Here is a 230,686-nt window from a genome sequence, read left to right on the forward strand (position 1 = left end):
CCGACAAGCGCTTGAGCAAGCAGTGGACGCTGGTCGAGGCCTGATCCCTTCACGATTTCCAGCATCGACAAGGTTTCAATGTGGGAGGGGGTTTGCTCCCGATGGCGGTCTATCAGAAACAAATTCTGTAACTGACACACCGCTATCGGGAGCAAGCCCCTCCCACACATTAAAAAGGTGTTTGTCTGGGAAGTGGCGCCAAACCCCAGCGTTTGTGGCAAACTTCGCGCCCATAAATGCCGGGATCGTCGTAGCAGCGACGCGATGGAATAAAGCGATGCCAGTTTGATGTCCGCTGGGCGGAATAGAACTACTCACAGTTTGGTACGACGGTACCAATATCTTCTGCCTGACAGATTTAGAGGAACGACCGTGCATAACGTCGTCATCAGCGGCACTGGCCTTTACACCCCTGCCAACAGCATCTCTAACGAAGAGCTGGTGCAGTCTTTCAATACCTACGTGCAGCAGTTCAATGCTGACAACGCCGCTGCCATCGAGCGTGGCGAGGTGCAGGCGCTGACTGAGTCCAGCGCGGCCTTTATCGAAAAAGCGTCAGGCATCAAGAGCCGCTTCGTGATGGACAAAGACGGCATTCTCGATCCGCAGCGCATGGCCCCACGCCTGCCTGAGCGCAGCAACGACGAATGGTCGGTGCTCTGCCAGATGGCCATCGGCGCCGCCGAACAAGCCCTGCAGCGTGCAGGCAAGACCGCCGCCGACATCGACGGCGTGATCGTCGCCTGCTCCAACCTGCAGCGCGCCTACCCGGCCATTGCCATCGAAGTCCAGGAAGCCCTGGGTATCGCCGGGTTCGGTTTTGACATGAATGTGGCGTGCTCCTCGGCGACCTTCGGCATCCAGAACGCCGCCAACAGCATCCAACTCGGCCAGGCCCGGGCGATCCTGATGGTCAACCCGGAGGTCTGCACCGGCCATCTGAACTTCCGCGATCGCGATAGCCATTTCATCTTTGGTGACGCCGCTACTGCTGTGGTCCTGGAACGTGCCGACCTGGCAACGTCCGAGCACCAGTTCGATGTGGTGAGCACCAAGCTGCTGACCAAGTTTTCCAACAACATCCGCAACAACTTCGGCTTCCTCAACCGTGCGGCGGAAGAGGGCATCGGCGCGCCCGACAAGCTGTTCGTGCAGGAAGGCCGCAAAGTCTTCCGCGACGTATGCCCGATGGTGGCCGAACTGATCGGCGTGCACCTCGAAGAAAACCAGTTGAACGTGGCCGATGTGAAACGCTTCTGGCTGCACCAGGCCAACCTGAGCATGAACCACCTGATTGTGAAGAAACTGCTGGGCCGCGAAGCCACGGTAGAAGAGGCCCCGGTGATTCTCGATACTTACGCCAATACCAGCTCCGCTGGCTCGGTGATTGCGTTTCACACCTACCAGGATGACCTGCCCAAGGGGTCGGTTGCGGTGCTCAGTTCGTTCGGTGCAGGTTATTCCATCGGCAGCGTGATCCTGCGCAAGCGTTGATCCTGCGACAGGCCTTGCAGTGAAATCGAGGTAGACAATGGCAGCAGCGGACGACGCGCATCTGCTTGAACGCCTGCTCAAGGGTGATCAACGGGCTTACAAGGAGTTGGTCACCACCTACCAGAGCGCCATGCGGGCGGTGGCATATGCCATCGTCGGCCAGCGCCATGCCGATGAAATCGTCCAGGACGCCTGGCTGTCGGTAGTGCGCAACCTGTCCAAGTTCGAAGGCCGGTCCAGCCTCAAGACCTGGCTGCTGACCATCACCGCTAACGCCGCCAAGGGGCGCTACAAGCAGAATCGTCGTGAGGTGTTGCTCGACGATTTGCCTTCGCCCCACGGCACCATCGGCGATGACCGCTTTACCCCCGACGATGGCCACTGGGCGGTCGCCCCCTTTGCCTGGCATCAGGACACGCCGGAAGCCTTGCTGACCGAGGATGAGCTGCGTGATTGCCTGGAGCATACGCTGCTGAGTTTGTCGCAGTTGCAAAGCAGCGTCCTGGTGCTGCGTGAACGCCAGGGCCTGGAGTTGGAGGAGATTTGTAATCTCCTGACGCTCTCACTCTCCAATGTCCGTGTGCTGTTACATCGAGCACGGCTTAAAGTCTTTGCCACGGTGGAGCATTTTGAGGAAACGGGCGAATGTTGACCTGTAAAGAACAAGTGGCACGTTCCAGTGACTATCTCGATGGGCAATTGACCTTTCGCGAGCGCTTGCTGGTGCGTCATCACTTGATGTTCTGCCCGAACTGCCGCCGGTTTATCCGTCAGATGCGCCTGATGCAGGCGACCCTGAAGATCATGCCGGATGAGCCGGTGAAGGATGTGGATGCCTTGGCGCAACGGCTGGCTGCCGAGCGGCTCAAGGATCAATAAAGGCGGGGTAGAAGCAGACTCGCGTGGCGTGATCGAACGGATGATGGGGATCGATCTCGCCACGCAAGGCTGTTGCAACCACCTCGGGCCGTCCTGGCCCAAGGCTTATTACACGTACTGTTAGAACTTGGCTTCTGCGTCCAACTGCAGGGTATTGGCATTGGCGTCGCGGTAACCTGCGACGCTGGCGTAGTCTGCCTTGGTCAGGAAGTAAGTCGCGCCGATGGCGAAGTTCTTGTCGATGTCGTAACCGACCTTGAACTTGTGACCCCGTGCACCGGTGAAGCCGCCGGCGAAGTCCGAGTCGGTGAGGGCACCCACCACCGCGTAACGCTGCACATCGCGGTAGTTGTAGTCCAGGTTCAGGCCAAACACCTTGGACTTGGCACCCAGCAACCAGGCTGTGTCCTTGTCTTTATCAGTGGCTTTGGTGTTTTGCACGTACTGGCCGTAGAACGACAACGGTACGGCCAGGCCGCCGATATCGATTTGGCTGAAGCCTTCGTACAGGCGGTATTCGCTGGCATTGCCGGCCGTGGTGTTCGCCACGGTTTCAGCCGGGGTCAGGCACTGGAAGGAACCGGCGGTCTGGCAGCGGCTGTCTTCGTCATTCTGGAACGCATAGACACTGCCGCCCAGCGTCAGCTTCAGGTTGTCGGTCAGGGTGAAACGCGAGCCCAACTGGCCGGCGGTCATGCGCAGGTCATTGCGAAATTGCACGCCGTCGCCATTGACGTTGTCTTTGAGGTTGTAGTTACCCAGGCTGCCGAACAGCTCGGCGCTGCTCCCCAGTGGGTATTTGTAGGTCAGGGCCAGACCTTCCGGGTTGATATCGCTATCCCAGATCACGTCGCCCATGCTGACCCACGGTTGCAGCATCTTGCCGCCGATCACGTGCAGGTTTTTGATCTGGTCCGGGTGGTAGTCGATGTAGCCCAGGTCCAGCCAGATCGACTTCTTGTTGAAGTAGCCATCCAGGTCCTGGTTGGTGGAGCGGGCGTCGTCGCTGCTACCGGTAGCAATGCGGATGCCGGTATCCACTTGTGGGTTGATTTCGGTGTAGGCACCCAGACGCGCGCGGATGCGCTCACGGTCCTTGTCCTTGCCGCCATTGTTGGGGGTGCCATCGATCTTGATGGTCTCGTGGCGGAAACGTACGTCACCCTTGAATTGTGTCTTGGCTGCCCAAGCCAGCTTCTGGTCGAAGCTGCTCAGCTCATTGGTTTTTTTCGCGGTGGCCGCGATCTGTTCGTTGCTCTCTTGCTGAGCTTGCCGGGCGATCTGCTGTTCTTTCTGGTCTTTGGCCAACTCGTTTTGCAGTTCGGTGTACTGCGAAGCGGTGATCTGGCCGTTGGCCTTGAGCATGTCGAGCAGTTTAGCGTCGACTGCAGCGCTGGCCGGAACGCTCAGGGCCAGTAACAGGCCGCCGCACAGGGCCGCCGCAGTTTTAGTGGAAGCAAGACGCATATCAATCTCCGAAAGTGAGGAGGGATGGCAAACCATCCAGGACACAACCGACCGATGACGGACGGAAAAATAGCCGACTGGTAGAACCAGGCGCTCTAAAAACAGGCGTCAGTATCGCGATGGTTTATGACGCAGCAGTGGCGAAGTGATGTCATCTGTGTGACAAATTCTTTTGCTTCGGAACTATTGTTTTAGAGCCTTGTCGGGCGATTTGAGGGTGTGTGAAACCTAGCGATAAGCGATACTCGCGGAGCTTTTACGCCCTGATGTAGTGAGGATGCCGATGCCGTTGCAACGCCTGCAAAGCTTGTCCGAAATAGCCTCGCAGACCTGGGATGCCTTGGTGCCTCAGGCCCAACCGTTCGTGCGGCACGCGTTCCTGAGCGCCCTCGAAGACAGCGGCAGCGTCGGCCCGCACTCCGGCTGGCAGCCGGAGCATTTACTGCACTGGGAAGGTGATCGGCTGGTGGCGGCACTGCCGGGTTATCGTAAGTGGCATTCTTATGGCGAATACGTGTTCGATCACGGCTGGGCCGATGCCTGCGAGCGGGCCGGTATCGAGTACTACCCCAAATTGCTGACAGCTGTACCGTTCAGTCCGGTCAGTGGCCCGCGCCTGTTGGCGGCCAACGCACAGGATGGTTTCGAATTGCTCAACAGCCTGCCGGGCTACCTGGAAATCGAAGGGCTCTCCAGTGCGCATATCAACTTTACCGATGCCTTGGCCGATGAGGCCTTAGCCCTGCAACCGGGCTGGATGCAGCGCCTGGGCTGCCAGTTTCATTGGCAGAACCGTGGCTACCGTGACTTCCAGGATTTCCTCGACGCCCTGAGTTCACGCAAGCGCAAGCAGATGCGCAAAGAGCGTGAGCAAGTGGCGGGGCAGGGTATCGACTTCGAATGGTTGCAGGGCCATGAGTTGAGCGAGGCGCAGTGGGATTTTGTCTACGCCTGCTACGCCAACACCTACGCGGTGCGCCGCCAATCGCCCTACCTGACCCGCGCGTTTTTCAGCCTGCTGGCCGAACGTATGCCCGAGGCAATCCGGGTGGTGCTGGCCAAACAAGGCGCGCGGCCGGTGGCCATGGCCTTCAGCCTGATCGGCGGTGACAGCTTCTACGGCCGCTACTGGGGTTGCCTGGCGGAGTTCGACCGCTTGCATTTCGAAACCTGTTTCTACCAGGGCATGGACTACGCCATTGCCCACGGCGTGCAACGCTTCGACGCTGGCGCCCAGGGCGAGCATAAATTGATTCGCGGGTTTGAGCCGGTGATCACCCACTCATGGCATTACTTGCGCCATCCAGGGTTGAAGAATGCCGTGGAGGATTTTCTTGAGCGTGAGCGGGTAGGGATTCTGGCGTATGCCGAAGAGGCGAGGGCGGCCCTGCCTTATCGGCAGGGCTGACCCCCGCTGGTTTCAGGCTGAGTCCTCCCTGCCCAGCCACCGATAGGTAACACCGCCGATGACCGCACCGAGGATCGGCGCGAGCCAGAACATCCACAATTGCTGGATCGCCCACCCACCCACGATCAGTGCCGGCCCGGTACTGCGAGCCGGGTTGACTGAGGTGTTGGTGACAGGGATGGAGATCAAGTGGATCAAGGTGAGCGCCAGGCCAATGGCAATGGGCGCGAGGCCCTTAGGGGCGCGGTGGTCGGTGGCGCCGAGGATGATCAGCACGAACATGGCCGTCATCACCAGCTCGCACACCAACCCCGCCGCCATCGAATAACCGCCCGGCGAATGCTCGCCATAGCCGTTGGAGGCCAGCCCGCCGGCCAATTCAAAGCCAGGCTTGCCGCTGGCGATGAAGTACAACAATGCGGCGGCGACTACCCCGCCAATGACTTGGGCCACGATGTACGCCGGTAACTCCCTGGCCGGAAACCTCCCGCCCACTACCAGCCCCACCGATACCGCCGGGTTGAGGTGACAACCGCTGATATGCCCAATGGCAAACGCCATGGTCAGCACCGTGAGCCCGAACGCCAGGGACACGCCCAACAACCCGATCCCGACAGCAGGAAACGCGGCGGCCAACACCGCACTCCCGCAACCGCCCAACACCAGCCAAAACGTACCCAGCCCCTCTGTGACTGAACGCTTGAACAAAGACATGCAGCACGTCCTTGATAGATCACTCTACCGAATCAGTAAATCAATGATGCTCCCTGCAGATTTACTTCAGCGCCCGTCTGGGCACTGCACTCAGTACAGCACGGTTTTTACACAAATCCAGGCGATGAAAAAGCGCCAAAGGGCTGTGGGCGTTGGCGCGAACTGCACATTCTACTGAGGGGCTGGCTACTGAATGGCTGTGAGCAAATGTGGGACAGGGCTTGCCCCCGATAGCCGTGTGTCAGTCACCGATGCAGCAACTGACACACCCTCATCGGGGACAAGCCCCCTCCCACAATTTGAACGGTGTATAGGATTGAAATCCTCAGTCGATTCCGACAAACCCGCCCGTCTGGTGCTGCCACAACCGCGCATACAAGCCCTTATGGGCCAGCAACTCGGCATGGCTGCCGCTTTCGGCAATCTGGCCTTTCTCCAGCACCACCAAGCGATCCATCCGCGCAATCGTAGACAAGCGGTGTGCAATCGCAATCACGGTCTTGCCTTTCATCAGGGTTTCCAGGCTTTCCTGAATCGCCGCTTCCACTTCCGAGTCCAGGGCCGAAGTGGCTTCGTCCATGATCAGGATCGGCGCATCTTTGAGAAGCACGCGTGCGATGGCAATACGCTGACGTTGGCCACCGGAGAGTTTCACCCCGCGTTCGCCCACGTGTGCATCCAGCCCGGTGCGGCCTTCGGAGTCTGACAGCAGTGGGATGAACTCATCGGCGCGAGCCTTGTGCACGGCGGCCCAGAGCTCTTCGTCGGTGGCGTCGGGCTTGCCGTACAGCAGGTTGTCGCGGATCGAACGGTGCAGCAGCGAGGTGTCCTGCGTGATCATGCCGATTTGGGCGCGCAGGGATTCCTGGGCGACCTCGGCTATGTTCTGGCCATCGATCAGGATGCGCCCGCCTTGCAGGTCGTACAGACGCAGCAGCAGGTTGACCAGGGTTGATTTGCCCGCCCCGGACGGGCCGATCAGGCCGATCTTTTCACCGGCCTTGATCTCAAGGTTCAGGCCGCCAATGATCCCGCTCTGTTTGCCGTAGTGGAAATCCACCTGCTCAAAGCGTACTTCGCCACGGGGCACCGTCAGGCGCGGCGCGTTGTCGCGGTCAATCACCGCCAATGGCTGAGCGATGGTCTTGAGACCGTCCTGCACCATGCCGATGTTTTCGAAGATGCCGTTGACCACCCACATGATCCAGCCGGACATGTTGACGATGCGGATCACCAGACCGGTGGCCAGGGCAATCGCGCCCACGGAAATCAGCGACTGGGTCCATAGCCACAGGGCGAGGCCGGTGGTGGTGACAATCAGCAGGCCGTTCATGGTGGTGATCACGATGTCCATGCTGGTCACCACGCGGCTGGCCAACTGGGTTTTTTCGGTCTGCTCGATGATCGCTTCCTTGGCGTACTCCTGTTCGGATTGGGTATGGGCGAACAGCTTCAAGGTGGTGATGTTGGTGTAGCCGTCGACGATGCGGCCCATCAGTTTGGAGCGCGCCTCGGAGGAAATCACCGAGCGCTCCTTCACCCGTGGCACGAAGTAACGCAGTGCCAGGCTGTAGGCGATGATCCAGGTCACCAGCGGGATCATCAGGCGCCAGTCGGCCTCAGCGAACAGCACCAGCGAACTGATGGCGTAGATCGCCACGTGCCAGATCGCATCCACCGCCGCCACGGCGGAGTCGCGCAGGGAGTTGCCGGTCTGCATGATGCGTTGGGCGATACGACCGGCGAAGTCATTCTGGAAGAAGTTGAGGCTCTGTTTGAGCACATAGCTGTGGTTCTGCCAGCGAATCAGGCTGGTCATCCCGGGGCTGATAGTCTGATGCACCAGCAAGTCATGCAGTGCGCCGAAGATCGGGCGCAGCAACAGGGCGACCACGGCCATCCAGATCAGCTCGGTGCTGTGGACCTGGAAGAAGTCAGCGGGCGGGGTGCCTTGGGCGAGGTCGATGATGCGGCTCAGGTAGCTGAACAGCGCGACTTCGATCAGCGCACCGATCAGTCCCACTACCAGCAAGGCGGCAAAGTGCGGCCACACCTGGCGCAGGTAGTAGAGGTAGAAGGGCAGGACTTTATCGGGAGGGGCTTCGCTGGGTGCGTCGCGGAAAATATCGATCAGTTGTTCAAAACGACGATAGAGCATTGAGTATGACGCCCGCTGTGCGGGCTCTCCTTTCAAATGCGCGCGCCGCCTTGTGGGCCGCGCGCGGAACTACCTGCTACCTCAGTCGATGCGCTTGGCCGACTTGATGTACACAGGATCGATTGGCACGTTCTGCATGCCCTGCTTGGTGGTGGTTTGCGAGTTGACGATCACATCAACCACGTCCATGCCCTTGACCACTTTGGCGAACACGGCATAACCGGCATCGCGACCCGGATCGAGGAAGGCGTTGTCAGCCACGTTGATGAAGAACTGGCTGGTCGCCGAGTTCGGGTCATTGGTGCGCGCCATGGACAAGGTGCCACGCACGTTATGCAGGCCGTTGCTGGCTTCGTTCTTGATCGGTGCTTCGGTCGGCTTTTGCGACATCGACTGGGTAAAACCGCCACCCTGGACCATGAAGCCCGGGATCACACGGTGGAAAATCGTGTTGGTGTAAAAACCCTTGTCGACATAGGCCAGGAAGTTCTTGGTACTGATCGGCGCCTTGACCGGGTCCAATTCGATTTCAATGTCGCCGTTGGTGGTGGAGATCAATACGTGTGGCGCCTTGGCGGGTTCGGCCGCCATCAGGTTGGCAGCGAACAGAACGGAACCGGCAAAGAAGGCGATTTTTTTCAGCATGGGTCAGTGATCCTGGGTAGTGGTTTCGACTGTCTCTAGAAAATCGAGCAGGGTGGTATTAAAGACTTCGGGTTGGTCCAAGGGCGTGGCGTGGCGGGAATCCTTGATCACCACCAGCCGCGCATCGGGCAGCAGTTTTACATAGTTTTCTTTCTGGGCCACGGGGGTGTAGTCGTGGTCGGCGCTGATGACCAGGGTTGGACAGGTAATCCTCGAAAGTCGTTCCTGCACGCCCCAGCCCACAATCGCATCGAAGCTGGCGAGATAAGCACGTTTGTCGTTTTTTGCCCAGCGTTCGGCCATCTTGCGGCGCAGGTCGGTCTGCGCGGGTTTGGGGAACAGCCGGTCGCCGAGGGCCTTGCCGATGGTGGCCAGGCTGAGCACGCGGGCCAGCGTCCAGCGCTTGGCCCACTGCCAATAGTCATCGGCACTGCGCACCTTGACCTCGGGTGCGCTGTTGACGATGCACAGGCTTCTGACCAACGTAGGTTCATCCACGGCTAACTGGAAAGCGATCATGCCGCCCATGGACAGGCCCACCACATGAGCGGCAGGCAGGTTCAGGTGCTCGAACAGCGCCACCACGTCATGGGTGAACCCTGGGATGCTGTAACGCTCACGCGGTTTGTCTGAGCGACCATGACCGCGTACGTCCACCACGATCACCCGGTAGTGCCTGGACAGTACCGGAATCTGCAATTCCCAATCCTGGCTGCTGGAGCCCAGGCCGTGGATCAGCACCAGCGGTGTGCCGTGGCCGTATTCCTCGTAGTGCAGGCTGCATCCTTCGTGGTCGAACCAGGCCATGGATGAACTCCGTTTCAGGCTTGTTGGGGGGCGGCGAAAGGTGCGTCCAGGGGCGCCGTGTCAAACGTGCGCAGTAACTCCACGAGGATCTGCGTCGCTGGCCCCAGGGGTTTGTCCTTGTTCGAGTACAGGTAGAACGCGGGGTGACGGCTGCCGCCCTGTTCCAAGGGTAGTTGCTTGAGCACGCCCTCGGCGAGTTCGCGTTCGATCATGTGCCGCGGCAGCCAGGCGAAGCCCAGGCCGCTGCCGACAAAGGCGGCCGCGGTGGCCAGGCTGCCGACGGTCCAGCGTTGTTCGGCGCCGAGCCAGCCCACATCCCGTGGCTGCTGGCGGCCGGAGTCGCGGATCACCACTTGCATCTGGCTTTCCAGGTCCTGGAAGCTCAGCTCGCGATTCATACGGTGCAGCGGATGCTCGGGGTGGGCCACGGCGACGAATTCCACGTCGCTCATTTCCGTGCCCAGGTAACCGGGGATGCTGAAGCCGCAGATCGCCAGGTCGGCCACGCCTTCGATCAACAACTCTTCAACACCGGACAACACCTCTTCACGCAGGCGCACGCGGCAACCACGGCTTTGCGGCATAAAGGCCGTGAGGGCGCGCACCAGGCGGGCGTTGGGGTAGGCAGCGTCCACGACCAGCCGCACTTCGGCTTCCCAGCCCTGTTCCATATGGTGGGCGAGGTCTTCCAGCTGACTGGCGTTTTTCACCAGTTGCCGGGAGCGGCGCAACAGCACTTCACCGGCGTCAGTGAGCACGGCTTTGCGTCCGTCGATGCGCAGCAGCGGCACGCCAAGCTGGTCTTGCATACGGGCCACGGTGTAGCTCACCGAAGACTGCGAACGGTGCAGCGCTTCGGCCGCCTGGGCGAAGCCGCCATGGTCGACCACGGCTTGCAGCGTGCGCCATTGATCGAGGGTAACGCGGGGCGCTTTCAAGATAGGTTCCTCTTGTCCTAAGCTGGCGGTCCTTATTGGAGACTGCCGAATGAGAAAATTTTGTTATGTGCTGTTGGCCCTGCTGCCGATGAGCGCGTTTGCGTACCCCATCGACGTGACAAAAAAGATCAGTGGCGTGAGCGTGGACTACACCGCCTCAGACGTGGACGGCGACATCAGTTCGATTCAACTAAACAACTACGGCACCAACGATGCCTTGTGCTCGGTAGTCTTCACCAATGGCCCGGAGGCCCCCCGCCGACGCACGGTCTCGGTGCCGGCAGGCAAAAGCACCAACACCACGGTCAAGTTCAACCGCGCCATTATCAAGATGCGGATTGCCTTGGACTGCGCGCCAAAATAAAGGGGTAGCGGAGCATGTCTACAGGAATACTCCGCATATCAACAAATTTCTAGATGGGTTATAGCAGTTTTTTGCGCTTTTTTATCGAATGAGCCATGGTTAATCTTTTCTCCATCGACTAACAGCATTTACAGATGGAGCCTACGAAGCCATGTCCAACGTTCTGATCATCGAAAGCAGCGCCCGCCAACAGGACTCGATCTCCCGTCAACTGACCCAGCAGTTCATCAGCCAATGGCAGGCCGCCCACCCGGCAGATCAGATCACCGTGCGCGACGTGGCCCTCAACCCGGTGCCACACCTGGACGCCAACCTCCTTGGCGGCTGGATGAAACCTGCGGATCAGCGCAACGACAGCGAGCAGGTGTCCCTTAACCGCTCCAACGAATTGACCGACGAACTGCTCGCCGCCGACGTACTGGTGATGGCCGCGCCGATGTACAACTTCGCCATCCCCAGCACCCTCAAGGCCTGGCTGGATCACGTGTTACGCGCTGGTGTGACCTTCAAGTACACCCCCACCGGCCCCCAGGGTCTGTTGACCGGCAAGCGTGCCATTGTCCTGACCGCGCGCGGCGGCATCCACACCGGCGCCAGCTCCGATCACCAGGAACCGTACCTGCGCCAGGTCATGGGGTTTATCGGGATTCATGACGTCACCTTTATTCACGCCGAAGGGGTGAACCTGAGCGGTGACTTCCAGGAAAAGGGCATCAACCACGCCAAGGCCCTGCTGGTGCAGCTCGTGGCATGAGCCGCTTGATCCTTTAATCGTCAGATAATCGCGCGGTGTTTATATCGCTCCACGCAAACCCTTCAAGTACGCGTACGAACCTCCCTTTGCACTTGTTGCTCCTAAGTGCTCCTGCCCGACTGACGCTTTAGCGAGGTCGGGTTTTTTTTGCCCTGAGTTTCTTCAAACCCTGAAAACCTTTAATGTCGCGCCCATTCGAAGCGAGGCACACATGGGCTATCTACTGGTTGTCACCCTGATTCAGGCATTTTCCTTCAGTCTGATCGGCGAATACCTCGCCGGTCATGTGGACAGTTACTTCGCCGTGCTGGTGCGCGTCGTGCTGGCCGGTCTGGTTTTTATCCCGCTGACCCGCTGGCGCTCGGTAGAGCCGGCCTTCATGCGAGGCATGCTGGTGATCGGCGCGCTGCAGTTTGGCGTGACCTACGTGTGCCTGTACCTGAGTTTTCGCGTGCTCACGGTGCCGGAGGTGTTGCTGTTCACCATCCTCACGCCGTTGCACGTGACGCTTATCGAAGATGCGCTTAACCGGCGGTTCAATCCCTGGGCCTTGGTCGCCGCCTTGGTGGCAGTGGCGGGGGCGGCGGTGATTCGTTTCGATCAGATCACGCCTCACTTCCTGATGGGCTTCCTGCTGCTGCAACTGGCCAACTTCACCTACGCCGCCGGGCAAGTGATGTACAAGCACCTGGTAGCGCGTTATCCGAGTGACCTGCCGCACTACCGGCGCTTCGGTTACTTCTACCTCGGTGCGTTGCTGGTGGTGTTGCCGGCGTTCCTGCTGTTCGCCAAGGCCGACTTTCTCCCGCAAGCGCCGCTGCAATGGGGTGTGTTGGTGTTCCTCGGGCTGGTCAGCACGGCGCTGGGCATGTACTGGTGGAACAAGGGCGCGTGTTTGGTGCATGGCGGCACGCTGGCGGTGATGAACAATCTGCATGTACCAGTGGGGTTGTTGCTGAACCTGCTGATCTGGAACCAACACGAACCCCTGGGCCGCCTGGCGTTGGGTGGGTTGGTGATTCTCGGGGCGGTGTGGATCAGTCGGTTGGGCATAAAGCCTGCGCCTGGCGTAAAGTCTGCGACGTGATGGCCCCAAGGCATGCGTGAGCGGCAATGAAAGTCTGTTATAGAAAAGAACGGTGTGGGGGCGGCAGAGTGGACAAGATTGATGAACTGATCATTGCAGCCTTGAAGGACGACTCCCGGGTCAGCCTGGCGCAATTGGCGCGGCAAGTTCATAAGTCGCGAACAGCGGTGGAGTCGCGTGTCCAGAAGTTGATTGAAAAGGGCATCATCCTAGGCTTCACCATCAACGTAGCCGAGGGCGATGAGACCCTGCAAGCGGCGTTCTTGATGCTGACGCTCAATGGCAGCAACTGCCACCTGGTGTTTCCGAAGATCCAGCAGTTCAGCCAAGTGGTGCACGCCTACTCACTGTTTGGCGACGTGGACATGATGCTCGACGTTCGCTACAGGAGCTTTGAAGAACTGATGGTCTTCAAGGAAAGCCTGCTGAACATCGAGCATGTGAAGGAAGTCGTGGTCAACCCCGTGCTGAAGGCCTGGCGCTAGGCGCCGGCCGTTTCTTCAACGCGTGGCTTCAGGCGTGATCGCGAACCGTTTCAAGGAAGTGATGGCTCAGGTTCGGCATTTTCTGACGAAGCGTGTCCACCAGCTCTTCGATGACGCCCTGGTTGAATTGAAGCGACGTGTCGTCATGCCCCAGGATCACCACCAGAAGCCTTGACGAGTCCTTCGTCAGCCGGAAGTCATGGGCGTCGGCGTCAACCTTGCCGATGCTCGCCAACGGCACATCCCCGCAGGTATAGACGATATCGCCAATGGGAATGGTGATGGCCTTCTTGGCGAACAGTGGGCGTAGAACCCTTGGTTTGTCCGAGCGCATCACGTAGATGTCATCTTTCTGATGATAGGTGTGCACACCGATGCTGACCCCGTGGCGGATCGAGACTGCGTTATAGGCGTCAACGATGTTGTTGATGGGGTATACGCCCTTGGCGATGAAACGCCGCAGCAGCTTTTCGTTGGCGCTGACGGTGTTTTCGTAGCCGAGTTTTTTGAGCTGCTTGGCAAATCCTTCATACACGATGTTCGAGTCCAGCTCATTGAGGCGGGATGCGACGTGGTTCAGGTTGCTCTGCAACACTCCGACGAAGCTTTGGTCGTCTGAAACGGTGATGTCTTCGATAACCGCGGCGCACGCATTATTGATGCCCAGCTCACAGGCTGATTTTTTGATGATCAAGCGACTTTGCATAACCTTAGCCCCAGAGTAGTTTTCGAAGGTTCGCGGTACTGGTGTCCAGTTGCAGCGCCGAAGGACTCTGTAGCCAGAACAGCCCCGGACAGGTGGCGAAGTCGATTGTGACCGGCGTGGTATGACCGGGAGCGATGAAGTACCGGTGGCCGCAATAGGCCTCGTCCGCTTGCGCACTCTGGAGGGCCTGGGGAGAGGGAGGATCGAAGGTGCGTTGTGTGTCGGAGCAGAAGAAACCGATCCGGCCATGGCTGATCTGGCTCGCTGCATCAGCCTGTGGGCGTGGGTGGCCGAGGTAGCTGTCGATCGACAGCGACAGCAAGTCGGGGTGATAGACCTGTTGAAACAGAAGGGGCGCGATGCCGCCGTGCAAGCGACCTCCGGCTTCAATCATCACCGGCCCGGCATCGGACCAAATGATCTCCATATGAATCGGCCCGACCCGCACGCCGAGCGCCGCGGCTGCCTGGCGGGCGTAATCGGTCAGCGGTTGCAGGTGCGCAGCCTGGGGATCAAGCGTGTCCAGGCTTTCGTAGACAAACATGCTGCCGTTCTTCTGGATCTTGCTGTACTTGCAGACACTGGCAATGATGTACGTGCCGTTGAAGGCGACCATATCCACCACGTACTCCGGCCCCGCGATAAACGACTGCACGATAAACCCCAGGTTGACCTCACCCAGGTCATTCTTCTGCTGCCAGGCCGCATTTCTCAACGCGGTTTCTGCTTCGCCTTTGCCCTGGGCAAACACCACGCCTTCGGTGGCGGCCGAATTCAGCGGCTTGACCACATAGGTGGCCGACTCTTCCAGCTTGGCCACCACTTCGCCAATGCGGCTTGGCGAGCTCAACAGGTGCGAGTCGATGTGCGCCAACTGGTGTTTTTTCAGCGCCTGCTGCATGGAGAATTTGTTGCGCCGCAGGTCGCTGGTGATACGGCTGTTACCCGGAATGCTGAGCAACTCCGTCAGGTAGTCCGTGAGGTAGATGGCGGTTTCGCAACCGGCGATTACTGCGCTCAAAGACAACGTTTCCAGGGTGATCAGCAGGCTCTCTTCCCAGTGATACACCTCATGGAAATTCTCAGCGACCAGGTCGTTGGTGAAGTGTTCGGGCAAGGCGCGTGTGGAGATCACGGCGATGCACCGTATGCCCTGCGCGTTGAGCAGGGGCGCATAGAGCTTGCCCGTGGAGAATGGGTCAACAATCAGTACGGTTTTCACGTCGTGCAATCCTTATTCCGTGGTGGCGGCAGGCGAGGCTGCAGGGGTCAGGTTCCACGCCAGTACGGCAGTGGCCAACAGGCCGGCGGAGACGATCATCAACAGCCGTGCGCCTTCGAGTCCGAGAAAGCCCGAGGTGGTAAAGAACGTCAGGATCATCGGTGCCGAGCCACTGACCAGCAGGTAGTAGAGCGAGCTTTTCGCGGCGATGACGTCGGCTACCCGGTCGTTGGGCGCCGATTCGATCAGGGTTTTACGCAGTTGGATCCGCAGGCTGTTGATGCAAAAGCCCAGCAGGAACGCAGCGGCCATCATCACGTAGAGATTCTGGAAGTAGACGATTGCCACGTCCGCCAGAATCACCAGTGCGATCGCCCCATAGCTGTTGAGCTTGATACGCGGAAGCACGGCGGCGCTGAAGGCCCCCAGGCCGGCCAGGCCACTGGCGACGCCAAACAGGGTGGCGTTCCACTCATTGAGCTTTTGAAAAACGATAGGCACCAGGCTGTTGAACGCGCCGATATGGAAGCCGATCATGCTCAACACAATGATCAGAATGTAGAGGTTGCGCGGCAGGTCCAGCGGCGCGGCGGCGGTGGAGGCTGCGGTCTGATCGGTGCCGTGTGCGCTGGGGCTGTCGGCCACCAGGTAGACGCCCGCCAGTGACACAATCGCCGCCAGGCTGATGATTTGCAGCGTCTCGTTGACCGAGAACACATCCACGATCAAACCGCCCAGGAGCGCGCCGCCGAAGGCACCGATCTGGATGGAGGTTTGCATCAACCGCGCGCAGGTATCGCTGTCGGTGAGGCCTGCCAGCACCAGCTTGGTGTTTTTCGATTCCAGGGTACTGATGGTGAAGTAGTCGGTGACGCCCACCACAAACGCGATCGCCAGGAAGCCGATCGGCAGCAAGGCGGCCTGGGTAAACGACAATCCCAGGACGGCGGCGAACGCAGCCAGGCGTATGTACAGCAGCCGTTTCAGGCTGAGTTCAATGGTGAAGAACTTGCCGATGTACTGTTCACATAAATAGGGCACCACGGTCGCTACACACAAGGTGGCGCCTACTAGGAATGTGGACCCGGTGGTCTCAAGGCCAAACCAGACCATCGCGATCACAATCGCCATGTCGAGGCCGGTGAAGAGGGTCACGATTGAATAGAACGCGGTCAGTGTCGAATTAGTCTTCATGGGCTTCATCCGTCGTAACGGGAGAGTTTAAGTAGCGGCACGCACCGTTCGGTGTCGCCGACCACGGTGCTGATCTGGTTTCTGACGCGCACGGTGGGCAGCGCCTTCTTTTCCAGGTTGCAGACCTTGTAGGCGTTGTCGTGCCAGGGACAGATCACGCTTTGGCCGTCGCCCGTCACTTCGCCCATGTGCAGTGGGCCGCCACGATGGGGGCACGAGGTGGGCAGCAATTGCGTCGAATACGCGTGACGCTTCAGAAAATAGGTTCTGTCCTCCACGGCCACGTAATGGGCGTGGGTGATATTCAGGCTGATGGCTTTCATTGGGTGGCCCATTCAGATGGCGGTGACGGTGTACGTGCAGGACGGACTGACGATGCGCGTGCCATGGAGCATTCCCTTGGGAATCACGACGCCTTCGCCGGCGATGAGGCGCACAGTCAATTCGGGGCTGGCGACAAACTCCAGCTCGCCGGATTCGACCCAGAACAGTTCGTCATTGGGGTGGGTGTGCAGCACCGAGAGCTCGTGTTCAGCCTCGGTGATTCGCAGGTCCACCGGCTTTTGGCCCTGAAGCTGCGAAGCCTTGGCGCGATGTTCATCCAGCTCGTCGTGCCATTTGATATGGGCATACAGTTCTTCGTCGGCGATGTCCTGAAGGAGCTTGAACTCTTCAAAGCCGCGGATAAGGTCGGGGATGATCTTGGTGCCGAACTGCTTGATCATGGGAATGATCAGGCGCTGAAGTGCCATTCTGCCGTGGTGCACATCGATATGAGCATGCTCATCGAAGTAGGCAGTGGAGACCTGGCCATCGAAGATGGTCTTGATCGCACGGGACTGGTGCTTGGTCGTCAGCGCCAGCGTGGCTTCGGTGTAGTACATGGCGCCGATGTAGCGGAACAGTTCGCCGTGGTTGGCCGACACATAGTGGAAATAGTTGGTCAGCGACAGCGACGCCGGCGTGTAGAACTGCCAGTAATGGTGCACGTGGTGTGACATGTCCATGTCCTGGAGCATGTCTTCAAAGATGGTGCTGTGCTTCTTTTTGTCGACGCCGTAGCCATACTCGTCGATCAGGATCTTGAACAATTCGCTGGTGTACACACCGCAGTTACCCAGAACATTGCGCGCCATGGCCGAGGCTTCACTGAGGAAATCCCCTGCGCATTGGGTCATGAAAAAACGCGCGGCACGCTGGGGGTTGCGGCTGGTGGTCAGCACCTCATGCAGTTTGGAGTCGGCTTGGGCTACATCATCCAAGACTTTATCGGTGTGGGCGACAAAAGAGTCCAGGCACCAAGGACCATTGATGTGCACTTCTTCCTTAAGCCAGTTGTATAAGTAGTGTTCCAGTAACGGGCGGATCTTTTTGCCACTGGCGGCATGTTGGGGGTCATAGAACTGTTTGAAAGCCTTTAAGTCGAGTTCTAATGGCGGCTTGGGCAAGAAGACTAAGTCTTGCTCGTAGATATTCAATAACAAGCGTTGTGCCAACAAATGCTGACTGTCTGAAAGTTGGTCGCTGGTCAGGCTGGTGGTGATGATCGAGTCGGTCACGTCCTGCGGCCTGGAAGGTCGCTGATAGGGACTAGTGGTATAAAAATCGCGAGGTTGAGCAAAGGCACTAGCACCACAATAGTGGGTCAACGCTTCGGCATTCGAAGTTAATACAAAGTCTGCCGCATTATCAGAAAGCTGAGTTGTCCATAACATGAGGGATGGCCTTTATCTGGCGTTGTTTGATGGCCAAATGCTAAGGCGTTGGTTTTTTTAAAAACAGATTAGAAATAGTGCGCACAAGTAGTGAAAATCACTAAAGGCGTAGGAGAAATTTTCTTTATTGTTTGCGTCAGTTGATTATTCGGTCGCAGCGGCTACACATAGTTGCCGGCGCTTAGGGGGATATTGCGCCGGCGAGGCGCGTATTTTCACCTCGCCGGCTTCGGGCTCACTGCAGGGCTGGCGTGCTCTGGGGGCTGGGTGTCAGCGCCAGAATTCCTGCCCGTAGATCGGTGCCACTCGGTTGCTGGTACAGACTCAGTCCAAACTCCGGCAACACCGCCAGCAGGTAATCGAAGATGTCCCCCTGGATGCGCTCGTAATCGGCCCACGCCGTGGTGCGGGTGAAGCAGTAGATCTCCAGCGGCACGCCCTGAGCCGTGGTTTGCATCTGGCGCACCATGCAGGTCATGTTCGGCTGGATGTCCGGATGGCTTTTCAGGTAGGCCAGGGCATAGGCGCGGAAGGTGCCGAGGTTGGTCATTCGGCGACGGTTGGCCAGCAGTTGTGCGCTGTGTCCTTGGGCTTCATTCCAGGCCTTGAGCTCTGCCTGCTTGCGCCCGATGTAGTCGGTGAGCAGGTGCACCTGGGTCATGCGCACCTCTTCGTCATCGCGCAGGAAACGCACGCCGCTGGCGTCGATGAACAGGCTGCGCTTGATCCGACGCCCGCCGGAGGCTTGCATGCCGCGCCAGTTCTTGAACGACTCGGACATCAGGCGCCAGGTAGGAATGGAGACGATGGTCTTGTCGAAATTCTGCACCTTGACCGTGTGCAGAGTGATGTCCACCACGTCGCCGTCGGCGCCGACCTGGGGCATTTCGATCCAGTCACCGACTCGCAGCATGTCGTTGCTGGTGAGCTGCACGCTGGCGACGAACGACAGTAGCGTGTCCTTGTACACCAACAGAATCACCGCCGACATCGCACCCAAACCTGACAGCAGCAACAGCGGCGAGCGGTCAATCAGGGTGGCGACGATGATGATCGCGCCGAACACGAACAGCACCATCTTCGCCAACTGCACGTAACCCTTGATTGAGCGGGTGCGTGCGTGTTCGGTGCGGGCATAGATGTCCAGCAGGGCATTGAGCAGGGCGCTCATGGCCAGGACCAGGAACAGGATGGAGATGGCCAGTGCCACGTTGCCGATGAACAGAATTGCGGTTTTGCTCAAGTCCGGCACCAGGTACAGGCCGAACTGGATCACCAGGGACGGCGTCATTTGCGCCAGGCGGTGGAAGACTTTGTTGTGCCGCAGATCATTGAGCCAGTGCAGCGACGGTTGGCGGCCGAGCAATTTGACGGCGTGCAGGGTGAGGTATCGCGCTACCCGTCCGAGCAGCAGGGCCACCACCAGCAACACCATAAAACCAAGGCTGGCATGCAGCACCGGGTGTTGGTCGAGGGCGCCCCATAGGTCTTGGACGTTGAGCCAAAGCTGTTTGATATCCATGGGTGAAACCGATTCCTCTGTAAGACAAGACGGCGCGATTAGAGCATCTAAGTGCGACAAAGTTGACGTTGTAGACAAATGCCCTGACAAAAAAGCACCTGATTCGCACCGTTCGCGTAAAGAAACTCGGTTTGGGCGCCCGAAACCGTTACCCTATGCAGCTGATATTTTGTATTTCTTCGAGGTAGCACCCGTGTTTTCCCAATTCGCCCTGCACGAACGCCTGCTCAAAGCCGTGGCCGAGCTAAAATTTGTCGAGCCTACGCCTGTGCAAGCAGCGGCCATCCCGCTCGCGCTCGAAGGGCGTGACCTGCGGGTGACGGCTCAAACTGGCAGCGGCAAAACCGCCGCTTTCGTCTTGCCGGTTCTGAATCGTCTGATCGGCCCGGCCAAAGTCCGCGTGAGCATCAAGACCCTGATCCTGCTGCCGACCCGTGAGCTCGCCCAGCAGACTTTGAAGGAAGTGGAGCGCTTCTCGCAGTTCACCTTCATCAAGTCCGGCATTATTACTGGCGGCGAAGACTTCAAGGTCCAGGCCGCCATGCTGCGCAAGGTGCCGGACATCTTGATCGGCACCCCAGGCCGTATGATCGAGCAACTCAACGCCGGCAACCTCGACCTCAAGGAAGTCGAAGTGCTGGTGCTCGACGAAGCCGACCGCATGCTCGACATGGGCTTTGCCGACGACGTTCAGCGTCTGGTTGCCGAATGTGTCAATCGCCAGCAGACCATGCTGTTCTCCGCCACTACCGGTGGCTCGACCCTGCGCGAAATGGTCGCCAAGGTGCTGAACAACCCTGAGCACTTGCAGGTCAACAATGTCAGCGACCTGAACGCCACCACGCGCCAGCAGATCGTCACCGCTGACCACAACGTGCACAAAGAACAGATCCTCAACTGGCTGTTGGCCAACGAGACCTACCAGAAGGCCATCGTGTTCACCAACACCCGCGCTGCCGCCGACCGCATCTACGGTCGCTTGGTTGCCCAGGAATATAAGGCGTTCGTGCTGCACGGCGAGAAAGACCAGAAGGACCGCAAGCTGGCCATCGATCGCCTCAAGGCGGGCGGCGTGAAGATCCTGGTGGCTACCGACGTGGCTGCCCGTGGCCTGGACGTTGATGGCCTGGACCTGGTGATCAACTTCGACATGCCACGAAGCGGCGACGAGTACGTGCACCGTATCGGCCGTACCGGGCGTGCCGGCAACGATGGCCTGGCCATCTCGCTGATCTGCCATGGCGACTGGAACCTGATGTCGAGCATCGAGCGCTACCTCAAGCAGTCGTTCGAGCGCCGCACCATCAAGGAAGTCAAAGGCACCTACACCGGGCCGAAGAAGGTCAAGGCGTCGGGCAAGGCTGTTGGCGTGAAGAAGAAAAAGACTGACGCCAAGGGCGACAAGAAGAAAACCGGTGCCAAGTCGCCGACCAAGCGCAAGATCGCCAACCGTCCGAAGACCGATAACCTGTCGTTGGTCAGCAAAGACGGCATGGCCCCGCTTAAACGCCGCAAGCCCGAAGCACCGGCTGCTGAATAAGCCAGTGCTGATGTGAAAAAACCGGACATCGTCCGGTTTTTTTATGCCTTCAGTTTTTGGCTTTTGCCGCAGCTTCTTTCAATTCTTTAAGGCGGGCGTCGATCAGCTGGCACTTGTCAGGGAATTCCGCGCTTTCAGTGTCCAGGTCCATCTTCTGCAGCTCGTCGTTCATCTCTTTGGCTTTGGTGGGGTTCTGCTCGGTGAGCTTGGTCACTTCCGTCGCCAACTGCTCTCGTTTCGCCGTGGCCTCTTCGGGCGTGCAGGCCCAGGCGGGCAGGGCCGTGAGCAGGGCGGCGGCGATGGCCAGGTTTCTCAAGGTGTTCATGGTACGTACCTCCTTGGTGATGATGTGCGGTTGAGGGGGCGAACGTCTGGAAAGTTCAGAGAAATGACGTCCGTCTGGCGGGCTGAACGGTGGCAGGTGTGGCATGTCACACCTTTTGACGGGCTACTTTTTCTTAGGCCTGCAGGAGGAATCAGGATGACGACTTACAACTGGGATCTAATCGAACGTCTGCTGCACGAAGTGCAGAACGGCGAAGGCAGCTTTGCCCCGCGCAAATACGCCGAGCAGGAAGCGGCCGAGAAGGCCACGGCGGGTGAGAACACCGGCAATCTGGATGCGCTGAAAAAGACCGCAGCGGATTATGAAGCGCTGCTGTTCAAGCGCGGTTTTATCGAATCGCGCCCCGAGGCAGAGGGCGGAAATGGTGAGAACTTCATTTTGACGCAATTGGGTGCCCAACTGCTGGCGCTGATCGACAGTTCCATTCCCGGCAACGATCACCCGCGCCAAGTGCTGGATGAGCAGCCGGATGCACTGGACCCGGCAACCTTCGCTGAAGTGGCGTCCAAAGCGCAGATTGCCTGACGGGTATGCGCGGACCCAGTGTGGGTGGCAGCCCCTCCCACATTAAATCCCGGCGGCCTTGAGGCATTTGAGTGCCTTGAAGTCGCTGCGTACGCCGTCGATTTTCTGCGTGAGTTTAAGGCGTTGCTGCGGCGTACTTTCGGCCATCACGTCGACAATCAGGCTGCGCGCCGCAGCTTCGGTCTGGGCGTAAGCCGCGCGATATTGCGGGGTCCATAGGCTTTCGCGGTCCACCAGCAGTTGCTGCATCTTCTGTGGGAATTCGGCGCTGTGGCGTTGCTGCACCGCTTCGATAAATTGCGCCTGCCAATGGGCGCGATTGCCGATCCATTCCTGATTCTGTTCGCCCAGCGCGACGGACCACGCGGTGACGCGATTTTGCTGGCTAGCGCTCAGTGGGCCCATCCAGGTGTCCAGGCGTTTGTTCATGCGCTCGGCGCGGTCCTTGATTTGTTGGGCGAGGGGCGGCTTAAGGTAGTCATCCTGGCGTTTACGCAGATCCTTGGCCAGGGCGTCGTTCATTTCTTTGACCTGCTGATCATTCAGTCCCTGGAGCAATTCGATGGCTGAGGGGGTGATTTCGCGGGCGACTTCAGCGATTGCCTGTTCGGCTTCGGCGGTGCGCGTTTTCAGTGCCGAATCGGTGACCTGGTTTTCGTCGACCATCTGTTGCAGGCGATCGAGCCAATCGAGATAACCCGGCAACTGCGTGGTGCAATGCCAGGCCAGGTGTTCCTTGAGCTTATCGTTGAACCAACTCTTCTGCCCGGCGTTCATGTCCAGGTAGTCATTGAGGGTCCAGGGGATGATCACGTCCAGGTTGCGGTAGGCCAGGCCCACGCGGTTGCAGCCGGCGAGTGCCAGGCTTAGGGTCAGCAGGGCCACCAACAGTTTGAGCCGACGCAGCATGGGCGTTTCCTTGGGCAGAGGGATTCAATGCATGTGAACCCGCGCCAGGCGCTACAGTTCAGCCCATCAATAAAACGACCGCGCGGCCTTTAACGTCAACAGCCCGTCGCATTGCGAATTGTGTCCGGAGTACGCCGAGCAGTCGCCGCCGCTAAGGCTGGAGTCGCTGTAAATCAGGTCCAAGTCGATGCCCTTCCAGGCGCGGGAGAACTGAACCGACCAGTCGCTGAAGCTGCTGATGGTGCCGCCGTCCACCGAAGCTGGAGTGCCCAATTGGTGGGTGGTGTACTTCATGCTGACGCCGATGCCGAAGGGTTGGGTGCCGCCCAGGTCGGCGAAGAGGGTGCTGTCCTGGCGGTCCGGGTCGTTGCTGAAGGAGGCACCGAAACGATTGCCCAACAGGTTCAAGCCACCGTAGAACTCTTGGCTGTCGAGGGGGCTGAGCTTGGGGTAGCTGTAGTGGATCAAGCCGACTTCGTAGCCGAGCGTCTGGTCGAAGGGGTGTTTGAAGCCCATGTAGGAGTCGACTTCGAGGGTGCTTGCCGAAGACAGGCCCATGTTTGGCGAGAACTGGCCGAAGTACAGGCCGCTGTTGTGGCTGAGGTCCAACCCCCCGTGGAAAGAGTCGCTGCCCGGCGAGGTCGGCTTGACCAGGCCCTGTGCCATGCTGCGGCTGGGGGTGGTGCCTAATTTCAGGTCGAAGTCGCCCAATTCGCGCTGGAAGATCTGCGCTTCGGCAAGGGGGCAAGCCACTAATGTGCTGACCAGAAAAATGCAGGATTTGAGCATGCTTCACTCCATGAAAAGCGAGGAGCAGTAACGGAGAAAATCGGGCAGATGCCCGTGCTAGACGTGTGCAAGGATACCGGCGAATGCCAGGCGATGAGGCCCGTTCGTCGATTAACGCAATATTGAATGTAGAAGGAGGGTGTTTCGGGCTCTAGTCCTAGCGCCTTGGAGGCAAGACGCTTAGGGACCAGGTATTTTGCGCGGTATTACTTTTTACCCAGGCTGATCTGCTTGGACGGGCCGAAAGTCTGGCCGCTCACGCCTTTTGCAATTTGCTGGATTTCGCCACCGGACTTGAGGAAAGCAGCGATTTGGCTGTTGATCGATTCGCTGGTTTCAACGGCTGGAGCTGGCTTTGCTTTGCTGTTGGATGCTTTTACGCGCATGGCGGCCACTAACCTGTAGAAAATTAACTTGGCCAGGCATCGTACAGGAAATACTTGACAATTGCTTGGCAAATATCCCCTGGGAATAAGTGGCGCGGCTGGAAATAACCGAAGTTCATCGCTGGAATTAGGCCCTAACTTACTGTTTTGACTCGAAACCACCCAGCAATGCAGTGCTGGTGGAAGGGCAAAACTCAGTCGAATGATCGGACGAGCGGAGCGATGCCATCGTAGGGCCATGCCAGGCCGCGATTTTTCAGGCGTGCGCGCGTCGCGGGCGCAACTCGGGTAGAATGCCGCCCACGCAATGAGGGTATTGGAAATGGCTCTAGTCGGGCGCTACAACAGCTTACAAGTGGTTAAACACACTAACTTCGGTTTGTACCTTGATGGTGCGCAAGATGGCGAAATCCTCTTGCCTAATCGGTATATCCCAAAAGATATTCCCAGTGAAGATGAAGACTGGCTTAACGTTTTTATTTACCTGGACAGCGATGACAAACTTATCGCCACCACCGAAAAACCCAAAGTTCAAGTCGGCGAATTTGCCAGTTTGAAAGTGGTGGAAGTCAACAGTATTGGCGTGTTCCTCGATTGGGGTCTGCCAAAGGACCTTTTGCTTCCGTACTCGGAAGAAAAACGTCAGATGACCGCCGGTGAATACTGCGTGGTGCACGTCTATCTCGACAAGCACACCAAGCGTATTACCGCCACCGCGCGCCTTGACCGCTACCTGGACAAGACGCCGGCCAACTACGTTGTGGGCCAGGAAGTCGACCTCTTGGTGGCCGAAGCCACTGATATGGGCTTCAAGGCGATCATCAACAACAAACACTGGGGGCTGATCCACAAGAACGAAGTGTTCAAGTTCCTGCGTCCCGGCAAGGAAGAGAAAGGCTTCATCAAAGAGATCCGCGCCGATGGCAACATCAGCCTGAGCCTGCAACCGGTCGGCCAGGAAGCGGCCTCCAGTCTCAACTCGAAGATCCTCGCCAAGTTGCGCGAAAACAACGGCACGTTGCCGGTCAGCGATAAAAGCGACCCGGCAGTAATCAGCAACTTGTTCGGCGTGAGCAAGGGTAACTTCAAGAAGGCTATTGGTGCGCTCTACAAGCAGGGTCAGATCGTGATTCACGCGGATCGCATTGAACTAAGCTGAGTAGGGTTTGCTCTTCTGTAGGAGCGAGCTTGCTCGCGAAAAGGGTACATCCGATACCGCGATGGGCCTGAGATATTTTCGCGAGCAAGCTCGCTCCTACAGAGGTCCGCTTGATGTCTAAAAAATCGTTGTTCGCCTACCTCGGCACCTTGCTTGCTTTTCTGGTGCTCGACGGCCTCTGGCTCGGCGTCCTCATGGGCCCTACCTACAAATCCCTGCTGGGCCCGCTGATGCTTGATCAGCCCCGCCTATTGCCCGCAGTGCTGTTCTATCTCCTGTATGTCCTCGGTTGTGTGGTGTTCGTGGTCTTGCCAAGCATCAACTGGCAACGCGCAGCGCGTCTGGGTGCCTTGCTGGGTCTGGTGGCCTATGGCACCTATGACCTGAGCAACTGGGCCACACTGCAAGGCTGGTCTGCGAGCTTGGCCCTGATGGACATGGCCTGGGGCACCTTCCTGACAGCGGTGTGTTGCACGGTTGGACACGTGTGTGCACATCGGGTGCACCGATGATTGTGTACAGGATTTATGTGCACCGTTGCTGAGCGCGGTCCCCGCTACTAAACCGTCATAAGCGCCTTTGGAGCACCGTCGTAGAGGGATTGTGTGCCATTGGCACGCATTCTGCTGACTGTCTCGTATACAAACCTGGCCGCTTCCCGTATGCATCCCCGTGACGGAAGCGCAGGCCGGTATTACGAGGAGCCCAGCGATGACCGAACAATTGCCCAAAGGCTATAGCCCGCGCCTGTACAACCAGGATCTGGGCCCACTGCCGCAGAAGTGGAACTGGTACAACATTTTTGCCTTCTGGATGAGTGATGTGCACAGCGTCGGCGGTTATGTATTCGCTGCCAGTCTGTTCGCCTTGGGGCTAGCCAGTTGGCAGGTGTTGATCGCCTTGCTCGCGGGTATTTGCATCGTGCAATTGATCGCCAATCTGGTGGCTAAGCCTAGCCAGCAGGCCGCCGTTCCTTATCCAGTCATCTGCCGGCTCGCATTTGGTGTGTTTGGCGCGAATATTCCTGCGGTGATTCGTGGCCTGATTGCCGTGGCCTGGTACGGGATTCAGACCTATCTGGCGTCCAGCGCTTTGATCATCGTGGTGTTGCGCTTTTTCCCACAGATGGCGGTGTATGCAGAACCGCATTTCGCCGGTCTGTCCTACCTGGGCTGGTTTGGTTTCCTCAGCCTGTGGGTACTGCAAGCTGCAGTTTTCTGGGCCGGCATGGAGTCTATCCGCCGCTTTATCGATTGGGCGGGGCCGGTGGTATATGCGGTGATGTTTGCCCTGGCTGGCTGGATTGTGTGGAAGGCTGGCTGGTCGAACATCAGCTTTACTCTGTCGGAAAAGTCCCTGTCGGGCTGGCAAGCGTTCGGCCAAGTGATCGTAGCCACGGCGCTGGTGGTGTCGTACTTCTCTGGGCCAACCCTGAATTTCGGCGATTTCAGCCGCTACTGCCGCAGCATGCAGGATGTGCGACGCGGAAACTTTTGGGGCCTGCCGGTGAATTTCCTGGCGTTTTCCCTGGTGACGGTGGTGATCGTCTCTGGCACCTTGCCGGTGTTTGGCGAAATGCTCCACGACCCGATCGCCACGGTTTCGCGTATCGACAACAACATGGCCGTGCTGCTTGGCGCATTTGCCTTTGTGACCGCGACCATCGGTATCAATATCGTCGCCAACTTTGTGTCCCCTGCGTTTGACTTCGCCAACGTCGCGCCAAGCAAAATCAGCTGGCGTGCCGGGGGCATGATCGCAGCAGTAGCCTCGATCTTTATCACTCCATGGAACCTGTTCAATAACCCGCTGATGATCCACTACACCCTGGATATCCTCGCGGCGTTTATCGGGCCGCTGTTTGGGATTCTGTTGGTAGATTTCTACCTGATCAAAAAACAGGAAATCGATGTAGATGCGCTGTTCGATGACAGCCCAAGCGGGCGCTATTACTTCGACGGCGGCGTGAACTGGACAGCGGTCAAGGCGCTGGTGCCCGCGACACTGGTGGGCGTCGCGATCACCTTCACACCGGCGTTGCAGGGCATGGCCAACTTCGCCTGGTTTACCGGCTGCTTCCTGGGAGGGCTGTTTTTCCTGGCGCTGTCACGGCGCGAACAGGTGCGCACGCAAGCGCCTTTGGTTGCGGGCTAACCAATATCCCCCCCGCCAAGAACAGGCCTGTACCGGCAATCACCAATGCCGGTTGCAGGCCGCCGCTTAGATGGCTGCTCGCCGACGCTAATAAGGGCCCGCTCAATTGGCCGATGGCAAAGCTGGCGGTCAGCAGACCGGTGCTGCGCTGGTAGCCGTGGGGCGCCACATCCCGCAAGCGCGCCATCACCAATTGCATACAGGCCAGGAACGGACCGCCGCAAAGCAGAACGCCCAGTGCCAACCCCCAGCCATTGCCCAGCAAGCACGTGAACACTCCGGCCGCTTGCAGCCACAGGGTTGTCATCAGCCAGCGGCGAGTAGCGTCTGGATCTTTGCGACGCAGAGTCGCCACGCCCACGCCAATCGCTGCCAGCAGGCCAAAGCACGGCCAGAACAGATCGGCCTGCCAGGCCCCTTTGAACTGGGCGCTGGCCATCTGTGACAGGAAGGTCGCTGGAATGATGTAACCCAGTCCGAATAGCACATAAACCCAGCACAGGTGCGTGATGCTGCCGTTGCTGCCCGCGTCGCTATGACCGGCGCCAGGGGCGCTGGCACAAGGCTGCGGCAAAAACGGCAGGATCGCCAGCAGCATCACCAGTGCTACAGCACCATAGATCAACCATAACGTGGCGGAGTTTTGCCCCAGCAGGTTTGAGCCGAGCGCCAATAGCCCGGTCAACAGAATCCCCAGGCCCGGCCCGGCAAATACCAGAGCACCCAGACGCGGGCGTCCGGCGGTAAGCGCCAGCGGCTGGCTCAAGCTAGTGATCATCACCAATGCCCAGGCACTTGCCACGCCAGTGCCAAAGCGCAACAGCAGATGAGGCCAGAACCCATGGGCCCAAGAGGACGCAAAGGTCAGCAGCACACATAACCAGAGCCCACCGTACAGCCGACCGCGTACATGACGGTGACCGCGGGCGAAAATCGAATCCACCGCGCCCACGAAGTAGCCGAGGTAATTGGCGGCGGCGATCAGGCCGGCGTCGGTCAGGTCGATCTGCCCTTCGCTAAGCATGTGGGGCATTTGTGGAGTGAGGGCGAAGCGGCCAATGCCCATGGCCATCATCAGGGCGATGGAGCTGGCGAGTAAGCGAATCAGGGGTGACATGGTCAGGTGTCCTGCTGAGAAACGAATGACCCTCAGCCTAAGGTGTGTTGACTTTCTGTAAAATTGAATAATATTGAGTAACTTATTCAGTTTTGGAGAAAGTCGTGGAGTTCAGTCAATTGCGCATTTTCCAGGCCGTGGCGGAAGAGGGGTCCATCACCCGCGCGGCTGAGCGCCTGCACCGCGTGCCGTCAAACCTATCGACCCGACTCAAACAGATGGAGGAACAGCTCGGTGTAGAGCTGTTCCTGCGCGAACGTCAGCGCTTGCAGCTGTCTCCGGCGGGCAAGATATTGCTGGACTACAGCACCCGTCTGCTGGCACTGCACGATGAGGCCCATGGCGCCGTGCAAGGTGGGCAACCGGCCGGCGACTTTGTTCTGGGCAGCATGTACAGCACTGGAGCAGTGCATTTGCCCAAGCTGCTGGCGCGTTATCACAAGGCCTACCCAATGGTGAATCTGCAGGTGCAGTCAGCGCCCAGTGGTGAGTTGCTGGAAGGTCTGATCACGGGGCGTCTGGACGCAGCGTTTGTGGACGGCCCGCTGACCATCGCCAGCCTGGACGGCGTGCAGTTATGCGAGGAAAAACTGGTGCTGATCTGTGAAGCCGACCACCCACCCGTGCGTGGCCCCCAGGATGTTGCCGGCCGCTCGGTGTTTACGTTCCGACGCAGTTGCGCTTATCGCACACGCCTGGAGAGCTGGTTTTCCCACGAGCGCGTAGCCATGGGACGGGCGATTGAGATCGAGTCATATCAAGGCATGCTCGCTTGCGTGATTGCCGGTTCAGGGGTGGCGTTGATGTCCCAAGCCATGCTCGACAGCCTGCCAGGCAAGGACAGCGTGTCCGTTCATCCACTGACAGGGCATTTTGCCACTGCGACCACCTGGTTGATGTGGCGAAAGGGTATGCTCGGCGCTAACCTCAATGCGTGGATCGACTTGCAGCAAGAGGGCCAGGCGACGGTAATGAAAGACACCCGCGCCATTGCCTGACCGGTCCGTCAGAATTCGGATGAATTCAGTAATAGTTCGTTGTGGTTTCGTTCAAGCAATATGTAGGACTTAGGGCTACTATCAGTGTAGGAAAAGGCGACATAGCTTGCGCCTACAAGCATTACCCTCAAAGGGGGCAAACCATGAAAGAGAAAATCCAAAACTGGCTCCATGATCTGGGCGTTGCACTGGGCTTGATCGAGCCTCCGCTGCAGCCGGTGCCGATTCGTACGGATGACGAGCAGCGTCGCCCACGTCGCAGATGAGGCCCGGGGAGCGCTCGCGCGATGAATACCTCTCTATGTCGTGGGAGCGCTGCCAGGTAAATCGGATGGCTGTACGACGTGTGAGTTGCGTCATTCGCCTTTACTGACTTCGGTAAACCCGAAGCTATGTATGTGCTCCTCGTCAGTGGCGCAATCGTGATAATGGCCCTTCACCTCCATCTCACCATTGAAACTTCCGTGAACTTCAAAGCCGAACCAGTCTTTAAATGCTCGTTCTATGGGCAGTGTGGCAAATGAAGTCCCGTTTTTATAAAACATGAGCTTGTATATTCCAGTGCAGACGCCTGCGTGGGGGCCGTTTATATGCACGCGGTCGCCTGTCTTAAGTTGCGGTGGAACTGTTGACGCTGCGGGGTAGCTAGGATCGCGCTGTTTCATTTCATCACCTCATGGGTTATCGGGTAGCCAAGCCAATTTCTTCAGATTTGAAATGGCCATGTCAGGCTATTACGGCCCTCAGCGGTCCTTCTACTGTGATAACTATCAGTTCCGACTAATGGCAGCTGGGTGAGCTCAGGGAAAACAGGTGCAGCATCCGCGTGCATCTGATGCAGTAAATTCCTCCCGAACATATTCGTTGGGTAACGCCTCGTAGATACGGGTTGCAGTCCGTAAGTGAGCGTGCCATTCAGGCTGTGCTTTTTTAAGACCGGAATTGGACTACCCGTTTATCAGAAGCGGTTGGGTTAGTTAGTTTGAAATATCGGAGTAGTTTGAGTTTCGTTAAGTAATGATTTGTACCGCTTACTGATATAAAGCTTCCTGAAGAAAACGGGTTTATGAAGAGTGAGTTTTAGGGCTTTAAGTATTTAAAGTGTTGGCCCCAACTTATTTAACTCCTATCTCCAGGCATTAGTCAGCCAGAATTGTTGGAGACGAAACTATGCTGCTCTCTCACGTTCCGCCAGTTGCCGCGTCACTCATCGCCACTACCGAAAATATTTTACATATCGCGCCTACGTCGAGCCGTTGGAAGGCTGATGCACCCAGCAACGTAGTGTTTTTCCCCCCGAACTCAACCAAGCAAGCGCTGCTGCTACAGATCGGGCTCGTGCGCCCTTCAACGATCATTATTGGAGATCAGGTTATCGATGGGGAGGTCATCGACCTATGGCGTTTAAGCCACCCATTTGGAGATCTCTGTCTGATTCGCCGAGGCACAAGTCTGGATAAGGTGCGGTTGGATTTATGCGAGTCAAACGGCATTCGAGTGGTCAACACTCCTGGGGTCAACGCGCCGCACGTTGCGGCTTATATCGCGCACTGGCTGACACTTGCCGATGGCTTTACACCCCAAGACATCTGTGTCCTGGGTTACGGAAATGTGGGGAAAGAGCTGGTCAAGTTGTTACTTGATCGAGATCCGCATGTTCGGATCAAAGTGTTGAGTCCACGCAACCAGGCGTGTCCAGATAGCCGAGTCTCATTTGTGTCGGACTGGTCCGAGGCACTGCAAGGGGCTCGTTCTATCGCCATTTGTTTATCCCTGAATGATGATTCTGCCCATCGCATTGATCGGGCCCTGATTCAATGTATGCACAGGCAGGCGCGTCTGATCTGCGTCTCCAAACCAGATGTCTTCAGCGACGATGCGTTGCAATCCCTTTCACTGGCTGAAGACGTCCAACTTGTCTTGGATTACGGGCCTGCGACATTGGAGGCGTTTCGGATGCGTACACAAGCGCTCGGTTGCAGTGTCGCCACCTGGCGCAGACCGGCGACGCTGACTGCACAGGCGGCAACCACCGAAGCCTGCCATTGCGACCTTGATTATGCCGTCGCTGTTCAATTGAGCTTGATGGCCCTGCGTGGCCTTGTCAGGCGCAAACTTGCACGCTCACTGACGATCCCCACACTGCATGCACATGCCAATGCGCCCCGTGTATCAATCATCGGCAGAGGGATCAAAGGCCTGCTCCAGGCCGTGATGTTTCGCTTGGCGAATTATCAGGTAACAGTCTATGGAGGCAATCGGGACAGTGATGGTGCCAGCCATAAGCGTATGAATATGCGCCATCTTTCAGCAACTGAGACGACTGCAAAGCCGCCACATAACGACTATTTACTTCCAGGAAATCAGTATCTGGCCATTGAGTGCAACCGCGCCGGCATTGAGTTGTTTGAAAAATTTCTGGCTGACAACCCATCACTGGAGCAATTTGCGCGAGCGCGGGTTGTGCGCGCTTATACGGAGACAACCAGTGAAGTAGATGCCGCAATACGCGAGCAACGCGAGATCGAAAGCAGACCGTGGCCTAGTGGCAAACCTGGAGGTGAGCTCAGAGAAATCAGCCCACAACAACTCCACGCGCTTTGTGGCATCCATGGAGTCGGAAGGGCTATTGAAGTATCAGGCTACGATGTGGAATTTGTTCACCTAATGGATGAGATTGAGGTGCTGTTGCAGTGCTCTGGGGTTCAGTTCCAGCCTCAGCATCTGAGCCGTGTCCAAATTGCTGAGCTGAGCAAAGAACATTTCGTCGTCAGTGCCATGGGCGTAGAGGAGCCAGAGGTTATCGCGATCATCGGCTGGTTTTTCAAGCTGCCTGCTGTGGGTAATGAAGGCGCTGAAATGCGGGGGCTCAAGCTTCAATACGATCTGCCAATTGGTGTCATGAATTGCCGCTTGGACGGGCACTGCATTCTCGTCTCCGGTGGACAGGTCCCGCCCGATTCGGCGCCGGAGTACAAAGAGCAGATCCTGGCAGCCTGTCTGGCCGCTGTTTCTCTTCACTTTCCAATGTCTTATTGCAGTGCAATCGAAAGTGGCGACTTGCATATTGTCGAATGTGCCAGGCCCGGCACCTCAGATGGACTTTCGATCGTTTATTGGGCCGCCCATCATCAAATCGCCGCCGGAGGCACCTATGCCGGAGGCACAACCCAAGGATTGGTATGGGCCTCCCTGGTCCAGGAAATCATCCAGGCAAACCAAAACCTGTCAGTTGGACGATAAAAAAACGGGCGCGACATCCGACGTCGCGCCCGCTGAAGAAACCGCTCTTGATTCTGTGAGGCCTCAAACCACCCGAGTCGCCATCGCCTCCGACCGCCGGGACAACAAACTGACCAGCACAAAGCTCACCAGCCCAACCGCCAGGCTGTAGTAAATCGGCGTGTTCGCATCCAGCCCATCCTTGAACATGAACACCAGCGCCGTCACAAAGCCCAGCGTCATGGACGTAATCGCCCCCGACGTGGTCGCGCGCTTCCAGAAGATCGCGCCAATCAACGGGATCAACATCCCGCCGACCAAAAGGTTATAGGCCAGGGTCAGCGCGCTGATTACATCGCTGACCACCAGCGCGATACCCAGCACGGCGATACCGGTCAGCATCGTGAACAGGCGGTTGATGTTGAGGCTCGACTGCTTACCACCACGCAAACGCGGCAGCAGGTCCTCGGTCAGTACGGTGGAGGCGGCCAGCAAGCCGGCGCTGGCCGTCGACATCATCGCCGCCAGTGCTGCCGCGATCACCAGCCCACGGATGCCGTCCGGCAGCGACAGTTTGACGATGGCCGCAAACGCGTTGTTGACGTTGTCCAGGTCCGGAATCAGTACATGGGCCGCCATGCCTATCAGCGCACAGGCCAGGCCGTAAAGGATGCAGTAGAAACCGGCGAAGGTGCCCGCGTACTTGGCGACTTTTTCATCACGGGCGGTGAACACCCGCTGCCAGATGTCCTGGCCGATCAGGATGCCGAAGAAGTAGATCATGAAGTAGGTAATGATCGTGTCCCAGCCGATCGCGGTGAAGCTGAAGCTCGACGCCGGCAGCTTGGCTACCAGTTCATCCCAGCCGCCTACGCGGTACAGGCAGATCGGCAGCAGGATAAACATCAGGCCAACGGTCTTGATCACGAACTGCACAATGTCGGTGAGGGTCAGCGACCACATGCCGCCGATGGTCGAGTACACCACCACCACGCCGCCGCCCAGCAGTACCGAGATCCAGAACGGCAGGCCGAACAGCACTTGCAGCACGGTGCCGATGGCCAGGATCGAAGTTACGCCGATCATCAGCGCGTAGGCCAGCATGATCACCGCACTCGCTTGGCGAGCCATGGGGTTGTAGCGTTTTTCCAGGACCTGGGTGACGGTGAAGATCTTCAGTTTGAGCAGCGGCTTGGCCAGGAACAGGTTCAGCGCAATGATTCCCATGCCCAGCGCGGCGCACAGCCAGAAGCCGGAGATGCCATGCACATAACCCAGGCGCACGGTGCCGACGGTGGACGCGCCGCCCAATACCGTCGCGGCCATGGTGCCCATGTACAGCGACGGGCCCAGGTTGCGCCCGGCCACCAGATAGTCTTCGTGGGTCTTGGCGCGGCGCATGCCGTAATAGCCGAGCACGAGCATGCCGGCGGCGTAGATGAGTACGACGAATAAATCCAAAGCCATGACGGCGAGTCTCCGATTATCTTTTTTATGAGGTCAGGCGGCGTGTTGCATCGCCGGTTTAGCGAGCGAATCCATGCTCTTGCTGCGTGGATCAGTCGGTCCATAAACAGAGGCCGGCTCCGGGAACACTCGCAACAACGTCAGGTAAACCACTGACGCCAACCCCAGCGTTACCGGCAGGCTGATATCGATGCCATCGGCCAAATTGCCCAGTGGCCCGACAAACTGCCCCGGCAGGTTGACGAAGCACAGGCCCACCAACGCGCTCGGAATCCAGGCCCCCAGCCCGCGCCAGTTCCAGCCATGGCTGAACCAGTAGCGCCCGCCGGTTTCACCGCGGGTGAACACTTGCAGGTCATCCGGGCAGTAGAAGCCGCGGCGCACGATCAGGCCGATGATCATCATCACCATCCACGGCGTGGTGCAGGTGATGATCAGCACGGCGAAGGTCGACACGCTCTGCACCAGGTTGGCGGCGAAACGTCCGATAAAGATGAAGGCAATCGACATCACCCCAATCAGCAGCGTGGCCTTGACCCGCGACAGCAGGCGCGGGAATACGCTGGACATGTCCAGCCCCGTGCCATACAGCGAGGTCGTGCCGGTGGACATGCCGCCGATCACCGCGATCAGGCACACCGGCAGGAAGAACCAGGTGGGTGCAACCGCCAGCAGGCCACCGACATAGTTGTTGGCTGCGATGTAATCCGGTGCCTTGATCGCCACGATGGTCGCGGTGGCGAGGCCAAACAGGAACGGGATCAAAGTAGCGATTTGCGCCAGGACCACTGCCAGCATGATGCGCATTTTCGGCGTCTCACGGGGGATGTAGCGTGACCAGTCTCCGAGGAACGCGCCGAAGGAAATCGGGTTGCTCATGGCTACCAGCGCAGCGCCGATAAACGCGGCCCAGAAGCCGGTCTGGCCCATGGCGACGCTGCCTGAGAAGTGGCTGTCAAAGGCTGGCGCGAACGCGAAGATCCCTAGCAAAAACAGCAGGCTCGCCGCCCACACCGCAATTCGGTTGACCCACAGCATGAAGCGAAAGCCGTAGATGCACACCGTGAGGACAAGCAGGGCGAACAGGCCGTAGGCGAGGCCCAGGGTCAGGTCGGTTTCCGGCAGGCCAATCAGGCGTTTCGCACCTCCGACCAGCGCATCGCCTGAACTCCACACCGACAGTGAGAAGAAGGCAATTGCCGTCAGCAATGACAGAAACGAACCGACAATCCGCCCGTGCACCCCAAAGTGCGCACCGGAAGACACCGCGTTGTTAGTGCCATTGATCGGCCCGAACAAGCCCATAGGCGCCAGGATCAGAGCACCCAGCAGCACGCCCAGCACAATGGCCCAGACACCGGCCTGGAATGACAAGCCAAACAGCACTGGGAACGAGCCCAGCACGGCAGTGGCGAAGGTATTGGCACCGCCGAAGATCAGACGGAACAGATCCTTGGGGTTGGCGGTACGTTCGTGGTCCGGAATCTGTTCGACCCCGTTGGTTTCAATCTTGCGAATACTGTTTTCGTTGTTTTTATTATTCATGATCAGCTCCGATCACATTGGCTAAGGGGGCGGCAGCCCTTCCGGCACAGCGGACAAATGTTCGTGACAGGCCAGCCACAGGCCTTGTTTTTGTTGTGTGCGTAGCCCTTGCCGTTTGAAGACAATGGTCTCGCGTTCCTGGCTGAAAAATTGCTCCCCGTTCATGCGCAACTCGGTGGCCACGTCATGAATAAATATCGCCACATCCTCACCTTGCAGGCTGACAGACGGGTTGCTCGACGTGCAGGACAGCACCTCGAAGCCCTCGTCCGCGCGCCAGCTGTCCCACAACGCCTGGTAGGCATCGCGGCTGAGCAGCGGTTGGGGGAGGGTGTAGAACACAAAGCTGGCATCGCCCGTGAACGCACCGAAGTAGGCGGCGCGGTCATTGCGGGCGAAGGCCGCCACCAGGTCGGCGGCGGCTTGCAGCACCTCGTGCGTGCTCATCAGCGATGCGCCACGCCGGGCAGTACGCAGAGCATCTCGTACAGCAGGTTGGCGCCGAGCAGCGAGGTGTTGCCGGTGGTGTCGTAGGGCGGCGAAACTTCTACCAGATCACAACCAACCAGGTCGAGGCCCTGGCAACCACGGATGATCTCAATGGCCTGGATAGTGGTCAGCCCGCCGATTTCCGGAGTGCCTGTGCCGGGGGCCCAGGCGGGATCGATGCCGTCGATGTCGAAGCTCAGGTACACCGGGCCGCCGCCAACTTTCTCCCGCACTTCGGCCATCAACGGCGCGAGGGAGTGGTGCCAGCATTCTTCCGCCTGGACCACGCGAAAGCCCTGTTTGCGGCTCCAGTTGAAGTCTTCCGCGGTGTAGCCCTGGGCGCGCAGGCCGATCTGCACCACGCGGTCGCAATCGAGCAGGCCTTCTTCCACGGCGCGGCGGAAGGTGGTGCCGTGGGCGATTTTCTCGCCGAACATATGGTCGTTGACGTCGGCGTGGGCATCGATGTGCACCAGCCCGACCTTGCCGTGTTTCTTGTGGATCGCCCGCAGGATCGGCAGGGTGATGGTGTGGTCACCGCCCAGCGTCATGGGGATCACATCGTGTTCTAGGATCTCGTCGTAGGCTTCTTCGATGATGCGCACGGCGTCGAGCAGGTTGAAGGTGTTGATCGCCACGTCGCCGATGTCAGCCACGGAAAGCGAGTCGAACGGTGCTGCGCCGGTGGCCATGTTGTACGGGCGGATCATCACTGATTCGGCGCGGATTTCACGCGGCCCGAAGCGGGTGCCGGCACGCAGCGAGGTGCCGATGTCCAAGGGCACGCCGACAAAAGCAGCGTCCAGGCCTTTGGCCGATTGCAGGTGGGGAAGACGCATCATGGTGGCGATGCCGGCGAAGCGCGGCATTTCGTTGCCGCCCAGTGGTTGGTGGAAGATCTTGTCCACGGGATTGCCTCATCGTTGTTTTGTTTATTAGGGGCCGATTCTGCGAAATGCGAAGGAAGGGAAGAATCGGCAGAGGCAAATACTTAGTTCAGGTTTTTCTAAACTAATGCACGCGAGTAAACTGCCCCGGTCCTTACCCGGAGCCGACCATGGCCAACGCCTTGCCCGACCTGAAACTCCTGCGCATTTTCGTCAGCGTCGTGCGCCACCAGGGGTTCGCCAACGCTCAGCACGAACTCAACCTGTCCACGTCGGCCATCAGCACCTATATGAGCCAGTTGGAAAGCGCGTTGGGCCTGGTGCTGTGTCATCGCGGGCGCGGCGGCTTCAGCCTCACCAGCAAGGGCGAGTTGTTTCACCAGGAAACCTTGCGCCTACTCGGTGAACTGGAAGGCTTCGAGCAGTACGCCGCCGCACTCAAAGGGGAGTTGCGCGGCACCCTCAAGCTCGGCGTGCTCGATTCCACCGTCAGCGACAAGGCCCTGCCGTTCGCCGAAGTGATCGGCGCCTACAGCCTGGAACATCCGGCGGTGCATCTGCATCTCTCGGTGATGAGCCCGTACGAATTGCAATTGGGTGTGCAGGACAACCGCCTCGATCTGGCCATCGGCGCCTTCTCCAACCGTATGAGCGGGCTGATCTACATGCCGCTTTATCGCGAGCAGCATTGGCTGTATTGCAGCACGCGGCATCCTTTATTCAATGAGCGACGCATTCCCGAACAAGTGATCACCCAGCAACGCATGGTCGGACGCGGCTACTGGAGCCAGGCGGAACTCGCGCGCCACGGCTTCAAGCACAGCGCCGCCACGGTGGAAAGTATGGAGGCGCAGCTGATCCTGGTGCTGTCCGGCGCCTATATTGGTTACCTGCCGGAGCATTACGCCCAGGCCTGGGCCGACAAGGGTGACCTGCGCGTATTGCTGCCAGCCACCTTTGGCTATCAAGCGCCATTTTCGATGATCATGCGCCGGGGCCGCAGCCGTGAGCCGCTGATCCAGACCTTCCGCGATTTGCTCAAAGCCCAGCTCAATCAGGCCTGAAGAACCATGTCCAGACCCCAATGCTCCCGTTGCCTCAGGCCCACTGCCCATTGCTTGTGCGCGCTGATCCCCAACCTCGACAGCCGCACCCGCGTATTGCTGTTGCAGCACCCGAGCGAGGTCAACCATGCGCTCAATACCGCGCGGTTGGCGGCGCTGGGATTGAACAATGCGCAGCTGGTGGTGGGCGAGGTCTTTGATGACTTGCAGGCCCTGTTGAACCCGCCCGGCTACCAGGCGAGGCTGTTGTTTCCTGCTGACGATGCCCAGCCGCTGCAAGCCTACGCGCCAGGGGCTCAGCCGCTGTTGCTGGTGGTGCCTGACGGCACTTGGCGCAAGGCGCGCAAGCTGTTACACCTCAATCCCTTGCTGGCGGCGTTGCCTCGGGTGACGCTGGCTGAGGCCGCCGTGTCCCGCTATCGACTGCGCAAGGCGCCCGGGCCAGGGGCGTTGTCGACGGTGGAGGCGATTGTGCAGGCGCTGCAGGTGCTGGAGGCGCCGGTGTCGTTTGAACCGCTGCTCAAGCCGTTTGATGCATTGATCGAAGGGCAGATTGCGGCGATGGGTGAGGAGGTCTTTCGGAGAAATCATGGCGATGGGCATTTGGGCTAGGCGGGGTATCGAGGCGCGGCCATCGGGAGCAAGCCCGCTCCCACATTCCACCGAGTTCCAGCATGAGAATGCGGTCCAGTGTAGGAGGGGGCTTGCTCCCGATGGGGTCCCCAAGCTCACCCTCTTTTCCGCTTATTCCTTTAAGCCATAAGCACCACACTTTGCGTGATATGGCCCGCCGGCCTTTCCCGGTATGATGTGCGCCCCGCAGTCTGGATTGCGAATACGCCATGACCTTGCAGTACCCTACAATCGCCGATTGCGTCGGCAACACGCCTCTGGTCCGCTTGCAACGCATGGCGGGAGAAACCAGCAATACCCTGTTGCTCAAGCTTGAAGGGAACAACCCGGCTGGCTCCGTCAAGGACCGCCCGGCGCTCTCGATGATTACCCGTGCCGAATTGCGCGGGCAGATCAAGCCTGGTGACACCCTGATCGAAGCCACCTCGGGTAACACCGGCATCGCCCTAGCCATGGCCGCCGCGATCAAGGGTTACAAGATGGTGCTGATCATGCCCGACAACGGCAGCGCCGAGCGCAAGGCGGCGATGACCGCCTATGGCGCCGAGTTGGTGCTGGTCACCCAGGAAGAAGGCATGGAAGGCGCCCGCGACCTCGCTGAGCGCATGGCCGCCGAAGGCCGTGGCCAGGTGCTGGACCAGTTCGCCAATGGGGACAACCCCGAAGCGCACTACACCACCACCGGTCCGGAAATCTGGCGTCAGACCCAGGGCACCATCACCCATTTCGTCAGCTCCATGGGCACCACCGGTACCATCATGGGCAACTCGCGCTACCTCAAGGAGCAGAACCCGGCGATCCAGATCGTTGGTCTGCAACCGATGGAAGGCGCGGCCATCCCAGGCATTCGTCGCTGGCCCGAAGAGTACTTGCCGAAGATCTACAACGCGACCCGCGTGGATCGCATCATCGACATGGCCCAGCGCGAAGCCGAAGACACCACCCGCCGACTGGCCCGTGAAGAAGGCATCTTCTGCGGCGTGTCGTCCGGCGGTGCCGTGGCGGGTATGTTGCGCTTGTCCAAGGAAGTGGAAAACGCGGTGATCGTCGCGATCATCTGTGACCGAGGCGACCGTTACTTGTCGACCGGCATTTTCGACGAACCCAACTGATGGCCAAGCACGAGAGAGGCCTGCGCTTCCAACCGACGGGCGGCAGCCGGGCCCCACAGATTCCAGTGGGCAAGAAACAACGCCTGACCATTGAGCGCCTGGCCAACGATGGCCGTGGCATCGTCTTTTTTGAAGGCCGCACCTGGTTCGTCAATGGCGCGCTGGCCGGCGAAGAAGTCGAAGCGCGGGTGTTGGGTACCCACGGCAAAGTGGTCGAGGCCCGCACCGAGCGGGTGTTCAAGGCCAGTGAACTGCGCCGTCCTGCACCGTGCGCGCACTTCGGCCGCTGTGGCGGTTGCAGCGTGCAGCACTTGCCCCACAACGAACAACTCGCCCTGAAACAGCGCATGCTCGCCGAGCAACTGTCCCGCGTGGCCGGTGTCGAACCGCAAGAGTGGGCCGCACCGTTGAGCGGCCCGGAGTTCGGTTACCGGCGCCGTGCCCGCGTGGCGGTGCGTTGGGATGCCAAGGCAAAAAAACTCGACGTGGGTTTCCGCGCCGTTGCCAGCCAGGACATCGTCGCCATCGATGATTGCCCGGTGCTGGTACAGGCCTTGCAGCCGATCATGCAGCGCTTGCCCAACATGCTCCGTCGTCTGAGCAAACCTCAGGCACTGGGCCATGTTGAGTTGTTCAGTGGCTCGTCCGTCGCCGTCTTGTTGCGGCATATGGCGCCGTTGTCGGAGGCGGACCTGCTGATCCTGAAAGAATTTTGTAGCTTCCATGAAGCCCAGTTGTGGCTGCATGGCGAAGGCCAGCCGGAACCCTTTAAGGCCGATCAGTCACTAGGTTTCCGATTGGACGCATGGGACTTGGAGTTGGCTTACCGGCCGGGGGATTTTGTCCAGGTCAACGCCGGGGTCAATGAGGCGATGGTTGCCCAGGCCCTGGACTGGCTGGCGCCGCAACCTGATGAACGGGTGTTGGACCTATTTTGCGGCTTGGGCAATTTTGCCCTGCCACTGGCCAAACAGGTGCGTGAAGTGGTGGCAGTGGAAGGGGTGCAGACCATGGTGGACCGGGCTGCACAGAACGCCATCAGCAACAATTTGCATAATGCGCAGTTTTTTCAGGCCGATTTGTCCCAGCCTTTGACTGACGCGGATTGGGCCAAACAGGGCTTTTCTGCGGTACTCTTGGATCCACCCCGCGATGGTGCCCAAGAGGTTGTGCGCAAGCTCGCCACCTTGGGGGCCAAGCGCCTGGTGTATGTGTCCTGCAACCCGGCGACGCTGGCGCGGGACACGGTTGAGTTGGTCAAGCAAGGCTACCGGCTAAAACGGGCCGGGATCCTCGACATGTTTCCGCAGACGGCGCATGTCGAGGCGATGGCGTTATTTGAAGCGGGCTAGGATGCCCGTTTAATCCGACTGGCCTGCATTCTCCAAGGCCGTGAACTGCCAGGGAGTTTGCAGCAAAAGGTCGGCATGATTTTTGGCGCATCCAAGGTGCGTCGTAGGGAAGGTAAGCAAGATGGTACAGGTGAGAGCACACCAGCCGATCAACACCGACGGCAGTATCAACCTGGAGGCATGGCTGGATCATGCCATCAGTGTCGACCCGGCACTGGACCGTGAAGCCTTGAAAGCAGCCTGCGAGTTCGCTCGCGAGTCTGAGCAGCAAGACAATGCGGCCAAGAACCTGTGGGCTGAAGGCACTTCCAGCTTTCGCACCGGGTTGGAAATCGCCGAGATTCTTGCCGATCTCAAGTTGGACCAGGATTCGCTGATCGCCGCCGTGCTCTATCGCGGCGTGCGTGAAGGGCACATCCAGTTGCCTACGGTCAGCCAGCGTTTCGGCGCAGTGGTGGCCAAGCTGATTGACGGCGTCCTGCGCATGGCGGCCATCAGCGCGAGCCTCAGTCCGCGCCAGTCCATGGTGCTGGGCACCCAGGGCCAAGTCGAGAACCTGCGCAAGATGCTGGTCGCTATGGTCGACGACGTACGCGTCGCCCTGATCAAGCTGGCCGAACGCACCTGCGCGATCCGTGCGGTAAAAACCGCCGACGACGAAAAGCGCAACCGCGTTGCCCGCGAAGTCTTCGACATCTACGCCCCCCTGGCTCACCGCTTGGGCATCGGCCATATCAAATGGGAGTTGGAGGACTTGTCCTTCCGCTACCTGGAGCCCGATCAATACAAACAGATTGCCACGCTGCTGCATGAGCGGCGGCTCGATCGCGAGCGGTTTATCAGCGATGTGATGGGCCAGTTGCGCTCCGAGTTGCAGGCCACCGGGGTCGACGCCGACATCAGCGGCCGTGCAAAGCACATCTATTCCATCTGGCGCAAAATGCAGCGCAAGGGCCTGGCCTTCAGCCAGATCTACGACGTGCGTGCGGTGCGCGTGCTGGTGCCGGAAATGCGCGACTGCTACACCGCGCTGGGCATCGTTCATACGCTGTGGCGTCACATTCCCAAGGAGTTTGACGACTACATCGCCAACCCCAAGGAAAACGGCTATCGCTCTCTGCACACCGCCGTGATCGGCCCCGAAGGCAAGGTACTGGAAGTGCAGATCCGCACCCACGCCATGCACGAAGAGGCTGAGCTGGGCGTGTGCGCGCACTGGCGCTACAAGGGCACCGACGTCAAGGCCGGGTCCAACCAGTACGAAGAGAAAATCTCCTGGCTGCGCCAAGTGCTGGAATGGCATGAAGAGCTCGGCGACATCGGCGGCCTGGCCGAACAACTGCGTGTGGATATCGAACCGGACCGGGTCTACATCTTCACCCCCGACGGCCACGCCATCGACCTGCCCAAGGGCTCGACGCCGCTGGACTTCGCCTACCGCGTTCACACCGAGATCGGCCACAACTGCCGGGGCGCCAAGATCAACGGGCGTATCGTACCGCTCAACTACAGCCTGCAGACCGGTGAGCAGGTCGAAATCATCACCAGCAAACACGGCACGCCGAGCCGCGACTGGCTGAACCCGAACCTGGGCTACATCACCACGTCGCGGGCACGGGCGAAGATCGTCCACTGGTTCAAATTGCAAGCGCGCGACCAAAACGTCGCCGCCGGCAAGACCCTGCTTGAGCGCGAACTGGCTCGCCTGGGCCTGCCGCAGGTGGACTTCGACAAGCTGGCCGAAAAGGCCAACATGAAGATCGCCGAAGACATGTTCGCCGCCCTGGGTGCCGGCGACCTGCGCCTGGCGCAACTGGTCAATCTGGCCCAGCAGTTGGTCGAGCCGGAACGCGGCAACGAACAACTTGAGCTGATCCCCCGTAAAGCCACCGGCTATAAGCCTGGCAAGCGCGGTGATATCCAGATCCAGGGCGTGGGCAACCTGCTGACGCAAATCGCCGGCTGCTGCCAGCCGCTGCCGGGGGATGCGATCGTCGGTTACATCACTCAGGGCCGTGGCGTGAGCATTCACCGCCAGGACTGCGCCTCGGTGCTGCAACTGGGCGGGCGCGAACCGGAGCGGATTATCCAGGTCAGTTGGGGCCCGGTGCCGGTGCTCACCTACCCGGTGGACATCATCATCCGTGCCTACGACCGTTCCGGTTTGCTGCGTGACGTCTCGCAAGTGCTGCTTAATGAGCGGATCAACGTGCTGGCGGTCAACACCCGCTCGAACAAAGAGGACAACACCGCGTTGATGTCCCTGACCATCGAGATCCCGGGGTTGGACGCATTGGGCCGGTTGCTGGGGCGGATTTCCCAGTTGCCGAACATCATCGAGACACGGCGTAACCGTACCCCATGATTCGCGGAATGAATGCAGGCTAAATGTGGGAGGGGGCTTGCTCCCGATAGCAGGCTGTCAGTTGATGCATCTGGTGGCTGACGCACCGCTATCGGGAGCAAGCCCCCTCCCACACTGATCGGACACAGAAAGATGTATTCACTTGAAGACCTGCTGCACCTGATGAGCCGCCTGCGAGACCCGCAATATGGGTGCCCGTGGGACCTCAAGCAAACCTACGCGACCATCGTCCCGCACACCCTCGAAGAAGCCTATGAAGTGGCCGACGCCATCGAGCGCGGCGACTTCGATCACCTGCAAGGGGAGTTGGGCGACCTGTTGTTCCAAGTGGTGTATTACAGCCAGTTGGCGCGGGAAGAGGGGCGTTTCGAATTTGCCGGCGTGATCGACAGCATCACGCGCAAGCTGATCCGGCGTCATCCCCATGTGTTCCCCACCGGTGATCTGTATGCGCCACTGGATATCCCACAGTTGAGCGAAGAGCAGGTCAAGGAGCGCTGGGAGCAGATCAAAGCCGAGGAGCGTGCGGAAAAATCCGATGTACCAGAGCAGCTTTCCCTGCTGGATGATGTGCCCACGGCGCTGCCGTCCTTATCCCGTGCCGCCAAATTGCAAAAGCGCGCCAGCCAGGTCGGTTTCGACTGGCCGTCTGCCTTGCCGGTGGTGGACAACGTGCGCGAAGAGCTGGATGAAGTGCTCGAAGCCATGGCCGATAATGACTCGGTAGCCATTGCTGATGAAGTCGGTGACCTGCTGTTTGCGGCGGTCAACTTGGCCCGTCACCTCAAGGTTGACCCGGAAACCGCACTGCGTGGCACCAATGCCAAGTTCGAACGACGTTTCCGATTTATCGAACAGGCATTGCGCGACACCCGTCGTCCCATAGAAGATTGCACCCTCGAAGAGTTGGACGCCCTATGGGGCGAAGCCAAACGTCAGGAAAAGAATGTGTCCAGCTGCGGTTGAGCAGTTGCCTAAGTGAGTAAGCACCATGAGCCTTTCCCTTCGCGACCAGTTGCTCAAAGCAGGTCTGGTCAACCAAAAGCAGGCCAAGCAGGTCGGCAAAGAGAAACAGAAGCAGCAGCGCCTGGTCCACAAAGGCCAAGCCGAGGTCGATGACACCCAGGCACGCCTGGCTGCCGAGGCACACGCCGAAAAGGTCAAACGTGACCAGGAGCTGAATCGCCAGCAGCAGGAAAAAGCCGAGGCCAAGGCCCGCACGGCTCAGGTCAAGCAATTGATCGAAACCTCGCGCCTGCCCAAGCTGACCACCGAGGATTACTACAACTTCGTGGATGACAAGAAGGTCAAGCGCCTGTCGGTCAACACGCTGATGCGTAACAAGCTGAGCAACGGCTCCCTGGCGATCGTGCACCACGGCGGCGGCTACGAAGTGATCCCGCGTGAAGCGGCGCTGAAGATTCAGGAGCGCGCACCAGAGCGCATTGTGCAACTCAACATCCTCACAGAAAGCCAGGTGCCGGATGAGGACGATCCGTACGCGGCTTACCAGATCCCGGATGATCTGATGTGGTAAAGCGTTCAAGCACCTGAGTGGTAAGCAGTACCTCTCAAAACAACAAACCCCGCTCAAAAGGCGGGGTTTGTGTTTTCAGGCGTCGGGCTGCGTGGGCCTTGTGCCGAAATCCTGCGAATATTCAGGAGCTTTGTGCCTGGCGTTTCATCTCAAGCGACTCAAGCTCGTTTTTATAATTGTGAGCGTCGCTCTCGTTGTGAAACATGCCGACCAGCAGGTCTTGTTGGTGTACATCCCAGATGTGAATCCCATGGCCCAGCGCTTCGTGGGACATATGTGCATCGTCGCGTTCAGTTACTTTTACAGTCATCTGCTTGCTCCAATTTCTGGTGGGTATGCGGCAAGTCGTCGCAGGTCTTTTTATACGATTTGTTAGCTTGCTAAGTAAACCGCTTTGGCGGTTTATGACAGAAGTTTCATGTTGGGCGGCAGCCTGATAGGGCTGTGTTGGTCATGCCGGCGCCATCGGGAGCAAGCCCCCTCCCACAGGGGTAAGTGTTCGCAGTTCAAATGTGGGAGGGGGCTTGCTCCCGATGATGGCAGACACTTGAACCCAAAATCCCCAGACGAAAAAAAGCCCCGCATTCAGCGAGGCTCTTGTTCAGCTCATCCGCGCAATCAGTTGCCTTTGACAGCCTTGCCGTCAACGGTACCGTCTTGCAGCATGATGTTGTATTCCTTGCCGTCGGTCTCAACCTGACGCAGGGCAACCAGGATGCCGCCCTGGTCCTTGGCAAACCACATCTGGGTGATGCGCTTGCTTTGGGTCGGGTCACGCACGCGCTCGACCTTGATCGCGTCGATGGAGCCTACCTTGGTCTGGACCTTTTCCGGGCCGATCACGCGGAAGTCGTAGGTGTCGACGTCGGTCCCTTCAACCACGTTGTAGCTCATGCTTTTCTTGCCGGCTGCCACATCGCGTTGCAATGCGAGCTGGTAGGTCGACTTGTCGAGCATGTTGCTTTGCAGGGCCACGTTCACCGGGTCTTTGTTTTCAAAACCGGTAACTTTCTTGGCGGTCTGGTCGAAGTCCAGGTTGATTTTCTTTGCCTTGCCCAGGCCGCCACGTTCGAAGCTGTAGCTCACGGGTTGCAGGGTGTCCTTGTCGAAGCGGATCACGCTGGTTTCGGTCAGGCTGGCGATCATCATGGATGCCTTGAAATTCAAGGTCCACGAGCCGTTGTCGTTCTTGGTCAGGCTGCGCTCAGCCGAACCACTCATGGGCAACTGTTTCCAGTCGGCGGTGTAGCTGGCGGAGAAGGGGTGAAGGTCGGCTGCCTGCACGGCAGGCAAGGCGAACAGCGCAACAGCGAAAAGCAAGGCGCGACGCATAAAATCTCCTAGGTTCGAATCAAGTGGCCGCTGGCCGCAAGTAACTGACCGTCCAATAATGCACCCTGGTCACCAAGAATCAACCGCCCCTCGGCAAACCAGCGCACAGCCAGCGGGTAAATCCTGTGTTCCTGGGTATGAACCCGTTGCGCAAGTGTCTGCGCCGAGTCGTCAGACTCTACCGGAACCACTGCCTGTACGACCAGAGGCCCGCCATCGAGTTCCTCGGTGACAAAGTGCACGCTGCAGCCATGCTCACTGTCACCGGCTTCAAGGGCGCGCTGATGGGTGTGCATGCCTTTGTATTTGGGCAGCAGGGAAGGGTGGATATTCAGCAGGCGCCCGTCGTAGTGCCGCACGAAATCGCCGCTGAGGATTCGCATGAATCCGGCCAGTACCACGAGTTTGGGGTTGAAGGCATCGATGAGTTCGATCAAGGCGCTGTCGAAGGCCTCGCGGCCCTCGAAAGCCTTGTGATCCAGCGAGCGGGTTTCGATACCCGCGTCCCTGGCACGTTGCAGGCCGTAGGCGTCGCTGCGGTTGGAGATCACCGCAGCGATGCGCACCGGGCTGTCGCCGGTGCGCGTGCTGTCGATCAGGGCCTGCAAGTTACTGCCGGTGCCGGAGAGCAGCACCACAACATCACAGGTCTGAGACATCAATGAGCCTTGAGGTTCTTCAGTTCAACCTGGGCCGCGCCCTCGGCAGCGGTGGCGATCTGGCCGATGACCCAAGGCTGCTCGCCGGCTTCACGCAGGACGTTCAGCGCAGTTTCAACGTGTTCTTGCGCTACGCAGATCACCATGCCCACGCCGCAGTTCAGCACGCGGTGCATTTCGGTTTCATTGACGTTGCCTTTCTCTTGCAGCCAGTCAAATACCGCAGGACGCTGCCAGCTGGCCACGTCGACGATCGCCTGAGCGCCTTTTGGCAGGACGCGCGGGATGTTGTCCAGCAGGCCGCCGCCGGTGATGTGGGCCATGGCTTTGACCGCGCCAGTGTCCTTGATCAGCTTGAGCAGTGGCTTGACGTAGATGCGGGTCGGGGCCATCAGCAGGTCGGTCAGTGGCTTGCCGTCGAGTTGGATGTTCTCGATGTCGGCACCGGACACTTCGATGATCTTGCGGATCAGCGAGTAGCCGTTGGAGTGCGGGCCAGAGGATGGCAGGGCGAGCAGGGCGTCACCGGCAGCCACTTTGGAACCGTCGATGATTTCGGCTTTCTCTACAACACCCACGCAGAAACCGGCCAGGTCGTAGTCTTCGCCTTCGTACATGCCTGGCATTTCAGCGGTTTCGCCGCCTACCAGGGAGCAACCCGACAGTTCGCAACCCGCGCCAATGCCGGTTACCACTTGGGTAGCGGTCTCGACGTTGAGCTTGCCGGTGGCGTAGTAGTCAAGGAAGAACAATGGCTCGGCGCCGCATACCACCAGGTCGTTGACGCACATGGCCACCAGGTCGATGCCGATGCTGTCGTGCTTGTTCAGGTTCAGTGCCAGGCGCAGCTTGGTGCCCACACCGTCGGTGCCGGAAACCAGAACAGGCTGCTTGTAGCCGGCCGGGATTTCGCAGAGGGCGCCAAAACCGCCCAGGCCGCCCATGACTTCGGGGCGCGCAGTGCGCTTGGCGACGCTCTTGATGCGTTCGACCAATGCTTCACCGGCGTCGATGTCTACACCGGCGTCCTTGTAGCTCAGGGAGGGTTGCTTGCTCATGATCCAGGCCTTTAGGGGGGATTCAGGGGTAACGACCGAGCGGGCAGGGGCTTTTGGTAAAAGGCCCAGCCGATGACGGTCTGCGAAGGCGCGCGATTTTATCAGGCTTGAGGGGCAGCGGCCATCCTCGGGCCGACGGGCAGGGCCATATAGGTTAAAAAAATGCTAATCGCGTCAGCCGTGGTACGTATTAAGGTATAGCCTTGAACCCGCTATCGTTATGACAGCATGAAAACTTACCAGGACCCTGTGAATGTTTTACCGGTTGCCGTGGTCACAGCCTTGGCAAACCGAGTTCACGCGGTCTGTTCCAGCCGCTAAATTTGTCGTTCGGGAATCTTCCATGCGTCTGTGTAAATTCTTCTTTATGGGCTGCTTGTCGTTGGTCAGCCTGGCGAGTCATGCCGAAACCCTCAATGGTCTTTATCAAGTACTTGAACCCGTCAGCAGCCAATCGCCCCAAGAGCGCGACCAGGCCACCCAGCGCGCGGTGCAGACCCTGGTAATCCGCCTGACCGGCGACGCCAAAGCCGCCGACGGCCCAGGCCTGGCGGCGATTCGCAAGGATCCGCAGCAAATCATCACGCAATACGGTTACGACGCCGGCCCACCCGAGAGTCTGCAAGTGGATTTCGACCCGGTCAGCACCGACCGCGCTCTGCGTGATGCGGGCCTGTCGATCTGGGGCAGCAATCGGCCGTCGATCCTCGGCTGGTGGTTGAACGATTCCACTGAAGGCAGCAGCCTGGTGGGGGATGGCCAGACCGTCGCCCAGGCGCTGCGTCATGCAGCCCAGCACCGTGGCTTGCCGTTGCGTCTGCCGCTGGGCGATCTGGATGAGCAGGTCGTCGCCACGGCGCCGAACCTGGAGAGTGCCGACGCCACACCGTTGCGCGCCGCATCCGAGCGCTACGGCGCCGACGCGTTGCTTGCCGTGCACGCGCGTCAGGAAGGTAACCAATGGCAGGCCAAATGGCGCCTGTGGCTGGGCGACAAGAGCGAACAGGGCACAGCCCAAGGCGCCGACACCGGCGCGGTGGCCGATGCAGTGATGCTGGCGGTCAGCCAGAAATTGGCGCCGCGTTTTGCGGTCAAGCCTGGCGTGAGCACCGAACAACTGCTGGAAGTGCAGGGGATGACCCTGGAGCGCTACGCGGCACTGGGTCATCTGCTGGAGCCGTTTGGTGGCCAGCCGCAGTGGGTTGACGGCAATCGCATTGTGTATCGGGTTAACGGGAGCGCCGATCAGTTGCGCACCCAGTTGAGCCTGGCCAAGCTGCAGGAGATCCCTGCGGGCGAGGCGCCGGCTACGCAGCCAGTCGCTGAGGGCGCGCAACCGGCCGCTGCACCTGAGCCTCAGGCGCAACTGCGTTTTCGTTGGTAACAGTTCTTCCTTATATAGAAGCAATGGAGTGGTTTATGGCGGATACGCGTCGTTGGGTGTGGCTTGGCGGGATCGTCCTGCTGTGCGTTTTTGTGTTCTTGCTGCATTCGATCCTGACGCCGTTCCTGGTTGCGTTGCTGCTGGCCTATCTGTTCGATCCGGTGGTGGATCGTTTGGAGAAAGCCGGGCTGTCGCGGACCTTGGGCGTAGTGGCGGTGTTTGCGCTGTTCACCTTGATCATCACCGCGCTGGTGCTGGTGTTGGTGCCGATGCTGGCCAAGCAACTGTTTCGTCTCTATGAGCTGGCGCCGCAGATGCTCGACTGGTTGCAGCACACGGCAATGCCGTGGGCCCAGGCCAAGTTGGGGTTGTCGGACGGCTTCTGGAAGTTCGATAAGGTCAAGGCGGCGATCAGTGAGCATATGGGGCAAACCACCGATATCGTCGGTGTGATCCTCAGTCAGGCGACTGCGTCGAGCCTGGCGTTGATCGGCTGGCTGACCAATCTCGTGCTGATCCCGGTGGTGGCGTTCTATCTGCTGCGCGACTGGGACATCATGATGGCCAAGATCCGCAGCTTGCTGCCGCGTGATCGTGAGGAGCGCATCGTCTCCCTGGCCGGTGAGTGCCATGAAGTCCTTGGCGCATTCGTGCGTGGCCAGTTGCTGGTGATGCTGGCCCTGGGCGTTATCTACGCCGCCGGCCTGATGGCCATCGGCCTGGAGCTGGGCCTGTTGATCGGCCTGATCGCTGGCCTGGCGGCTATCGTTCCTTATATGGGCTTTGTGATCGGCATCGGCGCGGCGCTCGTGGCTGGCCTGTTCCAGTTTGGTGGTGACCTGTATCCGATGCTCGGGATTGTCGCGGTGTTCATGGTCGGCCAGGCCCTTGAGGGCATGGTGCTGACGCCGTTGTTGGTGGGTGACCGGATCGGTCTGCACCCGGTGGCGGTAATCTTTGCGATCCTGGCGGGGGGCGAGCTGTTTGGCTTTACCGGCATCTTGCTGGCATTGCCGGTGGCGGCGGTGATCATGGTGCTGGTGCGCCATATGCACGATTTGTACAAGGATTCGGATGTGTACACGGGCGTCGAAGACCCCGACCTGTAACCGCTGCTTCATAAACCCGGCTTCGGCCGGGTTTGTTGTTTATGGGGGGATGGCGTCAAACAATCCGCGTAAAACCGGCAAGTTAACGCAAACCTTTGATTTTGCTTGTGGTCTGCTGCATTGTGCGCCCCGCGTCACGGGTATAAACTTTGCAAACTTTACACAGAGGCCACTAGCGGTTCGATGGGAGCCGTTCAGTCAGCATGAAACCGATTCAGCTGCCCTTAGGTGTGCGTCTGCGTGATGACGCCACCTTTATCAATTACTACCCAGGCGCCAATGCCGCTGCACTCGGCTATGTCGAGCGGCTCTGCGAAGCCGACGCCGGGTGGACTGAAAGCCTGATCTATCTGTGGGGCAAGCACGGCGTGGGGCGTACTCACCTGTTGCAGGCCGCCTGCTTGCGCTTCGAGCAAATGGGCGAGCCGGCGGTGTACCTGCCTTTGGCTGAATTGATGGACCGCGGTATCGGGATCTTCGACAACCTTGAGCAATACGAGCTGGTATGCCTGGATGACCTACAGGCGATTGCTGGCAAGGCCGATTGGGAAGAGGCGCTGTTTCATCTGTTCAACCGCCTGCGAGACAGCGGACGGCGCTTGTTGATTGCTGCCTCCACATCGCCCCGCGAGTTGCCCGTCAAACTGGCCGACCTCAAGTCGCGCCTTACCCTGGCGCTGATCTTCCAGATGCGCCCGCTCTCCGACGAAGACAAATTGCGCGCCCTGCAATTGCGTGCCTCTCGCCGCGGCCTGCACCTCACCGACGAAGTCGGACACTTTATCCTCACCCGTGGCACTCGCAGCATGAGTGCGTTGTTCGATTTGCTCGAACAGCTCGATCAAGCCTCTTTGCAGGCCCAGCGTAAACTGACCATTCCCTTTCTCAAAGAAACCCTCGGCTGGTAGCAACCCCTTTGTTTGCAGGGGATTTGGCAAATTCCAGGCGTCAGAAAACCCGCGTTTGTGCCGGTTTGGCCACGCGAAAGGTGCGTATAGGGTGTTAAGGGCTTAGATGTCATAGTCCAAACAGGAAGTCACATAGATCACGATTGAATTTGCAAATCGATGTGATAGAGGGCATAGTCTCGGCTTCTTTACACATCAGCCACGGTCGTGCCCATGCTAAATCGCTTCGCACCCCTCGTGCCCCTCGCACTCGTTACCCTGTTGTTTGGTTGCGCCTCCCACCCTCAGCAGGTGGTTGAGCAGCAAAAGCCTCAACAACATTCCCAGGCAAAATTTGTTGCAGCGCAGTCTTCCACTGTCTATGAGGAAGAAGTTGCAACAGAGAAAGAACTGACCGATTTCTCCGGCAGCAAGCCTTATCAGCTTCCAGTTCTGGCCGACAGCATTCTCGAACGCGGCATGTCCCTGATCGGTACCCGTTACCGTTTTGGCGGTACTTCCGAAGCCGGTTTCGACTGCAGCGGTTTCATCGGCTATCTGTTTCGTGAAGAAGCTGGCATGAACTTGCCACGCTCCACTCGCGAAATGATCAACGTGAACGCACCGTTGGTCGCGCGCAACAACCTCAAGCCCGGTGATCTGCTTTTCTTCAGTACTGCAGGTCGTGGTCGTGTCAGTCACGCCGGTATTTACCTGGGTGATAACCAGTTTATCCACTCCAGCAGCCGTCGCAGTGGCGGTGTCCGAGTCGACAACCTGGGCGACAGTTACTGGAGCAAAACCTTCATCGAAGCCAAGCGTGCACTCGCCATGGCCCCGACGACCGTTACCGCTAGCAAGTAAACTTAAAGTGATACTTGAAGTTTGACGTGTAAGCGCTAGAATCCCTGGACATTGTTGTAATCCGTTCGCGCGAGCCTTGCTTGCGCGTTCTGGTTTTCAGCGTTCGGCAGCGAAAGCCGCATCCAGACCAGGATTGTTCTGCACATGTCGACGTCAGCCCGCCTAGTTCTTCTCGTTTGCGCCGCGCTGCTCAGCGCCTGCGCCAGCCGTCCGCCGCCTGCTCCTGTCGCGGCCAAGCCCAAGCCGGTATTCAATTACGCCACCCAGAATTTCTCGCCTGCTGCCGAAGACGTGCTCTTCCGTGCGCTGGGCCTCGTTGGCACGCCTTATCGCTGGGGCGGCAACACGCCGGACTCGGGCTTTGATTGCAGTGGCCTGATCGGCTTTGTGTTCCGTGACGCCGCCGGCATTTCCCTGCCACGCACTACCCGTGAGCTGATCGTGATGCGCGCTCAGGACGTGAGTGAGCAGAACCTGCAAACCGGTGACCTGCTGTTCTTCGCCACCGGCGGTGGTTCGCAGGTCAGCCATGCTGGGATCTATGTGGGCGAGGGCCGCTTTGTCCATGCGCCGCAAACCGGCGGTACGGTGAAGCTCGATACCCTGTCCAAGGCGTATTGGCAGAATGCTTATCTGAGCGCCAAGCGGGTATTGCCAGCAAACCTGGCACGTAATCCCTGAACCCAATACCTAACTAAATGTGGGAGGGGGCTTGCCCCCGATAGCGAAGTATCAGTCACAGTATCTGTGCCTGACCCACTGCTATCGGGAGCAAGCCCCCTCCCACATTGGTTTTGTGATGCTTCTGGGGGCGTTTATTTGGCCGCCGACACCCGCCATACCTTGTTCCCCACGTCATCCGCCACCAGCAAGTCCCCTTGCTGATCAATCACCACGCCCACTGGGCGGCCCATGGCTTTCTCATCTTTATCAAGGAAGCCGGTCAGCACGTCCACCGGCTGACCTTTAGGCTGGCCTGCGTCGAATGGCACGAAAATTACCTTGTAGCCGCTGTGCGGCTTGCGATTCCACGAGCCATGCTGGCCGATGAATGCGCCGTTGCTGAACGGCGCCGGGAGTTTGCTGCCCTCGGCGAACGTCAGGCCCAAAGAAGCGGTGTGCGGCCCTACGGCGTAGTCCGGCGCAATCGCCTTGGCTACCAGGTCCGGGTTCTGCGGCGTGACGCGCACATCCACATGCTGGCCGTAATAGCTGAACGGCCAGCCATAGAAACCGCCGTCCTTGACCGAGGTGATGTAGTCCGGCACCAGGTCGCTGCCGATCTCGTCGCGCTCGTTCACCGCCGTCCACAGCTTGCCGCTCTGCGGTTCCCAAGCCATGCCATTGGGGTTGCGCAGGCCGGAGGCGAAAATACGGTGCTGGCCGCTGGCGCGGTCGACTTCCCAGATCGCGGCACGCCCCTGTTCCGCCTCCAGGCCGTTTTCACCGACGTTGCTGTTTGAGCCGACGCTCACGTACAGCTTGCTGCCGTCCTTGCTGGCCACCACGTTTTTCGTCCAGTGGTGGTTCAGCGGGCCGCCTGGCAAGTCGACCACCTTGGAGCCTTGGGCCTTGATGGCAGTTTCGCCTGGCTGATAGGGGAAACGCAGCAGCTTGTCCGAGTCGGCCACATACAGGTCGTTTCCGACCAGGGTCATACCGAACGGCGAATTGAGGTTTTCCAGGAACACCGTACGTGTTTCGGCGACGCCGTCGTGGTCGGCATCGCGCAATAGAGTGATACGGTTCGGGCTCGGCACCCCGGCGCCGGCACGTCCCATGACCTTCTCCATGACCCAGCCGCGTATGCCCTTGGCGTCATCCGGTTTGGGCGGTGCGTTGGTTTCCGCCACAAGCACATCGCCATTAGGCAACACATACAGCCAGCGCGGGTGGTCGAGGCCCTCGGCGAACGCGGCCACTTGCGTGCCGGGGGCTGCCGTTGGCTTCGCGCCATCTGGCCAGCCGATAGCCGGAGCGATGTTGACGGTAGGGATCAGCGTTTTGTTCGGCTCCGACAGTCGGGGCGAGGGGCCGGTCCCGTCGGAAACCTTCAGGGTTGAGCTTTCTCCGCACGCCGCGAGGGTGCCGGCAAGCATGATTAACAGGGCGAGTCTGGTTTTATGCATGGTGTTCTCCTTGATACCTGTAAGGGTAGAGGAGGGCGGTGGTGCGATGGTTCAAGTACTCGACCAGCTTTCATTGACGCTCCACCCCCAACCCACTAACCTTCGCCGCTTGTTCCAGGTGCTCTGTGACCCGTGGGTCGACAGAGTGAAACAGGGAAGCCGGTGAGTGAGCGCGCTTGTACACAGCGCCGCCGCAATTCCGGCGCTGCCCCCGCAACGGTAAATGAGTCAAGACGCTGCTTTTGCCACTGTATCGCGTGCGATATGGGAAGGCGCAGCGTTGGCCTGCTTGCTCTCTACAAGAGCCGCGCCACTCATGAGCCCGGAGACCGGCCTGGATCATCCAACAGCATCACGGTGGGCGATGCTTGGCTGTCTGTTTTTTCTTTTTCCTGCCCGCCGTTTTTGTCCAGCCCCAACGGAGAGCTGCCATGACCGATACCCCCGACCGCGACGAACGCCACCTGGCGCGCATGCTGCGCAAAAAAGCCGTGATCGACGAGCGCATCGCCAACTCCCCTAACGAATGCGGCTTGCTGCTGGTACTCACCGGCAACGGCAAAGGCAAGAGCAGCTCGGCGTTTGGGATGCTCGCTCGCGCTATGGGCCATGGGATGCAATGCGGTGTGGTGCAGTTCATCAAGGGGCGTAACAGCACTGGCGAAGAGTTGTTCTTCCGCCGCTTCCCCGAACAAGTGCGTTTCCACGTCATGGGCGAAGGCTTTACCTGGGAAACCCAGGACCGCCAGCGCGATATCGCCGCCGCCGAGGCAGCCTGGGCGGTATCCCGCGAACTGCTGCAAGACCCAACCATCGGCCTGGTGGTGCTGGACGAGCTGAACATAGCCCTCAAGCACGGTTACCTCGACCTGGACCAAGTGCTCAGCGACCTGCAAGCCCGCCCGCCGATGCAGCACGTGGTGGTCACTGGCCGTGGCGCTAAGCCGGAGCTGATCGAGATGGGCGACACCGTCACCGAAATGGGCATGCTCAAACACGCATTCCAGGCCGGTATCAAGGCACAGAAGGGCGTCGAACTTTGAATCAGCCCCGTCATTGCCCGGCCGTATTGATCGCCGCACCGGCGTCCGGCCAAGGCAAAACTACCGTCACCGCCGCCCTGGCCCGTTTGCACCGCAATCTGGGACGTAGGGTGCGCGTGTTCAAATGCGGTCCGGACTTTCTGGACCCGATGATCCACGAACGCGCCAGCGGTGCGCCGGTGTATCAATTGGATATGTGGATGGTGGGCGAGCAGGAAAGTCGCCGCCTGCTGTGGGAAGCGGCGGGGGAGGCTGACCTGATCCTGATCGAAGGCGTGATGGGTCTGTTCGACGGCACGCCCTCCAGTGCCGACCTGGCGCGGCATTTCGGCGTGCCGGTGCTGGGCGTGATTGATGGCACCGCCATGGCCCAAACCTTTGGTGCTCTGGCGCTGGGCCTTGCGCGCTACCAGCCGGATCTACCGTTCGCGGGCGTGTTGGCCAACCGCGTCGGCACGTTGCGTCATGCGCAATTGCTCGAAGGTAGCCTCACTGAAGGCCTGCGCTGGTACGGCGCGCTGTCCCGCGAGACGGGAATCGAGCTGCCGAGCCGTCATCTGGGCCTGGTTCAAGCCAGCGAACTGAATGACCTCGATGCACGCCTGGACGCCGCCGCCCAAGCCTTGGGCAGCAGTTGCGAAGTCGCTTTACCGCCGCCCGTGACCTTCGCCGCGCCTGAAGTGATCGAAGCTGAGCCGTTGTTGGCCGGTGTCCGCATTGCCGTGGCCCGCGACGAAGCCTTCGCCTTCACCTACGGCGCCAGTCTTGACCTGTTGCGGGCGATGGGCGCTGAGCTGACATTTTTCTCCCCGATCCACGATCGCGAATTACCTGACGCCGACAGTCTGTATCTGCCTGGCGGCTACCCGGAACTGCACCACCAGGCGTTGTCGGAAAATACTCCGATGCTCGACGCCATCCGTGCTCACCATGCGGCGGGTAAGCCGTTGCTCGCTGAGTGTGGCGGCATGCTCTACCTGCTGAACTCCCTCACCGACGTCAACGGCAACCGCGCCGAACTGCTCGGCCTGTTGCAGGGTGATGCAGTGATGCAAAAGAAACTGGCGGCCCTGGCGCTGCAAAGCGTCGAATTGCCGGAAGGCGTGCTGCGCGGCCATACCTATCACCACTCCCTGACCAGCACCGAATGGCAACCGATTGCCCGTGGTCTGAGCCCCAATGGTGGGCGCGGGGCCGAAGCGGTCTACCGACAGGGGCGGATGACGGCCTCTTACGTGCACTTCTACTTTCCGTCGAATCCGGCTGCTGTGGCCGCATTGTTTTTACCCACGATAGCGCCATGACTGACAACGCCTTCCCCCAGGCCGACCGCGATGCCGTCTACCGCGCCATTGCCGAACGCCGCGACATGCGCCACTTCAGCGGTGGCACTGTCGCCCCTGAATTGCTCCACCGCCTGCTTCAGGCCGCGCATCAGGCGCCGAGTGTCGGCCTCATGCAGCCCTGGCGTTTTATCCGCATCAGCGACCGCCACCTGCGCGGGCAGATCCAGCAACTGGTGGAAGAAGAGCGCGTGCGCACAGCCGAGGCCCTTGGCGAGCGCACCGATGAGTTCATGAGGCTCAAGGTCGAAGGCATCAACGACTGTGCCGAAGTGCTGGTGGCGGCATTGATGGATGATCGCGAGCGCCATATTTTCGGTCGGCGCACCTTGCCGGAGATGGACATGGCCTCGCTGTCCTGCGCGATCCAGAATCTGTGGCTGGCCGCTCGCGTGGAAGGCCTGGGCATGGGCTGGGTCTCGTTGTTCGAGCCCCAGGCCCTGGCCGATTTGCTGGGCCTGCCGCCCGGCGCGAAACCTCTGGCTGTGTTGTGCCTGGGGCCGGTCGCCGAGTTCTATCCGGCACCGATGTTGCAGCTCGAAGGCTGGACCGAACCGCGTCCGCTGAGTGACATGTTGTATGAGAATACGTGGGGAGTAAGTCAATGAGTGTGGCCTTGCTGTGTGTCGCTGCAGTGGCGTTGGATGCGCTACTGGGCGAGCCCAGGCGCTGGCATCCGCTGGTGGCGTTCGGCAATTTTGCCGGGCGCATCGAGCAACGTTTCAACAGTGGCGGCCGTGGCTGGCGCAGTCACGGCGTGACGGCGTGGTTTATCGCCGTGGTGCCGCTGACGCTGCTGGCCACCGCGTTGTCGTGGGCGCCGTATATCGGCTGGGTGTTGGAGATTTTGGCGTTGTACTGCGCCCTCGGTATGCGCAGCCTCGGCGAGCATGTGATGCCGGTGGCCCAGGCGTTGCGCAGCGATGACCTGGATGAAGCCCGCACGCGGGTGAGTTACCTGGTGAGCCGCCAGACCAGCGAGCTGGATCGCACCGAAGTCGCCCGCGCCGCCACCGAATCAGTATTGGAAAACGGCAGCGATGCGATATTCGCCGCGCTGTTCTGGTTCGTGGTCGCTGGCGTACCGGGCGTGGTGCTCTACCGATTGAGCAACACCCTTGATGCCATGTGGGGCTATCGCAACGAACGCTTCGAGCGCTTCGGCTGGGCCGCAGCGAAAATCGACGACGTGCTCAACTACATTCCGGCCCGCCTGGTGGCCTTGACCTACGCCGTGCTCGGCAAAACCCGCCTGGCCCTCAAATGCTGGCGCACCCAGGGCCCGACCTGGGACAGCCCCAACGCCGGGCCGGTGATGGCTGCCGGCGCAGGCGCCTTGGGTGTTGAATTGGGTGGTGCTGCGATTTATCACGGCGAAGTGCACCAGCGTCCGCCATTGGGCGAAGGCCCGGCGGCGGATGCCGACTCCATCGACCGAGGCTGGCAACTGGTGCAGCGCGGCGTATGGTTGTGGCTGCTGATCCTATGTGTGGGGGCGCAATTCTATGCTTGAACACGGTGGCCGACTGCGTAAAGCATCCATTCAATACGGGATTGCCGAGGCCGACTGGCTTGACCTGTCCAGCGGTCTCGCGCCTTGGCCCTGGCCGATCCCGCCGATCCCGCAGCGTGCCTGGGCACGATTGCCAGAGACCGACGACGGCTTGGAACAGGCTGCCAGCGAGTACTACGGGGCCGCGCATTTATTGCCGGTGCCCGGTTCCCAGGCGGCGATCCAGTTGCTGCCGCGCCTGCGCCGATCCGGCAAAGTCGGCGTGCTGTCGCCTTGCTATGCCGAGCATGCCGAAGCCTGGCGCCGCGCCGGGTATGTAGTGCGCGAGGTGCAGGAACAGGAAGTCGACTTCTTCCTCGATAGCCTCGACGTTTTGGTGGTGGTCAATCCCAACAATCCTACAGGCCAGAGCCTGACTCCCCAACGCCTGCTGGACTGGCACACACGGCTGGCCCAGCGCGGCGGCTGGCTGGTGGTGGACGAAGCGTTTATGGACGTGACGCCGGAGTTGAGTTTGGCAGGCCAGGCTCATCAGGTCGGTCTGATTGTGTTGCGCTCGTTCGGCAAGTTCTTCGGCCTGGCCGGCGTGCGTCTGGGGTTTGTGCTGGCCGAACGCAAGTTGCTCAAGTTGCTCGCTGAACAGGTCGGGCCTTGGGCCGTCAGCGGACCGACACGCGTGTTGGGGCAAGTGTGCCTGCGCGACACTGCCGGGCATACCCGTCAGCGGGCGCGTTGCGTCGAGGCAGGCGAGCGATTGTTCACGCTGCTTGAGCGCCACGGATTTCAGCCTCAGGGCGGCTGCGCGTTGTTCCAATGGCTGATCACCCCGCACGCCGAACGCATGCACGAATTCATGGCCCAGCGCGGCATCCTCTTGCGCCTGTTCGTCCACGACAGCAGCCTGCGCTTCGGCCTGCCCGACACCGAGGCCGATTGGTTGCGACTCGACGCCGCACTGGCCGCCTATAAGGATGCTTCATGAGTACGCTGATGGTGCAAGGCACCACGTCCGACGCCGGCAAAAGTACGCTGGTGACCGCGCTGTGCCGCTGGCTGGTACGCCAAGGCGTCGCAGTGGTGCCGTTCAAGCCGCAGAACATGGCGCTCAACAGTGCCGTGACGGCCGAAGGCGGCGAGATCGGCCGCGCCCAGGCGGTGCAGGCCCAGGCAGCTAATCTGGCGCCCCACACTGACATGAACCCGGTGCTGCTCAAACCCAACAGCGACACCGGTTCCCAAGTGATCATCCACGGCCGCGCCGTGACCACCATGAACGCCGTGGCCTATCACGACTACAAAGCCATCGCCATGCAGGCAGTGCTGGCCTCCCACGCACGGTTGAGCGAAGCCTATCCGGTAGTAATGGTGGAAGGCGCAGGCTCCCCGGCGGAGATCAACCTGCGCGCCAATGACATTGCCAACATGGGCTTCGCCGAAGCCGTTGACTGCCCAGTGCTGCTGATCGCCGACATCAATCGCGGCGGTGTGTTTGCCCATCTGGTCGGCACCTTGGAATTGCTTTCGCCCACCGAACAAGAGCGGGTCAAGGGCTTCGTCATCAACCGTTTTCGCGGCGATATCGCGCTGTTGCAACCCGGTTTGGATTGGCTGCAAGCACGCACTGGCAAACCGGTGGTGGGGGTTTTGCCCTACGTGATGGATTTGCACTTGGAGGCTGAAGACGGCATCGACCAGCGTCAGATCGACAAGGCGGCGCAGGTGCTCAAGGTGGTGGTGCCGGTATTGCCGCGCATCAGCAATCACACGGATTTTGACCCACTGCGCCTGCATCCTCAGGTGGATTTGCAGTTTGTCGGTCCGGGCCAGTCGATTCCTGCCGCCGACCTGATCATCCTGCCGGGCTCGAAAAGCGTGCGCAGTGATTTGGCGTATCTGCGTGCCAATGGCTGGGATACCGCCGTAGCGCGGCATTTGCGGTATGGCGGCAAGGTGCTGGGGATTTGCGGCGGGTTGCAGATGCTGGGCGAGCAGGTGCATGACCCATTAGGGCTGGAAGGAGCGGCGGGTTCCAGTGACGGGTTGGGGTTGTTGGCGTTCAGCACGACTTTGGAAGAAGAGAAGCAACTGCGCAATGTGCGGGGGCGGTTGTTGCTGGAGGATGCTGAGGTCAGCGGGTACGAGATTCATGCGGGTGTGACGTGTGGCGCTGCTCTGTCGAACGCCGCCGTGCTGCTGGAGGACGGTCGCAGTGACGGCGCGCAAAGTGCTGACGGGCAGATTCTCGGCACGTATCTGCATGGCTTGTTCGAGACCCCGGCGGCCTGCAGTGCGTTGCTGCGTTGGGCAGGGTTGCAGGATGTGCAGGAGGTGGACTACCACGCCCTGCGCGAGCGCGATATCGAACGCCTGGCCGATCTGGTGGAGAACCATTTGGACACCGATTTGTTGCGCAAACTGTGTGGGATTTAATGGTGTACACACGGTTCAAAGGTGGGAGGGGGCTTTCGGTGTACATATCCATTCTTGCGTTCGGCCAGCGTGGTTTACAGGGCGACATCAGATCAAAAGCAGGATCAAAAACGACTCGCTTCGCATCGTGGATGGGTGAATGGGTAGGGGGTGTCTCATGCTTCAACTGATTTTAGGCGGCGCTCGTTCCGGTAAAAGCCGCCTGGCCGAAAAGCTCGCCAGCGACAGCGCTTTGCCCGTCATCTATATCGCCACCAGTCAGCCGCTTGACGGCGAGATGAATGCCCGCGTTGCCTCGCATCGCGAGCGTCGCCCTGATCATTGGGGTTTGATCGAAGAGCCTGTCGAGCTGGCGCGTGTGCTACGCGAAAACGCCGCACCCGGTCGCTGCTTGCTGGTGGATTGCCTGACCCTGTGGCTGACCAATCTGCTGATGCTCGAAGACGCAGAGCGCTTGGTGTTTGAGCGCGATCAATTGCTGGAAACTCTGGCCACGCTGCCGGGGGAAATCATTTTTGTCAGCAACGAGACCGGAATGGGTGTCGTGCCGCTGGGCGAATTGACTCGCCGCTATGTGGATGAAGCCGGTTGGCTGCATCAAGCTTTGGCCGAGCGGTGTCAGCGTGTTGTCCTGACGGTTGCCGGCCTGCCCCTGACTTTGAAAGGTATTGCGTTATGACTGACACCTGGTGGCTCAACCCTTGTAAGGCGATTGACGCCTCGGCGTACGAACAGGCCTTGGCGCGCCAGCAGCAATTGACCAAGCCGGCCGGTTCCCTCGGTCAGTTGGAAGCGCTGGCCGTGCAATTGGCTGGCTTGCAGGGCCAGGTCAAACCGTCGGTTGATCACGTGTGGATTGCGATTTTTGCCGGGGATCACGGCGTGGTTGCCGAAGGTGTGTCGGCGTATCCCCAGGAAGTGACCGGGCAGATGCTGCATAACTTTGTCACCGGTGGTGCGGCCATCAGTGTATTGGCGCGGCAATTGGATGGGCAGTTGGAGGTGGTCGACCTCGGTACGGTGAACCCGTCGCTGAGCCTGCCGGGCGTGCGTCACCTGAATATCGGTGCGGGCACCGCCAACTTCGTCAAGGGCCCGGCAATGACCGTGGCTCAGGGGCAATTGGCATTGCAAGCGGGTCGCGATAGCGTGCTGCGTGCCCGTGAAAGCGGTGCGCAGTTGTTTATCGGCGGCGAAATGGGCATCGGCAACACCACCGCTGCCAGTGCGTTGGCGTGCGCGTTGCTCGATTGCCGCGTCAGCGATCTGACGGGCCCGGGTACAGGGTTGAACGCTGAAGGGGTGAGCCACAAGGTTGCCGTGATCGAACGCGCATTGGCTTTGCATGCCGGGCAGCGTGGTGACGCACTGCACACGCTGTTCAACCTGGGCGGCTTTGAGATTGCTGCGTTGGTGGGAGCTTATCTGGCGTGCGCCCAAGAAGGCGTGGTGGTGCTGGTGGATGGGTTTATCTGCACGGTCGCCGCACTGGTGGCCACGCGTCTGAATCCGGACTGCCGCGATTGGCTGTTGTTCGGCCATCGGGGCGCTGAGCCGGGTCATCGTCATGTGCTGCAAAGCCTTGATGCACAACCCTTGCTCGAACTCGGTTTGCGGCTGGGCGAAGGCAGCGGTGCCGCGTTGGCGGTACCGTTGTTGCGCCTGGCGTGTGCGCTGCACGGGCAGATGGCGACCTTTGCTGAAGCGGCCGTGGCAGACCGTCCGGCATGATTTTGCACCTGGACCTGCTGCGCCACGGCGAAACCGAGCTGGGCGGCGGCCTCCGTGGCAGCCTGGATGACGCCTTGACCGCCAAAGGCTGGGAGCAGATGCGCGCCGCCGTCATAGCGCAGGGGCCTTGGGACCGGCTCATCAGCTCGCCGCTGCAACGCTGCGCGCGCTTCGCTGATGAGTTGGCGGCGCGGCTGAAGGTGCCGGTGAGCTTGGAAAAGGACCTGCAAGAGCTGCACTTCGGCGCTTGGGAAGGACAGAGCGCGGCGGCGTTGATGGAAACCGACGCCGAAGGCTTGGGCCTGTTCTGGGCCGATCCCTATAGCTTCACGCCACCTGAGGGTGAGCCGGTCAGGGAATTTTCCGAACGTGTTTTGAGCGCCGTCTCACGCTTGCATCAGGCCTATGCTGGTGAGCGCGTGCTGTTAGTCAGTCATGGCGGGGTGATGCGTTTGCTATTGGCCCAGGCCCGAGGCTTGCCCCGCGAGCAGTTGCTGAATGTCGAAGTCGGCCATGGTGGGCTGTTCAGCTTGCAGGTCGCTGCCGATGGCGTGTTGAAGGAAGGAATCTGACGATGCTGCCGTTCTGGATCGCCCTGCAATTTCTCAGCAGCCTGCCGATTCGCTTGCCGGGCATGCCGCAGCCGCAGGAGTTGGGGCGCTCGTTGCTGTTTTATCCGGTAGTCGGGCTGCTGTTCGGGTTGCTGTTGTGGGGTTTGAATACGGCGCTGATGGGGGCGCCATTGTTGCTGCATGCCGCGCTGCTGCTGACGGCCTGGGTGCTGCTCAGTGGCGGGTTGCACTTGGATGGCCTGGCGGATAGCGCGGACGCCTGGCTCGGTGGTTTTGGCGACCGTGAGCGCACCCTGACCATCATGAAAGACCCCCGCAGTGGACCGATTGCGGTAGTCACCCTGGGCTTGGTGTTGCTGCTCAAGTTCACTGCACTGGTGGCCTTGATTGAGCAACACAACGGCGCTGCGCTCATTTTGGCACCGCTGATCGGGCGGGCCTCGATGCTGGCGTTGTTTCTGACCACTCGTTATGTGCGTGCAGGCGGATTGGGTCAGGCATTGTCGGATCATTTACCTCGGCTGGTCGGCCAACAGGTGCTAATCCTCAGTGGTCTGGCCTGCATTCTTATCGGGGGATTCAGTGGTGGGGTCGCGGTGCTGCTCGCGGCGATCTGCTTCATTGGGCTGCGCCAGTTGATGGTCAATCGCCTCGGCGGCACCACCGGCGACACCGCTGGGGCCTTGTTGGAGCTGCTGGAAGTCGCTGTATTGGTCGGTCTGGCGCTGTAACACTTTCTTGCATTTCAATAATCGCGGGTATATACACGTTCCATGCTTGCCTCCCAATGTTTATGCACCAACCTGCGACGCGCCGCCCGTGGCGTCAGCAGGCACTATGATGGCGCCCTCGACGGCTTCGGGATCAACGTTGCCCAGTATTCTTTGCTGTGTAACCTGCAGCGCCTTGATCAGCCGAGCATTTCCAGCCTAGCGGACGCCATGGGGCTGGACCGCAGCACCTTGGGGCGCAATCTCCGGGTGTTGGAGTGCGAAGGATTGGTCCAGTTGGTCGAGGGCAATGACCTGCGAAATCGCCTGGTGCTGCTGACCGAGGCCGGTGCAGAACGGCTGGCTGCGGCCTTGCCAGCCTGGGAAGCAGCGCAACAGAAATTGATCGATCAACTCGGCGCGGATAAACGCGAAACCTTGTTGGCCTTGCTGGATGAGCTCGCCTGAAGGCGAGCTTGTTCGAACATAAGCGGGTATATACCCGCGAGCGGAGAATAAGAAATGACCTCGATGTGGCGCACCAGTGGTTGGATCCTAGTGGGGAGTGCGCTGATCCTGGCGTTGTCATTGGGGGTGCGGCACGGTTTCGGCCTGTTCCTTGCGCCAATGAGCAGTGAATTCGGCTGGGGTCGAGGCACGTTCGCCTTGGCGATTGCGCTGCAGAATCTGATCTGGGGCCTGGCGCAGCCATTTGCGGGGGCGGTGGCCGACCGATTCGGCGCGACCAAAGTGGTATTTGTAGGTGGAGTGCTGTACGCCGTGGGCCTCGTGTTGATGGGCCTGTCCGATTCCGCGTGGTCGCTTTCGCTGAGTGCCGGTCTGCTGATTGGTATCGGCCTCTCTGGAACCTCGTTTTCGGTGATTCTTGGGGTCGTCGGCCGTGCCGTGGCGCCGGAAAAACGCAGCATGGCCATGGGTATTGCCAGCGCCGCAGGTTCATTCGGCCAGTTCGCTATGGTGCCCGGCACCTTAGGCTTGATCAGTTGGCTGGGCTGGTCCGCAGCACTGCTTGCGTTGGGCCTGATGGTAGCGTTGATCTTGCCGCTGGTCAGCATGCTCAAGGATCGGCCGCTGCCGGTACTGGCCGGGCAGCAGACCTTGCGCGAGGCATTGCACGAAGCCTGCGGACACTCCGGATTCTGGCTGCTGGCCTTTGGCTTTTTCGTCTGTGGTTTCCAGGTGGTGTTTATCGGTGTGCACCTGCCGGCCTATCTGGTGGATCAGCACTTGCCGGCCACCACAGGCACCACCGTGCTGGCATTGATTGGCCTGTTCAATATCGTCGGTACCTACACCGCCGGTTGGCTGGGTGGGCGTATGTCCAAGCCGCGTCTGCTGACCGGGTTGTACCTGTTGCGAGCGGTGGTGATTGTGCTGTTCCTGTGGGCGCCGGTGACCCAACTCAGCGCCTACCTGTTCGGCATGGCGATGGGCTTGCTGTGGTTGTCTACGGTGCCGCTGACCAACGGCACAGTAGCCACCTTGTTTGGCGTGCGAAATCTTTCGATGCTCGGTGGGATTGTGTTCTTGTTCCATCAGATTGGTTCGTTCCTCGGCGGTTGGTTGGGCGGGGTGGTCTATGATCGAACCGGCAACTACGATTTGATCTGGCAAGGTGCCATTGTGTTGAGCCTGCTCGCAGCCGCCCTCAATTGGCCGGTACGCGAGCGGCCGGTGGCGCGTCTACAGGCGCAAATGGAGGCGGCATGAGCCTGAAAGCACAGGGTTTATTGATTATTGCGGGGCTCATCCTGCTGGTGCTGGCATGGTGGGGCTGGCAGCGCGGCGGGCTGGCATTGATGCAACTGGGTATGTCGATCTGTTAAGTTCGATCCCTGAACTCTTGAAAGGACGTTTCGACATGCAGATGCGCTGGCTGGCTGTACCTGTGCTGATGGCGGCTTTTGGCGGTGTGGCGTTGGCTGCTGATTGCCCACCTTTGCTTGAAGGCCAATTGCCCAAACTGCGCGCGAAGGAATCCATCGACCTGTGCCAGCGCTTTGCCGGCAAGCCTTTGGTTATCGTCAACACCGCGAGCTTTTGCGGATTCGCCCCGCAGTTCAAAGGCCTCGAAGCCTTGTATCAACGCTACAAGGATCAAGGGCTGGAAGTGATCGGCGTGCCGTCCGATGACTTCAAGCAGGAAGCCAAGACCGGCGAGGAGACCGCCAAGGTCTGCTACGTGAACTACGGCGTGACCTTCACCATGACCGAGCCGCAGAAGGTCAAGGGCCCTGATGCAGTGAATCTGTTCAAGGTGTTGGCACAGCAGAGCAACGCGCCGAAGTGGAATTTCAACAAGTACGTGGTGGATCGCCAGGGTAAGGTGATTGCCGATTTTTCCAGCCTGACCAAGCCGGACAGCCCGGAGCTGATCAAGGCGGTGGAGCAGGCGATAGCGTCTAAACCCTGATCCGCGCCCAATGAAAAGCCCCGCCTCCTTTGCAGGAGAGCGGGGCTTTTTTACACCTGCCTGAATCAGAAGGTGTAGGTCATGCCCAGGCCGAAACCGTTGGCACTGTTTTCGTACTTGGCGCGATAGCTCGACGGCGCCGCAGTGTTATTGACCTTGACGTCTTCTTCCTTGAGGTAGGAATAAGCCAGGTCTACCGTCATGTTATCCATCACTTTGTAGCCCAAGCCAACACTGAAGATCGTACGGTCGCCAGTAGGAATACGTGGCGAACGGTCGGTGTTGTTGGTTGGCGACTGGTCGAAGGTCAGGCCGGTACGCAGCACGACCTGTTTGGTCAACTGGTACGAAGTACCTACGGCGTACGCCCAGGTGTCATGCCAGTTTTGTTCTTCAGTAATGTTGCTGATTCGGCTCGGGGCCAGGATGCCGCCGTTTGTACCGGTCACGCCTTCGTTGTTAACAGTGATTTCTTTCAGGCGGCTCCAGCGGGTCCAGGTTGCACCGCCGTACAGTTTCCAGGCATCGGTCAGGTCTTGAGTGACCGACAGATCGTAGGATTCTGGCGTTTCAATTTTCAACGATGCGTCGTAGCGGTTGTTACGCAGGAACCCTTGGGTCGCTGCCGGGCCGCTGACGGTCGTGTGACCCTCAAGCTTGTACTTCACTTTGGAGTGGTAGGTCAGGCCGACTCGGGTGGTATCGGTGGCTTGTACCAGTACGCCGACATTGAAGCCCAGCGCGGTATCGTCGCCCTTGATTTTGACATTGGTATCGGAGAATGCAGGGGACAAGGTCTTGTCCGATTCCAGCACGCCGGAAATCCGGTTGATCGTTGGACCAAAGCCGATCGACACACGATCGTTGAACGCGTAGCTGACAGTTGGCTGGAAGGTCATGACCTTCACTTCACTCTTGCTGCCGAAACCACGGCCCTGGAAGCCGTTTTCATAGTCGGTCACCAGGCCGAACGGTGCATACACACCGAAGCCGATGGCCCACTGATCGTCAAGTTTGTTGGTGTAGAAACCGAATGGCACGGCGGTGAACGGTACCATGTCACCTTTGTTCGAGCCGCTGGAGGCGCCGCCCGTGTCCTTGATGTTAGACGAAGCATCAATGGCAGCAACACCGCCCGTGATCTGCTGGCCATTCAGGCGAGCCATACCGGCAGGGTTACCGTAAACAGTGCTTGCATCATCGGCAGAAGAGGAGCGACCTGCGAAACCCGTACCCATCCCGCTCACGCTTTGTTCGTTCAGTGCAAAGCCGCTTGCGAACAGTTGGGAGGATGCCATGGCAACGGCGAGGCTAAGTGTGGTCTTGAGCATTACTTTTTTCATTATTAGAACTCCGTGGTGATCACCGCTGCGGAAAGTACCAATAAAATTAACATCGCGCTATAGGCTGTAATGTCGGAGATAGAGCGTTTTTGTAGGACAATCCGACCAAAATTCAGCGTTTTTGGCGAATCTTGCAAATTGCCCGGTCAGCAGGCCACGTGATTCATGGGTGAAACACAGGTTTGCCAGGTTTGGGTGAAATCTCGCAGCCTTCCTTGCGGATGAAATATTTCTTTCCAGATACGTGCCATCGCTAAAACGTCACCGGATGGAGGCAGGGCAGGGCTGTGTTGTTCCACCAGAAGCCATGCGATGGCGGTGGCGTAACGCAGGTTTACGGTGAGCTCCAATTGTGGGGCGCTGAGAAAGGCGTGTTGGCTGGCCAGCCCGCGCACCAGACTGGCACGCTCGGGGTCGAGTGCCAGGTAGGTGTCCCACAGGGCGCGATGACGGGGTTCGGTGATGCTGTACAGGCCGTGACCGCGTCGATCGTGCAAGGCGGAACCCAATTCCGACTGGCTGGCCGCGATACCCAGGAGCAGAGACTCTGCCGTTGGGCTCTGTCGGTCGAGGTACATCAGCGTCGGCCGGATTACATAACGACACAATTCACTGGCAGCGATACCCATACAAGCCTCAATCCGTGAAAGTGGTCGACGAGACCTGAGAAGGAGGGGGCTTGGCAGCAGTGGATCGGATCTCAGGCTCGCCGGAAGCGGATCACGCCGCTTGAGTTGAAGTGTAGTGTCATATTCGCGATGTAAAGGCCTGTTTTTAAAACATCTTATTCAACCAGTTATAATGTTTATATCGATTTGAACTTAGTAAAACTTCGCAATTCAGGAATCGCAGGCAATAAAAAACCCTGTGTTTTAAACAGGGTTTTTTGTGTTTCAGCGACTCGGGTCGATCAGGCAACCAGTGCCTGACGGGTACGCTCGATCACGGCCTGCAGCGGTTCTGCGCTGGAGTATTGATCGGGGTACAGGCGTTCGCTGTGACGAGCGATGCCGTGTTCGTTGACCAGTGTGAAGCTGAAGCAGCCTTTGCGAGCGGCCATGATCAGGCAGTTCATTGGGGCAAAAGCATTAGTGAGGGTGCGAATGGCATCCTGAGTATGGATTTGAGCGTTCATATTATTGGTGTTCCTACAAATGACACGGATTAAGAGCCGTGCAACGTTAAAACGTTCCAGTAACGTTGATCACCATTGATCAAACGAAGAACCTGACTGGAACAAAGCAGCCAGTTTGAAGCGCTAATAAGTTAGGCGCGCTTGGGCTGGCAGGTAGGTACTTAGGAGGGCAGGCAGCACAACAGGGGCAAAGGTTCTGGGCCCAGGGTGAAGATCCTGATCAATTTGCAGGTTGGTTCGGTCAGAGTATGGAAACTTCGCGACACCCTTTGCTTGTTCAAAGGCAATGTCGTCGCAAGTGATACCTGGAAACCTTCGAGGTGGTCGATCCCGTGTTGTTCAGGGGAGTTGTTCGACCAGAATTGACTTTCAGCTTGGTACTAACGCCGCGGATAGTAACGGAATGAAACAGGTAATGGAAGTGTGTTACCAAAAAACTTCAATCAGCCAGCCAGCAGGCTGCGGTAGACCAGTACGGTGATAGCTGCGGCCATCGAACAGCCCAGCCCATAGGCGGCTAAGGTCAGGCGCAGTGATTGGCCGGTCTCAACGACCTTCATCACATCGCGCATATCGTTGATGCGGCCTTCGCCGAGCTCGATGCACAGGCTTATGGCCGTGAAAGCGGCCGACAGCAAGATAGCGATGGCGAACAGCGCGCCATCTGGCGATGGCAGCGCGGCATTAATCCACAATGAGATGGCGCAGATGGCCAGTAACAGCACAGCGAATAACAGAATTCCTTTCATCGACCTAGTCCGCATTGCGTTGCCCGTCGGGCAGTGTGGAGAGCCGGTAAAGATTTGAAAAGTCCCCAATTGGCTTCGCGGTAACGTTTTTGAAGGCAGTCGCTCCAAAAAAAGCCGGGGATATAACCATCGGATCGGTACTTGTGCACATTGGTTGCGGCAGGTGTAACCAGGCTGTCCATCGCATCGCAGCCTCGCCATTTGCCTGTAATGGAAATTTAAGTCAATGAAAAATCTGGCTTTTTTTTATTGGTGAAAAAATCGTCAGTTTGACTGCGAGCCCCGCTCCATGGGCCTTTGCGCGAGTTTAAGGTAGGTTGTCCACTGAGTTATCCACAGCTTCTGTGGATTGTCCCAAGCGCTTGCTCTAGCACGGGCGTGCACGGTTTTTTGAGCTTTACCTGTACGAAAAAAAGAGTAGAGTGGCGCGCCTTCCGTTCTGTCCCACAGTGCTTTATGAAGTTTCGCTCAGTATCACCTTCTGTTACCGACACCCTACAGACTGTTACCGCACCCAAGCGCTTCTCATTGAAAGTGGCCCTGTGGTTGCTCGACAGCCCGCGCCTGGGACACAGCAGCAACGTCAAACATTTCGCCGGACGCTTGCTCAAGCAGCCGGCTCGTGAAGGCGTCGTCGCCGCACAAAGCCGCCTGGGCCAATTGATGTGCCGTGAATGCGGCAATGCCCGCGACCGCCGTATCGGTCACGACCTGCTGCGCATGGCCGCCCGTGCCGGTGACCTGCGCGCCCAACGCGAACTGGGCCAGGTCGAAGACTGAGCTGTCTTCCCGCCCTATGCTTGGTTAACCTTGCTCCTTTTCGGTGATGGCAGAAATGGCTATGGCTTTTGACTGGACCAGTATTGCCCTGGGCCTTGCAGGCGCTGCAGTGCCGTTGTTGGCCGTGTGCTGGCAGCTCCAGCGGCGGTTGACCGCGCGCACCACTGGCTGGGAATTGCTTGAAGAGCGCCTGGCCACTGCGCAACTGGCCCAGGAAGGCCTCGCCGCCCAACTGGATGCCAGCCGCGATGAAATCAGCGACCTGAGCCAGGCCAACGCCGCCAAGCAGGCCGACCTCGCCGCTGTGCGCCGTGAAGTCGAACTGCTGCAGATTGACCGTGACAACGCCCGCGACGCCGCCCACGCCTGGAACCTCGACCGCAGCGCAAAAGACACCGAATTACGGCGCCTCGACGCCCTGGCGGCCGGCTTGCGCGCCGAACTGCGTGAGCAACAGGACAGCCATCAACAGCGTCTGACTGACCTGCAAGGCTCGCGAGATGAGCTGCGCGCGCAGTTCGCCGAATTGGCCGGCAAGATCTTCGACGAGCGTGAACAGCGCTTTGCTGAAACCAGCCAGGAACGCCTCGGACAGTTGCTCGATCCGTTGAAGGAACGCATACAGTCCTTCGAAAAGCGTGTGGAAGAGAGCTATCAGAACGAGGCGCGTGAGCGTTTTTCCCTGGCCAAGGAGCTTGAGCGCTTACAGCAACTGAACCTGCGTCTGTCAGACGAAGCCACCAACCTGACCCGCGCCCTCAAGGGCCAGAAAACCCAGGGCAACTGGGGCGAACTGATCCTTGAGCGCGTGCTGGAACATGCGGGACTGGAGAAGGGGCGCGAGTACCAGACCCAGGTCAGCCTCAAAGGGCCGGACGGCGAACGCTTTCAGCCGGATGTGCTGATCATGTTGCCTGGCGACAAGCAGGTGGTGGTGGATTCCAAGGTCAGCCTGACGGCGTATCAACAGTACGTTGCGGCTGATGATGAAGTGATTGGCCAAGCGGCGCTGAAACAGCACGTGCTGTCGCTGCGCAATCACGTCAAAGGCTTGGCCGGCAAGGACTATAAGCGCCTGGAAGGCCTGCACAGCCTGGATTTCGTCTTGCTGTTCGTGCCGATCGAAGCGGCGTTTTCCGCTGCGTTGCAGGCCGAGCCGAATCTGTTTCAAGAGGCCTTCGACCGCCATATCGTGATCGTCAGCCCTACGACCTTGCTTGCGACACTGCGGGTGATCGACAGCCTTTGGAAGCAGGAACGCCAAAGCCAGAACGCCCGGGAAATCGCCGAGCGCGCTGGTTGGCTGTATGACAAGTTTGTGCTGTTTATCCAAGACTTGGACGAAGTGGGCAACCGTCTTCAGCAGTTGGATAAGGCCTACAGCGCCGCGCGAAACAAGCTGACAGATGGACGCGGAAATCTGGTCAGCCGCACCGAGCAATTAAGGCTGCTGGGTGCTCGCGCGAGCAAAAGCCTGCCGGCGGATTTGCTGGAGCGGGCGATGACCGATTCAGATGGCGTCGCACACCTTCCCGAATAAACGCAGCGCTAAGGGTGGGGGGCGCATCCGATTTATAGAGGTAAGTGTCGACTCAGCAACGCCCGCAACGCCGCCGGCTTCACCGGCTTGGCCAGATAGTCCAAGCCAGCCGCATGCACCTCGGCAACCATCTCCGGACGGCCGTCGGCACTGATGACCACACCGGGAATAGGCTCCGCCAACTGCGCGCGCAGCCAACCCATCAATTCAGTGCCGGTTTCTCCATGATCCAAGTGGTAATCCACCAGCGCCAGTTGCGGCCGCACCCCTTCGGCTAACAACGCCGCGCACTGCGCCTGGTCGGTGGCGGTCCACACTTCGCACCCCCAGCGCGTCAGCAGGCTGCGCATGCCGATCAGGATGCTTTCTTCGTTATCCACGCACAGCACTTGCGCGCCGCTCAATGGCTGGCCGTTATCCGCTGTCGGCTTGGGCTGCGGGCTGGCCTGGTTGCGCGCCAGTGGCACGCGCACGCTGAACACGCTGCCTTTGCCCGGCCACGAGCGCACGCTCAGACGATGGCCCAGCACCCGGCACAGGCCGTCGGCAATCGCGAGGCCCAAGCCCAGGCCTTTCTCGGCGCGGGTCTGATGGCTGTCCAGGCGCTTGAACTCTTCGAAGATCACCTTCTGTTTATCCTGCGGAATACCGGGGCCTCTGTCCCACACCTCCAGACACAACTCGCCCTTGCGCCGGCGTACGCCAAGCAGCACCGGGCCGTCGGCATAACGGAAAGCGTTGGTCAGGAAATTCTGCAGGATTCGTCGCAGCAGCTTGATGTCGCTGTCGACCCGCAGGCGACTACCGCGCAGGCGGAAGCGCAAACCTTGCTCCTGGGCCAGTGCCTTGAATTCCGCGCCCAGAGTGTCGAACAGCTCGTTGAGCACAAAGGGCTGGCGTTGCGGATTGATTTTGCCGTTTTCCAGGCGCGAGATATCCAGCAGGTCGCTGATCAGGTCTTCGGCGGAGCGCAGCGAACTGTCCAAGTGCTGCACCAGTTGCCGGGCTTCGCTGGACAGGCCGTCGTTCTGGTGGGAGAGGGCGGCTGAGAACAGGCGGGCGGCGTTCAATGGTTGCATCAGGTCATGACTGACGGCTGCGAGAAAGCGTGTCTTCGACTGGCTGGCGGATTCGGCCACGCCTTTGGCGTCGGTGAGCGCCACATTGAGCTGCGACAGTTCATGGGTACGTTCGGTCACCCGCTGCTCAAGGCCTTCGTTCGCTTCGGTGAGCGCCTGCTCGGCTTCGCGGAACGCGGTGATGTCAGTGAAGCTCATGACAAATCCACCACCGGGCATCGGGTTGCCAATCAGCTCAATCACCCGTCCATTCGGGAACAAACGCTCGGAGGTGTGCGCGCGGCCCTGGCGCATCCAGTGCAGGCGTCGCGCCACATGCACTTCGGCTTCGCCCGGGCCACAAAGGCCGCGCTCGGCGTTGTAGCGGATGATGTCGGCGATTGGCCGGCCGACGCTGATCAGCCCGTCGGGGTAGTTGAACAGTTCCAGGTAGCGTCGATTCCAGGCCACGAGCTTGAGCGACTGGTCGACGACGCTGATGCCTTGGGTAATGTTTTCGATGGCACCTTGCAGCAGCGCGCGGTTGAACTGCAGCACCTCCGACGCTTCATCGGCGATGCGTACTACGTCCTCCAGCTGCATTTCCCGCCCTTCAATCGCAGCTTTTACCACCGCACGCGTCGAAGAGGCGCCGAGCACACCGGCCAACAGGCGTTCGGTGTGGGCGATCCAGTCGTTATCGGCATTCTGATTGGGGTTGAAGCCTTTGCCCTGGCGGTAGGCAAAGCGAATAAAGCTCTGCTGGGCACGTTCTTCACCAACAAAACGTGCCGCCAGGCTGAGGAGGTCGCTGATCTGTACCGACAGCATTGAGCGGGCGTTGGCGCGCTGGCTGATTTCCTGGCCGATAAAACGCCCGGCTTGCCAGTGCTCCGACACCCGCGTGCGCGACAGCATCGACACCCACACAAACAGCGTGAAGTTACCCGCCAGGGAGAACACCGTGCCCAGGGTCAGCGACGTGACGGATAAACCCAACGGGTGGGAATGCATCCACGTCAGCCCAGGGAAAAGGCTGAGGGACCAGCCCAGGCTTTTCGCCGTTACGGGTAGGACCAATGTGTAGAACCACAGGAATGTGCCCGCCGCCAAGCCGGCAAACACACCGCGGCGGTTCGCCTGCTTCCAATACAGCGCGCCAAGCATGGCCGGGGCGAGCTGGGTCACGGCGGCAAAAGCGATCTGTCCGATAGTTGCCAGGCTTGCCGTAGAACCCAGTAAGCGGTAACTCACGTAAGCCAACAGCAAAATGATCACAATGCTGACCCGGCGCACCGAGAGCATCCAATGGCGGAACACCTCGAACGGGCGCTCTGCGCTGGAACGGCGCAACAGCCACGGCAGCAACATGTCGTTGGAGACCATGGTCGACAGGGCGATGCTCGCCACAATCACCATGCCGGTGGCCGCTGAGGCGCCGCCGATAAATGCCAGCACCGCCAACGCCGGATGGGCTTCGGCCATGGGCAGGCTGATTACGTAGGAGTCCGGCAACACCGAGCCGGGCAGCAGCATTTTGCCGCCTAGGGCGATGGGGATGACGAACAGAGCGGCGAGGATCAGGTAGGCGGGGAATACCCACTTGGCTACGCGCAGGTCCTGCGGGTCGATGTTCTCTACCACCGTCACATGAAACTGTCGGGGCAAGCAGATGATCGCCATCATCGCTACGCCAGTCTGCACCACCATTGACGGCCAGTTGACGGTCTCCTTCCAGTATTCCTCCAAGCGTGGCGCGAGCATTGCCTGGCTGAACAGGTCGCCGAAACCGTCGTAAAGGCCGTAGGTCACAAACGCGCCCACTGCGAGAAAAGCGAACAGCTTGACCAGGGATTCAAACGCAATCGCCAGCACCATGCCACGGTGGTGTTCCGTGGCGTCGAGGTTGCGCGTACCAAACACAATGGTGAACAGCGCCAGCACCAAGGACACGATCAGTGCCGTGTCCTGGGCCCGCGTGCCGGTGGTATCGGCGCCCGCGCCGATCAGCAGGTTCACCCCCAGCACGATGCCTTTGAGTTGCAGGGCGATATAGGGCAGCACGCCCACCAGGCAGATCAGCGCGACCACCACTGCCAGGGACTGGGATTTGCCATAGCGTGCGGCAATGAAGTCTGCGATGGAGGTGATGTTTTCCTGCTTGCTGATCAGAATCATCTTCTGCAGCACCCAGGGTGCCAACACAAGCAACAGCACCGGTCCCAGGTAGATCGGTAAAAACGCCCACAACTGTTCGGCGGCTTGGCCTACGGCGCCGAAGAACGTCCAACTGGTGCAATACACCGCCAGAGACAGGCTGTACACCCAGGCGCGCACGCGCGGCGGCAATGGCGCGCGACGGCGGTCACCGTAGAAGGCAATGGCAAACATAATGGCCATATAGGCCAGGGCAACGGCTGCAATCAGCCCGCTGGACAGCGTCATGGTAACTCCGAGCATAGAAACACCCGGGTATTCCTGCCCCGGTTGGACAGTCTCGCATGATGGCTGAGGTTAGTCAGTGTCGACCAAGGTCGTGTGGGATCTAATGTCGCAGGGCGGCACTTAGCGCGGTGGCAGGGTTTTCTGGCGCAGGATGTAGATCGTGACCAGTACCGCACTGGTCAGCATGAACCCGCGTGCCCACGGCAGCGGCACCAAGTAGCACGAGAGGCCGATGCTCAGCCACATCAAGCCAATGGCGTAGACCTTACCCTTGAGTGGGATGCCATTGCCGTCCAGATAATCGCGAATCCAGGGGCCCAGGCGCGGATGTTCCACCAGCCACTGGTAGAAACGCGGGGAGCTTCGAGCGAAGCAGGCGGCGGCGAGCAGGAGGAAGGGCGTGGTCGGCAATACCGGTAGGAAAATGCCGATTACCCCCAGCGCTACGCTTAACCAGCCGATGGCAAGCAGCACGTAACGCAGGAGGAGTGAGCGATTGCCCATGGGTGTCACGGGCAAGGGACTCAGTGGTGACGAGGCTTGAGGATCGCCGGTTTTTCGTCAGGGGCGTTGCACAGCAGGTACAGGGCGGTCAGGGCTTCCGGGATCTGTACGATCATGTCGTCCATCAGGTTGGCGTCGGCGGCGATGTCGGAAAACTCAGCTTCTTCTTCAAACAGCCCCGAACCGACCATGATCGGCAGCAGCATTTCGCTGACTTCTTCCTCGGCGGTTTCGAACCAGGCAGCTTCACGCAGGAACACGCCTTCCATGAAACCGATGCACCAGCCGCGCAGATCGGAGTCGTCCGGATCTTCGCCCAGGTCCAGCTCGCATGGCAGTTCGAATTCCTCATCGGAGGCCAGTTGGCGAGCGATGTGGGCCTTGAGGGCCAGCAGGGTGGATTCGATTTCTTCGCGCTGGGCGTCGTCTGCGTAATGAGGCTCTTCAGCGAATAGCGCGTCAATCCATTCACGGTCGGGAACGACGTCGGAGCAGATCGAAAGGGCGGTCAGGTAGCCGTGGGCGGCCACATAGTCCAGCGCCTCGTCATGCAGCTCATCGGCGTCGAGGAAGGCTTGCAGGCGGGTTAGTTGCTCAGCGAAGGACATTGAAGGACTACCTTGGGAATAAACGATGCTGAATTCTAGGCGTTCTTGCGCGCCCAAGCCAGTCGGCATGCAGATTTGCCCGGTTTTAGAGACGGGCTGCAATTCGTCAGCGGCGCCCTTTGCCGGATGGTGCTCGGGTATACTGCCGCGTTTTGTGATGCCCCAACAGGCCAAGCGCCAGGTCGAGAAAACTCCACTTACGGATTATTTTCCGTGAGGTCGGATTTTTTCGACCAGCCTGTACAGAGGGATTTCGGCACTATTTTGTTGGAGTTATACATGCTCGATCAGGCTCAACGCGTCCTCAAGGACATCTTCGGCTACGACAGCTTTCGTGGCCGCCAGGGTGCGATCATTGAGCGCGTGGCCAAAGGCGGTGACGCCCTGGTACTGATGCCTACCGGCGGCGGCAAGTCGTTGTGTTTCCAGGTGCCTGCATTGTTGCGCAACGGGCTGGCCGTGGTGGTGTCGCCGTTGATTGCATTGATGGACGACCAAGTGGCGACCCTGGAAGAACTTGGTGTCGCCGCCGCCGCCTTGAATTCCACCCTCAGTGCCGAGCAGCAGCGTGACCTGGCCGCACGCATCAAGCGCGGTGAAGTGAAAATGCTCTACCTGGCCCCCGAACGCCTGGTGCAGCCGCGCATGCTGGCGTTTTTGCAGAGCCTGGAAATTGCCCTGTTCGCCATCGACGAAGCTCACTGTGTATCCCAATGGGGGCACGATTTCCGCCGCGAATATTTGCAGTTGGGTCAACTGGCGGAGCTGTTCCCGGACGTTCCGCGCATCGCCCTGACCGCCACTGCCGACAAGCGCACCCGCGAAGAAATCGTCGAGCGCCTGCACCTGCAGAACGCCGAGCGTTTCCTGTCGAGTTTCGACCGACCGAATATTTTCTACCGCATCGTGCCCAAGGAGCAGCCGCGCAAGCAGTTGCTCGCGTTCCTCTCTGAACGGCGCAGCGACGCTGGCATCGTCTATTGCCTGTCGCGCAAGAAGGTCGATGAGGTGGCCGCGTTCCTCTGCGAGCAAGGCTACCCGGCGCTGCCGTACCACGCCGGTCTACCTAATGAAACGCGTTCCGCTCACCAGAAGCGCTTCCTCAACGAGGAAGGCCTGATCATGGTGGCGACCATCGCGTTCGGCATGGGCATCGACAAATCCAACGTGCGTTTTGTCGCCCATATGGACCTGCCAAAATCCCTTGAGGCTTACTACCAGGAGACCGGGCGTGCTGGCCGTGATGGTTTGCCGGCGGATGCGTGGATGGTCTACGGCCTGCAGGACGTGGTGATGCTCAAGCAGATGTTGCAGAACTCCGAAGGCGATGAACGGCACAAGCGCTTGGAGCAGCACAAACTCGACGCCATGCTCTCGTTGTGTGAAGAGACTCGCTGCCGCCGTCAGACCTTGCTGGCGTATTTCGACGAAGACATGCCGGAGCCTTGCGGCCATTGTGATAACTGCATCGATGGCGTGCAGACCTGGGACGCTACCGAGCCCGCACGCCAGGCGTTGTCGACCATCTACCGCACCGGTCAGCGTTACGGTGTGGGCCATCTGGTGGATGTGTTGCTGGGTAAGGACAACGAAAAAGTCCGCAGCTTCGGTCACGAAAAACTCTCGGTCTACGGCGTCGGTAAAGCCCGCGCTGAGGGCGAGTGGCGTTCGCTGTTCCGCCAGATGGTCGCGCGCGGCCTGGTGGATATCGACATTGAAGGCTACGGCGGCCTGCGTCTGAATGACAGTTGCCGCCCGCTGCTCAAGGGCGAGGTCAGCCTGGAACTGCGTCGCGACCTCAAACCGCAAACCACCGCCAAGACCAGCACCAGCCAGGCCAGCCAGCTCGTGCGAGGCGAGGAGCGCGAGCAGTGGGAAGCCTTGCGCACCCTGCGGCGCAAATTGGCACAGGAACACAGTGTGCCGCCTTACGTTATTTTTCCCGACTCCACCTTGCTGGAGATGCTGCGCGAGCAGCCCACCACCATGGCCGAGATGGCGCGGGTCAGCGGCGTCGGTGCACGCAAACTGGAGCGCTATGGCCAGGCGTTCCTCGAAGTGCTCGGCGGCCAGGCCGAAGCACCGAAGGAAATCGCCGACATTCGGCACGAGCTGATCAGCCTGGCGCGCGCTGGCATGACGCCGATCCAGATCGCGGGCCAACTGCAATGCTCGGAGAAAAACGTCTACACCCTGCTTGCTGAATCCATCGGCAAGCAGCAGTTGTCCCTGGAGCAGGCCCTTGATTTGCCGGAAGATTTGCTCGGTGAGATCCAGGATGCATTTCTCGACGGAGAAGGCGAACTACCACCAGTAGCCGAGATTGCGCCACTGTTCACAGGACGTGTTCCAGAGGGTGTTTTGTACTGCGTGCGGGCCGCTTTGCAGTCTGAATTCGAAATTTAGTGTGCCAATTACGACAATGTAACGATTCAGTTCATAGCAACTCTTGCCTAGTGGCATGGCTCATGCTTAGCTGGCTAATAATTAGCCACACTTTATTTTCAGTCTAACCCATGAGTTTTTTATGCCGTTAACCGATCAACACCGATTTGGCATGCAGCTGGCGCAAATGTCCCGAGGTTGGCGCGCCGAGCTAGACCGCCGTTTGGCGGGGCTGGGCTTGTCCCAGGCGCGCTGGCTGGTGCTGCTGCACTTGGCCCGTTTTGAAGAAGCTCCCACTCAGCGTGAGCTGGCGCAAAGCGTTGGCGTAGAAGGGCCGACCCTGGCTCGCTTGCTCGACAGTCTCGAAGGCCAGGGCCTGGTGCAACGCCAGGCAGTGGTTGAAGACCGCCGCGCCAAGCGCATTCTGCTGTGTGACACCGCGCGGCCGCTGATCGAACAGATTGAAACCATCGCCACTGAGTTGCGTCACGAGCTGTTCGTGGGCGTGGATGAAGCGGATTTGAGTGTGTGCATGCGCGTGCACGGGCACATCCTGGCGAATCTGGAAAAGTCCTGAACCCAAGTGCAGTGAAGATCAACGTGTGTGGGGCTAATTGTGGTGAGCGGGGCAAGCCCGTTCACCACAATTAGCCGCTCCAACACTGATTCAGCGTTGTCTCAGAACGTCTGCCCCAGGTTCAGGTACACCGCCTTCTGATTATCATCGTTGAACCCGTAGCTGAAATTCAGCGGCCCCAACGGTGTATCAAACCCCAGAAAAATACTCGCAGCGTTGATATAACCGCTGTCGAACTCATTGTCGTTGTTCCATGCCCGGCCCCGCTCCAGGGACGCGCCCAGGTACAACGGGAAATCCAACGGTAAGTACGAGCGCGGCGTCAGTCGGCGGTAGTACACCGCGCGCATCAGGCTGATGTTCTGCCCGGAAATCGCATCCTGGCGGAAGCCCGACAACTGTCGTGCACCGCCCAGCAGGAAGCTGGAAATCACCACATCGGAATCATCCAGGGTGCGCCCATACCGGCCGCCCAGCACCAGTGTGTCCGGGCCATGGCTCATGGCCTTGTCCAGCTTGAATTCCCATTGTCGATAGCGCTGGTCCGAACCCAGTCCCGGTTCGAACTCGCGGTAGGCCAGGCCGATGTCCTCACCGGTGTGCGGGAAGTACACGTTATCCAGGGTGTCGAAGGAGTACTTCAGTTCATAGAAACCTTCGCTGAAGCTCACACTCGGCAGGTCGCGGTCGCCAATGCGCACATCCGCCTTGCCCCAGGCCTCGCCGACACCGAAGCGGATCTCGCCGCTGTTGCCGATCTGCCGCCCCACGTTCAGGCCGAAACCATAGCGTTCCAGGCGGTATTCGGAGATGGGGTCGTTGTCCAGAATCAGCTCGACGTTCTGCGCCTGGGCGCTGAGATAGGGCGCGATGAAGTAGCGCGAGCCAGCGTCCATCGGTTGATAGAACTCGCTGTACAACTCCTGCCGATCACCGATCTGCACGCGGGTCAGCCACTCGGCACCGAGGCGATTGATGCCGTTCATGCGGTAGCTCGCGCCGAGGTTGAAGGCGCTGTCGCCGCGCATATCGTCCGACAGGTTCAAGCCCAGGCGCAGGTAGTCGGTGCCGCTGCGCTTGCCCCGCGCGCTGATCACCAAGGTGTTGTCGTGGCCTTTTTTCACCACGCGGTATTGCACCTGCTCGAAGTAATCCAGGCCGTACAACGTGCCCATGTCGGTTTGCAGACGGCCAAGCTCCAACGGTTCGCCCAACGGTTGGCGGATGTAGTAGCGGATCACGTCGTCGCTGACTTTCGAGTCGTTCTCCAGCTTGATCGCGGTGATCACCGGGGTTCGCTCGCCTGGAGTCCGCGCGGCCACCAATTCGGGGTCAACCGGTTCGGCAGGGCGCAAATGGGCCAGGCGCAGGTCGAGGGCGCGGGTGGCGCGGTAGCCAGCGTCGATCATGTCTTTGGCGCGGCCGAAATCGGTCACGCCAAAAGCGGACAGTGGCGGCTGGATCAGTACGTCCTTGGGATTGAGGGCCTTGAGCTGTTCTTCTGAGTTGCGCCGGGTCATCAGGGTGATGGACTGGTTGAGTACATCTACCACGGTCGCGAGTTGCTTGCGTGAGCGCAGCGGGGTGCCGATGTCGACCACGATGGCGATGTCCACGCCCATCTCACGCGCCACATCCAATGGGATGTTATCGGTCATGCCGCCATCCACCAGCAGCCGGCCATCCAGCTCTACAGGGGCGAACACCGCCGGGATCGACATACTGGCGCGGATTACCTGGGGCAGGTGGCCCTTGCGGAACACTACTTTTTCGCCGGTGGTGATGTCGGTGGCCACGGCGCGAAAGGGGATCGGCAGCTTGTCGAAATTACGCGTGTCGCTGCTGTGGGCGAACATGCTTTCCAGCAGCAGCGCCAGATTCTGGCCCTGGATCACGCCCAGGGGCAGGCCGAGGCTGCCGTCATCGCGGAAGCTGAGCTTCTGCTTGACCAGGAAATCCCGGTCATCCTGCTTGCGCCGAAACGGCACGTCTTCACGCGGCGGTGCGTCGGATAACGCCTGCTGCCAGTCGATGCTCAGGGCGAGCTTTTCCAGCTCGTCGATCTTGTAGCCCGAGGCGTATAACCCACCAATCACCGCGCCCATGCTGGTGCCAGCGATGGCGTCGATATGGATGCCCTGTTCTTCCAGGGCCTTGAGCACGCCAATGTGCGCCAGGCCGCGGGCGGCACCGCCGGACAGCACCAGGCCGATTTTTGGTCGGGGTGGTTCAACGGCGTCGGCAAGCAGGGGGACGAGGCACAGAAACAGGCAGGACAGCAGGCGGCGCATCAGGAATCTCAGGGCTGGGCGATAAAGGCCGGTATTATAGCCACTCGATCCTCATCCCTCGTCATGCCAGGAACTTGTCAAATGATGTCCGTCAGCAAACCCGAGATCGTTATCACCTATTGCACCCAGTGCCAGTGGCTGCTGCGCGCCGCGTGGTTGGCTCAGGAACTGTTAAGCACCTTTGCCGATGACCTGGGCAAAGTGTCGCTGGAGCCAGCGACTGGCGGCGCGTTTCGTATCACCTGCGATGGCGTGCAGCTTTGGGAGCGCAAGGCTGACGGTGGTTTCCCTGAGGCCAAGGTGCTCAAGCAGCGCGTGCGCGATCAGATCGACCCGCAGCGTGACCTGGGGCACAACGACCGTACACAGTGAAGGTCACCGCCATCGGCTGACGGTGACTGATGGAGGCCGCTACTTGGCGGCCATTTTGCTTTTGATGAAGCCCACGACCCACGTCAGCACCAGGCCTCCGACGCCGCCGCCGACAATATTGCTGCCGACCGCCGCCACATCCAGCGCCTCACCGCCCGAAGCGCCCGTCAGCGCCGTCACTATCTGGCCCAGTACAAGCCCGCCGACACCGCCCAGCATGGTATTGAGCCCGGTCCCCAGGCTTTGTTTGGTCATGCCGGCCAAATTGCCGCCGACGGCACCGCTGATGATTTGAACCAGTAAGCTGATAAACATTTCCATGATGTAGCCTCTGCATCGCGTTTAAGGAGTGACTACTCGCTTGCAGCAACTGCAGGGCACACCAAGGCTGTCGTCGAGCGGTCAGTTATCCGTTGAACGACTCCAGACTGTTGCGGATGTTTAAAGTATAGATCAGGTCGTTGCAGTCGGCTGTTTGGCCTGGCTGGCGCTGCCCATCAGCCCTGAGAGCACGATGGCGACGATGATCAGCGCGCCCCCCAGCAGCATGCGCAGCGTTGGGGTTTCGGCGAACAGCAGCCAGGCCGCGGTAATGCCGTAGACCGGCTCCATGGCAAATACCACGGAGGCGGTACGCGCCTTGATTACTGCGAGGCTGGCGACAAACAGGCTGTGGGCCAAGCCTGTGCAGAAGACGCCGAGCAGGCCGATCCACAACCAGTCCAGCGCACGCACATCCGCCAACCCCGGCGCGGCCACGGGCAATAGGCACACCGCAACGACCACGTTCTGGCACAGGGCTGCCTGTACGGCAGGAATGCGCCCGGAGCTGGCACGGTTGTTCAGCGACAGTAAAGAGAACAGCAGCCCCGACGCGATGCCCCACAGCAGGCCGCCGGTGGCTTCGCTGGCCAGGTTGAAGTCCGGCGTCACCAGCACCAGGCCAACGGTGACCAGCGCCACCAACACGACTTCATTGGCGCGGATACGCTCGCGGAAGATCAGTCCTTCAAGGATCACGGTAAACGCCGGAAACGCCGTGAACCCGAGCGTGGCGACGGCCACGCCAGCGACTTTGACCGCCATAAAGAACGTCACCCAATGCGCGGCCAGCAACACGCCGCTGACCAGCAGGCGTTTCCAGTCGCGCAGTTCCAGCGTTTTCCAGGGTGCGTTGCTGACGAAGCGCGCAAACACTGCCAGGGCAATCACGGCAAATGCGGCGCGACCGAATACGATAATGGCCGGTGAGGCGGCCGCCAGCTTGCCGAATACGCCGGTAAGGCCAAACATCAGTGCGCCGATATGCAGGGCGCCGAGGGCAGAACGGGGAGTCATTGCGATCCTTGAACCAACGGGAGTGACAGGACCGCAGTCTAGAGGGTGCTACTACGCACGTCTGTCGCGCAGCTCGCGATTTTTAGCGCCAGCCTCGCCCTATGTCGAGCGCCGCAACGCGCCGGGAGAGGCGCCAAACTCGCGCAACATAGCGGCTGCAAAGGCACTTTGAGAGGTGTAGCCGACACGCTCGGCGATTTCACCGATGGGCAATGGCGTTTCGCGCAGCAGGTTCAGGGCCAGTTGCAGGCGACGGCTGCGGATGTAATCCATGGGTGTTTGGCCGCACTCGGTCACAAAGCGCGCATGCAGGCGCGCCACCGACAGGCCGGCAATCCGCGCAAGGTCGGCGACCTGCAGCGGATGGGCGACGTGGCGCTCTATATGCGTATTGAACGCCGCATACGGCAGGCGCCGGCCAGGTACCGGTTGGGCCAGTGAATGATTGAGGCTGGCCAGCAACAGCACCGCGCCCTGTTGCACGATCAGTGGGTCATCCACCGGGCTATGGGCCAGCCATTGCACCAGTTGGTGTTGTCGCGAATCCAACGCCAGGCGCGCCGGTTGATCCAGCAAGCGGCGGCTTGCATCGGCGTGTTCACCCAACGATTGCAGCACCCAATGCTCCGTGGGCACATCCAGCACCAGGCAGCGGCTGCCATCGCGACTGCCGCAGGCATGGTGGGCAGAGAAGGGCAGGACCATCACGCTGCTTTCACGCACCTGGCTGCCACGGCCATCGACTTCCAGGTCCAGATGACCGGACAGGCCGAACACCAACTGCGCATGTTCATGGCTATGGGCGATGGGCGCTTCGAGGTAGTGGCGCAGGGTGAGGGTAGGTCTCATCGCGGTCTCCTATGCAGGTCGCCAGTCTACAACGCTTCGCGAACACGGGCGTTGTCATCAGACTGACGCACAGTTGTCATGGGCTATTAATCGCTATGGCGCAAGCTCGCGAAAACAGCGTCGAGTGATGCCCATGACCAGTGCCGAGTTCACCAAGCCCAGCCGCAAGCAACGGGTACGTACCCTGTGGATTTCCGACGTGCACCTGGGCACCCGGGATTGTCAGGCCGAACATTTGTCGCAATTCCTCAAGGGTTACCACGCCGACAAGGTGTACCTGGTGGGCGATATCATTGACGGCTGGAAAATGCGCGGCGGCATGTATTGGCCCCAGGCCCATACCAACGTAATCCGTCGCCTGCTGACCATGGCCAAGCGCGGCACCGAGGTGATCTACGTCACCGGCAACCATGATGAGTTCCTGCGGCGCTATTCCAAGCTGATTCTGGGCAATATCCAGTTGGTCGATGAAGCAGTGCACGTCACCGCCGATGGCCGGCATTTGTTGGTGATCCACGGTGACCAGTTTGATGTGATCACCCGTTATCACCGCTGGCTCGCATTCCTCGGCGACTCTGCCTACGAATTCACCCTCACGTTGAATCGCTGGTTGAACCATTGGCGTGCGCGGTATGGCTACGGCTATTGGTCGTTGTCGGCGTATCTGAAGCACAAGGTCAAAACGGCCGTGAGCTTTATCAGCGATTTCGAAGAAGCCATCGCCCATGAGGTGACCAAACGCGAGTTGCACGGCGTGGTGTGCGGGCATATCCACCATGCGGAGATTCGCAAAGTGGGCGAGGTGGATTACCTCAACTGCGGGGATTGGGTGGAGTCGTGCACGGCATTGATCGAGCACTGGGATGGGAGTATCGAGTTGTATCGGTTGGCGGACGCGCAGGCGAAAGAGGCGCTGCTGAAAGCCGAGATGGTCGCCAGCTGAAGGGTGTACTCAGTCAAAATGTGGGAGGGGGGTTGCTCCCGATGAGGGAGTGTCAGCCAGTACACCTGTCACTGACCCACTGCCATCGGGAGCAAGCCCCCTCCCACATTTTCAGTCCCGGTTTCGTCAGTTGGATACGTCGGCGATGGCTTCGGCCAGGAGTGTCAGGCGTGTCGCATCAATACCCGCCACGTTGGCTCGCCCCGAACTGACCATATACACGCTGTGCTTTTCCCGCAGTTGCTTGACCTGCTCGGCACTCAAACCGGTATAGGAAAACATCCCGCGTTGTGCGCCGATGTGCGCAAAGCGCTCAGCCAAACCATGGGGCGCCAACGCTTCCACCAGTCCGGAACGCAACTGCGCGATCCGCGCACGCATGGCTTCGACTTCCTCGCTCCACTGCTTTTTCAGCTCGGCATCACCGAGGATAGTCGCAACCACTGCCGCACCATGGTCCGGCGGCGTAGACCACAGATTACGCGCGATATTCGCCAGTTGGCTGCGTACATCCGTCAGCTTCTCGGCGTCTGCAGCGCACACGATCAGCGCGCCAACACGGTCGCTGTACAGGCCGAAGTTTTTCGAGCACGAGCTGGTGACCAATACTTCCGGCAACTCTCTGGCAAACAAACGCACCGCCCAGGCGTCCTGCTCCAGGCCATCGCCGAAGCCCTGGTAGGCGAAGTCGATCAGTGGCAGCAGTTGGCGCTCGCGCACGATCTGCAGCACGTGGCGCCAGTCATCCTGGGACAGGTCGAACCCGGTGGGGTTGTGGCAGCACGCGTGCAGCAGCACCACATCACCTTTTGGCACGGTGGAAAGGGTCGCTAGCATCGCCTCCACATCCAGGCGGTTGTCGGCGCCTACATACGGATAGTGGCTGACCTTGAGCCCGGCCTTGGCAAAGATGCTTTCGTGGATTGGCCAGGTCGGGTTGCTCAGCCACACGCCGCGGCCGGGCAGGCTTTGAGCGATGAAGTCGGCACTGAGGCGCAGGGCACCGGTACCACCCGGGGTTTGCGTGGCGCCGGCCCGGCGTTCACGGATAAGTGCAGAATCGGCACCGAGGACCAGCTCGCTGATCAATGTGCCGAACGCTGCATTACCGTGGCCGCCGATGTACGTCTTGGTGGTTTGGGTGTCAACAAGGCGCTGTTCGGCGAGCTTCACTGAATGGGGAATCGGCGTCAGGCCCTGATCATCTTTATAGACACCCACGCCGAGGTCGAACTTGTTCGGGTTGGTGTCCTGGGCATACAGGTCCATCAGCCCGAGGATCGGGTCGCCGGGCACGCGGCCAATGGCATCGAAATGCATTACTTGCGGCCCTCGGCGTCCTTGGCCACTTCGTCGGTGCGGGCGGCCATGATGAAGTCGTTGCGGTGCAGGCCTTTGATGGAGTGGCTCCACCACGTCACGGTGACTTTGCCCCATTCGGTGAGCAGGCCTGGGTGATGGCCTTCGGCTTCGGAGATTTCACCCATGGCGTTGGTAAAGGCCAGGGCGAATTTGAAGTTCTTGAACAGGAAAACCTTTTCCAACTGCATCACGCCGTCGCGGACTTCGATGTTCCAGTCTGGGATCTGCTTGAGCAGCACCGGCAATTCTTCATCGCTGACTTGTGGGGCATCGGCGCGGCAGGCTTCGCAGTGGGCTTGGTTCAAGGTGGTCATGTGGTGGTGTCCTGAATTCGAGTGTTTAAAAACGGTCGTCAGTGGCGTCACCCTAAAGCAACGCGGGGCCAGGGAACAGACTCACCTGGCCTTAAAAGCCACGGTTCACGCGGCCTTGGGTTTTGGCGGGAATTTCGGCGCATGCAACCCAAGCTGCATACCGCGCTCGACCATGCCCATGATGTCTTCCTGCGCGACTTCGAACAGGCGCTTGAGGTTGGGCAGTACGAAATACAGCGGTTGGAGGATGTCGATGCGATACGGCGTGCGCATCGCTTCCAGCGGGTCGAAGGCCTGGTGCTCGGGCTCGTCCGACAGGCAGTACACACTTTCCTTGGGCGACGACAAAATCCCGCCACCGTAGATGCGCCGACCCTCGGGCGTATCCACCAGGCCGAACTCGATGGTCATCCAGTACAGGCGCGCCAGGTACACCCGTTGCTCCTTGGTGGCTGCCAGGCCGAGCTTGCCGTACGTGTGAGTGAATTCGGCGAACCAGGGGTTGGTCAGCAGTGGGCAGTGGCCAAAGATCTCGTGGAAAATATCCGGCTCTTGCAGATAGTCCAGTTCTTCACGGGTACGAATAAAGGTCGCCACCGGAAATTGCTTGTTAGCGAGCAATTCGAAAAAGGTCTGAAAGGGGATCAGCGCGGGGACCCGGGCCACTTGCCAGCCGGTGGTCTCGGCCAGCACTTTATTGATTTCGCCCAACTGTGGAATGCGGTCCAGGGGCAGGCCAAGTTTGTCGATACCGTCCAAGTATTCCTGGCAAGCGCGGCCTTCGATCACTTTCAACTGGCGCGTGATCAGAGTGTTCCACACCGCGTGTTCTTCCGGCGGGTAGTGGATAAAACCTTGCGCATCGGGCTCGCGGGCCACGTAGTGCGTCTGCTTCATACGGCTCTCCTGCTAGGCATTCGTTCTTGTTATGTCCTGCGATGAACCTATTGATAACCCGCGCGGAGCAGGATTCCATCTGTCTGTGACCGGATCTTGTAGGAAAAAATACCGATTTTCGTAAAGTAATCGTTACGCTTGTGTGGTTCATCGCGCCGTTGGGCTGTGAAAAGCACATAAGCTGTCACATAATCTTGACGACTATCTGCGCCCAGCGACAAAAAGACGCGGCGCCTACCCACTTTTTCGGGCCCTTTCATGCGTATCAAAGTGCACTGCCAAAACCGCATCGGCATATTGCGGGACATTCTCAATCTGTTGGTGGAGTACGGCGTCAACGTCGCCAAGGGCGAGGTCGGCGGTGAGCATGGCAATGCCATTTACCTGTTTTGTCCGAACCTGGTGAACATGCAGTTCCAGGCATTACGTCCGCAGTTCGAAGCCATTGCCGGGGTGTTTGGCGTGAAAAGGGTAGGGCTGATGCCCAGCGAGCGCCGGCACATGGAGCTCAATGCCTTGCTCGGCGCGTTGGAGTTTCCAGTGCTGTCCATCGACATGGGCGGCTCCATTGTCGCCGCCAACCGCGCGGCGGCGCAGTTGCTCGGGGTGCGCGTGGACGAAGTGCCGGGCATTCCGCTGTCGCGCTACGCCGAGGACTTCGACTTGCCGGAACTGGTGCGCGCGAGCAAGTCGCGGATCAATGGTCTGCGGGTCAAGGTCAAGGGTGACGTGTTCCTGGCGGACATAGCGCCACTGCAATCCTCCGAGCACGACGACAGCGAGGCCATGGCTGGCGCGGTGCTGACCCTGCACCGGGCCGACCGCGTGGGCGAGCGCATCTACAACGTGCGCAAGCAGGAACTGCGCGGCTTTGACAGCATCTTCCAAAGCTCCAAAGTCATGGCGGCGGTGGTACGTGAAGCCCGGCGCATGGCGCCGTTGGACGCACCGCTATTAATAGAAGGCGAAACCGGCACTGGCAAAGAACTGCTGGCCCGTGCCTGCCACCTGGCCAGCCCCCGTGGGCAATCGCCGTTGATGGCGCTCAATTGTGCTGGTCTGCCGGAGTCGATGGCTGAGACCGAATTGTTTGGCTATGGCCCCGGCGCGTTCGAAGGCGCGCGGGCCGAAGGCAAGCTCGGGCTGCTGGAGCTAACGGCGGGCGGTACGTTGTTTCTCGATGGCGTGGGGGAAATGAGTGCGCGCTTGCAGGTGAAATTGCTGCGCTTCCTGCAGGATGGTTGCTTCCGTCGGGTGGGCAGTGATGAGGAGGTGTACTTGGATGTGCGGGTGATCTGCGCAACCCAGGTGGATTTGTCCGAACTCTGCGCCCGTGGCGAATTCCGCCAGGACCTTTATCACCGCCTCAACGTGCTGTCGTTGCACATCCCACCACTGCGCGAATGCCTTGATGGGCTGGGGCCGTTGGTTGAACACTTTCTTGACCAGGCCAGCCGTCAGATCGGCTGCCCACTGCCCAAGCTGGCGCCGGCGGCGATGGAGCGACTCAGTCACTACCACTGGCCGGGCAATGTGCGGCAGTTGGAAAACGTGCTGTTCCAGGCCGTGTCGTTGTGCGAGGGCGGGACGGTCAAGGCCGAGCATATTCGCTTGCCGGATTATGGCGTGCGTCAGCCGCTTGGCGATTTTTCCCTGGAGGGTGGGTTGGAGGCGATCGTCGGACGGTTCGAGAAGGCGGTGCTGGAGAGCCTGTATGCCGAGCACCCGAGCAGCCGGCAGTTGGGCAAGCGGCTGGGGGTATCGCACACCACCATCGCCAATAAGTTGCGCGATTACGAAATTCTGAAGGCTGATAAATAACCTGTGTGGTTGGGGGGCTGCTTCGCAGCCCTGCGCGGGGCAAGCTCGCTCACCACAGCAAGCCCGCTCTCACATTTGATCTGCGTCGTTGCCGTAAGCGGCAGTAGTCCGCCGTTTTTTCGACTATCCCCAGTCCTTCAAATCCTGCTGACTCAACGCAAACCCCCGTACTGCCTGGGTTTTCCCCTTTTTTTAAAAGTTGGTTCGCAAATTGCTTAAGCCTCATCAGTACAGCGGTGGGCGGCAAGCCTGCGTCAGAAAGAGGAAAGAATGTGGACAAGTACCTTTATGTGGCAATGACCGGCGCCAGCCAGAATGCTCTGGCGCAGAAGGCCCATGCCAACAACTTGGCGAACATTTCCACCAACGGCTTTCAACGTGACCTGGAACAGGCGCGTTCGATGCCGGTGTTCGGTGACAGCTTTCCGGCGCGGGCGTTTGCCCTGACCGAACGTCCAGCCACCGACTTCACCCCCGGCGCGATGATCGAAACCGGTCGTGATCTGGACGTGGCCGTAAACGGCGACGGTTGGATGGCGGTGCAAACCCCGGATGGCAGCGAAGCCTATGTGCGCAGCGCCAGCATGAACGTCGATGCGTTGGGCGTGCTGCGCGCCGGTAACGGCATGCCGATCATGGGCAACGGTGGCCCGATTGCCGTGCCACCCCAGCAGAAGATCGAAGTTGGTTCCGACGGCACCATCAGCATCCGCGCCATGGGCGAAGGCCCACGGGTGATGGCTGAAGTGGACCGGATCAAGCTGGTCCAGCCTGACCTGAAGAATATGAATAAAGGCCTCGATGGCACCATTCACACCAAAGATGGCCAGCCGGCCGTGGCCGATGCGAGTGTCAAGCTGACCTCGGGTTTCCTGCAGGCAAGCAACGTCAATGCCGTGGAAGAAATGACGGCAGTGCTGGCGCTTTCCAAGCAGTTCGAGCTGCACATCAAGATGATGAACAGCGCCAAAGAAGACGACCAGGCCATGACTCGCGTCATGCAGATGAGCTGATCAGCGCTCACTCACTAATTTGCTAAACGGCGCCAACAAACAGGCGCACGAAGGAGAACAACATGCTTCCGGCTCTATGGGTTGCCAAAACAGGTCTGTCCGCCCAGGACACCAACCTGACCACCATTTCCAACAACTTGGCCAACGTGTCGACCACGGGCTTCAAACGTGACCGCGCTGAGTTCCAGGACTTGCTCTATCAGATCAAGCGCCAGCCAGGTGCCCAGTCGACCCAGGACAGCGAATTGCCGTCGGGCCTGCAATTGGGTACCGGTGTGCAAATCGTCGGCACCCAGAAGAACTTCAACGCCGGTAACCTGCAGCAAACCGGCCAGCCGCTCGACATGGCTATCAACGGCAAGGGCTTCTTCCAGATCCTGCAACCGGATGGGACCACTTCGTACACCCGTGACGGCACGTTTCACCTGGACGCCAATGGCCAGATCGTGACGGCCAACGGTTTCGCCCTGGAACCGGCCATCGTCGTGCCGAACAACGCCCAGACCTTCACCGTCGGCAACGACGGCACCGTGTCCATCACCGTGGCCGGTAACCCGGCATCGCAAGTGATCGGCAACCTGCAAACCGCCGACTTCATCAACCCGGCTGGCCTGCAGGCCATGGGTAACAACCTGTTCCTGGAAACCGCCTCCAGCGGCGCGCCGCAAATCGGCACCCCTGGCCTGAACGGTTTCGGCACCACGCTGCAAAGCACCCTGGAAACCTCCAACGTGAGCACCGTTGAAGAGATGGTCAACATGATCACCACTCAGCGCGCCTACGAGATGAACTCCAAGGTGATTTCCACCGCCGACCAGATGCTCTCGTTCGTAACGCAGAATCTGTAATCAAGTCTATGGGGCGCTCTTGAAGGCGCCTGCAACACCGTGAGGTATGGGTCATGAATCGCTATGTTTCCGTTTTGGCATTGAGTGGGATTGCCGTGCTCGCGGGCTGTGTCGCCCCGACGCCCAAACCCAATGACCCTTACTACGCGCCGGTGTTGCCGCGCACGCCGTTGCCGGCGGCGGCCAACAATGGCTCGATCTACCAGGCGGGTTTCGAACAGAACCTGTACAGCGACCGCAAGGCGTTCCGGGTCGGTGACATCATCACCATCACCCTGAACGAGCGGACCCAGGCCAGCAAGAACGCCAACTCGCAGATCGGCAAGACCAGCAAGGCCAGCATTGGCCTGTCATCGCTGTTCGGCGGTGTGCCGAACACCAATAACCCATTGGGCAGCGGTGACTTGAGCCTCGATGCCGGCTACAGCGGCGACCGTGCTACCAACGGCAAGAGTGCGGCGGCGCAAGGCAACACACTGACCGGTTCGATCACCGTGACCGTGGCCGACGTGTTGCCTAACGGCATCATCGCTGTACGCGGTGAAAAGTGGATGACCCTCAATACAGGTGATGAACTGGTGCGCATCGCCGGCATGGTCCGTGCCGATGACATCGCCACCGACAACACCGTGCCGTCGACACGGATTGCCGATGCACGCATTACCTACTCGGGTACGGGTTCGTTTGCTGATGCGAGTCAGCCGGGTTGGTTCGACCGTTTCTTCCTTAGCCCGCTGTTCCCTTTCTAGGTGGCCACTTTGAAACTCAAACAGCTGATGGCTGCCGCACTCCTGCTTTCGTTAAGCGCTGTCGCCCAGGCCGAGCGCCTGAAAGACATTGCGAGCATCTCCGGCGTGCGTTCCAACCAGTTGATCGGTTACGGCCTGGTAGTGGGGCTCAACGGCACGGGTGACCAGACCACCCAGACCCCGTTCACTCTGCAGACCTTCAACAATATGCTCTCGCAGTTCGGCATCAAGGTGCCGGCGGGCTCGGGCAACGTGCAGCTCAAGAACGTCGCGGCCGTGTCTATCAGTGCCGACTTGCCGGCGTTCTCCAAGCCGGGTCAGGTGGTGGACATCACCGTGGCCTCCATCGGTAACTCGAAAAGCCTGCGCGGCGGCACGCTGCTGATGACGCCGCTTAAAGGTATTGACGGTAACGTCTATGCCATCGCCCAGGGCAACCTGGTGGTGGGCGGGTTTGACGCCGAAGGTCGTGACGGTTCGAAGATTACCGTCAACGTGCCATCGGCCGGTCGCATTCCTGGCGGTGCCACGGTGGAACGTACCGTGCCCAGTGGTTTCAACCAAGGCAACAGCCTGACCCTGAACCTCAACCGTTCCGACTTCACCACCGCCAAGCGCGTGGTCGACAAGATCAACGACATGCTCGGCCCTGGCGTGGCCCAGGCCATCGACGGCGGCTCGATCCGTGTAACTGCGCCGCTGGACCCAAGCCAGCGTGTGGATTACCTGTCGATCCTGGAAAACCTTGAAGTCGACCCAGGCCAGGCGGTGGCCAAAGTCATCATCAACTCGCGCACCGGCACCATCGTGATCGGCCAGAACGTCAAGGTGTCGCCGGCAGCGGTGACCCACGGCAGCCTGACCGTGACCATCACCGAAGACCCGATCGTCAGCCAGCCTGGGCCGTTGTCCAATGGCCAGACGGCAGTAGTGCCGCGCTCGCGGGTCAATGCTCAGCAGGAAGCCAAGCCGATGTTCAAGTTCGGCCCCGGCACCACGTTGGATGAGATTGTCCGCGCGGTGAACCAGGTGGGCGCTGCGCCAGGCGACTTGATGGCAATTCTTGAAGCCCTGAAACAGGCCGGCGCCTTGCAAGCCGACCTGATCGTGATCTGAGGCCGTGGCCATGGATATGCGCAAGAGCGGGATCAGCAGCACGGCGGACTCGGGGTCTTACTCCGACTTGAACCGGCTTAACCAGCTCAAGGTCGGCGACGACAAGAACAGCGAAGGCAATATGCGCAAGGTGGCGCAGGAGTTCGAGTCGCTGTTCTTGAGCGAGATGCTCAAGTCGATGCGCTCGGCCACCGAGGCCCTGGGCAAAGACAACCCGATGAACACGCCTGCGGCCAAGCAATATCAGGAGATGTACGACCAGCAACTGGCGGTGTCGTTGTCCCGTGAGGGCGGTGGTATCGGCCTCGCCGACGTGCTGATGCGCCAGATGCAGAAGAACAAACCGGTGGACGCCGCTGCGGCCACTTTGCAGGGCCCGGCAGCCGCTGAACCGGTTAAGAAAGTCGACGTGCCGACGGAAATTGCCGCCGGCACCCAGGCCCAAGGTCCGCTGGGTCGATCCAATGGCCAGCGTCCGTTGTGGGCCTACCGCGTGGCAGAGCCCCAGGCCGGTGCCGCTGCTGCCCATAGCAACGATATGGAGCTGATGAACCAGCGCCGGATCGCCTTGCCAAGCAAACTGACCGATCGCCTGCTCGCCGGCATCGTTCCGAGCACTCAAGTGGCGACCGAGGCCAAGGCCGCGCCGCTGCGTAACAGTGCCTCCGATGACAACGTCGTCAACAGCACCGCTCGCAGTTTTGCGGTGCCCAGCGACCGTATGCAGATCTACAGCCGCGCCGTGGCCCAGCCGCCGCTGGCACCGGCGAAGAAAGCGTTCAGTTCGCAGGACGAATTTGTCGCGACCATGCTGCCGATGGCCAAGGCGGCTGCGGCGCGCATTGGTATTGATCCGAAGTACCTGGTGGCCCAGGCCGCCCTGGAAACCGGTTGGGGCAAATCGGTGATGCGCGCCGAAGATGGCAGCAGCAGTCACAACCTGTTCGGCATCAAGGCCGGCCAGAGTTGGCAGGGCGGTCAGGCGCGTGCGATCACCAGCGAGTTTCGCGATGGCGCGATGGTCAAGGAAACGGCGCAGTTCCGTTCCTACGACTCCTACCAGGACAGCTTCCACGACCTGGTGACATTGCTGCAAAGCAATGATCGCTATAAAGAAGTTGTGAAGTCGGCCGACAACCCGGAACAGTTTGTGCGCGAGTTGCAAAAAGCCGGTTACGCCACCGATCCGGCCTACGCCAGTAAGATTTCGCAGATCGCAAAAACGATGAACAGTTATCAGAATTACGCTGCCGCGGGCGCGACCACTCATTTATAAGGTCTGAACCATGAGTTTGCTCAATATCGGGATGTCGGGGCTTAACGCCGCTCAAGGATCGTTGTCGGTCTTGAGTAACAACATCGCCAACGCCAATACCGCGGGCTATTCGCGTCAGCAGACCACCCAGAGCGCGAACGCGTCGAATCAGTACGGCGGCGTGTTCATCGGCAGCGGCACCACCCTGGCCGACGTGCGCCGGGTCTACAACGAATACCTGGACACCGCTTACCAGAACAGCACCTCGCTCAACAGCGATGCCAAGGCTTACCTGGACCAGATCAGTGCGGTCGACAAGACCCTGTCGGACAAGACCACCGGCATGTCCGCCGTGCTCAGCTCGTTCTTCGCGGCGGTGCAGACCGCCTCGGCCAGTCCGAACGATACTTCGGCCCGTCAGATCCTGCTTACGAACGCCCAGACCCTGACCAACCGGTTCAACACCATCTCCAGCCAGTTGAGCCAGCAGAAAGAGACCATCAACAGCCAGTTGACCTCGATGAGCGATCAGGTCAACCAACTGACGTCGTCGATTGCGTCCCTCAACAAGCAGATCGCCCAGGTACAGGGTTCGTCGAACACTTCCCCGGCCAACCTGCTGGACTCCCGTGCCGAGGCTGTACGCTCGCTCAATGAGTTGATCGGCGTGACCGCCACGGAAAAGAACGGCGTGTTCAGCCTCAGCACCGGCAGTGGCCAGTCCCTGGTGCTGGGCGATCAGTCCAGCAGCATTTCCGCGGTGCCGAGCAAGAGCGACACTAGCCAGTACACGATCCAGCTCAATGCGCCGGGCGGTACCGCCCTGGACTTGGGCAACGTGATCAGTGGCGGCAGCATTGGTGGCCTGCTGCGTTATCGCAGCGATGCGCTGATGCCGGCAATCAATGACTTGGGCCGTATCGCGATTGTCACTGCCGATGCGCTCAACAGCCAGTTGGGCCAAGGCCTGGACCTCAATGGCGAGTTCGGCGCCTCGATGTTCACCGACATCAATAACGCAGCCTCCGTTGCCCTGCGCAGCCAGGCGGCCCAAGGCAACCTGGGCGACGGCGCCCTGGGCGTGACGATCAAAGACAGCAGCCAGTTGACCAACTTCGATTACAAGGTCAGCTTCAACGATGGGACCAATCTCAACAAGGTGACGGTCCTGCGATCCGACGGCAAGGCTATGGGCACTTATGACTTGAGTGCCACGCCGCCGCCGGTTATCGACGGTTTCACCCTGGCGGTCCAGAGCGGCGCAGTGCAGGCGGGTGACAGCTTCAAGGTCAGCCCGACCGCCAACGGCGCCAAGGAAATCGGCACCGTGCTCAGCGATCCGAGCAAGATTGCCTTTGCCGCGCCGTTGCAGGGCGAGGCGGGTAAAACCAACCAGGGCACCGGCACCTTTACGCCGCCGACCCTCACAGTGCCTCTGGATATCCAGGGTGGCGCCGACACCGCGCAATTGCGTACGGGCATTGAGCACTCGATGCCGGTGACGATGGTCTTTGGTAAGCCCGCGGCCGATGGCACTCAGGCTTACACCCTCAGCAACGCCCAGGGTGATCCGATCGGCTCCGGCACTATCATTCCAGGCCAGGCCAACAAGATCAGCATCAGCGTGCCTATGCGCGATGCCGGCGGTGTCTTGTTGTCGCCAGCCAAGAGCTTCAGCTTCGACACCACGGTGGGCGGTTCGCCAGCGAACGGCGACAGCACCTCCTTCTCGTTCAATGCCTCCGGCAAGTCCGACAACCGTAACGCCCAGGCCCTGCTCAACCTGCAGACCAAGTCAACCGTAGGCCTCGCGGCCGATGGCAGTGGGGGCACCAGCCTGGTGGGGGCCAACAGCAAGTTGGTCTCGACCGTCGGCGCCAAGGCCGCAGCGGCCACCACAGACACCACGGCGACCAACGCGCTGTTGACGGCCAACAAGAACGCACGCAACTCCGTATCCCAGGTCAACCTGGATGAAGAAGCGGGCGACATGATCAAGTTCCAGCAGTACTACACAGCGTCGTCGCAGATCATCAAGGCTGCGCAAGAAACCTTCAGCACGCTGATCAATAGTCTTTAAGGGAGTCTGGGACGATGCGCATTTCTACACAGCAGTATTTCGACACCAGTGCCAGCAAATATCAGAACAATTATTCAGGTGTGGTGCAGGCCCAGCAGCAGGCCAGCTCCGGCGTGCGTGTGCAGACCGCCGCCGATGATCCGGTGGCTGCCCAGCGCTTGCTGATGCTGCAACAGCAGAAAGATATGCTGTCGCAGTACAGCGGCAATATCACCAGTATTCAGAACAAGCTGACTAACGAAGAAAGCATCCTGGATGCGATCAACACCACGATCCAGGCCGGCAGCCAACTGGCGCTGCGTGCCGGTGGCGTGACCAGTGATGCTGACCGCAAGTCCATTTCGGTTGAGGTGGGCGCGCTTGAGGATCAACTGTTGGGCTTGCTCAACAGCAAGGACTCGGCCGGCAACTATCTGTTCTCAGGCTCCAAGACCGACACGCCGCCGTACTCGCGTAACAACGATGGTACTTATAGCTATCAGGGCGACGAGAACGAGCTGAGCCTGCAGGTATCCGAGACCTTGACGGTTCGCACCGGCGACACCGGCAAGACCATCCTGGAAGGGGCGGTCAACACCAGTCGCACCCAGTCCAGTTACCTCGCGCCTGCCACTGCGCCGGTGGCGCCTGCGATTTCGCCGCCGCTGGTCGACGACCACAAGGTCGCCTTATCGAGCGGCCTTGTGACTTCGGGTTCCGACTACACCCGGCAGTTTGCCGACGGCCAGCCGTACAAACTGACGTTCACCAGCAGCACCCAGTACGTCATTACCGACAAAGACAACAACGACATTACTTCGCAGGTTGCCGGTAACGGGACGTTCGACTCCACCAAGGAAGGCAGCGCCAGCGTCAACCTGCGTGGCGTCAAGTTCGATATCACGGTAGACCTGACCGACCTTGCCACGGGGCCTGATGCCGATGCGCTGGTCAAGGGGCGTGAGTTCAGCCTCAGCGCCAAGCCTGACGGGTTCAACATCGCTCGAACCCCGAGCAACACTTCCAGCGCGCAATTGACCAATGCCAGCGTCAGCAGTGCGGCCAACTATTCGAGCACGTTTCCTAACAGCGGCGTATTGATCAAGTTCGACGACACCGACCCGACGGCTTACAAGGTCTATGCCCAGCCGTATACAGCCGGCAGCAAACCGATCGTGGACAATGGCGTCATCACTCCCGGCACCGGCACCCCGCCAGGCCCGAGCACCATCACGGCGGCAGGCGTTACCTTCGAACTGAGCGGCACGCCGAACGTTGGCGACCAGTTTTCGGTGGGCAACACCACCCAAAAAACCCAGAACGCCCTCGATACCCTGGGCCAACTGCGTATGGCTCTGGAGCAACCGGCAGACGGCATTCCGGGCGCGCGGGTCAAACTTCAGGACGCCTTGAATGCCGCCGTCAGTAACCTGACCAGCTCGGCCGACCAAGTGGACAACGTACGTGGCTCCATCGGTGCGCGTGAGAATGCGTTGACGGTGCAGGCCAGCGCAAACACTAGCATCAGCTTGGCCAACACCACGACCATGAGTGCACTGGCCAACGTCGACATGGGTGAGGCGGCGATCAACCTGACGCTTCAGCAAACCATGCTCGAAGCCTCGCAGCTGGCGTTCGTGAAAGTCTCGCAGTTGAGCCTGTTCAACAAGATGTAAGTGGCGCCAAGTCAAGCGGCCCGCTCTGGAAACAGGGCGGGCCGTTGTCGTTTCTGGGGTTAAATTGTTGAAACGTTTTGCATAAAGCGCACAAAATTGAGTGACCTGTGAGTCATAAAGCGCATCTTCACTGTATCGTGTGAAAAGGATAAGTCGTCACAGGGTCCTTGCGGGGCGGCTTTCAGCGAGATTTTTATGGGGTTATCCCCTTTATTGTCAGCACTCCGGGCGCAGTCCTCGGGGTGTTCTCCAGCTATTTAGTATTGGGAAGCCACAATGATTGGCATAAAAAGCATCGCCAGTTACGTGCCGGCAGACGGGATCGATAACTACGCCCAGGGTGCCAAATTCGCCAAGGATGAAGAATTCATCATTGGCAAGATCGGTTCTGCGTTCCTGCCGCGCAAGGAAGCCGCGCAGGAAACCTCCGATCTGTGTGTCGAGGCGGTCAACGCTTTGTTTGCCAACAACCCGGATCTGAAGCGCGAATCGATTGACGCGCTGATCGTCGTCACCCAGAACGGTGATGAAGAGGGTTTGCCCCACACCGCCGCGATCGTCCAGGACAAACTGGGCCTGCCGACGCATGTGGCGGCCTTTGATATTTCCCTGGGCTGCTCCGGCTACGTCTACGGTATCTACGCGATGAAGGGCTTCATGGAAGCCACTGGCCTGAAAAACGGCCTGCTGATCACCGCCGACCCGTATTCGAAGATCGTCGACCCGGAAGACCGTAACACCACCATGCTGTTCGGCGACGCCGCTACCGCCACCTGGATGGGTGAAGACGCGCCGTGGTTGCTGGGCAAGTCCAAATTCGGCACCGACGGTTCCGGCGCACCGCACTTGAAGGTCAGTGATGGCGTGTTCTTCATGAACGGTCGCCAGGTCTTCAACTTCGCCTTGCTCAAGGTGCCGGCGCATTTGCACGAGCTGCTCAACGAGTCGGACCTCAAGGCTGATGAGATCGACGCGTTCTGCATTCACCAGGGCAGTGCGGCCATCGTTGATGCCGTGGCACGCCGTTTTGAAGATGCCCCGGTGGACAAGTTCATCAAGGACATGGTCGAGACCGGCAACACCGTGTCGTCGAGCATTCCGCTGCTGCTGGAAAAGCACGTGATGGACGCCAAGTGGAAGCGCGTGGCAATCAGCGGTTTTGGTGTGGGTCTGTCGTGGGGTTCGGCGATTCTGTATCGCCCGTGACGCTTTAATAGGCTGCATAAAAAAACGCCGATGATTTAGAAATCATCGGCGTTTTTTATTTGGCGCCAGAAAAGCCAATGAATCCGGGGTTTTGAGCTGATGTAAGCCGTTGAATTGCAAAGGGTGGCACGGCGCCAGTAAAAAAAATCAAAAAAATCCTCAAGCAACTGCCTACCACGACGATAACTATTACGTAGGTTCTCAGGCCACACCCGGCGGTTGCCAGGGCCGGAAGCCGCAGTATCCATCCAACGAGGATTTCGTCATGGCTTTAACAGTAAACACCAACATTGCTTCGATCACTACTCAGGGCAACCTGAACAAAGCTGGCGGCGCCCTGGCCACTTCCATGCAGCGCCTGTCTTCCGGCCTGCGTATCAACAGCGCTAAAGACGACGCAGCTGGCCTGCAGATCGCTAACCGCCTGACCAGCCAAATCAACGGCCTGGGTCAAGCAGTAAAAAACGTGAACGACGGTATCTCCATCGCTCAGACCGCTGAAGGCGCGATGCAGGCTTCGACCGACATCCTGCAAAAAATGCGTACCCTGGCTCTGTCTTCCGCTACTGGCTCCCTCAGCGCTGACGACCGTAAGTCGAACAACGACGAATACCAGGCTCTGACTTCGGAACTGACCCGTATCTCGCAAACCACTACTTTCGGTGGCCAGAAGCTGCTGGACGGTTCGTACGGTACCAAAGCTATCCAGGTTGGCGCCAACGCTAACGAAACCATCAACCTGAGCCTGGAAAACGTTGCAGCCAACAACATTGGTTCGCAGCAGGTCAAAACCAAGGCCATCGTGCCTAGCGCAACTGGCCTGGCTGGCGGCGACATCACTGTTACCGGCAACGGTCAGACTAAAACCGTAACTTACGCTGCAGGCGCTTCGGCTAAAGACATCGCTGCGGGCCTGAACGGTTCGATCGGTGGCCTGACCGCTACCGCCAGCACTGAAGTCAAACTGGAAGTAGGCGCTGCCACTCCGTCGAACTTCAAACTGGCTGTAGGTAGCGGTGCCGCTGTTGATTTCGTCGGCGTGAAGGACCTGGCCGGCCTGGCTGACCAGCTGAAATCGAACGCTGCCAAACTGGGCATCAGCGTTAACTACGACGAATCCAACAAAACCCTGTCGGTTAAGTCGGATTCCGGCGAAAACCTGTCGTTCTCGGGTGCTGATGCCAACGCCCAGGCCAACATCCTGGTTGGCGCTAAAGACGGCGCTGGCGCATTCGCCACCCCGGCTGCTCTGGGTGCTGCTGCAATCGTTGTGACCGGTCAGGTTTCCCTGGATTCGGCTAAAGGCTACTCCCTGAGCGACGCTGGTACTGGTGTATCGGACTTGTTCTCGGCTGCTACCGTTTCGTCGACCAAGACCACCATCTCTAACACCGACGTGACCGACGCTACCAACGCTCAAAACGCGCTGGCTGTTATCGACAAGGCCATCGGCACCATCGACGGCGTTCGTTCGGGCCTGGGTGCTACCCAGAACCGTCTGACTACCACTGCAGACAACCTGCAGAACATTCAGAAGAACTCCACCGCTGCACGTTCCACCGTTCAGGACGTCGACTTCGCTTCCGAAACCGCCGAACTGACCAAGCAACAAACCCTGCAGTCGGCTTCCACCGCGATCCTGTCGCAGGCTAACCAGCTGCCATCCGCTGTACTGAAGCTGCTTCAGTAATCCCAGCGCTTGGTAACTAACGGAAGGGCGCGTCTACGTGCCCTTCCGTTTTTTCGGTTTAGAGGAGATTGGACATGGACATGAGTGTAAAGCTGAACCAGTCTTATCCGCCGGTTGCACCTCAAAGCGCACCTGCCAAGGTAGTGGCTGACAACAACGTTCTGAATGTCCAGGCAACGCCCGCGATTAGCCAAGAGCCCGCACGCGCCGACCTGGAAAAAGCAGTCACCGATATTCGCGATTTCGTTCAAGCTACCCAGCGTAGCCTCGATTTTTCCATTGATGATTCCACCCACCGTGTGGTGGTCAAGGTCATCAATACCGACAATGGTGAAGTGATTCGCCAGATTCCGTCGGAAACAGCATTGAAGCTGGCACAGAACCTCAGCAGCGCAAGCAACCTGTTGTTTGACGACAAGGCCTGAGCTGGCATGAAACTTGTTGCTGTCCTGTCTTGAGGCGTAATAAGTCAAGATAACGGCAGCCACCGAACAGGAGATAGATGATGGCGGGTTCAACGGTAAGTGGTATCGGTTCGAACATCGATACGCAAGCGATCGTGACATCCTTGGTTAACGCCGAAAAGGTGCCCAAGCAAACGCAGATCAATACCGCGTCCGCGAAAGCGACCACCACGCTGTCTTCGATCGGCAAGGTTCAGGCAGCGCTGGATGCGTTTCGTAGCGCCCTGGACACCATGTCCAAGGACAGCAGCTTCACCGGTTTGAGCGGTTCGTCGTCGGATGAAAAGACCGCGACCATGACGGCCAGCAATACGGCCTCGAACGGCAGCTTCCGGTTGATCGTCGACCAGTTGGCCCAGGCGTCCAAGCTGTCGAGCAAGAACTTCAGCGGTGGCACTTCGACGGTTGTCAACGCGACGGATAAGCCGACCACGTTGACCATCAGTCAGTCCGGCAAGGCTTACGACCTCAGCGTTCCAGCGGGCGCGACCCTGCAGCAGGTACGTGACTCGATCAATACGCAGTTTGGCACGTCGGGGCTGAGTGCCAACATCCAGACCGATTCCAACGGTTCTCGATTGATCCTGACCTCTACCAATATGGGGACGGGCTCGGACCTCACGCTGTCTGGCACCTCGGGGCTGGATGTGGGCGCCACGGTCGTTGATTATCCCAAGGATGCGCAATACAGCATCGATGGTGTTTCGTCTGTGTCCAAGTCCAACACCATCACTGGTGCTCTTAGTGGCGTGGATATCAAGCTGGTAGCTACGTCGACTTACAAAACGGGCACTACGGGTGACAAGAACGCCACGCTCATCACCGTCAGCACCAACAACACCGCGCTCAAGTCCGGGGTCAAGGGGTTCATTGACACCTACAACGCCCTGATCACAGCGATGAACGCCGAAACCAAGGTCACCACGAACCTGGACGGCAGCACCACTGCGGCAGCGTTGACGGGTGACTCGACCATGCGTTCGTTGCAGAGCACGATCCGCAATGAGTTCAACGCGCTGTCGGGCAACGGGGCCTTCAAGTCCCTGGCTCAGTTCGGCGTGACCACCAGTTCGACCACTGGTCTGCTGGCGATTGATGACAAAAAGTGGGACGCGGCGGTTAAAACCAACGGCGCCGACATCAACAGTATGTTCAGCGGTAAAGACGGCATGCTGGCGCGGATGAAAAGCGCCACGGATGACTTTGCCAAGGCGAGCACCGGTATCTTGGCGACGCGTTCGACGTCCTTGTCGGACACGCTGAAGGACCTGACCAAAGACCAGGCCACGCTCGACGAGCGCATGACCCTGCTCACCAACAGCCTGTCGGCCAAATACAACGCCATGGACACCCTGGTCGCCCAATTGCGCCAGCAAAGCACCAGCGTCATGACCACGCTCAACGCCTTGAACAACGTCAAGACCAATAGCTGATGCCTGCGCATGAAAAAGGCCAGGCAATCTGCCTGGCCTTTTTTTATCGCGGGACAACTGGCCCTAAAGCTTTTTGCGAACCCGTCGACATATTGGTTACTAGAATCCTTTTCGCTGTCGCCCGTCACGAGGTAGAAACATGAATCCCATGAGAGCCCTTCGCCAATACCAGAAGGTCAATTCCCATGCTCAGATCTCCGAAGCCAGCCCTCATCGCCTGGTGCAGATGCTGATGGAAGGCGGGCTCGACCGCATGGCCCAGGCCAAGGGCGCGCTGGCGCGTGGCGACATCGCCCAGAAGGGGCTGATGCTCGGCAAGGCCATCGATATCGTGATCGGCCTGCGTGACGGCCTGAACGCTGAAAAGAGTGATAACCCGGCTTACGTTCAGCAGTTGGAAAGTCTGTATGCGTACATGACCAACCGTCTGATGGAAGCCAACCTGCATAACGACGCTGACATGATCGACGAAGTTGCTCGTTTGATGATTACCGTTAAAGAAGGCTGGGATGCGATTGGCGCGCCACAGGCTGCAGCAGAATAAGGCCTGGGTGCCTTGAGGAACACGTCATGAGCCAAGCACTGCAACGCATTGATGAAACCCGTGAGGCGCTGATGGGCGCGCTGGCAGACCGTAACTGGGACGCCATTGGCGAGCTGGATATGGGCTGTCGCGACGTGATCGAGCAGGTGCTCAGCGAAGCACCGGTGGATGAGGATGCGTTGCGTGAAAAGCTTGAGAGTCTGTTGGCGGTATACCAGCAATTGCTTGAGGTGACGACCGGCGAACGCCAGGCGATTTTCGAAGAGATGTCGCAGATCAACCAAGCGAAAAATGCGTCAAAGGTTTACCATCTGTTCGGCTGAACAGTCGAAGTTAATCCTACCGGCGCGTCATAAATTTGACCGTGCCAGCATTTTTGACTTAACTAGTGCTGTTTTCAGATTTCAGACGTCTATAAGGTAAGAAGTCTTACAGGCGCCTCGATTGCCCTCAATCTCGGGGCAGGAAGTTTTACTAGGGAAGTTGCTATTGCATGTGGCGTGAAACCAAAATTCTGCTAATCGATGACGATAGCGTCCGCCGCCGCGACTTGGCGGTGATTTTGAATTTTCTTGGCGAAGAAAATCTGCCCTGCGGTAGCCATGACTGGCAGCAGGCGGCCAGCTCATTGTCATCGAGCCGTGATGTCATTTGCGTGCTGATCGGGACAGTAAATGCTCCAGGCGCTGTTTTGGGCTTGTTAAAGACACTGTCTACGTGGGATGAGTTCCTTCCGGTCCTGCTGATTGGTGATATTTCTTCTGTCGAGCTGCCGGAAGACCAGCGCCGCCGCGTGCTTTCCAGCCTGGAAATGCCTCCCAGCTACAGCAAATTGCTTGATTCCCTGCACCGTGCCCAGGTCTATCGCGAGATGTACGACCAGGCCCGCGAGCGCGGTCGCCACCGCGAACCTAATCTATTCCGCAGCCTTGTCGGCACCAGCCGCGCCATCCAGCACGTGCGCCAGATGATGCAGCAAGTGGCCGATACCGACGCCAGTGTGCTGATCCTCGGCGAGTCGGGCACTGGCAAAGAAGTGGTCGCGCGTAACCTGCACTACCATTCCAAGCGCCGCGACGGGCCATTTGTGCCGGTCAACTGCGGGGCGATCCCTGCAGAGCTGCTCGAAAGCGAACTGTTCGGCCATGAGAAGGGCGCCTTTACCGGGGCGATCACCAGCCGTGCCGGGCGTTTCGAGCTGGCCAACGGCGGCACCCTGTTCCTTGACGAAATCGGCGACATGCCGCTGCCGATGCAGGTCAAGCTGTTGCGCGTATTGCAGGAGCGCACCTTCGAGCGCGTGGGCAGCAACAAGACCCAGAGCGTCGACGTACGCATCATCGCCGCTACCCACAAGAACCTCGAAAGCATGATCGAGGTGGGCAGCTTCCGTGAAGACTTGTACTACCGCCTAAACGTTTTCCCAATCGAGATGGCCCCGCTGCGTGAGCGCGTGGAAGACATCCCGCTGCTGATGAATGAACTGATCTCGCGCATGGAACACGAAAAGCGCGGCTCGATTCGCTTCAACTCCGCTGCGATCATGTCCCTGTGCCGCCATGGCTGGCCGGGCAACGTCCGTGAGCTGGCCAACCTGGTGGAGCGCATGGCGATCATGCACCCCTACGGTGTGATCGGTGTGGTCGAGCTGCCGAAGAAATTCCGTTACGTCGACGACGAAGACGAGCAGATGGTCGACAGTCTGCGCAGTGACATGGAAGAGCGGGTCGCCATCAACGGCCATACCCCGGACTTCGGTTCTACCGCCATGCTGCCGCCGGAAGGTCTCGACCTCAAAGACTACCTCGGCAACCTGGAGCAAGGCTTGATCCAACAGGCCCTGGACGACGCCAACGGCATCGTCGCCCGGGCCGCCGAGCGCCTGCGTATCCGTCGAACCACCCTGGTGGAGAAGATGCGCAAGTACGGTATGAGCCGCCGAGAAGGTGATGAACAGGCAGATGATTGACGCCTGTTTTTCAAGCCGCTGATTAATCAGCGGTTTTTTTTCGGCACAAGTATTGCTACAGCCCTCGCAACGTTCCGTTTAACTGACGGTCAGCCAAGCGAGAGAGCATGATGCCCCACGCCGCCCAACTATCTTCGGCCCCTGCCATCCAGGGACTGATTGCGCCTGTAGAACCGCAGACCCGCCAGGGTCTTGAACAAGCGTTCTCGCAGTTCAACCAGATGTCGAGCCAACTGACTGATTCCTACAGCCTGCTGGAGGCCCGGGTCTGCGAGCTGAAAGGCGAACTGGCGGTGGTTAGCGCCCAGCGCATGCAAGAGCTGGCCGAGAAAGAGCGCTTGGCCAACCGTCTGCAGAACCTGCTGTCGCTGCTGCCCGGTGGCGTTATCGTCATTGACGAAGAGGGCCGCGTGCGCGAAGCCAATCCGGCAGCCTGCGACATGCTCGGCCTGCCGCTGGAAGGCGAGCTGTGGCGCCACGTCATTACCCGCTGCTTTGCGCCGCGCGAGGATGATGGTCACGAAATCTCCCTTAAAGACGGGCGCCGCCTGTCCATCGCTACCCGTTCCCTGGACGCTGAGCCAGGGCAATTGGTGCTGCTCAACGACCTGACCGAAACCCGTCACCTGCAAGACCAATTGGCGCGCCACGAGCGTTTGTCCTCGTTGGGCCGAATGGTCGCTTCTTTGGCGCATCAAATCCGTACGCCGTTGTCGGCGGCCTTGATTTACGCCAGTCATTTGACTGATGAACAATTGCCCGCTGCCACGCAGCAGCGTTTTGCTGGCCGTCTCAAAGAGCGCCTGCACGAACTGGAGCATCAGGTGCGCGACATGTTGGTGTTTGCCCGCGGCGAATTGCCGCTGACTGACCGCGTGACACCTGCCCAATTGATGCAGGCCCTGCAAGCGGCGGCGGCCACCCATATTCAAGACACTCAGGTGCGTTGGCAGTGCGACAGCCACCTTGGCGAGTTGCTGTGCAATCGCGACACCCTGGTGGGCGCGTTGCTCAACCTGATCGAAAACGCTATCCAGGCCAGCGGCCCGGGCGCACGGCTCAAGGTGCACCTGTACAACCGCGAGCAAACCCTGCGCCTGTGCATCAGCGACAGCGGTGCCGGCATTGATCCTGTGGTGCTTAAGCGCCTTGGCGAACCCTTTTTCACCACCAAGACCAATGGAACCGGCCTCGGCCTGACCGTGGTCAAGGCTGTGGCGCGTGCCCATCAGGGAGAATTGCAGTTGCATTCCCGACTGGGGCGTGGCACGTGTGCATTGATGAGCTTGCCGCTGTTTTCATGCGCGGCAAGCGCGGAGTAAAAAGTAATGGCTATCAAGGTTCTGTTGGTGGAAGACGATCGCGCCCTGCGTGAAGCATTGGCGGACACGCTGCTGTTGGCGGGTCATGACTACCGGGCGGTCGGTTCTGCCGAGGACGCCTTGGACGCGGTGGAGCAGGAAACCTTCAGCCTGGTGGTCAGTGACGTGAACATGCCCGGCATGGACGGCCACCAGTTACTGGCCTTGCTGCGCGCGCGCCAGCCGCAACTGCCGGTGTTGCTGATGACCGCTCACGGCGCGGTGGAGCGTGCGGTGGACGCCATGCGCCAAGGCGCGGCGGATTACCTGGTCAAGCCGTTCGAACCCAAGGCGCTGATCGAACTGGTGGCGCGGCACGCCTTGGGCGTGATCCCTGCCAGCGAAGGCGAAGGCCCGATTGCCTTCGAGCCGGCCAGTGCGCAATTGCTTGAGCTGGCGGCCCGTGTGGCGCGCAGTGACTCCACGGTGCTGATCTCCGGCGAGTCCGGTACCGGTAAAGAGGTGCTGGCGCGTTACATCCACCAGCAATCCACTCGCGCCAAACAACCGTTCATCGCCATCAATTGCGCGGCGATCCCCGACAACATGCTTGAAGCCACCTTGTTCGGTCATGAAAAAGGCTCGTTCACTGGCGCCATCGCTGCCCAGGCCGGCAAGTTCGAACAGGCCGATGGCGGCACCATTCTGCTGGATGAAATCTCGGAAATGCCTCTGGGTCTGCAAGCCAAGCTGCTGCGGGTGCTGCAAGAGCGCGAAGTGGAGCGCGTCGGTGCGCGTAAACCGATCCAGTTGGATATCCGTGTGGTCGCCACCACCAACCGCGACCTCGCTGGCGAAGTGGCGGCGGGGCGCTTCCGCGAAGACCTGTTCTACCGGCTATCAGTATTCCCCCTGGCCTGGCGCCCGCTGCGTGAGCGTCCGGCGGACATCATTCCGCTGGCCGAGCGCTTGCTGAACAACCACGTCAAAAAAATGAAGCACGCCCAGGCGCGGCTCTCGGCCGAGGCGCAAGCGTGTCTCATCAGCTATCCCTGGCCGGGCAACGTGCGCGAGTTGGATAACGCCATCCAGCGCGCGCTGATTCTGCAACAGGGTGGCTTGATCCAGCCCCAGGATTTCTGCCTGGCCATGGGCAGTGGTGCGGCCCCATTGCCTACCTTGGCGCCCACGCCGGTGGTTGCAGAGGCTGAGTCTGCCGGTGCCCTGGGTGACGACCTGCGTCGCCGCGAATTCCAGATGATCATCGACACCCTGCGCGCCGAGCGCGGCCGTCGCAAAGAGGCCGCCGAGCGTCTGGGCATCAGCCCGCGCACCCTGCGCTACAAGCTGGCGCAGATGCGCGACGCCGGGATGGACGTCGAGGCGTATCTGTTCGCCACATAACCGGTAACAACGGCGATAAGGTTTGTCGCCTTTTCTTACGAGTTGATACAGAGCTGGCACCCTTGTTGCTACCTCCCCTAGTAATCGCTGCGTAGTGTCAAAAATTTGCGGGTTGGAGAGAGAAGTTCATGAGCCAGGGTATTGAGTTCAATCGGTTGATGTTGGATATGCGCTCCATGCAAATGGATGCCATGGCTCAACCGAAATCCGTCGCGCCAGCGCCGGAATTGGGCCAAAGCAGCTTCGCCGACATGCTCGGCCAGGCCATCAACAAAGTCAGTGACACCCAGCAAGCTTCCAGCCAGTTGGCCACCGCGTTCGAGATCGGCAAAAGCGGCGTGGACCTCACCGATGTGATGGTCGCCTCGCAAAAGGCCAGCGTCTCCTTTCAGGCTCTGACCCAAGTGCGTAACAAGTTGGTTCAGGCCTATCAAGACATCATGCAGATGCCGGTTTAAGGGCGAGATTTAAGTCATGGCAGAAGCAGTCTCCGACAACGTACCCGCCAAGGCAGACGGCAAGCCGCCGCTGTTTGGCCTGTCGTTCCTGGAAAACCTCTCGGAAATGACCATGTTGCGTCAGGTGGGCCTGATGGTCGGCCTGGCTGCCAGCGTGGCGATTGGTTTCGCCGTGGTGTTGTGGTCGCAACAACCCGATTACCGTCCGCTTTACGGCAGCCTGGCGGGCATGGATTCCAAGCAGATCATGGAAACCCTCGCCGCCGCCGACATCGCCTACACCGTAGAGCCCAACTCTGGCGCGCTGCTGGTTAAGGCCGATGACGTGGCCCGTGCGCGCATGAAGCTTGCCGCTGCCGGCGTAACGCCGTCCGACAGCAATATCGGTTTTGAAATCCTCGACAAGGACCAGGGCCTCGGGACCAGCCAGTTCATGGAAGCCACGCGCTACCGTCGTGGCCTGGAAGGCGAGCTGGCCCGCACCATCTCCAGCTTGAACAACGTCAAGGGCGCCCGTGTGCACTTGGCCATTCCGAAAAGCTCGGTATTTGTGCGCGACGAGCGCAAGCCAAGTGCCTCGGTACTGGTGGAACTGTTTTCCGGCCGTTCGCTGGAGCCTGGTCAGGTCCTGGCGATCATCAACCTGGTGGCCACCAGCGTTCCCGAATTGAGCAAGTCGCAAATCACCGTTGTCGACCAGAAGGGCAACTTGCTGTCCGACATGGCGGAAAACTCCGCCCTGACCCAGGCCGGCAAGCAATTCGACTACAGCCGCCGTATGGAAAGCATGCTCACCCAGCGTGTGCACAACATCCTGCAACCGGTGTTGGGCAACGACCGCTACAAGGCTGAGGTGTCCGCCGACGTGGACTTCAGTGCCGTCGAGTCGACCTCCGAGCAGTTCAACCCGGACCAGCCAGCGCTGCGCAGCGAACAGTCCACCAGCGAACAACGCACCGCCAGCAATGGTCCGCAAGGTGTGCCGGGTGCCCTGAGCAACCAGCCGCCAGCCCCGGCTTCGGCCCCGCAAACCACCGGTGGCGCTGCTGCCACCGCTGGCGCGATCCAGCCCGGCCAGCCATTGTTGGACGCCAACGGCCAGCAGATCATGGACCCGGCCACCGGCCAACCGATGCTCGCCCCGTACCCGGCGGACAAGCGTAACCAGTCCACCAAGAACTTCGAACTCGATCGCTCCATCAGCCACACCAAGCAGCAGCAGGGTCGCGTCAATCGCCTGTCGGTGTCGGTGGTGGTCGATGACCAGGTCAAGGTCAATGCGGCGGATGGCGCCGTTACCCGTGCGCCGTGGAGCGCCGACGAATTGGCGCGCTTCACTCGCCTCGTGCAGGACGCCGTCGGCTTCGACGCCAGCCGTGGTGACAGCGTCAGCGTGATCAACATGCCGTTCTCCGCCGAGCGCGGTGAAGTCATCTCCGAAGCGGCGTTCTACACCCAGCCGTGGTTCTGGGACATCGTCAAGCAAGTGCTGGGTGTGTTGTTCATCCTGGTATTGGTGTTCGGCGTGCTGCGCCCGGTGCTCAACAACATCACCGGCAACGGCAAGAACAAACAACTGGCGGCGTTTGGCGGCAGTGACGTCGAGTTGGGTGGCATGGGCGGCCTGGACGGCGAACTGGCCAACGACCGCGTCAGCCTCGGCGGCCCGCAAAGCATCCTGTTGCCAAGCCCGAGCGAAGGTTACGACGCTCAGTTGAACGCAATCAAAAGTCTGGTAGCAGAAGACCCGGGCCGTGTGGCCCAGGTCGTGAAAGAGTGGATTAACGCAGATGAGTGATCGAGCCGCTGTTGCCAAGCTCACCAAGGTCGACAAAGCCGCAGTTCTGCTGCTGTCGCTCGGTGAAACCGATGCCGCCCAAGTGCTGCGCCACATGGGGCCCAAAGAGGTCCAGCGTGTGGGCGTGGCCATGGCGCAGATGCGCAATGTGCACCGTGAGCAAGTCGAGCAGGTGATGAGCGAGTTCGTCGAGATCGTCGGCGACCAGACCAGCCTGGGCGTCGGCTCCGACAGCTACATCCGCAAGATGCTCACCTCGGCCCTGGGCGAAGACAAGGCCAACGGCCTGATCGACCGCATTCTGTTGGGTGGCAACACCAGTGGTCTGGACAGCCTCAAGTGGATGGAACCGCGCGCCGTCGCCGACGTGATCCGCTTTGAACACCCGCAGATCCAGGCCATCGTGGTGGCGTACCTCGACCCGGACCAGGCCGGTGAAGTGCTCGGCCATTTCGACCATAAAGTGCGCTTGGACATCATCCTGCGCGTCTCGTCGCTGAACACCGTGCAGCCGGCGGCCCTGAAAGAATTGAACACCATCCTGGAGAAACAGTTCTCCGGCAACTCGAATGCCTCGCGGACCACCTTGGGTGGTATCAAGCGTGCGGCAGACATCATGAACTTCCTCGACAGCTCGGTCGAAGGCCAGTTGATGGACTCGATCCGCGAGATCGACGACACCCTGTCCGGCCAGATCGAAGACCTCATGTTCGTGTTCAACAACCTCTCCGATGTCGACGATCGTGGCATCCAGGCGTTGCTGCGCGAAGTGTCCTCCGACGTGCTGGTGCTTGCCCTCAAAGGCTCGGACGAAGGCGTCAAAGAGAAGATCTTCAAGAACATGTCCAAGCGTGCTTCCGAACTGTTGCGCGACGACCTGGAAGCCAAAGGCCCGGTGCGCGTCAGCGACGTGGAAACCGCGCAGAAAGAAATCCTCACCATTGCCCGCCGTATGGCCGAAGCCGGAGAAATCGTTCTCGGTGGGAAGGGCGGCGAAGAAATGATCTAAGGCGCCCCTGATGTCGAACAAAGATGAGGCGCCCAGCGATCTGATTCGCGCACGGGATGTCGGTGGGTTCGACATCTGGTCGTTGCCCAGCTTCGACCCGCATGTGCCCGAGCCTGAGCCGGAACCCGTTGAAGAAACGCCGGTGGAAATGGAAGAAGTGCCGCTGGAAGAAGTCCAGCCACTGACCCTGGAAGAGTTGGAAAGCATCCGCCAGGAGGCTTACAACGAAGGCTTCGCTGCGGGTGAAAAAGACGGTTTTCGCAGCACCACTCTCAAGGTGCGCCAAGAGGCCGAAGCGGCGCTGAGCGTCAAGCTGGCCAGCCTGGAACGTTTGATGGGTGTGTTGTTCGACCCTATCGCCGAGCAGGATGCGCAGATTGAAAAATCCATGGTCGGCCTGGTGGAGCATATTGCACGCCAGGTGATCCAGCGAGAACTGGTGCTCGACTCCAGTCATATCGAAAGCGTGATGCGCGAAGCACTCAAGCTGCTGCCCCTGGGTGTCGGCAATGTGCGGCTGTACATCAACCCGCAGGATTTCGAACAGGTCAAAGCCCTGCGCGAGCGCCATGAAGAAACCTGGCGCATCGTCGAAGACGCAGCGCTTCAGCCCGGTGGTTGCCGGGTCGAGACCGAACACAGCCGCATTGATGCGACGGTGGAAACCCGCATCAGCCAGATCATGGCCAAGCTGCTGGATCAAGTCCACGAGCAGGTGTTGAACCCTGCCGAACCTGACCTCAGCGTCGACCTGGACGCCGCCGATGCGCCTTGATCGCACCAGCTTCGTCAAGCGCCTGAGCGGCTACGTCGAGGCCACTGAATTGCCCGGCCAGCCGATCCTTGAAGGGCGCCTGTTGCGTATGGTCGGCCTGACCCTCGAAGCCGAGGGCCTGCGCGCCGCCATGGGCAGCCGCTGCATGGTGATCAACGACGACAGCTACCACCCGGTGCAGGTCGAAGCGGAAGTGATGGGCTTTTCCGGCAACAAGATCTTCCTGATGCCCGTCGGCAGCCTGGCGGGCATCGCCCCTGGCGCCCGTGTGGTGCCGCTGGCCGATACCGGCCGCCTGCCCATGGGCATGAGCATGCTCGGCCGGGTGCTGGACGGCGCCGGTCGTGCGTTGGACGGCAAGGGCGGCATGAAAGCCGAAGACTGGGTGCCGATGGACGGCCCCACCATCAACCCGCTCAACCGCAACCCCATCAGCGTACCGCTGGATGTGGGCATCCGCAGCATCAACGGTTTATTGACGGTCGGCCGCGGCCAGCGTCTGGGCCTGTTCGCCGGTACCGGTGTGGGTAAGTCGGTGTTGCTCGGCATGATGACGCGCTTTACCGAGGCCGACATCATCGTGGTGGGGCTGATCGGCGAGCGGGGCAGGGAAGTTAAGGAATTCATCGAGCACAGCCTCGGTGAAGAAGGCCTCAAGCGCTCCGTCGTCGTCGCCTCCCCAGCGGATGATGCGCCGTTGATGCGTTTGCGCGCGGCCATGTACTGCACGCGCATCGCCGAATATTTTCGCGACAAGGGCAAGAACGTCCTCTTGCTGATGGACTCGCTCACCCGTTTTGCCCAGGCCCAGCGGGAAATCGCCCTGGCCATCGGCGAACCCCCGGCGACCAAGGGCTACCCACCGTCGGTGTTCGCCAAGCTGCCGAAACTGGTGGAGCGCGCCGGCAATGCCGAGGCCGGTGGCGGCTCGATCACTGCGTTCTATACGGTGTTGTCCGAAGGCGATGACCAGCAGGACCCTATCGCCGACTCGGCGCGGGGCGTGCTCGACGGCCACATTGTGTTGTCGCGCCGTTTGGCCGAAGAAGGGCACTACCCGGCTATCGATATCGAAGCGTCCATCAGCCGGGTCATGCCGGCGGTGGTCACGCCGGAGCATATGGTCCGCGCGCAACAGTTCAAGCAGTTGTGGTCGCGCTATCAACAGAGCCGCGACCTGATCAGCGTTGGCGCCTACGTGGCCGGTGGCGATCGCGACACCGACCTGGCGATCGCCCTGCAACCGCAGTTGGTGACTTACCTGCGCCAAGGCCTCAACGACAAGATCAGCATGGGTGAAAGCGAAGCGCATCTGCATTCCATCTTCGCCCCTGCGCCAGGCGGCTAAGCCATGGCCAACAGCCGCGCCGCGCGCCTGGCCCCCGTGGTGGACATGGCCGAAAAGGCCGAAAAAACCGCCGTACAGCGCCTGGGTTATTTCCAGGGCCAAGTGCGCTTGGCGGAAAGCAAGTTGGGTGACCTGGAACGCTTTCGCGGCGAGTACCAACAGCAATGGATCGAGCGCGGCACCAAGGGTGTTTCGGGTCAGTGGCTGATGGGCTACCAGGGCTTTCTCAACCAGTTGGAAACCGCCGTGGGCCAACAGCGCCAGAGCCTGGCCTGGCACCAGAACAACCTCGATAAGGCCCGCGAAAGTTGGCAAGAGGCGTTTGCCCGGGTCGAAGGTTTGCGCAAGCTGGTGCAGCGCTATATCGATGAAGCGCGGGCGCTGGAAGACAAGCGTGAGCAGAAGTTGCTCGATGAGCTATCACAACGTCTTCCCCGCCAATCACAATTCTGAATGTGCGAGGGGGCTTGCCCGCGGTAGCGATAGATCGGTCACTGAATTTGTTGGCTGACCTACGGCTATCGGGACCAGGCCCTCTTCCGCATTTGACCTGCGGTGTTGCCCGGATCTCATTCGCCTGCTACACCTTGTGTCTATGCCCATGACAAGGAAGCAGTCGCATGTCAATCGAGTCAGAAGTATCCCTGGACGGGAAGAAGTTGACGATCGCTATCAAGGGACGGTTTGATTTCGGCAGTCATCAGACGTTTCGTGACGCCTACGAGCGTTACTACAAAGTGCCTGAGCTGTATGTGGTCGATCTGAAAGAAACCACGTACATGGACAGCTCGGCCTTGGGCATGCTCCTGCTGTTGAGGGACCATGCTGGCGGCGAAGAGGCGCAGGTTGAGGTGGTCAACACCAACTCCGATGTGCGCAAGATCCTCGCCATCTCCAACTTCGACAAGCTGTTCGACATCAAGTGAGCGCCCAGGCCCCCGCGGTTGAGCCGCTGACGATCCTGATCGCCGATGATAACGCTGCCGATCTTCTGTTGCTGTCGACCATTGTGCGGCGCCAGGGGCATCAGGTGCTCACCGCTACCAACGGCGAGGAAGCCGTCGAAGTCTTCGCCCGCGAACGGCCGCAGCTGGTGCTGATGGATGCCTTGATGCCAGTGATGGATGGCTACGGCGCTGCGCGGTGGATCAAGCAACTGGCGGGGGAAGAATTGGTCCCCATCATTTTCCTCACCTCCCTGCGCGAAAGCGCTGCCCTGGCCGAGTGCCTGGATGCCGGCGGTGATGACTTCCTGCCCAAACCCTATAACCAACTGATCCTGGCGGCCAAGATCAACGCCATGGACCGCCTGCGCCGCCTGCAAGCCACGGTGTTGCAGCAACGCGACATGATTGCCAAGCACCACGACTACCTGCTGCATGAGCAGCGCGTGGCCAAGGCAGTGTTCGATAAGGTCGCCCACTCCGGCTGCATCAATGCCGCACCGAACATCCGCTACCTGCAATCGCCCTATGCGCTGTTCAATGGCGACCTGCTGCTGGCGGCCTACACGCCGTCAGGCGACATGCACGTGCTGCTCGGCGATTTCACCGGCCATGGCTTGCCGGCGGCGGTGGGCGCTATGCCCCTGGCGGAAGTGTTCTATGGGATGACCGCCAAGGGCTATGGCCTGGCGCAGATCCTTCGGGAGATGAATGCCAAGCTCAAGCGCATTCTGCCGGTAGACATGTTCTGCTGCGCCACCCTGTTGTGCCTGAGCACCGAGCGGCGCGTGGTGGAGGTGTGGAACGGGGGCATGCCCGACGGTTATGTGCATGACATCGCCAGCGGCAAGCGCACCCCGATGCAGTCGCGGCATTTGCCGTTGGGGGTGTTGTCGGCGCAAGCCTTTGATGACCGCACCGAGGTCTGGCCCATGGCGTTGGGCGACCGTGTGTTCCTGCTGTCCGACGGCGTGTTGGATACCGCAGATGCCAACGATCAACTGTTCGGCGCCGAGCGTTTACAGCAGGTCTTTGCGGCCAATCGCGAGCCCAATCGTCTGTTTGAAGACATCGAACAGGCCCTGGCGGCGTTTCGCGGTGAAGCGCGTGACGACGTGAGCATGGTGGAAATCACCCTGCAGCACGGCCAATCCCTGCGCGCCACCGGGCCGTTGTATGCCGACAGCGGCCAATCCTGCCCGCTGGATTGGTCGGTGAGCTTTGAGTTTCGCGCCGAGACCCTCAAGCGCTACAACCCTTTGCCCTATCTGCTGCAACTGCTGCTTGAGATCCACGGCCTGCGCGAGCAGAGCGGTGCGCTCTACAGCGTGATGGCTGAGCTGTATTCCAACGCCCTGGAACATGGTGTGCTGGGGCTGGACTCGCGGCTCAAGCGCAATGCCCAGGGGTTTGCCGAATATTACCGCCAGCGCAATGACCGCCTGGCGAAGTTGAACAGCGGTTACGTGCGGGTGCATGTGCAGGTGGTGCCCACCCACATGGGCGGCAAAATGACGTTGCGCCTGGAAGACAGCGGGCCGGGTTTCGACGTGGAACAGATGCTGGCACGGCCGCTGGACGTCGATCGTCTGTCGGGTCGGGGCCTTAGCCTGGTGCGCCAGTTGAGCAGCGACGTACGCTGGTCTGACGGTGGGCGCAGTGTCTGCGTGGAGTTTTGCTGGGGGGCTCTGGCATAATCCGCCGATTCTTGATCAAGGAGCGAGCAAGTGGCAGAGATTCATATGGACCCGCAGGTGTTGTCGGGTTTGCAGGAGGTTATGGAGGGCGAGTATCCCAAGCTGCTTGATACCTTTCTTGATGACTCCCAGAAACGCATCGAGGCCCTGCACCAGGCGCGGGATGATGCCAAGGCGTTGGGACGGATTGCGCATAGTTTCAAGGGGAGCAGTGGGAACCTTGGGGCGCTGCGGTTGGCGCAGTTGTGTCAGTCGCTTGAGGCCAGGTCTTCTGAGCCGGCTTCGGACTTGGGGGAGTTGGTGGATCAGATTGATCGGGAGTTTGCGTTGGTGCGGCCGTTGTATGAGCACGAAAGGCAACGGTTTCAACTTTGATGGGTGACCTGTCCGTTACCGAATAACGGATAGGCCCACCCAAAAAACCGCAATCCAACAAACCTGGCCCAACTCTTGCTCTACCTCCAGGTACTGCATCCCCGACCCCCATGCAGTGGAGACCTTTACCTATGCCAGTCGCCCCCAATTCGCTTCTTCAGGCTGCCCCCGCGGCCAAGCCTCAAGCGCCCGCTGCCAACCCCCAGGTAGCGGCTGCGGACCCACGGGACAAGGGCCCTGGCTTCGCTCAAGTGTTCGCCAGCCAAGGCTCGAAACCGTCGGTCAAAACCGACGACAACGCGGCCAAACCCACACGCGACAAGCCTGTCGACGCCAGCGCCAAGCCGGCTGCCGGTACCGACAAGCCTGCCGCCAGTACACCGGCGGTTGCCGATAGCGGCAAGACCTTGCCTGCCAAGCCGTCCGACGACAGCGCCAATAAGGATGACGACGCACCCGCCGATCCAGCACTCGCGCAGCAGCCCCCGACTGATCCCGTCGTCGACCCGGCCATGATTGCCGCTGTCACGCCTGTGGTCTTGCCGGTGGTCGTGCCGGTGGAAACCCCGGAACCCGCCGCTGCCGCCCAGGACGACAAGGCCCAGCCGTTGGTCGCTGTGCCCATCGCGGCGACCGAGGAGGTCAAGCCGGCCTTCGATCCTGAGGCTGATCCCCTGGATGCCATGCCGGCCGTGCGCCTGGCGATGGAGCAGGGCGGGCATGTGTCGGCCAGCAGTCAGGCGCCGGCCAAAACCGCACCGACGACTACCCAGGACCAGCCAACCGCCGCGCAGAACTTTGCCGCTGGCCTGGCCACAATGGTCGACCAGCAAGCCACCAAAGACAGCACTGACCAAGGCGGTGACAAGGCCTTCAGCGGCTTGATCGAAGACGGCCTCAAAGACCTTAAAAACGCCACCAGCGACACCCGTGTCGATGATTTCGCCAATCGTTTGGCGGCATTGACCCAGGCGGCCACGCCGAAAACGGCCAACGCGTTGCCGCCGGTGACGAATGCGCCACTGGCCATGCACCAGAGCGGTTGGACCGACGAGATCGTCAATCGAGTGATGTACCTGTCCAGCGCCAACCTCAAGTCGGCGGAGATCCAGTTGCAACCGGCTGAACTCGGCCGTCTGGATATCAAGGTCAACATGACCGCCGACCAGCAAGCCCAGGTCAACTTCATGAGCGCCCACCCGGTGGTGCGTGAAGCGCTGGAAAGCCAGTCGGGTCGCCTGCGGGAAATGTTTGCGCAACAGGGTATGGGGCAGGTGGACGTCAACGTGTCCGACCAATCCCGTGGTCAGGAGCAGCAACAGCAGCAGGCCCAGACCAGTGGCGTGAGTCGCAGCGGGCGAGGGGCTGACAGCGGCGACAGTGGCAACCATATTGATGTGGCTGAAGCCGTGGTGCCAGTGAGCTCTACAGTGATCGGCTCCAGCGCCGTCGATTACTACGCCTGACTTGAGCCGCGTACAGATCCAAATTGTGGGAGGGGACTTGCCCTCCGGTGAGGGTGTATCAGTCAACCGATGTATGAACTGACACACCCTCATCGAGGCAAGCCTCCTCCCACATTTGTTTTGTGGTGTTCGTTCGTCTCTGCCTGCCAGACAACTCTGGCATAACACTTGCTCTTGCCTATCCGTAGATCTATGAATTCCCGAATAGTGACGGATTATTGGCATGGCGAAGAGCGACGACGCAGCAAAAGCACCCGCACCGGCAGGCAAAGGCAAGCTCAAGCTTATCCTGATGATAGTCGTGGGCCTGCTCCTGGCCATCGGGGCCTCGGTGGGCGGCACTTGGTACATCATGCATAGCAGTGCAAGCAAACCGGCACCAGCCGCCGAAACCGCCAGTAACGTCAAGCCACCGGCAATCTTCGAGCCGATGCTTCCGGCCTTTGTTGCCAACTTCAATCAGAACGGCCGCCAACGCTACCTGCAAGTGAGCATCACCTTGCTGGCACGGAATGCGGCGGACCTGGATGCCCTCAAAGTGCATATGCCGGTGATCCGCAACAACCTGGTGATGCTGTTCTCCGGGCAGAGCTTCGACACCTTGGCCACCCCGGTGGGCCAGGAAATGCTGCGCCAGAAGGTCACTGCCAGCGTGCAGGAAGTGGCCCAGAAGGAGCTCGGCAAAGTCGTGGTCGAGCAGGCGCTCTTCACTAACTTCGTATTGCAGTAGGATCACGACATGGCCGTGCAAGACCTGCTGTCCCAGGATGAAATCGACGCGCTGTTGCATGGCGTCGACGACGGTCTGGTACAGACCGAAATGGCTGCCGAGCCCGGCAGCGTCAAAAGTTATGACCTGACCAGCCAGGATCGCATCGTCCGTGGACGCATGCCGACGCTGGAGATGATCAACGAACGCTTCGCTCGCTACACCCGGATCAGCATGTTCAACATGCTGCGCCGCTCGGCGGACGTGGCGGTGGGCGGCGTGCAGGTGATGAAGTTCGGTGAGTACGTGCATTCGCTGTACGTTCCCACCAGCCTTAACCTCGTCAAGATCAAGCCGTTGCGCGGCACCGCGCTGTTCATCCTCGACGCCAAACTGGTGTTCAAGCTGGTGGACAACTTCTTCGGCGGTGACGGTCGTCACGCCAAGATCGAAGGCCGTGAATTCACCCCCACCGAATTGCGCGTCGTGCGCATGGTGCTGGAGCAGGCCTTCATCGATTTGAAGGAAGCCTGGCAGGCGATCATGGAAGTCAATTTCGAGTACATCAACTCGGAAGTGAACCCGGCCATGGCCAACATCGTCGGCCCGAGCGAAGCGATTGTGGTGTCCACTTTCCACATCGAACTCGATGGCGGCGGCGGCGACCTGCACGTGACTATGCCGTACTCGATGATCGAGCCGGTGCGCGAGATGCTTGATGCCGGTTTCCAGTCCGACCTGGACGACCAGGACGAGCGTTGGGTCAAGGCCTTGCGCGAAGACTTGCTGGACGTCGACGTGCCGCTGAGCGCCACCGTAGCCCGTCGCCAATTGCGCCTGCGGGATATTTTGCACATGCAGCCGGGAGACATCATCCCGGTCGAATTGCCGGAAGAAATGATCATGCGCGCCAACGGCGTGCCGTCGTTCAAGGTCAAGCTGGGTTCCCATAAGGGCAACCTGGCGCTGCAAGTGGTTGAGCCGATCAACCGTCGCTGATGCATCCCCTATTTATGAATGTTTGCTCCGCCGAGGACATGTAATGGCTACCGAACACGAAAACACTTCCGCCGAAGACCAGGCTCTGGCTGACGAATGGGCTGCGGCCCTGGAAGAAACCGGCGATGTTGGCCAGGACGATATCGACGCCCTGCTGGCCGCCGATGCCGCCACTGCCCCCGCAGGTAACCGCCTACAGATGGAAGAGTTTGGCAGCGTGCCGAAGAACAACGACCCGGTGACCCTCGATGGGCCGAACCTGGACGTGATCCTCGACATCCCGGTGTCGATTTCCATGGAAGTGGGCAGCACCGACATCAACATCCGCAACCTGCTGCAACTCAACCAGGGCTCGGTGATCGAGCTGGATCGCCTGGCGGGTGAGCCCTTGGACGTGCTGGTCAACGGCACCCTGATTGCCCACGGTGAAGTGGTGGTGGTCAACGAAAAGTTCGGCATCCGCCTGACGGACGTGATCAGCCCAAGCGAACGCATCAAGAAGTTGCGCTGATATGAAGCGGCTGATGGTGGGACTGTTGGTCGCGCTGCCATTGGGCGCTTGGGCCGCAGAGCCCGTGGCCCAGGCGGCCGCCGCGGCGGCGCCGGTCGGCAGCGGCCTCGGTGGCCAGTTGACCCAACTGGTGCTGGGGCTGTTGCTGGTGGTTGGCCTGATCTTCGTGTTGGCCTGGCTGTTGCGCCGCGTACAGCAGGTGGGTCCGGGTAACGCGCAGGTGATCGAGATGATCGGCTCCCGCGCCCTCGGCCCGCGTGATCGGCTGGTGCTGGTGCAAGTGGGTGAAGAGCAGATCCTGCTGGGCCTCACTCCTGGCCGCATCACCCCGTTGCATGTGCTCAAGACCCCGGTGAACGTGGATCAGTCCAAGCCCGCCACGCCCGAATTCGCTCAGCGCCTGATGGAACTGCTGGGCAAGGATCAGAAGGATAAGAAGTAATGCGCGTGTTATTGACGCTCATGCTGTGGCTGGCGGCGCCGTTGGCGTTTGCCGCCGACCCGTTGTCGATCCCGGCGATTACGCTGGGTACCAACGCGGCCGGGGCCCAGGAGTATTCGGTCAGCCTGCAGATCCTGCTGATCATGACCGCGCTGAGCTTTATCCCGGCGTTTGTGATGCTGATGACCAGCTTCACGCGGATCATCATAGTGTTCTCGATCCTGCGTCAGGCCCTGGGCCTTCAACAGACGCCGTCGAACCAGATCCTCACCGGCATGGCGTTGTTTCTGACCATGTTCATCATGGCGCCGGTGTTCGATAAGGTGAACCAGCAAGCCCTGCAGCCCTATCTGGCGGAAACCATCACCGCCCAGGTGGCGATTGACCGGGCACAGGTCCCCATCAAGGATTTCATGCTGTCGCAGACCCGCTCCAGTGACCTTGAGCTGTTCATGCGCCTGTCCAAGCGTACCGACATCGCGACCCCGGACCAGGCGCCGTTGACCATTCTCGTACCGGCCTTTGTGACTTCCGAGTTGAAGACCGCGTTCCAGATCGGCTTCATGATCTTTATCCCGTTCCTGATCATCGACCTGGTGGTGGCGAGCGTGCTGATGGCCATGGGTATGATGATGCTGTCACCACTGATCATCTCGTTGCCGTTCAAGATCATGCTGTTTGTGCTGGTAGACGGTTGGGCGCTGATTATCGGCACCCTGGCCGGCAGTTTCGGCGGGGTATAGCGCAATGACGCCAGAAGTAGCCGTCGACCTGTTCCGAGAAGCGCTGTGGCTGACCACCATGATGGTTGCCGTGCTGGTGGTGCCGAGCCTGTTGGTGGGCCTGCTGGTGGCGATGTTCCAGGCTGCCACCCAGATCAACGAACAGACCTTGAGCTTCCTGCCGCGCCTGCTGGTGATGCTGATCACCCTGATCGTCGCCGGCCCGTGGCTGGTGCAAACCTTTATGGAATACATCCTGCAGCTGTACGGCAGTATTCCGCAGTTGATCGGCTGATCGGGTGAGTTCCCTGCTGGCATTGACCGACACCCAGATCAGCACGTGGGTGGCGTCGTTCATCCTGCCGTTGTTCCGCGTGACGGCCATGTTGATGGCCATGCCGGTGTTCGGCACGACCCTGGTGCCACGCCGGGTGCGCCTGTATTTGGCGGTGGCGATCACGGTGGTGCTGGTGCCGGGCTTGCCGCCCATGCCGTCGGTGAATGCCCTGGACCTGAGTGCCCTTATGCTGATCGCCGAACAAGTCCTGATCGGTGCCATGTTGGGGTTTTCCCTGCAACTGTTCTTCCAGGCGTTTGTGATTGCCGGGCAAATCATCTCGATCCAGATGGGCATGGGCTTCGCCTCCATGGTCGACCCCACTAACGGTGTGTCCGCGGCGGTGATCGGGCAATTCCTGACGATGCTGGTGACCTTGCTGTTCCTGGCGATGAACGGGCATCTGGTGGCGTTCGAGGTGCTGACCGAAAGCTTCACCACCTTGCCGGTGGGGTCGGGGTTGGTGGTCAATCACTTCTGGGAAACGGTCGGGCGCCTCGGTTGGGTGCTGGGGGCTTCTCTGTTGCTGGTACTGCCGGCGATTACCGCATTGTTGGTGGTCAACATCGCGTTTGGCGTGATGACCCGTGCGGCACCGCAGTTGAACATCTTTTCGATTGGTTTCCCGTTGACCCTGGTGTTGGGCATGGGGATTTTCTGGATCGGCCTGGCCGACATTCTCAATCAGTATCAACCGCTGGCGACCGACGCCTTGCAGTTCTTACGTGATCTGGCACGGGCGCGCTGAGCCATGGCCGAGAGCGAGAGTGGTCAGGACAAAACAGAAGACCCCACGGAGAAACGTAAAAAGGACTCCAGGGAAAAGGGCGAGATTGCGCGCTCCAAAGAGCTCAATACCGTTGCGACCATGATGGCCGGTGCCGGCGCCTTGCTGATCTACGGCGGTGGTTTGGCGCTCGACTTGTTGGAGCTGATGAAGCACAACTTCACCTTGCCTCGTGAGGTGTTGCTCAACCCGGATGCGATGGGGCAATACCTGTTGCACTCGGGCAAGATCGCGATCCTGGCGGTGCAGCCCATCCTGATTACCTTGTTGCTGGCCGCGCTGATCGGTCCGGTAGCCCTCGGCGGCTGGCTGTTCGCCGCGAGCAGCATGGCGCCCAAGTTCAGCCGCATGAACCCCGGAGCCGGGCTCAAGCGCATGTTCTCCGCCAAGGCCTTGGTGGAGCTGCTCAAGGCCCTGGCCAAGTTCATCCTGATTCTGTTTGTGGCGCTGATGGTGTTGTCGTCCGACATCGACGACCTGCTGCGTATCGCCCACGAGCCGCTGGAGTCGGCGATCATCCACAGCGTGCAGGTGGTCGGCTGGAGCGCGCTATGGATGGCCGCCGGGCTGATCATCATTGCGGCAGTGGATGCGCCGATCCAGCTGTGGGAAAGCCACAAGAAACTGCTGATGACCAAGCAGGAAGTGCGCGACGAACACAAGGATCAGGAAGGGCGGCCCGAGGTCAAGCAACGCATCCGCCAGCTGCAGCGGGAAATGTCCCAGCGCAAGATGATGGCGTCGGTGCCCGACGCCGACGTGGTCATCACCAACCCGACCCACTACGCCGTGGCCCTCAAGTACGACCCGGAGAAGGGCGGCGCACCGATGCTGCTGGCCAAGGGCAGCGACTTTACTGCGCTGAAAATCCGCGAAATCGCCGTGGCCCACGACATCCTGTTGCTCGAATCGCCGGAACTGGCGCGGTCGATCTTCTACTCCACCGATCTCGATCAGGAAATCCCCGCCGGGCTTTACCTGGCCGTGGCTCAGGTGTTGGCGTATGTCTATCAGATCCGCCAATACCGCGCGGGCAAGGGCAAGCGTCCGGACCCGCTCAAGGATCTGCCGATCCCGCCGGAATTGCGCCGCGATTCCTGATTGTCACCTGCCCCGAAATCTCCCTCCCGGCTCCATCCTTCCCCCTAGCACTCGTCGTTGTCGGTCGTCTACCTGTCAACTTTGACAGTAGCTGCCGTCCCTTTATCGCGGTTCCATAACACTGGGTTTTCCACGCACATTGCTGTGCGTGAGGCAGAGGGTGTTGCAATGGAAGTGGTTAAAGGGACGGTCGAGGAATACGACCGCAAAACAGGGGAGGGAGTGATTGCAATGGATGGCGGCGACGAACACGTGTTGGTGGATCTCACGAGTTCTGCAGGGATTTGGCTCAGAGAGGGCCTAAGGGTGCAATTTACGAGGATCCACCGCCCTGAGGGCGTATTCGCGTCCCATATCAAGATTATCCAGTGAGTCTCGTGTGGTGTGCTGAGCGAGGTCAGGAGAGCGGCAATGTCGACAGGTACTGTGAAGTGGTTTAACGGGGAAAAAGGCTATGGCTTTATCAGTCAGGATGGTGGGGGAGATCTCTTCGTCCACTATTCGGCGATCAAGGGCGAGGGCTATAAAACCCTTGAGGAGGGGCAGAAAGTGGAGTTCAGAGTAGAAAAAGGTCAAAAGGGTGATCAGGCTACCGAAGTGCAAATCGTCAGTTGAATTGCCCGGCTTGATAGTGCTCCAGCGTGCTTGGGAGCAATCCGCGTTTTTTAAAGCAAAAGTTGGAAGGCTTCTTGCAATACCGCCTCCAGGACGCCTTCCGGCGTCAAAAGTTTGCTTCAAGGAAACGAGGAATACCGGTGGTGGATCGCTCTCAAATGCTCGGCACGGCCCGTACGACCCTGACTGACCTCTCGCGGGGCAATCTGGGTGTGCCGTTGTTGTTGCTGGTGATGCTGGCAATGATGATGTTGCCGATGCCGCCGTTCCTGCTGGACGTGTTCTTCACCTTCAACATTGCGTTGTCGGTCGTGGTCCTGTTGGTGTGCGTTTACGCCCTGCGGCCGCTGGACTTTGCGGTATTCCCGACGATCCTGCTGGTGGCGACCCTGCTGCGGCTGGCGCTCAACGTGGCGTCCACCCGCGTGGTCATGCTCCACGGCCAGGACGGCCACGCGGCCGCCGGTAAGGTGATCCAGGCCTTCGGTGAGGTGGTGATCGGCGGTAACTACGTGGTCGGTATCGTGGTGTTCGCGATCCTGATGATCATTAACTTCGTGGTGGTTACCAAGGGCGCCGGGCGGATTTCCGAGGTGAGCGCACGCTTTACCCTCGACGCCATGCCCGGCAAACAAATGGCCATCGACGCCGACCTCAACGCCGGTCTGATCGACCAGAATCAAGCCAAGACCCGCCGCCTGGAAGTGGCCCAGGAAGCCGAGTTCTACGGCTCCATGGACGGTGCCAGCAAATTCGTGCGCGGTGACGCCATCGCTGGCCTGTTGATTCTGTTCATCAACCTGATCGGCGGCATGGCCGTCGGTATCTTTCAGCACGGCATGACCTTCGGCGATGCGGGCAAGGTGTACGCCTTGCTGACCATCGGTGACGGTTTAGTGGCGCAATTGCCATCACTGTTGTTATCTACAGCTGCAGCCATCATGGTGACCCGTGCGTCGGGCTCCGAAGACATGGGCAAGCAGATCAGCCGGCAGATGTTTGCATCGCCCAAGGCGTTGGCCGTGGCGGCGGGCATCATGGCGATCATGGGTATCGTCCCGGGCATGCCCCATGTGTCGTTCCTGAGCATGGCGGCCATGGCGGGCGGTGGTGCCTACCTGTTCTGGAAGAAGCAAAACGCGGTCAAGGTCCAGGCCCTGCAAGAAGTTGCGCGTCAACAAGAACTGCTGCCATCGCCAGCCCGCGCCCAGGAAACCAAGGAGTTGGGCTGGGACGACGTGACCCCCATCGACATGATCGGCCTGGAAGTTGGCTATCGCCTGATCCCGCTGGTGGACCGCAACCAAGGCGGCCAATTGCTCGCGCGGATCAAGGGCGTGCGTAAGAAGCTCTCGCAGGACCTGGGCTTCCTGATGCCCACCGTGCACATCCGCGACAACCTCGACCTGGCTCCGAGCGCCTACCGCCTGACCCTGATGGGGGTGATCCTGGCTGAAGCCGAGATCTATCCGGATCGCGAGTTGGCGATCAACCCAGGCCAGGTGTTCGGCAGCCTCAACGGCATTACCGCCAAAGATCCGGCTTTCGGCCTGGAGGCGGTGTGGATCGAAATCAGCCAGCGCAGCCAGGCGCAGTCACTGGGCTATACCGTGGTGGACGCCAGCACGGTGGTCGCGACCCACCTCAACCAGATTCTGTACAAGCACTCTCACGAGCTCATCGGCCACGAAGAAGTCCAGCAATTGATGGGCTTGCTGGGCAAAGCTTCGCCAAAACTGGCGGAAGAGCTGGTGCCCGGCGTGCTGTCGCTGTCGCAATTGCTCAAGGTGCTGCAGGCGCTGCTGGCCGAACAGGTACCGGTACGCGACATTCGCAGCATTGCCGAGGCCATCGCCAACAACGCCGCCAAGAGTCAAGATACCGCCGCGCTGGTGGCTGCGGTGCGTGTCGGATTGTCCCGTGCAATCGTGCAAAGCATTGTAGGGCTTGACTCTGAGCTGCCTGTCATCACCTTGGAACCAAGGTTGGAACAAATATTGCTCAATAGTATTCAGAAGGCAGGACAAGGCCAGGAAGAGGGCGTTCTGCTGGAGCCAAGCATGGCTGAAAAGCTGCAGCGTTCGTTGATCGACGCCGCACAGCGTCAGGAAATGCAGGGCCAACCGGTGATTCTGCTGGTGGCAGGTCCGGTCCGCGCGATGTTGTCGCGGTTTGGACGCTTGGCAGTACCGAATTTGCACGTTTTGGCTTATCAGGAAATTCCTGACAACAAGCAAGTGACTATCGTCGCGACAGTAGGGCCCAACGGCTGAGGGTAGTGGGTTATGCAAGTTAAGCGTTTTTTCGCCGCCGATATGCGTCAGGCCATGAAACTGGTCCGTGATGAGCTGGGCGCCGACGCCGCGATTATCGGTAACCGTCGTATTGCCGGCGGTGTCGAGCTGACGGCTGCCCTGGATTACACCCCCTCGGCGCTGGCGCCGCGTGTACCGAACATGGAGCTCGAAGACGAGCTGCGCAAGACCGCTTCGCGCATCGTCTCGGCTCAGGCTGAGCTGAGCATGCGTGGCGACAGCGATACCACCACCAATCGCCAGTTGTTCGCCGGGCTGCCGCTGACCGCTGCCGAACCACTGGTTGAGCCGACCTTCGTCGAGCCGCCGCGTCCTGCCGCGCCAGCCCCGGCCGCCGCAGTTGACCAGCGTGTGTTCGACTCGATGCGCTTTGAGCTCAACGGCCTGCGCGAACTGCTGGAAGTGCAGCTCGGCTCGCTGGCCTGGACGCAGCTGCAAGGCAGCAAACCGCAACAGGCCAACCTGTGGCGTCGCCTGCAACGCATTGGCTTGTCCGGCCCGTTGTCCCGCGACCTGCTGGCCCTGACCACCGAAATCGAAGAACCACGCCAGGCCTGGCGCATGTTGCTGGCCCACCTGGCGCGGATGATCGCTACCCCGGAAATCGAACCCCTGGAAGAGGGCGGTGTGATCGCCATGGTCGGACCTGCCGGCATGGGCAAGACCACCACCCTCGCCAAGCTGGCAGCGCGTTATGTGCTCAAGTACGGCGCGAATAATATCGCGCTGGTGAGCATGGACAGCTACCGGATCGGCGCCCAGGAGCAGCTCAAGACGTTGGGCCGCATCCTCAATGTACCGGTGACCCACGTCGACCCGGGCCAGTCCCTGGCCAACGCCCTCGATCCGCTGCTGCGCAAGCGCGTGGTGCTGATCGACACCGCCGGCTTGCAAGCCAGCGACCCGGCGTTGCGCATGCAACTGGAAACCCTGGCCGGGCGTGGCATCAAGTCGAAAAATTACCTGGTGCTTGCAACCACCAGCCAAAAACAGGTTCTTACCGCTGCGTACCATAGCTACAAACGCTGTGGCCTGGCCGGTTGCATTCTCACGAAACTGGATGAAACCGCCAGCCTGGGTGAGGTGTTGAGCCTGGCTATCAGTCATGAATTACCGGTTGCCTACCTGACCGACGGGCCGCGGATCCCGGATGATCTTCATCTGCCGCGCCGTCATCAGTTGGTCAGCCGTGCCGTCAGCGTGCAAATGCAAGAAGAGCCTAGCGAGGAAGCGATGGCCGATATGTTCGCCGACCTCTACCACAACCCGGCAAAACGGGTCGGTTGAAGTCAGGATGAACACCGTGAAATGTACCTACATTGATGGTCTGCAAGCGATTCACGCGGCCAAGCCATGTAGCCTGCGTCTAAGCAAGACAAGGTAAAGAAATAAAATGGGCAGCATGCATCCCGTACAGGTGATCGCGGTGACCGGCGGCAAAGGTGGCGTCGGAAAGACTAACGTGTCAGTGAATTTGTCCCTGGCCCTGGCAGAGCTTGGCCGTCGCGTCATGCTGCTGGATGCTGACCTGGGGCTGGCGAACGTCGACGTTCTGCTGGGACTGACGCCCAAACACACCCTTGCCGATGTGATCGAGGGGCGCTGTGAGCTGCGCGACGTGCTGCTCCAGGGCCCTGGCGGGATCCGCATCGTGCCGGCTGCCTCCGGTACCCAGAGCATGGTGCACCTGAGCCCGGCGCAGCATGCCGGCCTGATCCAGGCATTCAGTGATATCGGCGACAACCTCGACGTGCTGGTGATCGACACCGCCGCCGGGATCGGCGAGTCCGTGGTCAGCTTCGTGCGCGCCGCGCAGGAAGTCCTGCTGGTGGTCTGCGATGAACCCACCTCGATCACCGACGCCTACGCCCTGATCAAACTGCTTAACCGTGACTACGGCATGAACCGCTTCCGCGTCCTGGCCAACATGGCCCAGAGTCCGCAGGAAGGGCGCAATCTGTTCGCCAAGTTGACCAAGGTCACGGATCGCTTCCTCGATGTCGCCTTACAATACGTCGGCGCAGTTCCCTACGACGAGTGCGTGCGCAAGGCTGTGCAAAAGCAGCGTGCAGTCTACGAAGCGTTCCCTCGTTCCAAATGCGCATTGGCGTTCAAGGCTATTGCCCAGAAGGTCGATACCTGGCCGTTGCCCGCCAACCCTCGTGGGCATCTGGAGTTTTTCGTCGAGCGATTGGTACATCAGACGAGCGCAGGACCGGTGCTATGACAGCGAATGGCTACAACGCCTACAAGAAATCTGCCCGTGACAGTCAGGGTGAGTTGATTGAGCGCTATGCGCCGCTGGTCAAGCGTATCGCCTATCACTTGCTGGCTCGCCTGCCCGCCAGCGTGCAGGTCGAGGACCTGATCCAGGCCGGCATGATCGGCTTGCTCGAAGTGTCGACCAAATACGATGCCAGCAAAGGCGCGAGTTTCGAGACGTATGCGGGTATCCGTATCCGTGGCGCGATGCTTGATGAGGTGCGTAAAGGTGATTGGGCGCCGCGTTCGGTGCACCGAAATACGCGCATGGTCAGCGACGCAATTCGTGCAATTGAAGCAAAAACCGGTCGCGACGCTAAAGATCATGAAGTTGCGGCCGAACTCCAATTGAGTCTCGACGATTATTACGGGATTTTGAACGATACCTTGGGCAGCCGCCTGTTCAGTTTCGACGACCTGTTGCAGGACGGCGAACACGAAGGGCTGCACGAGGACGGCGCGAGCGCGCATATGGAACCGTCACGCGACCTGGAAGATGAACGCTTCCAGGGTGCATTGGCGGACGCCATTGCCAACTTGCCCGAGCGCGAGCGGTTAGTGTTGGCGCTGTATTACGACGAAGAGCTGAACCTCAAGGAAATCGGTGAGGTCCTGGGGGTCAGCGAATCGCGTGTCAGCCAGTTGCACAGCCAATGCGCAGCCCGCTTGCGGGGGCGTTTGGGAGAGTGGCGAGCGCGCTGACAGGCAGTGTGGGGAGCATTGCAAAGCGATACCGCGAAGGTGATAGGCCTTCGTGGGTTCGATCCGTGGTGCCCCCGGCAGTCCTTTTTGTGTAATGCCTGTTGATTGAAATGGCGCGTCCAGGTGCTGGGCGCGTTTAAGACTGCTTGGAGGTCGAATTGGACAAGAACATGAAAATCCTCATCGTTGATGACTTCTCAACGATGCGGCGGATCATAAAAAACCTGTTGCGTGACCTTGGGTTCACAAACACGGTCGAGGCGGATGACGGCCTTACGGCGATTCCGATCCTCAACAGCGGGAGCATCGACTTTCTGGTAACAGACTGGAACATGCCGGGCATGACCGGTATCGACTTGTTGCGCCACGTGCGTGCCGACGAAAAACTGCGCAGCCTTCCCGTGTTGATGGTGACCGCCGAAGCCAAGCGTGAACAGATCATCGAAGCCGCCCAGGCCGGGGTCAACGGTTACGTAGTCAAGCCATTCACTGCACAGGCCTTGAAAGAGAAGATCGAAAAGATCTTTGAACGCATCCACGGCTAATGCCATCGCGGGGGAGCTATGGAGCATAAAGAAACGTCACAGGGAGACTTTGAGTCGACCCTGAAAAAGCATGCTCACCAGTTGGTCGACAGCCTTGAAAAAGGCCACTTCGGCGACGCGGTGCAGTTGATCCATGAGCTCAACCAGACCCGTGACCGCGGCCTGTACCAGGAAGTGGGCAAGCTCACACGCGAGCTGCACAGTGCGATCGTCAATTTTCAGATTGACCCGCACATGCCCCAGGCCGAAGAAATCTCGCAGATCACTGATGCCACCGAACGCCTGTCCTATGTGGTCAGGCTGACCGAGGCCGCGGCTAACCGCACCATGGACCTGGTGGAAAATGCCACGCCTCTGGTCAACGGCATGGCCAATGAAGCCCAGGCCCTCAGCGTTGACTGGGGCCGCTTCATGCGTCGCGAAGTCGGGGCTGAAGAGTTTCGTGAATTGGCCCGTCGGGTCGACGGTTTCCTGTCGCGCAGCGAACAGGAAAACCGCACGGTTTCCAGCAACCTCAATGACATTCTGCTGGCCCAGGATTACCAGGACCTCACCGGTCAGGTGATCAAACGTGTAACCCAGTTGGTTACCGAAGTGGAAAGCAATTTGCTCAAATTGGTGCTCATGGCTGGCCAGGTAGACCGTTTTGCCGGCATCGAACATGACCGCGAAGCGATCCTCTCTGAAAAAGATCCACAAAAACATCTCGCCAAGGGTGAAGGTCCGCAGATTCATGCCGATAAACGTGAAGACGTTGTGTCAGGTCAGGATGACGTAGATGACCTGTTATCCAGTTTAGGCTTCTAAGGAGCACCCACATGAGCTTCGGCGCCGATGAAGAGATCCTTCAGGATTTCCTTGTAGAGGCCGGCGAAATTTTAGAGCAACTGTCCGAACAACTGGTCGAGCTGGAAAGCCGACCGGATGATGCGAACCTGCTCAATGCAATTTTTCGCGGTTTTCATACTGTAAAAGGGGGCGCCGGCTTCCTCCAGCTCCATGAGCTGGTGGAGTGCTGCCACATCGCCGAGAACGTGTTCGACATCCTGCGCAAGGGTGAGCGTCACGTTGATTCGGAATTGATGGACGTGATTCTCGAAGCACTGGATGCGGTCAACGGCATGTTCAGCGAAGTTCGCGAACGCGCCCCGATCACGGCGGCCACCCCGGAACTGCTGGCCGCCCTGGCGCGCTATGCAGAGCCAGCCGACACCACGGCAGCGCCGGTGGTTGAGGCCGCGCCTGAGCCGGTGGCGGAGCCTGAAGCGGATGTGACGGACAACGAGTTCGAACAACTGCTCAACTCCCTCAGTGCCGTCAAGGCCGAAGCTGAAGCACCGGCCGCCGTTGCCCCGGCAGCGGCACCGACCAGTGAAGACATCACCGACGCCGAGTTCGAATCCCTGCTCGACCAGTTGCACGGTAAAGGCCAGTTCGCCGCCGATGCGGTGGCGCCTGTCGCGGCTGCCGAAGCGCCTGCGGCCCCGGCCAGCACCGACATCACCGATGACGAATTCGAAGCCTTGCTTGACCAGTTGCACGGCAAAGGCACGTTTGCGGTCGACGCCCTGCCGGAAGTGGCGGCAGCGCCTGCTGCTGCTGCGGCGGCGGCTGCCAGTGCCAAGCCTGCGGACGATGGGTTGATCTCTGATCACGAATTCGAAGCGCTGCTGGATGATTTGCACGGCAAGGGCAAGTTCAGCGAAGTCGCCCCAGCGGCTGCAGTCGCCACGGCAGCACCGGCTGCTGCTAAAGCGGCTGCGCCTGTGGCAGCGGCCAAGCCCGCAGCCCCGGCTCCAGCTCCTGCGCGTGCGGCTGCGCCACCACCGGCGGAAAAACCCGCCAGTGAAGCCGAAACCACCGTGCGGGTTGATACCGCGCGTCTGGACGACATCATGAACATGGTCGGCGAGCTGGTACTGGTGCGTAACCGCCTGGTGCGCCTGGGCTTGAGCAGTGGCGATGAAGCCATGCAGAAGGCCGTATCGAACCTCGACGTGGTGACGGCTGACCTGCAAACCGCGGTGATGAAAACCCGGATGCAGCCGATCAAGAAAGTCTTCGGCCGCTTCCCGCGCCTGGTTCGTGACCTGGCGCGCCAGCTGAAGAAAGAGATCAACCTGGAACTGGTGGGTGAAGAAACCGACCTCGACAAAAACCTTGTCGAGGCCCTGGCCGACCCGCTGGTCCACTTGGTGCGCAACGCTGTCGATCACGGCGTCGAAACCCCTGAAGAACGCGAAGCCTCGGGCAAGTCCCGTGGCGGCAAGGTGATTCTGGCGGCGGAGCAAGAGGGCGACCACATCCTGCTGTCGATCACCGATGACGGCAAGGGCATGGACCCGGCGATCTTGCGCAATATCGCCGTCAAGCGTGGCGTGATGGACAAGGACGCCGCCGACCGCCTGACCGACACCGAGTGCTACAACCTGATCTTCGCCCCTGGCTTCTCGACCAAGACCGAGATTTCCGACGTGTCGGGCCGTGGCGTGGGCATGGACGTGGTGAAGACCAAGATCAGCCAGCTCAATGGCTCGATCAACATCTACTCGACCAAGGGCCAGGGCTCCAAGATCGTCATCAAGGTGCCGTTGACCTTGGCGATCATGCCGACCCTGATGGTGATGCTGGGTAACCAGGCGTTCGCCTTCCCGTTGGTCAACGTCAACGAGATCTTCCACCTCGACCTGTCGCGCACCAACGTGGTGGACGGTCAGGAAGTGGTGATCGTGCGTGATAAAGCGCTGCCGTTGTTCTACCTCAAGCGCTGGCTGGTTGCATCGGCTGCCCATGAGGAGCAGCGCGAAGGCCATGTGGTGATTCTCTCGGTGGGCACTCAGCGGATCGGCTTTGTCGTCGATCAACTGGTTGGCCAGGAAGAAGTGGTCATCAAGCCTTTGGGCAAAATGCTGCAGGGAACCCCGGGCATGTCGGGTGCGACCATTACCGGTGACGGTCGGATCGCGCTGATTCTCGATGTTCCGAGCATGCTCAAGCGTTACGCCGCACGGCGTATTTGATTCTGGCGGGGCAGGGCGGTAATGCCCGCCCCGCCTAACGGAGTGTTTATGGCAGTCAAGGTCCTGGTGGTGGACGATTCGGGTTTCTTCCGCCGCCGCGTCTCGGAAATTCTTTCCGCCGATCCAAGCATCCAGGTGGTCGGTACGGCCACCAACGGTAAAGAGGCGATTGATCAAGCCATTGCGCTAAAGCCGGACGTGATCACCATGGACTACGAGATGCCGATGATGGATGGCATCACGGCAGTTCGGCACATCATGCAACGCTGCCCGACCCCGGTATTGATGTTCTCCTCGCTGACCCATGAAGGTGCCCGAGTGACCCTCGACGCGCTGGATGCCGGTGCGGTGGACTTCCTGCCGAAGAATTTCGAAGACATCTCGCGCAACCCCGATAAGGTCAAGCAACTGCTGTGCGAGAAAGTCCACAGTATTTCCCGCAGTAACCGTCGCAGCCTGTTCAGCGCCCCAGCACCCGCCCCGGCGCCGGTAGCTGCGCCGTCTGCGCCCACCAGTTCCTCGTTCAGTCGCCCGGCGCCTGCCCCGGTTACCCGGCCTGCGCCGCCGCCGGTACGCACGTCAGCACCGGCTGCCGCGCATGCCCATTCGCCAGCGCCCAAGCGCAAGGCTTACAAGCTGGTTGCCATTGGGACTTCCACCGGTGGCCCGGTGGCCTTGCAGCGCGTATTGACCCAATTGCCGGCCAACTTCCCGGCGCCGATCGTGTTGATCCAGCACATGCCAGCGGCGTTCACCAAAGCGTTTGCCGAGCGTCTGGACAAGTTATGCCGCATCAGCGTCAAGGAAGCCGAGGATGGCGACATCCTGCGCCCTGGCCTGGCGTTGCTGGCCCCAGGCGGCAAGCAGATGATGGTCGATGGCCGTGGCGCGATCAAAATCCTTCCGGGTGACGAGCGCCTCAACTACAAGCCGTGCGTGGACATTACCTTCGGTTCGGCGGCCAAGTCCTACGGTGACAAAGTTCTGGCGGTGGTGCTCACCGGCATGGGCGCCGACGGTCGTGAAGGCGCGCGCCTGCTCAAGCAGGGCGGCAGTGCGATCTGGGCCCAGGACGAAGCCAGTTGCGTGATCTATGGCATGCCCATGGCCATCGTCAAGGCTGACCTGGCCGACGCCGTTTACAGCCTGGACGACATCGGCAAGCATCTGGTGGAGGCCTGCCTCTGATGGATGTATTGAGCCTGATCGGCATCATCATGGCGTTTGTCGCCATTATCGGCGGCAACTACCTCGAAGGCGGCCACCTCGGCGCCCTGGCCAACGGCCCGGCGGCGCTGATCGTGATTGGCGGCACCGTGGGCGCTGCGTTGTTGCAGTCACCGATGAGCTCGTTCAAGCGTGCGATGCAGATCGTGATCTGGATCATCTTCCCGCCACGTGTCGACTTGGCCGGTGGCATCGACCGGGTGGTCAACTGGAGCCTCACCGCACGCAAGGAAGGCCTGCTGGGCCTGGAAGGCGTAGCCGATGCCGAGCCCGACAGCTACTCGCGTAAAGGCCTGCAGTTGTTGGTCGACGGTGCCGAGCCGGAAGCGATCCGCAGCATCCTGGAAGTGGATTTCTACACCCAGGAAAGCCGCGACATCAACGCCGCCAAAGTGTTTGAAAGCATGGGCGGCTACGCGCCGACCATCGGCATCATCGGTGCAGTCATGGGCCTGATCCACGTGATGGGCAACCTGGCCGACCCTTCGCAATTGGGCAGCGGCATCGCCGTGGCGTTCGTCGCGACTATCTATGGTGTGGCCAGTGCCAACCTGGTGCTGTTGCCGGTAGCGAGCAAGCTCAAATCGATTGCCATGCGCCAGTCCCGTTACCGCGAGATGCTGCTCGAAGGCATTCTCTCGATTGCCGAGGGCGAGAACCCGCGCTCCATCGAATTGAAGCTTCAGGGCTTCATGGATTGATGGGGAGTAATGCCAATGAGCCGTCGCCGTCGCGAGCCTGAGGAACACGTCAACCACGAGCGGTGGCTGGTGTCCTATGCGGACTTCATCACCTTGCTGTTCGCATTTTTCGTGGTGATGTACTCCATCTCGTCGATCAACGAAGGCAAGTACAAAGTCATTTCCCAGGCGCTGATCGGCGTGTTCAACGACGCCGACCGTTCGCTCAAGCCGATCCCCATTGGCGAAGAGCGGCCCAAGAGCGTGACCCCGGCCAAGCCGTTGGTCAACGACAGTGACGAAACCGCGGCCGGCGTGGGCGGCACCAGCGACCCGCTGAAAAGCATCGCCGATGACATCAGTGCCGCGTTTGGCGACCTGATCAGCTCCAACCAGATGACCGTGCGCGGCAATGAGTTGTGGGTGGAGATCGAGCTCAATTCCAGCCTGCTGTTCGCCAGTGCCGATGCGTTGCCCAGCGACCAGGCGTTCACCATCATCGACAAGGTGGCGGCGATCCTCAAACCGTTTGAAAACCCGGTCCACGTCGAAGGTTTTACCGACAATGTGCCGATCAGCACCGCGCAGTACCCGACCAACTGGGAGCTGTCCTCGGCCCGTGCCGCCAGCATCGTGCGCATGCTCGCGATGCAGGGTGTGAACCCCGGGCGCCTGGCGTCGGTGGGGTATGGCGAGTTCCAGCCGGTGGCCAATAACGCCACCCTGGAAGGCCGCGCGCGCAACCGTCGGGTGGTGTTGGTCGTCTCACGCAACCTGGATGTGCGCCGTAGCCTGACCGGCACCGGCACCGCCAATGCAACACCGGATGCGGCCTTGAGGCGCGCTGGCACACAAACTGCACCGGCCCCTGCAAAGCCGCCGGTTCGGCAGAGTGCCGTCAATTCTCCGTCACCGGCTCAATAACCTATGCAATGTCTCGGTCGCGCACGTGCCCACCGGGAGGAACCATCCGAATGAGAGTCTGGGCAGTTGCCAATCAAAAAGGTGGAGTCGGCAAGACCACCACCTCCATCGCTTTAGCCGGCTTGCTGGCCGAGGCGGGCAAGCGTGTGGTCGTGGTCGACCTCGACCCCCACGGCTCGATGACCAGCTATTTCGGTTACGACCCGGACGCGCTGGAGCACAGCAACTATGACCTGTTCCTGCACAAGGGCAGCGTGCCGAGCGACTTGCCCGGCCAACTGCTGTTGCCGACCAGTAACGAGAGCATTTCCCTGCTGCCGTCCAGCACCGCGCTGGCCACCCTTGAGCGCCAGTCGCCGGGGCAGAGCGGCCTGGGCCTGGTGATCGCCAAGACCCTGGCGCAACTGTGGCAGGACTTCGATTACGCGATCATCGACAGCCCGCCGTTGCTCGGCGTGCTCATGGTCAATGCCTTGGCGGCCAGCCAGCAGTTGGTGATCCCGGTGCAGACCGAGCACCTGGCGGTCAAAGGCCTGGAACGCATGGTCAGCACCCTGGCGATGATCAACCGCTCGCGTAAACAGGCGCTGCCGTACAGCATTGTGCCGACCTTGTTCGATCGCCGTACTCAGGCGTCCCTGGGCACGTTGCGCGTATTGCGTGACGCCTATCCGCAGACCATCTGGAACGGCTACATCCCGGTGGACACGCGCCTGCGCGATGCCAGCCGCGCCGGGCTGACGCCTTCGCAGTTCGACGGTAAAAGCCGTGGTGTGTTGGCCTACCGCGCATTGCTCAAGCACCTGCTGTCCCAGCAGCTTGTTGCGCAGGTGGCGTGATGAATCGTCCTGTCGAACTCAAGACCCGGCCGCAACTGGCACTGGAATCCTACCTGGATGCCTTGTTGCAGGAAGCCACTGCAGAAGAATTGCCGGAACCGATCCTGGTCCTGGAACCTGCTGTAGAAGAACCGTCGTCCAGTACCCAGGATGAGTTCCAGTTGGCCGTATTGGAAGAGCAGGCGCGTGATGCCTACGTCGCGCCGGTGATCGTGCCGGTCGCCGTCCCGGTGGTCATGCCCGTCGCGCCGGCGGTGGTCGAGCCCGTGGTGGAAGTGCACCTGCCACCGAATATTACGCCGCCGCCCGTGAGCGGCGATGGTCGTCCGGCCTGGGCGGCGGAGCCTTTCGAATGCCTGCTGTTCGACGTCGCCGGCTTGACCCTTGCGGTGCCGCTGGTGTGCCTGGGCTCGATCTACTCCCTGGCCGGCCAGGAACTGACGCCGCTGTTCGGGCAACCGGAGTGGTTCCTCGGAATCCTGCCGAGCCAGGCCGGTAATCTCAAGGTGCTGGACACCGCGCGCTGGGTGATGCCCGATCGCTACCGCGACGACTTCCGCCAAGGCCTGCAATACGTGATCTCGGTGCAGGGTTACGAGTGGGGGCTGGCGGTGCATCAAGTCAGCCGCTCGTTGCGCCTGGACCCTAACGAAATCAAATGGCGCAGCCACCGGGGCCAGCGGCCTTGGCTGGCGGGCACCGTAATCGAACACATGTGCGCGTTGCTCGACGTCGCCGAACTGGCCGAGTTGATCGCCAGCGGTGCCGTCAAGTCGATGCCCGTGAACATACGCAGTTGATTGAACAATAAGGGCCGCACGCGAGTGCGGTCGACGAAGCACACACGCCGTTCGTAACGGCATTTGAAGGGGTCATGGGTATGAATAAGTCAGCATCTGCACAAGGTTTGGATGATCCGATCCTGCAATGGGTTACCTTCAAACTGGACAACGAAACCTACGGCATTAACGTGATGCGCGTGCAGGAAGTGCTGCGCTACACCGAGATCGCCCCGGTTCCAGGTGCGCCGAGCTACGTGCTGGGCATCATCAACCTGCGCGGCAACGTGGTGACGGTGATCGACACCCGCCAGCGTTTTGGCCTGGATACCGTCGAAGTCAGCGACAACACCCGTATCGTCATCATCGAAGCCGACAAGCAAGTGGTCGGGATCATGGTCGACAGCGTGGCCGAAGTGGTTTACCTGCGCCAATCGGAAGTGGAAACCGCGCCGAACGTGGGTAACGAGGAATCAGCCAAGTTCATTCAGGGCGTGTGCAACAAGAACAACGAACTGCTGATTCTGGTTGAGCTGGACAAGATGATGAGCGAAGAAGAGTGGTCGGATCTGGAGAACATCTGATTGTTCCTTGAAGCAGCAGTGATTGTCCTGGCCCTGCTGTGGGCCGGGACGCTGGCGTTTATGCTGCGCTATGTGCGCCAGCAGCGAGAATTGGCCATGCAACAGGCCGAGCGCGATGCGCTGCGCGACCGGCGCATTCTGGAGCTGGTCAAGCGGGTTGATCACTTCCAGCAAAGTGCGGTGAGGGTCGGGGATGAGGTGCATGAACTGCGCGCCATCCTCGCGCCGTTGCCGGACAAGCTGGCGCAGATTGAGCAGCGCGACCCTGCGAGCCTGTCGTTTGCCCAGGCAGCGAAGCTGGTGGGCATGGGTGCGACGGTGGATGAACTGACCCAATCCTGCGGTTTGACTCAGGCTGAGGCGCAATTGATGAGCAAATTGCACAAAAACTGAGGATTAATTTTTACACCTGAAAAACCGCTATAACCCTTGAGTTAGAGCGTTGCAATGTGACAGTCATGGCGGCCTGCAGTGGCCGCTTTTGCGAATCAAGTCACAGTGCCATGTTTTGCTGGGGCACTTTTGTGTCGTTGTGGTGACAAAGCCTGCGCATGTAGGAAGTTTCACTCACAAGGATGCGAAATGTCTCTCGTCGCTGTATCTAGAACAAAACCATCAGTTTTGCTGCAGTCGTGCGTTTCCACCTGTACTGCAGTTGGTTTGCTAGCCAGCGCGGCTGCGTTTGCGGCCGAGCCGCAAGCGCCAGCCCAGCAATTGATCCAGCAGCAACAGCGCGAGCGTGCACAACGCGAGCAGCTGGAACCGTCGCCCGACGTTCGCCTGCAAGCGCCCCAAGACACCGAAGCCAGCCTGCGCCTGCCGCGTGATGAAACGCCGTGCTTCAAGATCGACCGTGTGGTGCTCAGTGGCGACCAGGCCGAGGATTTCCAGTGGGCCCTGCGTGCCGCCAACCCGTCCGATGATCCAGTGCAAGGGCGTTGTGTTGGCGCGCGCGGGATCAACCTGACCATGAAGCGCATCCAGAATGCGATCATCGCCAAAGGTTTTATTACCACCCGCGTGCTGGCCCAGGCCCAGGACTTGAATCAGGGCACCCTGTCGCTGGTGGTGGTGCCCGGCCGGATCAAACACATCCGTTTTGCCGCCGGCACCTCGGCCCGCGCCAACTATTGGAATGCGATGCCCGCGTCCGATGGCGATGTGCTGAACCTGCGCGACATCGAACAGGCGCTGGAAAACTTCAAGCGCGTGCCCACCGCCGAAGCCGACGTACAGATCACCCCCGCCGAAGGCGCCGATGCGCAGCCAGGTGAAAGCGATGTGGTGATCGCCTGGAAGCAGGCCGTGCCCGTGCGGGTCAGCCTGTCGGTGGACGACTCCGGCAGCAAGCAGACCGGCAAGTACCAGGGCAACGTCGCGCTGTCGCTGGATAACCTGGCGACCCTCAACGACCTGTTCTACATCAGCTTCAACCACGACCTCGGCGGCGGCGAAAGCGGCGACCGTGGGTCCAAGGGCCACACCATTCACTACTCGGTGCCCTACGACTATTGGCAGTTGAGCCTGACCTCCAGCGAATACGACTACCACCAGACGATCGCCGGGGTGAACCAGGCGTATTCCTACAGCGGCCGCAGCCGGACCAATGAGGTGCAGCTGTCGCGCGTGATCTATCGCGACGCAGTGCGCAAGACCACCGTGTCCCTCGGTGGCTGGAGCCGTACCTCCAGCAACTACATCGAAGACACCGAAATCGAATTTCAGCGCCGGCGCATGGCCGGTTGGCAGGCCGGGATCAATCACCGTGAATTTATCGGTGCGAATACCCTCGACCTTGGCGTCGGCTATCGCCGTGGCACCGGTGCGCGCGATGCCTTGCGCGCGCCCGAGGAAGAAAACGGCGAAGGCACGTCGCGCTCGCAGATCATTACCGCCAACGCGCAATTGCAAGTGCCGTTCAGCGTCGGCCAGCAGAAGCTGCGTTACATCGGCGGCTGGCGCGGGCAATGGAACCGCACGCCGCTGATTCCCCAGGACCGCTTTTCAATCGGTGGGCGCTACACCGTGCGCGGCTTTGATGGCGAGCAGATTCTGTCGGCGGAACGCGGCTGGACCTTCAGCAACGACCTCGGCCTGAGCCTGGGCAACACCGGTCAGGAGCTCTATCTGGGCGTGGATTACGGCCAGGTTGGCGGGCATTCCACCGAGTACTTGCTGGGTCGCCGGCTGGCCGGTGCGGTGGTAGGCCTGCGCGGCGGCTACAAGCAGTTTTCCTATGACATCTACACCGGCAAACCTCTGGAAAAACCCAAGGGTTTCCAGACCGCCGACGTGACCAGTGGCTTCAGCGCCAACTGGTCATTTTGAAGGAGGCCAGCATGTCGGATGACACCCTCGAAGTGCTCGCGCCCACGGGGCCCGACAGTCCCATCGACGAAGCCCAGGTGTTGGGTTCGGCGGTGTGGTTGTGGATGCACTCGGCGGCGCATCGCGATGCGCCATTGCACAGCCTGTCGACCCTGTTGCTGCCGGCGATCAAGCGTCGTCAGTTCATCCTGATCAGCGAAGCGGGGCGCCCGGTGTTTTTCCTGTCGTGGCTCAACCTCAGTGCCGAGGCCGAGGCGCGCTACCTGCGCGAACCAGCCGTCTGCCTGCCTGCCGCGGACTGGGACAGCGGCGACCGCCTGTGGATCAACGACTGGGTCGCGCCGTTCGGGCATACCCGACGAGTCAGCGGCCTGTTGCGACGGCGGCTGTGGCCCGGGCGGATCTTCCGTTCGCTGTACCACCGAGGCGATGAGCGCGGACTGCGCGTCATGAATTTCCAGGGTATCGCCGTCCTGGACCTGGAGGCGCAAGCCTGGTTTGCCACTCACCCGTTACCCAGCGACGCGCTCTGATCAGCCACCGCGCAAAGGACTTGCATGAATAAGCATCTGTATCGAATTGTTTTCAACCAGGCTCGCGGCCTGCTGATGGTGGTGGCCGAAAACGTCAAGAGCGCGTGCAAGGCTCCCGGCACGACCGGCGCCATAGCGCGCCCGGGTACGGCGGTTGCCACGCTGACGCCGCTGCGGTTTGCGCTGATGCTGGGCATGGGCTGGGTCGCGCTGGCGGCGCCGGTACAAGCGCAGGTGGTGGTCGATGGCTCCGCACCGGCGGGCCAGCGCCCGACCATCGGCGCCGCCGGCAACGGCACCACGGTGGTGGACATCACCCGGCCAAGCGGCGCGGGCGTGTCGCGCAACACCTACACCCAGTTCGACGTGGACAAGCGCGGGGTGATCCTCAACAACGGCGTGACCAACAGCCAGACTCAACTGGGCGGGTGGATCGAAGGCAACCGCAACCTGGCCAATGGCAGCGCACGGGTGATTCTCAACGAGGTCAATTCGAGCAACCCTAGCCAGTTGCGCGGCTTTGTCGAAGTGGGGGGCTCCAAGGCGCAGGTGGTAATTGCCAACCCGTCGGGCATCACCTGTGAAGGCTGCGGGTTTATCAACGCCGACCGCGCGACCCTGACCACCGGGCGCGCGCAGTTCGAGAACGGCCTGATCAGTGGCTATGAAGTCTCGGGCGGCAAGATCAGCATCGGCGGCGAAGGCATGGACACCAGCCGCGCCGACTACACCGAAATCATCGCGCGCACCGTCGAGGTGAACGCGGGCATCTGGTCCAAAGACTTGACCATCAAGGCCGGCACCACCGGCGCGGCACCGACCGACACGCCAACCGTCGCCATCGACGTGGCGCAGTTGGGCGGCATGTACGCGGGCAAGATCACCTTGGTCGGCAATGGCGCAGGCGTGGGCGTGCGCAATGCCGGGCAGATCGGCTCCAGCGCCGGTGAAGTGGTGATCGGCACCGACGGCCGGATCGAAAACCACGGCCAGATCAGCAGCGCCACCGATTTGACCGCCCGCGCCGACAAGGGCATCGACAACGACGGCACGCTGTACGCCCAAGGCAACCTGGCCGTGCACACCGCTGGTGATATCGACAACCGTGGCATCGTGTCCGCCCAGGGCAATGCCGCGCTGACCGCCACCGGCGCCAATTCGGCGATTCGCAGCCACGCAGGTTCCGCATTGGCCGCGGGCGTGGACAGTACCGGCAAGCTCGGCAGCAGCGGTTCGCTGACGCTGACCTCGGCTGGCACCTTGACCGCCAAAGGCCAGAACCTCGCCGCGCAGACCCTCAAGGCCAGCGCCGCCCAGGTCGACCTGAGTGACAGCCAGACGTCCGCCCAGACCGTTGAGTTGACCAGCACCGCCGGCAATCTCGACTTGCGTCGCAGCCGCGTCACCGCCGGCCGCGCCCTCACGGCCGACGCTAACCAGAGCGTGCTCAGCGATGCTGCACAGGTAGGCGCTGCACAGATCAGCGTGACCGCGCTGGACCTGTCCAACGTCGGCGGCAAGTGGGTGCAGACCGGCAGCAACGGTATGCAGATGACCGTCGCGCGCAGCCTCGATAACAGTGGCGGTACGCTGTCCAGCGGTGGCACCCTCGTCGTCAGCGCTGACACCCTGAACAACGCGGATGGTCTGGTGCAGTCGGGTGGCCTTGGCGACTTGTCCGTCACCGCGCGCCAGCACCTGAACAATCAGAAGGGCAAGCTGGTCACCGCCGCGCAATTGACCCTCAACGGCGGCACCCTGGACAACAGCAGCGGGCAGATCACTGCCGGCGGCGCGCTGGGGATCAAGGCCGCGCAGTTGAACAACGCCAATGGCACCGTCGCGGCCACGCAAACCTTGACGGTCAAGACCGACAGCCTGCAGAACCAGGGCGGTACCCTCGGTTCGGTGGCCGCCGACCTGATCCTCAACAGCGACACCAGCGTGCTCGACAACCGTGGCGGGCGTCTGGAGGCAGCCAAGGCGCTGACCCTCAATGCACTCGGCCTGAACAACCAAGGTGGGGTGATCACCGGCGCGCAACTGCTGCTCAATACCCAGGGCCAGCAACTCGACAACAGTGCAGGCACCGTTAACGCCAGCGACACGCTGAGCGTCGACAGCGGCGCGTTGATCAACGACGGCGGCATCATGCAGGCCAAGTCGGACCTGCGCGTGGATACCCACGGCCAACAGCTGAGCAACCGCAATTCCGGCAGCACCGGCGGCATCCTCGGCCAGCGCGACGTCACCGTGCGCGCCGGTCAAGTGTTCAACGACCAAGGCTTTATCGGCAGCGCGCGCACCCTGGACATCAACGCCCAGCAACTGAGCAACCAGGCGGGCCTGTTGCGCGCCGACGGGCATCTGTTGCTGACCGCCGCGAGCGTGGACAACAGCGCGACCCAGGGCGCGAACCAGGGCATCAAGGGCCAGAGCGTCGATCTCGACACCGATACGCTGACCAACCGCGCTGGCTCAATCGTGTCCGACACCACGCTGAACGTGAAGGGCAGCGGCAGCGTGGACAACGATGCGGGCATCCTCTCGGCGGGCAGCGTGCTGACCCTGGCCGATCGCAACCCGGCGCAGAAAAGCCTGGCCATCAACAACGGCGCGGGCACCCTGATTGGGGGCCAGTCCGTGTTGCTCGACAGTGCCAATTACAGCGGCGCCGGCAAGGTCCAAAGCCTCGGCGACCTGACCTTCCGGTTGACTCAAAACTTCATCAACAGCGGCCTGGTGCAGAGCAACGGCGACCTGTCGCTGCAGACTGGCGGCACGATGACCAACCAGGGGGCGGTGCAGTCCGGCGCGCTGGTGCGCGTGGATGCCGGCGCTATCGACAACGGTGCCAACGGCGTGATCAGTGGGCGGCGTGTGCAGGCCAACGCGGTCAACCAATTCGACAACCGTGGCGTGGTCGACGGCGAGACGACCCGCCTCAGTGCTGCGACCCTGAACAACCTCGGTACCGGGCGCCTCTACGGTGATCATTTGTCGATCACCGCCGGTACGCTCAACAACATCCTCGAAGGCGCAACGGCGGCGACCATCGCGGCACGCAACCGCCTGGATATCGGCGCTCAGGTCATCAACAACCGTGAGCACGGACTGATCTTCAGCGCCGGCGATACGGTGATCGGCGGCTTGCTTGACGCCAATGACCAGGCCAGCGGCCAGGCACAGGTGCTCAACAATGCGAGCGCCACCGTCGAAGCGCTGGGCCATCTGAGCGTCAACGCCAAGCAGATCAATAACACCAACGAACACTTCGCCACCGACCGCGTGCTGGTGTCCAACCAAGTGCTGCAGGAGTACCTGCTGTCGGGCTCGACCAACCGTTACACGCCGGACCAGATCTCGCTGTACAACGACGAGGTGCTGCACCTGGTCACGCCGGAAGGCTACGGCACGCGCTGGAACCGCTATGACTACACGCGCAGCGTCACCGAGACGCAAATTGTCAGCTCCGACCCTGCGCAGATGCTTGCCGGTGGCAACCTCACGTTGATCGCCGACCAGGTGCTCAACGACAAGAGCCGGATCATTGCCGGGCAGGCGCTCAACGGCAGCATCGGCCAAGTGATCAACACCGAAGTGACCGGCGAACGGGTCACGGCCGACAACGGCAGCGTGGCCAATTACTATCGCATCCAGCGCAAGGGCCGTGACCGCCAGGGCGTCGGCCTGACCGGTTATACGCCGGCGCCGCTGATCGAGCAGATCTCCCTTAAACCCACGGTGTACACCGAGTACGCGGCCATCAACGGCAGCGGCACCCAGGTTGGCGCGCTGGTTCTGGCCAACGTTACCGACAGCACTGCGGGTACCGGTGAGCTGGCGGGCGCTGGCCGCACCCACGCCGTGAGCCCGATCAGTGAAGTGAAGGCACTGACCCAACTGGACGCGGCAGGCGCGGTGGAGCAGATCCGCACGGGTGGTTTCAACCCCGACCTGCCCAACAGCAGCCTGTTCCAGACCAACCCGAACAGCACCGCCGGTTATCTGGTGGAGACCGACCCGCGCTTCGCTAACTACCGCAAGTGGTTGTCTTCGGACTACATGCTCGGGCGCCTGAACCTCGACCCGGCGGCCACGCAGCAGCGTCTCGGCGACGGCTTCTACGAACAGAAGCTGATCCGTGAGCAAATCGCGCAACTCACCGGCCGGCGCTTTCTCGACGGCTACGCCAGTGATGAGGAACAGTATCGGGGCATGATCGACAGCGCCGTGACCCTGGCGGATCAGTGGAAACTGATTCCTGGTGTCGCCCTGACCGCCGAACAAATGGCGCAGTTGACCAGCGACATCGTCTGGCTGGTGTCCAAGGACGTCACGCTGGCGAGCGGTGAAGTCCGTCAGGTGCTCGTGCCGCAAGTCTATGTGCGGGTTCGCGAAGGTGATCTGGATGGCTCCGGCGCACTGATGGCCGGGCGCACGTTGAACCTTGATGTGCGCGGTGATCTGGTGAACTCCGGCAGCCTGTCCGGGCGCGATGGCGTGAACATCAGCGTGCAGAACCTCGACAACCTCGGCGGCCGTATCCAGGGCAACGACGTGGCCCTGACCGCCAGCCAGGACATCAACAACATCGGCGGCCTGATCAGCGCCAACAGCCGTCTGGCCCTGAGCGCCGGCAACGACATCAATGTGCGCTCGGTCACCACCGACAGCGAGAGCGATCAGGGCACCCGCACCGGCTTGTCGCGGGTGGCGGGGTTGTACGTGTCGGCACCGGCGGCGAACCTGATTGCCACCGCCGGCAACGATATCAACCTGCAAGCCGCGCAAGTGAGCAACACCGGCGTCGGCGGCAAGACGTCGCTGGTGGCGGGCAACGACATCACCCTGACTACAGTGAAAGAGTCCTACACCCAGTCCAACCAGTGGGATGGCGACAACTGGCGCAAGGAAGCCGGACGCAATGAAGTCGGCAGTTCGGTGCAGGCCAACGGCGATGTTCGCGTGGGCGCCGGGCGTGACGTGCAGGTGCGCGGTGCGATGGTCAACAGCGACGCGGGGGCTGTTGCTGTGAGTGCGGTGCGCGACATCAATGTCGAGGCCGGCGAGCGCTTCAACAGCGCCGACGAAGCGCACAAGGTCAAGGGCAGCAACGGGATGTTTTCGAGCAAGACCACCACCACCCGCGACACGGTCAGCCAGACCACCGCACAGGCCTCGACCTTCAGTGGCGAGCAGGCGGTGATGCAGGCCGGCAACAACATCACGATTACGGGTAGCAACGTGGTTTCCACATCGGGCACGGTGCTGGCGGCGGGCAACGACATCAAGGTATTGGCAGCCACCGAGCAACTTGACGAAAAACACATGAAGGACGTGAAGACCAGCGGGATGTTCAGCGGGGGCGCCATTGCCGTCACCGTTGGTTCCAAGCAACAGACCAATAAAGACAGCAGTCAGCAGACTACGGCGGCCGCGAGCAACATTGGCGCAACCGACGGCAACGTGCTGATCAGCGCCGGCGGCGAATACCGTCAGGTGGGCAGCAATGTGAACGCGCCCAATGGCGATGTGTCGATCGACGCGTCCGAGGTCAATATCCTCGAAGCGCGCAACCTCAGTGCGCAGCAGCAGGAGCAGCGCTTCAAGCAGACCGGCGTGAGCCTGACCCTGACCAACCCGATCGTGAGTGCGGTACAGACCGGCCAGCGCATGAACAAAGCCGCTGAACGTACCGATGACAAACGTATGAAAACTTTGGCGGCGCTGAGTACTGTGTGGGCCGCCAGCGATGCGCACACTCAGGTCATGGCTGACCCGGCGGCGGCGGGCGGTATCAACTTGAGCATTGCCCTGGGCATGAACAAGAGCGAGAGCAAAAGCGAGCAGACCAGCAACACCGCAGCCGCTTCGACGGTCGCGGCGGGAGGGGATGTGACGATCGTGTCCTCGGGCGGCACGCGCAACAACAACCTGACCGTGCAGGGCAGTGAGATCACGGCGGGCAACAATGCGTTGTTGAAAGCTGACGGCAACATCCTGCTGGCGGGTGCGCAGAACACCATCGAGCAACACAGCACCAACAAAAGCGTCAACGGCAGCCTTGGCATCGGCATCTCGTTTGGTAGCGAGAAAAACGGTCTGAGCTTCAACGCGTCCGCCTCTCAGAGCCGTGGCAATGCCGATGGCAATGACTTGGTGTGGAGCAATACCCACGTGACTGCCGGCAAAGAGGTCAGTCTGATTTCCGGTAAGGACACCACCCTGCGTGGTGCGGTGGTGTCGGGTGAGACGGTCAAGGCCGATATCGGCGGCGACCTGAATGTCGAGAGCCTGCAGGACACCAGCACCTTCGCGTCCGAGCAGAAGAGCATGAGCGCTGGGATCAGCATCTGTATCCCGCCGGTCTGTGCCGGTGCGGCGACCGCTAGCTTCAGCTCCACCAACGCCAAGCAGAAGTCCAACTTTGCCAGCGTGATCGAACAATCGGGCATACGTGCCGGCGACGGTGGTTTCGACATCAACGTGCGCGGCAATACCGACCTCAAGGGTGGCGTGATCGCCAGTTCCGACAAGGCCATTGCCGACGGCAAAAACAGCCTGACCACCGGCACGCTGACGGTGTCCGACATCCACAACGTGTCCGAAGCCAGCGCCAAAACTTCAGGCGTCGACCTGAGTTCGGACATGCTCGACGGCAAACTGGGCACGGCCAAGGCGCTGCTCGCCAACAGCATCAACAACGGCTCGGACTCTGACTCCGCCGACAGCGACACCCGCAGCGCGATCAGCGCCGGCACCTTGGTGATCACCAATGCCGAGCGCCAGCGTGTGGTTGGCGGCATGACGGTTGACCAGACAATTGCCAACCTGAACCGCAACACCGAGGCCGCCCATGTCGCCGTGGGACGGTTGGATGTGGCGGAAATGGGGCGCAAGGTCGCGGCTGAGCAGGAGATCAAGCGTGAGTTCTATCATCAGGTCTCGCTGCTGGCGGATGAGGCGTATCGCAAGATCTTTATCGAGAAGGCGCGGGTGTATGAGGTCTCGAAGGACAAGGAGGGCAAAGTTCAACGTCGCGAACTGAGCGACGAAGAGAAAATGAACCTCAAGAAAGGGCCGGACGGCAAAGTGCATATCGCCAACAACGGCATTTTCAATGATGCCGACGCTGCGGCCAAATACGCCGAGCAGCACAGTTCGGCTGATAGCGGGCCGCAATACTTGATCCACTTCGAGCAAGCCAACAACTTCACTTCCGAGCTGATGATCGCTGCTTATCAGAAGAATCTGGAGAATGATTTCTGGGGGTTGTCCAATGCAACGGTGCAAACCAAAGACTACATGACGCAGTTCGGCCAGAGCGGGTTGCACATCGATGGTCACAGCCGGGGCACGTTGACCACTGGCAGCGCCATGGAGTCGCTGGCCCGTGATCCGGCCAACGTGGGCATTCTCGGCAAAACGTCGATGAACTTCTTCGGTGCTGCCTACAGCGTGCAGAAGGCCGACTCGTTGTTAGGGGTCTTACAGAGTCGTTCAGGGGTGAGCTCCGAATCACAGCGCGAGGCGATGGAGCTGCGCTACCAGAATCACAATCTCGATCCGGTTGCGCGCTTGCCGCTCGTAGGGTTCAACCCCGCTACGGGCGGTACGGTCCCGGACGGCAGCGTGCGTGTATGGGAATGGCTGAAAGTGCTTGGCGGCGATAAGACAGTGCACAACTGCTACGGCAATGGAGGGCCCGCCTGCAAGCCCTTCTGGAAAGATTCAACCGATGGCGTTCCACACTTTAAGCGCGCCGGAGAATAAGGAAGAACGTTATGTTGAGAAGTACGTTGCTGTTGACTATTGGCGCTGTGTTACTGACCGGCTGCACGGGGAGGGGCTTTCAACCGCCGCCGCCGGAATTCACCAATTGGAAAAAAAGTGGGGTCTCCCAAGAAGGCGTCAAGAGTGCGATGAGAGCTTGCGGGTATATCAACCTGACAGGCACGGGGGACACAACGCCTATTGACCAGGTACTCACACAGTTTTATTGCATGAAAGACTCGGGTTTCAAGCGCACAGATAACATTGACCTGTGCAAAGAAGGCCGCATTGGTGAATCACCGGTGTGCGAAGGCCGCCGTTAATCGATCACTGAAAGGTCGCAGGGAATGAACGATTTACGCAAACCTTAAGGAACACCCCTATGTCCAGGAGCGGGCTGCTGTTGAGTGTTTGCGCTGTACTGCTGGTCGGCTGCACGGGCAGGGGCTTCCAACCGCCGCCGCCTGATTTTGTCTATTGGCAAAAGAGTGGGGTCTCTGTAGAGGGCGTCAAGAGCAGTATGCTCGCGTGCGGGTACGAGAATGTGGCGGGCACGGGCGGCGGCTCAATCGATGAGCGGCTTAGGAGCTTCTACTGCATGAAAGATGCGGGCTTCACACGCAAAGATAACTTGGACATGTGCAAGCTTGGCCGTATCGGCGAATCACCGGTGTGCGAAGGCCGTCGGTAACCCATCCCTAAAAGGAAGCAAGGAATGAACGATTTACGCAATGGACTGTACGGCGTCGCGCTGGCATTGGCGGCGACAGGGTTGGGCGGTTGTGCCTCGTCGATGACGGTCACCGGCGAGCCAGGGGTGAGGATGGGCCAGAGCTATGCACAGGTGCTCGCGGTGGTCAGCCGCAACAACGCCGTGACCAAGCAGGTCGATGGCGAAGGCTTCCGGGCGGAGGGTTACTCGTCGATGTTCAAGGACTGCCGCATCAAGTACTTCATCTTTCAGGGCGCCGATGGCTTGCAGCAGGTGAAGTACGAGCCTGCGCCGCAGTTGTCGGTCAGCCAGAATTGCCGTCAGCCGTAAACGGCCCTTTATTCCTTTGCGAGTTGACCGCTGATGAGCGTTTTACGTGGGGTTCCCGTGGCGTTGCTGGTGCTGCTGACAGGCTGCGGCCAAGTGGCGAATATCCGTTCCTTGTCTACCGGCTACGTCGCACCAACGTCTGGCGAGACTGCCCGTGTGCGGTTGATCACCGATGGTCTGGTGCGCGCGGTGCCGGGGCGTGATTGCCTGGACTGGAATGTACCGGGCGCTGGGGTTATGGCGTCGACGAAAGCGGGCTTCCCCGATCACAACGGCGAGAGCCTGGGCATGCCTGGGCCGATTTACTCGTGGGCGGCTGCCGTATCGTCGGAGTTGGTGGTGCCGGCGAACACCCCGATCGCGTTTCATTACTTGGGGAAACTGCAGTATTCCCGGCAATGCTCCAGCACCATGACCTTTGTGCCTCGGCCGGGGATGGACTACATGGTGCAGGCGTCCATCTATGCGAGCTGTTCGTTCCAGCTGCACGAGCTGCCGCCGGGCGGTAAGCAATGGGTCGAGGTGGAGCCTGCGCCCAAGGGCAAGGTGTCGATGTGCAACGCGATGGATAATTTCTAGCGAGCCAATTATTTTTCGACCTTAATGACTTTTTTCTACTCCTCAAAGGTCAACATCCTTCAAGCATCATTGACTCCAGGAGTACGCCCCCCATGACCACCCCCAAGGCACTGTTGATCCTTCACGGCAAGCAAGCCCTCAACGAGGACGTACGCGCGGCCGTGCTGGCCCGGCGCGAGTTGGGTTTGGAGCTGGCGGTGCGGGTGACGTGGGAGGGCGGTGACGCTCAACGGCTGGTCAAGGAGGCTGTGGACGGCGGTTACACCCACATCATTGCCGGCGGCGGCGACGGCACCTTGCGCGACGTGGCCGAAGCCATGGCCCAGGCCAAGAGCGACGCCAGCCTGGTGCTGATGCCCCTGGGCACCGCCAATGATTTTGCCAAGGCTGCCGGCGTGCCGTTGGAGCCTGCCCAGGCCCTGGCATTGCTGGATGTGCCCCCTAGGGCAATCGACCTCGGCCAGGTCGGCGGGCAGATTTTCCTGAACATGGCCACTGGCGGCTTTGGTAGCCAGGTCACGGCCAATACCTCCGAAGATTTGAAGAAAGTCCTCGGCGGCGCTGCTTATCTGTTTACCGGCCTGACGCGCTTCAGCGAGTTGAAGGCCGCCTACGGTGAGCTGGAAGGACCGGACTTTCACTGGAAGGGCGAGTTGCTGGCGCTGGGTATCGGCAACGGCCGCCAGGCGGGCGGTGGGCACATACTGTGCCCCGGCGCATTGGCCGATGATGGTTTGCTCGACGTCAGCATTCTGCCGGCGCCTCAGGAAGTGGTCGGCACGCTGCTCAATCTGGTGAGCGACGGTGGGATCGACAACATGTTCGTACGGGCGCGCCTGCCGTGGGTCGATATCAAGGTGGCGCAGGGCTTGTACATCAACCTCGATGGCGAGCCGCTGGAAGGTGACGACCTGCACTTCGAGGCGTTGCCCAAGGCGCTTCGCGTGCATTTGCCGGTGGATTCGCCCCTAGTCGTCCAGGCTGATGATCTGCTCGCGCACAGCGAATAACACCAGGCCTGCCACATCAAATATCTGCAGACGCTTCATGATTTGCGAACGGTGGGCTTCTACGGTCTTGATGCTCAGGCCCAGGCCGTGGGCGATCTCACGGGTGGATTTGCCGCGCACGATCAGGCGCAGGATCTCCAGTTGGCGTGCCGTGAGGTTATGGCTTTGACCGGCGGGCGTGATCGGCCCCTGGCTGCGCACCAGCGCCTGGTTGATCACGGTGTGGGCGATCGCCGGGCTCAGGTAGCGCTCGTTGTTGCGCAAGGCTTGCAGCGCGTGTTCCAGCTCATTGGCGGTAGTGTCCTTGAGCAGGTAGCCATGGGCACCGGCTTGCAGCGCGCGCATGATCAACTCCGGGTCGGTGTGCATCGACAGGATCAGCACCTTGCTCTTGGGGTGCGCACTCTTGAGTTGCTTTAAAGCGTCGAGGCCGCCGGTGTGCTTCATCGACAGGTCCAGCAGCACAATGTCCGGCAGCAAGCGATTGAACTGCTCCAGCAATTGGGCGCCATCGCTGGCTTCGCCCGTCACCGTGTAGCCGGGAATATCCTGGATCAGCGCACGCACGCCGGCCCTGATCAGGGCATGATCGTCCACCAGAAGTAATGTGCAGGTCACTCGATAACCTTAGGGGCGCTGGCCCGTTCGAGGGCGCGGGGCGCCCAGGGGAAGAGCGCTTCGATGCGCGTCCCGTTACCTGGATGACTGCTCACGGACAATGTGCCGCCAAGCTGATCAACCCGCTCGGACATGCCCGCCATGCCCCGCTGGCCTTCCAGGCTGGGATTGATGGCGGGCAAAAACCCCTGGCCGTCATCACAAATGCTCAGCGACAGGCCTTCGGGTAGACGTTGCAGGCGCACCAGCAGGTTGTGTGCCTGGGCGTGGCGCAGCATGTTGGTGACGGCCTCCTGGGTGATGCGAAAGGCCGCCACGGCCATTTCTTCCGGGATGCCGGTCAGCCGTTGCTGGCATTCCAGGCTCCAGTGCACCGGGGTGTTTTCCAGGGTCTTGAGCAGGTGCGCGCGCAGGCTGGCTTCCAGGCCCAGGCTGGCGAGCTGTCGGGGGTTGAGGATGGCAGAGACGTCGCGCACCTTGGCCAGGGTCTCGTTCAAGGTATTGCACAAGACGTTGCACTGGGTTTGCAGCTCATCCGGCATACGGCGCTTGAGCCATTCGCTTTGCAGCTTGGCGGCGGTCAGCAGTTGCCCGATGTCGTCATGCAGTTCGCGGCTGAGGCGGTGGCGTTCGTTTTCCTGCACTTGCAGCAGGCGATCGGCCAATTCCTGGGGCTGGAACTTGATGGATTTGCGCGAGTACCACTGTTGCAGGCCTACCACTAATAAAATGGCCAGGTTGAGCAGCAGTACCATCAGCGGCAGCGGTGCGGAGTGGGCGTAGGCCCACAGGCTCAGCAGCAGCGAGCCAAGGCATAGCGTGAGGATCAAACGGCGTGCATTGCTGCGGGACGCGGACCTTGCGATGAATGTCTTGAGGCTGGCATGCATAGCGGATGGAGCCAATAAAGGTTCGCTGCGGGAAGACCGGTCGACACTGACCGGGCGCTGTTTGAGATACGTTATTGAATCGTTTTCAAAGTTAATAAATTCAGTCACTTTGAGGGGGTGATAGTACCACTACTCTTACCGTCGGTCGCCAGGCGCCTGTCTGGCGGGATTATCTAAGCGCGCAAATATTCAGGGACGATAGTCCCAAAGTTAATGAAGGGGGGATGTATTACTTCAACAGGAATGTAGAGGTTATGGCTAATTGATATCTACGCGTGCGCCATTCAGTTTCAATGGGTTGGTTAAACCTGTCGTTTTTAGAAAACTGCGCGTTATTTACGACCTCATAACCGCTCAGGACGAGGGGTGTAAACGCTGCTGCGGTTTATATCTGAAATCCTTTTGTGGGATTTGCAGTGTGACCGTAGCAATCAATGAGGTTTGTTCCGATTCGTCCAGTGCCAATAGGCCTGTCTTTGCATCGATAAGCTCCAGTTGCCAGGCCAGCAGTCTCAGGCAGTCTTCCAGGGCGCTCAGGGCCTGATCATGCAGCTGCAACGGGTTTTCGGCGTTGGCGATCACGTATTGGATATGCCGCGAAAATTCGCTGATCGCCTGCAGGGCGAGGCAATCGGCTTTTTCGGCGAGCTTGATCAGGCTGGCTTTCATGCAGTCGATGGCGTCGCTGTCGTTGCGAATCAGATGCAGGTGACTCAGGCACTCTTCCGACTTGGCCAGCAGGTTTTCAGCCTCGTGCAGGAATTCGGGAAGTGCAAGTTGCCACTCGTTACCGTCGTTCATCATGCAAGTCTCCACAACATAAGGTGGGGTGATGAGAGGTCGCATTGGGTGAGTGGCGTAAAACTACCGCTGAAAGATAACTGGAGTCTGTAGGTTGCTTCTGAGCGTTCAGTAGGACGTTTATTTGAATGATGGCGACGGCTGCGCGCGGCCCTCGTGAGCGGGCTCAATTGCACACCTTCAGTTGCCGCGACGTGAGTGTCTGGTAGACCCGTGGAACGAGGGCTTGGGATGGCAAACAAAGCCTGACTCCATTCATGCAATGAGAATGGCGTCACATTAATGACTATTAGATAAAGCGAATATCAGGTTGGGCCTGATTGCTTATAGGGGAATCCCTTACATGGCGGAACTTTACATCGCTTTGAATGTCCGGCAACGCCGATGTACCGCTGTCTGGAGAGGTTCATGCAGTAGAGCATGATGTCAGTGTGACATCAATGAATTTACGTGGCATTTTAGCAGGGGGTCAAGGTCTGGCTTTCGCCGCCGATAACAGCAGTAATGAATTGCACAATCCCTTCGCGCATCTAGCTGCGCACACCAGGAGCTTTTGATGGCCGGCATTCTCGACACAGTAGACCAACGCACGCAACTGGTGGGTGAGAATCGCCTGGAGATCCTCATGTTTCGCCTGGCCGGGCGGCAACTGTTCGCAATCAACGTTTTCAAGGTGCAGGAAGTCCTGCAACTGCCCAAGCTGACCCTGATGCCTCAGCGTCACCCGTTCGTGTGCGGCGTGGTCAACCTGCGTGGCCAGACCTTGCCGGTGATCGACCTGTCCCAGGCCATCGGCATGCGCCCACTGGTACCGGGCCCGAACAGCACCATCATCGTCACCGAGTACAACCGCTCGGTACAGGCGTTCCTGGTGGGTGGTGTGGACCGCATCGTCAACATGAACTGGGAATCCATCCTGCCGCCGCCGACCAGCGCTGGGCGTCAGCACTACCTGACCGCCATCAGCAAGGTCGATGACCAATTGGTGGAGATCATCGACGTGGAAAAAGTCCTCGCCGAGATCGTGCCCTATAACGCCAAAGTTTCCCGTGAAAAACTTGAAGACCCGGTGTTGGAACGTGCCCGTGGCCGCGAAGTGCTGCTGGTGGACGACTCCAACGTCGCCCTGTCGCAACTGCGCGACACCTTGGGTCAACTGGGTGTGAAGATGCACATCGCCAGCGACGGCCTCAAGGCGCTGAACATGCTCAAGGCCTGGGCCGACGCCGGCCACGTAATGACCGACAAGCTCCTGATGATCTTCACCGACGCCGAAATGCCCGAGATGGACGGCTACCGCCTCACCACCGAAATTCGCAACGATCCACGCCTGCGCAAGCTCTACGTGGTGCTGCACACCTCGCTGTCTGGCAGCTTCAACGACTCGATGGTGAAGAAGGTTGGGTGCGACAACTTCCTGTCCAAATTCCAGCCCGACAAACTGGTGGATGTGGTGCGCCAGCGACTGATGCTGGACGAAGCCACCGCTTGACCTTAGGGTTGCATCTTTGCCCCTTAGGAATGCAGGCCCATGCTTCGTCTCAGCGCGCTGTACCGTTACCCCTTGAAGTCCGGCAAGGCCGAAACCTTGCAGCACATCGGCCTGGATAAACTCGGGTTGAATGGGGATCGACGCTGGATGCTGGTGGACGAGGCCAGCGGGCGTTTCCTCACGCAGCGGGCGGTGGCGAAGATGAGCCAACTCTCTGCGCTGTGGAACCGCACGGGCGGCCTGACCTTGAGTTCGCCTGGCTATGCGCCGCTGGACGTGGCGCTGCCCGGCAGCGACGCCGAGTTGCGCGGCGTGACCATCTGGCGCGACACCTTGCGCGTACCGGACGCCGGTGATGAAGCTGCCGCCTGGGTCAGCGACTTTATCGGCAAGCCGACACGGCTGGTGCAGATGCCCTTGGACCGCGCCCGCACCACCCAGGCCGGTTTCGGGCGTGATGATGATCAGGTGGCGTTTGCCGATGGTTATCCGTTGCTGCTGATCGGGCAAGCGTCGCTCGACGACCTCTCGCAAAAAATCGGCCGCCCCATGGAGATGCTCCGCTTTCGCCCGAACCTCGTGATCGAGGGCGGCGAAGCTTTCGCGGAAGATGGCTGGAAGCGTCTGCGCATTGGTGATGTGGAGTTTCGCGCCGTGAAACCCTGCTCACGTTGCATTCTCACCACCATCGACCCGCAAACCGGTGAACGCAGCGCCGACCGTGAACCGTTTGTCACGTTGGAGGCTTATCGCAAGACGGAAGACGGCGCGATGTTTGGCCAGAACCTGGTCAACGATGGTAATGGACGCCTGGAAGTGGGCATGCCAGTGACCATTCTCGAATAGCCTTCGGCGCCCATAAAAAATGCCCGTCTCCCACGAGACGGGCATTTTTTTGACCGGGCGAATGCTTAGCCGCGGTACTCGCACAGGTAAGCAGTATCCACGGCGACCTTCAGTTGGAACTTGCTGTTGGCCGGTACGTGGAACTGGCTGCCGGCGGCGAAGGTTTCCCACTCGCTGGCGTCAGGCAGTTTAACGGTCAGGGCGCCGGAGACTACGTGCATGATTTCACGCTGGGCGGTGCCGAATTCGTATTCACCCGGGGCCATCACGCCGATGGTCGCCGGACCTTCTGCGGTGCCGAAAGCGATCGACTTGACGGTGCCGTCGAAGTACTCGTTGACTTTGAACATGGGCGAATCCTCGGAAAAAGGGTCTGGAAAGGTCGGCCAGTATGCCCAAGGGCAGGGGAGCTGCCTAGACCGGTAAAATCAGCGGCAACAGGCGCGCGGTATTGCGTGCATCTTCCAGCGCCCGATGTTGCTGGCCATGGAACTGCATTCCCGCCAATTGAAGGGCGCCATTGAGGCCCAAGGGCTTGTCCAGGCGCCGGGCCTTGGCGAAGCGCTGCTTGAGGTTCACATGAGGTGTCTTGGCGAGAGCACTCACCAGGCTGTTGCGCTGCCATTCGAGCTCAAGCTGCGCGCGGTCATAGTCACCCCAACTTGCCCAGCCTTCCAGGCGCGGTTGATGCTGGCCCAGCCAGCGTTCGAACAGCGGCCACACCTCGGTGATGGGCGCGGCGGTGTCGATATTGGCCTGGGTGATATGGGTCAGCTGGCGGCAAAAGGGCGTCAGCAATGGGCGCCGCAATGGCCGCACAAAGCGCTGGAAGTGGTCCAGTTCGCGGCCCTGGCGGTTAACCAGGCTCGCGCCGATCTCGATGACTTCCATCTCCGTCACGGGCCAGCCGCCTTCATCCGTTGTGGCTTCAAGGTCAATAATCAGCCAATGAGGCATTGTGCAGGTTCCCGTACTCGTCCCTTCCTGATGGGGATAGAGCGTAGCCCGGCCCTGTAGTTCCGCCTAGGGACTATTCGATCTCCAGCAATACCTGCCGATTACGCACCTGATCGCCTGCCATTACCTGCACGGCCTTGATCACACCGTCGATGCCCGCCGTGAGCGGGTGCTCCATTTTCATGGCTTCAAGCACCAGCAGCAGTTGGCCTTTGCCGACACGCTCGCCTGCACGGACCCGCACATCGACAATGGCGCCATCCATCGGCGCCTTGACCGTGCCGCTGCTGGCGTCGGCCTGGCGGCGGGCGACCTGTTGGGTGCGGTTGGTCACGGTCAGGCCAGGTAGCCGTAATTGGTCGCCGTCGAGGTGGTAAGCGATACGGCGCCGGATCCCGTTGAGCACGCGCGTGGCGTAGCGGCCGTCGGTGCTGAGTTGCAGGTCGTCAACGGTGACCGTTTGAAGGTCGCCGTTGACCTCCAGGCGGTATGTCCAGGGGATGCTTGCGTTATTGCGCCATCCCGCCAGACCCAGGGCGTGCTGGTCGGCGCTGTGGTGATAAAACAGCGCGGCGGCCAGGGCAAGCTGTTCTTTCGACGCGGCGGGCGGCGGAATTTCGCGAAAGTGCTCGGCGATAAACCCGGTGCTGAAATGGCCGTCGATAAAGTCCGGTTGCTTGAGCAGATCGGCCAGCAGTTGCTGGTTGGTATTGACGCCCAGCAGCACGGTGTCCTCCACAGCGCGCAGCAGCTTGCGGCGCGCCTCTTCGCGGGTGGCGCCGTGGGCGATGATCTTGGCTTGCATGGCGTCATAGAACGGGCTGATTGTTTGGCCTTCGCTGACGCCATGGTCAATACGTACGCCTGCGGCCGGCTCCCAGCGCAGCACCTCACCGGTTTGCGGGAGGAAACCTTGGGCCGGGTCTTCGGCGTACAGGCGCACTTCCATGGCATGGCCGCTCAGGGTCACCTCTTTTTGGCTCAATGGCAGTGGGTGGCCGGCGGCGACCAGCAGTTGCCAGGCCACCAAGTCCAGGCCGGTAATCAGCTCGGTGACCGGGTGCTCCACTTGCAGGCGCGTGTTCATTTCCAGGAAGTAGAACTGACCGTTGCGGTCGAGCAGAAATTCCACGGTGCCGGCGCCGACGTAATTCACCGCGCGCCCGGCCTTTAGCGCCGCCTCGCCCATGGCCTGGCGCAGTTCCGGGGTCATGACAGGGCAGGGCGCTTCTTCGATGATTTTTTGGTGGCGACGCTGGATCGAGCAGTCGCGTTCGCCGAGGTAGATCAGATTGCCGTGGCTGTCGCCGAACAGTTGGATTTCGACGTGACGCGGGTCGATCAGTGCCTGTTCGAGGATCAGTTCGTCACTGCCGAAGGCGTTCTGGGCTTCGGAGCGGGCGGTGCGCAGTTGCTCCAGCAAGTGCTCGGGTTTGTGCACCAGGCGCATGCCTCGGCCACCGCCGCCGGCGCTGGCCTTGATCATCAACGGGTAGCCGATGCGGTCGGCCTGGTGTTGCAGGGTGGTGTCGTCCTGGGCGCTGCCCTGGTAGCCGGCGATGCAAGGCACTTCGGCTTCCAGCATGGCGAGTTTGGACCGGCGCTTGCTGCCCATCAGTTCGATGGCCTCGACGCTGGGGCCGATGAAGATCAGGCCGGCGTCTTGGCACGCGCGGGCGAAACCGGGGTTTTCCGAGAGGAAGCCGTAGCCGGGGTGTATGGCGTCGGCGCCGGTTTTTTCGGCGGCCTCAAGGATGGCCGGGATGTTGAGGTAGGACTGTTGTACCGGGGCGGGGCCGATGCGCACGGCTTCGTCGGCCATCTGCACGTGAAGGGCCTGCGCGTCGGCGTCGCTGTAGACGGCGACGGTGCGGTAGCCCAATGCCTGGGCCGTGCGCTGGATGCGGCAGGCGATTTCACCGCGGTTGGCGATCAGGATCTTGTTGAACTGCGGCATAGGTGTTTTCCCTGGGACTGAGTACATATCCGTTTCTTCAGTAACGGCAATCTATGGTTCCGCGCTTACAAAGGGTGGCCTTCGCCCCAACACTCGGTACCCGGCCGAGGCTCGGTGTGCCAGCTTGTTTGACAGGGCGATCGCAGTTCGAATGTGGGAGGGGGCTTGCTCCCGATAGCAGTGGTTCAGTTAGACATCTGTTGGCTGATACACCGCCATCGGGAGCAAGCCCCCTCCCACATTTGGATCTCCACCTATCAGATAGGTCTTACCCTGCTTTTGATCTGACCCTTACATCCTTTTTGCTGACGAAGTCAGCGGTCTTTTGATCTTGATCTCAGGCGCCCCGTTAAACACGCTGGCCGCACACCGAGCCTGGGCGAGGTGCCGAGTGTTGGGACAAGAGCCTTTTGCTTGTGTTTGGCTGGGCTGGCATTCCGGCTCTTCCAAAAGTGAGTCGCCGTAAGGGCGAAACCATAGGCAGCCGTTACCCAAATAACGGATATACCCCCAATCAACGAGCCCACTCAGGCCGACGCCTCTGCAAAAAAGCCCGAGTCCCCTCAACCCCCTCCGCCCCGCTGACCGCCTCGGCAAACCACTGCGCCCCGCGATCCAACACAACCCCAATCGGCTCATCCACGCTGGCCAACAACAACGCCTTGGTGCGCGCGTTGGCGCCTGGTGCGCAGCGCAGCACCTGCCCCAGGACTTCATCCAAACGCTCCGCCAACGCCTGCGGATCGCGCTCGGTGAAGTGCACAAGCCCCAGCCGCTCAGCTTCCTGCCCATCAAATCGCGCGGCGGTCAGTGCCAGTCTCCGCGCCTGGGTCAGACCGATCCGCTTGACCACAAACGGCGCAATCTGCGCCGGCAGCAACCCCAGGCTGGTCTCCGGCAAACCGAACTGCGCCTGGTGATCGGCAATCGCGATGTCGCTCACACAGGCCAAGCCAAACCCGCCGCCGAGCACCGCGCCTTGCAGCACCACGATGACCACTTGCGACACGGCTTCCACCTCTTGTAGCAACGTGCCAAAGGCCCGGTTCAGCGCCTGCAATTGATCGCCTGCGCTGACCAGGTCCTTCACGTCGGCTCCCGCGCAGAAATGCCCGCCGGCGCCGCTCAGAACCACCGCGCGGACTTGGTCGTCGAGTTGGGCCACTACCGATCGCAGTTCGTTGACCATCTCCAGGCTCATGGCGTTGCGGCATTCGGGCCGATTGAGGGTGATGTGCAGCACGCCGTTATGGGGCTCCAGCAGCAAGGTGCTCATGGTTTTTTCCCCGGTAGCGTGCCCATCAGTTTGCAGATGATGCCCAGCATGATTTCGTCGGCACCGCCGCCAATCGATACCAGACGCACATCGCGATAAGCACGGGCTACGGGGTTGTCCCACATAAAGCCCATGCCGCCCCAGTATTGCAGGCAACTGTCGCTGACCTCACGGCCAAGGCGTCCGGCCTTGAGTTTGGCCATGGAGGCCAGGCGGGTCACGTCCTGGCCTTTGATGTATTGCTCGGTGGCCTGGTAAACCAGCGCCCGCAGGCATTCGATTTCGGTGGCCAGTTCGGCCAGGCGAAAGTGGATCACCTGGTTATCGATCAGCGCTTTGCCGAAGGTCTGGCGTTCCTTGCAGTACTCGATGGTGCTGTCGATGCAGTACTCCAGGCCCTTGATCATATTGGCTGCGCCGAACAGGCGTTCTTCCTGGAATTGCAGCATCTGCATCATGAAGCCCGCGCCTTCGTGGCCGATACGGTTGCGCTGCGGGATGCGTACGTTGTCGAAGAACACCTGGGCGGTCTCGGAGCTGTGCATGCCGAGTTTTTCCAGGGGCGGGCTGACGCTGATGCCGGGGGTGTTCATCGGCAGCATGATCAGCGATTTGTTGATGTGCGGCTTGTCGTCCGAGGTGTTGGCCAGCAGGCACATGAAGTCCGCGCTGGGCGAGTTGGTGATCCACATTTTGCTGCCGTTGATCACGTAGTCATCGCCGTCCTTGCGCGCGTAGGTCTTGAGCCCGGCCACGTCGGAGCCGGCGCCGGTTTCCGAGACGCCGATGCAACCGACTTGCTCGCCGCTGATGGCCGGGCGCAGGAATTCGTCGCGTAGTGCATCGCAGCCGAAGCGGGCGAGGGCGGGGGTGCACATGTCGGTCTGCACGCCGATGGACATGGGAATGCCGCCGCAGCGAATGGTGCCGAATTCTTCGGCGGCGACGATCGAGTAGCTGTAGTCCAGGCCCATGCCGCCGAATTGTTCGGGTTTGGAAATGCCCAGCAGCCCGAGGTCGCCGGCCTTGCGTAAGATCGCGTGGATGGGAAAGCGCCCGGCTTTTTCCCATTCGTCCACGTAGGGGTTGATCTCGCGGTCGACGAAGGCGCGGACGGTGCGGCGCAGTTCCTGATGTTCCTGGGTGAAGATCATTGTTCTTGTTCTCCTGTTAGAAACGCGCCACACCGAAGCTGTTGGGCTGCAATTGCCGCACCTCGGCGTCATGGCAAATATCCAGCAAAAAGCCGAGCAACGTGCGGGTATCCCGGGGATCAATCAGCCCGTCATCCCACAGGTTTGCGCTGCCGTACAGCGCGGTGGATTGGCTGTCGAGCTTCTGCGCGGTGACCTGTTCCAGCATGTCCAGCACTTTGGGGTCGGGCACCAAGCCGTCTTTGAGCTGCTTGGCCTCGGTGACGATGCGCAGCACCTTGCCCGCCTGCGCGCCGCCCATCACCGCCGTGCGGCTGTTGGGCCAGGCGAAGATAAAGCGTGGGTCCAGACCCCGGCCACACATCGCATAGTTGCCCGCACCGTAGGAGCCGCCGACCACCACGGTGAGTTTAGGCACCCGCGCATTGGCCACCGCCTGGATCATCTTCGCGCCGTGCTTGATTACGCCTTGTTGCTCTGACTCGGTGCCGACCATAAAGCCAGTGGTGTTGTGCAAAAACAGCAGCGGCGTGCGGCTCTGGTCGCACAGCTGGATAAACTGCGCAGCCTTGCTCGCGCCTTTGGGCGTGATGGGGCCGTTGTTGCCGATCACACCAATGGCGCGGCCCTGGATATGCAGGTGGCCGCAGACGGTGTGGGCATCGAACTCGCCCTTGAATTCAAGGAATTGGGAACCGTCAGCCAGCCGCGCCAGGATCTCGCGCACGTCGTAGGGTTTTTTCGGGTCATCGGGGATCAGCCCCAACAGTTCCTCGGCGCAGTACAGCGGTTCTTTGTAGGTGCGTTTTGGCGCAGACGGCAGGCGGTCATCCCAGGGCAGCAGGCTGACGATCTCACGCACGATACGCACGCCATCGGCGTCGTTTTCCGCCAGGTATTCGGCGGTGCCGGCCGTTTGCGCGTGCATCTCGGCGCCGCCCAGTTCTTCATCGGTGGCCACTTCGCCCGTCGCCGCCTTGAGCAGTGGCGGCCCGGCCAGGAACAGCTTGGCCTTGCCGCGCACCACCACCACGTAATCCGACAACCCCGGTTGGTACGCGCCACCCGCCGTGGCCGAGCCGTGCACCACGGTGATCTGCGGCAGGCCCATGGCTGACATGCGCGCCTGGTTGGCGAAGCTGCGTGCGCCTTCGACAAAAATCTCGGCGGCATAGTTGAGGTTGGCGCCGCCGCTTTCGGCCAGGGTCACCACCGGCAATTTGTTCTCCAGCGCGATCTGCTGCAGGCGCAGGGATTTTTTCAGCCCGGTAGGAGAAATGGTGCCGCCCTTGATCGCGCTGTTATTGGCCACCACCAACATGCGCACGCCGCTGACGTAGCCGATTCCTGCGATCAACCCACCCCCGGCGGCGCTGCCGTCCTTGTCGTCGTGGAGTTTGTAGCCGGCCAGGCTGGCCAGTTCCAGGAACGGCGCGCCGGGGTCCAGCAGCAAGTTGAGGCGTTCGCGGGGCAACAATTGGCCCCGTTTGTCGAACTTGGGCTTGGCTTCCTGGGCCTTGCTCAGCAGGTTTTGCTCCAGTTGGCGCAGGTGCTGAATGCTGTCCAGCATGGCCTCACGGTTGCGTGCGAACGCTGCGCTGTGGGCGTCGATCAGGCTTTCAATCACCGGCATGATTTATTTCCCTTCCTTGAGCACGTCCGGCAGGTAAGCGCGGTGAAAACCATTGAACGGTTCGCTCGGCGGCTGGGCCTTGTGCAGCGGCCAGGCACGGCTGCCGAGGCTGGCGGCGCCGTCGATGCGCAGGGTGCTGCCGCTGATAAATGCAGCGGCGGGGCTGAGCAGGAACACAATGGCGGCGCTGACTTCCGATTCGGTGCCGATACGCTTGAGCGGCACGTGTTCACGCAGGGTGGGGATCACCGCCTTGAACGCGCCCTCGTAGGTGTCCATGCCGCTGGAGGCGATCCAGCCCGGCGCCACGGCGTTGACCCGAACCCCGGCGCAGCCCCATTCGAAGGCGGCGGTTTTGGTGAAGTTGTCCATGCCGGCACGGGCGGCGCCGGAGTGGCCCATGCCGGGCATGCCGCCCCACATGTCGGCGAGCATATTGACGATGGCGCCACCGTGTTTGCTCATGGATTGGTTGAACACTTCGCGGGCCATCAGGAAACCGCCCACCAGGTTGGTGCGCAGCACGGTTTCAAAGCCTTTCTGATTGATCGACGCGAGCGGTGATGGGTACTGACCGCCAGCGTTATTCACCAAACCGTGGACCTGGCCGTGGTCATTCAGGATTTGGCTGACCAGCGTTTTCACCGCCTCTTCATCGCGAATATCGCAGGCGCTGCAATGGGCGATGCCGCCGTCTTCGGCAATTTCCGCCGCGACCGCTGCGAGCTTGTCCGGCTTGCGTCCGACCAGGATCACCTGGGCGCCGAGCGCTGCCAGCTCATGGGCGGTGCAGCGGCCAATGCCACTGCCGCCACCGGTGACAATCACGGTGTGACCCTGGAATAGGTCGGCTTTGAAGATCGAGTCGAAGGCCACGGCAACGCTCCTGTTATTGGCATTGATCGGCAATGTGTTGCGGCACCGCAATGGGAATTTCCAGCAGTTGCTGGGCGAAAGCCTTGCCTTGGGGGTCGATGCGCAGGCTGGCTATGCCGCCGCCGCCCAACGCGTTTTCCAGCAGGAAATTCAGGCTGTGGCTGCCGGGCAGATACCAGCGCTCGACGCGGCCGTGCAGCGGGTCGAGCACGTGGCTCATCCAGTCGACGATCACCGCGGGCGTCAGCGCTTCGGCGATCCATGGCAGGTACTCGGGATCACGGGCGATCACGCCGATATTGCTGTGATTGCCCTTGTCACCGGAGCGTGCCACGGCGAGTTTCACGAGGGGCACGCTGGCGTCGGCGCGACCTTGGGGCTTGGGTGGATCCATCGGCGCGGCGGGCAGGGTTGGGGCGTCGGTGATGGGTAGCGCGCAAGCGTGGCGTTCACCTTGGAAGTCGATCAGTAACTCACATGAGGACTTGTCGATCAGAAACGAAAACAACCGAATCAACGGATACACCGTCGGGCGACCCCCTACGATTCCGGTCAACCCCGGCGCCATCCCGGTAGCGGCCTGGGCGATCTCGCGCGTGAACAGCACCAGCGCCTGCTTGCTCGGGTGTCGCACCGCCAACTTGACCACCACTTCACGACAGTCATGACGCATCGCATGTGCGCCATAGGTTGCTTCGCTGCCCAGCAGCTCGATATTCACCTCGGTGTACGGCGCCCAGCCGCGTTGGCTGAACAGTTGCGAGGTCTTGTTGATGATCGCCTGGCTGACCCGCTCGGCCTTGGCCACCGCGTCGATCCCGGCAATCAGGCAACTGGCGGTGCAACGCGAGCCATCGGGATACGTGGCGCTGACCTTGTACTGGTCGGTGGGTGGCGAACCCTTGGCGCCGTGCAGGTGCACGCGGTTTTTTCCCTGCTGCTGCAGTTTGACCTGGCTGAAATCGCAGATCACGTCGGGCAACAGATAGGCGCATGGGTCGCCGATTTCATACAGCAACTGTTCGGCCACGCTGAGTTCGCTGATCAACCCGCCGGTGCCGTCGACCTTGGTTACGGTGAACTGGCCGTCGGCGCTGACCTCGACGATGGGGAAACCGATGTGTTCGTAGTCCGGCACATCGCGCCAATCGGTGAAGTTACCGCCGGTGCACTGGGCTCCGCATTCGATGATATGCCCGGCCAGGGCCGCTTGGGCGAGGCGGTCGTAGTCGTGCCAGGACCAGTCGAATTCATGCACCAGCGCTGCGCTGACCACGGCGCTGTCGACCACGCGGCCGGTGATAACGACATCGGCGCCCAGCGCCAAGGCTTGGGTGATGCCCGGTGCGCCAAGGTAAGCGTTGGCGGACACGCACACCGGCGGCAGCGGTGTGCCGCTGAACATATCGGTCGTGCCCGTGAGGTTTTTCAATTGGGGTTGCAGGTCATCGCCCAGCAGAACGGCTATTTTCAGCGGTACCTGGGCTTTATCGCAGGCCGCTTGCAGGGCTGCGGCGCAGGCCTGGGGATTAATGCCGCCAGCGTTGCTGATTACGCGGATGCCCTGGCCCTGGATATCGGCCAGCAGCGGCGTCAGCACCTCGACAAAATCCGTGGCGTAACCGGCCTGGGGGTCTTTCATCCGTGCGCCGGCCAGGATCGACATCGTGACTTCCGCCAGGTAGTCGAACACCAGGTAATCCAGCTTACCGCCGTGCACCAACTGGGCGGCGGCAGTGCACGTGTCGCCCCAGAAGGCGCTGGCACAGCCGATACGAACCGTCTTGCTCATGAGAAATCCTTCCTCGAATGGCTGTTGGCGAGACTACCAAGCAAGCGCTTGGTTTGTAAACTCCAGTCACAAGTTTTAGCCAAGCGCTTGCTTGGTTGGCGGCCACGGCCTAAATTGCCGGCCAAGACGTCAGTAGAAGTAGAGGAGAGCAGCATGGATGAGCACAAAGCCCTGCGGGTGATGCGCACCATGGTCGATGGCGGCCAATTGACCGATCCCGATAGCGCCCGGGGCAAGTTGCTGCAAACCGCGGCCCACCTGTTTCGCAACAAGGGTTTCGAGCGCACCACCGTGCGTGACTTGGCCAGTGCGGTGGGCATTCAGTCCGGCAGCATCTTTCATCACTTCAAGAGCAAGGACGACATCCTGCGGGCGGTGATGGAGGAAACCATCCACTACAACACGGCGCTGATGCGGGCTTCGCTGGAGGAGGCGACAAACGTGCGCGAACGTGTGCTGGCGCTGATTCGCTGCGAGTTGCAGTCGATCATGGGCGGCAGCGGCGAAGCCATGGCGGTGCTGGTGTATGAATGGCGCTCACTGTCGGCGGACGGCCAGGCCCAGGTCCTGGCGCTTCGCGACGTGTACGAAGACCTCTGGCTGCAAGTGCTGGGCGAGGCCAAGGCTGCTGGCTACATCAAGGGCGATGTGTTTATCGCGCGCCGCTTCCTCACAGGCGCATTGTCCTGGACGACCACCTGGTTTCGCGCCGAGGGCAGCATGACGCTGGAGCAGTTGGCCCAAGAAGCTTTGTTGATGGTTCTGAAAGCCGACTGAGGCGCAAGCTATTAATTTGCTGGCGGAAAGTTGTCTCGCCAGACAAAAACGCCTAGCTTATCGCCATCAGAGTTTTGAACGGTGTGTGCCTTGATGTTTTCGCCATGGCGGCTGGCTGCAGGACTTACCTTTTGGGCACTGGGCACTGCGTGGTGGATGCCGGCGTCGGCTGCGCAATTGGTGCGCATCGGCGCGGCGCATTTCCCTCCTTATACGGTGCGCCCGGAGCAGGGCGCCGACACGGGATTGCTGCCGCAACTGGTGGAGGCCCTGAACGCCTCGCAAACCGACTACCAATTTGTGCTGGTGCCGACTTCCATTCCTCGACGTTTCCGCGATTTCGAGCAGGGCCGGATCGACATGGCCATCTTCGAAAACCCCGCGTGGGGCTGGCAGAAAATTCCCCACACCAGCGTCGACATGGGGCTGGAGGACGCGGAAATCTTCGTCGCTCAGCGTGAACCGGGTCGCGCCCAGGACTATTTCGCCGACCTTGCGGGCAAACGCCTGGCGGTGTTCAGCGGTTATCACTACGCCTTCGCCAGCTTCAACCCCGACCCCAAGAACATGGCCGAGCACTTCAACGCCACCTTGACCTATTCCCACGACAGCAACCTGCTGATGGTTGCGCGCGGGCGTGCGGACATTGCCTTGGTGACCCGTTCGTACCTGAGTGACTTCATGGTGCGCAATGCGGATATGGCCGCGCAGTTCCTGGTGTCTGAGCGTATCGATCAGATTTATCACCATTACGCCTTGCTGCGGCCGAAGGCGCCGATCACGGGCCAGGCTTTTTCCGCGTTGCTCAAGCGTCTGCGCGATGACGGCGAGATGCTGAAGATTTTCGAGCCGTACCGCATCGACGTGATGCCGGTACCTTGATCGGCTAAATTTCCTCTCCCGGCTCACGTCACTTCTTTATCTGTCGACGGTTACCGTGAGCCCCTCCCATGTCCAATCTGAATGACCTGTCGGTCCTGCCGTTACCGGCCGGGCCTGCCTTGAATGCTGATGAAACCGAAAGCCACCTGAGCCTGACCCTGGAAGGCCAGCCGCTGGCGCGTTTGCGCCTGGAGCGTGGCGATGACCTGCAGGTGCATTTGCAGACCCCCGCCGAGGTGCCTTCCCCCCGCGCCTTGTGGGCTGCCTGCTACTGGTTGTTTACCAAGGAGCCGACTCGGCAACGTCTGACCTGGCACCTTGAGCATGCGCCCGAAGACGCCTTGCGCAGTGGTTTGCTGGTGGCTAGCGAGATCGCCGGGCAATACCGATGTGAGCGCACCCTGTTCTGGCAATTGCCCCAGCCGTGGTTGGGACTCTCGCCCAGTGGCAGCTACCCGCAACAGATGATCATCAGTGCCGGCAAGCGCCACCCCGTCCGTGCGCCGAAGCCTCGGGGTGAGGTTTACCGGCGTTATGACGCACGCCTCGGGGCCTGGATTTCCCTGCGCACCGTTGAGGTCGATGTGGATTTGGCGCGCTTCAATCGCTGGCAAAACAGCACGCGCGTGGCGAGTTTCTGGCAGGAAACCGGCAGCCTGGAGCAGCACCGGGAATACCTGGATAAGCTCGCCGCCGATCCGCACACCCTCACGCTGATCGGCTGTTTTGATGACGAACCCTTTGCCTATTTCGAAGCCTACTGGGCCAAGGAAGACCGTATCGCACCGTTCTACGATGCCGCTGACTACGACCGTGGCATCCACATGCTGGTGGGGGAGGAACATCATCGCGGTCCGCACAAGGTCGCCAGTTGGCTATCGGCGCTGGTGCACTACCTGTTCCTGGATGACCCTCGCACCCAACGTGTGGTGGCAGAACCGCGCGCCGATAACGCGAAGATGATCGGCCATATGCACAACCAGTGTTTCCACTGTGAAAAGGAGTTCGATTTCCCGCACAAGCGCGCGGCGCTGATGATTCTGGGGCGGGAGCGGTTTTTTGAGCGGTGCGGGCTGGTGTGAGCGGTGGGGGCGGGCGTGCTCGCCCCCATTATGGGCGGAACCGTGTGGATCAGACGCGTCGTGCAAACGTATCGCTATGGCTGCCCGACACCTTGCGGCAGTGCACCAGCGCATCGCGAATCATGAAGTTCACCAACGTTGGCGAAACCCCCAACTCCTTGGCGATGTCCTTTTGCGGCACGCCGTGCAGACGGTACATCTCGAACGCGTAACGGGTGCGCTGGGGCAGCTCAGTCAGGGCGTCGGCGATGTTTTCCAGGGTGTTGAAATTGATGTGGGAGGTTTCCGGTGAAGCGCCGTGAATCACCACATTCAAGCCTTCCTCTTCCGTCCCGGAGTATTTGAGCTCCAGGGCCTGCTTACGGTAGTGATCGATGGCCAGGTTACGGACGATCTGGAACAGGTAACTCAATTGGGCCTTGAACGAGGATGTGATCGTCGGCGCCGATTGCAGGCGGAAGTAGGCATCCTGCACGACGTCTTCGGCGCGGGAGCGGCAGCCGGTAATTCGTGCTGCGATCTTCACCAGAATCAGTCGGTTGTCGACGAATGCCTGGAGAAGTGGTGAGTCGCACCTGCCTGTGGATACTTGTTCCGTCATGGAAATCACCTTGAAAAATAGGTTGGGGGAGGGCGTCCTTGCTGAGGCCTCCTACACATCGGGCAACAAATTAGGATGAATGATAATGATTGTCAAATGAGAAGACGAACTAATCTTATGCTTTCTTGTTCGGCGTGAACCACGTCTCGCTCATGCCCGGCGACTAATTATTTGCCGGTGCCGTCCGTTCTTCTGGGTGAAAGGTCCGTTAGTCAGGCGGCCAAGGATCAGCACCCGCAGGAGGACGAGATGGGTTTTTATCGTGCATACAGCGTGTTTCAGTTTGGGGTCTTCGAGCGATGAGCGCGCCGACCCGACTGCGCCTGTTCTGCCTGCCCTATTCAGGCGCCAGCGCCATGGTCTATGCACGTTGGCGCCGGGTGTTGCCCGAGTGGCTGCAGGTATGCCCGCTGGAATTACCCGGTCGTGGCATGCGCATGGACGAGCCCTTGCAGCGCGATATCAAGGCCTTGGCTGCGCAACTGGCGGACGAAATCTGCCACGACTTGAGCGGCCCCTACGCGTTGTTCGGCCACAGCCTCGGCGGCCTGCTCGCCTTTGAATTGGCCCATGCGTTAAACGCACGCAACGTCCCTGCGCCGCTGGCGCTGTTCGCTTCCGGCACTGCCGGCCCGGCGCGTCGCGATGTCAGCGAATACGCCATCGAAAAGACTGATGAGCAACTGATCGCCCGTCTGCGCGAACTGCAGGGCACCGCCGAAGCGGCCCTGGCCAACCCCGAATTGATGCAACTGATGCTGCCGATCCTGCGCGCTGACTTCCTGCTGTGCGGCAGCTTCACCTACGGCGAGCGTGATCCGCTGGGCATGCCGATCCATGTATTCGGTGGCAAGCAAGACAGCGTACGCGCCGACCAATTGCTCGACTGGCAACTCGATGCCGCCAGCGGCTTTTCCCTCGATATGTTCGACGGCCACCACTTCTTCCTCATGCAGCACGAAAGCACCGTATTGCGCTGCCTGCGGCGCTACGCCGACGAACACCTGGCCCGCTGGCGCAATGGCGCGGCGCGGCAGTTGGTCGCCGGCTGATAGCTACTCAATTTCCGAATTTCCCGTAAGCCGATTTCAGGCAGGAACCCCATGATGGACGCCTTCGAACTTCCCCGCACCCTGGTCCAGTCCCTTCAACGTCGCGCCGCGCAGACCCCGGACCAGGTGGCTCTGCGCTTCCTCGCCGAGTCCGCCGAGCACAGCGTTGTGCTCAGTTATCGCGACCTCGACCAACGCGCCCGCACCATTGCCAGCGCCCTGCAGGCCAATGCCGCGCTGGGCGACCGCGCAGTGCTGTTGTTCCCCAGCGGTCCGGATTACGTCGCGGCGTTTTTTGGCTGCCTGTACGCCGGGGTGATCGCAGTGCCGGCCTACCCGCCGGAGTCCACCCGCCGTCATCACCAAGAGCGTTTGCTGTCGATCATCAGCGACGCCGAACCGCGCCTGCTGCTGACCATTGCCAGTCTTGCCGATGGCCTGGCACAGATCGAAAATGCGCCGCCGGTGTTGAGTGTCGATACCCTCGATGCGCCAGTGGCTGATGCCTGGATCGCCCCCGACCTACAGCCCGACGACATCGCGTTCCTGCAATACACCTCCGGCTCCACAGCGCTGCCCAAAGGCGTGCAAGTCAGCCACGGCAATCTGGTGGCCAACGAAGTGCTGATCCGCCGTGGCTTTGGCATCGACCTCAACCCCGACGACGTGATTGTCAGCTGGCTACCGCTGTACCACGACATGGGTCTGATCGGCGGCCTGTTGCAACCGATCTTCAGTGGCGTGCCGTGCGTGCTGATGTCGCCTGCGTACTTCCTTGGCCGGCCATTGCGCTGGCTGGAAGCGATCAGCCAATACGGCGGCACCATCAGCGGCGGCCCGGATTTCGCCTACCGGCTGTGCAGTGAACGGGTCAGTGAGTCAGCCCTGGAACGCCTGGACCTGAGCACGTGGCGCGTGGCCTATTCCGGCTCCGAGCCGATCCGGCTCGACACCCTGGACCGCTTCGCCGAGAAATTCGCCGCCTGTGGTTTTAGCTCAGACAATTTCTTTGCGTCCTACGGCCTGGCCGAGGCCACGCTGTTTGTCGCTGGCGGCACCCGGGGTCAGGGCATCCCGGCGCTGCGCGTCGACGAGACGGCGCTGGCCGCCAACCGCGCCGAACCGGGGCAGGGCAGTGCGATCATGAGTTGCGGCACCAGCCAGCCGGAACACGCGGTGCTGATCGTCGATCCCCACACCTTGAATGAGCTGCCCGACAACCGCGTCGGCGAACTCTGGGCCACCGGTCCGAGCATCGCCCACGGCTACTGGCGCAACCCCGAAGCCACAGCCAAGACCTTCGTCCAGCATGCCGGGCGGACCTGGCTGCGCACCGGCGACCTGGGCTTTATTCGCTTTGGTGAGGTGTACATCACCGGCCGCCTGAAAGACCTGTTGATCGTGCGCGGTCATAACCTCTACCCGCAAGACATCGAGCAGACTATCGAGCGCGAAGTGGAAGTGGTGCGCAAAGGCCGGGTTGCGGCGTTTGCGGTGAATGACCAGGGTCTGGAAGGCATCGGCATCGCCGCTGAAATCAGCCGCAGCGTGCAGAAAATCCTGCCGCCCGAGGCGTTGATCAAAGCCATCCGCCAAGCCGTGGCCGAAGCCTACCAAGAAGCGCCGAGTGTGGTGGTGTTGCTCAACCCCGGCGCATTGCCCAAGACCTCCAGCGGCAAGGTGCAGCGTGCGGCCTGCGCGCTGCGTCACGCCGACGGCAGCCTCGACAGCTATGCGCAATTCCCCGATCTGCAAGGGTTGGCGGGCGATGCTGCGCTGGAATCCGAACTGCAACAGCAGATCGCGGCGATCTGGTGCGAACAGTTGCAGGTCGCGACCGTTGCTGCCGACGATCACTTCTTCCTGCTCGGCGGTAACTCCATCACCGCTACCCAAGTGGTCGCACGCCTGCGTGAAACCCTCGGCCTGGAGCTGAACCTGCGCATGCTGTTCGAGGCGCCGACCCTGTCGACGTTTGCCGCCAATGTTGCGCAATTGCAGCAGGACGGCGGCGTGGCCCAAGGTGCAATTCATGCCTTGTCACGCCAGGACGAACTGCCTCAGTCCCTGGCTCAGAATCGGCTGTGGATCACTTGGCAATTGGACCCTCAGAGCAGCGCCTACACCATTCCCGGCGGCTTGCGCCTGCGTGGCGAGCTGGACGAAGACGCAGTGCGCCTGAGTTTCCAGCACCTGATCCAGCGCCACGAAGCCCTGCGCACTCGCTTCTACGAGCGCAACGGCCAGGCCTTCCAGCGTGTTGAAGCCAACGTGGCGTTCGACCTGCAAGTCATCGACCTCAGCGACCTGCCCGCTGCCGAGCGCGAAACCCGCGCGCAGCAGATCCGCGAAGACGAAGCACGCACTCAATTTGATCTGGAAAAAGGCCCGCTGCTGTGGGTGACACTGGTGCGCCTGGACGACGAAGACCATCAACTGCTGGTGACGCTGCATCACATCATTGCCGATGGTTGGTCGCTCAACATCCTTATCGACGAGTTCTCGCGCCTCTATGCCGCGGCCTCCCAGAGACAATCCCTGGAACTGCCGGCCCTGGCCCTGCAATACGCCGACTACGGCAGTTGGCAACGTCAATGGCTGGCCGAAGGTGAAGGTCAGCGCCAACTGGCGTACTGGAAAAACCAACTGGGGGACGAGCACCCGACCCTGAGCCTGGCCACCGACCATCCGCGCTCCGTGCAGCACATCCGCAGTGCTTCGCGCCATAGCGTGCGCCTGAGCGTCGGTCTCAGCGAAGCGATTCGCCAGACCGCCCAGGCCAATGAGTCCACGCCATTCATGCTGTTGCTGGCGGCGTTCCAGACCTTGCTCTATCGCTACAGCGGCCAGCGCGATATCCGCATCGGCGTGCCCAATGCCAACCGCCCGCGCCAGGAAACCCAGGGCCTGATCGGCTTTTTCATCAACACCCTGGTGCTGCGCGCCGAACTGGACGGGCGCCTGCCGTTCAACCAGCTATTGGCCGCCACCCGCGAGACCGCACTGGGTGCCCAAGCCCATCAGGACCTGCCCTTCGAACAACTGCTGGAAGCCTTTCCTCAGGCCCGCGAGCAGGGCTTGTTCCAGGTCATGTTCAACCACCAGCAACGCGATCTCAGCGCCTTGCGCCGCCTGCCGGGCATGCTCGCCGATGAGCTGCCGTGGCACAGCCGCGAAGCCAAGTTCGACCTGCAACTGCATACCGAAGAAGACCGCAACGGCCGCCTGAGCCTGGCGTTCGACTACGCCGATGAAGTGTTTGAAGGCGCAACCATCCAGCGCCTCGCCGAGCACTTCATCAACCTGCTGCACGCCATCCGCGAGCAACCCCAGCAAGCCCTCGGCGACCTGCGTTTGCTGCACGCGGACGAACAGCAACCGTGGAGCCAAGCGCCGTGTGCGCCCGCCCAGCAATGGTTGCCCGAGCTGCTCAATCAGCAGACTTCGGACAACACCGCGTTGGTCTGGCAGGACGGCAGCCTGACCTTCGCCCAACTGCATGCCCAAGCCAACCGCCTGGCCCATTACCTGCGCGACAAAGGCGTGGGCCCGGACGTGTGCGTGGCTATCGCCGCCGAGCGTTCGCCGCAACTGCTGATCGGCCTGCTGGCGATCATCAAGGCCGGTGGCGCCTACGTGCCGCTGGACCCGGATTACCCCGCCGAGCGCCTGGCCTACATGCTCAAGGACAGTGGCGTGCAACTGCTGCTGACCCAGACCGCAGTGTTGGAAAAACTGCCGAGCGCTGACGGCGTGTGTGTCATCGCCATGGACAGCCTGCATCTGGAAAGCTGGCCGACCCAGGCGCCGGGCCTGCACCTGCACGGCGATAACCTCGCCTACGTGATCTACACCTCCGGTTCCACCGGCCAGCCCAAAGGCGTGGGCAATACCCATGGGGCCCTGGCCGAGCGCTTGCAGTGGATGCAGGCCACTTACCAACTGAACGACACCGACGTGCTGATGCAAAAGGCACCGATCAGTTTTGATGTGTCGGTGTGGGAATGCTTCTGGCCGTTGATCACCGGCTGCCGCCTGGTGCTGGCCGGGCCTGGCGAACATCGCGACCCGCACCGCATCGCGCAGTTGGTGCAGGAACATGGCGTGACCACCCTGCACTTTGTGCCGCCGCTGTTGCAGCTGTTCATCGACGAGCCGCTGGTACCCGAATGCACCAGCCTGCGTCGCCTGTTCTCCGGCGGTGAGGCGTTACCAGCCGAACTGCGCAACCGCGTATTGGCTCAGTTGCCGGCGGTGCAGTTGCACAACCGCTATGGCCCGACCGAGACCGCGATCAACGTCACCCACTGGCACTGCACCGCTGAAGATGGCGAGCGCTCGCCGATTGGCCGACCGCTGGGCAATGTGATCTGCCGCGTATTGGACGATCACCTCAACCTGTTGCCAGCCGGTGTGCCGGGCGAACTGTGCATCGGTGGCATCGGCCTGGCGCGGGGGTATCTGGGGCGTGCCGGTTTGACCGCCGAACGGTTTATCGCCGACCCGCTGGGCGAGGCGGGCGCGCGCCTGTATCGCACTGGCGACCGTGTACGCTGGAATGCTGACGGCGTGCTCGAATACCTGGGGCGTCTCGATCAGCAGGTCAAACTGCGCGGCTTCCGCGTGGAGCCTGAAGAAATCGAAGCGCGCCTGCTGGCGCTGGACGGTATCGCCCAAGCCGTGGTGCTGGTGCGCAATGCCACGCTGATCGGCTACTACACCGCAAGCAGAGCGCTGGACGAACAGGACGTGAAAGCCGCCCTGGCCGCCGAGCTGCCCGAGTACATGGTGCCCGCGCAACTGATGCGCCTGGACGCCATGCCCCTGAGCCCCAGCGGTAAGCTGGACCGCCGCGCATTGCCGGAGCCGGTGTGGCAAACCCGCGAACACATTGAACCCGAAACCCCGTTGCAACAGCAGATCGCCGCAATCTGGCGCGAAGTGCTCGGCCTGCCGCAAATCGGCCTGCGCGATGACTTCTTCGCCCTCGGCGGCCACTCATTGCTGGCCACGCAAATCATCTCCCGCACCCGCCAGGCCTGTGACGTTGAGCTGCCGCTGCGTACCTTGTTTGAAGCCAGTGAACTGGGCGCGTTTGCCGAGCAAGTCGGCCTGATCCAGGCCTCGGGCCAGCGCAACCAGCAAACCGCGATTGCCAAAGTCGACCGCAGCCAACCGGTGCCGCTGTCCTATTCCCAGCAGCGCATGTGGTTCCTCTGGCAGATGGAGCCGGACAGCCCGGCCTACAACGTCGGTGGCATGGCGCGCCTGCGGGGCGTGCTGGATGTGGGGCGTTTCGAGGCGGCGTTGCAGGCCTTGATCATGCGCCACGAAACCCTGCGCACCACGTTCCCCAGTGTCGACGGCGTGGCCTATCAAAAGGTCTCGCCGCAGACCGGCGTGCGCATGGACTGGCAGGATATTTCGGCGCTGAATGAAACCGAGCGCGAGCAGCGCTTGCAGCAGTTGGCTGATCACGAGGCCCATACGCCGTTCAACCTGGAAACCGGCCCGTTGCTGCGCGCGTGCCTGGTCAAGGCCGGCGAGCAGGAACACTACTTGGTGCTGACCCTGCACCACATCGTCACTGAAGGCTGGGCCATGGACATCTTTGCCCGTGAACTCAGCGCGCTGTACGAAGCCTTTATCGACGAGCGTCTGTCGCCACTGTCGCCGTTGCCGGTGCAATACCTCGACTACAGCGTGTGGCAGCGTCAGTGGCTGGAGTCCGGCGAGCGTCAACGCCAGTTGGATTACTGGACCGCGCAACTGGGCACCGAACACCCCTTGCTGGAACTGCCCGGCGACCGCCCACGACCACCGGTACAAAGCCACCAGGGCGAGCTGTACCGCTTCGATCTGAGCGACGCGTTGGCCGCCCGCGTGCGCGCCTTCAATGCTGAACGCGGCCTCACGCTGTTCATGACCATGACAGCGACCCTGGCCGTGTTGCTCTACCGCTACAGCGGCCAGACCGACCTGCGCATCGGCGCCCCCGTGGCCAACCGTATTCGCCCGGAAAGCGAAGGGCTTATCGGCGCATTCCTCAATACCCAGGTGCTGCGTTGCCAGCTCAATGGTCAGATGAATGTCGGCGAGTTGTTCGAGCAAGTACGCCACACCGTGATCGAGGGCCAATCCCACCAGGACCTGCCGTTCGACCATCTGGTTGAAGCCCTGCAACCTCCGCGCAGCGCCGCGTACAACCCGTTGTTCCAGGTGATGTGCAACGTGCAGCGCTGGGAATTCCAGCAGAGCCGTCAACTGGCCGGCATGACCGTCGAATACCTGGCCAACGATGCTCGCGCGACCAAGTTCGACCTCAACCTGGAAGTGACCGACCTCGACCATCGCCTGGGTTGCTGCCTGACTTACAGCACTGATCTGTTCGACGAACCGCGCATTGCGCGCATGGCTGAACATTGGCGCAACCTGCTGGAAGCGTTGATTGCAGACCCCGATCAACGCCTCAGCGAACTGCCGCTGCTGACCGCCACCGAACAACGCGCATTGCAGGATAGCCTGGGCGTCGAGGCCGGTTTGCATCGTCTCGACCAGTGCATTCATCAGCTGTTCAGCCAGCAGGCGCAAATGCGTGCGCAGGCTCCGGCGCTGACCTTTGCCGGCGTAACCCTCACTTACGCGGAACTCAATGCACGCGCCAATCGCCTGGCCTGGATGCTGCGCGAACGCGGCGTCGGCCCGCAGGTGCGAGTCGGCTTGGCGCTGCCACGCTCCCTGGAAATGGTCATTGGCCTGCTGGCGATCCTTAAGGCCGGCGGCGCCTATGTACCGCTGGACCCGGAATACCCGCTGGACCGCCTGCACTACATGATCGAAGACAGCGGCATCGGCCTGTTGCTCAGCGACGCGGCGATGTTCGAAGCCCTGGGTGAACTGCCGGCCTCGGTGGCGTGCTGGTGCCTGGAAGACGACTCGCCAGTGCTGGTGAATTACCCGGCCGATGAGCTGCCATTTATCAGCCTGCCACAACACCAGGCGTACCTGATCTACACCTCCGGCTCCACCGGCAAACCGAAAGGCGTGGTGGTGTCCCACGGCGAAATCGCCATGCATTGCCTGGCTGTGATCGAGCGTTTCGGCATGCGCCCGGACGACTGCGAGCTGCATTTCTATTCGATCAACTTCGACGCCGCCACCGAGCGTTTGCTGGTGCCGTTGCTCAGTGGCGCGCAGGTGGTTTTGCGGGCCCAAGGCCAATGGGATGCGGAGGAAATCTGTGGGCTGATCCGCACCCATCGCATCAATATCCTCGGCTTCACCCCAAGCTATGGCAGCCAGTTGGCGCAGTGGCTGGCGACTCAACACCAGACCCTGCCCGTGCGCATGTGCATCACCGGCGGTGAAGCCCTGACCGGCGAACACCTGCAGCGCATTCGCGCAGCCTTCCAGCCAGAGGTGTTCTTCAACGCCTATGGCCCGACTGAAACCGTGGTGATGCCGTTGGCCAGCCTGGCGCCGGAGCACTTGGAGGAGGGCGCCGGCAGCGTGCCGATCGGCAGCATTATCGGCGACCGTGTGGCCTACATTCTCGACGCCGACCTGGCCTTGGTGCCCCAAGGCGCGACCGGCGAGTTGTATGTCGGCGGCGCGGGCCTGGCCCAGGGTTACCACGAGCGCCCGGGCATGACGGCGGAGCGTTTTGTCGCCGATCCCTTTGCCGCCAATGGTGGCCGCCTGTATCGCACCGGCGACCTGGTGCGCCAACGCGCCGATGGTCTGGTGGAGTACCTGGGGCGTATCGACCATCAAGTGAAAATCCGTGGTTTCCGCATCGAGCTGGGCGAGATCGAAACCCGTCTGCTGGAGCACGAAGCTGTGCGCGAAGCGGTGGTGCTGGCGCTGGATTCGCCAAGCGGCAAACAGCTCGTGGCGTACCTGGTCAGCGACGCAGAGCACGGCCCATTGCGCGAGGCGCTGAAGGCGCATCTCAAGGCGCAACTGCCGGACTACATGGTGCCCGCGCACCTGATCGTGCTCGACAGCATGCCGTTGACCGCCAACGGCAAGCTCGACCGCCGTGCCTTGCCGCAACCGGACCCCGAGGCCAATCGCCAACAGTACGTAGCCCCGCGCAACGAACTGGAAAGCACCTTGGCCGCGATCTGGTGTGCGGTGTTGAACGTGCAACAAGTCGGCCTGGACGATAATTTCTTTGAACTGGGCGGCGACTCTATCCTGTCGATCCAGGTGGTCAGCCGTGCGCGGCAGGCAGGAATTCATTTCAGCCCCCGCGACCTGTTCCAGCACCAAACGGTGCAAACCCTGGCCGCGGTGGCCACGCGCTCCGAGCAGGTCACGGCGGAGCAGGGCGTACTCACCGGCAGCTCGGGCCTCACGCCGATCCAGCACTGGTTCTTTGACACCGACATCCCGGCGCGTCAGCACTGGAACCAGGCGTTGGTCCTCAAGCCGCTGCAATTGCTCGAACCCCATCGCCTGGAGCAAGCGCTGCTGGCGGTGCTGGAACACCACGACGCCCTGCGCCTTAGCTTCACGCGGCGCAACGCGCAATGGCATGCCGAACATTTGACCGTGCCCCAGGGCGGCGTGCTGATGCAGGCGCAAGTGCGCGATATGGCCCAGTGCACCGCGTTGTTCACCGACACCCAACGCAGCCTCGACCTTGAACACGGCCCGCTGCTGCGCGCCTTGCTGGTGGATGGCCCCGAAGGCCAGCAACGCCTGCTGATCGCGATTCATCACCTGGTGGTGGACGGCGTGTCGTGGCGTGTGTTGCTCGAAGACCTGCAGAACGTGTATCGCCAACTGAGCGAGGGCGAGTCCGTCAGCCTGCCGGCCAAGACCAGCGCCTTGCGTGACTGGGCCGCGCGCTTGCAGGCTTATGCCAGCAGCGAATCCCTGCGTGAAGAATTGAGCGTGTGGCAGGACCACTTGGCGGGCCCGACGGTGGCGTTGCCGGTGGACCGAGCACAGGGCACGTCGCGCAATCGCGATGCCGACACGGTCAGCGTGCGCCTGGATGCCGAACACACCCGTCAGTTGCTGCAACAAGCCCCAAGCGCATACCGCACCCAGGTCAATGACCTGTTGCTGACCGCCTTGGCCCGCGTGCTGTGCCGCTGGAGCGGGCATGACTCGGCGCTGATCCAACTGGAAGGCCATGGCCGCGAAACCCTGTTCGATGAGATCGACCTGACCCGCAGTGTCGGCTGGTTCACCAGTGCCTATCCACTGCGCCTGACGCCCGTGCAAATCGAAGAAGCGGCCGGGCAGGGCGCCTCGATCAAGGCGATCAAAGAGCAACTGCGGGCGGTACCCCACAAAGGGTTGGGCTATGGCGTGCTGCGCTACCTGGCGGACGACCTGTGCAAGCAGGCCATGGCCGCGCTGCCAACCGCCGACATCACCTTCAACTACCTCGGCCAGTTCGACCAGAGCTTCGGCAGCGAGGCGCTGTTCCACCCGCTGGATGAGTCGGCGGGCCTGGCCCATGACCCGGATGCGCCGCTGCCCAACGCCCTGAGCGTCGACAGCCAGGTGTATGGCGGTGAGTTGGTGCTGCGCTGGACCTTCAGCCGTGAGCGCCACGATGCAAACACCATCCGCGAGTTGGCCGAGGCCTACGTCGCCGAGCTGTACAGCTTGATCGCCCATTGCCTCAAGGATGATGCCGGTGGCCTCACACCGTCCGACTTCCCCCTGGCGAAATTGACCCAGCCGCAACTCGACAGCTTGCCGGTCCCGGCCAGTGCCATCGAAGACGTGTACCCTCTGACTCCGATGCAAGAGGGCCTGTTGCTTCACACTTTGCTGGAGCCGGGCACCGGTCTGTACTACATGCAGGACCGCTACCGCATCAACAGTGCCCTGGACCCTGAGCGTTTCGCCCAGGCCTGGCAAGCGGTGATCGCCCGTCATGAAGCCTTGCGTGCCTCGTTCTGCTGGAACGTTGGCGAAGACATGCTGCAAGTGATCCACAAACCCGGCAGCACGCCGATTGAATACCTGGACTGGAGCAACGATCCCGAGGCTGAGCAAGAGCCGCGTCTGCAAGCGCTGCTCAAGGCCGAGCGTGAAGCCGGCTTCGATCTGCTCAACCAGGCGCCGTTCCACCTGCGCCTGATCCGCGTCGGCGAAGCACGCTACTGGTTCATGATGAGCAACCACCACATCCTTATCGATGCGTGGTGCCGTTCGCTGCTGATGAATGACTTTTTCGAGATCTACATGGCCCTGGGCGAAGGCCACGACGCGCAGTTGGCCACGGCGCCGCGTTATCGCGACTACATCGCCTGGCTGCAACGTCAGAACCTGAATGAAGCGCGCCGGTGGTGGCAACAGAACCTGCAAGGCTTTGAGCGCACCACGCCGATCCCGAGTGACCGCCCGTTCATGCGCGAACATGCGGGCCACAGCGGCGGCATGGTGGTGGGCGACTGCTACACCCGTCTTGATGCCCGCGATGGCGCGCAACTGCGTGAACTGGCACAGGCCCACCAACTCACCGTCAACACCTTTGCCCAGGCGGCATGGGCCCTGGTGCTGCGCCGCTTGAGCGGCGATCGCGACGTGTTGTTCGGCGTCACCGTGGCCGGGCGTCCGGTGGAAATGCCGGAGATGCAACGCACCGTCGGGCTGTTTATCAACAGCATCGCGCTGCGGGTAAAGCTGCCGGAAGACGGTCAACGTTGCAGCGTGCGCCAGTGGTTGAGCGGCTTGCTCGACAGCAACATGCAATTGCGCGAGTACGAATACCTGCCATTGGTGACCATCCAGGAACACAGCGAATTACCTAAAGGCCAACCGCTGTTCGACAGCCTGTTCGTGTTCGAAAACGCCCCGGTGGAAACCTCGGTGCTGGACCGTGCACAAAGCTTGAATGCCACCTCGGATTCCGGCCGCACCCACACTAACTTCCCGCTGACCGCCGTGTGTTACCCCGGCGATGACCTGGGCTTGCACCTGTCTTACGACCAGCGTTACTTCGACGAAACCACCGTGCAAAACATGCTCGGCGAGTTCAAGCGCCTGCTGTTGGCGCTGGTGCAGGGGTTCCATGGCGACATGGCCGACCTGCCGTTGATTGGCGAACAGGAGCGTGAATTCCTGGTTGAAGGCTGCAACCAGAGCGCACACGCCTATCCGCTGGACCGTAGCTATATCGAGCTGTTCGAAGCGCAAGTGAGCGAGCATCCGCAGCGGATCGCCGCCAGTTACCTGGAACAGCAGTGGACCTATGACGAACTCAACCGCCGTAGCAACGGCTTGGGCCATGCATTGATCGCGGCGGGTGTCGGCCTGGATCAACCGGTGGCCTTGCTGGCCGAGCGTAACCTCGACCTGCTGGGCATGATCATCGGCAGCTTCAAGGCCGGTGCGGGTTACCTGCCGCTGGACCCGGGCCTGCCAAGCCAGCGCTTGAGCCGCATCATCGACATGAGCCGTACGCCGTTGCTGGTGTGCACCGAGGCGTGCCGCGAGCAGGCCATTGAGTTGCTCGACGGTTTTGACTGCCAGTTGCTGGTGTGGGAAGAAGTGCAGGCTCGTGGTGAGAACCCAGGCATCTACAGTGGCCCGGACAACCTCGCCTATGTGATCTACACCTCGGGCTCCACGGGCTTGCCCAAAGGCGTGATGGTCGAGCAGCGCGGCATGCTCAATAACCAACTGAGCAAACTGCCGTACTTGGACCTGAGCGCGGCGGACGTGATCGCGCAAACCGCGTCGCAAAGTTTCGACATTTCCGTATGGCAATTCCTCGCCGCGCCGCTGTTCGGCGCGCGGGTGGACATCGTGCCGAACACCATCGCCCACGATCCCCAAGGTTTGCTGGCCCACGTTGAGGCACAAGGCATTACCGTGCTGGAGAGCGTACCGTCGCTGATCCAGGGCATGCTGGCCCAGGACCGCATCAGCCTCGACGGCCTGCGCTGGATGCTGCCCACCGGTGAGGCGATGCCGCCGGAACTGGCGCACCAATGGTTGCTGCGTTACCCGCAGATCGGTTTGGTGAACGCTTATGGCCCTGCGGAATGCTCGGATGACGTGGCGTTCTTCCGCGTTGATTTGGCCTCGACCCGTGGCACCTATCTGCCGATTGGCACGCCGACTGACAACAACCGCCTGTACCTGCTGGATGGCGCGCTGGAGTTGGTGCCCCAAGGGGCTGTCGGCGAGTTATGTGTAGCCGGCACGGGGGTGGGGCGTGGTTATGTCAGCGATCCGTTGCGCACCGCTCAAGTGTTTGTGCCGAACCCGTTCGGCGCACCGGGTGAGCGCCTGTATCGCACCGGCGACCTGGCGCGTCGGCGCAGCGATGGTGTCTTGGAGTACGTCGGACGTATCGACCATCAGGTGAAGATTCGCGGCTACCGAATCGAACTGGGTGAAATCGAAGCGCGCCTGCACGAGCAACCGCAAGTGCGCGATGCAGCGGTGGGCGTGCAGGAAGGCGTCAACGGCAAGCATCTGGTGGGTTATCTGGTGGCCGCTGATGAAACCCTCAACCCAAGCGAGCGCCTGGACCGCATCAAGCAACGCCTGCGCGCCGAGCTGCCGGAATACATGGTCCCGCTGCACTGGCTATGGCTCGACCGCCTGCCGCTCAACGCCAACGGCAAACTCGACCGCAAGGCCCTGCCGGAACTGGAAATCGGCCAGTTGCACAGCCAGGATTACCTGGCACCGCGCAACGAACTGGAAACCACCTTGGCCGCGATCTGGGCCGAGGTGCTCAAGGTCGAGCGCGTGGGCGTAGAAGACAACTTCTTCGAACTGGGCGGGCACTCGTTGCTGGCCACGCAGATTGCCTCACGGGTGCAGAAGACCTTGCAGCGCGATGTGCCACTGCGGGCGATGTTCGAGTGCAGCACGGTGTCGCAATTGGCCGAGTACATCGAGGGATTAGCGGCCAATGAGATCAGCGCGGAGAAGGTGGATCGGTTGAGTGATTTGATGGCGGAGTTGGAGGGGCTTTAACAAATGGACTACGCGCCTGCGCCGCCGCAGGCGTGCAACCATCGGTCGCAAAGTGGATGTTTTCAGTCTGAACTGTCAATTCTGACAGTAGGCGGTGCTTTATTCCTGAGAGCTAATGATCAAGCGTTCACGACCCTCCAGGTCGGTAGTGATCACTGAAATCTCGGAAGGAGTTACAGCTATGGCTAATAGAACATCTGCTGAACCAACGCAGCCGATAGAGACGAAGGGCGAGCTACCCTATCTGATCATTCAGGAGGCAGATAGCAACAGCGTGTTGAATCCCATCAACGCGGCCGATGGAGCGACTGCAAAGATCGCTTTCGATGGGATGGAGCGCTCTCTATTAAAGGTGTATTGGGCCTTGAAGGGGCAGGAGGCGCCGACATTCGAGCCGCTTGAGTGGTTGGGCAGCGCCAGCGGCAGTGTTGTTGTGCCGCTGCCCTGGCATTGGGTTAGTACTTCGGCCGGGCATACCGTACAGATCTTTTACACGGCCGTTGTTGGGGGCCAACTCAAGTGCTCGCTGGTGCTTGAGTTGGAGGTACAACAGATCAGGGAAGAATATTTCGCAGAGTCCTTGCCAGTGTTTACCGATGCCACCGGCGACCCGAATGACAGGACGTTGGACATGTATTCGTTCTCCGGCGATGCGTGGATCGAAGTTAAAGCCTGGCCCTTGATTCAGGAGGGGCACCGGCTGTTCCTCAACGTTGCCGGGGATCAGCACAAACCCGAGTTTCAATACAGTTGGGTGGCTCAGGATTACATCGTCAGTGCTGAAGAAGCACATGCTGGGCATGTATTCAGATTCCGTCTTCCCCGCGGCTGGTTGGCGAGGCGAGAAGATTATTCTGCACTGACCGTGCATTTCGGGATCATTTTCGATGGCACCGACCCGCAGCCTCCAAAACCTGTGCCTGACCCTATATATGGGTCTCATCTTCCAGGAAATGCCCTGGAAGTTTCCCCGCGTACTACCGTAAGACTGAGGGTAGATCCGTCCATAGAGCCGATCATTGAGACTGATGATTTCAACAGCTACCTGACGCAGGAGTTCATGAAAACCGGGAGCAGTATCCACACCCGACTTTTAAGGCTTGAGTTGCCCCTAAACTCATACCACGGGATCGGTCTTCATGGGGTCAGAGGCGCTGGAGAGGTGGTTCCCGGCATGGTCGATGGACAATCGCTGGCGCTGCGTTGTGGTTACTCGGGCGACTCTCAACGCCAGCACGTGTTTATGCACCTTAAGTGGAAATGTAAACGTGTCCGCTTTGCGTACTCGTCAGTTAATAATAGTTCTCTGGTAGTGAATTTTTTCGATGAGAACGATAAGCGTCTGGGGGATGCGATTGTATTGCCACCAGGCTGGGTCGACTTCGAGGCGGAGGAAGGTGATTACATTACGAAAATCAGCCTCATCACCAGCTATCACGGAAGCGTTGACTCGTTAACGATCTGGCACGAAGAGGGTCGAACCCAAGAACCGCTCTAACAGCTATAAGGTTACCGCTGGCCAATGTCCATCTACATTGGCCAGCTGTTTAACCTTGTTCTCCAAAAAGTTGTTATCTAGCAGTGATCATTTAGGCCCCATGATCTTCACCAACTTATCCGGCGACGGCGCACCCTGCTGTTGCTGCAGCCCACCCTTGTCATCCAGGTAGAAAATCGCCGGGGTGGCAGACAGTTCCAGTTCATCCATCAACTTCATATTGGCATCGAGCTTGGCTTCGATATCGGCCGGGATTTTCGGCAGTGCCTGCAATTTGCTGCTCTTGCCGGCGGCTTCGTGTTCTTCCAGGGCTTTTTGCGGGTCTTTGGCGGCGAACAGGGCGGCCGATTTGGCGGCGCTGTCTTCGCGGATGATGCCGACCATGATGTGGCGCAACTGCACCTTGCCGGCTTTGACCCACGGCCGGGCCTGTTCCCAGAACATGTTGCAGTACGGGCAGTTGGGGTCGCTGAAGAGGTAGACGATACGCGGTGCGTTTTTGTCGCCGTCCTGGATCCAGCTGCTTTTTTCCATCTTGGCCCAGACTTCCTTGGCCATCGGCGCGTACACCAGTTTTTCCAGCGGCGCGGTGCTCAGGTCATCGCCCTGGGCGTCGTACAGGTTGCCGGCGATCACGTGTTTGCCGTCGGCGGTCAGGTACAGCGCCATGCCGCGATTCTGGTATTGCGCGGCATAGCCGGTGAGGCCGCTGGGGGCGTCGAACTTGCCGATGATCTTGGCGCCCTTGGCTTCGATCTGTTTGATCGGTGCCGGCCAGTCATCGGCGTGGGCCAGGGTGGCTGCCAGCGTCAGTGGTAAGAGGCTCAACAGGTGGCGGAGGCTTCGCATGTCGGTTTCCTTGTGGCAGCAGGGGCGGTGTCGAAGGGTTCCATGGCACGGGCCAGGCTGGCCTGGGACAACTCGCCCAAGTGGCTGTTGATGAGGCGTCCATCAGCTTGGTAGAACAAGGTGGTCGGCAGGGCCATGGAGCCCACGGCCTGGCCGAGGCGACCGCTGGCGTCAAACAGCACGTTGTCCAGGTTCAGGCCTTGGGTGGCCAGGTAGGTGCTGACGCTTTGCATGCTTTCGGCCTGGTTGACGAACAGGAAGGTCACGTCAGGGCGCATGCGCTGGGCGCTTTCCAGCACCGGCATTTCGCGGCGGCATGGCGGGCACCAGGTGGCCCACAGGTTGATGACCAGCGGTCCGCCCTGGTAGTCCGCCAGTTGCACCACTTCGCCATTGGCGTTGCGCAAGGTGATGTCTGGCAGGCGTGTGCCTTTTTCATACACGCTCAAGGACAGGCTGGTCATGCCCCAGAACAGCAGGCCGGTGATGACCCCGGCGCTCAACGGCTTACGCAGCGCCGGTCGCCGCCAGCCGTAGAGCACTGCGCCGATGAGCAGGGCGATGATGCCGGGCCAGGCGAGAAAGCCGCCGTCGCGCAGGTCGACCATCTGCAGCCAGTCGCTGCTGTAGTAACTCCAGTACATCAGCACAAAGCTGACGCGGGCCGCGAGCATGCCCAGCAGAAACAGGCTGAACAGCACTGACTCCGGGTTTTCACCACCACGCTTGGCCACGCGCCAGCCCACCAGGGTGGCGAGAATCAACGCGCTGATCAGCAGGATGTGATTCAGCGCGATGGCGAAGGTGCCGATGGTCAGGGTCAGCATCAGAGGGCGTCCCGGGTTTGCGTCCAGCGTTGCAGGAAGGCATCGGCATTCACTTCGCCGGTGATGCGTTGTGCGCGGCGCTCTTCACCGTCGGGGCCGATCCAGACAAAGCTCGGTGGCCCCGGCACCTTGTAGCGGCCCAGCAGTTCGCGGCTGGCGGCATTGTCGGCGGTGACGTCCAGGCGCAGCAGGCGCACGTCTTTCAGTGCGTCGAGAACTGCGGGTTTGCCGAACACCTGTTTTTCCATGATCTTGCACGACACGCACCAGTCGGCGTAGTAATCCACCAGCACCCATTGGCCCTGGGCCTTGGCGCTGTCGAGTTGGTTTTGCAGCACGGCGGGGTCATTGATGGTCATGAAGGCGTCATGGGCGGAGGGCGCCCCGGCGACCTTCGCGCCGCTGTACACCTTCAGCGGTTGCCACAGGTCGTCGCTGCCACCGGCCGCACCCACCACCAGCACCGCGCCCCACAGGCCCAGCACCAGGGAGCCGGCGCCGAATACCTTGGCCGCCAGGCCGTACTCGCGGGCGAGGGTCCAACCGCAGTAGGCCATCACTAGGGCCAATGCACCCCACAGGCCTACCCACAGGCTTTCGCCAACTACCGGGCGAATCATTAGTACGGCGGTGCCCAGGAACAGGAAACCGAAGATGCCCTTGAGCACGTTCATCCAAGTGCCCGGCTTGGGCAGGAAGCGGTTGCCGACAGTCACCAGCAGCAACAACGGAATGCCGATGCCGATGCCCATGGCGAACAGGATCAAGCCACCGTGCAGGGCGTTGCCGCTTTGGGCGATATACAGCAGGGCGCCAGCCAGGGGCGCGGTCATGCACGGGCCGACCAGCAGGCCGGACAGCGCGCCAAGCACACCGGCACCGATCAGGCTGCCACCGCTTTGCTGGCGGCTGACGTTGTCCAGTCGGTCGCGCAGGAAGGCGGGCAGTTGCAGTTCAAAGAAGCCGAACATCGGCAGGGCGAGCAGCACAAACAGAGCGGCGAAACTGCCCAATATCCACGGCGTTTGCAGCAGGGCGGCGAGGTTGGCGCCGAGCAACGCAGCCAGTACGCCCAGCGCGGCATACACCAGCGCCATGCACACTACGTAGCTGCTGGCCAAGGCAAAACCACGGCGAGGGCTGGCGCCGCTGCCCACCACCAGGCCGGCGAGGATCGGCAGCATCGGCAACGAACACGGTGCAAACGCCAACAACAGGCCCAGGCCGAAGAACACCAGCAGGCTCCAACCCAGGCTGCGCTGTTGCAGGCCGCTGGCCAGGCTCTGGTCCTGGGCTTGAGCGGTGGCCGCTACGGCAGGATTGCCACCCAGGTCCACGGTGATCGACTGCGGTGGGTAGCACAGGCCAGCATCGGCGCAGCCCTGCCAGCCCAGCTTGATCTGGCCGGTGGCGCCAGCAGGGAGCTTCACTTCCAGGCCCTGGCGGTACACTTCCTGCTCGCCGAAGAACTCATCGCTATGGGCTTCACCTTGCGGCAGTGCCGGCTGTGCGGTCAGGCCCTCGAACTTCATGCGCTGCTTGTACAGGTAATAACCGTCGGCAATCTGCCAATACAGCTGGGTCTCGCCACTTTCAAGACGTTCGGAGGTAAAGGTGAAAGCTTTGCCCACCGGGAGGAAATCGGGTTTTGTCTCAAACGGGTTGCCCGGCGCGGCTTGGGCCAACCCGGCGAACAACACCAGCAGAAAGGTAAAAAGATGCCGCATGGTCAAGCCTTAGTCCGATACAAGTGAGGCACACAATGTGTGGCGTTGATTAACCGATGATTAACCGGCGCTATTCTAAAGTGTAGGGATTATCTGAGCTTGCCTCTTTTCACGGCATAATCTGCGCTTAATCCGCTGCACCTTTAATCACCCCATCTTTTATGAAGGGTTCACCATGCACGTACTGGTCTGTGAAGACGACGAACTGATCGCCAGCGGCATCGTGGCCGGCCTCACCGCCCAGGGTTTTACCGTCGAGCGCGTGGCTACGGCTGCGGCTGCTCGGGCGATGCTCAAAGCGGCGACTTTCGACATCATGGTGCTCGACCTCGGCCTGCCCGACGAAGACGGCCTCAAGCTGTTGCAGCAACTGCGCAGCCAGGGCCTGGAGATTCCGGTGCTGATCCTCACCGCGCGGGACTCGGTGACCAACCGCGTCGACGGCCTGCAAGCCGGCGCCGATGACTACCTGCTCAAACCCTTCGACTTGCGCGAATTAGCCGCCCGCCTGCAAACCCTGCTGCGCCGGATGGCAGGGCGCAGCGTCAACTTGATCGAACACGGCCGGTTGACCTATGACCCCAGCAGCCGCGAAACCCTGTTGGGTGGCCAGCCGGTGGATTTGTCCCGGCGTGAGCAGGCGCTGTTGCAGGCCCTGCTGCACAACAAGGGCCGTGTGCTGTCCAGCGAGCAGCTCAAGGACAGCGTCTATGGCTTTAACGATGAGCTGGAAAGCAACGCACTCAACGTGCATATCCACCACCTGCGGCGCAAATTGGGCAATGGCATTGTCGAGACCGTGCGTGGTCTGGGCTATCGCCTGGGCCCGGCGGATGATGGAGAGAACGTTTCGTGAAGAGCCTGCGCCTGCGCCTGACGTTCAAGCTCGGCGCCGCATTCGTGTTGATCTGGGCCCTGGCAGCGGCCTGGATGCTCAACGACCTGCGCAACCAGATGATGTTCTCTCTCGACCAGCGCCTGGTAGCGTCGGCGCGCATGGTGGCGGGGCTGACCGAGCAGATGCCGGGCCTGGCCAGTGTCAGCGGCGGCGCGCATTTCAGTGCCGAGCAACTGCATGTGCCGGGCGGCATGGCCTGCCAGGTCAGCTCCTTGCGCGGGGAAATCCTCGCGCGCAGCCACACCACGCCGGATCAGGGCCTGGAGTCCCAACGCAGCGGTTTTCGCGACCAAGAGATCGACGGCGTGGGCTGGCGCAGCTTTACCCTGTCCCGTGGCGATCTGCTGATCACCACCGCCGACCGCCAGGTGGAGCGCGAGGCGTTGAATATGTCCATCCTGTTGGCTGCATCGGTGCCAGTGGGCGTGGCCATGCTCGGTTGCCTGTGCCTGCTGTGGTTGGGCATTGGCCAGAGCCTGCTGCCGCTCAACCGTATGCGCGATGCGCTGATGCGGCGCAGTGCGGACTCTCTCGAACCCCTTCAGATCCACCCGCTGCCCAGCGAACTCAAACCGCTGCTCGACACCCAGAACCAACTGTTGCAGCGTATCGCCAAGACCATTGAGCGCGAACGTCGCCTCACTGGCGACGCGGCCCACGAACTGCGCAGCCCGCTGACGGCGATCAAGACCCACCTGCAAGTGGCGCGCATGACCGAAGGCGCGGCCCGCGACCAGTCCCTGGCCCACGCCGAGGAGGGCGCCGATCGCCTGCATCGCACCCTGGAACAATTGCTGTTGCTGGCGCGAGTGGAAGGCAGCCTGTCGTTTGACGATGGCGTGCAGTCCAGTGCCGAAGACGTCGCACGGCTGGCGATCCAGGATGCCAATGCTGGCGATAACTCACGCATCGACCTGATCCTGCCGGACAACCTTTCCAACGCTCCAGTGGAAATGCCCGTTGGCCTGGCGGTTGCGGCCCTGCGCAACCTGCTGGACAACGCCTTGCGCCACACCCCGGCGGACACTCGCGTGGAACTCAGTCTGTTCACCCAGGCAGGCAACGTGGTGTTTAGCGTGCGTGACCACGGCAAGCAGATTTCCAGCGAAGACCTGCAGTACTTGACCCAACGCTTCTGGCGTAATGGCAACAGCGAAGGCTGCGGCCTGGGCTTGGCAATCGTGCAAGCGATTGTGCAGCGCTGTTCCTGCTCGTTGACGTTCGACAGCCAGGCGGATGGCCTGCGCGTCGAGCTGGGTATGCCGTTGCGGCGCTGATCTTTTTTCATCTGCCAAATAGTTACCGCCCTCTTGAAGTTCAGCGCTTCAGGATGGCGGTAATTTTTTTGCACTTGAACGGGCCGAAGGACTCGGCCTGTACTGAAAAGGACAGTTCTTATGTTAGTCATCGATACCACTTTTCCTGCCAAAGGCTTCAATGAACGCAACGGTGAAACCGTGCGGCAGTTGATCCTGCATTACACCGCAGCTCCCTTCACATCCTCCTTGCAGACGCTGACGCAGGAGGGGGTCAGCGCTCACTATCTTTTGCCAGACCCGGATGAGCCTGGTTACCGCGCTGCCGGGTATGACGAACTGCGCGCGTTTCGCCTGGTGGATGAAACCAAGTCTGCGTGGCATGCCGGTGCGAGCCAATGGGCAGGGCGGGACAACCTCAATAGCCGCTCCATTGGCATCGAGATCGTCAACCTGGCACGGGACGATGCGGGTGTGTTTACTTTTCCTGAGTACGCCCACGAACAGATTGAAGTATTGAGTGCATTGGTGCGCGACATCCTCGGACGCTACCCGCAGATCGGCCCGACCGACATTCTCGGGCATTCGGACGTGGCCTATTGGCGCAAGAGTGATCCAGGGCCTCGACTGCCTTGGCGGTGCTTGTACGACGCCGGTGTAGGTGCCTGGTTCGATGAGGCGGCGCGGGCGATGTATCAACGCCGATTTTGTGTAGGGCTGCCGCCGGAAGTGGAAGTGGAGCGTGCGTTTCAGCGGTATGGGTATAGACCGGCGCAGAATCGACAGGCGTTTGAGCTGCGCACGCGGGCGTTTCAGATGCACTTTCGGCCGAGGGATTATCGTGGCGTATTGGATGCCGAGACGTGCGCGATCCTGTATGCCTTGAATGAGAAATACCGAGGACTTTGACGCAAAGCACCGTTCAACGGCATCAGTTAACGATCACCAGCCCTAAATCCCTCAGCCGCTGATGCGTTTCCAGAACAGGAAATCCGTGCGCATGCCCTTGGGCCAGACGCCAACGGATTGGCAGTTTGGTCACCATCATCAGCGTATTGAGGGATAGAGAGATGTCTGTCGCTACCAGCCGTATCGAAAGCGCCCCAGTGCATGTCAGCCCGGCGCCTGTGGAAACGCTCTACCAGTTCGACGAAACACCGCTGCTGGCCCGTCAGCGCCAGCAGGAATCCAATGCGCGCAGTTATCCGCGGCGTATCCCTTTGGCGCTCAAACGCGCCAAGGGCATCTACGTGGAAGACGTGGAAGGCCGCCAGTTCATCGACTGCCTGGCCGGGGCCGGCACCCTGGCGCTGGGGCATAACCACCCGGTGGTGATCGACGCTATCCAGCAAGTGCTGCGTGATGAGCTGCCGTTGCACACCCTCGACCTGACTACGCCGGTCAAGGATCAATTCGTGCAGGACTTGTTCGGCCTGTTGCCGGCTGAGTTGGCGCGGGAAGCCAAGATCCAGTTTTGCGGGCCCACTGGCACCGATGCGGTGGAAGCCGCGCTGAAACTGGTCCGTACCGCCACCGGGCGCAGCACCGTGCTGTCGTTCCAGGGCGGTTATCACGGCATGAGCCAAGGCGCTTTGAGCCTGATGGGCAGCCTGGGGCCGAAGAAGCCCTTGGGGGCGTTGCTTGGCAATGGCGTGCAGTTCCTGCCGTATCCCTACGATTACCGCTGCCCGTTTGGTCTGGGCGGTGCGGAAGGTGTGCGGGTCAACCTGCACTACCTGGAAAACCTGCTTAACGACCCGGAAGCTGGCGTGTTGCTGCCGGCAGCGGTGATTGTTGAAGTGGTGCAGGGTGAAGGCGGCGTAATCCCGGCCGACCTCGACTGGCTGCGCGGTCTGCGACGCATCACCGAACAGGCGGGTGTGGCGTTGATTGTCGACGAAATCCAGAGCGGTTTTGGCCGCACCGGCAAGATGTTCGCCTTCGAACACGCGGGCATCATTCCGGATGTGGTGGTGATGTCCAAGGCCATCGGCGGCAGCTTGCCGTTGGCGGTGGTGGTGTACCGCGACTGGCTCGACACCTGGCTGCCGGGCGCCCATGCCGGCACGTTCCGTGGCAATCAAATGGCTATGGCGGCGGGTTCGGCGGTGATGCGCTACCTCAAGGAACACGACCTGCCCGGTCACGCGACAGTTATGGGCGAGCGCCTCGGCGAACACTTGCGCATCCTGCAACGCGACTTCCCGCAGTTGGGGGATATTCGAGGTCGCGGGCTGATGCTCGGTGTGGAACTGGTCGACCCGGACGGCACCCTCGATACCCAGGGCCACCCTCCGGTGCACCGCCAATTGGCGCCGCTGGTACAGCGCGAGTGCCTCAAGCGCGGGCTGATCCTGGAACTGGGTGGTCGCCATGGCAGCGTGGTGCGCTTCCTGCCGCCGCTGGTGATCACCGCCGCTGAAGTCGACCGTGTGGCCGAGATCTTCGGGCGTGCCCTGGCCGCCGCCGTGGACAGCCTCTAATTTTTCGATGGCTTGGTACGTTTCTACAGATATCAGTGCTGCGCGTGGTGCGCAGCCAGCTTTTTGCGATGGAGAACAGCAATGACCTCAGTATTTGACCGCGACGACATCCTGTTTCAGGTAGTGGTCAACCATGAAGAACAGTATTCCATCTGGCCCGACTACAAGGTCGTGCCGGAAGGCTGGCGCACCGTGGGCAAGAGCGGCATGAAGAAAGAGTGCCTGGCCTACATCGAAGAAACCTGGACTGATATGCGCCCGTTGAGCTTGCGCCAGAAGATGGATGGAGCAGCGCTCGTTTAAACATGGCGGTTTGTGTCTGGTAATCAGGCTCTATGGGGTGAGCGCGCGTATTGTGGCAAGCGGGCCTGGTGCGGTGAGCGGGCTTGCCCCGCGCTGGGCTGCAAAGCAGCCCCACTCCAGCCACTGAGTTGTATCAGATACACCGCATTCCACCCGTTCAGGACCGCTTCGCGCTCCAGCGCGCGGCAAGCCCGCTCACCACAACAAGCCGCTCGGCAAAGGTGGGCGCGACGACTTCAAGCGTCCTTCTCTTTCTCCAACCCACCCGAAGCTCCCGTCACCACCTGCACACTCAATCGAGGTGTTGCCAGATCCAACCCGGCCTCGTCCAGATGTCGTTTCAGCGACAGGTTGAACGCCCGTGACACTTCCCATTGCTTGATCGGCGCCGTCTTGAACCGGGCGCGCAGGATCGCGCTGCCTGACTCAAAGCTTTCCACCCCCTGGATCTCCAGCGGGGACCAGATATTGCGGCGCTGCAGCGGGTCATTGCGCATTTTCTGGCCGACATCACGGATCAGCTTGATCGCGTTATCAATGTCCATGTTGTACGGAATTGCCACTCGGAAGATCGCGTAGCCGAACTCTCGCGAGTAGTTCTTGATGCTCTTGATCTCGCTGAACGGAATGGTGTGCACAATCCCGTCGATGTCGCGCAGGCGCACGGTGCGGATGGTCAGGCCCTCGACGGTGCCGAGGTGGCCGCCTACATCCACGTAGTCATCAATCGCCAGGGAATCTTCGATGATGATGAACAGGCCGGTGATCAAGTCCGCCACCAGCGACTGCGCACCAAAACCGATGGCCAGGCCGATCACACCGGCACCCGCCAGCAGCGGCGTGACGTTCATGCCCATATTCGCCAGGGCGACGATGGCGGCAATGATGAAGATCGTCACGAACAGCACGTTGCGGATCAACGGCATCATGGTCTGCGCCCGCGCATTGGCCAGGCCTTTGCGCGAGCGGGTGAGGGCGTGGTGGATCGCCGTGTCGCTGAGGATCCAGATCAGCCAGGCGAACAGCAGCGTACCGGCCAGGCCGAACAGTTTGACCGCGATTTCATGCCCCTCGCCTTCGGCAAAGCCAATCAGCGACAGGCCCCAGACTCGCAGGCCCAGCTCGATAAACACCAGCCATACCGCCAGGTGGGCCAGGGTGTAGATGAAGCTTTTCAGGCGCTCGGAGTACAGCGCATGGCGCTTGTGCCCGCGTTGCGGCTTGAGAGCATGGCGGCGTACCAGACCGTTGATGACCATGCACAACACCAACAACACCGTGCACAGCAGCGATTGGCGCAGGGCGGTGCTGGTGTCGCCGGCAGAGACGAACGTGGCAAACAGCGAAATGCCCACCAACAGCAAGGCCGGGAGGTACCAGAACGAACCGATGATCGAGAGGGTGTCGCTGAGGGCGCGACGGGTGAGGCGGCGCGACAGCGGTTGGTTGCGTATCAGGTGGGCGATCGGGCGGCGAAACCGCAGGATAAACACGCCGGTGGACAACGCCGCCATCACATTGGCGACGGTTGCGGCGGTGTGAGACAGGTGTTGGCCGAGCGCGGTTACCAGGCGTGGGTCGCTCAGGGCTTCACCAAAAGCGGCAAAGCTGCCGATCCACCACAGCGGACGAAAGGCCTGGTGCCGCAGGATATACAGCGCACGATGGCGGTGCGGGCCGTCGAGCAAAGAGAACGCGATCACGCAGATGGCTGAGAAACAGGTACCGACCACCAGCGCGTAAGCCAACACCATCGCCAGGGATTTACCCAGGGAAGAGGGCAGTGCGTAGCTCATGTACACGGTGATCACCAGCGCGATCAGCCACGGCCCCAGTTTGCGCAGGGCAAAGCGCACCATGTCCCAGGTGCGCGGGTGTTGCGGCAGTTCTTCAGGCAGGCCGAACCGTTCGCGGACGCGGTGGCTGAGCCATATCAGCACGTAGGCCAGCAGGCTCCACACCGCGAGAATAAGCGCAAAGCCAAAAATGATTGGCAGCCATTCGTTGGCCGGCAGCATCAAGGCGTCGAGTTCGTCCTTGGCCTGGTCGATCTCATCGGACCAACGCCCCAGCGGGCTGTCATTGCCGGAGAACTGTTGCTCCAGGGTCGACAGCGTGCTGCCGATCAGCCCAAGCACGCCCTGTTCGGCGGCCGGCTGGGCTTTTTGTGTGGCGGCGCGGAGTTTTTTCAGATCGCTCAGCAGTTGGGTGCGCTGCTGGTCGTTTTCCAGGGTCTTGATCACCTCGTCCAGCGATTGGCCGAGGGGCACTTCTGCCTGGGGCTGGGACTTGTTAGTGCTGCCGAGCAGGCCGGGCAAACCGACTGCTTGGGCAGAAGTAAGCGGCAGCAAGGTGAACAGGGCGATCAGTAGGTAGCAGGGCAGGGCAAACAGACGGGAAAGCACGAGGCGGTCAACCTTGGAAACGACGGGTTGAGCGAGTGTACGAGTGCACGCGTCATTCGGCCAGTTTGGCGAGGATCTTGTACACCACGGTGCCCAGGATCAGCAGCATACCGATCCACATGCCGAACACGCCGAGGGGCTTGTCGCGAAAGTTGAAGCCGACCGCGAGCATGATCATGCCGATCAGAATAGGGATAAGCATGGCGTGGAAGGAGGACATGGAGATCATGGTGCGACGGCCTTGTCGGAGTGGGAATACTGACAAGTCTAGGTCGGATTGCGGGAAGTGCAGATGATATAGATCAGGTACGTAAACCAAATGTGGGAGGGGCTTGCCCTCGATAGCGGTCTGTCAGTCAGCTTGTTTTTAGCTGACCCACCGCATCGGGGGCAAGCCCCCTCCCACATTTCTGGCTGTATTCAGCCTTTGGATCAAGGCAGGTCGCGACTGGCGTAGAACGCACCCAGTACCTTCACCAGATGCGCCAGGTCATGGCTGCCGCACAGTTCACGAATGGAGTGCATGGCAAACGTCGGCAGGCCGATGTCCACGGTACGCACGCCCAGGTGGCTGGCGGTGATCGGGCCGATGGTCGAGCCGCAGCCCATGTCGCTGCGCACCACAAAGCTCTGTACCGGCACTTCTTCGGCCATGCACAGGTGGCGGAAGAACCCGGCGGTTTCGCTGTTGGTCGCGTAGCGCTGGTTGCTGTTGACCTTGATTACCGGGCCGGCATTGAGCTTGGGGCCGTGGTTGGCGTCGTGCTTGTCGGCGTAGTTCGGGTGCACACCGTGGGCATTGTCCGCCGATACCAACAGGGATTTCTGAATGGTACGTACGAATTCATCACCTTCCGGTAACAGGCGTCGCAGGGTCTGTTCCAGCATTGGGCCATCGGCACCGCAGGCCGAGCAGGAACCGACTTCTTCGTGGTCGTTGCACACCAGTACGCAGGTTTCGTCGGTCTCGCTGGTGAGCAGGGCTTGCAGGCCGGCGTAGCACGACAATAGGTTGTCGAGGCGCGCGCCGGCGATGAAGTCGCCATTGAGGCCAATTACAGCTGCACTCTGGGTGTCGTAGAAGCTCAGCTCGTAATCGAGCACCACATCAGCGTTCAACCCGTGCTCGCGCGCCAGTTGCTCGGTGAGCACGGCTCGGAAGTCCACGCGCTCGTCACCGGCAAACTGCGCGAGGATCGGCGGCAGTTCGGTCTGGGCGTTGATTGCCCAGCCCTGGTTGGCTTCGCGGTTCAGGTGAATGGCCAGGTTCGGGATGATCGCGATGGGCAGCTTGAAGTCGATCAGTTGGCTTTCGACTTTGCCGTCGCGGCGGAACGTCACGCGGCCTGCCAGGGACAAGTCGCGGTCAAACCACGGCGCCAGCAAGGCGCCGCCGTAGACTTCCACGCCCAACTGCCAGAAGCCCTGGCGTTGCAGCTCGGGCTGGGGCTTGACCCGCAGGCACGGGCTGTCGGTATGGGCGCCCACCAGGCGAATCCCGCCCTGCAGCGGCGAGTGACGGCCGAGCTTGAAGGCGATGATCGAGGAGTCGTTGCGGGTCACGTAGTAGCGACCGTTGGCTTCGGTGGCCCAGGTTTCGCGCTCGTCGAGACGCTGGTAACCGGCCGCTTCCAGGCGCTGGGCCAGGGCGGCAGTGGCATGAAAAGGAGTAGGGGAGGCCTTGAGGAAGTCGATCAGGCCTTGATTCAACGCTTCGCGCATAAATAGCTCCAGACAGCAATGCGCGGAGTTTACCGTTCGGTGACGGGAAGTGCACAGTACAAATGTGGGAGGGGGCTTGCCCCCGACTGCAGTGGGTCAGTCAACAATACAGTGACTGATTCTCCGCCATCGGGGGCAAGCCCCCTCCCACATTTGTTCTGTGTTCACAGCTTTAGAAGGGCGCTGGGCACTCGAAGCGCAAACGCTCGCCACTCTGCGGATGAGTAAAGCTCAGCATGCTTGCGTGCAAGCACAGGCGCGGCCACGCAGCCAGGGCTTGCTCATGGGCATACAGGCCGTCGCCGAGCAACGGATGACCGATCGACAGCATGTGCACGCGCAACTGGTGTGAGCGCCCGGTGATCGGCGTCAGCTCCACACGGCACCAGTCGCCGCAACGTTCCAGCACCTTCCAGAAGGTCATCGCGTGTTTGCCGAACTCGTGATCCACCACATGCCGTGGTTTGGTCGGCGGGTCGTAGCGCAAGGGCAGATCAATGCTGCCGCTGTCGAGTTCCGGCTGGCCCCAGGCCAATGCGGTGTAGGCCTTCTCGGTTTCACGGTCGTGAAACTGGCGGGACAGTTCGCGATGGGTATCGGCATCCCGGGCGAGCAGGATGATCCCCGAGGTTTCCCAGTCCAGACGATGGACGATGCGGGCTTCGGGGTAGCCGTTTTCCTGCAGGCGGGTGATCAGGCAGTCCTTGTTGTCGTCGGCGCGGCCAGGCACCGAGAGCAGCAGGGTCGGCTTGTTCACCACCAGGACAGCGTCGTCCTGATGCAGGATATGGATATTGGACAGCGGCATTAAACAGCCTCGTAACAAACGCCAACGGCGGCTCGCCCACCCGGTTCCCGCTATGGGATCAAGGTGTGCGAGCCGCCGTGGCGGCCGCCTGTTCGATCAACGATCAGGCAGGGTGATATTGAGTTCCAGAATCGAGCAGCTGCCGTCATTTTCCAGAGCGACATGCACGTCATCGTTGCCGATGTTGACGTACTTGCGGATCACCTCGACCAGTTCCTTCTGCAAGGCTGGCAGGTAGTCCGGGGTGCTGCGTTGGCCGCGTTCGTGCGCCACGATGATCTGTAGACGCTCTTTCGCGACCGACGCGGTGCTTGGCTTTTTGTTGGCGCGAAAGAAGTCGAGAAATTTCATTGTTTAGTTGCCTCCAAAGATACGCTCGAAGAATCCCTTCTTCTTAACATCGAGGAAGCGATGTTCCACGGTCTTGCCCAGCAAGCGATCAACCGCATCGCTGTACGCCTGGCCGGCGTCGCTCTGGTCATCAAGAATAACCGGGACACCCTGGTTGGAAGCCTTCAGGACGGCCTGGGATTCCGGGATCACGCCCAGCAGGGTCACCGCGAGGATGTCCTTGACGTCCTCGACACCGAGCATTTCGCCGTTGCTGACGCGCTCAGGGTTATAGCGGGTGAGCAGCAGGTGCTCCTTGATCGGGTCTTCACCTTTCTCTGCGCGCTGGGACTTGCTGGCCAGCAGGCCGAGCATGCGGTCCGAGTCACGTACGGAGGACACTTCCGGGTTGGTTACCACGATGGCTTCATCGGCGAAGTACATAGCCAAATGAGCACCGGTTTCGATGCCGGCCGGGGAGTCGCAGACGACGTATTCGAAGGTTTCCTTCAGTTCAGCGAGGACTTTGCCTACGCCTTCTTTGGTCAACGCATCTTTGTCACGGGTCTGGCTGGCGGCCAGTACGTACAGGTTCTCAAGGCGCTTGTCCTTGATCAGGGCCTGTTGCAGGTTGGCTTCGCCGTTCACCACGTTGACGAAGTCGTACACCACACGGCGTTCGCAGCCCATGATCAGGTCGAGGTTACGCAAACCGACGTCGAAGTCGACGATGACTGTCTTGTGGCCGCGCAGAGCGAGGCCGGTACCGATAGCGGCGCTGGTGGTGGTCTTACCCACACCACCCTTGCCGGATGTAACCACGAGAATCTTGGCCAAGGTGTTTCACCCCTAAGGAAAAAGGACTTTTCAGTCCCTGAAAAACATCTCTTGGAACTCGCTGCAGGCGGACGGTCTTTGTAGGAAAAAGACGGGTTGGCGTAGGAAAAACGCCAACCTTCAGATGTTCCTACACAAGTATTGCCGGTTTCGCTGTGCTATCAGAGTCTAGAGATGCTTGGAAAATGCGGCAGTATCCGTTAAAGACGGATGATGTTCAACACATCGCCCGACAGGCTGACCTGCACCCCGGCCCCCCACAGCGGATCACGGCGCAAATCTTCGGAAACCTTGTACTGGCCTGCGATGGACACTAGCTCAGCGGTCAACTGCTGGCAAAAAATACGGGCCTTGGTATCACCCTTGATGCCGGCGAGGGCACGTCCGCGCATCGGGCCGTATACATGGATGTTGCCATCGGCGAGAAGTTCCGCGCCGGGACTGACCGAGGAGATGACAACCAGGTCGCCGCCTTGGGCGTAAATTTGCTGCCCACCGCGTACGGGAGAGGTGATGATCTTTGTAGGCTTTATCGTCGGCTCCGGTGGTTTTTCCGGTTTTTTCTTCTCTTCACCGACCAATGGTTCGAGCGGACGCTCGCGTGCGCCGGACGGTGGCAGTACTGGCAGTTCAATGGCGATGGCCGCGGCAATGTCTTCGATACGGCTGGCACGAATGGCCAGAGTGCGCAGGCCATGGGAGCGGCACACGCGCATCAGGCCAGGCAGATCGACAGCGCCCTGGCCGGCCGGTAGTTTGTCCAGGGCCAGCACCAGCGGGGCGTTGTTGAAGAAGTTTGGCGCCAGGGCGACCTTGGCGGCGAGCTGGCGGTCCAGGGCGTCGAGGTCGTTACGGGCGAGTTCCAGCACGGTGATGGCGAGCATGCTGCCTTTCAGCTGGAACACGGGATCTTGGTCTAGCGGTTCGGTTTGGCTCATGGTCGGCATAAAGCGGCTTGTCACGAAAAGTGTCGAGACTTATAACGAGAACATCCACTGGCCGCAAGCCGGGTCGAACCGTTGTAGAATGCGCGGCCCTGTCTTTACCGGAATCTGTAATGGATCGCCCGCGTTTTCGAGCTGCATTTTTTCACCCGCGTTTCTGGCTGCTATGGCTTGGGCTCGGCCTGCTGTGGCTGGTCACCCAATTGCCATACCGCGCGCTGCTGGCCATTGGTCGGTTACTGGGCGCGGGTATGTACCGTGTGGCCAGCGAGCGTCGCCGCATCGCCGCGCGTAACCTGGAACTGTGCTTCCCGGAAAAAACCGCTAAAGAGCGTAAGCAGTTGCTCAAGGAAAACTTTGCCTCCACAGGCATCGCCTTCTTTGAAATGGCCATGAGTTGGTGGTGGTCGCGCCAGCGCCTGTCGCGTCTGGCCCATGTCGAAGGCCTGGAGCATCTCAAGCAGGCCCAACTCGATGGCAAGGGCGTGATCCTCATGGCCCTGCATTTCACCACCCTGGAAATCGGCGCGGCGCTGTTGGGCCAAAAGCACACCATTGATGGGATGTACCGCGAGCACGGCAATCCGTTGTTCGACTTTATCCAGCGCCGTGGCCGCGAGCGCCACAATCTTGATTCCCTGGCCATCGAGCGCGAAGACGTGCGCGGCATGCTTAAGCTGCTGCGCGCCGGCCGCGCCATCTGGTACGCACCTGACCAGGACTATGGCGCCAAGCAAAGTATTTTCGTACCGCTGTTCGGCATCCAGGCCGCCACCGTCACCGCCACCAGCAAGTTCGCCCGCTTGGGCAAGGCGCTGGTGGTGCCGTTCACCCAGGAGCGCCTGGCCGACGGCAGTGGTTACCGCCTGGTGATCCATCCGCCGTTGACCGACTTTCCCGGCGAAAGCGATGAGGTGGACTGCCTGCGCATCAACCAGTGGGTCGAAACCTCTGTACGCGAATGCCCCGAGCAATACCTGTGGACCCACCGCCGCTTCAAGAGCCGGCCACCGGGCGAACCCAAGCTGTACGAAAAAAGCCGCCGATAAGGCAGGATTTTCCCCACACGGAGTGATGCGATGCGCCCAGCTGAACCGGTAACAGGCTTGATTCTTTCCGGCGGCGGGGCGCGAGCGGCGTATCAGGTGGGTGTTTTGGCGGCGATTGCCGAGCTGTTGCCACCAGGGGCGCCCAACCCGTTTCCGGTGATCGTCGGCACCTCGGCCGGGGCGATCAATGCGGTGACACTGGCCAGTGGCGCGATGGATTTCACGGCAGCGATCCAGCGTCTTACTGCCTTCTGGCAGGGCTTTCGCAGCCATCTGGTGTTGCGCAGTGATTGGCCGGGGGTTATTCGCCAGGCGAGTCGTTTCCTCATCCACAGCCTGTTGGGCCTGGGCGCGCAAGTGCCGGTAGCGTTGCTTAATAGCTCTCCGCTGCGGGACTTGTTGCAAGAGCGCCTGAACCTGGGCGGCATCGACGAAGCCATCCGAAACAAGCATTTGCACGCGGTGGCGGTCACCGCGTTCGGCTATGAATCCGGGCAGGCGGTGACCTTCTATCAAGGTGGCGGCACCATTGATGCGTGGTTGCGCCATCGGCGTATCGGCGTCCCGACGCAACTGACGGTTGAGCACCTGCTGGCCAGTTCAGCGATCCCTTTGCTGTTTGCCCCGGTGAAACTCGACCAGGAATATTTCGGTGACGGTGCGGTGCGCCAATCAGCCCCGATCAGCCCGGCGCTGCACCTGGGGGCGACCCGCGTGCTGGTGGTGGGCGTCAGCGGCAACCCGCGGGGCAATGAGCCGTCGGTGCAGCGCACCTACACCGGTCAGGAACCGACCCTGGCCCAGATCGGTGGGCACATGCTCAACAGCACGTTCATCGACAGCCTGGAAAGTGATATCGAATTGCTGGAGCGTCTGAACCAGTTCAGCCATCACCAGCCAGCCGACAGCGCGGCCCGAGGCCTGGCACCGGTGGAAGTGCTGGTGATTGCGCCAAGCCAGCCGATCGATGAAATCGCGGCAAGGCATCGGCAGGAATTGCCGGCGGCGTTGCGGTTGTTCTTGCGTGGGCCGGGGGCGACCAAGACGAGCGGGGCGGGGGTGCTGAGTTACTTGCTGTTCGAGGCGGGGTATTGCAGCGAGTTGATTGAGTTGGGCAGAAAAGATGCGCTGGCCAAGCGTGAGGAGATCATGCGGTTCCTGGGCCTGCCGCCTATCTGAATGTGGGAGGGGGCTTGCTCCCGATAGCAGTGTGTCAGTCAACAAATAGAGTGACTGACACTTCGCTATCGGGAGCAAGCCCCCTCCCACATTTGTATTGCATTGGCTTTTAGAAGTGATACTTGACCAGGAAGCTCGCCGTGTCCTGGGTGGTCTTGAATGCACCCGAATCTTCGATCCCGTACTTGTTCTTCCAGTAGTCGTACTCAAAACCCACATACAACTGCTTATCGCCCCAATGCAGCGCTTTACCCAGGTCGTATTTAACCTGCGGGTTGAAGTGCAGGTTGGCGTGGTAAGTGCCACGGGCGTTTTTGTCGTTATCCACCACCCAATCCATGAAGCCGTCGATCAGGATGTCGGAGCTGCCGACGGGAATGGTGTAGGCCCACACCGGAGTGATTTGCCAAACGCCATCACCCGCGCGATTGCCTTCGGTCTGGCGCTGATAGAAGTTCAGTTGGAAGTAGTCGAAACCAGGTATGTTCAAGTCGAACGCCGGGCCGAGCAGGTACGACTCGTTATCGCCTTCGCCGAACTCGTAAGTGAAGGCCAGCAGCACATCCTTGATCGGGCCGAAGGACAGGTCTTTGTCGAGGATTTTACCGAATGACAACCGTGGGCTGATCTCGCCGTAGTAGGTGCTTGGGCCGACGTTGCCGTCTTCCTTGCCGTTGTAGAAGATGCGGTCGACGAACACAAAGTTGTCGCCGTACTTCCACGCGTCGGCGTGTTCGAAGGTGACGGTTTGCTGGATCTGCGGGTTGACGGTAAAGCTCTTGCCCCACAGGTACGTCAGGCTGTTGTTCTGCCACTGCAACAAGTCACCGGCCACGGCCTGACCACCCGCAAGCAGGGATCCTGCCAGCATCAGGCCTTTGAACATAGGTTTCATTCGGTTGCTCCCGAGTTAAGGTTTTGTGGTTTTTCTTCTACGCAGGCGCTCTGGTGTGGCGCCTTTTGGTTCGCTGCAAAAATCGTCTGTTTGGTCAGCTTTAGTGCTTTTAGCAAGAGCTGCGCCAAGGTGTTTGAAACGCCAAAAAATCCCCGTCGGCTGCAACAAATGCAGTCGAATACAGAGGCGTTTTGTGCACCGTGGCAGCAGACATTAGGCCGGGATAAGTTGGCCTTTCAGTCAGCTTTTACATTCGCTGTTTTTTTTTGAGTCGATTCGAGCGGGCGCGGAGAATACTGGCTCCCAAGCCTTGGCTCAAGTGCGCTCTTACAGAGCGTGTCGGGCATAAATGGGGCACGGCTGATGGCCGCCCCCAGGTGGAGGGTGTGCATGGTGGGGTTCCTTGTTCGTTATTGTTTTTGTTGTCGTAACGAAGGAATCAATGCGTATGAGCGACGGCAGGGCGTTCTGAACCGCCGAGGATGTTGAACAGGATATTCAGCGACAACGCGCTGAGGGTGGCCATGGCGATGCCACTGTGGGTAATCGGGCTCATCCACAACGGCAGTTGGGCGAAGAACTCCGGGCGCACTACGGGAATCAGGCCCATGCCGATGCTCACCGCTACCAGCAACTGGTTACGGCGGTCGGCGATGTCAGCTTCCTGAAGGATCTTGATGCCGGTGGCTGCGACCATGCCGAACATGGCAATCGCCGCACCGCCGAGCACTGCCGGTGGAATCGAAGCCACCAGGTACGCCGCTTTGGGCAACAGGCTGAGCACAATCAGGAACGCGCCGGCCATGATCGTCACCGAGCGGCAACGCACGCCGGTCATCTGCACCAGGCCGATGTTCTGGGCGAATGAGGAGTGGGTAAAGGTGTTGAAGAACCCGGCGAAGAACGACGCGCCGGCATCACACAGCAAGCCCCGACGCAGCATTTTGGGGGACACTTCCTGACCGGTGATCTTGCCCAGGGCGAGGAACATCCCGGTGGATTCGACAAAGATAATCACCACGACCAGGCACATCGACAGGATCGGCGCCAACTCGAACTTCGGCATGCCGAAGTGCAGCGGTGTCACCACCTGCACCCACGGCGCCTGGGCCAGGCCGCTGAGGTCGACCATGCCAATGATGCCGCACAAGCCGTAGCCAAGCCCCATGCCGATCAGCACCGAAATGTTCACCCAGAAACCGCGCATGAAGCGGTTGATCAGCAGGATGGTAGCCAGTACCAGCGCGGCAATCGCCAGGTAGATCGGCGAGCCAAATGTGGCTGCCGCGCTGCCGCCGCCGGCCCAGTTCACGGCCACGGGGAATAGCGAAAGGCCGATGGCGGTGATCACGGTGCCAGTCACCAACGGAGGGAAAAAGCGCACCACCTTGGACATGAAGGGCGCAATGATCATTCCGAAGAACCCGGCCGCGATGGTTGCGCCGAAGATACCCTGCAAGCCGATACCCGGCATGCCGGCCATGGCGACCATGCTGCCGACGGCGGCAAAACTGGCGCCCATCATCACCGGCATACGAATGCCCACCGGGCCGATGCCGAATGACTGGATCATGGTGGCGATACCGGCCACCAGCAGGTCGGCGTTAATCAGGAAAGCGATTTCTTCACGGCTCAAGCCCGCGGCCTGGCCAATGATGAGGGGTACGGCGACGGCGCCGCCGTACATCAGCAAGACGTGTTGCAGGCCTACCAGAATCAGTTGCAAGAGGGGCAGCCGCTCCATGGCAGGGGCGGCAGGAATCTGCGGTTCGACTAACTCGGTCATGCAACACCTCGGATCTTTTTTATTTTTGTGTTGTGTGGAACGCAATCTCTAAATCACTACAAGTCCCCTGTGGGATGGGGGCTTGCCCCCGATTGCGGTGGTTCAGTCACTGATGTTTTGAATGACACACGGCTATCGGGGGCAAGCCCCTCCCACATTGGAACTGTGTGAATCTGTCAGTTGGTACGCGCCCCCTGGTTGATCCAGGTGCCAATCAAATCCCGCTCCTGCTGGGTCATCTGGGTGATGTTGCCCAGCGGCATGATCTGGCTCGCCACGGCCTGCGCCTGAATGCGTGCTGCCTGTTGCTGGATCTGCGCCGGGGTATCGAACATCACCCCAGCCGGAGCGGTGCTGAACAGCGGGCTGGTGGGCTTGGCCGAATGGCACACGGCGCAACGCTCCTGGATCACCCCATGCACCTTGTCGAAATCAATCGTCGCCTGGGCGGGTGCCGGCTCGGCGGCGGGAGCTGCTGGAGCCGCGGGTTTCAAACCACCACCCAACGCCGTTTCAGGCAGTGGCTGGTATTCGATGGCCGCAGGTGCCTTGGCAATCGGCTCTGCCGGTTTTGGCCCCGTGACGTATGCCAGGCTGATCATCGCCAACGCGCCGACCGGTAAGGTCCATGCATACTTCTGGCTGTTGTGACGGGTGTTGAAGTAGTGCCGTACCAACACCGCCGCCACCGCGATACCCGCCAGGATCAGCCAGTTGTATTGGCTGCCGTAGGTGCTCGGGAAGTGGTTGCTGATCATGATGAACAGCACCGGCAAGGTGAAGTAGTTGTTATGGCGCGAACGCAGCAATCCCTTGGCCGGCAGGGCCGGATCAGGCGTGCGGTTCTCGGCGATGGCCGCCACCAGCGCGCGCTGCGCCGGCATGATGATGCGGAATACGTTGCCCACCATGATGGTGCCGATCACCGCACCGACGTGCAGGTAGGCGCCACGGCCGCTGAACACTTTGCTGAAGCCATAGGCCGCCGCAATCAACAGCACAAACAGGATGAAACCGAGCAGGGCAGGGCGTTTGCCCAGGGCCGAGTCGCAGAGGAAGGAGTAGATGAACCAGCCGGCGAACAGTGAGCCAATGCCCAGCAATACGCCTTCGGTGCCGCTGAGGCTACTGCCAGGTGCGAGCAGGTACAGCGTCGGGTTGAGGTAGAACACCACGCACAGCAGCGCGACGCCCGACATCCAGGTGAAATAGGCTTCCCATTTGAACCAGTGCAGGTTGTCCGGCATGGTCGGCGGGGCCAGTTTGTATTTTTCCAGGTGGTAGATACCGCCACCGTGGATCGCCCACAAGTCACCGGCGAGGCCGCTCTTGGGGTTGACGCGGTTGAGGTTGTTTTCCAGCCAGACAAAGTAGAACGAAGCGCCGATCCAGGCGACGCCAGTGATCATGTGAACCCAGCGCACGCTAAGGTTCAGCCATTCCAACAGATGTGCTTCCACAGTCTTTACCTCTCGCCTGTCACCCTTGTTGTCGGGTGATCCGGCCTTCTCTTATTGGTGGGGGGCGAGGATCAACCGCTCATCCTCTTTGAAAAAATGCTCATCGCAGTTATTGCCTGTGCCACTGCGATCAACCACCAGGAAGTCATCCCGCTTTTCGATCGTCAGCACCGGGTGGTGCCAGACGCCGCGATGGTAATTAATGCCCTGCCTGCCGTTGGTGACGAAGGCGCGGACCAAGCCCGATACAGGTTCATCGCCAAGTGGCGCGACCACGATCAGAAAGGGGTTGCCGAGCAGCGGTATGAAAGCCTGGCTGCCCAGCGGGTGTCTTTCCAGCATGCACACGGTCAGCGGCATATCCAGCGCGTCGGCGCGGAAGATGCTGATGATGGCGTTGTCTTCAGGCTGCGCGGTTTCTACCGTTGCCAGCTTGTGAAAGCGCATGGTCGACCCGTTATTGATCATGAAGTGATCGCTGCCATCGGTTTCGATAACGTCTCCGAAAGGTGCGAAGGCTTCTTTGGTCAGGGGTTCGATCATCAGTGTGCGCATGGCTGTCTTCTTATCCGGATTCTGTGTTGGTTATGCGGTTGCTTGTGGGTGTGATGAACGTGTGTGGTGAGCGGGCTTACCCCGCGCTGGGCTGCGAAGCGGCCCCAACAAGATCACTGCGTTTCTTCTGTGAAAACGCGGTGTCTGCATCCAGGGTCGCTTCGCGCCCCAACGCGGGGCAAGCCCGCTCACCACAACAAGCTCCTTTGCCACAGGATTCAGCGTTTACTTGGCGACTTTACCCAGTACACGCAGGCGGCTCACGCCCCCATCCGGGAACACGTTCAGGCGGATGTGAGTGATCGGGCCCAGTGCCTTGATCTGCTCGGCGAAGGTGTGTTCGGCGTGCATTTCCAACTTCTGCGCCGGTAGCAGTTCGCGCCAGAATAGCGATTGGGTTTCGATCTGGCTGTCTGTGCCGCCTTTCACGAAGGCGCCTTGGATCGAGCAGGTGTCCGGGTAGTTGCCCTTGAAGTGCAGGGTGTCGACGATGATCTTCTCGATCTCGCCCGGGTGGCCCAATGCGACGATCACCCAGTCATTGCCCGGTGTACGACGACGAGCGGTTTCCCAGCCATCGCCCATGTTGATGCCACGACCTGGGTTGAGAATGTTGCTCATGCGGCCGAAGTGTTCATCGGAGCACGCCAGTGCGCGGCCGCCGTTCAGGGCAGACGCCAGGTCGACCTGTTCGTTGTCGCCCACCGACGACCAGTCGCGGAACGGAATACCGTACACACGCAGACGGGCTACGCCGCCGTCCGGGTAGATGTTGAAACGCAGGTGGCTGAACGCCTGATCGTTGCTGATCTCGTGGTAGTGGTGGCTGTTGCCTTGCAACTCGACGGCCGACAGCACTTCGGTCCACTGGGTGTTGTCATCCGGGTCGCCCGAGGCCAGGAAGCAGGCTTCCAGGGACGCCGACGGCGGGAAGTTGCCGGTGAAGAATGAAGTGTCGATGTCCACGCCCTTGATCGAACCCGGTACGCCCAGGCGGATCACTGCGCTGTCGTAGCCTTCGAAGCGCTTGCGGCGTGACTCCCAGCCGTCCATCCACTTGCCGTTGTCATCGAAAACGCCCTCCTTCCACACGGCCGGGGTCGGCTGGAACAGGCGGTTGGCGTCAGCGAACCAGTCATCGGTCACCGAAAGGATCTTGGTGCCCAGACGGGCGTCGGCCAGGTTGACGAACTTCTCGAAAGGTACGGCGTAAGCTTTCATTCTTCTTGTCTGCCTTATATAGAGTGGCTGGGGATGGTCGTTTAGAGGGTCAGTAAACGGAACAACGCGATCTTGTTGATCTCGGCCAGGGCGCATTTGAATTCGGCGTCTGCCGAGTTGTGAATGCGCGTCTCGAATGCGGCCAGGATCTGATGCCGGTTGCTGCCTTTTACCGCCATGATGAAGGGAAACTTGAACGTGGCTTTGTAGGCATCGTTCAGCTCGGTGAAGCGCGAGAACTCTTCGGCCGTGCATTGGTGAATCCCCGCGCCAGCTTGCTCATCAGTGCTGGCTTGGGTGAGCTGGCCCTGGACGGCAGCTTTGCCGGCCAGGTCCGGGTGGGCGTTGATCAGGGCCAGTTGACTGGTGTGATCAGCGCTCAACAGGATGTCGCTCATGCGCTGGTGCAGGGTTTCGATCTGGTCGATCGAAGGGTCCTGGCCCAGGTCGAAGGCCTTTTCGGCCACCCATGGCGAGTGTTCGTAGATATCGGCAAAGGCGGCGACAAACTCATCGCGGCTCAAGGTCGATGGCTTCAGGGTCTTGAATGCAGTCATTTGGCCGCTCCCGTGTACGGGTGGGTTTCATGCCAGTGACGGGCGATATCGACGCGGCGGGTGAACCACACGTGTTCATGGCCCTTGGCGTATTCGATAAAACGCTTCAGCGCAGCCAAGCGCGCCGGGCGGCCAATCAAACGGCAATGCAGGCCGATGGACAACATCTTCGGTGCCTCGGCGCCTTCGGCGTACAGCACGTCGAACGCATCCTTCAGGTATTCGAAAAAGTCATCGCCCTTGTTGAAACCTTGCACCTGGGTGAAGCGCATGTCGTTGGTGTCCAAGGTGTAGGGGATCACCAGGTGCGGCTTGCCGGTGGGGTTGTTCGGTTCCCAGTAGGGCAGGTCGTCGTCGTAGGTGTCGCAGTCGTACAGGAAACCGCCTTCTTCCATCACCAGGCGACGGGTGTTCGGGCCGGTGCGGCCGGTGTACCAGCCCAGCGGGCGTTCGCCGGTCAGTTCGGTAAGGATGCGGATGGCTTCGAGCATATGCTCGCGTTCCTGGGCCTCGTCCATGTACTGGTAGTCGATCCAGCGGTAGCCGTGGCTGCAGATCTCATGGCCGGCCTCGACCATGGCGCGAATCACGTCCGGGTGGCGTTGGGCGGCCATGGCCACGGCGAAGATGGTCAGCGGGATATCGAATTCTTTGAACAGCTTGAGGATGCGCCACACGCCGGCACGGCTGCCGTATTCGTACAGCGACTCCATGCTCATGTTGCGTGCGCCTTGCAGCGGTTGGGCCGAGACCATTTCCGATAGGAAGGCTTCGGACTCTTTGTCGCCGTGCAAAATATTGCGCTCGCCGCCTTCTTCGTAATTGAGTACGAAAGACAACGCGATGCGTGCCTTGCCCGGCCAGTGGGGGTGAGGAGGGTTACTGCCGTAACCGATCAGGTCGCGTGGGTAGTCAGCGCTCACTGCAGTCTTCCTTCTTGTTCGTGGTAGCAAGTGCGTGGCGACCGGCAGAAAAACCTGGTGGCGTCACAGCGATGAGCTGATTGTATACAACTTGATGATCACTTTGTAAGCCTGTATTTCTGCATTTTTTCCAGGCGGTCGCCGCCGATTAGCTTTGCAAGAAACTTGCCTGGTTGGTCAGTAAATGGATGAAAGGGCGTTTAAAAGCAAGGCTTGCTGTGAATTTGCAGTGAGGATAGCTGCGCGAAGTGGTGAGTAAAACTTTGTAATTTTTATTGTGTACAATTTTTATTAAAAGTGTCTTAATCAGCGCATCGCCGGATTTTGCATGCCCTGTAAAGGTGCGGCCTATTTTCACTCTACTCAAGGGAGCTCCGTTCCATGGGACGACTGACCACACACGTACTCGATGCCGCCCACGGCTGCCCCGGCAGCGCCATCCAGGTTGAACTGTACCGCGTCGAAGGCACGCAGTTGGAGCTGGTCGCCAGCGCCCTGACCAACAGCGACGGTCGTTGCGATGCACCGCTGCTGCAAGGCGATGACTACCGCACGGGTGTTTACCAGCTGCAATTCAGCGCCGGCGATTACTACCGCGCCCGTGGCGTGCAATTGCCGGAGCCGGCCTTCCTCGATGTCGTCGTACTGCGTTTTGGTATCAGTGCCGAACAGGATCACTACCACGTGCCTCTGCTGATTTCGCCTTACAGCTACTCTACCTATCGCGGTAGCTGAGTCGTCACCTCGCTTCACACCCCCAAAGCTCTTCGTTGGTTTCGCCCGCGCACACTGCGGGCTTTTTTTTGTGCGCAGAAACGTTCAATTATCTAGCGCCTTATTGGCGTGATTGCTCAATAGGCTAGGTGTTTTCCTCGACGAAGACACTGCCGTGACCTCACTTACCGACCCTGATGACGACGCGCTACAGGCCCTGCGTACCCAGCTCACGCTGCGTATCAACAGCAGCCTCCATCCCAGTCGCCTGGTCAATCGACTCGCGCTGGCGGACTTGGGCTGCGCCGAAGCGGCGAGTACCCTCAGCCGTCTTATCAGCGCTGCGCCCCGGGTGCTTCGGGTGGTTCGTGCCGAGCTGCGCAAAGCATTCGAACTGGACCCGGATCGCCTGCTCTTTACCGAACCCAAGCCGCCCGCCGTCGCGCAGAAAACCGACAGCCTGACCGACCGCGCCTTGCGCCTGATGGTGTTGCCGTCGGTGTCGATCAACCTCAATCAGTTCACCGCCCTGAGCGACAAGGACGACCCGAACCGCCGCTTCACGTTCACGCCCCTGGAGGCGCTGCGCCGGGTGATCGCCCTCAACCTGTTTGACCGGCTCGCCCAGGCGCACAACGGTTATTGGCAGGGGTTGGCTGCCGGCACCTGGCTGACGCGTCAGGAGCGATGGGTGCAGGTGCATCAGCAACTGTTCGCCCACCAGGCCTTCATCGCACGTCAATTGGACGAGCTGTCGAGCGCCGGGCGGGTCATGGTCCAGGCGTTGGTGGATGCGCCGACGGTGGAGGCGCGCCAGCGTGCGGGCGAGCGTTGGGCCAGTGTGCAGGCGTGCGAGTTGATGTGGCCTGGCGCCGGGCCGCGGTTAATGCCGATCCCTGGCGCCCTGCATATTTATCGTGAGGGCGACCCGATGGGCATGCCCCATGTGATGTATCTGCCGGGCGTGCAGCGCAACTTTTATGAGTACCCCTCGTTCGACCAATTGCAGTGCGCCCTGGTGGCGCTGATCAACGGCGCGCTGTTCGACGACCTGTGGCAATGCCTGCCCCTGCGACGTCGGCACGAGGTGTGTGAGCCGGCCTCGACCGCTGCCGCGGGTCGTGGCGTACGGTTGTCGGGCGATGCATTGGCCTACAGCGCGCAGGCGGTACTGGACGCGCAATGGGAAAACGAACTGGCCTGCGCTGTGTCGATCAACCTCAAACAGGTGTTTTCCGCCACGCCCCAGCCTGCGGTGACGAACGCCACACGCTTTCTCGCCTACATTGAACGGGCACGCCGGCACTGGGTCGGTAAACCACGGCTGGAGCGGTTGCGCCGTGAGCTGCTGGACTGGGACCAGCATCGACGACGCCAGGAAATCATCTTCGCCAGCACCGCGTCGGGCCTGGCGATCAACACGGCACTGCGCCAGGTCAAGCGTTACGAAAAGGGCCTGATGGCGCTGCTCGATCACAGCGACCCGGTGGTGGACACGCCGGCCTGGCTGGAATATGTGGCGCTTGAAGCACAACTCAAGGCCCACGAGGACACCCTGGCCGCACAGGTGCAGGACGCGCAACTGCGGCTGTTCGAGGCGGCGTACTGGGGGGAACGCCCCAGCGGCCAACTCAAGCGCGCGAGCGCTTATATCCTCGGCCTGAAGGACCTGTTGCGCGTTGAAGTTCAACTGCAGCACCGGCTCAAGCGTCTGCGCGCGCCCCATCGGGACCTGCTGCTCGAAGTATTGGAGGCACCGCTGGCCAGCAAGCGCGAGGGCAGTCTTACCCGTGTGCTGTCGGTGCGGGTGGGCGATGACTGGCCGCTGCACAGCGTGTTTGCGGTTACGCGCCAGGCTGCGCTGGATGCTCCCGAGCGGCGAGAACCGGTGGTGCTGTGTGCACTCGGGCGCGAGGGCGGTGTGGCTGGGTTTTCCAGTCTGGGGGAGTTGTCCCGCAGCGTCGAGGCCAGCCTCGGCAGTCGCGATACGTCGCTGTTATGGGGTTACGTCGAGCGGCAGCAGCGTCAAGCCGTACGCGCACGAGTTGCCGCGCGCACGCTGAAAGTGAGCTATCACGCCATCGACGGCAACCCCCTGCTGCTGGCACTCAAAAGGCTGCTCAAGAGCTATGTTCTGCTGCAGCACAGCGCGAATATTTTCAATGGAATTGAAGACCCTCAACTCAGCCGCCAATTGCTCGCGGTCGAGCTGCATGAGCACCTGCTTGCCCCGGCCAACCAGGCGTTGATCCAAGCACGCGACCATGTTGATCTGGTCCGCAAAGCCGCAGAAGCGAAAAAAAAGCTGCCATCGTGGCTGACTGACGCGACGGCGGCGCAGGTCAACCGCTTCAAGCGTGTGCAAGGTCGTTACCTGAGCAGCGTATTTGCCTATGAAGAGCGCCTCCAGCAGCGCTTGCCCGATGCGCACGCTTTTGCCCGCGACCTGCTGATCGCGCGTTTGCGGGAAGACGGCCTGTACCCGGAGTTGAACATCGACACGCCATTTATCGAAATGCCCGATCAGGTCGATGGCAGGTTTTGTGGCTGGGAAAGCACCTGCACGGTGGGCGATCGCAACGAAGCCCTTACTCCCAGCGCGACGCGCACGCAGTTCAGTCTGCTGCAACTGGCGCTGCACAACCTGGACCCGAAGATGCGGCCCACCTATTGGCGCTTCCGGCACGCCACCTATCTGCAACCGGCATGGAAGCAACGCCTGAGCGTCAGCTACTTGGTCAATATGGTGTCCTCGCTGGACATCGGCGGCCAGTACGAGGCGTTGATCCAGCGCACGTTCCACTCGCCTGACCCGCGTGAGCACGGGCGCGTCCCGTCACTGTTGAGGCGCGCGTTGGGGGCGGGTATCGACGCCGACCGCTATTCGGCGCTCAGGCAGGGGGTAAGCGAGCAGGGGCTGAGTCTGTTCAATACGGCGATCGGCGCCCGCGCCCCCGAAGATCTGCGCAGAAACGGCCATCACGTGCAGCTCTATGTGGTGCATCTGGCCGGCCACACCCTCCTGCATGATCGCTACATCGCCGGGATCGTGGTCATCCATGACCAGATTTCCCAGGCCTGTGTGGTGTATTGGCCCACCGCGCCGCAGGCAGGCAGCCTTAGCGAATATGCCAGCCTGCAATTGGCGCGCGAGCATCTCAATGGCATGAGTTCGTTGCCCGCGAATGTCACGGCGTTGGCCCGGCACGTCGCGCCCGGTTGGGCGTTCGAAGCGATCGACCACCACGGCCGCAAACCGAGCAAGGGGTCACGGTTACCCGGCCCGTTGGATTTCGTGCCGACTTTCGTCATGTTGCAAGGGCTGTGGCACGTCGCCGAGTTCGTGCGTTCATTCAAGGTCAGGCACCTGGAACCCACGGCGCTTGTCGAGCAGATTGAGCAACAAATCCGTGAGCAGATCGACAGTGATCAGACGAACTGGCTGGTACTGGTGCCGACCGCACACTGGGACGCTCGCGCCCAGTTGTATCAGGCGCGGGTGCTTGAGCAGCAGCGCCGGGCGCAGGCCATCAGCAACTCCGGCAAGACCTTGGAGAAACACCGAGAGCAGCGATTGGAGGAGCGCAGCGATAGCCGTCGGCGTGCCTTGTTGTCGCTTGCCGTGCCGTTCTTCGGCCTGGGTAACCAGCTGTATGAATTGCTGCTGACGTCGCGGCGTTATCACCGCGAGGGCGACCCTCGGGACGCGGTGGCGGTGGCATTTGGTGCGGTGTTCCTGGCAGTTGATCTGCTGCTGACCTTTGTCCCTGGGCCCAAACTCAAACCGGGGAACCTGGCCCGTCCGGGGCTGCGCTCGATAGGCACGGGTCTGCACCGCCTGCATCGCGCAGCGTTCTCGGAGTTTGGCCAGGTCGCGCACGTGCCCAAGTTGCCCGGCGCGGGTACGGCGCTCAAACCCCTGGAACGCTTTCGCGTCCAGGGCCTGCCCCAAGGCGCGATCGCCTTGAAGGGGGCGGGTGAAAAAGGTGTCTACGTGAAGCGCGGCGAGCATTTCGTGGTGGACGGAACGCATCACTACCCGGTCTACCGCCGCGAGGGTGAAGGTTTTTTCCGCCTGAAGAGCAAGGACGCGGCGGGGCAGGATGAATTAATCCTGACGCTGCACGAACCCGGCGAGTGGCTGCTGGGGGCGGACGCGCCGGTCGCCGGCCCGAGCTCGGCAGTACTCAACCCGTGGCGCGCGGCTGCCACGCAGTCGGATTGGCAACCACCGGTGGTACCCACTGCGACCCGGGAACGGATTCACCGCTCAAGCGTGGCGTCCCGTCATTGGTTCGATTGGCGCCTGCATGGCGCCGATGATGTGGGCGTCGGGTCCTCGGTGAACGGCGTGTTTCATGTGCACATGGATCCTCCGGGATTCCCTTACGATGCCATCTATGTCGGGAGCCGCTATGACACGCCGACGCAATCGGCTATTGGCTACTACCGGTTGTTGCATCAGGGTGAGCACGTGCCCTTGAGCGACATGGCCTTTATTTCCAGGAACGAGCCGCTGGTGTCCAGGGCTCGCGTTGATATCGAACACTGGACCAGCAGCGGCCTTGATGAACAGCCGATTCCTGTGTCGCGTACAACAACGGGCGAATGGCAGCTGCATGCGCCGCTGTTCGATGGGCCATTGGAGCCGTCGGTCGAAAGGGCGTTCCCGACGCTGACGAGCAGCAGCCGAACCTTTGCGGTGGCAAGGCTGATCGAGTTGGCGGACTCATCCCGTTCAGTCACCGCCAGCCATCTGCTTAACGTGCGCGCAACGCTGGACAGCTGGTTAACCCCAAGCCCCGTGCAACTTGGCCAGACCGATGACCTGCTGCGCATGCTGCGACCCACCGAACGGTACGGCGGCTATACCTATATCGGATTCGAAGGCCGGGCGCCGGGCTTCACACGCGTTGACTTCACGCCCACCATCGCGCTTGACGAGGTGCTCAAGGCCGGCGGCGCGCAGCATTCGGCTCAGAGGCAGATTGCCCAGGGCGCAGCCACCCGCGCGACGCTGGAGCAGCAGGGCTTCAGGGTGCAGGAGTGGAGTGTAAAGCGCGGCACGGTCCGCAGTCCCGAGTGGCTGGTGACCCACCCCCAGTCAAACGCGCTGTACTACATCACCTTCCAGTGGTTGGATCGCGGCAGCATCTTGCTCAGGTCAAAGCTCACCCACGCATGGTTCAATCAAGCCATCAAACAACATCGGACTTCCGCCATGGCCGCGTCGGTCCGGGAGGCGCTGAGCGAACAGCGCCTCGTGCGGATGATGGCCGGCATTCAATGGCCGAGGCATGGCAATCGCCCGCCCACGGTGTATTTCGTCAAAGTGAGCCCGCGCGAGCGTTGACCAGTGAAATAACGCCGGCACCACCGAACAGGCTCGCGCTGATGCGGTTGAACCAGCTCTGGCCCGCGCCGCTGCGCAGGTACCGCGCGGCGCCATGGGCGCCGAGGCCGTAGGCGAGCTTGCAGGCCAGGTCGAGCAGAGTCCACGTGGCGATCATGATCAGCAGTTGCGGGAGGAAGGCGTGCTGGCTGCTGAGAAATTGCGGCAGGAAGGCGGCGAAAAACAGGATGTCCTTGGGGTTGCTGGCCCCCAGCACAAAGGCCCGGCCAAACAGCGCGCGAAAGCGCGGCACTGGTGCAGCCTGGGGCACTGTCGCGCCCTGGGAAGGCTGGCGCGATTGCTGCCAGCTCTGCCACGCCAGGTAGAACAGGTACAGCGCGCCGACGATCTTCAGCGCGTTGAACACCTTTTCCGACGCAAGCAGCAATGCGCCCAGGCCCAGCGCCGAAGCGCTCAGCAGACAGATCGAGGCAAACACCCCGCCCAGAAACGCCGGGTACGAGCGGCGCAGGCCGTAGTTGAGGCTGTTGCTGATCATCAGCAACGACAGCGGCCCCGGGATCAGGATCACTACCAGCGCAGCGCCGCTGAACAGCAGCCAGGTTTCCAGACTCATTGTTTGCTCCTTGTTATAGAAAGACGAACTTGGCGATAAAAATCACGCACAGCACCCAAAGGCTGGCGGAAATCTCGCGGTATTTTCCGGTGCCGGCCTTGAGCGCCACGTAGGTGATAAAGCCCAAGGCGATGCCGTCGGCCACCGAAAATGTCAGCGGCATCATGATCGCGGTGACGATCGCCGGAATGCTGTCGGTGGCCTCATCCCAATTGATGTGCGCCATGCTCGCCATCATCAGCATCGCCACGTAGATCAGCGCACCGGCGGTGGCGTAGGCCGGGATCATACCGGCCAGCGGCGCGAAGAACATCGCCGCCACGAAGAGGACGCCCACGGTCACGGCAGTCAGCCCGGTGCGACCACCTGCGGCCACCCCGGCGGCGCTTTCCACGTAGCTGGTCACCGGTGGCACACCGACCATGGCGCCGAACACGCTGGAGGCGCTGTCGGCCTTGAGGGCGCGGGACAGATTGTCGATCTTGCCGTCAGCCTTCACCAGCCCGGCCCGTTGCGCAACGCCCATCAGCGTGCCGGCCGTGTCGAACATGTGCACAAACAGGAAGGCGAACACCACGCTGATCATGCTCACATTGAACACACCCTTGATGTCCATCGCCATCCAGGTCGGCGCCAGGCTCGGCGGGGTGGAGAGGATGCCGTTGTAGTGCACCAGGCCCAGTCCCCAGCCGGCCAGGGTTACGGCGATGATGCTGATGAGAATCGCGCCGAACACACGGTGGTAGCTGAGGATCGCGATGAGCAGGAAGCACACGGCCGCCAACAGCGGTGCCGGCTCATGCAGCGAGCCGAGCTTGATCAGCGTGGCCGGGCTTTCGACGATGATGCCTGCGGTTTTCAGGCCGATCACACCGAGAAACAGGCCGACACCGGCGCCCATGGCATGGCGCAGGCTGACCGGGATGCTGTTGAGCAGCCATTCCCGCACGCGGGAGAGGGTCAGGCCCATAAACAGCACCCCGGAAATAAACACCGCACCCAGCGCGGTTTCCCAGGTGTAGCCCATAGTGCCGACCACGGTGTAGGTGAAAAATGCATTCAAACCCATGCCGGGCGCCAGCCCAACCGGCCAGTTGGCGTACAGGCCCATCAGCAGACAACCGAGTGCGGCGGCGATGCAGGTAGCAACGAACGCCGCGCCGTGATCAATGCCGGCGTCGGCCATGATGTTGGGGTTGACGAAGATGATGTAGGCCATGGTGATGAATGTGGTGAGGCCGGCGATCAGCTCGGTCTTCACTGTGGTGCCATGCAGGCGCAGCTTGAACAGGCGTTCCAGCCAGCCGATCGATGAGGGGGCAAGGTCCAGCGTCGGGGCTTCGGATTTGCGGCTATCCACAGCGAGTACTCCTCAAGAGTTTTATTGTTATTTCCAGCGCCGGTCACATGAGTGGGCAACAGCGCTTTGAGGTACTGGCGGGCTTTGTTGACCAATAGGTCAAGAACTCGCACGAAGCGAATTATGCTTTTGTATACAAAGAAAGCAAATAATGTTTTCTATTTTGTGTGCGAAAGAGATGAAAGGCAACTCGTGAGGCATGCGGGCTCGCCACAACCGGCCCGTTCGCCACAGGGGTTACGGCTGACCAGACAGTGCCTGGTTCACCGCCAACCATCCATTCACAGCCTCTTCCCCGGCTTCATTGAACGCTCGTTGCAATAGCTTCACCTGTTCACGGCGCAATGACTGCTCAAAACGCAGCCCTTCCTCGGTCAATTCCAGCAAGCGTTTGCGCTTGTCGGTCTCGGACGCGACGCTGTCGACCAAGTGCATTTCCTGCAATTGGCGCAGCGGAATGTTCAGCGCCTGTTTGCTCACACCGAGCAACTCCAGCAGCTCTTTCACGCTCAAGGCCGGGTAGCGCGAGATAAAAAACACGATGCGCTGGTGCACTCGACTCAGGCCTCGACGTTCGAGCATTTCGTCGGCCTTGGCGGTAAATGCCTGGTAGCCGAAGAAGAACGCTTCCATGGCCTGTTGCTGGCTGTTTTGGTTTTTAAGGTCAAGCATGTTGACGTATCCGCTCAAGCTGTCGTAATTTCGGTCAACCAGTTTGACGTATTTCCCACAGCCTTCGCTAGCGGTGACCTCCATGGCCTTCTCCGAACGTGTTACGCGCCTTAAAAGCTCCTTGATCCGTGAAATCCTCGCCGCAGCCCAGCGTCCGGAAGTGATGTCGTTCGCCGGTGGCCTGCCGGCCGAAGCCATGCTGCCTGCGCTGAACTGGGATGACATGCCGCTCAATATCGGCCAATACGGCATGAGCGAAGGCGAACCACAATTACGTGAATTACTGGCCGCCGAGGCGCGGGCACTGGGCGTGCCGTGCGAGGCCAGCCAGGTCATGGTGGTCAGTGGCTCCCAGCAAACCCTGGATCTGGCGGCCAAGCTGTATATCGACAAAGGCACGCAGGTTCTGCTGGAAGGCCCGACGTACCTCGCGGCGTTGCAGATCTTCCAACTGTTCGGCGCCGAATGCCTCACTGTCCAGTTGGAAGCCGACGGGCCGAACCTCAGCGCATTGCGCGCCAGCCTCGAACGCCATCGCCCGGCGTTTATCTACCTGATCCCCACGTTCCAGAACCCGTCGGCCGTGCGCTACAGCGAGGCCAAGCGCGAGGCGGTCGCCGCGTTGCTCGATGAGTTCGGTGTGACCCTGATCGAAGACGAGCCTTACCGCGAACTGACCTTCGACGGCGGCAGTGCGCGCCCCATCGTCAGTCGCCTGCAAAAGGCCAGTTGGATCTACACCGGCACCGTGTCCAAAACATTGTTGCCTGGCCTGCGGGTCGGCTACCTGATCGCCAGCCCGGACTTGTTCCCGCACCTGCTCAAGCTCAAGCAATCGGCGGACCTGCACACCAACCGCGTCGGCCAATGGCAGGCGATGCAATGGATCGGCAGCGAAAAATACCAACAACACCTGGTGGAGCTGCGCAGTTTTTACCGCCAGCGCCGCGATGCATTCCAGGCCGCGCTGGAGCGCCATTTTGGCGATCTTGCCGACTGGCAAGTGCCGCAGGGCGGATTATTCTTCTGGCTGACCTTGAAACAGCCGCTGGATACCCGCACCTTATTGGCCCAAGCGCTGGGCCAGAACATTGCGTTCATGCCCGGTGAACCGTTCTTTTCCGAGCCGGACCAACACCTCGGCTCGTTGCGACTCAACTTCAGCCATATCGACCCGGCCCGCCTGGAAGAAGGTCTCAAGCGCCTGGCCGCGGTGGTCCGTCAAGCACAGCACGCGCAAGCGGCATAAGGGGAGCCCCATGTATAAGGTTTATGGCGATTACAAGTCGGGCAACTGCTACAAGATCAAACTGATGCTTAACCTCTTGGGCGTCCCGTACCAATGGGTGGATGTGGACATCCTCAAGGGTGACACCGAAACCCCCGAATTCCTGGCCAAGAACCCCAACGGCAAAATCCCCGTGCTGGAACTGGAAGACGGTACTTGCTTGTGGGAATCCAACGCGATCCTCAACTTCCTCGCCGACGGCAGCGAGTTCTTGCCGATCGAACCGCGTTTGCGCACGCAAGTGTTGCAATGGCAGTTCTTCGAGCAGTACAGCCACGAGCCCTACATTGCGGTAGCGCGGTTTATTCAGCTTTACCTGAACATGCCAGAGGATCGCCTTGAGGAATACAAAACCACCCATAAAGGCGGCTACAAGGCATTGCGGGTGATGGAGCGGCAACTGCAAACCACGCCCTATCTGGTGGGCGAGCAGTATTCGATTGCCGATATCGCGCTGTATGCCTACACCCATGTGGCCCATGAAGGTGGTTTTGATTTAGCGCCGTACCCGGCTGTGCAGGCCTGGTTGAAGCGCGTGGCCAGCCATCCCAAGCACGTGGCAATGCTGGACTGACAGGCTATGGATTTGGGGGCGATGGCTGCTCGGGCGCAAGCGCGGTGAAAGGCAATTGGCGCGCAGCGAGTGTGTAAAGCCATCGCAGGCCTGTGTCAGAGCGCTGGGATAATCGCGTCAGGCCCATGATCCAGGCCACTTCTGCGCGGGATACCTTCGAGGGGGCCTCCGGGTGTGCCTGGACGTTGCGTAATGTCAGCAACGCCAGGCCGATGGTCCAGACCATGAACCGACGAATACCTGGATGCCTGGCTGGGATCAGCAACGCAAACTGCAGCGCTCGCTGTAAGTGAGCGTTGGCGGTGCCAACCATTTGCCCTACAACTTGGACATGCTTGGGATCACGGACTCCGGCCTGCAAAACGCAAGGCTGCAGATGATATTCGGCCAGTAGATCCTGCGGCAGCCAACAAACTCCCCGGGAACGATCCTCCCACTGATCCTTGAGAATATTGGTCAACTGCAACCCGGTGCCGAATGAACGTGCCAGGTGTTTCAGGGTTTCGCGTTGCGTTGACAGTTGCGGCTCAAAGTCGATGAAAAACTCGGTTAGTGTTTCCCCGACAACGCCCGCTACGTAATAGCAGTAGCGGTCCAACTCCGTGCGTGTAGCCAATCCCTGTAGACCGGCCTTGTCCTGAAACTCGGCCATCCCTGTGGTCATTATGTTCAGGCAATCAAGGATCGCCCTTCGCTTGGCCGGATTGAGCGTGTCGTTAACGGCCAATATCAAAGGCATATGTCTGATCAGCTCGCGCTCGGCTGCAAGGGTTTGCTCCGTCAGGTGCTGAGTCAATTCATCGCTCAAGCATTTTGCGTCCCCCTGGCCACTGATCACCTCAAAATACCGACGTTGGTAATAGCGTTTTTGAGCGGACGTGAGACCGGGTTCGTCTTCTATCGTGTCTGCCATTCGGCACAGCAGATAGGAATTAGCTACTGCCGGGCGAAGTTCGGCTGGCAATTGAGGAATGGTCAAGGCAAACGTGCGCGATACCTGGGGAAGGATTTCATCCTGGTACGCGAAAGGCGCGCGGGGATTTTCCATCATGGCCTGCAGTCGCCAGTCTTCCAGCCGACAGGCCGGGTGAGCGAGGATGACGTTGAACCAGGCGGTCAACGCTTCGGGCTCGGTGTCGATCCACTGCTGCAAGCCCGGGATTTCTATCCAGCGCCATTCAGAGGCCTCGGTTGGGTTGGCCTGCGGTTCGCCATCAAACGTGCCGATATAAATATGATCGAACTCATGCTCGATCAAATTCCCTGGGACGCGGGCCTGGTAGGTCAGCGTCATGACCTCACGCAAAGGGCAGGCCAAACCCATCTCTTCACCGAGCCGTCGATGGGCTGCGTGTTCAGTCTCTTCGCCGGGGCGCGGATGCCCGCAGCACGTATTCGTCCATAGGTTCGCGGAGTGATATTTGCCAGCAGCGCGCCGTTGCAGGAGCAGCCGACCTTTGTGGTCGAATATGAAAATGGAAAACGCTCGGTGCAGCAGCCCTTCACGGTGCACCTGCAGCTTTAAACCAGTACCGATTTGACGATCGTTCCCGTCCACCAGTATCAGTGTTTCTTCCATGTCTTAAATCTCGTGTTGTGCGCCGGTGGGGTCCGATTCAGTTTGCTGAAACGCGCCAGTGCCGGCAGGGAAAATACACGGCATAGCCGTGATAGTGCATCAGCCGGGCAGTGTCTGGCTCAGGAGCTCAAAACACCGCTGGGCCGCCGGGCTCAGCCCCATCCCGCTTCGACTGATCAACCCGATCTCCCTTTTCACTCCGGGATGATCGATGTTGATGCGTTTCAACCCTTCCAGACTGTCCGCCGCCGACTCCGGCAGCACACTGATTCCCAGCCCCTGGCGCACCAACGCCAGCACCGTCGACATGTAGTTGGCCTCCATGCCGGCGTTCAGCGTCAGCCGTGTTTCATCAAACAGCGCATCCACGTGCTCACGCACACTGCTGTCGCGCCCGGTGAGGATGATCGGCTGGTCTGCCAATTGCTGCAGGGTCAACTGGCGATGGTGGGCGAGGGGATGATCCAGCGGTACAAACGCACACAACCGATCATTCAGCACCGGCAGAAAATCCAGTCCATGGCTGAGTCGTGCACGTACGCCGATGCCAAAATCCACTTCCCCTGCGCGCACCTGGGCATGAATGCGGTGGGCGACCAGGTCATGCAACCGTACTTCGATGCCGGCGAAGCGTTCGCGAAACAGGCGCAAGGCCGGCGGTAAAGTGCCAGCGCACACTGAGGGCAGGGCGGCGATGGTGACCACCCCTCGGCGCAGGGCGGCGAGGTCGCGCGAGCCGGTGACAATGTTGTCCAGGTCCAGCAGCAATTTTTCCATGGGGCCACGCGCCTCCTGGCCGGCAGCGGTGATGCTGACATGGCGCGGGCTGCGGTCGAGCAGGGTGACACCCAGCCAATCTTCCAATTGCTGAACCTGAACCGTGAGTGCCGAAGGCGACAGATGCAGCTCATTGGCCGCCTTGGTAAAGCTGCCGGTACGGGCGACTGCGAGGAAGGCTTGAATATGCTGGATGCTATTTTTCATAGGCGCGGCTTCATTTTGTTTTTCCGAACATACGGTGGTGAATATTCCAATTTACAAAGAGTAACGCGCTTCCAATACTCCAGGGAAAACAATAACCGGCCAAAAAGGCCGCTCTGGAGTAACCCATGCTCGCAACCCTGGGTGTCATTACCATCCTGTGCCTGCTCGCTGCCGTCATGAGCAAACGCCTCTCACCACTGGTGGCCCTGATCGCCTTGCCGATCATCGCCGCGCTGCTCGGCGGGTTCGGCCTGCAAACCAGTGCCTTCATCATTACGGGGATCAAGAACGTCGCCCCGGTGGTGGGCATGTTTGTGTTTGCGATTCTATTTTTCGGGATCATGACCGATGCCGGCATGCTCGACCCCATCATTGATCGCATCCTGCGTACGGTCGGGACGCGTCCAACACGCATCGTCGTCGGTACCGCGACCCTGGCCCTGCTGGTGCATTTGGACGGTTCCGGCGCGGTAACGTTTTTGGTCACGGTGCCCGCGATGCTGCCGCTGTACACGCGGCTGGGGATCGACAAACGCATCCTCGCCTGTGTGTGCGCTATGGCCGCCGGCGTCAACTTTTTGCCCTGGACCGGACCGGTGCTGCGCTCTTCGGCAGCGTTGCATGTGCCCGTGGCGGACCTGTTCCAACCGCTGATCCCGGTGCAGATCGTCGGCCTGATCTTTGTTTTCGCCTGTGCCTGGTGGCTCGGCCAGCGTGAAGAAAAACGCCTGGGCCTGGGCGCTGGCTCCAGCGTGGATGCGATGCCGCAACGGGTGCTTAGCGACGACGACATCAAGCTGCGTCGGCCGCGCCTGTTCTGGGTCAACCTGATCCTCACTGTGCTGGTGATGGTGGTGATGATTGCCGGTTGGGTCGACCCGGTGGTGATGTTCATGCTCGGCACCGTGGTGGCGCTGTGCATCAACTACCCGAATGTCGACGCCCAGCGCGCTCGCATCGACGCCCATGCGAAAACCGCCCTGACCATGGCCAGCATCCTGCTCGCCGCCGGGGTGTTCACCGGCATCATGCAAGGCACCGGCATGCTCAAGGCGATTGCCGAAGTGGCGGTGGCGCAGATTCCGGCCGGCCACGGAAAGCTGATCCCGGCAGTCGTGGGCTTTCTGTCGATGCCGCTGAGCATGTTGTTTGACCCCGATTCCTACTATTTCGGCGTGATGCCGGTGATCGCCGAAGTCGGCAAGGCCTTGGGCGTCGACCCGCTGCAAGTGGCCCAAGCCTCGTTGCTGGGCGTGCACACCACCGGTTTCCCGGTCAGCCCGCTGACCCCTGCGACCTTCCTGTTGGTGGGCCTGTGCAAGATCGAACTGGCCGATCACCAGTGCTTTACCATCCCTTTTCTGTTTGCCGCGTCAGTGTTGATGACCCTGACTGCGTTGCTCCTGGGAGTGATCTGAGATGAAAACCTTGCGTATCGGTTCCGGCGCCGGCTACTCCGGCGACCGTATCGAACCTGCCGTGGAGCTGGCCGAACACGGTAACCTGGATTACCTCGTGTTCGAATGCCTGGCCGAACGCACCATCGCCTTGGCACAACAGGCCCGTATCAGCGATCCACAGGGTGGCTACGATCCGTTGCTGAGTGAGCGCATGCGCCGCGTGTTGCCGTTTGTTGGAAGGCAGACCGCGCGTCGTCGCTTGCGCGTGATCACCAATATGGGCGCGGCCAACCCGGTGTCGGCGGCGCTTGAAGTGCGGCGGATTGCCAGTGAATTGGGGTTGAGCCTCAACGTTGTAGCTGTGGTGGGTGACGACGTGCTGTCAGTGTTGCAGCCCGATCACGTGCTCGATAACGGACAGACCGTTGGCTCACTGGGTGAGCGGTTGATTTCCGCGAATGCCTACCTGGGTGTCGACGGCATTATTGATGCGTTGCACGCCGAGGCGGACGTGGTGATTACCGGGCGCGTGGCAGATCCGTCGTTGTTCCTGGCCCCGCAGATGTTTGAGTTCGGTTGGACGGCGGACGATTGGCTGCGCCTGGGCCGTGGCACATTGGTCGGGCATTTGCTGGAGTGTGCAGGGCAGGTCAGCGGTGGTTATTTTGCCGATCCTGGTTTCAAGGATGTGGACGATTTGGCGCGCCTGGGTTTCCCGTTGGCCGAGATCGATGCCGACGGTGAGGCCGTGATCACCAAGGTTGCGGGCTCCGGTGGGCGGGTCAGCCGCGCGACGTGTACCGAACAACTGATCTACGAAGTGCATGATCCGGCGGCGTACCTGACGCCGGACGTGACGGCGGATTTTTCCCAGGTGGGGTTCGTCGAAGAGGGGGTTGATCGCGTGCGTGCCCAAGGGGCCAATGGCCGTGCGCGACCCGAGCAACTGAAGGTCAGCGTCGGTTATCTCGACGGCTGGATCGGTGAGGGGCAGATGTCCTACGGCGGCCCGGGTGCAGTCGCACGGGCGCAACTGGCGCGGGATGTCGTACTCAAGCGTTTGAAACTGATGGGTGTGAAGATGCAAGACCTACGCGCCGAACTGATTGGCATGGACTCGCTCCACGGTCCACGCAGCAGCGTAGAGCCCTGGGAAGTGCGTCTGCGCGTGGCGGCGCGTTGTGAAGACCGAGGGGACGCGGTGCGCGTCGGTAATGAAGTGGAAACCCTTTACACCAACGGCCCGTCCGGCGGCGGCGGTGCCAGTAAAAGCGTACGGCAAGTGGTGGCGGTGGCCTCGTTGCTGCTGCCCCGAGACGCGGTCAACCCGAGGATCGAAGCATGAAACTGCACACGCTGGCCCATTCCCGCACCGGGGATAAGGGCGACACCTCAAACGTCTCAATCATTGCCTATCGCGCCGAGGATTATCCGTTGCTGCGTGAGCAGCTCACGGCCGAGCGTGTGGCTGCGTACTTCGCCGGGCTGTTGGAGCCGGGTGCGGCACCGGTTCGACGCTATGAATTGCCGAACGTGCAGGCGTTGAACTTTGTGCTGCCGGGGATTCTGCGTGGCGGGGTGACTCGCTCGCTGGCGCTGGATGCGCACGGCAAGTGCCTGGGCTCGGCGCTGCTGGATCTGGAATTGATAACACTGGACTGAATGTGGGAGGGGGCTTGCCCCCCGAGAGCGGAGTGTCAGCCGGCTAATCCAGTGACTGACACTCCCTCATCGGGGGCAAGCTCCCTCCCACATTAGTTTTGCGATGTTTGTCAGATCGCGGCAAACCGCTTATCGAGGTAATCGATGATCACCTTGGAGTCATACATCCAAGTGGTCTGGCCGTTTTCTTCGATGCGCAGGCACGGCACCTTGATCTTGCCGCCTTGCTCCAGCAGGGTCTGGCGGTCCTGCTCGTTGTTCTTCGCATCCTTCAGCGCCACCGGCACATTCAGGCGGTGCAGGGTGCGGCGGGTCTTCACGCAGAACGGGCAGGCGTGGAATTGATACAGGGTCAGGTCCTTGGCCGCTGCGTTCACCTGCGCCTGTTGTTCGGCAGGGCGCTGCTTTTTGCGCGGACGGGTAAGTAAGTCGCCGGCGATGATGACGTGGCCGAGGCCCACTCGAAGTGCTTTGACGAACATGGCTGAAACCTCTTGCCCATGAAGAAGGGGCCGCAGCTTACCTTAATTCTGCAGGCGAAAAAAAACCGGCGATGAACGCCGGTCTTTTTCTGCGCAGCCTATTACTTGATCAGGCTGAGGAACTCGCTGCGAGTGGCCGCGTTTTCGCGGAACTCACCCAGCATCACAGACGTGATCATCGACGAATTCTGTTTCTCCACACCGCGCATCATCATGCACATGTGCTTAGCTTCGATCACCACCGCCACGCCCAGGGCGCCGGTCACTTGCATCACGGCATCAGCGATCTGGCGGCTGAGGTTTTCCTGGATCTGCAGGCGGCGCGCATACATGTCGACAATCCGCGCGACCTTGGACAGGCCCAGCACTTTGCCACTCGGGATGTACGCGACGTGGGCCTTGCCGATAAACGGCAGCAGGTGGTGCTCGCACAGCGAGTACAACTCGATGTCCTTGACCAGCACCATTTCGCTGTTGTCGGAGCTGAACAAGGCACCGTTGGTGACTTCTTCCAGCGTCTGCTCATAACCGCGGCAGAGGTACTGCATCGCCTTGGCGGCACGTTTTGGCGTGTCGAGCAGGCCCTCGCGGGAGACGTCCTCGCCGAGTTGGCCGAGGATCGCGGTGTAATTCTGTTCCAGGGACATGAAACTACCTGTGGGATTTTCGCAAAGCGCAAGGTTACGGTGGCGGACACATCGCTGCAAGCCTGACGATGTCACTTGTTACTCGTCACGGCCTTCCATCATCGTACGCTTGAGCATTACATACACCGCCCCCGCGCCGCCGTGGCGGGCCTGGCAGGAGGTGAAGCCCAGCACCTGAGCGTGTTGGCGCAGCCAGGTGTTGACGTGGCTTTTGATCATCGGTCGCTTACCGTCCAGCCGCACGGCTTTGCCGTGGGTGACGCGTACACAGCGGATTTCGAATTTGGTGGCTTCAGCGAGAAAGGCCCACAGGGTTTCCCGGGCTTTCTCCACGGTCATCCCGTGCAGGTCGAGGCTACCTTCGAAGGGGATCTGGCCGACCTTGAGCTTGCGCATCTGGCTTTCCTGCACGCCATCGCGGGCCCACATCAGCTCGTCTTCGGGGCCGACGTCGATCACGAATTGGTCCGACAGGCCATCCACGGTGGCGTCGGTGCGCACGGTCGCGGCCTGGCGCAGTTTGGCGATTTGCGCCCGATCAGCCTTGGGTTTGCCGGTATCGGCGCGGTCGTGCTTGATCGGCTTGACGCCGCGCAGCTCGTTTTTGAACAGGGAAAAATCGTCGTCTTGCATGTCGGCCTCCGCGAAGGGCGGGCAGTTTACCTAATTCGCGGCGGCCGGGCGCAGGAAACGCTATCCAAGCGCTATCAGTCGTGTTTTTTCATCAGGTGTGCAGCGATATTCAGTGATAACGGCTGGCGCATTTTCCGACGGCTACGACGCCACAACCACACGCCCAGCCACAGCACCAGCACGCCGATGCCCAGCAGGAGGGCAGAGCCACCTGGGCTGGCATTCAGTTCGCCAAGGGCCGGTGAATGACCAAACAAGCCGGCGCCACCAGCGCCCGCAAGCAACAAACCTATAATCGCCAGCAACGCGGCAATGCCGGCCACCAGACGCAGACGCCAGTTACTCGGGCCCTTTGGGCGCAAGCGACGAGCGTCAAAACCATCGGATATCTTCATTCCGACCTTTCCTCCAGGGTATCGGCCCTTCGACCGGAAGATACGCAGCTTGTTCCTGTACCCGAGGCAAATGCGCCAAATCAAAAGGCTTAGCGGATGAGCGGGGCAATAAACATTGCCGCGCCGCTCATCAGAAGGGCGATCAGATCAGATCTTTGGTCAGCGCAAGGGTGGCGAAGTTGTCGGCCATGATGGCCATTTCGGTTTGCTGTACGTGCTCGGCAGTCAGGATGCCGCCTTTGTAAGGCAGGTCGCGGGTGGCGCAGGCGTCTTCCACCAGGGTGCAGCGAAAGCCCAGGTTCTTGGCCGCGCGCACGGTGGTGCTGACGCTGGAATGGCTCATGAAACCGCAGACGATCAGGTCCAGGGAACCGAGGTCTTGCAGGTGCTTTTCCAGGCCGGTGCCATGAAAGGCGCTGGGCAGCAGCTTGCCGATGATGGTTTCGTCGCCTTGAGGCTCAAGGCCGGGAATGAACTCACCGCGTTCGCCCTGAGGGTCGAACAGGCCACCGACGGTACCCAGGTGGCGCACATGCACGATCGGACGGCCAGCGTTGCGCGCTGAGGTCACAAGTTGCTTGATATGGTCGACCGCCGCGTCCATGCCCGAGAGAGCGAGTGGACCGCTGAGGTATTCCTTCTGGGCGTCGATGATCACGAGGGTCGCATGGTTCAGGTTGGCTGCTGCGTAACCGCGACCGCTGAGTTGAAACATCGTCTTTGGAACGGACATTCTGGGGCTCCTGTGAGGGGGGCTTTTGCGACATTGTCCACTGGCTGAGCAGTTCTGTGAATCGCTACCATCGTAAGGTACGCCGTTGCTGGCGTGCAGCCATGTCAAGAGGCGGGCTTGTTTAACACAATGCTGGCAAATTGGATGAAATCCGATGGGTGGCGCCAATTTTTCGTACATCGTCGGTACAGGCGAAGGCTGTTAGAATCGCCAGTCGTTTTTTCCAGGAGTCTGCCCCCGTGATCACTTCCCGCCTGCGCACCTTGCGCGACCATATCCGTTGGGCTGTCAGCCGTTTCCATGGGGAAGACCTGTTTTTCGGCCATGGCACCGACAATGCCTGGGATGAAGCTCGGCAATTGGTGCTCGGCGCCTTGAACCTGCCGTGGGAAATTGCCGACAGTTACCTGGACTGCAACCTGGAAGAAGAGGAAGTCTCCCATGTGCAACGCCTGCTTCACCGCCGTATCCATGAGCGCGTGCCGACCGCCTACCTGCTGGGTGAGGCCTGGTTCTGCGGCATGTCGTTTATCGTCGACAAGCGTGTGTTGATCCCGCGTTCCCCCATCGGCGAACTGATCGAAAACCGCTTCGAACCGTGGCTGGCCCAACCGCCGGCGCGCATCCTCGATCTGTGCACCGGCTCAGGTTGCATCGGCATCGCCTGCGCCTACGAGTTCCAGGACGCCGAGGTCGTGTTGGGTGACTTGTCCTTCGAAGCATTGGAAGTGGCCAACCAGAACATCGAGCGTCACGGCGTAGACGAGCGCGTATACACCGTGCAGGGCGATGGTTTCGACGGCCTGCCAGGCCAGCGTTTCGACCTGATCGTGTCAAACCCGCCTTATGTGGACGCTGAAGACTTCGCCGACATGCCGGACGAATACCAGCATGAGCCGGAGCTGGGACTGGCCTGTGGCGATGACGGTTTGAACCTGGTGCGCCGGATGCTCGCCGAAGCGGCGGACCATCTGACCGAGAAGGGTTTGCTGATCGTAGAAGTGGGCAACAGCCAGGTGCACGTTGAGGCGTTGTACCCAGAGGTGGACTTTGCGTGGCTGGAGTTCCAGCGGGGCGGGCACGGGGTGTTCATGCTCACGGCCGAGCAATGCCGGGCGCATCAGGCCGTCTTTGCCGCCAGGATCTGAGTGGGTCACGCGGTCAGTGTGGGAGGGGGCTTGCCCCCGATGGTAGTGTCTCAGTCAACACATTCATGACTGAATACACCGCTGTTGGGGGCAAGCCCCCTCCCACATTTTTATTGCAGTGCAACCTATTAGCGGTGTGTCGCAATCCAGATCAACAGCCCTGCCTGGAACACCGTAAACGCCACCAGACAGGTGATGGTGAAACGTAGCCCGCTGTCCTCGCGCTTGAACTTGGTGACTTTTTCCTCTTCCTTGCGCAGCTTCACTTCCTGTTCCAACAGGTTCTGTTCGGCCTGTTGCAGCATCTGCGCGGCTTCGAGGATCTCGACGAACTGCACCTTCTCAGTGTTCCAACTGTCCAGCACATCACCGACCTTGCCTGGCTGTACGTTGCCTTTGAGGTGCTGCACATCGGCATACGCCACATCAAAACCCTGAATGCGCAAGAAGTGGTCGCGGCGCAGGCGCGTGGCTTCGTTGAGTGCGTCCTTGTTGGCCAGGTCGACGCCGTCGACGCGGTAGTGCGACCACTTCTTCTTAGCCCAGGCAGCGCCTTGAGCCACGAGGAAACGGCCGATGCCCCGGTTGGCCGGCTCGATTTCCAGGCTGTTGCCCGGACCGAAATGCACGCGATGGGTGTCGTGGTCGACCCAGAT

At 60.5% G+C, this 230,686-nt stretch carries 209 protein-coding genes, 2 pseudogenes and 1 riboswitch (2 of these 212 only partly in view); of the genes and pseudogenes, 130 read left to right on the forward strand and 81 right to left on the reverse strand.

The window, feature by feature from the left end:
* The 4 genes from hrpA to CKW32_RS16000 all read left to right on the forward strand — a co-directional run.
* Positions 1-44, forward strand: partial view of an ATP-dependent RNA helicase HrpA gene (hrpA, locus tag CKW32_RS15985; RefSeq protein WP_095185390.1) — the 3' portion only. 3,868 nt of this gene lie to the left of the window's left edge; the window shows 44 of its 3,912 coding nt (coding positions 3,869-3,912); the start codon falls outside the window, past its left edge; its stop codon occupies positions 42-44.
* A gap of 328 nt (positions 45-372) precedes the next feature.
* Positions 373-1,494 (forward strand): beta-ketoacyl-ACP synthase III, encoded by a 1,122-nt coding sequence (locus tag CKW32_RS15990; protein ID WP_032887699.1) that lies wholly within the window; start codon positions 373-375, stop codon positions 1,492-1,494.
* A 37-nt stretch (positions 1,495-1,531) separates the two neighbouring features.
* Positions 1,532-2,146: an RNA polymerase sigma factor gene (locus CKW32_RS15995; RefSeq protein ID WP_032887701.1), complete on the forward strand. Its 615-nt coding sequence runs from the start codon at positions 1,532-1,534 to the stop codon at positions 2,144-2,146.
* Positions 2,140-2,373 (forward strand): anti-sigma factor, encoded by a 234-nt coding sequence (locus tag CKW32_RS16000; protein ID WP_032887702.1) that lies wholly within the window; start codon positions 2,140-2,142, stop codon positions 2,371-2,373. The genes CKW32_RS15995 and CKW32_RS16000 overlap by 7 nt, the downstream gene beginning before the upstream one ends.
* A 120-nt stretch (positions 2,374-2,493) precedes the next feature.
* On the opposite strand, the gene CKW32_RS16005 is transcribed toward CKW32_RS16000, so the two are convergent.
* Positions 2,494-3,840, reverse strand: a complete 1,347-nt coding sequence (locus CKW32_RS16005; RefSeq protein ID WP_095185391.1) for a putative porin — start codon at positions 3,838-3,840, stop codon at positions 2,494-2,496.
* A gap of 283 nt (positions 3,841-4,123) precedes the next feature.
* Between CKW32_RS16005 and CKW32_RS16010 the strand changes: the two genes are divergently transcribed.
* Positions 4,124-5,248, forward strand: coding sequence for a GNAT family N-acetyltransferase (locus CKW32_RS16010; RefSeq protein WP_095185392.1), 1,125 nt, complete (start codon positions 4,124-4,126; stop codon positions 5,246-5,248).
* 12 nt (positions 5,249-5,260) lie between these two features.
* Here the strand turns inward: CKW32_RS16010 and aqpZ are convergent, their stop codons facing one another.
* The 5 genes from aqpZ to CKW32_RS16035 all read right to left on the reverse strand — a co-directional run bounded on the left by aqpZ (position 5,261) and on the right by CKW32_RS16035 (position 10,510).
* Positions 5,261-5,962 (reverse strand): aquaporin Z, encoded by a 702-nt coding sequence (aqpZ, locus tag CKW32_RS16015; RefSeq protein WP_032887707.1) that lies wholly within the window; start codon positions 5,960-5,962, stop codon positions 5,261-5,263.
* 325 nt (positions 5,963-6,287) lie between these two features.
* Positions 6,288-8,120 carry an ABC transporter ATP-binding protein gene (locus CKW32_RS16020; protein WP_095185393.1) on the reverse strand — a complete coding sequence of 611 codons (1,833 nt, stop codon included), beginning with the start codon at positions 8,118-8,120 and terminating at the stop codon, positions 6,288-6,290.
* Positions 8,121-8,201: 81 nt separating this feature from the next.
* Positions 8,202-8,765 (reverse strand): peptidylprolyl isomerase, encoded by a 564-nt coding sequence (locus CKW32_RS16025; protein ID WP_032887711.1) that lies wholly within the window; start codon positions 8,763-8,765, stop codon positions 8,202-8,204.
* A 3-nt stretch (positions 8,766-8,768) separates the two neighbouring features.
* On the reverse strand, positions 8,769-9,572 hold the full coding sequence (locus CKW32_RS16030) for an alpha/beta fold hydrolase (protein ID WP_095185394.1): 804 nt from the start codon (positions 9,570-9,572) through the stop codon (positions 8,769-8,771).
* A 14-nt stretch (positions 9,573-9,586) separates the two neighbouring features.
* The gene (locus tag CKW32_RS16035; protein WP_032887714.1) at positions 9,587-10,510 is read right to left on the reverse strand and encodes a LysR family transcriptional regulator; all 924 of its coding nucleotides are present in this window, start codon (positions 10,508-10,510) and stop codon (positions 9,587-9,589) included.
* Positions 10,511-10,559: 49 nt separating this feature from the next.
* Between CKW32_RS16035 and CKW32_RS16040 the strand changes: the two genes are divergently transcribed.
* The 4 genes from CKW32_RS16040 (at position 10,560) to CKW32_RS16055 (ending at position 13,200) form a co-directional block, all read left to right on the forward strand.
* The gene (locus tag CKW32_RS16040) at positions 10,560-10,874 is read left to right on the forward strand and encodes a hypothetical protein (RefSeq protein WP_032887716.1); all 315 of its coding nucleotides are present in this window, start codon (positions 10,560-10,562) and stop codon (positions 10,872-10,874) included.
* 151 nt (positions 10,875-11,025) lie between these two features.
* Entirely contained in the window at positions 11,026-11,628 is a 603-nt protein-coding gene (locus tag CKW32_RS16045; protein WP_095185395.1) for an FMN-dependent NADH-azoreductase, read from the forward strand.
* Between the two features lie 211 nt (positions 11,629-11,839).
* Positions 11,840-12,715 (forward strand): carboxylate/amino acid/amine transporter, encoded by an 876-nt coding sequence (locus CKW32_RS16050; RefSeq protein WP_032887720.1) that lies wholly within the window; start codon positions 11,840-11,842, stop codon positions 12,713-12,715.
* A gap of 68 nt (positions 12,716-12,783) precedes the next feature.
* A complete protein-coding gene (locus tag CKW32_RS16055; protein WP_032887722.1) occupies positions 12,784-13,200 on the forward strand; it encodes an Lrp/AsnC family transcriptional regulator in 417 nt (138 codons plus the stop codon).
* A gap of 28 nt (positions 13,201-13,228) precedes the next feature.
* Here CKW32_RS16055 and CKW32_RS16060 read toward each other — a convergent pair whose 3' ends face one another.
* From CKW32_RS16060 to CKW32_RS16085, 6 genes are all read right to left on the reverse strand, one after another.
* Entirely contained in the window at positions 13,229-13,906 is a 678-nt protein-coding gene (locus CKW32_RS16060; protein ID WP_095185396.1) for a phenylalanine--tRNA ligase beta subunit-related protein, read from the reverse strand.
* A 4-nt stretch (positions 13,907-13,910) separates the two neighbouring features.
* Positions 13,911-15,128, reverse strand: coding sequence for an ATP-grasp domain-containing protein (locus CKW32_RS16065; RefSeq protein WP_095185397.1), 1,218 nt, complete (start codon positions 15,126-15,128; stop codon positions 13,911-13,913).
* A gap of 12 nt (positions 15,129-15,140) precedes the next feature.
* The gene (locus CKW32_RS16070; protein ID WP_095185398.1) at positions 15,141-16,322 is read right to left on the reverse strand and encodes an MFS transporter; all 1,182 of its coding nucleotides are present in this window, start codon (positions 16,320-16,322) and stop codon (positions 15,141-15,143) included.
* A gap of 5 nt (positions 16,323-16,327) precedes the next feature.
* The gene (locus CKW32_RS16075) at positions 16,328-16,645 is read right to left on the reverse strand and encodes a Rieske 2Fe-2S domain-containing protein (protein ID WP_032887730.1); all 318 of its coding nucleotides are present in this window, start codon (positions 16,643-16,645) and stop codon (positions 16,328-16,330) included.
* A 12-nt stretch (positions 16,646-16,657) separates the two neighbouring features.
* Positions 16,658-17,881: an iron-containing redox enzyme family protein gene (locus tag CKW32_RS16080; RefSeq protein ID WP_241089592.1), complete on the reverse strand. Its 1,224-nt coding sequence runs from the start codon at positions 17,879-17,881 to the stop codon at positions 16,658-16,660.
* Positions 17,882-18,272: 391 nt separating this feature from the next.
* Positions 18,273-19,559, reverse strand: coding sequence for a mechanosensitive ion channel family protein (locus CKW32_RS16085; RefSeq protein ID WP_032887734.1), 1,287 nt, complete (start codon positions 19,557-19,559; stop codon positions 18,273-18,275).
* 193 nt (positions 19,560-19,752) lie between these two features.
* Here CKW32_RS16085 and CKW32_RS16090 point away from each other — a divergent pair, with 193 nt between their 5' ends.
* Positions 19,753-21,099 carry a DEAD/DEAH box helicase gene (locus CKW32_RS16090; RefSeq protein ID WP_017735367.1) on the forward strand — a complete coding sequence of 449 codons (1,347 nt, stop codon included), beginning with the start codon at positions 19,753-19,755 and terminating at the stop codon, positions 21,097-21,099.
* A 49-nt stretch (positions 21,100-21,148) separates the two neighbouring features.
* Here the strand turns inward: CKW32_RS16090 and CKW32_RS16095 are convergent, their stop codons facing one another.
* The gene (locus tag CKW32_RS16095) at positions 21,149-21,424 is read right to left on the reverse strand and encodes a hypothetical protein (RefSeq protein ID WP_095185399.1); all 276 of its coding nucleotides are present in this window, start codon (positions 21,422-21,424) and stop codon (positions 21,149-21,151) included.
* A 156-nt stretch (positions 21,425-21,580) separates the two neighbouring features.
* On the opposite strand from CKW32_RS16095, the gene CKW32_RS16100 reads away from it, so the two are divergent.
* Complete coding sequence (locus CKW32_RS16100) at positions 21,581-21,970, forward strand: hypothetical protein (protein ID WP_032887737.1); 390 nt, start codon at positions 21,581-21,583, stop codon at positions 21,968-21,970.
* Positions 21,971-22,012: 42 nt separating this feature from the next.
* Here CKW32_RS16100 and CKW32_RS16105 read toward each other — a convergent pair whose 3' ends face one another.
* The 3 genes from CKW32_RS16105 to CKW32_RS16115 all read right to left on the reverse strand — a co-directional run bounded on the left by CKW32_RS16105 (position 22,013) and on the right by CKW32_RS16115 (position 24,054).
* Entirely contained in the window at positions 22,013-22,879 is an 867-nt protein-coding gene (locus CKW32_RS16105) for a DUF6279 family lipoprotein (protein ID WP_095185400.1), read from the reverse strand.
* Between the two features lie 66 nt (positions 22,880-22,945).
* Positions 22,946-23,668: a TorF family putative porin gene (locus tag CKW32_RS16110; RefSeq protein ID WP_032887741.1), complete on the reverse strand. Its 723-nt coding sequence runs from the start codon at positions 23,666-23,668 to the stop codon at positions 22,946-22,948.
* A gap of 206 nt (positions 23,669-23,874) precedes the next feature.
* A complete protein-coding gene (locus CKW32_RS16115) occupies positions 23,875-24,054 on the reverse strand; it encodes a hypothetical protein (protein ID WP_003193095.1) in 180 nt (59 codons plus the stop codon).
* Between the two features lie 322 nt (positions 24,055-24,376).
* On the opposite strand from CKW32_RS16115, the gene CKW32_RS16120 reads away from it, so the two are divergent.
* From CKW32_RS16120 to CKW32_RS16130, 3 genes are all read left to right on the forward strand, one after another.
* Complete coding sequence (locus CKW32_RS16120) at positions 24,377-25,213, forward strand: S1 RNA-binding domain-containing protein (RefSeq protein ID WP_032887742.1); 837 nt, start codon at positions 24,377-24,379, stop codon at positions 25,211-25,213.
* A 113-nt stretch (positions 25,214-25,326) separates the two neighbouring features.
* Positions 25,327-25,725, forward strand: a complete 399-nt coding sequence (locus CKW32_RS16125; RefSeq protein WP_032887744.1) for a DUF2177 family protein — start codon at positions 25,327-25,329, stop codon at positions 25,723-25,725.
* Positions 25,726-25,924: 199 nt separating this feature from the next.
* Positions 25,925-27,367: an NCS1 family nucleobase:cation symporter-1 gene (locus CKW32_RS16130; RefSeq protein ID WP_095185401.1), complete on the forward strand. Its 1,443-nt coding sequence runs from the start codon at positions 25,925-25,927 to the stop codon at positions 27,365-27,367.
* On the opposite strand, the gene CKW32_RS16135 is transcribed toward CKW32_RS16130, so the two are convergent.
* Complete coding sequence (locus CKW32_RS16135; RefSeq protein WP_095185402.1) at positions 27,279-28,484, reverse strand: MFS transporter; 1,206 nt, start codon at positions 28,482-28,484, stop codon at positions 27,279-27,281. The two genes, CKW32_RS16130 and CKW32_RS16135, sit on opposite strands and share 89 nt — an antisense overlap.
* Positions 28,485-28,588: 104 nt before the next feature.
* On the opposite strand from CKW32_RS16135, the gene CKW32_RS16140 reads away from it, so the two are divergent.
* Both CKW32_RS16140 and CKW32_RS28605 read left to right on the forward strand, forming a co-directional pair.
* Complete coding sequence (locus CKW32_RS16140; RefSeq protein ID WP_032887750.1) at positions 28,589-29,482, forward strand: LysR family transcriptional regulator; 894 nt, start codon at positions 28,589-28,591, stop codon at positions 29,480-29,482.
* Positions 29,483-29,625: 143 nt separating this feature from the next.
* Positions 29,626-29,748 carry a PA1414 family protein gene (locus tag CKW32_RS28605; protein WP_003193089.1) on the forward strand — a complete coding sequence of 41 codons (123 nt, stop codon included), beginning with the start codon at positions 29,626-29,628 and terminating at the stop codon, positions 29,746-29,748.
* 90 nt (positions 29,749-29,838) lie between these two features.
* On the opposite strand, the gene CKW32_RS16145 is transcribed toward CKW32_RS28605, so the two are convergent.
* A complete protein-coding gene (locus CKW32_RS16145) occupies positions 29,839-30,147 on the reverse strand; it encodes a hypothetical protein (RefSeq protein ID WP_095185403.1) in 309 nt (102 codons plus the stop codon).
* A 505-nt stretch (positions 30,148-30,652) separates the two neighbouring features.
* Between CKW32_RS16145 and CKW32_RS16150 the strand changes: the two genes are divergently transcribed.
* Positions 30,653-32,725 (forward strand): NAD(P)-dependent oxidoreductase, encoded by a 2,073-nt coding sequence (locus tag CKW32_RS16150; protein WP_095185404.1) that lies wholly within the window; start codon positions 30,653-30,655, stop codon positions 32,723-32,725.
* Between the two features lie 63 nt (positions 32,726-32,788).
* Here CKW32_RS16150 and CKW32_RS16155 read toward each other — a convergent pair whose 3' ends face one another.
* From CKW32_RS16155 to speB, 4 genes are read right to left on the reverse strand one after another with little or no spacing between them, the layout of a single operon-like run.
* Positions 32,789-34,171: a sodium:solute symporter gene (locus tag CKW32_RS16155; RefSeq protein WP_095185405.1), complete on the reverse strand. Its 1,383-nt coding sequence runs from the start codon at positions 34,169-34,171 to the stop codon at positions 32,789-32,791.
* A 33-nt stretch (positions 34,172-34,204) separates the two neighbouring features.
* Positions 34,205-35,716, reverse strand: a complete 1,512-nt coding sequence (locus CKW32_RS16160; RefSeq protein WP_095185406.1) for a cytosine permease — start codon at positions 35,714-35,716, stop codon at positions 34,205-34,207.
* Positions 35,717-35,737: 21 nt separating this feature from the next.
* On the reverse strand, positions 35,738-36,163 hold the full coding sequence (locus CKW32_RS16165) for a nuclear transport factor 2 family protein (protein ID WP_095185407.1): 426 nt from the start codon (positions 36,161-36,163) through the stop codon (positions 35,738-35,740).
* Positions 36,163-37,113: an agmatinase gene (gene speB, locus CKW32_RS16170; RefSeq protein ID WP_032887762.1), complete on the reverse strand. Its 951-nt coding sequence runs from the start codon at positions 37,111-37,113 to the stop codon at positions 36,163-36,165. The genes CKW32_RS16165 and speB overlap by 1 nt, the downstream gene beginning before the upstream one ends.
* Positions 37,114-37,262: 149 nt before the next feature.
* Here speB and CKW32_RS16175 point away from each other — a divergent pair, with 149 nt between their 5' ends.
* The 7 genes from CKW32_RS16175 to CKW32_RS16205 all read left to right on the forward strand — a co-directional run bounded on the left by CKW32_RS16175 (position 37,263) and on the right by CKW32_RS16205 (position 45,155).
* Positions 37,263-38,156, forward strand: coding sequence for a LysR family transcriptional regulator (locus CKW32_RS16175; RefSeq protein WP_017134867.1), 894 nt, complete (start codon positions 37,263-37,265; stop codon positions 38,154-38,156).
* A gap of 6 nt (positions 38,157-38,162) precedes the next feature.
* Entirely contained in the window at positions 38,163-38,768 is a 606-nt protein-coding gene (locus CKW32_RS16180) for a tRNA-uridine aminocarboxypropyltransferase (protein ID WP_032887764.1), read from the forward strand.
* A gap of 230 nt (positions 38,769-38,998) precedes the next feature.
* Positions 38,999-39,901, forward strand: a complete 903-nt coding sequence (gene cysM, locus CKW32_RS16185) for a cysteine synthase CysM (RefSeq protein WP_015885254.1) — start codon at positions 38,999-39,001, stop codon at positions 39,899-39,901.
* Complete coding sequence (gene rlmD, locus CKW32_RS16190; RefSeq protein ID WP_095185408.1) at positions 39,901-41,253, forward strand: 23S rRNA (uracil(1939)-C(5))-methyltransferase RlmD; 1,353 nt, start codon at positions 39,901-39,903, stop codon at positions 41,251-41,253. The genes cysM and rlmD overlap by 1 nt, the downstream gene beginning before the upstream one ends.
* Positions 41,254-41,374: 121 nt before the next feature.
* Entirely contained in the window at positions 41,375-43,618 is a 2,244-nt protein-coding gene (relA, locus tag CKW32_RS16195; RefSeq protein WP_032887770.1) for a GTP diphosphokinase, read from the forward strand.
* A 132-nt stretch (positions 43,619-43,750) separates the two neighbouring features.
* Positions 43,751-44,584 (forward strand): nucleoside triphosphate pyrophosphohydrolase, encoded by an 834-nt coding sequence (gene mazG, locus CKW32_RS16200; protein ID WP_095185409.1) that lies wholly within the window; start codon positions 43,751-43,753, stop codon positions 44,582-44,584.
* Between the two features lie 25 nt (positions 44,585-44,609).
* A complete protein-coding gene (locus CKW32_RS16205) occupies positions 44,610-45,155 on the forward strand; it encodes a DUF2058 domain-containing protein (protein ID WP_014719402.1) in 546 nt (181 codons plus the stop codon).
* 121 nt (positions 45,156-45,276) lie between these two features.
* Here CKW32_RS16205 and CKW32_RS16210 read toward each other — a convergent pair whose 3' ends face one another.
* From CKW32_RS16210 to purM, 4 genes are all read right to left on the reverse strand, one after another.
* On the reverse strand, positions 45,277-45,465 hold the full coding sequence (locus CKW32_RS16210; protein WP_032887774.1) for a hypothetical protein: 189 nt from the start codon (positions 45,463-45,465) through the stop codon (positions 45,277-45,279).
* Positions 45,466-45,773: 308 nt separating this feature from the next.
* A complete protein-coding gene (locus tag CKW32_RS16215) occupies positions 45,774-46,487 on the reverse strand; it encodes a DUF3108 domain-containing protein (protein ID WP_032887775.1) in 714 nt (237 codons plus the stop codon).
* Between the two features lie 8 nt (positions 46,488-46,495).
* Positions 46,496-47,146, reverse strand: coding sequence for a phosphoribosylglycinamide formyltransferase (gene purN, locus CKW32_RS16220; RefSeq protein ID WP_032887777.1), 651 nt, complete (start codon positions 47,144-47,146; stop codon positions 46,496-46,498).
* Positions 47,146-48,204 (reverse strand): phosphoribosylformylglycinamidine cyclo-ligase, encoded by a 1,059-nt coding sequence (gene purM, locus CKW32_RS16225; RefSeq protein WP_014719398.1) that lies wholly within the window; start codon positions 48,202-48,204, stop codon positions 47,146-47,148. Before purM ends, purN begins: the two co-directional genes overlap by 1 nt.
* A gap of 343 nt (positions 48,205-48,547) precedes the next feature.
* On the opposite strand from purM, the gene CKW32_RS16230 reads away from it, so the two are divergent.
* From CKW32_RS16230 to CKW32_RS16250, 5 genes are all read left to right on the forward strand, one after another.
* Positions 48,548-49,588 carry a DUF2066 domain-containing protein gene (locus tag CKW32_RS16230; protein ID WP_032887779.1) on the forward strand — a complete coding sequence of 347 codons (1,041 nt, stop codon included), beginning with the start codon at positions 48,548-48,550 and terminating at the stop codon, positions 49,586-49,588.
* Positions 49,589-49,623: 35 nt separating this feature from the next.
* Positions 49,624-50,697 carry an AI-2E family transporter gene (locus CKW32_RS16235; protein WP_032887781.1) on the forward strand — a complete coding sequence of 358 codons (1,074 nt, stop codon included), beginning with the start codon at positions 49,624-49,626 and terminating at the stop codon, positions 50,695-50,697.
* 203 nt (positions 50,698-50,900) lie between these two features.
* Complete coding sequence (gene hda, locus CKW32_RS16240; RefSeq protein ID WP_032887783.1) at positions 50,901-51,605, forward strand: DnaA regulatory inactivator Hda; 705 nt, start codon at positions 50,901-50,903, stop codon at positions 51,603-51,605.
* Between the two features lie 213 nt (positions 51,606-51,818).
* Positions 51,819-52,448: a C40 family peptidase gene (locus CKW32_RS16245; RefSeq protein ID WP_095185410.1), complete on the forward strand. Its 630-nt coding sequence runs from the start codon at positions 51,819-51,821 to the stop codon at positions 52,446-52,448.
* A gap of 144 nt (positions 52,449-52,592) precedes the next feature.
* On the forward strand, positions 52,593-53,129 hold the full coding sequence (locus tag CKW32_RS16250; protein ID WP_032887787.1) for a C40 family peptidase: 537 nt from the start codon (positions 52,593-52,595) through the stop codon (positions 53,127-53,129).
* A gap of 134 nt (positions 53,130-53,263) precedes the next feature.
* Here the strand turns inward: CKW32_RS16250 and CKW32_RS16255 are convergent, their stop codons facing one another.
* Positions 53,264-54,577: a sorbosone dehydrogenase family protein gene (locus CKW32_RS16255; protein WP_095185411.1), complete on the reverse strand. Its 1,314-nt coding sequence runs from the start codon at positions 54,575-54,577 to the stop codon at positions 53,264-53,266.
* A gap of 99 nt (positions 54,578-54,676) precedes the next feature.
* Positions 54,677-54,930, forward strand: a riboswitch (cobalamin riboswitch).
* Between the two features lie 78 nt (positions 54,931-55,008).
* Here CKW32_RS16255 and cobO point away from each other — a divergent pair.
* From cobO to CKW32_RS16320, 13 genes are all read left to right on the forward strand, one after another.
* Positions 55,009-55,620, forward strand: a complete 612-nt coding sequence (cobO, locus tag CKW32_RS16260) for a cob(I)yrinic acid a,c-diamide adenosyltransferase (protein WP_027603802.1) — start codon at positions 55,009-55,011, stop codon at positions 55,618-55,620.
* Positions 55,617-56,924 (forward strand): cobyrinate a,c-diamide synthase, encoded by a 1,308-nt coding sequence (locus CKW32_RS16265; protein WP_095185412.1) that lies wholly within the window; start codon positions 55,617-55,619, stop codon positions 56,922-56,924. The genes cobO and CKW32_RS16265 overlap by 4 nt, the downstream gene beginning before the upstream one ends.
* Positions 56,921-57,571, forward strand: a complete 651-nt coding sequence (gene bluB / locus CKW32_RS16270; protein WP_032887793.1) for a 5,6-dimethylbenzimidazole synthase — start codon at positions 56,921-56,923, stop codon at positions 57,569-57,571. Before CKW32_RS16265 ends, bluB begins: the two co-directional genes overlap by 4 nt.
* Positions 57,568-58,476: an adenosylcobinamide-phosphate synthase CbiB gene (cbiB, locus tag CKW32_RS16275; RefSeq protein WP_032887795.1), complete on the forward strand. Its 909-nt coding sequence runs from the start codon at positions 57,568-57,570 to the stop codon at positions 58,474-58,476. The genes bluB and cbiB overlap by 4 nt, the downstream gene beginning before the upstream one ends.
* Positions 58,469-59,458 carry a threonine-phosphate decarboxylase CobD gene (gene cobD, locus CKW32_RS16280; protein WP_095185413.1) on the forward strand — a complete coding sequence of 330 codons (990 nt, stop codon included), beginning with the start codon at positions 58,469-58,471 and terminating at the stop codon, positions 59,456-59,458. The genes cbiB and cobD overlap by 8 nt, the downstream gene beginning before the upstream one ends.
* A complete protein-coding gene (locus CKW32_RS16285; protein ID WP_032887800.1) occupies positions 59,455-60,906 on the forward strand; it encodes a cobyric acid synthase in 1,452 nt (483 codons plus the stop codon). Before cobD ends, CKW32_RS16285 begins: the two co-directional genes overlap by 4 nt.
* A gap of 157 nt (positions 60,907-61,063) precedes the next feature.
* The gene (cobU, locus tag CKW32_RS16290; protein ID WP_095185414.1) at positions 61,064-61,585 is read left to right on the forward strand and encodes a bifunctional adenosylcobinamide kinase/adenosylcobinamide-phosphate guanylyltransferase; all 522 of its coding nucleotides are present in this window, start codon (positions 61,064-61,066) and stop codon (positions 61,583-61,585) included.
* Complete coding sequence (cobT, locus tag CKW32_RS16295; protein ID WP_095185415.1) at positions 61,582-62,637, forward strand: nicotinate-nucleotide--dimethylbenzimidazole phosphoribosyltransferase; 1,056 nt, start codon at positions 61,582-61,584, stop codon at positions 62,635-62,637. Before cobU ends, cobT begins: the two co-directional genes overlap by 4 nt.
* Positions 62,634-63,209, forward strand: coding sequence for an alpha-ribazole phosphatase family protein (gene cobC / locus CKW32_RS16300; protein WP_032887806.1), 576 nt, complete (start codon positions 62,634-62,636; stop codon positions 63,207-63,209). The genes cobT and cobC overlap by 4 nt, the downstream gene beginning before the upstream one ends.
* 2 nt (positions 63,210-63,211) lie before the next feature.
* Positions 63,212-63,940, forward strand: coding sequence for an adenosylcobinamide-GDP ribazoletransferase (locus tag CKW32_RS16305; protein WP_095185416.1), 729 nt, complete (start codon positions 63,212-63,214; stop codon positions 63,938-63,940).
* A gap of 42 nt (positions 63,941-63,982) precedes the next feature.
* A complete protein-coding gene (locus CKW32_RS16310; RefSeq protein WP_032887810.1) occupies positions 63,983-64,387 on the forward strand; it encodes a MarR family winged helix-turn-helix transcriptional regulator in 405 nt (134 codons plus the stop codon).
* Positions 64,388-64,450: 63 nt separating this feature from the next.
* A complete protein-coding gene (locus CKW32_RS16315) occupies positions 64,451-65,650 on the forward strand; it encodes an MFS transporter (protein ID WP_163035004.1) in 1,200 nt (399 codons plus the stop codon).
* A gap of 151 nt (positions 65,651-65,801) precedes the next feature.
* On the forward strand, positions 65,802-66,353 hold the full coding sequence (locus CKW32_RS16320) for a glutathione peroxidase (protein WP_095185418.1): 552 nt from the start codon (positions 65,802-65,804) through the stop codon (positions 66,351-66,353).
* A gap of 65 nt (positions 66,354-66,418) precedes the next feature.
* On the opposite strand, the gene CKW32_RS16325 is transcribed toward CKW32_RS16320, so the two are convergent.
* From CKW32_RS16325 to CKW32_RS16345, 4 genes are all read right to left on the reverse strand, one after another.
* Positions 66,419-67,696, reverse strand: a complete 1,278-nt coding sequence (locus tag CKW32_RS16325; RefSeq protein ID WP_032887816.1) for an OmpP1/FadL family transporter — start codon at positions 67,694-67,696, stop codon at positions 66,419-66,421.
* 146 nt (positions 67,697-67,842) lie between these two features.
* Complete coding sequence (locus tag CKW32_RS16330) at positions 67,843-68,325, reverse strand: hypothetical protein (protein ID WP_032887818.1); 483 nt, start codon at positions 68,323-68,325, stop codon at positions 67,843-67,845.
* A 281-nt stretch (positions 68,326-68,606) separates the two neighbouring features.
* Positions 68,607-68,831: a hypothetical protein gene (locus tag CKW32_RS16335; RefSeq protein WP_003175353.1), complete on the reverse strand. Its 225-nt coding sequence runs from the start codon at positions 68,829-68,831 to the stop codon at positions 68,607-68,609.
* Positions 68,832-69,274: 443 nt separating this feature from the next.
* Positions 69,275-69,580 carry a hypothetical protein gene (locus CKW32_RS16345; RefSeq protein WP_032887819.1) on the reverse strand — a complete coding sequence of 102 codons (306 nt, stop codon included), beginning with the start codon at positions 69,578-69,580 and terminating at the stop codon, positions 69,275-69,277.
* Positions 69,581-70,036: 456 nt separating this feature from the next.
* Between CKW32_RS16345 and CKW32_RS16350 the strand changes: the two genes are divergently transcribed.
* A complete protein-coding gene (locus CKW32_RS16350; protein ID WP_032887821.1) occupies positions 70,037-70,360 on the forward strand; it encodes a hypothetical protein in 324 nt (107 codons plus the stop codon).
* A gap of 61 nt (positions 70,361-70,421) precedes the next feature.
* Complete coding sequence (gene rmuC / locus CKW32_RS16355; RefSeq protein ID WP_095185419.1) at positions 70,422-71,900, forward strand: DNA recombination protein RmuC; 1,479 nt, start codon at positions 70,422-70,424, stop codon at positions 71,898-71,900.
* 32 nt (positions 71,901-71,932) lie between these two features.
* Here rmuC and CKW32_RS16360 read toward each other — a convergent pair whose 3' ends face one another.
* The 3 genes from CKW32_RS16360 to CKW32_RS16370 form a co-directional block, all read right to left on the reverse strand.
* A complete protein-coding gene (locus tag CKW32_RS16360) occupies positions 71,933-75,403 on the reverse strand; it encodes a PAS domain-containing hybrid sensor histidine kinase/response regulator (RefSeq protein WP_032887824.1) in 3,471 nt (1,156 codons plus the stop codon).
* 120 nt (positions 75,404-75,523) lie between these two features.
* Positions 75,524-75,907, reverse strand: a complete 384-nt coding sequence (locus CKW32_RS16365; RefSeq protein WP_032887826.1) for a YbaN family protein — start codon at positions 75,905-75,907, stop codon at positions 75,524-75,526.
* Between the two features lie 20 nt (positions 75,908-75,927).
* A complete protein-coding gene (locus CKW32_RS16370) occupies positions 75,928-76,515 on the reverse strand; it encodes a YecA family protein (protein WP_032887828.1) in 588 nt (195 codons plus the stop codon).
* 279 nt (positions 76,516-76,794) lie between these two features.
* Here CKW32_RS16370 and recQ point away from each other — a divergent pair, with 279 nt between their 5' ends.
* Both recQ and CKW32_RS16380 read left to right on the forward strand, forming a co-directional pair.
* Complete coding sequence (recQ, locus tag CKW32_RS16375; RefSeq protein WP_032887830.1) at positions 76,795-78,921, forward strand: DNA helicase RecQ; 2,127 nt, start codon at positions 76,795-76,797, stop codon at positions 78,919-78,921.
* Between the two features lie 121 nt (positions 78,922-79,042).
* Entirely contained in the window at positions 79,043-79,477 is a 435-nt protein-coding gene (locus tag CKW32_RS16380; RefSeq protein ID WP_032887832.1) for a MarR family transcriptional regulator, read from the forward strand.
* A 101-nt stretch (positions 79,478-79,578) separates the two neighbouring features.
* Here the strand turns inward: CKW32_RS16380 and CKW32_RS16385 are convergent, their stop codons facing one another.
* Positions 79,579-81,768 (reverse strand): patatin-like phospholipase family protein, encoded by a 2,190-nt coding sequence (locus CKW32_RS16385; protein ID WP_032887834.1) that lies wholly within the window; start codon positions 81,766-81,768, stop codon positions 79,579-79,581.
* Positions 81,769-81,852: 84 nt separating this feature from the next.
* On the opposite strand from CKW32_RS16385, the gene CKW32_RS16390 reads away from it, so the two are divergent.
* Positions 81,853-82,140, forward strand: coding sequence for a SelT/SelW/SelH family protein (locus CKW32_RS16390; protein WP_032888088.1), 288 nt, complete (start codon positions 81,853-81,855; stop codon positions 82,138-82,140).
* A gap of 39 nt (positions 82,141-82,179) precedes the next feature.
* Here the strand turns inward: CKW32_RS16390 and CKW32_RS16395 are convergent, their stop codons facing one another.
* The 3 genes from CKW32_RS16395 to CKW32_RS16405 all read right to left on the reverse strand — a co-directional run bounded on the left by CKW32_RS16395 (position 82,180) and on the right by CKW32_RS16405 (position 84,327).
* Positions 82,180-82,461: a hypothetical protein gene (locus CKW32_RS16395; RefSeq protein ID WP_095185420.1), complete on the reverse strand. Its 282-nt coding sequence runs from the start codon at positions 82,459-82,461 to the stop codon at positions 82,180-82,182.
* 132 nt (positions 82,462-82,593) lie between these two features.
* Positions 82,594-83,478 (reverse strand): DMT family transporter, encoded by an 885-nt coding sequence (locus CKW32_RS16400; RefSeq protein WP_032887838.1) that lies wholly within the window; start codon positions 83,476-83,478, stop codon positions 82,594-82,596.
* A gap of 99 nt (positions 83,479-83,577) precedes the next feature.
* Positions 83,578-84,327, reverse strand: coding sequence for a helix-turn-helix domain-containing protein (locus tag CKW32_RS16405; protein WP_095185421.1), 750 nt, complete (start codon positions 84,325-84,327; stop codon positions 83,578-83,580).
* A gap of 133 nt (positions 84,328-84,460) precedes the next feature.
* On the opposite strand from CKW32_RS16405, the gene CKW32_RS16410 reads away from it, so the two are divergent.
* Positions 84,461-85,270, forward strand: a complete 810-nt coding sequence (locus tag CKW32_RS16410) for a UDP-2,3-diacylglucosamine diphosphatase (protein WP_053133181.1) — start codon at positions 84,461-84,463, stop codon at positions 85,268-85,270.
* Between the two features lie 126 nt (positions 85,271-85,396).
* Here CKW32_RS16410 and CKW32_RS16415 read toward each other — a convergent pair whose 3' ends face one another.
* From CKW32_RS16415 to phhA, 3 genes are all read right to left on the reverse strand, one after another.
* Positions 85,397-86,590 carry an amino acid aminotransferase gene (locus tag CKW32_RS16415; protein ID WP_095185422.1) on the reverse strand — a complete coding sequence of 398 codons (1,194 nt, stop codon included), beginning with the start codon at positions 86,588-86,590 and terminating at the stop codon, positions 85,397-85,399.
* Positions 86,590-86,946 carry a 4a-hydroxytetrahydrobiopterin dehydratase gene (locus CKW32_RS16420; protein WP_010208721.1) on the reverse strand — a complete coding sequence of 119 codons (357 nt, stop codon included), beginning with the start codon at positions 86,944-86,946 and terminating at the stop codon, positions 86,590-86,592. The genes CKW32_RS16415 and CKW32_RS16420 overlap by 1 nt, the downstream gene beginning before the upstream one ends.
* Before the next feature lie 105 nt (positions 86,947-87,051).
* The gene (gene phhA / locus CKW32_RS16425; protein ID WP_095185423.1) at positions 87,052-87,843 is read right to left on the reverse strand and encodes a phenylalanine 4-monooxygenase; all 792 of its coding nucleotides are present in this window, start codon (positions 87,841-87,843) and stop codon (positions 87,052-87,054) included.
* Between the two features lie 258 nt (positions 87,844-88,101).
* Between phhA and CKW32_RS16430 the strand changes: the two genes are divergently transcribed.
* The 59 genes and pseudogenes from CKW32_RS16430 (at position 88,102) to yegS (ending at position 151,629) form a co-directional block, all read left to right on the forward strand.
* Positions 88,102-89,664, forward strand: a complete 1,563-nt coding sequence (locus tag CKW32_RS16430) for a sigma-54-dependent transcriptional regulator (protein WP_095185424.1) — start codon at positions 88,102-88,104, stop codon at positions 89,662-89,664.
* A gap of 272 nt (positions 89,665-89,936) precedes the next feature.
* Positions 89,937-90,677 carry a flagellar basal body rod protein FlgF gene (locus CKW32_RS16435; protein ID WP_032887850.1) on the forward strand — a complete coding sequence of 247 codons (741 nt, stop codon included), beginning with the start codon at positions 89,937-89,939 and terminating at the stop codon, positions 90,675-90,677.
* Positions 90,678-90,739: 62 nt separating this feature from the next.
* Positions 90,740-91,525, forward strand: coding sequence for a flagellar basal-body rod protein FlgG (flgG, locus tag CKW32_RS16440; protein WP_032887852.1), 786 nt, complete (start codon positions 90,740-90,742; stop codon positions 91,523-91,525).
* A gap of 53 nt (positions 91,526-91,578) precedes the next feature.
* The gene (gene flgH / locus CKW32_RS16445) at positions 91,579-92,274 is read left to right on the forward strand and encodes a flagellar basal body L-ring protein FlgH (protein WP_032887854.1); all 696 of its coding nucleotides are present in this window, start codon (positions 91,579-91,581) and stop codon (positions 92,272-92,274) included.
* A gap of 27 nt (positions 92,275-92,301) precedes the next feature.
* Entirely contained in the window at positions 92,302-93,390 is a 1,089-nt protein-coding gene (locus CKW32_RS16450) for a flagellar basal body P-ring protein FlgI (protein WP_081797739.1), read from the forward strand.
* Positions 93,391-93,400: 10 nt separating this feature from the next.
* Positions 93,401-94,666 (forward strand): flagellar assembly peptidoglycan hydrolase FlgJ, encoded by a 1,266-nt coding sequence (gene flgJ / locus CKW32_RS16455; RefSeq protein ID WP_032887857.1) that lies wholly within the window; start codon positions 93,401-93,403, stop codon positions 94,664-94,666.
* Positions 94,667-94,676: 10 nt separating this feature from the next.
* The gene (gene flgK / locus CKW32_RS16460; RefSeq protein ID WP_032887859.1) at positions 94,677-96,725 is read left to right on the forward strand and encodes a flagellar hook-associated protein FlgK; all 2,049 of its coding nucleotides are present in this window, start codon (positions 94,677-94,679) and stop codon (positions 96,723-96,725) included.
* Positions 96,726-96,739: 14 nt separating this feature from the next.
* Positions 96,740-98,380 (forward strand): flagellar hook-associated protein 3, encoded by a 1,641-nt coding sequence (locus CKW32_RS16465; RefSeq protein WP_095185425.1) that lies wholly within the window; start codon positions 96,740-96,742, stop codon positions 98,378-98,380.
* 276 nt (positions 98,381-98,656) lie between these two features.
* The gene (locus tag CKW32_RS16470) at positions 98,657-99,586 is read left to right on the forward strand and encodes a ketoacyl-ACP synthase III (RefSeq protein WP_032887863.1); all 930 of its coding nucleotides are present in this window, start codon (positions 98,657-98,659) and stop codon (positions 99,584-99,586) included.
* A gap of 265 nt (positions 99,587-99,851) precedes the next feature.
* Entirely contained in the window at positions 99,852-101,276 is a 1,425-nt protein-coding gene (locus tag CKW32_RS16475) for a flagellin (RefSeq protein WP_032887865.1), read from the forward strand.
* 74 nt (positions 101,277-101,350) lie between these two features.
* On the forward strand, positions 101,351-101,701 hold the full coding sequence (locus CKW32_RS16480; protein WP_095185426.1) for a flagellar protein FlaG: 351 nt from the start codon (positions 101,351-101,353) through the stop codon (positions 101,699-101,701).
* Between the two features lie 80 nt (positions 101,702-101,781).
* A complete protein-coding gene (fliD, locus tag CKW32_RS16485; RefSeq protein ID WP_095185427.1) occupies positions 101,782-103,173 on the forward strand; it encodes a flagellar filament capping protein FliD in 1,392 nt (463 codons plus the stop codon).
* Between the two features lie 139 nt (positions 103,174-103,312).
* Positions 103,313-103,717 (forward strand): flagellar export chaperone FliS, encoded by a 405-nt coding sequence (gene fliS, locus CKW32_RS16490; RefSeq protein ID WP_032887870.1) that lies wholly within the window; start codon positions 103,313-103,315, stop codon positions 103,715-103,717.
* Positions 103,718-103,743: 26 nt separating this feature from the next.
* Positions 103,744-104,040, forward strand: coding sequence for a flagellar protein FliT (fliT, locus tag CKW32_RS16495; RefSeq protein ID WP_028617332.1), 297 nt, complete (start codon positions 103,744-103,746; stop codon positions 104,038-104,040).
* 170 nt (positions 104,041-104,210) lie between these two features.
* A complete protein-coding gene (locus CKW32_RS16500) occupies positions 104,211-105,686 on the forward strand; it encodes a sigma-54 dependent transcriptional regulator (protein ID WP_032887872.1) in 1,476 nt (491 codons plus the stop codon).
* Positions 105,687-105,796: 110 nt separating this feature from the next.
* Positions 105,797-107,008 carry a PAS domain-containing sensor histidine kinase gene (locus CKW32_RS16505; RefSeq protein ID WP_032888090.1) on the forward strand — a complete coding sequence of 404 codons (1,212 nt, stop codon included), beginning with the start codon at positions 105,797-105,799 and terminating at the stop codon, positions 107,006-107,008.
* Between the two features lie 6 nt (positions 107,009-107,014).
* Complete coding sequence (locus CKW32_RS16510; protein ID WP_095185428.1) at positions 107,015-108,391, forward strand: sigma-54 dependent transcriptional regulator; 1,377 nt, start codon at positions 107,015-107,017, stop codon at positions 108,389-108,391.
* A gap of 128 nt (positions 108,392-108,519) precedes the next feature.
* Positions 108,520-108,849: a flagellar hook-basal body complex protein FliE gene (gene fliE / locus CKW32_RS16515; protein ID WP_017134937.1), complete on the forward strand. Its 330-nt coding sequence runs from the start codon at positions 108,520-108,522 to the stop codon at positions 108,847-108,849.
* A gap of 16 nt (positions 108,850-108,865) precedes the next feature.
* A complete protein-coding gene (gene fliF / locus CKW32_RS16520; protein WP_095185429.1) occupies positions 108,866-110,647 on the forward strand; it encodes a flagellar basal-body MS-ring/collar protein FliF in 1,782 nt (593 codons plus the stop codon).
* Positions 110,640-111,656, forward strand: coding sequence for a flagellar motor switch protein FliG (gene fliG, locus CKW32_RS16525; RefSeq protein ID WP_032887877.1), 1,017 nt, complete (start codon positions 110,640-110,642; stop codon positions 111,654-111,656). Before fliF ends, fliG begins: the two co-directional genes overlap by 8 nt.
* Positions 111,657-111,666: 10 nt before the next feature.
* Entirely contained in the window at positions 111,667-112,431 is a 765-nt protein-coding gene (gene fliH, locus CKW32_RS16530) for a flagellar assembly protein FliH (RefSeq protein WP_032887879.1), read from the forward strand.
* Positions 112,421-113,779 (forward strand): flagellar protein export ATPase FliI, encoded by a 1,359-nt coding sequence (gene fliI / locus CKW32_RS16535; protein WP_032887880.1) that lies wholly within the window; start codon positions 112,421-112,423, stop codon positions 113,777-113,779. The genes fliH and fliI overlap by 11 nt, the downstream gene beginning before the upstream one ends.
* A 3-nt stretch (positions 113,780-113,782) precedes the next feature.
* On the forward strand, positions 113,783-114,232 hold the full coding sequence (gene fliJ, locus CKW32_RS16540; protein ID WP_032887882.1) for a flagellar export protein FliJ: 450 nt from the start codon (positions 113,783-113,785) through the stop codon (positions 114,230-114,232).
* Positions 114,233-114,399: 167 nt separating this feature from the next.
* Positions 114,400-114,705 carry an STAS domain-containing protein gene (locus tag CKW32_RS16545; RefSeq protein ID WP_095185430.1) on the forward strand — a complete coding sequence of 102 codons (306 nt, stop codon included), beginning with the start codon at positions 114,400-114,402 and terminating at the stop codon, positions 114,703-114,705.
* Positions 114,702-116,420, forward strand: coding sequence for a fused response regulator/phosphatase (locus CKW32_RS16550; RefSeq protein WP_095185431.1), 1,719 nt, complete (start codon positions 114,702-114,704; stop codon positions 116,418-116,420). Before CKW32_RS16545 ends, CKW32_RS16550 begins: the two co-directional genes overlap by 4 nt.
* A gap of 30 nt (positions 116,421-116,450) precedes the next feature.
* Positions 116,451-116,795, forward strand: a complete 345-nt coding sequence (locus CKW32_RS16555) for an Hpt domain-containing protein (protein WP_032887887.1) — start codon at positions 116,451-116,453, stop codon at positions 116,793-116,795.
* A gap of 131 nt (positions 116,796-116,926) precedes the next feature.
* Positions 116,927-118,261: a flagellar hook-length control protein FliK gene (locus CKW32_RS16560; protein ID WP_095185432.1), complete on the forward strand. Its 1,335-nt coding sequence runs from the start codon at positions 116,927-116,929 to the stop codon at positions 118,259-118,261.
* Between the two features lie 223 nt (positions 118,262-118,484).
* Entirely contained in the window at positions 118,485-118,991 is a 507-nt protein-coding gene (fliL, locus tag CKW32_RS16565; protein ID WP_032887891.1) for a flagellar basal body-associated protein FliL, read from the forward strand.
* A 9-nt stretch (positions 118,992-119,000) separates the two neighbouring features.
* On the forward strand, positions 119,001-119,969 hold the full coding sequence (fliM, locus tag CKW32_RS16570; protein WP_010208755.1) for a flagellar motor switch protein FliM: 969 nt from the start codon (positions 119,001-119,003) through the stop codon (positions 119,967-119,969).
* 43 nt (positions 119,970-120,012) lie between these two features.
* Positions 120,013-120,480, forward strand: coding sequence for a flagellar motor switch protein FliN (gene fliN, locus CKW32_RS16575; RefSeq protein WP_032887893.1), 468 nt, complete (start codon positions 120,013-120,015; stop codon positions 120,478-120,480).
* A gap of 1 nt (position 120,481) precedes the next feature.
* Positions 120,482-120,922 (forward strand): flagellar biosynthetic protein FliO, encoded by a 441-nt coding sequence (fliO, locus tag CKW32_RS16580; RefSeq protein ID WP_032887895.1) that lies wholly within the window; start codon positions 120,482-120,484, stop codon positions 120,920-120,922.
* Positions 120,922-121,665: a flagellar type III secretion system pore protein FliP gene (gene fliP / locus CKW32_RS16585; protein ID WP_032887897.1), complete on the forward strand. Its 744-nt coding sequence runs from the start codon at positions 120,922-120,924 to the stop codon at positions 121,663-121,665. Before fliO ends, fliP begins: the two co-directional genes overlap by 1 nt.
* Positions 121,666-121,669: 4 nt before the next feature.
* Positions 121,670-121,939, forward strand: a complete 270-nt coding sequence (gene fliQ / locus CKW32_RS16590; RefSeq protein WP_003214552.1) for a flagellar biosynthesis protein FliQ — start codon at positions 121,670-121,672, stop codon at positions 121,937-121,939.
* Between the two features lie 4 nt (positions 121,940-121,943).
* Entirely contained in the window at positions 121,944-122,729 is a 786-nt protein-coding gene (gene fliR, locus CKW32_RS16595) for a flagellar biosynthetic protein FliR (RefSeq protein ID WP_095185433.1), read from the forward strand.
* 3 nt (positions 122,730-122,732) lie between these two features.
* Complete coding sequence (gene flhB, locus CKW32_RS16600; RefSeq protein ID WP_095185434.1) at positions 122,733-123,869, forward strand: flagellar biosynthesis protein FlhB; 1,137 nt, start codon at positions 122,733-122,735, stop codon at positions 123,867-123,869.
* Positions 123,870-124,280: 411 nt separating this feature from the next.
* Positions 124,281-124,484 carry a cold-shock protein gene (locus tag CKW32_RS16610; protein ID WP_095185436.1) on the forward strand — a complete coding sequence of 68 codons (204 nt, stop codon included), beginning with the start codon at positions 124,281-124,283 and terminating at the stop codon, positions 124,482-124,484.
* A 158-nt stretch (positions 124,485-124,642) separates the two neighbouring features.
* On the forward strand, positions 124,643-126,757 hold the full coding sequence (gene flhA, locus CKW32_RS16615) for a flagellar biosynthesis protein FlhA (RefSeq protein WP_185160066.1): 2,115 nt from the start codon (positions 124,643-124,645) through the stop codon (positions 126,755-126,757).
* Positions 126,758-126,769: 12 nt separating this feature from the next.
* Positions 126,770-128,086 carry a flagellar biosynthesis protein FlhF gene (flhF, locus tag CKW32_RS16620; protein WP_032887905.1) on the forward strand — a complete coding sequence of 439 codons (1,317 nt, stop codon included), beginning with the start codon at positions 126,770-126,772 and terminating at the stop codon, positions 128,084-128,086.
* A gap of 106 nt (positions 128,087-128,192) precedes the next feature.
* Positions 128,193-129,026: a flagellar synthesis regulator FleN gene (gene fleN / locus CKW32_RS16625; protein ID WP_003192912.1), complete on the forward strand. Its 834-nt coding sequence runs from the start codon at positions 128,193-128,195 to the stop codon at positions 129,024-129,026.
* A complete protein-coding gene (gene fliA / locus CKW32_RS16630) occupies positions 129,023-129,763 on the forward strand; it encodes an RNA polymerase sigma factor FliA (RefSeq protein ID WP_015885174.1) in 741 nt (246 codons plus the stop codon). Before fleN ends, fliA begins: the two co-directional genes overlap by 4 nt.
* 170 nt (positions 129,764-129,933) lie before the next feature.
* Positions 129,934-130,308 (forward strand): chemotaxis response regulator CheY, encoded by a 375-nt coding sequence (locus CKW32_RS16635; protein WP_160385018.1) that lies wholly within the window; start codon positions 129,934-129,936, stop codon positions 130,306-130,308.
* Between the two features lie 18 nt (positions 130,309-130,326).
* On the forward strand, positions 130,327-131,115 hold the full coding sequence (locus CKW32_RS16640) for a protein phosphatase CheZ (protein WP_032887907.1): 789 nt from the start codon (positions 130,327-130,329) through the stop codon (positions 131,113-131,115).
* 11 nt (positions 131,116-131,126) lie between these two features.
* Positions 131,127-133,328 carry a chemotaxis protein CheA gene (locus CKW32_RS16645; RefSeq protein ID WP_095185437.1) on the forward strand — a complete coding sequence of 734 codons (2,202 nt, stop codon included), beginning with the start codon at positions 131,127-131,129 and terminating at the stop codon, positions 133,326-133,328.
* Positions 133,329-133,376: 48 nt separating this feature from the next.
* A complete protein-coding gene (locus CKW32_RS16650; RefSeq protein ID WP_032887910.1) occupies positions 133,377-134,516 on the forward strand; it encodes a chemotaxis response regulator protein-glutamate methylesterase in 1,140 nt (379 codons plus the stop codon).
* Positions 134,516-135,256, forward strand: coding sequence for a flagellar motor protein (locus tag CKW32_RS16655; RefSeq protein WP_032887912.1), 741 nt, complete (start codon positions 134,516-134,518; stop codon positions 135,254-135,256). The genes CKW32_RS16650 and CKW32_RS16655 overlap by 1 nt, the downstream gene beginning before the upstream one ends.
* A gap of 15 nt (positions 135,257-135,271) precedes the next feature.
* Positions 135,272-136,159 carry a flagellar motor protein MotD gene (gene motD / locus CKW32_RS16660; protein ID WP_032887913.1) on the forward strand — a complete coding sequence of 296 codons (888 nt, stop codon included), beginning with the start codon at positions 135,272-135,274 and terminating at the stop codon, positions 136,157-136,159.
* A 50-nt stretch (positions 136,160-136,209) separates the two neighbouring features.
* Positions 136,210-136,998: a ParA family protein gene (locus CKW32_RS16665; RefSeq protein WP_032887915.1), complete on the forward strand. Its 789-nt coding sequence runs from the start codon at positions 136,210-136,212 to the stop codon at positions 136,996-136,998.
* A complete protein-coding gene (locus CKW32_RS16670; RefSeq protein ID WP_095185438.1) occupies positions 136,998-137,798 on the forward strand; it encodes a CheW domain-containing protein in 801 nt (266 codons plus the stop codon). Before CKW32_RS16665 ends, CKW32_RS16670 begins: the two co-directional genes overlap by 1 nt.
* A gap of 80 nt (positions 137,799-137,878) precedes the next feature.
* Positions 137,879-138,361 carry a chemotaxis protein CheW gene (locus CKW32_RS16675; RefSeq protein ID WP_032887919.1) on the forward strand — a complete coding sequence of 161 codons (483 nt, stop codon included), beginning with the start codon at positions 137,879-137,881 and terminating at the stop codon, positions 138,359-138,361.
* Positions 138,362-138,754 (forward strand): DUF2802 domain-containing protein, encoded by a 393-nt coding sequence (locus CKW32_RS16680; RefSeq protein ID WP_032887921.1) that lies wholly within the window; start codon positions 138,362-138,364, stop codon positions 138,752-138,754. It abuts the gene before it with no gap.
* 267 nt (positions 138,755-139,021) lie between these two features.
* Entirely contained in the window at positions 139,022-140,689 is a 1,668-nt protein-coding gene (locus CKW32_RS16685; protein WP_032887923.1) for a ShlB/FhaC/HecB family hemolysin secretion/activation protein, read from the forward strand.
* Positions 140,690-140,700: 11 nt separating this feature from the next.
* On the forward strand, positions 140,701-141,222 hold the full coding sequence (locus tag CKW32_RS16690; protein ID WP_032887925.1) for a toxin-activating lysine-acyltransferase: 522 nt from the start codon (positions 140,701-140,703) through the stop codon (positions 141,220-141,222).
* A 24-nt stretch (positions 141,223-141,246) separates the two neighbouring features.
* Positions 141,247-146,337, forward strand: a pseudogene (locus tag CKW32_RS16695) (filamentous hemagglutinin N-terminal domain-containing protein); the annotation flags it as partial.
* Positions 146,338-146,376: 39 nt separating this feature from the next.
* Positions 146,377-148,998 (forward strand): annotated as a pseudogene (locus tag CKW32_RS28845) (hemagglutinin repeat-containing protein); the annotation flags it as partial.
* A gap of 11 nt (positions 148,999-149,009) precedes the next feature.
* Positions 149,010-149,321, forward strand: coding sequence for a hypothetical protein (locus tag CKW32_RS16700; protein WP_032887929.1), 312 nt, complete (start codon positions 149,010-149,012; stop codon positions 149,319-149,321).
* 59 nt (positions 149,322-149,380) lie between these two features.
* Positions 149,381-149,689, forward strand: a complete 309-nt coding sequence (locus CKW32_RS28610; protein ID WP_032887930.1) for a hypothetical protein — start codon at positions 149,381-149,383, stop codon at positions 149,687-149,689.
* Positions 149,690-149,713: 24 nt separating this feature from the next.
* Entirely contained in the window at positions 149,714-150,040 is a 327-nt protein-coding gene (locus CKW32_RS16710; RefSeq protein WP_032887932.1) for a hypothetical protein, read from the forward strand.
* 33 nt (positions 150,041-150,073) lie between these two features.
* Positions 150,074-150,619 (forward strand): hypothetical protein, encoded by a 546-nt coding sequence (locus CKW32_RS16715; RefSeq protein WP_032887934.1) that lies wholly within the window; start codon positions 150,074-150,076, stop codon positions 150,617-150,619.
* Positions 150,620-150,711: 92 nt separating this feature from the next.
* Complete coding sequence (gene yegS, locus CKW32_RS16720; RefSeq protein ID WP_032887935.1) at positions 150,712-151,629, forward strand: lipid kinase YegS; 918 nt, start codon at positions 150,712-150,714, stop codon at positions 151,627-151,629.
* Here the strand turns inward: yegS and CKW32_RS16725 are convergent.
* The 3 genes from CKW32_RS16725 to CKW32_RS16735 all read right to left on the reverse strand — a co-directional run bounded on the left by CKW32_RS16725 (position 151,588) and on the right by CKW32_RS16735 (position 153,941).
* A complete protein-coding gene (locus CKW32_RS16725; protein ID WP_032887937.1) occupies positions 151,588-152,247 on the reverse strand; it encodes a response regulator transcription factor in 660 nt (219 codons plus the stop codon). The genes yegS and CKW32_RS16725 overlap by 42 nt on opposite strands.
* The gene (locus tag CKW32_RS16730) at positions 152,244-153,137 is read right to left on the reverse strand and encodes a sensor histidine kinase (RefSeq protein ID WP_095185440.1); all 894 of its coding nucleotides are present in this window, start codon (positions 153,135-153,137) and stop codon (positions 152,244-152,246) included. Before CKW32_RS16730 ends, CKW32_RS16725 begins: the two co-directional genes overlap by 4 nt.
* 354 nt (positions 153,138-153,491) lie before the next feature.
* Positions 153,492-153,941: a hypothetical protein gene (locus CKW32_RS16735; protein ID WP_177326444.1), complete on the reverse strand. Its 450-nt coding sequence runs from the start codon at positions 153,939-153,941 to the stop codon at positions 153,492-153,494.
* Between the two features lie 553 nt (positions 153,942-154,494).
* Here CKW32_RS16735 and CKW32_RS16740 point away from each other — a divergent pair.
* Together CKW32_RS16740 and CKW32_RS16745 are read left to right on the forward strand one after the other, a co-directional pair.
* Positions 154,495-155,430 (forward strand): chemotaxis protein CheV, encoded by a 936-nt coding sequence (locus CKW32_RS16740; RefSeq protein ID WP_032887940.1) that lies wholly within the window; start codon positions 154,495-154,497, stop codon positions 155,428-155,430.
* A 39-nt stretch (positions 155,431-155,469) separates the two neighbouring features.
* Positions 155,470-156,276 (forward strand): MOSC domain-containing protein, encoded by an 807-nt coding sequence (locus CKW32_RS16745; RefSeq protein ID WP_032887942.1) that lies wholly within the window; start codon positions 155,470-155,472, stop codon positions 156,274-156,276.
* Positions 156,277-156,341: 65 nt separating this feature from the next.
* On the opposite strand, the gene CKW32_RS16750 is transcribed toward CKW32_RS16745, so the two are convergent.
* The 8 genes from CKW32_RS16750 to CKW32_RS16785 form a co-directional block, all read right to left on the reverse strand.
* Positions 156,342-156,626, reverse strand: a complete 285-nt coding sequence (locus tag CKW32_RS16750; protein ID WP_032887944.1) for a pyrimidine/purine nucleoside phosphorylase — start codon at positions 156,624-156,626, stop codon at positions 156,342-156,344.
* A 64-nt stretch (positions 156,627-156,690) separates the two neighbouring features.
* The gene (locus CKW32_RS16755) at positions 156,691-157,233 is read right to left on the reverse strand and encodes an exonuclease domain-containing protein (protein WP_032887946.1); all 543 of its coding nucleotides are present in this window, start codon (positions 157,231-157,233) and stop codon (positions 156,691-156,693) included.
* Between the two features lie 73 nt (positions 157,234-157,306).
* On the reverse strand, positions 157,307-159,190 hold the full coding sequence (locus tag CKW32_RS16760) for an acetyl/propionyl/methylcrotonyl-CoA carboxylase subunit alpha (protein ID WP_095185441.1): 1,884 nt from the start codon (positions 159,188-159,190) through the stop codon (positions 157,307-157,309).
* Between the two features lie 514 nt (positions 159,191-159,704).
* Positions 159,705-160,466 carry an enoyl-CoA hydratase/isomerase family protein gene (locus tag CKW32_RS16765; RefSeq protein WP_095185442.1) on the reverse strand — a complete coding sequence of 254 codons (762 nt, stop codon included), beginning with the start codon at positions 160,464-160,466 and terminating at the stop codon, positions 159,705-159,707.
* Entirely contained in the window at positions 160,463-161,620 is a 1,158-nt protein-coding gene (gene atuD / locus CKW32_RS16770; protein WP_032887952.1) for a citronellyl-CoA dehydrogenase, read from the reverse strand. The genes CKW32_RS16765 and atuD overlap by 4 nt, the downstream gene beginning before the upstream one ends.
* Before the next feature lie 16 nt (positions 161,621-161,636).
* Complete coding sequence (atuC, locus tag CKW32_RS16775) at positions 161,637-163,253, reverse strand: geranyl-CoA carboxylase subunit beta (protein ID WP_095185443.1); 1,617 nt, start codon at positions 163,251-163,253, stop codon at positions 161,637-161,639.
* Between the two features lie 3 nt (positions 163,254-163,256).
* Positions 163,257-164,129, reverse strand: coding sequence for an SDR family oxidoreductase (locus tag CKW32_RS16780; RefSeq protein ID WP_032887956.1), 873 nt, complete (start codon positions 164,127-164,129; stop codon positions 163,257-163,259).
* Positions 164,130-164,142: 13 nt separating this feature from the next.
* A complete protein-coding gene (locus tag CKW32_RS16785; protein ID WP_095185444.1) occupies positions 164,143-165,921 on the reverse strand; it encodes an acyclic terpene utilization AtuA family protein in 1,779 nt (592 codons plus the stop codon).
* 153 nt (positions 165,922-166,074) lie between these two features.
* Between CKW32_RS16785 and CKW32_RS16790 the strand changes: the two genes are divergently transcribed.
* The 3 genes from CKW32_RS16790 to CKW32_RS16800 all read left to right on the forward strand — a co-directional run bounded on the left by CKW32_RS16790 (position 166,075) and on the right by CKW32_RS16800 (position 168,662).
* On the forward strand, positions 166,075-166,698 hold the full coding sequence (locus CKW32_RS16790) for a TetR/AcrR family transcriptional regulator (protein WP_032887960.1): 624 nt from the start codon (positions 166,075-166,077) through the stop codon (positions 166,696-166,698).
* 93 nt (positions 166,699-166,791) lie between these two features.
* Positions 166,792-167,580 carry an ABC transporter substrate-binding protein gene (locus tag CKW32_RS16795; protein WP_095185445.1) on the forward strand — a complete coding sequence of 263 codons (789 nt, stop codon included), beginning with the start codon at positions 166,792-166,794 and terminating at the stop codon, positions 167,578-167,580.
* Positions 167,581-167,648: 68 nt separating this feature from the next.
* Positions 167,649-168,662, forward strand: a complete 1,014-nt coding sequence (locus CKW32_RS16800) for a GNAT family N-acetyltransferase (RefSeq protein WP_095185446.1) — start codon at positions 167,649-167,651, stop codon at positions 168,660-168,662.
* A gap of 49 nt (positions 168,663-168,711) precedes the next feature.
* Here the strand turns inward: CKW32_RS16800 and CKW32_RS16805 are convergent, their stop codons facing one another.
* On the reverse strand, positions 168,712-169,263 hold the full coding sequence (locus tag CKW32_RS16805) for an RNA polymerase factor sigma-70 (protein ID WP_005789991.1): 552 nt from the start codon (positions 169,261-169,263) through the stop codon (positions 168,712-168,714).
* A 299-nt stretch (positions 169,264-169,562) separates the two neighbouring features.
* On the opposite strand from CKW32_RS16805, the gene CKW32_RS16810 reads away from it, so the two are divergent.
* The 3 genes from CKW32_RS16810 to CKW32_RS16820 all read left to right on the forward strand — a co-directional run bounded on the left by CKW32_RS16810 (position 169,563) and on the right by CKW32_RS16820 (position 184,776).
* Positions 169,563-170,315 (forward strand): thioesterase II family protein, encoded by a 753-nt coding sequence (locus CKW32_RS16810; RefSeq protein ID WP_095185447.1) that lies wholly within the window; start codon positions 169,563-169,565, stop codon positions 170,313-170,315.
* 51 nt (positions 170,316-170,366) lie between these two features.
* On the forward strand, positions 170,367-183,278 hold the full coding sequence (locus CKW32_RS16815) for a non-ribosomal peptide synthetase (RefSeq protein WP_095185448.1): 12,912 nt from the start codon (positions 170,367-170,369) through the stop codon (positions 183,276-183,278).
* A gap of 181 nt (positions 183,279-183,459) precedes the next feature.
* Positions 183,460-184,776 carry a hypothetical protein gene (locus tag CKW32_RS16820; RefSeq protein ID WP_095185449.1) on the forward strand — a complete coding sequence of 439 codons (1,317 nt, stop codon included), beginning with the start codon at positions 183,460-183,462 and terminating at the stop codon, positions 184,774-184,776.
* An 87-nt stretch (positions 184,777-184,863) separates the two neighbouring features.
* Here CKW32_RS16820 and dsbG read toward each other — a convergent pair whose 3' ends face one another.
* From dsbG to dsbD, 3 genes are read right to left on the reverse strand one after another with little or no spacing between them, the layout of a single operon-like run.
* Positions 184,864-185,625 carry a thiol:disulfide interchange protein DsbG gene (gene dsbG / locus CKW32_RS16825; RefSeq protein ID WP_095185450.1) on the reverse strand — a complete coding sequence of 254 codons (762 nt, stop codon included), beginning with the start codon at positions 185,623-185,625 and terminating at the stop codon, positions 184,864-184,866.
* Positions 185,601-186,452: a TlpA disulfide reductase family protein gene (locus tag CKW32_RS16830; protein ID WP_095185451.1), complete on the reverse strand. Its 852-nt coding sequence runs from the start codon at positions 186,450-186,452 to the stop codon at positions 185,601-185,603. Before CKW32_RS16830 ends, dsbG begins: the two co-directional genes overlap by 25 nt.
* Positions 186,452-188,179, reverse strand: coding sequence for a protein-disulfide reductase DsbD (gene dsbD / locus CKW32_RS16835; protein WP_095185452.1), 1,728 nt, complete (start codon positions 188,177-188,179; stop codon positions 186,452-186,454). The genes CKW32_RS16830 and dsbD overlap by 1 nt, the downstream gene beginning before the upstream one ends.
* Before the next feature lie 175 nt (positions 188,180-188,354).
* On the opposite strand from dsbD, the gene CKW32_RS16840 reads away from it, so the two are divergent.
* The 5 genes from CKW32_RS16840 (at position 188,355) to CKW32_RS16860 (ending at position 193,119) form a co-directional block, all read left to right on the forward strand.
* Positions 188,355-189,035 carry a response regulator gene (locus CKW32_RS16840; protein WP_032887975.1) on the forward strand — a complete coding sequence of 227 codons (681 nt, stop codon included), beginning with the start codon at positions 188,355-188,357 and terminating at the stop codon, positions 189,033-189,035.
* On the forward strand, positions 189,032-190,354 hold the full coding sequence (locus tag CKW32_RS16845) for an ATP-binding protein (protein WP_095185453.1): 1,323 nt from the start codon (positions 189,032-189,034) through the stop codon (positions 190,352-190,354). The genes CKW32_RS16840 and CKW32_RS16845 overlap by 4 nt, the downstream gene beginning before the upstream one ends.
* A gap of 120 nt (positions 190,355-190,474) precedes the next feature.
* Positions 190,475-191,242: an N-acetylmuramoyl-L-alanine amidase gene (locus tag CKW32_RS16850; RefSeq protein WP_095185454.1), complete on the forward strand. Its 768-nt coding sequence runs from the start codon at positions 190,475-190,477 to the stop codon at positions 191,240-191,242.
* 161 nt (positions 191,243-191,403) lie between these two features.
* Positions 191,404-192,816 carry an aspartate aminotransferase family protein gene (locus CKW32_RS16855; RefSeq protein ID WP_095185455.1) on the forward strand — a complete coding sequence of 471 codons (1,413 nt, stop codon included), beginning with the start codon at positions 191,404-191,406 and terminating at the stop codon, positions 192,814-192,816.
* A gap of 81 nt (positions 192,817-192,897) precedes the next feature.
* Positions 192,898-193,119 carry an MbtH family protein gene (locus CKW32_RS16860; RefSeq protein ID WP_032887983.1) on the forward strand — a complete coding sequence of 74 codons (222 nt, stop codon included), beginning with the start codon at positions 192,898-192,900 and terminating at the stop codon, positions 193,117-193,119.
* A 236-nt stretch (positions 193,120-193,355) separates the two neighbouring features.
* Here the strand turns inward: CKW32_RS16860 and CKW32_RS16865 are convergent, their stop codons facing one another.
* The 7 genes from CKW32_RS16865 to minC form a co-directional block, all read right to left on the reverse strand.
* The gene (locus tag CKW32_RS16865) at positions 193,356-195,524 is read right to left on the reverse strand and encodes a mechanosensitive ion channel family protein (RefSeq protein ID WP_032887985.1); all 2,169 of its coding nucleotides are present in this window, start codon (positions 195,522-195,524) and stop codon (positions 193,356-193,358) included.
* 52 nt (positions 195,525-195,576) lie between these two features.
* Entirely contained in the window at positions 195,577-195,753 is a 177-nt protein-coding gene (locus CKW32_RS28320) for a hypothetical protein (RefSeq protein WP_010208820.1), read from the reverse strand.
* A gap of 203 nt (positions 195,754-195,956) precedes the next feature.
* A complete protein-coding gene (locus CKW32_RS16870) occupies positions 195,957-197,246 on the reverse strand; it encodes a M18 family aminopeptidase (RefSeq protein WP_032887987.1) in 1,290 nt (429 codons plus the stop codon).
* Positions 197,247-197,418: 172 nt separating this feature from the next.
* A complete protein-coding gene (locus tag CKW32_RS16875; RefSeq protein WP_032887988.1) occupies positions 197,419-198,054 on the reverse strand; it encodes an RluA family pseudouridine synthase in 636 nt (211 codons plus the stop codon).
* A gap of 96 nt (positions 198,055-198,150) precedes the next feature.
* On the reverse strand, positions 198,151-198,405 hold the full coding sequence (gene minE / locus CKW32_RS16880; RefSeq protein WP_003175252.1) for a cell division topological specificity factor MinE: 255 nt from the start codon (positions 198,403-198,405) through the stop codon (positions 198,151-198,153).
* Positions 198,406-198,408: 3 nt separating this feature from the next.
* Positions 198,409-199,221, reverse strand: coding sequence for a septum site-determining protein MinD (gene minD / locus CKW32_RS16885; protein WP_017737535.1), 813 nt, complete (start codon positions 199,219-199,221; stop codon positions 198,409-198,411).
* A gap of 200 nt (positions 199,222-199,421) precedes the next feature.
* Positions 199,422-200,159, reverse strand: coding sequence for a septum site-determining protein MinC (gene minC, locus CKW32_RS16890; RefSeq protein WP_032888096.1), 738 nt, complete (start codon positions 200,157-200,159; stop codon positions 199,422-199,424).
* A 119-nt stretch (positions 200,160-200,278) separates the two neighbouring features.
* Here minC and CKW32_RS16895 point away from each other — a divergent pair, with 119 nt between their 5' ends.
* Positions 200,279-201,214, forward strand: coding sequence for a lipid A biosynthesis lauroyl acyltransferase (locus tag CKW32_RS16895; RefSeq protein ID WP_032887990.1), 936 nt, complete (start codon positions 200,279-200,281; stop codon positions 201,212-201,214).
* Between the two features lie 30 nt (positions 201,215-201,244).
* Positions 201,245-202,393: a patatin-like phospholipase family protein gene (locus CKW32_RS16900; RefSeq protein WP_032887992.1), complete on the forward strand. Its 1,149-nt coding sequence runs from the start codon at positions 201,245-201,247 to the stop codon at positions 202,391-202,393.
* A gap of 109 nt (positions 202,394-202,502) precedes the next feature.
* Here CKW32_RS16900 and CKW32_RS16905 read toward each other — a convergent pair whose 3' ends face one another.
* The 7 genes from CKW32_RS16905 to puuE all read right to left on the reverse strand — a co-directional run bounded on the left by CKW32_RS16905 (position 202,503) and on the right by puuE (position 209,790).
* Positions 202,503-203,288, reverse strand: coding sequence for an outer membrane protein OmpK (locus tag CKW32_RS16905; RefSeq protein WP_032887994.1), 786 nt, complete (start codon positions 203,286-203,288; stop codon positions 202,503-202,505).
* 439 nt (positions 203,289-203,727) lie between these two features.
* Positions 203,728-205,074, reverse strand: coding sequence for a nucleobase:cation symporter-2 family protein (locus CKW32_RS16910; RefSeq protein WP_032887997.1), 1,347 nt, complete (start codon positions 205,072-205,074; stop codon positions 203,728-203,730).
* A gap of 176 nt (positions 205,075-205,250) precedes the next feature.
* Complete coding sequence (locus tag CKW32_RS16915) at positions 205,251-206,534, reverse strand: urate hydroxylase PuuD (RefSeq protein WP_032887999.1); 1,284 nt, start codon at positions 206,532-206,534, stop codon at positions 205,251-205,253.
* Positions 206,535-206,585: 51 nt separating this feature from the next.
* Positions 206,586-207,089, reverse strand: coding sequence for an ureidoglycolate lyase (locus tag CKW32_RS16920; protein WP_095185456.1), 504 nt, complete (start codon positions 207,087-207,089; stop codon positions 206,586-206,588).
* A 225-nt stretch (positions 207,090-207,314) separates the two neighbouring features.
* Positions 207,315-208,310, reverse strand: a complete 996-nt coding sequence (gene alc / locus CKW32_RS16925) for an allantoicase (protein ID WP_032888001.1) — start codon at positions 208,308-208,310, stop codon at positions 207,315-207,317.
* Positions 208,311-208,351: 41 nt separating this feature from the next.
* On the reverse strand, positions 208,352-208,867 hold the full coding sequence (gene uraD, locus CKW32_RS16930) for a 2-oxo-4-hydroxy-4-carboxy-5-ureidoimidazoline decarboxylase (RefSeq protein WP_032888003.1): 516 nt from the start codon (positions 208,865-208,867) through the stop codon (positions 208,352-208,354).
* On the reverse strand, positions 208,864-209,790 hold the full coding sequence (puuE, locus tag CKW32_RS16935; protein ID WP_032888005.1) for an allantoinase PuuE: 927 nt from the start codon (positions 209,788-209,790) through the stop codon (positions 208,864-208,866). The genes uraD and puuE overlap by 4 nt, the downstream gene beginning before the upstream one ends.
* 381 nt (positions 209,791-210,171) lie before the next feature.
* Between puuE and uraH the strand changes: the two genes are divergently transcribed.
* Positions 210,172-210,525, forward strand: coding sequence for a hydroxyisourate hydrolase (uraH, locus tag CKW32_RS16940; protein WP_032888007.1), 354 nt, complete (start codon positions 210,172-210,174; stop codon positions 210,523-210,525).
* A 154-nt stretch (positions 210,526-210,679) separates the two neighbouring features.
* Positions 210,680-215,857, forward strand: coding sequence for a dermonecrotic toxin domain-containing protein (locus CKW32_RS16945; RefSeq protein ID WP_095185457.1), 5,178 nt, complete (start codon positions 210,680-210,682; stop codon positions 215,855-215,857).
* Here the strand turns inward: CKW32_RS16945 and CKW32_RS16950 are convergent.
* The 3 genes from CKW32_RS16950 to CKW32_RS16960 form a co-directional block, all read right to left on the reverse strand.
* Entirely contained in the window at positions 215,832-216,473 is a 642-nt protein-coding gene (locus tag CKW32_RS16950) for a LysE family translocator (protein ID WP_032888012.1), read from the reverse strand. The genes CKW32_RS16945 and CKW32_RS16950 overlap by 26 nt on opposite strands.
* A gap of 13 nt (positions 216,474-216,486) precedes the next feature.
* The gene (locus tag CKW32_RS16955) at positions 216,487-217,833 is read right to left on the reverse strand and encodes an NCS2 family permease (RefSeq protein WP_095185458.1); all 1,347 of its coding nucleotides are present in this window, start codon (positions 217,831-217,833) and stop codon (positions 216,487-216,489) included.
* Positions 217,834-218,070: 237 nt separating this feature from the next.
* A complete protein-coding gene (locus CKW32_RS16960; protein WP_032888098.1) occupies positions 218,071-218,505 on the reverse strand; it encodes a MarR family winged helix-turn-helix transcriptional regulator in 435 nt (144 codons plus the stop codon).
* 82 nt (positions 218,506-218,587) lie between these two features.
* Here CKW32_RS16960 and CKW32_RS16965 point away from each other — a divergent pair, with 82 nt between their 5' ends.
* Both CKW32_RS16965 and CKW32_RS16970 read left to right on the forward strand, forming a co-directional pair.
* A complete protein-coding gene (locus CKW32_RS16965; protein WP_095185459.1) occupies positions 218,588-219,754 on the forward strand; it encodes a PLP-dependent aminotransferase family protein in 1,167 nt (388 codons plus the stop codon).
* Between the two features lie 10 nt (positions 219,755-219,764).
* On the forward strand, positions 219,765-220,367 hold the full coding sequence (locus tag CKW32_RS16970; protein WP_032888018.1) for a glutathione S-transferase family protein: 603 nt from the start codon (positions 219,765-219,767) through the stop codon (positions 220,365-220,367).
* Between the two features lie 4 nt (positions 220,368-220,371).
* On the opposite strand, the gene idi is transcribed toward CKW32_RS16970, so the two are convergent.
* Both idi and CKW32_RS16985 read right to left on the reverse strand, forming a co-directional pair.
* Complete coding sequence (gene idi / locus CKW32_RS16975; protein ID WP_256585337.1) at positions 220,372-221,946, reverse strand: isopentenyl-diphosphate Delta-isomerase; 1,575 nt, start codon at positions 221,944-221,946, stop codon at positions 220,372-220,374.
* 99 nt (positions 221,947-222,045) lie between these two features.
* Complete coding sequence (locus CKW32_RS16985) at positions 222,046-222,930, reverse strand: LysR family transcriptional regulator (protein ID WP_095185460.1); 885 nt, start codon at positions 222,928-222,930, stop codon at positions 222,046-222,048.
* A 125-nt stretch (positions 222,931-223,055) separates the two neighbouring features.
* Here CKW32_RS16985 and CKW32_RS16990 point away from each other — a divergent pair, with 125 nt between their 5' ends.
* Genes CKW32_RS16990 through CKW32_RS17000 form a run of 3 tightly spaced genes read left to right on the forward strand, consistent with a single transcriptional unit; the run spans position 223,056 to position 225,992 of the window.
* Positions 223,056-224,348 carry a CitMHS family transporter gene (locus CKW32_RS16990; RefSeq protein ID WP_095185461.1) on the forward strand — a complete coding sequence of 431 codons (1,293 nt, stop codon included), beginning with the start codon at positions 223,056-223,058 and terminating at the stop codon, positions 224,346-224,348.
* Position 224,349: 1 nt separating this feature from the next.
* Entirely contained in the window at positions 224,350-225,675 is a 1,326-nt protein-coding gene (locus CKW32_RS16995; protein ID WP_095185462.1) for an acyclic terpene utilization AtuA family protein, read from the forward strand.
* Positions 225,672-225,992, forward strand: a complete 321-nt coding sequence (locus tag CKW32_RS17000; protein WP_032888025.1) for a hypothetical protein — start codon at positions 225,672-225,674, stop codon at positions 225,990-225,992. Before CKW32_RS16995 ends, CKW32_RS17000 begins: the two co-directional genes overlap by 4 nt.
* A 110-nt stretch (positions 225,993-226,102) precedes the next feature.
* Here CKW32_RS17000 and CKW32_RS17005 read toward each other — a convergent pair whose 3' ends face one another.
* The 5 genes from CKW32_RS17005 to CKW32_RS17025 all read right to left on the reverse strand — a co-directional run bounded on the left by CKW32_RS17005 (position 226,103) and on the right by CKW32_RS17025 (position 228,882).
* On the reverse strand, positions 226,103-226,474 hold the full coding sequence (locus tag CKW32_RS17005) for a glutathione S-transferase N-terminal domain-containing protein (RefSeq protein ID WP_032888027.1): 372 nt from the start codon (positions 226,472-226,474) through the stop codon (positions 226,103-226,105).
* A gap of 101 nt (positions 226,475-226,575) precedes the next feature.
* Entirely contained in the window at positions 226,576-227,121 is a 546-nt protein-coding gene (gene folE, locus CKW32_RS17010; protein ID WP_003442011.1) for a GTP cyclohydrolase I FolE, read from the reverse strand.
* Positions 227,122-227,199: 78 nt separating this feature from the next.
* On the reverse strand, positions 227,200-227,754 hold the full coding sequence (locus tag CKW32_RS17015) for a Smr/MutS family protein (RefSeq protein WP_095185463.1): 555 nt from the start codon (positions 227,752-227,754) through the stop codon (positions 227,200-227,202).
* A 74-nt stretch (positions 227,755-227,828) separates the two neighbouring features.
* Positions 227,829-228,149 carry a hypothetical protein gene (locus CKW32_RS17020; protein WP_095185464.1) on the reverse strand — a complete coding sequence of 107 codons (321 nt, stop codon included), beginning with the start codon at positions 228,147-228,149 and terminating at the stop codon, positions 227,829-227,831.
* Positions 228,150-228,291: 142 nt separating this feature from the next.
* Complete coding sequence (locus CKW32_RS17025) at positions 228,292-228,882, reverse strand: cysteine hydrolase family protein (protein ID WP_095185465.1); 591 nt, start codon at positions 228,880-228,882, stop codon at positions 228,292-228,294.
* Positions 228,883-229,121: 239 nt separating this feature from the next.
* Between CKW32_RS17025 and prmB the strand changes: the two genes are divergently transcribed.
* A complete protein-coding gene (prmB, locus tag CKW32_RS17030; RefSeq protein WP_095185466.1) occupies positions 229,122-230,030 on the forward strand; it encodes a 50S ribosomal protein L3 N(5)-glutamine methyltransferase in 909 nt (302 codons plus the stop codon).
* Between the two features lie 128 nt (positions 230,031-230,158).
* Here the strand turns inward: prmB and CKW32_RS17035 are convergent, their stop codons facing one another.
* Positions 230,159-230,686 carry the 3' portion of a hypothetical protein gene (locus CKW32_RS17035; RefSeq protein WP_095185467.1) on the reverse strand. It continues 279 nt past the right edge of the window, so the window shows 528 of its 807 coding nt (coding positions 280-807); its start codon lies beyond the right edge, outside the window; its stop codon occupies positions 230,159-230,161.

The organism is Pseudomonas sp. Irchel 3H9 (assembly GCF_900187495.1).
In the GTDB taxonomy this organism is placed as follows: Bacteria; Pseudomonadota; Gammaproteobacteria; order Pseudomonadales; family Pseudomonadaceae; genus Aquipseudomonas; species Aquipseudomonas sivasensis.

Bases quoted from the DNA above. Each gene is read 5' to 3' on its own strand.
- CKW32_RS15995 (WP_032887701.1), top strand. From the start codon at position 1,532: ATGGCAGCAGCGGACGACGCGCATCTGCTTGAACGCCTGCTCAAGGGT.
- CKW32_RS16000 (WP_032887702.1), top strand. From the start codon at position 2,140: ATGTTGACCTGTAAAGAACAAGTGGCACGTTCCAGTGACTATCTCGAT.
- CKW32_RS16005 (WP_095185391.1), bottom strand. From the start codon at position 3,840: ATGCGTCTTGCTTCCACTAAAACTGCGGCGGCCCTGTGCGGCGGCCTG.
- CKW32_RS16010 (WP_095185392.1), top strand. From the start codon at position 4,124: ATGCCGTTGCAACGCCTGCAAAGCTTGTCCGAAATAGCCTCGCAGACC.
- aqpZ (WP_032887707.1), bottom strand. From the start codon at position 5,962: ATGTCTTTGTTCAAGCGTTCAGTCACAGAGGGGCTGGGTACGTTTTGG.
- CKW32_RS16020 (WP_095185393.1), bottom strand. From the start codon at position 8,120: ATGCTCTATCGTCGTTTTGAACAACTGATCGATATTTTCCGCGACGCA.
- CKW32_RS16025 (WP_032887711.1), bottom strand. From the start codon at position 8,765: ATGCTGAAAAAAATCGCCTTCTTTGCCGGTTCCGTTCTGTTCGCTGCC.
- CKW32_RS16030 (WP_095185394.1), bottom strand. From the start codon at position 9,572: ATGGCCTGGTTCGACCACGAAGGATGCAGCCTGCACTACGAGGAATAC.
- CKW32_RS16040 (WP_032887716.1), top strand. From the start codon at position 10,560: ATGAGAAAATTTTGTTATGTGCTGTTGGCCCTGCTGCCGATGAGCGCG.
- CKW32_RS16045 (WP_095185395.1), top strand. From the start codon at position 11,026: ATGTCCAACGTTCTGATCATCGAAAGCAGCGCCCGCCAACAGGACTCG.
- CKW32_RS16050 (WP_032887720.1), top strand. From the start codon at position 11,840: ATGGGCTATCTACTGGTTGTCACCCTGATTCAGGCATTTTCCTTCAGT.
- CKW32_RS16060 (WP_095185396.1), bottom strand. From the start codon at position 13,906: ATGCAAAGTCGCTTGATCATCAAAAAATCAGCCTGTGAGCTGGGCATC.
- CKW32_RS16070 (WP_095185398.1), bottom strand. From the start codon at position 16,322: ATGAAGACTAATTCGACACTGACCGCGTTCTATTCAATCGTGACCCTC.
- CKW32_RS16075 (WP_032887730.1), bottom strand. From the start codon at position 16,645: ATGAAAGCCATCAGCCTGAATATCACCCACGCCCATTACGTGGCCGTG.
- CKW32_RS16085 (WP_032887734.1), bottom strand. From the start codon at position 19,559: ATGGATATCAAACAGCTTTGGCTCAACGTCCAAGACCTATGGGGCGCC.
- CKW32_RS16095 (WP_095185399.1), bottom strand. From the start codon at position 21,424: ATGAACACCTTGAGAAACCTGGCCATCGCCGCCGCCCTGCTCACGGCC.
- CKW32_RS16100 (WP_032887737.1), top strand. From the start codon at position 21,581: ATGACGACTTACAACTGGGATCTAATCGAACGTCTGCTGCACGAAGTG.
- CKW32_RS16105 (WP_095185400.1), bottom strand. From the start codon at position 22,879: ATGCTGCGTCGGCTCAAACTGTTGGTGGCCCTGCTGACCCTAAGCCTG.
- CKW32_RS16110 (WP_032887741.1), bottom strand. From the start codon at position 23,668: ATGCTCAAATCCTGCATTTTTCTGGTCAGCACATTAGTGGCTTGCCCC.
- CKW32_RS16115 (WP_003193095.1), bottom strand. From the start codon at position 24,054: ATGCGCGTAAAAGCATCCAACAGCAAAGCAAAGCCAGCTCCAGCCGTT.
- CKW32_RS16120 (WP_032887742.1), top strand. From the start codon at position 24,377: ATGGCTCTAGTCGGGCGCTACAACAGCTTACAAGTGGTTAAACACACT.
- CKW32_RS16125 (WP_032887744.1), top strand. From the start codon at position 25,327: ATGTCTAAAAAATCGTTGTTCGCCTACCTCGGCACCTTGCTTGCTTTT.
- CKW32_RS16130 (WP_095185401.1), top strand. From the start codon at position 25,925: ATGACCGAACAATTGCCCAAAGGCTATAGCCCGCGCCTGTACAACCAG.
- CKW32_RS16135 (WP_095185402.1), bottom strand. From the start codon at position 28,484: ATGTCACCCCTGATTCGCTTACTCGCCAGCTCCATCGCCCTGATGATG.
- CKW32_RS28605 (WP_003193089.1), top strand. From the start codon at position 29,626: ATGAAAGAGAAAATCCAAAACTGGCTCCATGATCTGGGCGTTGCACTG.
- CKW32_RS16145 (WP_095185403.1), bottom strand. From the start codon at position 30,147: ATGAAACAGCGCGATCCTAGCTACCCCGCAGCGTCAACAGTTCCACCG.
- CKW32_RS16150 (WP_095185404.1), top strand. From the start codon at position 30,653: ATGCTGCTCTCTCACGTTCCGCCAGTTGCCGCGTCACTCATCGCCACT.
- CKW32_RS16155 (WP_095185405.1), bottom strand. From the start codon at position 34,171: ATGGCTTTGGATTTATTCGTCGTACTCATCTACGCCGCCGGCATGCTC.
- CKW32_RS16160 (WP_095185406.1), bottom strand. From the start codon at position 35,716: ATGAATAATAAAAACAACGAAAACAGTATTCGCAAGATTGAAACCAAC.
- CKW32_RS16165 (WP_095185407.1), bottom strand. From the start codon at position 36,163: ATGAGCACGCACGAGGTGCTGCAAGCCGCCGCCGACCTGGTGGCGGCC.
- CKW32_RS16175 (WP_017134867.1), top strand. From the start codon at position 37,263: ATGGCCAACGCCTTGCCCGACCTGAAACTCCTGCGCATTTTCGTCAGC.
- CKW32_RS16180 (WP_032887764.1), top strand. From the start codon at position 38,163: ATGTCCAGACCCCAATGCTCCCGTTGCCTCAGGCCCACTGCCCATTGC.
- cysM (WP_015885254.1), top strand. From the start codon at position 38,999: ATGACCTTGCAGTACCCTACAATCGCCGATTGCGTCGGCAACACGCCT.
- rlmD (WP_095185408.1), top strand. From the start codon at position 39,901: ATGGCCAAGCACGAGAGAGGCCTGCGCTTCCAACCGACGGGCGGCAGC.
- relA (WP_032887770.1), top strand. From the start codon at position 41,375: ATGGTACAGGTGAGAGCACACCAGCCGATCAACACCGACGGCAGTATC.
- mazG (WP_095185409.1), top strand. From the start codon at position 43,751: ATGTATTCACTTGAAGACCTGCTGCACCTGATGAGCCGCCTGCGAGAC.
- CKW32_RS16205 (WP_014719402.1), top strand. From the start codon at position 44,610: ATGAGCCTTTCCCTTCGCGACCAGTTGCTCAAAGCAGGTCTGGTCAAC.
- CKW32_RS16210 (WP_032887774.1), bottom strand. From the start codon at position 45,465: ATGACTGTAAAAGTAACTGAACGCGACGATGCACATATGTCCCACGAA.
- CKW32_RS16215 (WP_032887775.1), bottom strand. From the start codon at position 46,487: ATGCGTCGCGCCTTGCTTTTCGCTGTTGCGCTGTTCGCCTTGCCTGCC.
- purN (WP_032887777.1), bottom strand. From the start codon at position 47,146: ATGTCTCAGACCTGTGATGTTGTGGTGCTGCTCTCCGGCACCGGCAGT.
- purM (WP_014719398.1), bottom strand. From the start codon at position 48,204: ATGAGCAAGCAACCCTCCCTGAGCTACAAGGACGCCGGTGTAGACATC.
- CKW32_RS16230 (WP_032887779.1), top strand. From the start codon at position 48,548: ATGCGTCTGTGTAAATTCTTCTTTATGGGCTGCTTGTCGTTGGTCAGC.
- CKW32_RS16235 (WP_032887781.1), top strand. From the start codon at position 49,624: ATGGCGGATACGCGTCGTTGGGTGTGGCTTGGCGGGATCGTCCTGCTG.
- hda (WP_032887783.1), top strand. From the start codon at position 50,901: ATGAAACCGATTCAGCTGCCCTTAGGTGTGCGTCTGCGTGATGACGCC.
- CKW32_RS16245 (WP_095185410.1), top strand. From the start codon at position 51,819: ATGCTAAATCGCTTCGCACCCCTCGTGCCCCTCGCACTCGTTACCCTG.
- CKW32_RS16250 (WP_032887787.1), top strand. From the start codon at position 52,593: ATGTCGACGTCAGCCCGCCTAGTTCTTCTCGTTTGCGCCGCGCTGCTC.
- CKW32_RS16255 (WP_095185411.1), bottom strand. From the start codon at position 54,577: ATGCATAAAACCAGACTCGCCCTGTTAATCATGCTTGCCGGCACCCTC.
- cobO (WP_027603802.1), top strand. From the start codon at position 55,009: ATGACCGATACCCCCGACCGCGACGAACGCCACCTGGCGCGCATGCTG.
- bluB (WP_032887793.1), top strand. From the start codon at position 56,921: ATGACTGACAACGCCTTCCCCCAGGCCGACCGCGATGCCGTCTACCGC.
- cbiB (WP_032887795.1), top strand. From the start codon at position 57,568: ATGAGTGTGGCCTTGCTGTGTGTCGCTGCAGTGGCGTTGGATGCGCTA.
- cobD (WP_095185413.1), top strand. From the start codon at position 58,469: ATGCTTGAACACGGTGGCCGACTGCGTAAAGCATCCATTCAATACGGG.
- CKW32_RS16285 (WP_032887800.1), top strand. From the start codon at position 59,455: ATGAGTACGCTGATGGTGCAAGGCACCACGTCCGACGCCGGCAAAAGT.
- cobU (WP_095185414.1), top strand. From the start codon at position 61,064: ATGCTTCAACTGATTTTAGGCGGCGCTCGTTCCGGTAAAAGCCGCCTG.
- cobT (WP_095185415.1), top strand. From the start codon at position 61,582: ATGACTGACACCTGGTGGCTCAACCCTTGTAAGGCGATTGACGCCTCG.
- cobC (WP_032887806.1), top strand. From the start codon at position 62,634: ATGATTTTGCACCTGGACCTGCTGCGCCACGGCGAAACCGAGCTGGGC.
- CKW32_RS16305 (WP_095185416.1), top strand. From the start codon at position 63,212: ATGCTGCCGTTCTGGATCGCCCTGCAATTTCTCAGCAGCCTGCCGATT.
- CKW32_RS16310 (WP_032887810.1), top strand. From the start codon at position 63,983: ATGCTTGCCTCCCAATGTTTATGCACCAACCTGCGACGCGCCGCCCGT.
- CKW32_RS16315 (WP_163035004.1), top strand. From the start codon at position 64,451: ATGTGGCGCACCAGTGGTTGGATCCTAGTGGGGAGTGCGCTGATCCTG.
- CKW32_RS16320 (WP_095185418.1), top strand. From the start codon at position 65,802: ATGCAGATGCGCTGGCTGGCTGTACCTGTGCTGATGGCGGCTTTTGGC.
- CKW32_RS16325 (WP_032887816.1), bottom strand. From the start codon at position 67,696: ATGAAAAAAGTAATGCTCAAGACCACACTTAGCCTCGCCGTTGCCATG.
- CKW32_RS16330 (WP_032887818.1), bottom strand. From the start codon at position 68,325: ATGGGTATCGCTGCCAGTGAATTGTGTCGTTATGTAATCCGGCCGACG.
- CKW32_RS16335 (WP_003175353.1), bottom strand. From the start codon at position 68,831: ATGAACGCTCAAATCCATACTCAGGATGCCATTCGCACCCTCACTAAT.
- CKW32_RS16345 (WP_032887819.1), bottom strand. From the start codon at position 69,580: ATGAAAGGAATTCTGTTATTCGCTGTGCTGTTACTGGCCATCTGCGCC.
- CKW32_RS16350 (WP_032887821.1), top strand. From the start codon at position 70,037: ATGAAGTTTCGCTCAGTATCACCTTCTGTTACCGACACCCTACAGACT.
- rmuC (WP_095185419.1), top strand. From the start codon at position 70,422: ATGGCTTTTGACTGGACCAGTATTGCCCTGGGCCTTGCAGGCGCTGCA.
- CKW32_RS16360 (WP_032887824.1), bottom strand. From the start codon at position 75,403: ATGACGCTGTCCAGCGGGCTGATTGCAGCCGTTGCCCTGGCCTATATG.
- CKW32_RS16365 (WP_032887826.1), bottom strand. From the start codon at position 75,907: ATGGGCAATCGCTCACTCCTCCTGCGTTACGTGCTGCTTGCCATCGGC.
- CKW32_RS16370 (WP_032887828.1), bottom strand. From the start codon at position 76,515: ATGTCCTTCGCTGAGCAACTAACCCGCCTGCAAGCCTTCCTCGACGCC.
- recQ (WP_032887830.1), top strand. From the start codon at position 76,795: ATGCTCGATCAGGCTCAACGCGTCCTCAAGGACATCTTCGGCTACGAC.
- CKW32_RS16380 (WP_032887832.1), top strand. From the start codon at position 79,043: ATGCCGTTAACCGATCAACACCGATTTGGCATGCAGCTGGCGCAAATG.
- CKW32_RS16385 (WP_032887834.1), bottom strand. From the start codon at position 81,768: ATGCGCCGCCTGCTGTCCTGCCTGTTTCTGTGCCTCGTCCCCCTGCTT.
- CKW32_RS16390 (WP_032888088.1), top strand. From the start codon at position 81,853: ATGTCCGTCAGCAAACCCGAGATCGTTATCACCTATTGCACCCAGTGC.
- CKW32_RS16395 (WP_095185420.1), bottom strand. From the start codon at position 82,461: ATGGAAATGTTTATCAGCTTACTGGTTCAAATCATCAGCGGTGCCGTC.
- CKW32_RS16400 (WP_032887838.1), bottom strand. From the start codon at position 83,478: ATGACTCCCCGTTCTGCCCTCGGCGCCCTGCATATCGGCGCACTGATG.
- CKW32_RS16405 (WP_095185421.1), bottom strand. From the start codon at position 84,327: ATGAGACCTACCCTCACCCTGCGCCACTACCTCGAAGCGCCCATCGCC.
- CKW32_RS16410 (WP_053133181.1), top strand. From the start codon at position 84,461: ATGACCAGTGCCGAGTTCACCAAGCCCAGCCGCAAGCAACGGGTACGT.
- CKW32_RS16415 (WP_095185422.1), bottom strand. From the start codon at position 86,590: ATGCATTTCGATGCCATTGGCCGCGTGCCCGGCGACCCGATCCTCGGG.
- CKW32_RS16420 (WP_010208721.1), bottom strand. From the start codon at position 86,946: ATGACCACCTTGAACCAAGCCCACTGCGAAGCCTGCCGCGCCGATGCC.
- phhA (WP_095185423.1), bottom strand. From the start codon at position 87,843: ATGAAGCAGACGCACTACGTGGCCCGCGAGCCCGATGCGCAAGGTTTT.
- CKW32_RS16430 (WP_095185424.1), top strand. From the start codon at position 88,102: ATGCGTATCAAAGTGCACTGCCAAAACCGCATCGGCATATTGCGGGAC.
- flgG (WP_032887852.1), top strand. From the start codon at position 90,740: ATGCTTCCGGCTCTATGGGTTGCCAAAACAGGTCTGTCCGCCCAGGAC.
- flgH (WP_032887854.1), top strand. From the start codon at position 91,579: ATGAATCGCTATGTTTCCGTTTTGGCATTGAGTGGGATTGCCGTGCTC.
- CKW32_RS16450 (WP_081797739.1), top strand. From the start codon at position 92,302: ATGGCTGCCGCACTCCTGCTTTCGTTAAGCGCTGTCGCCCAGGCCGAG.
- flgJ (WP_032887857.1), top strand. From the start codon at position 93,401: ATGGATATGCGCAAGAGCGGGATCAGCAGCACGGCGGACTCGGGGTCT.
- flgK (WP_032887859.1), top strand. From the start codon at position 94,677: ATGAGTTTGCTCAATATCGGGATGTCGGGGCTTAACGCCGCTCAAGGA.
- CKW32_RS16465 (WP_095185425.1), top strand. From the start codon at position 96,740: ATGCGCATTTCTACACAGCAGTATTTCGACACCAGTGCCAGCAAATAT.
- CKW32_RS16470 (WP_032887863.1), top strand. From the start codon at position 98,657: ATGATTGGCATAAAAAGCATCGCCAGTTACGTGCCGGCAGACGGGATC.
- CKW32_RS16475 (WP_032887865.1), top strand. From the start codon at position 99,852: ATGGCTTTAACAGTAAACACCAACATTGCTTCGATCACTACTCAGGGC.
- CKW32_RS16480 (WP_095185426.1), top strand. From the start codon at position 101,351: ATGGACATGAGTGTAAAGCTGAACCAGTCTTATCCGCCGGTTGCACCT.
- fliD (WP_095185427.1), top strand. From the start codon at position 101,782: ATGGCGGGTTCAACGGTAAGTGGTATCGGTTCGAACATCGATACGCAA.
- fliS (WP_032887870.1), top strand. From the start codon at position 103,313: ATGAATCCCATGAGAGCCCTTCGCCAATACCAGAAGGTCAATTCCCAT.
- fliT (WP_028617332.1), top strand. From the start codon at position 103,744: ATGAGCCAAGCACTGCAACGCATTGATGAAACCCGTGAGGCGCTGATG.
- CKW32_RS16500 (WP_032887872.1), top strand. From the start codon at position 104,211: ATGTGGCGTGAAACCAAAATTCTGCTAATCGATGACGATAGCGTCCGC.
- CKW32_RS16505 (WP_032888090.1), top strand. From the start codon at position 105,797: ATGCCCCACGCCGCCCAACTATCTTCGGCCCCTGCCATCCAGGGACTG.
- CKW32_RS16510 (WP_095185428.1), top strand. From the start codon at position 107,015: ATGGCTATCAAGGTTCTGTTGGTGGAAGACGATCGCGCCCTGCGTGAA.
- fliE (WP_017134937.1), top strand. From the start codon at position 108,520: ATGAGCCAGGGTATTGAGTTCAATCGGTTGATGTTGGATATGCGCTCC.
- fliF (WP_095185429.1), top strand. From the start codon at position 108,866: ATGGCAGAAGCAGTCTCCGACAACGTACCCGCCAAGGCAGACGGCAAG.
- fliG (WP_032887877.1), top strand. From the start codon at position 110,640: ATGAGTGATCGAGCCGCTGTTGCCAAGCTCACCAAGGTCGACAAAGCC.
- fliH (WP_032887879.1), top strand. From the start codon at position 111,667: ATGTCGAACAAAGATGAGGCGCCCAGCGATCTGATTCGCGCACGGGAT.
- fliI (WP_032887880.1), top strand. From the start codon at position 112,421: ATGCGCCTTGATCGCACCAGCTTCGTCAAGCGCCTGAGCGGCTACGTC.
- fliJ (WP_032887882.1), top strand. From the start codon at position 113,783: ATGGCCAACAGCCGCGCCGCGCGCCTGGCCCCCGTGGTGGACATGGCC.
- CKW32_RS16545 (WP_095185430.1), top strand. From the start codon at position 114,400: ATGTCAATCGAGTCAGAAGTATCCCTGGACGGGAAGAAGTTGACGATC.
- CKW32_RS16560 (WP_095185432.1), top strand. From the start codon at position 116,927: ATGCCAGTCGCCCCCAATTCGCTTCTTCAGGCTGCCCCCGCGGCCAAG.
- fliL (WP_032887891.1), top strand. From the start codon at position 118,485: ATGGCGAAGAGCGACGACGCAGCAAAAGCACCCGCACCGGCAGGCAAA.
- fliM (WP_010208755.1), top strand. From the start codon at position 119,001: ATGGCCGTGCAAGACCTGCTGTCCCAGGATGAAATCGACGCGCTGTTG.
- fliN (WP_032887893.1), top strand. From the start codon at position 120,013: ATGGCTACCGAACACGAAAACACTTCCGCCGAAGACCAGGCTCTGGCT.
- fliO (WP_032887895.1), top strand. From the start codon at position 120,482: ATGAAGCGGCTGATGGTGGGACTGTTGGTCGCGCTGCCATTGGGCGCT.
- fliP (WP_032887897.1), top strand. From the start codon at position 120,922: ATGCGCGTGTTATTGACGCTCATGCTGTGGCTGGCGGCGCCGTTGGCG.
- fliQ (WP_003214552.1), top strand. From the start codon at position 121,670: ATGACGCCAGAAGTAGCCGTCGACCTGTTCCGAGAAGCGCTGTGGCTG.
- flhB (WP_095185434.1), top strand. From the start codon at position 122,733: ATGGCCGAGAGCGAGAGTGGTCAGGACAAAACAGAAGACCCCACGGAG.
- CKW32_RS16610 (WP_095185436.1), top strand. From the start codon at position 124,281: ATGTCGACAGGTACTGTGAAGTGGTTTAACGGGGAAAAAGGCTATGGC.
- flhA (WP_185160066.1), top strand. From the start codon at position 124,643: ATGCTCGGCACGGCCCGTACGACCCTGACTGACCTCTCGCGGGGCAAT.
- flhF (WP_032887905.1), top strand. From the start codon at position 126,770: ATGCAAGTTAAGCGTTTTTTCGCCGCCGATATGCGTCAGGCCATGAAA.
- fleN (WP_003192912.1), top strand. From the start codon at position 128,193: ATGGGCAGCATGCATCCCGTACAGGTGATCGCGGTGACCGGCGGCAAA.
- fliA (WP_015885174.1), top strand. From the start codon at position 129,023: ATGACAGCGAATGGCTACAACGCCTACAAGAAATCTGCCCGTGACAGT.
- CKW32_RS16635 (WP_160385018.1), top strand. From the start codon at position 129,934: ATGAAAATCCTCATCGTTGATGACTTCTCAACGATGCGGCGGATCATA.
- CKW32_RS16640 (WP_032887907.1), top strand. From the start codon at position 130,327: ATGGAGCATAAAGAAACGTCACAGGGAGACTTTGAGTCGACCCTGAAA.
- CKW32_RS16645 (WP_095185437.1), top strand. From the start codon at position 131,127: ATGAGCTTCGGCGCCGATGAAGAGATCCTTCAGGATTTCCTTGTAGAG.
- CKW32_RS16650 (WP_032887910.1), top strand. From the start codon at position 133,377: ATGGCAGTCAAGGTCCTGGTGGTGGACGATTCGGGTTTCTTCCGCCGC.
- CKW32_RS16655 (WP_032887912.1), top strand. From the start codon at position 134,516: ATGGATGTATTGAGCCTGATCGGCATCATCATGGCGTTTGTCGCCATT.
- motD (WP_032887913.1), top strand. From the start codon at position 135,272: ATGAGCCGTCGCCGTCGCGAGCCTGAGGAACACGTCAACCACGAGCGG.
- CKW32_RS16665 (WP_032887915.1), top strand. From the start codon at position 136,210: ATGAGAGTCTGGGCAGTTGCCAATCAAAAAGGTGGAGTCGGCAAGACC.
- CKW32_RS16670 (WP_095185438.1), top strand. From the start codon at position 136,998: ATGAATCGTCCTGTCGAACTCAAGACCCGGCCGCAACTGGCACTGGAA.
- CKW32_RS16675 (WP_032887919.1), top strand. From the start codon at position 137,879: ATGAATAAGTCAGCATCTGCACAAGGTTTGGATGATCCGATCCTGCAA.
- CKW32_RS16690 (WP_032887925.1), top strand. From the start codon at position 140,701: ATGTCGGATGACACCCTCGAAGTGCTCGCGCCCACGGGGCCCGACAGT.
- CKW32_RS16700 (WP_032887929.1), top strand. From the start codon at position 149,010: ATGTTGAGAAGTACGTTGCTGTTGACTATTGGCGCTGTGTTACTGACC.
- CKW32_RS28610 (WP_032887930.1), top strand. From the start codon at position 149,381: ATGTCCAGGAGCGGGCTGCTGTTGAGTGTTTGCGCTGTACTGCTGGTC.
- CKW32_RS16710 (WP_032887932.1), top strand. From the start codon at position 149,714: ATGAACGATTTACGCAATGGACTGTACGGCGTCGCGCTGGCATTGGCG.
- CKW32_RS16715 (WP_032887934.1), top strand. From the start codon at position 150,074: ATGAGCGTTTTACGTGGGGTTCCCGTGGCGTTGCTGGTGCTGCTGACA.
- yegS (WP_032887935.1), top strand. From the start codon at position 150,712: ATGACCACCCCCAAGGCACTGTTGATCCTTCACGGCAAGCAAGCCCTC.
- CKW32_RS16730 (WP_095185440.1), bottom strand. From the start codon at position 153,137: ATGCATGCCAGCCTCAAGACATTCATCGCAAGGTCCGCGTCCCGCAGC.
- CKW32_RS16735 (WP_177326444.1), bottom strand. From the start codon at position 153,941: ATGATGAACGACGGTAACGAGTGGCAACTTGCACTTCCCGAATTCCTG.
- CKW32_RS16740 (WP_032887940.1), top strand. From the start codon at position 154,495: ATGGCCGGCATTCTCGACACAGTAGACCAACGCACGCAACTGGTGGGT.
- CKW32_RS16745 (WP_032887942.1), top strand. From the start codon at position 155,470: ATGCTTCGTCTCAGCGCGCTGTACCGTTACCCCTTGAAGTCCGGCAAG.
- CKW32_RS16750 (WP_032887944.1), bottom strand. From the start codon at position 156,626: ATGTTCAAAGTCAACGAGTACTTCGACGGCACCGTCAAGTCGATCGCT.
- CKW32_RS16755 (WP_032887946.1), bottom strand. From the start codon at position 157,233: ATGCCTCATTGGCTGATTATTGACCTTGAAGCCACAACGGATGAAGGC.
- CKW32_RS16760 (WP_095185441.1), bottom strand. From the start codon at position 159,190: ATGCCGCAGTTCAACAAGATCCTGATCGCCAACCGCGGTGAAATCGCC.
- CKW32_RS16765 (WP_095185442.1), bottom strand. From the start codon at position 160,466: ATGAGCACCTTGCTGCTGGAGCCCCATAACGGCGTGCTGCACATCACC.
- atuD (WP_032887952.1), bottom strand. From the start codon at position 161,620: ATGATCTTCACCCAGGAACATCAGGAACTGCGCCGCACCGTCCGCGCC.
- atuC (WP_095185443.1), bottom strand. From the start codon at position 163,253: ATGCCGGTGATTGAAAGCCTGATCGACGCCCACAGCGCAGCGTTCGCA.
- CKW32_RS16785 (WP_095185444.1), bottom strand. From the start codon at position 165,921: ATGAGCAAGACGGTTCGTATCGGCTGTGCCAGCGCCTTCTGGGGCGAC.
- CKW32_RS16790 (WP_032887960.1), top strand. From the start codon at position 166,075: ATGGATGAGCACAAAGCCCTGCGGGTGATGCGCACCATGGTCGATGGC.
- CKW32_RS16795 (WP_095185445.1), top strand. From the start codon at position 166,792: ATGTTTTCGCCATGGCGGCTGGCTGCAGGACTTACCTTTTGGGCACTG.
- CKW32_RS16800 (WP_095185446.1), top strand. From the start codon at position 167,649: ATGTCCAATCTGAATGACCTGTCGGTCCTGCCGTTACCGGCCGGGCCT.
- CKW32_RS16805 (WP_005789991.1), bottom strand. From the start codon at position 169,263: ATGACGGAACAAGTATCCACAGGCAGGTGCGACTCACCACTTCTCCAG.
- CKW32_RS16810 (WP_095185447.1), top strand. From the start codon at position 169,563: ATGAGCGCGCCGACCCGACTGCGCCTGTTCTGCCTGCCCTATTCAGGC.
- CKW32_RS16815 (WP_095185448.1), top strand. From the start codon at position 170,367: ATGATGGACGCCTTCGAACTTCCCCGCACCCTGGTCCAGTCCCTTCAA.
- CKW32_RS16820 (WP_095185449.1), top strand. From the start codon at position 183,460: ATGGCTAATAGAACATCTGCTGAACCAACGCAGCCGATAGAGACGAAG.
- dsbG (WP_095185450.1), bottom strand. From the start codon at position 185,625: ATGCGAAGCCTCCGCCACCTGTTGAGCCTCTTACCACTGACGCTGGCA.
- CKW32_RS16830 (WP_095185451.1), bottom strand. From the start codon at position 186,452: ATGCTGACCCTGACCATCGGCACCTTCGCCATCGCGCTGAATCACATC.
- dsbD (WP_095185452.1), bottom strand. From the start codon at position 188,179: ATGCGGCATCTTTTTACCTTTCTGCTGGTGTTGTTCGCCGGGTTGGCC.
- CKW32_RS16840 (WP_032887975.1), top strand. From the start codon at position 188,355: ATGCACGTACTGGTCTGTGAAGACGACGAACTGATCGCCAGCGGCATC.
- CKW32_RS16850 (WP_095185454.1), top strand. From the start codon at position 190,475: ATGTTAGTCATCGATACCACTTTTCCTGCCAAAGGCTTCAATGAACGC.
- CKW32_RS16855 (WP_095185455.1), top strand. From the start codon at position 191,404: ATGTCTGTCGCTACCAGCCGTATCGAAAGCGCCCCAGTGCATGTCAGC.
- CKW32_RS16860 (WP_032887983.1), top strand. From the start codon at position 192,898: ATGACCTCAGTATTTGACCGCGACGACATCCTGTTTCAGGTAGTGGTC.
- CKW32_RS28320 (WP_010208820.1), bottom strand. From the start codon at position 195,753: ATGATCTCCATGTCCTCCTTCCACGCCATGCTTATCCCTATTCTGATC.
- CKW32_RS16870 (WP_032887987.1), bottom strand. From the start codon at position 197,246: ATGCGCGAAGCGTTGAATCAAGGCCTGATCGACTTCCTCAAGGCCTCC.
- CKW32_RS16875 (WP_032887988.1), bottom strand. From the start codon at position 198,054: ATGCCGCTGTCCAATATCCATATCCTGCATCAGGACGACGCTGTCCTG.
- minE (WP_003175252.1), bottom strand. From the start codon at position 198,405: ATGAAATTTCTCGACTTCTTTCGCGCCAACAAAAAGCCAAGCACCGCG.
- minC (WP_032888096.1), bottom strand. From the start codon at position 200,159: ATGAGCCAAACCGAACCGCTAGACCAAGATCCCGTGTTCCAGCTGAAA.
- CKW32_RS16895 (WP_032887990.1), top strand. From the start codon at position 200,279: ATGGATCGCCCGCGTTTTCGAGCTGCATTTTTTCACCCGCGTTTCTGG.
- CKW32_RS16900 (WP_032887992.1), top strand. From the start codon at position 201,245: ATGCGCCCAGCTGAACCGGTAACAGGCTTGATTCTTTCCGGCGGCGGG.
- CKW32_RS16905 (WP_032887994.1), bottom strand. From the start codon at position 203,288: ATGAAACCTATGTTCAAAGGCCTGATGCTGGCAGGATCCCTGCTTGCG.
- CKW32_RS16910 (WP_032887997.1), bottom strand. From the start codon at position 205,074: ATGACCGAGTTAGTCGAACCGCAGATTCCTGCCGCCCCTGCCATGGAG.
- CKW32_RS16920 (WP_095185456.1), bottom strand. From the start codon at position 207,089: ATGCGCACACTGATGATCGAACCCCTGACCAAAGAAGCCTTCGCACCT.
- alc (WP_032888001.1), bottom strand. From the start codon at position 208,310: ATGAAAGCTTACGCCGTACCTTTCGAGAAGTTCGTCAACCTGGCCGAC.
- uraD (WP_032888003.1), bottom strand. From the start codon at position 208,867: ATGACTGCATTCAAGACCCTGAAGCCATCGACCTTGAGCCGCGATGAG.
- uraH (WP_032888007.1), top strand. From the start codon at position 210,172: ATGGGACGACTGACCACACACGTACTCGATGCCGCCCACGGCTGCCCC.
- CKW32_RS16950 (WP_032888012.1), bottom strand. From the start codon at position 216,473: ATGAGTCTGGAAACCTGGCTGCTGTTCAGCGGCGCTGCGCTGGTAGTG.
- CKW32_RS16960 (WP_032888098.1), bottom strand. From the start codon at position 218,505: ATGCTTGACCTTAAAAACCAAAACAGCCAGCAACAGGCCATGGAAGCG.
- CKW32_RS16965 (WP_095185459.1), top strand. From the start codon at position 218,588: ATGGCCTTCTCCGAACGTGTTACGCGCCTTAAAAGCTCCTTGATCCGT.
- CKW32_RS16970 (WP_032888018.1), top strand. From the start codon at position 219,765: ATGTATAAGGTTTATGGCGATTACAAGTCGGGCAACTGCTACAAGATC.
- idi (WP_256585337.1), bottom strand. From the start codon at position 221,946: ATGGAAGAAACACTGATACTGGTGGACGGGAACGATCGTCAAATCGGT.
- CKW32_RS16985 (WP_095185460.1), bottom strand. From the start codon at position 222,930: ATGAAAAATAGCATCCAGCATATTCAAGCCTTCCTCGCAGTCGCCCGT.
- CKW32_RS16990 (WP_095185461.1), top strand. From the start codon at position 223,056: ATGCTCGCAACCCTGGGTGTCATTACCATCCTGTGCCTGCTCGCTGCC.
- CKW32_RS16995 (WP_095185462.1), top strand. From the start codon at position 224,350: ATGAAAACCTTGCGTATCGGTTCCGGCGCCGGCTACTCCGGCGACCGT.
- CKW32_RS17000 (WP_032888025.1), top strand. From the start codon at position 225,672: ATGAAACTGCACACGCTGGCCCATTCCCGCACCGGGGATAAGGGCGAC.
- CKW32_RS17005 (WP_032888027.1), bottom strand. From the start codon at position 226,474: ATGTTCGTCAAAGCACTTCGAGTGGGCCTCGGCCACGTCATCATCGCC.
- folE (WP_003442011.1), bottom strand. From the start codon at position 227,121: ATGTCCCTGGAACAGAATTACACCGCGATCCTCGGCCAACTCGGCGAG.
- CKW32_RS17015 (WP_095185463.1), bottom strand. From the start codon at position 227,754: ATGCAAGACGACGATTTTTCCCTGTTCAAAAACGAGCTGCGCGGCGTC.
- CKW32_RS17020 (WP_095185464.1), bottom strand. From the start codon at position 228,149: ATGAAGATATCCGATGGTTTTGACGCTCGTCGCTTGCGCCCAAAGGGC.
- CKW32_RS17025 (WP_095185465.1), bottom strand. From the start codon at position 228,882: ATGTCCGTTCCAAAGACGATGTTTCAACTCAGCGGTCGCGGTTACGCA.